The sequence below is a fragment of the Frigoribacterium sp. AC394 genome (genome assembly GCF_979258095.1).
The window spans coordinates 1316812-1541394 of sequence record NZ_OZ409834.1; the positions used below are offsets into that span (position 1 = coordinate 1316812).

The 224583-nt window shown below is 71.8% G+C and carries 212 protein-coding genes, 3 tRNA genes and 1 pseudogene (2 of these 216 cut by a window edge); 90 read left to right on the forward strand and 126 right to left on the reverse strand.

Annotated elements, in window-relative coordinates; all coding sequences use genetic code 11:
* Positions 1-75, reverse strand: the 5' end (the start) of a protein-coding gene (locus tag ACZZY9_RS06045; protein WP_192060640.1) for an Asp23/Gls24 family envelope stress response protein. It extends 366 nt beyond the left edge of the window; 75 of the gene's 441 nt are visible here — the first part of the coding sequence; it begins with the start codon at positions 73-75; its stop codon lies beyond the left edge, outside the window.
* A gap of 257 nt (positions 76-332) precedes the next feature.
* Here ACZZY9_RS06045 and ACZZY9_RS06050 point away from each other — a divergent pair, with 257 nt between their 5' ends.
* From ACZZY9_RS06050 to ACZZY9_RS06065, 4 genes are all read left to right on the forward strand, one after another.
* Positions 333-929, forward strand: a complete 597-nt coding sequence (locus tag ACZZY9_RS06050; protein ID WP_243216454.1) for an RNA polymerase sigma factor — start codon at positions 333-335, stop codon at positions 927-929.
* Positions 926-1591, forward strand: coding sequence for an Asp23/Gls24 family envelope stress response protein (locus tag ACZZY9_RS06055; protein ID WP_463463382.1), 666 nt, complete (start codon positions 926-928; stop codon positions 1589-1591). The genes ACZZY9_RS06050 and ACZZY9_RS06055 overlap by 4 nt, the downstream gene beginning before the upstream one ends.
* Positions 1588-1965, forward strand: a complete 378-nt coding sequence (locus ACZZY9_RS06060; RefSeq protein ID WP_463463383.1) for a hypothetical protein — start codon at positions 1588-1590, stop codon at positions 1963-1965. Before ACZZY9_RS06055 ends, ACZZY9_RS06060 begins: the two co-directional genes overlap by 4 nt.
* Before the next feature lie 194 nt (positions 1966-2159).
* Positions 2160-3113: a diacylglycerol/lipid kinase family protein gene (locus tag ACZZY9_RS06065; RefSeq protein ID WP_463463384.1), complete on the forward strand. Its 954-nt coding sequence runs from the start codon at positions 2160-2162 to the stop codon at positions 3111-3113.
* Positions 3114-3262: 149 nt separating this feature from the next.
* Here the strand turns inward: ACZZY9_RS06065 and ACZZY9_RS06070 are convergent, their stop codons facing one another.
* Positions 3263-4048, reverse strand: a complete 786-nt coding sequence (locus ACZZY9_RS06070; protein WP_463463385.1) for an SDR family oxidoreductase — start codon at positions 4046-4048, stop codon at positions 3263-3265.
* Between the two features lie 205 nt (positions 4049-4253).
* Between ACZZY9_RS06070 and ACZZY9_RS06075 the strand changes: the two genes are divergently transcribed.
* The 3 genes from ACZZY9_RS06075 (at position 4254) to ACZZY9_RS06085 (ending at position 6669) form a co-directional block, all read left to right on the forward strand.
* Positions 4254-5279: an SDR family NAD(P)-dependent oxidoreductase gene (locus tag ACZZY9_RS06075; RefSeq protein WP_463463386.1), complete on the forward strand. Its 1026-nt coding sequence runs from the start codon at positions 4254-4256 to the stop codon at positions 5277-5279.
* A gap of 105 nt (positions 5280-5384) precedes the next feature.
* Positions 5385-5987 carry a TetR/AcrR family transcriptional regulator gene (locus ACZZY9_RS06080; protein WP_463463387.1) on the forward strand — a complete coding sequence of 201 codons (603 nt, stop codon included), beginning with the start codon at positions 5385-5387 and terminating at the stop codon, positions 5985-5987.
* A gap of 94 nt (positions 5988-6081) precedes the next feature.
* Positions 6082-6669: a sugar O-acetyltransferase gene (locus ACZZY9_RS06085; RefSeq protein ID WP_463463388.1), complete on the forward strand. Its 588-nt coding sequence runs from the start codon at positions 6082-6084 to the stop codon at positions 6667-6669.
* Between the two features lie 40 nt (positions 6670-6709).
* Here ACZZY9_RS06085 and ACZZY9_RS06090 read toward each other — a convergent pair whose 3' ends face one another.
* From ACZZY9_RS06090 to ACZZY9_RS06100, 3 genes are all read right to left on the reverse strand, one after another.
* Positions 6710-7003, reverse strand: a complete 294-nt coding sequence (locus ACZZY9_RS06090; RefSeq protein WP_192060651.1) for an ArsR/SmtB family transcription factor — start codon at positions 7001-7003, stop codon at positions 6710-6712.
* A gap of 88 nt (positions 7004-7091) precedes the next feature.
* A complete protein-coding gene (locus ACZZY9_RS06095; RefSeq protein ID WP_192060652.1) occupies positions 7092-7247 on the reverse strand; it encodes a zinc transporter permease in 156 nt (51 codons plus the stop codon).
* Between the two features lie 138 nt (positions 7248-7385).
* On the reverse strand, positions 7386-8570 hold the full coding sequence (locus ACZZY9_RS06100; RefSeq protein ID WP_463463389.1) for an ROK family protein: 1185 nt from the start codon (positions 8568-8570) through the stop codon (positions 7386-7388).
* 83 nt (positions 8571-8653) lie between these two features.
* Between ACZZY9_RS06100 and ACZZY9_RS06105 the strand changes: the two genes are divergently transcribed.
* Together ACZZY9_RS06105 and ACZZY9_RS06110 are read left to right on the forward strand one after the other, a co-directional pair.
* Positions 8654-9649 (forward strand): bile acid:sodium symporter, encoded by a 996-nt coding sequence (locus ACZZY9_RS06105; RefSeq protein WP_463463390.1) that lies wholly within the window; start codon positions 8654-8656, stop codon positions 9647-9649.
* Positions 9650-9748: 99 nt separating this feature from the next.
* Positions 9749-10423 (forward strand): hypothetical protein, encoded by a 675-nt coding sequence (locus ACZZY9_RS06110; RefSeq protein ID WP_463463391.1) that lies wholly within the window; start codon positions 9749-9751, stop codon positions 10421-10423.
* Positions 10424-10436: 13 nt separating this feature from the next.
* Here ACZZY9_RS06110 and ACZZY9_RS06115 read toward each other — a convergent pair whose 3' ends face one another.
* Positions 10437-10865, reverse strand: coding sequence for an MmcQ/YjbR family DNA-binding protein (locus ACZZY9_RS06115; protein ID WP_463463392.1), 429 nt, complete (start codon positions 10863-10865; stop codon positions 10437-10439).
* A 215-nt stretch (positions 10866-11080) separates the two neighbouring features.
* Between ACZZY9_RS06115 and ACZZY9_RS06120 the strand changes: the two genes are divergently transcribed.
* Positions 11081-11509, forward strand: a complete 429-nt coding sequence (locus ACZZY9_RS06120; protein ID WP_463463393.1) for a GNAT family N-acetyltransferase — start codon at positions 11081-11083, stop codon at positions 11507-11509.
* 8 nt (positions 11510-11517) lie between these two features.
* Here ACZZY9_RS06120 and ACZZY9_RS06125 read toward each other — a convergent pair whose 3' ends face one another.
* Positions 11518-11901, reverse strand: coding sequence for a MerR family transcriptional regulator (locus ACZZY9_RS06125; RefSeq protein WP_463463394.1), 384 nt, complete (start codon positions 11899-11901; stop codon positions 11518-11520).
* A gap of 203 nt (positions 11902-12104) precedes the next feature.
* Here ACZZY9_RS06125 and ACZZY9_RS06130 point away from each other — a divergent pair, with 203 nt between their 5' ends.
* Positions 12105-13619 carry a SulP family inorganic anion transporter gene (locus tag ACZZY9_RS06130; RefSeq protein WP_243215041.1) on the forward strand — a complete coding sequence of 505 codons (1515 nt, stop codon included), beginning with the start codon at positions 12105-12107 and terminating at the stop codon, positions 13617-13619.
* A gap of 61 nt (positions 13620-13680) precedes the next feature.
* Here ACZZY9_RS06130 and ACZZY9_RS06135 read toward each other — a convergent pair whose 3' ends face one another.
* The 6 genes from ACZZY9_RS06135 to ACZZY9_RS06160 form a co-directional block, all read right to left on the reverse strand.
* Positions 13681-15582, reverse strand: a complete 1902-nt coding sequence (locus ACZZY9_RS06135) for an ABC transporter ATP-binding protein (protein WP_192060658.1) — start codon at positions 15580-15582, stop codon at positions 13681-13683.
* A 48-nt stretch (positions 15583-15630) separates the two neighbouring features.
* On the reverse strand, positions 15631-16272 hold the full coding sequence (locus tag ACZZY9_RS06140) for a signal peptidase I (RefSeq protein WP_463463395.1): 642 nt from the start codon (positions 16270-16272) through the stop codon (positions 15631-15633).
* Positions 16269-17567, reverse strand: coding sequence for an RICIN domain-containing protein (locus ACZZY9_RS06145; RefSeq protein WP_463463396.1), 1299 nt, complete (start codon positions 17565-17567; stop codon positions 16269-16271). The genes ACZZY9_RS06140 and ACZZY9_RS06145 overlap by 4 nt, the downstream gene beginning before the upstream one ends.
* Before the next feature lie 2 nt (positions 17568-17569).
* Entirely contained in the window at positions 17570-18133 is a 564-nt protein-coding gene (locus ACZZY9_RS06150; protein WP_192060661.1) for a hypothetical protein, read from the reverse strand.
* Positions 18133-18699: an alternate-type signal peptide domain-containing protein gene (locus ACZZY9_RS06155; RefSeq protein WP_463463397.1), complete on the reverse strand. Its 567-nt coding sequence runs from the start codon at positions 18697-18699 to the stop codon at positions 18133-18135. Before ACZZY9_RS06155 ends, ACZZY9_RS06150 begins: the two co-directional genes overlap by 1 nt.
* Before the next feature lie 301 nt (positions 18700-19000).
* Positions 19001-19378 (reverse strand): winged helix-turn-helix transcriptional regulator, encoded by a 378-nt coding sequence (locus ACZZY9_RS06160; RefSeq protein WP_463463398.1) that lies wholly within the window; start codon positions 19376-19378, stop codon positions 19001-19003.
* Between the two features lie 90 nt (positions 19379-19468).
* Here ACZZY9_RS06160 and ACZZY9_RS06165 point away from each other — a divergent pair, with 90 nt between their 5' ends.
* Positions 19469-19873: an NAD(P)-dependent oxidoreductase gene (locus ACZZY9_RS06165; protein ID WP_463463399.1), complete on the forward strand. Its 405-nt coding sequence runs from the start codon at positions 19469-19471 to the stop codon at positions 19871-19873.
* Positions 19870-20118 carry an NAD(P)-dependent oxidoreductase gene (locus ACZZY9_RS06170; protein WP_463463400.1) on the forward strand — a complete coding sequence of 83 codons (249 nt, stop codon included), beginning with the start codon at positions 19870-19872 and terminating at the stop codon, positions 20116-20118. The genes ACZZY9_RS06165 and ACZZY9_RS06170 overlap by 4 nt, the downstream gene beginning before the upstream one ends.
* Here ACZZY9_RS06170 and ACZZY9_RS06175 read toward each other — a convergent pair.
* Positions 20112-20615: a hypothetical protein gene (locus ACZZY9_RS06175; RefSeq protein WP_463463401.1), complete on the reverse strand. Its 504-nt coding sequence runs from the start codon at positions 20613-20615 to the stop codon at positions 20112-20114. The two genes, ACZZY9_RS06170 and ACZZY9_RS06175, sit on opposite strands and share 7 nt — an antisense overlap.
* A 218-nt stretch (positions 20616-20833) precedes the next feature.
* Between ACZZY9_RS06175 and ACZZY9_RS06180 the strand changes: the two genes are divergently transcribed.
* Both ACZZY9_RS06180 and ACZZY9_RS06185 read left to right on the forward strand, forming a co-directional pair.
* Entirely contained in the window at positions 20834-21583 is a 750-nt protein-coding gene (locus ACZZY9_RS06180; RefSeq protein ID WP_463463402.1) for a helix-turn-helix domain-containing protein, read from the forward strand.
* The gene (locus ACZZY9_RS06185) at positions 21580-22440 is read left to right on the forward strand and encodes a Fic family protein (RefSeq protein WP_463463403.1); all 861 of its coding nucleotides are present in this window, start codon (positions 21580-21582) and stop codon (positions 22438-22440) included. Before ACZZY9_RS06180 ends, ACZZY9_RS06185 begins: the two co-directional genes overlap by 4 nt.
* Before the next feature lie 9 nt (positions 22441-22449).
* Here ACZZY9_RS06185 and ACZZY9_RS06190 read toward each other — a convergent pair whose 3' ends face one another.
* Positions 22450-23397, reverse strand: a complete 948-nt coding sequence (locus tag ACZZY9_RS06190) for a GlxA family transcriptional regulator (protein ID WP_463463404.1) — start codon at positions 23395-23397, stop codon at positions 22450-22452.
* A 130-nt stretch (positions 23398-23527) separates the two neighbouring features.
* Between ACZZY9_RS06190 and ACZZY9_RS06195 the strand changes: the two genes are divergently transcribed.
* The 3 genes from ACZZY9_RS06195 to ACZZY9_RS06205 all read left to right on the forward strand — a co-directional run bounded on the left by ACZZY9_RS06195 (position 23528) and on the right by ACZZY9_RS06205 (position 26471).
* A complete protein-coding gene (locus tag ACZZY9_RS06195) occupies positions 23528-24166 on the forward strand; it encodes an isochorismatase family protein (protein WP_463463405.1) in 639 nt (212 codons plus the stop codon).
* Between the two features lie 117 nt (positions 24167-24283).
* Entirely contained in the window at positions 24284-25171 is an 888-nt protein-coding gene (locus ACZZY9_RS06200; RefSeq protein ID WP_463463406.1) for a helix-turn-helix transcriptional regulator, read from the forward strand.
* An 88-nt stretch (positions 25172-25259) separates the two neighbouring features.
* Positions 25260-26471 (forward strand): MFS transporter, encoded by a 1212-nt coding sequence (locus tag ACZZY9_RS06205; RefSeq protein ID WP_463463407.1) that lies wholly within the window; start codon positions 25260-25262, stop codon positions 26469-26471.
* Between the two features lie 115 nt (positions 26472-26586).
* Here ACZZY9_RS06205 and ACZZY9_RS06210 read toward each other — a convergent pair whose 3' ends face one another.
* Positions 26587-27786 (reverse strand): Fic family protein, encoded by a 1200-nt coding sequence (locus ACZZY9_RS06210; protein ID WP_463463408.1) that lies wholly within the window; start codon positions 27784-27786, stop codon positions 26587-26589.
* Between the two features lie 272 nt (positions 27787-28058).
* On the opposite strand from ACZZY9_RS06210, the gene ACZZY9_RS06215 reads away from it, so the two are divergent.
* The 3 genes from ACZZY9_RS06215 to ACZZY9_RS06225 all read left to right on the forward strand — a co-directional run bounded on the left by ACZZY9_RS06215 (position 28059) and on the right by ACZZY9_RS06225 (position 31543).
* Entirely contained in the window at positions 28059-29105 is a 1047-nt protein-coding gene (locus tag ACZZY9_RS06215; RefSeq protein WP_192060675.1) for an NAD(P)-dependent alcohol dehydrogenase, read from the forward strand.
* Between the two features lie 134 nt (positions 29106-29239).
* Positions 29240-30076, forward strand: a complete 837-nt coding sequence (locus ACZZY9_RS06220; protein WP_243215054.1) for an alpha/beta fold hydrolase — start codon at positions 29240-29242, stop codon at positions 30074-30076.
* A 159-nt stretch (positions 30077-30235) separates the two neighbouring features.
* Positions 30236-31543 carry an alpha-amylase family glycosyl hydrolase gene (locus ACZZY9_RS06225; RefSeq protein ID WP_463463409.1) on the forward strand — a complete coding sequence of 436 codons (1308 nt, stop codon included), beginning with the start codon at positions 30236-30238 and terminating at the stop codon, positions 31541-31543.
* Positions 31544-31684: 141 nt separating this feature from the next.
* Here the strand turns inward: ACZZY9_RS06225 and ACZZY9_RS06230 are convergent, their stop codons facing one another.
* From ACZZY9_RS06230 to ACZZY9_RS06285, 12 genes are all read right to left on the reverse strand, one after another.
* The gene (locus ACZZY9_RS06230) at positions 31685-31777 is read right to left on the reverse strand and encodes a class III lanthipeptide (RefSeq protein WP_463463410.1); all 93 of its coding nucleotides are present in this window, start codon (positions 31775-31777) and stop codon (positions 31685-31687) included.
* 74 nt (positions 31778-31851) lie between these two features.
* Positions 31852-32766, reverse strand: a complete 915-nt coding sequence (locus ACZZY9_RS06235) for an ACP S-malonyltransferase (protein WP_463463411.1) — start codon at positions 32764-32766, stop codon at positions 31852-31854.
* A 1-nt stretch (position 32767) separates the two neighbouring features.
* Positions 32768-34474, reverse strand: a complete 1707-nt coding sequence (locus tag ACZZY9_RS06240) for a thiamine pyrophosphate-binding protein (protein ID WP_463463412.1) — start codon at positions 34472-34474, stop codon at positions 32768-32770.
* Positions 34471-35757: an aldehyde dehydrogenase family protein gene (locus ACZZY9_RS06245; RefSeq protein ID WP_463463413.1), complete on the reverse strand. Its 1287-nt coding sequence runs from the start codon at positions 35755-35757 to the stop codon at positions 34471-34473. The genes ACZZY9_RS06240 and ACZZY9_RS06245 overlap by 4 nt, the downstream gene beginning before the upstream one ends.
* Positions 35754-38315 (reverse strand): class III lanthionine synthetase LanKC, encoded by a 2562-nt coding sequence (lanKC, locus tag ACZZY9_RS06250; protein WP_463463414.1) that lies wholly within the window; start codon positions 38313-38315, stop codon positions 35754-35756. Before lanKC ends, ACZZY9_RS06245 begins: the two co-directional genes overlap by 4 nt.
* 2 nt (positions 38316-38317) lie before the next feature.
* A complete protein-coding gene (locus tag ACZZY9_RS06255) occupies positions 38318-38983 on the reverse strand; it encodes a GNAT family N-acetyltransferase (protein ID WP_463463415.1) in 666 nt (221 codons plus the stop codon).
* On the reverse strand, positions 38980-40269 hold the full coding sequence (locus ACZZY9_RS06260; protein ID WP_463463416.1) for a beta-ketoacyl-[acyl-carrier-protein] synthase family protein: 1290 nt from the start codon (positions 40267-40269) through the stop codon (positions 38980-38982). The genes ACZZY9_RS06255 and ACZZY9_RS06260 overlap by 4 nt, the downstream gene beginning before the upstream one ends.
* A 22-nt stretch (positions 40270-40291) precedes the next feature.
* A complete protein-coding gene (locus tag ACZZY9_RS06265; protein WP_463463417.1) occupies positions 40292-40525 on the reverse strand; it encodes a hypothetical protein in 234 nt (77 codons plus the stop codon).
* Between the two features lie 86 nt (positions 40526-40611).
* On the reverse strand, positions 40612-40707 hold the full coding sequence (locus tag ACZZY9_RS06270; protein WP_463463418.1) for a class III lanthipeptide: 96 nt from the start codon (positions 40705-40707) through the stop codon (positions 40612-40614).
* A 3-nt stretch (positions 40708-40710) separates the two neighbouring features.
* Entirely contained in the window at positions 40711-41955 is a 1245-nt protein-coding gene (locus ACZZY9_RS06275) for a cytochrome P450 (protein WP_463463419.1), read from the reverse strand.
* Complete coding sequence (locus ACZZY9_RS06280; protein WP_463463420.1) at positions 41952-42248, reverse strand: acyl carrier protein; 297 nt, start codon at positions 42246-42248, stop codon at positions 41952-41954. Before ACZZY9_RS06280 ends, ACZZY9_RS06275 begins: the two co-directional genes overlap by 4 nt.
* Complete coding sequence (locus ACZZY9_RS06285) at positions 42245-43276, reverse strand: ribonucleotide-diphosphate reductase subunit beta (protein ID WP_463463421.1); 1032 nt, start codon at positions 43274-43276, stop codon at positions 42245-42247. The genes ACZZY9_RS06280 and ACZZY9_RS06285 overlap by 4 nt, the downstream gene beginning before the upstream one ends.
* Positions 43277-43496: 220 nt before the next feature.
* On the opposite strand from ACZZY9_RS06285, the gene ACZZY9_RS06290 reads away from it, so the two are divergent.
* Together ACZZY9_RS06290 and ACZZY9_RS06295 are read left to right on the forward strand one after the other, a co-directional pair.
* A complete protein-coding gene (locus ACZZY9_RS06290; protein ID WP_463463422.1) occupies positions 43497-44018 on the forward strand; it encodes a hypothetical protein in 522 nt (173 codons plus the stop codon).
* 32 nt (positions 44019-44050) lie between these two features.
* Entirely contained in the window at positions 44051-45091 is a 1041-nt protein-coding gene (locus ACZZY9_RS06295) for a beta-ketoacyl synthase N-terminal-like domain-containing protein (protein ID WP_463463423.1), read from the forward strand.
* Positions 45092-45145: 54 nt separating this feature from the next.
* Here ACZZY9_RS06295 and ACZZY9_RS06300 read toward each other — a convergent pair whose 3' ends face one another.
* The 3 genes from ACZZY9_RS06300 to ACZZY9_RS06310 form a co-directional block, all read right to left on the reverse strand.
* Positions 45146-46615 (reverse strand): class I adenylate-forming enzyme family protein, encoded by a 1470-nt coding sequence (locus ACZZY9_RS06300; RefSeq protein ID WP_463463424.1) that lies wholly within the window; start codon positions 46613-46615, stop codon positions 45146-45148.
* The gene (locus ACZZY9_RS06305) at positions 46612-48189 is read right to left on the reverse strand and encodes an MFS transporter (protein WP_463463425.1); all 1578 of its coding nucleotides are present in this window, start codon (positions 48187-48189) and stop codon (positions 46612-46614) included. The genes ACZZY9_RS06300 and ACZZY9_RS06305 overlap by 4 nt, the downstream gene beginning before the upstream one ends.
* A 406-nt stretch (positions 48190-48595) precedes the next feature.
* On the reverse strand, positions 48596-49126 hold the full coding sequence (locus tag ACZZY9_RS06310) for an SDR family NAD(P)-dependent oxidoreductase (RefSeq protein ID WP_463463426.1): 531 nt from the start codon (positions 49124-49126) through the stop codon (positions 48596-48598).
* Positions 49127-49197: 71 nt separating this feature from the next.
* On the opposite strand from ACZZY9_RS06310, the gene ACZZY9_RS06315 reads away from it, so the two are divergent.
* The 3 genes from ACZZY9_RS06315 to ACZZY9_RS06325 all read left to right on the forward strand — a co-directional run bounded on the left by ACZZY9_RS06315 (position 49198) and on the right by ACZZY9_RS06325 (position 50968).
* A complete protein-coding gene (locus ACZZY9_RS06315; RefSeq protein WP_463463427.1) occupies positions 49198-50049 on the forward strand; it encodes a helix-turn-helix domain-containing protein in 852 nt (283 codons plus the stop codon).
* 161 nt (positions 50050-50210) lie between these two features.
* Complete coding sequence (locus tag ACZZY9_RS06320) at positions 50211-50570, forward strand: carboxymuconolactone decarboxylase family protein (RefSeq protein ID WP_463464646.1); 360 nt, start codon at positions 50211-50213, stop codon at positions 50568-50570.
* Complete coding sequence (locus tag ACZZY9_RS06325; protein WP_463463428.1) at positions 50567-50968, forward strand: cupin domain-containing protein; 402 nt, start codon at positions 50567-50569, stop codon at positions 50966-50968. The genes ACZZY9_RS06320 and ACZZY9_RS06325 overlap by 4 nt, the downstream gene beginning before the upstream one ends.
* A gap of 265 nt (positions 50969-51233) precedes the next feature.
* On the opposite strand, the gene ACZZY9_RS06330 is transcribed toward ACZZY9_RS06325, so the two are convergent.
* The 5 genes from ACZZY9_RS06330 to ACZZY9_RS06350 form a co-directional block, all read right to left on the reverse strand.
* A complete protein-coding gene (locus ACZZY9_RS06330) occupies positions 51234-51701 on the reverse strand; it encodes an RbsD/FucU family protein (protein ID WP_463463429.1) in 468 nt (155 codons plus the stop codon).
* An 81-nt stretch (positions 51702-51782) separates the two neighbouring features.
* A complete protein-coding gene (locus ACZZY9_RS06335; RefSeq protein ID WP_463463430.1) occupies positions 51783-52838 on the reverse strand; it encodes an ABC transporter permease in 1056 nt (351 codons plus the stop codon).
* On the reverse strand, positions 52831-54438 hold the full coding sequence (locus ACZZY9_RS06340; protein WP_463463431.1) for a sugar ABC transporter ATP-binding protein: 1608 nt from the start codon (positions 54436-54438) through the stop codon (positions 52831-52833). Before ACZZY9_RS06340 ends, ACZZY9_RS06335 begins: the two co-directional genes overlap by 8 nt.
* Positions 54435-55475 carry a substrate-binding domain-containing protein gene (locus ACZZY9_RS06345; protein ID WP_463463432.1) on the reverse strand — a complete coding sequence of 347 codons (1041 nt, stop codon included), beginning with the start codon at positions 55473-55475 and terminating at the stop codon, positions 54435-54437. The genes ACZZY9_RS06340 and ACZZY9_RS06345 overlap by 4 nt, the downstream gene beginning before the upstream one ends.
* Before the next feature lie 124 nt (positions 55476-55599).
* Positions 55600-56547 (reverse strand): sugar phosphate isomerase/epimerase family protein, encoded by a 948-nt coding sequence (locus ACZZY9_RS06350; protein WP_463463433.1) that lies wholly within the window; start codon positions 56545-56547, stop codon positions 55600-55602.
* A gap of 185 nt (positions 56548-56732) precedes the next feature.
* Here ACZZY9_RS06350 and ACZZY9_RS06355 point away from each other — a divergent pair, with 185 nt between their 5' ends.
* The gene (locus tag ACZZY9_RS06355; RefSeq protein WP_463463434.1) at positions 56733-57689 is read left to right on the forward strand and encodes a ribokinase; all 957 of its coding nucleotides are present in this window, start codon (positions 56733-56735) and stop codon (positions 57687-57689) included.
* The gene (locus ACZZY9_RS06360) at positions 57637-58392 is read left to right on the forward strand and encodes a DeoR/GlpR family DNA-binding transcription regulator (RefSeq protein WP_463463435.1); all 756 of its coding nucleotides are present in this window, start codon (positions 57637-57639) and stop codon (positions 58390-58392) included. The genes ACZZY9_RS06355 and ACZZY9_RS06360 overlap by 53 nt, the downstream gene beginning before the upstream one ends.
* A 34-nt stretch (positions 58393-58426) precedes the next feature.
* Here ACZZY9_RS06360 and ACZZY9_RS06365 read toward each other — a convergent pair whose 3' ends face one another.
* The 6 genes from ACZZY9_RS06365 to ACZZY9_RS06390 form a co-directional block, all read right to left on the reverse strand.
* Positions 58427-59491 (reverse strand): ABC transporter permease, encoded by a 1065-nt coding sequence (locus tag ACZZY9_RS06365; protein ID WP_082452489.1) that lies wholly within the window; start codon positions 59489-59491, stop codon positions 58427-58429.
* Entirely contained in the window at positions 59488-60579 is a 1092-nt protein-coding gene (locus tag ACZZY9_RS06370) for an ABC transporter permease (RefSeq protein ID WP_137848050.1), read from the reverse strand. Before ACZZY9_RS06370 ends, ACZZY9_RS06365 begins: the two co-directional genes overlap by 4 nt.
* Entirely contained in the window at positions 60576-62150 is a 1575-nt protein-coding gene (locus ACZZY9_RS06375) for a sugar ABC transporter ATP-binding protein (RefSeq protein ID WP_463463436.1), read from the reverse strand. Before ACZZY9_RS06375 ends, ACZZY9_RS06370 begins: the two co-directional genes overlap by 4 nt.
* A 117-nt stretch (positions 62151-62267) precedes the next feature.
* On the reverse strand, positions 62268-63251 hold the full coding sequence (locus ACZZY9_RS06380; RefSeq protein WP_463463437.1) for an ABC transporter substrate-binding protein: 984 nt from the start codon (positions 63249-63251) through the stop codon (positions 62268-62270).
* A 170-nt stretch (positions 63252-63421) separates the two neighbouring features.
* Positions 63422-65110, reverse strand: coding sequence for a sugar ABC transporter ATP-binding protein (locus tag ACZZY9_RS06385; RefSeq protein WP_463463438.1), 1689 nt, complete (start codon positions 65108-65110; stop codon positions 63422-63424).
* Between the two features lie 106 nt (positions 65111-65216).
* Positions 65217-66272 (reverse strand): LacI family DNA-binding transcriptional regulator, encoded by a 1056-nt coding sequence (locus ACZZY9_RS06390; RefSeq protein WP_463463439.1) that lies wholly within the window; start codon positions 66270-66272, stop codon positions 65217-65219.
* Between the two features lie 261 nt (positions 66273-66533).
* Here ACZZY9_RS06390 and ACZZY9_RS06395 point away from each other — a divergent pair, with 261 nt between their 5' ends.
* Together ACZZY9_RS06395 and ACZZY9_RS06400 are read left to right on the forward strand one after the other, a co-directional pair.
* Positions 66534-67160: an AmiS/UreI family transporter gene (locus ACZZY9_RS06395; protein ID WP_463463440.1), complete on the forward strand. Its 627-nt coding sequence runs from the start codon at positions 66534-66536 to the stop codon at positions 67158-67160.
* Between the two features lie 24 nt (positions 67161-67184).
* A complete protein-coding gene (locus tag ACZZY9_RS06400; protein WP_463463441.1) occupies positions 67185-68414 on the forward strand; it encodes an acyl-CoA dehydrogenase family protein in 1230 nt (409 codons plus the stop codon).
* Between the two features lie 159 nt (positions 68415-68573).
* Here ACZZY9_RS06400 and ACZZY9_RS06405 read toward each other — a convergent pair.
* Positions 68574-68646, reverse strand: a tRNA-Arg gene (locus tag ACZZY9_RS06405).
* A 75-nt stretch (positions 68647-68721) separates the two neighbouring features.
* On the reverse strand, positions 68722-69012 hold the full coding sequence (locus ACZZY9_RS06410) for a hypothetical protein (RefSeq protein ID WP_463463442.1): 291 nt from the start codon (positions 69010-69012) through the stop codon (positions 68722-68724).
* Between the two features lie 161 nt (positions 69013-69173).
* Between ACZZY9_RS06410 and ACZZY9_RS06415 the strand changes: the two genes are divergently transcribed.
* Entirely contained in the window at positions 69174-70034 is an 861-nt protein-coding gene (locus ACZZY9_RS06415; RefSeq protein ID WP_463463443.1) for a phosphatase PAP2 family protein, read from the forward strand.
* A 262-nt stretch (positions 70035-70296) separates the two neighbouring features.
* Here ACZZY9_RS06415 and ACZZY9_RS06420 read toward each other — a convergent pair whose 3' ends face one another.
* A complete protein-coding gene (locus ACZZY9_RS06420) occupies positions 70297-71514 on the reverse strand; it encodes a VIT1/CCC1 transporter family protein (RefSeq protein ID WP_463463444.1) in 1218 nt (405 codons plus the stop codon).
* Positions 71515-71687: 173 nt separating this feature from the next.
* Here ACZZY9_RS06420 and ACZZY9_RS06425 point away from each other — a divergent pair, with 173 nt between their 5' ends.
* Positions 71688-72548 (forward strand): DUF429 domain-containing protein, encoded by an 861-nt coding sequence (locus tag ACZZY9_RS06425; RefSeq protein ID WP_463463445.1) that lies wholly within the window; start codon positions 71688-71690, stop codon positions 72546-72548.
* Here the strand turns inward: ACZZY9_RS06425 and ACZZY9_RS06430 are convergent.
* Positions 72545-72931 (reverse strand): YchJ family protein, encoded by a 387-nt coding sequence (locus ACZZY9_RS06430; protein WP_463463446.1) that lies wholly within the window; start codon positions 72929-72931, stop codon positions 72545-72547. The two genes, ACZZY9_RS06425 and ACZZY9_RS06430, sit on opposite strands and share 4 nt — an antisense overlap.
* A 43-nt stretch (positions 72932-72974) precedes the next feature.
* Entirely contained in the window at positions 72975-73388 is a 414-nt protein-coding gene (locus ACZZY9_RS06435) for a VOC family protein (protein WP_463463447.1), read from the reverse strand.
* A gap of 146 nt (positions 73389-73534) precedes the next feature.
* Here ACZZY9_RS06435 and ACZZY9_RS06440 point away from each other — a divergent pair, with 146 nt between their 5' ends.
* The 5 genes from ACZZY9_RS06440 (at position 73535) to ACZZY9_RS06460 (ending at position 77670) form a co-directional block, all read left to right on the forward strand.
* A complete protein-coding gene (locus ACZZY9_RS06440; RefSeq protein WP_463463448.1) occupies positions 73535-73930 on the forward strand; it encodes a hypothetical protein in 396 nt (131 codons plus the stop codon).
* Positions 73931-74003: 73 nt separating this feature from the next.
* Positions 74004-74897: a metallophosphoesterase gene (locus ACZZY9_RS06445; RefSeq protein WP_463463449.1), complete on the forward strand. Its 894-nt coding sequence runs from the start codon at positions 74004-74006 to the stop codon at positions 74895-74897.
* A 172-nt stretch (positions 74898-75069) separates the two neighbouring features.
* Positions 75070-76086 (forward strand): NAD-dependent epimerase/dehydratase family protein, encoded by a 1017-nt coding sequence (locus ACZZY9_RS06450; RefSeq protein ID WP_463463450.1) that lies wholly within the window; start codon positions 75070-75072, stop codon positions 76084-76086.
* 144 nt (positions 76087-76230) lie between these two features.
* Positions 76231-77133, forward strand: a complete 903-nt coding sequence (locus ACZZY9_RS06455; protein WP_463463451.1) for an aminotransferase class IV — start codon at positions 76231-76233, stop codon at positions 77131-77133.
* A 285-nt stretch (positions 77134-77418) separates the two neighbouring features.
* Entirely contained in the window at positions 77419-77670 is a 252-nt protein-coding gene (locus ACZZY9_RS06460; RefSeq protein WP_463463452.1) for a hypothetical protein, read from the forward strand.
* Positions 77671-77861: 191 nt separating this feature from the next.
* Here ACZZY9_RS06460 and glgX read toward each other — a convergent pair whose 3' ends face one another.
* The gene (gene glgX, locus ACZZY9_RS06465; RefSeq protein ID WP_463463453.1) at positions 77862-79910 is read right to left on the reverse strand and encodes a glycogen debranching protein GlgX; all 2049 of its coding nucleotides are present in this window, start codon (positions 79908-79910) and stop codon (positions 77862-77864) included.
* A gap of 308 nt (positions 79911-80218) precedes the next feature.
* Here glgX and ACZZY9_RS06470 point away from each other — a divergent pair, with 308 nt between their 5' ends.
* Positions 80219-81268: a hypothetical protein gene (locus ACZZY9_RS06470; RefSeq protein ID WP_463463454.1), complete on the forward strand. Its 1050-nt coding sequence runs from the start codon at positions 80219-80221 to the stop codon at positions 81266-81268.
* Positions 81269-81425: 157 nt separating this feature from the next.
* Here the strand turns inward: ACZZY9_RS06470 and ACZZY9_RS06475 are convergent, their stop codons facing one another.
* The 6 genes from ACZZY9_RS06475 to ACZZY9_RS06500 all read right to left on the reverse strand — a co-directional run bounded on the left by ACZZY9_RS06475 (position 81426) and on the right by ACZZY9_RS06500 (position 90006).
* Complete coding sequence (locus ACZZY9_RS06475; RefSeq protein ID WP_463463455.1) at positions 81426-83417, reverse strand: APC family permease; 1992 nt, start codon at positions 83415-83417, stop codon at positions 81426-81428.
* Between the two features lie 99 nt (positions 83418-83516).
* The gene (locus ACZZY9_RS06480) at positions 83517-84215 is read right to left on the reverse strand and encodes a response regulator (RefSeq protein WP_463463456.1); all 699 of its coding nucleotides are present in this window, start codon (positions 84213-84215) and stop codon (positions 83517-83519) included.
* Entirely contained in the window at positions 84212-86776 is a 2565-nt protein-coding gene (locus ACZZY9_RS06485) for a sensor histidine kinase (RefSeq protein ID WP_463463457.1), read from the reverse strand. Before ACZZY9_RS06485 ends, ACZZY9_RS06480 begins: the two co-directional genes overlap by 4 nt.
* Positions 86777-86985: 209 nt before the next feature.
* A tRNA-Ser gene (locus ACZZY9_RS06490) sits at positions 86986-87075 on the reverse strand.
* Between the two features lie 335 nt (positions 87076-87410).
* Positions 87411-89135, reverse strand: a complete 1725-nt coding sequence (locus ACZZY9_RS06495; protein ID WP_463463458.1) for a glycoside hydrolase family 13 protein — start codon at positions 89133-89135, stop codon at positions 87411-87413.
* A gap of 226 nt (positions 89136-89361) precedes the next feature.
* On the reverse strand, positions 89362-90006 hold the full coding sequence (locus ACZZY9_RS06500) for a TetR family transcriptional regulator C-terminal domain-containing protein (protein WP_463463459.1): 645 nt from the start codon (positions 90004-90006) through the stop codon (positions 89362-89364).
* 51 nt (positions 90007-90057) lie between these two features.
* Here ACZZY9_RS06500 and ACZZY9_RS06505 point away from each other — a divergent pair, with 51 nt between their 5' ends.
* Positions 90058-90531 (forward strand): GNAT family N-acetyltransferase, encoded by a 474-nt coding sequence (locus tag ACZZY9_RS06505; protein WP_463463460.1) that lies wholly within the window; start codon positions 90058-90060, stop codon positions 90529-90531.
* A 552-nt stretch (positions 90532-91083) separates the two neighbouring features.
* On the opposite strand, the gene ACZZY9_RS06510 is transcribed toward ACZZY9_RS06505, so the two are convergent.
* Complete coding sequence (locus ACZZY9_RS06510) at positions 91084-92361, reverse strand: mannosyltransferase family protein (protein WP_463463461.1); 1278 nt, start codon at positions 92359-92361, stop codon at positions 91084-91086.
* A gap of 124 nt (positions 92362-92485) precedes the next feature.
* Complete coding sequence (locus ACZZY9_RS06515) at positions 92486-93049, reverse strand: TetR/AcrR family transcriptional regulator (protein ID WP_463463462.1); 564 nt, start codon at positions 93047-93049, stop codon at positions 92486-92488.
* Positions 93050-93148: 99 nt separating this feature from the next.
* Between ACZZY9_RS06515 and ACZZY9_RS06520 the strand changes: the two genes are divergently transcribed.
* Positions 93149-94612: an MFS transporter gene (locus ACZZY9_RS06520; protein WP_463463463.1), complete on the forward strand. Its 1464-nt coding sequence runs from the start codon at positions 93149-93151 to the stop codon at positions 94610-94612.
* 138 nt (positions 94613-94750) lie between these two features.
* On the opposite strand, the gene ACZZY9_RS06525 is transcribed toward ACZZY9_RS06520, so the two are convergent.
* Positions 94751-95140 carry a phage holin family protein gene (locus ACZZY9_RS06525; protein ID WP_463463464.1) on the reverse strand — a complete coding sequence of 130 codons (390 nt, stop codon included), beginning with the start codon at positions 95138-95140 and terminating at the stop codon, positions 94751-94753.
* Positions 95141-95249: 109 nt separating this feature from the next.
* Complete coding sequence (locus ACZZY9_RS06530; protein ID WP_463463465.1) at positions 95250-95687, reverse strand: Asp23/Gls24 family envelope stress response protein; 438 nt, start codon at positions 95685-95687, stop codon at positions 95250-95252.
* 237 nt (positions 95688-95924) lie between these two features.
* On the opposite strand from ACZZY9_RS06530, the gene ACZZY9_RS06535 reads away from it, so the two are divergent.
* From ACZZY9_RS06535 to ACZZY9_RS06550, 4 genes are all read left to right on the forward strand, one after another.
* Entirely contained in the window at positions 95925-96461 is a 537-nt protein-coding gene (locus ACZZY9_RS06535) for an RNA polymerase sigma factor (protein WP_235476328.1), read from the forward strand.
* Entirely contained in the window at positions 96451-97749 is a 1299-nt protein-coding gene (locus ACZZY9_RS06540; RefSeq protein ID WP_463463466.1) for a hypothetical protein, read from the forward strand. The genes ACZZY9_RS06535 and ACZZY9_RS06540 overlap by 11 nt, the downstream gene beginning before the upstream one ends.
* Positions 97746-98882 carry an NAD(P)-binding domain-containing protein gene (locus ACZZY9_RS06545; RefSeq protein ID WP_463463467.1) on the forward strand — a complete coding sequence of 379 codons (1137 nt, stop codon included), beginning with the start codon at positions 97746-97748 and terminating at the stop codon, positions 98880-98882. The genes ACZZY9_RS06540 and ACZZY9_RS06545 overlap by 4 nt, the downstream gene beginning before the upstream one ends.
* A 185-nt stretch (positions 98883-99067) precedes the next feature.
* Positions 99068-100762, forward strand: coding sequence for a ribonuclease J (locus ACZZY9_RS06550; protein ID WP_192060741.1), 1695 nt, complete (start codon positions 99068-99070; stop codon positions 100760-100762).
* 263 nt (positions 100763-101025) lie between these two features.
* On the opposite strand, the gene ACZZY9_RS06555 is transcribed toward ACZZY9_RS06550, so the two are convergent.
* Positions 101026-101394 carry a DUF4406 domain-containing protein gene (locus ACZZY9_RS06555; RefSeq protein WP_463463468.1) on the reverse strand — a complete coding sequence of 123 codons (369 nt, stop codon included), beginning with the start codon at positions 101392-101394 and terminating at the stop codon, positions 101026-101028.
* 56 nt (positions 101395-101450) lie between these two features.
* On the opposite strand from ACZZY9_RS06555, the gene ACZZY9_RS06560 reads away from it, so the two are divergent.
* On the forward strand, positions 101451-102215 hold the full coding sequence (locus tag ACZZY9_RS06560) for a DeoR/GlpR family DNA-binding transcription regulator (RefSeq protein ID WP_463463469.1): 765 nt from the start codon (positions 101451-101453) through the stop codon (positions 102213-102215).
* A 14-nt stretch (positions 102216-102229) separates the two neighbouring features.
* On the opposite strand, the gene ACZZY9_RS06565 is transcribed toward ACZZY9_RS06560, so the two are convergent.
* Positions 102230-102532: a hypothetical protein gene (locus ACZZY9_RS06565; RefSeq protein ID WP_463463470.1), complete on the reverse strand. Its 303-nt coding sequence runs from the start codon at positions 102530-102532 to the stop codon at positions 102230-102232.
* Between the two features lie 83 nt (positions 102533-102615).
* Here ACZZY9_RS06565 and ACZZY9_RS06570 point away from each other — a divergent pair, with 83 nt between their 5' ends.
* Entirely contained in the window at positions 102616-102822 is a 207-nt protein-coding gene (locus ACZZY9_RS06570; protein WP_463463471.1) for a hypothetical protein, read from the forward strand.
* A gap of 259 nt (positions 102823-103081) precedes the next feature.
* Here the strand turns inward: ACZZY9_RS06570 and ACZZY9_RS06575 are convergent, their stop codons facing one another.
* Genes ACZZY9_RS06575 through ACZZY9_RS06585 form a run of 3 tightly spaced genes read right to left on the reverse strand, consistent with a single transcriptional unit; the run spans position 103082 to position 104291 of the window.
* Entirely contained in the window at positions 103082-103612 is a 531-nt protein-coding gene (locus ACZZY9_RS06575; RefSeq protein WP_463463472.1) for a hypothetical protein, read from the reverse strand.
* Positions 103605-103766 (reverse strand): hypothetical protein, encoded by a 162-nt coding sequence (locus ACZZY9_RS06580; RefSeq protein WP_463463473.1) that lies wholly within the window; start codon positions 103764-103766, stop codon positions 103605-103607. The genes ACZZY9_RS06575 and ACZZY9_RS06580 overlap by 8 nt, the downstream gene beginning before the upstream one ends.
* Positions 103767-103778: 12 nt before the next feature.
* Positions 103779-104291 (reverse strand): hypothetical protein, encoded by a 513-nt coding sequence (locus tag ACZZY9_RS06585; protein WP_463463474.1) that lies wholly within the window; start codon positions 104289-104291, stop codon positions 103779-103781.
* Positions 104292-104713: 422 nt separating this feature from the next.
* On the opposite strand from ACZZY9_RS06585, the gene ACZZY9_RS06590 reads away from it, so the two are divergent.
* Both ACZZY9_RS06590 and ACZZY9_RS06595 read left to right on the forward strand, forming a co-directional pair.
* A complete protein-coding gene (locus tag ACZZY9_RS06590) occupies positions 104714-105361 on the forward strand; it encodes a hypothetical protein (RefSeq protein ID WP_463463475.1) in 648 nt (215 codons plus the stop codon).
* Positions 105362-105506: 145 nt separating this feature from the next.
* Complete coding sequence (locus ACZZY9_RS06595; protein WP_463463476.1) at positions 105507-106286, forward strand: lysostaphin resistance A-like protein; 780 nt, start codon at positions 105507-105509, stop codon at positions 106284-106286.
* 33 nt (positions 106287-106319) lie between these two features.
* Here the strand turns inward: ACZZY9_RS06595 and ACZZY9_RS06600 are convergent, their stop codons facing one another.
* Positions 106320-107021 carry an esterase/lipase family protein gene (locus ACZZY9_RS06600; RefSeq protein WP_463463477.1) on the reverse strand — a complete coding sequence of 234 codons (702 nt, stop codon included), beginning with the start codon at positions 107019-107021 and terminating at the stop codon, positions 106320-106322.
* Positions 107022-107448: 427 nt separating this feature from the next.
* On the opposite strand from ACZZY9_RS06600, the gene ACZZY9_RS06605 reads away from it, so the two are divergent.
* The 4 genes from ACZZY9_RS06605 (at position 107449) to ACZZY9_RS06620 (ending at position 112805) form a co-directional block, all read left to right on the forward strand.
* Positions 107449-109584, forward strand: coding sequence for a serine hydrolase domain-containing protein (locus ACZZY9_RS06605; protein WP_463463478.1), 2136 nt, complete (start codon positions 107449-107451; stop codon positions 109582-109584).
* A 104-nt stretch (positions 109585-109688) separates the two neighbouring features.
* Positions 109689-111110 carry a sensor histidine kinase gene (locus ACZZY9_RS06610; RefSeq protein WP_463463479.1) on the forward strand — a complete coding sequence of 474 codons (1422 nt, stop codon included), beginning with the start codon at positions 109689-109691 and terminating at the stop codon, positions 111108-111110.
* Positions 111107-111799, forward strand: coding sequence for a response regulator (locus tag ACZZY9_RS06615; RefSeq protein ID WP_463463480.1), 693 nt, complete (start codon positions 111107-111109; stop codon positions 111797-111799). The genes ACZZY9_RS06610 and ACZZY9_RS06615 overlap by 4 nt, the downstream gene beginning before the upstream one ends.
* A gap of 100 nt (positions 111800-111899) precedes the next feature.
* Positions 111900-112805, forward strand: a complete 906-nt coding sequence (locus tag ACZZY9_RS06620) for an NmrA family NAD(P)-binding protein (protein ID WP_463463481.1) — start codon at positions 111900-111902, stop codon at positions 112803-112805.
* Between the two features lie 509 nt (positions 112806-113314).
* On the opposite strand, the gene ACZZY9_RS06625 is transcribed toward ACZZY9_RS06620, so the two are convergent.
* The 8 genes from ACZZY9_RS06625 to serS all read right to left on the reverse strand — a co-directional run bounded on the left by ACZZY9_RS06625 (position 113315) and on the right by serS (position 120552).
* On the reverse strand, positions 113315-114412 hold the full coding sequence (locus ACZZY9_RS06625) for a phosphate ABC transporter substrate-binding protein PstS (protein WP_463463482.1): 1098 nt from the start codon (positions 114410-114412) through the stop codon (positions 113315-113317).
* Between the two features lie 189 nt (positions 114413-114601).
* Entirely contained in the window at positions 114602-115372 is a 771-nt protein-coding gene (locus tag ACZZY9_RS06630; protein WP_463463483.1) for an SCO1664 family protein, read from the reverse strand.
* Positions 115369-116004: a DUF3090 domain-containing protein gene (locus ACZZY9_RS06635; RefSeq protein WP_463463484.1), complete on the reverse strand. Its 636-nt coding sequence runs from the start codon at positions 116002-116004 to the stop codon at positions 115369-115371. The genes ACZZY9_RS06630 and ACZZY9_RS06635 overlap by 4 nt, the downstream gene beginning before the upstream one ends.
* A 199-nt stretch (positions 116005-116203) precedes the next feature.
* On the reverse strand, positions 116204-116890 hold the full coding sequence (locus ACZZY9_RS06640) for an MSMEG_4193 family putative phosphomutase (RefSeq protein WP_463463485.1): 687 nt from the start codon (positions 116888-116890) through the stop codon (positions 116204-116206).
* Between the two features lie 83 nt (positions 116891-116973).
* Positions 116974-117993 (reverse strand): glycoside hydrolase family 6 protein, encoded by a 1020-nt coding sequence (locus tag ACZZY9_RS06645; protein ID WP_463463486.1) that lies wholly within the window; start codon positions 117991-117993, stop codon positions 116974-116976.
* 147 nt (positions 117994-118140) lie between these two features.
* Positions 118141-118225: transfer RNA gene (locus ACZZY9_RS06650), tRNA-Ser, on the reverse strand.
* Positions 118226-118450: 225 nt separating this feature from the next.
* Entirely contained in the window at positions 118451-119290 is an 840-nt protein-coding gene (locus ACZZY9_RS06655; protein ID WP_463463487.1) for an HAD family hydrolase, read from the reverse strand.
* Entirely contained in the window at positions 119287-120552 is a 1266-nt protein-coding gene (serS, locus tag ACZZY9_RS06660; protein WP_320477951.1) for a serine--tRNA ligase, read from the reverse strand. Before serS ends, ACZZY9_RS06655 begins: the two co-directional genes overlap by 4 nt.
* Before the next feature lie 61 nt (positions 120553-120613).
* Here serS and ACZZY9_RS06665 point away from each other — a divergent pair, with 61 nt between their 5' ends.
* Positions 120614-121666 carry a diacylglycerol/lipid kinase family protein gene (locus ACZZY9_RS06665; RefSeq protein ID WP_463463488.1) on the forward strand — a complete coding sequence of 351 codons (1053 nt, stop codon included), beginning with the start codon at positions 120614-120616 and terminating at the stop codon, positions 121664-121666.
* A gap of 80 nt (positions 121667-121746) precedes the next feature.
* Here ACZZY9_RS06665 and pheA read toward each other — a convergent pair whose 3' ends face one another.
* On the reverse strand, positions 121747-122706 hold the full coding sequence (gene pheA / locus ACZZY9_RS06670) for a prephenate dehydratase (protein ID WP_243214965.1): 960 nt from the start codon (positions 122704-122706) through the stop codon (positions 121747-121749).
* 69 nt (positions 122707-122775) lie between these two features.
* On the opposite strand from pheA, the gene pgm reads away from it, so the two are divergent.
* Positions 122776-124395 carry a phosphoglucomutase (alpha-D-glucose-1,6-bisphosphate-dependent) gene (gene pgm / locus ACZZY9_RS06675; protein WP_463463489.1) on the forward strand — a complete coding sequence of 540 codons (1620 nt, stop codon included), beginning with the start codon at positions 122776-122778 and terminating at the stop codon, positions 124393-124395.
* Positions 124396-124499: 104 nt separating this feature from the next.
* On the opposite strand, the gene ACZZY9_RS06680 is transcribed toward pgm, so the two are convergent.
* Positions 124500-124739 carry a hypothetical protein gene (locus tag ACZZY9_RS06680; protein WP_463463490.1) on the reverse strand — a complete coding sequence of 80 codons (240 nt, stop codon included), beginning with the start codon at positions 124737-124739 and terminating at the stop codon, positions 124500-124502.
* Between the two features lie 4 nt (positions 124740-124743).
* Entirely contained in the window at positions 124744-125562 is an 819-nt protein-coding gene (locus ACZZY9_RS06685) for a M15 family metallopeptidase (protein ID WP_463463491.1), read from the reverse strand.
* A 311-nt stretch (positions 125563-125873) separates the two neighbouring features.
* Here ACZZY9_RS06685 and ACZZY9_RS06690 point away from each other — a divergent pair, with 311 nt between their 5' ends.
* From ACZZY9_RS06690 to ACZZY9_RS06700, 3 genes are all read left to right on the forward strand, one after another.
* Positions 125874-126467 carry a MarR family winged helix-turn-helix transcriptional regulator gene (locus ACZZY9_RS06690; protein WP_463463492.1) on the forward strand — a complete coding sequence of 198 codons (594 nt, stop codon included), beginning with the start codon at positions 125874-125876 and terminating at the stop codon, positions 126465-126467.
* Between the two features lie 196 nt (positions 126468-126663).
* A complete protein-coding gene (locus tag ACZZY9_RS06695) occupies positions 126664-126813 on the forward strand; it encodes a hypothetical protein (protein WP_463463493.1) in 150 nt (49 codons plus the stop codon).
* A complete protein-coding gene (locus tag ACZZY9_RS06700) occupies positions 126813-126938 on the forward strand; it encodes a hypothetical protein (protein WP_256415641.1) in 126 nt (41 codons plus the stop codon). The genes ACZZY9_RS06695 and ACZZY9_RS06700 overlap by 1 nt, the downstream gene beginning before the upstream one ends.
* A gap of 65 nt (positions 126939-127003) precedes the next feature.
* Here ACZZY9_RS06700 and ACZZY9_RS06705 read toward each other — a convergent pair whose 3' ends face one another.
* Entirely contained in the window at positions 127004-127993 is a 990-nt protein-coding gene (locus ACZZY9_RS06705) for a DNA-methyltransferase (RefSeq protein WP_463463494.1), read from the reverse strand.
* Positions 127994-128146: 153 nt separating this feature from the next.
* Between ACZZY9_RS06705 and ACZZY9_RS06710 the strand changes: the two genes are divergently transcribed.
* A complete protein-coding gene (locus ACZZY9_RS06710; protein WP_463463495.1) occupies positions 128147-128431 on the forward strand; it encodes a GNAT family N-acetyltransferase in 285 nt (94 codons plus the stop codon).
* Between the two features lie 299 nt (positions 128432-128730).
* Here ACZZY9_RS06710 and ACZZY9_RS06715 read toward each other — a convergent pair whose 3' ends face one another.
* The 6 genes from ACZZY9_RS06715 to ACZZY9_RS06740 all read right to left on the reverse strand — a co-directional run bounded on the left by ACZZY9_RS06715 (position 128731) and on the right by ACZZY9_RS06740 (position 134815).
* Positions 128731-129780 carry a lipoate--protein ligase family protein gene (locus ACZZY9_RS06715; RefSeq protein WP_463463496.1) on the reverse strand — a complete coding sequence of 350 codons (1050 nt, stop codon included), beginning with the start codon at positions 129778-129780 and terminating at the stop codon, positions 128731-128733.
* A 10-nt stretch (positions 129781-129790) separates the two neighbouring features.
* Positions 129791-130657: an alpha/beta hydrolase gene (locus ACZZY9_RS06720; RefSeq protein WP_463463497.1), complete on the reverse strand. Its 867-nt coding sequence runs from the start codon at positions 130655-130657 to the stop codon at positions 129791-129793.
* A gap of 153 nt (positions 130658-130810) precedes the next feature.
* Positions 130811-131437 (reverse strand): PepSY domain-containing protein, encoded by a 627-nt coding sequence (locus tag ACZZY9_RS06725; RefSeq protein ID WP_463463498.1) that lies wholly within the window; start codon positions 131435-131437, stop codon positions 130811-130813.
* Between the two features lie 199 nt (positions 131438-131636).
* The gene (locus ACZZY9_RS06730; protein ID WP_463463499.1) at positions 131637-133175 is read right to left on the reverse strand and encodes a sensor histidine kinase; all 1539 of its coding nucleotides are present in this window, start codon (positions 133173-133175) and stop codon (positions 131637-131639) included.
* Positions 133168-133845, reverse strand: a complete 678-nt coding sequence (locus ACZZY9_RS06735) for a response regulator transcription factor (protein WP_192060774.1) — start codon at positions 133843-133845, stop codon at positions 133168-133170. The genes ACZZY9_RS06730 and ACZZY9_RS06735 overlap by 8 nt, the downstream gene beginning before the upstream one ends.
* A 217-nt stretch (positions 133846-134062) precedes the next feature.
* Entirely contained in the window at positions 134063-134815 is a 753-nt protein-coding gene (locus tag ACZZY9_RS06740; protein ID WP_463463500.1) for an SDR family NAD(P)-dependent oxidoreductase, read from the reverse strand.
* Positions 134816-135043: 228 nt separating this feature from the next.
* Between ACZZY9_RS06740 and ACZZY9_RS06745 the strand changes: the two genes are divergently transcribed.
* Entirely contained in the window at positions 135044-135493 is a 450-nt protein-coding gene (locus ACZZY9_RS06745) for a hypothetical protein (protein WP_463463501.1), read from the forward strand.
* A 197-nt stretch (positions 135494-135690) separates the two neighbouring features.
* Here the strand turns inward: ACZZY9_RS06745 and ACZZY9_RS06750 are convergent, their stop codons facing one another.
* The 7 genes from ACZZY9_RS06750 to ACZZY9_RS06780 all read right to left on the reverse strand — a co-directional run bounded on the left by ACZZY9_RS06750 (position 135691) and on the right by ACZZY9_RS06780 (position 143298).
* Positions 135691-136263 (reverse strand): helix-turn-helix domain-containing protein, encoded by a 573-nt coding sequence (locus ACZZY9_RS06750; RefSeq protein ID WP_463463502.1) that lies wholly within the window; start codon positions 136261-136263, stop codon positions 135691-135693.
* A 142-nt stretch (positions 136264-136405) separates the two neighbouring features.
* Positions 136406-136852 carry a hypothetical protein gene (locus ACZZY9_RS06755; protein WP_463463503.1) on the reverse strand — a complete coding sequence of 149 codons (447 nt, stop codon included), beginning with the start codon at positions 136850-136852 and terminating at the stop codon, positions 136406-136408.
* Positions 136853-136973: 121 nt separating this feature from the next.
* Positions 136974-137687 (reverse strand): hypothetical protein, encoded by a 714-nt coding sequence (locus tag ACZZY9_RS06760; RefSeq protein WP_463463504.1) that lies wholly within the window; start codon positions 137685-137687, stop codon positions 136974-136976.
* Between the two features lie 238 nt (positions 137688-137925).
* The gene (locus tag ACZZY9_RS06765; RefSeq protein ID WP_463463505.1) at positions 137926-139257 is read right to left on the reverse strand and encodes an ABC transporter substrate-binding protein; all 1332 of its coding nucleotides are present in this window, start codon (positions 139255-139257) and stop codon (positions 137926-137928) included.
* 116 nt (positions 139258-139373) lie between these two features.
* A complete protein-coding gene (locus ACZZY9_RS06770) occupies positions 139374-140207 on the reverse strand; it encodes a carbohydrate ABC transporter permease (protein ID WP_055795624.1) in 834 nt (277 codons plus the stop codon).
* 89 nt (positions 140208-140296) lie between these two features.
* Positions 140297-141259, reverse strand: coding sequence for a carbohydrate ABC transporter permease (locus tag ACZZY9_RS06775; protein WP_463463506.1), 963 nt, complete (start codon positions 141257-141259; stop codon positions 140297-140299).
* The gene (locus tag ACZZY9_RS06780) at positions 141256-143298 is read right to left on the reverse strand and encodes a beta-galactosidase (RefSeq protein WP_463463507.1); all 2043 of its coding nucleotides are present in this window, start codon (positions 143296-143298) and stop codon (positions 141256-141258) included. The genes ACZZY9_RS06775 and ACZZY9_RS06780 overlap by 4 nt, the downstream gene beginning before the upstream one ends.
* Positions 143299-143551: 253 nt before the next feature.
* Between ACZZY9_RS06780 and ACZZY9_RS06785 the strand changes: the two genes are divergently transcribed.
* Together ACZZY9_RS06785 and ACZZY9_RS06790 are read left to right on the forward strand one after the other, a co-directional pair.
* On the forward strand, positions 143552-144574 hold the full coding sequence (locus tag ACZZY9_RS06785; RefSeq protein WP_192060780.1) for a LacI family DNA-binding transcriptional regulator: 1023 nt from the start codon (positions 143552-143554) through the stop codon (positions 144572-144574).
* Between the two features lie 538 nt (positions 144575-145112).
* Positions 145113-145844 carry an HAD family hydrolase gene (locus tag ACZZY9_RS06790; RefSeq protein WP_463463508.1) on the forward strand — a complete coding sequence of 244 codons (732 nt, stop codon included), beginning with the start codon at positions 145113-145115 and terminating at the stop codon, positions 145842-145844.
* A gap of 179 nt (positions 145845-146023) precedes the next feature.
* Here ACZZY9_RS06790 and phoA read toward each other — a convergent pair whose 3' ends face one another.
* The gene (phoA, locus tag ACZZY9_RS06795) at positions 146024-148018 is read right to left on the reverse strand and encodes an alkaline phosphatase (protein ID WP_463463509.1); all 1995 of its coding nucleotides are present in this window, start codon (positions 148016-148018) and stop codon (positions 146024-146026) included.
* Between the two features lie 266 nt (positions 148019-148284).
* On the opposite strand from phoA, the gene ACZZY9_RS06800 reads away from it, so the two are divergent.
* Positions 148285-149688 carry an MFS transporter gene (locus ACZZY9_RS06800; RefSeq protein WP_463463510.1) on the forward strand — a complete coding sequence of 468 codons (1404 nt, stop codon included), beginning with the start codon at positions 148285-148287 and terminating at the stop codon, positions 149686-149688.
* Positions 149689-149876: 188 nt separating this feature from the next.
* Positions 149877-151181, forward strand: coding sequence for a PP2C family protein-serine/threonine phosphatase (locus tag ACZZY9_RS06805; RefSeq protein WP_463463511.1), 1305 nt, complete (start codon positions 149877-149879; stop codon positions 151179-151181).
* Between the two features lie 80 nt (positions 151182-151261).
* Here ACZZY9_RS06805 and ACZZY9_RS06810 read toward each other — a convergent pair whose 3' ends face one another.
* The gene (locus ACZZY9_RS06810; RefSeq protein WP_463463512.1) at positions 151262-152173 is read right to left on the reverse strand and encodes a hypothetical protein; all 912 of its coding nucleotides are present in this window, start codon (positions 152171-152173) and stop codon (positions 151262-151264) included.
* 218 nt (positions 152174-152391) lie between these two features.
* Here ACZZY9_RS06810 and ACZZY9_RS06815 point away from each other — a divergent pair, with 218 nt between their 5' ends.
* The 3 genes from ACZZY9_RS06815 (at position 152392) to ACZZY9_RS06825 (ending at position 155515) form a co-directional block, all read left to right on the forward strand.
* Positions 152392-153342, forward strand: coding sequence for a hypothetical protein (locus ACZZY9_RS06815; protein WP_463463513.1), 951 nt, complete (start codon positions 152392-152394; stop codon positions 153340-153342).
* A gap of 59 nt (positions 153343-153401) precedes the next feature.
* Positions 153402-154298, forward strand: coding sequence for an endo alpha-1,4 polygalactosaminidase (locus tag ACZZY9_RS06820; protein ID WP_463463514.1), 897 nt, complete (start codon positions 153402-153404; stop codon positions 154296-154298).
* A 191-nt stretch (positions 154299-154489) separates the two neighbouring features.
* Positions 154490-155515, forward strand: a complete 1026-nt coding sequence (locus tag ACZZY9_RS06825) for a hypothetical protein (protein WP_463463515.1) — start codon at positions 154490-154492, stop codon at positions 155513-155515.
* On the opposite strand, the gene ACZZY9_RS06830 is transcribed toward ACZZY9_RS06825, so the two are convergent.
* The 3 genes from ACZZY9_RS06830 to ACZZY9_RS06840 are packed head-to-tail and all read right to left on the reverse strand — an operon-like array spanning position 155499 to position 159066.
* Positions 155499-156344: a transglutaminase family protein gene (locus ACZZY9_RS06830; RefSeq protein ID WP_192060788.1), complete on the reverse strand. Its 846-nt coding sequence runs from the start codon at positions 156342-156344 to the stop codon at positions 155499-155501. The genes ACZZY9_RS06825 and ACZZY9_RS06830 overlap by 17 nt on opposite strands.
* Complete coding sequence (locus ACZZY9_RS06835) at positions 156341-157270, reverse strand: alpha-E domain-containing protein (protein WP_192060789.1); 930 nt, start codon at positions 157268-157270, stop codon at positions 156341-156343. The genes ACZZY9_RS06830 and ACZZY9_RS06835 overlap by 4 nt, the downstream gene beginning before the upstream one ends.
* On the reverse strand, positions 157264-159066 hold the full coding sequence (locus ACZZY9_RS06840) for a circularly permuted type 2 ATP-grasp protein (RefSeq protein ID WP_463463516.1): 1803 nt from the start codon (positions 159064-159066) through the stop codon (positions 157264-157266). Before ACZZY9_RS06840 ends, ACZZY9_RS06835 begins: the two co-directional genes overlap by 7 nt.
* A gap of 284 nt (positions 159067-159350) precedes the next feature.
* Between ACZZY9_RS06840 and ACZZY9_RS06845 the strand changes: the two genes are divergently transcribed.
* The 3 genes from ACZZY9_RS06845 to ACZZY9_RS06855 all read left to right on the forward strand — a co-directional run bounded on the left by ACZZY9_RS06845 (position 159351) and on the right by ACZZY9_RS06855 (position 162570).
* On the forward strand, positions 159351-161078 hold the full coding sequence (locus ACZZY9_RS06845; protein ID WP_463463517.1) for a hypothetical protein: 1728 nt from the start codon (positions 159351-159353) through the stop codon (positions 161076-161078).
* Between the two features lie 94 nt (positions 161079-161172).
* Positions 161173-161385, forward strand: a complete 213-nt coding sequence (locus ACZZY9_RS06850; RefSeq protein ID WP_192060790.1) for a hypothetical protein — start codon at positions 161173-161175, stop codon at positions 161383-161385.
* A gap of 189 nt (positions 161386-161574) precedes the next feature.
* Positions 161575-162570, forward strand: coding sequence for an NADP-dependent oxidoreductase (locus ACZZY9_RS06855; protein WP_463463518.1), 996 nt, complete (start codon positions 161575-161577; stop codon positions 162568-162570).
* A 138-nt stretch (positions 162571-162708) separates the two neighbouring features.
* Here the strand turns inward: ACZZY9_RS06855 and ACZZY9_RS06860 are convergent, their stop codons facing one another.
* Entirely contained in the window at positions 162709-163311 is a 603-nt protein-coding gene (locus tag ACZZY9_RS06860) for a TetR/AcrR family transcriptional regulator (RefSeq protein WP_463463519.1), read from the reverse strand.
* A 107-nt stretch (positions 163312-163418) separates the two neighbouring features.
* Between ACZZY9_RS06860 and ACZZY9_RS06865 the strand changes: the two genes are divergently transcribed.
* The gene (locus ACZZY9_RS06865) at positions 163419-164129 is read left to right on the forward strand and encodes an SDR family oxidoreductase (RefSeq protein WP_463463520.1); all 711 of its coding nucleotides are present in this window, start codon (positions 163419-163421) and stop codon (positions 164127-164129) included.
* Between the two features lie 193 nt (positions 164130-164322).
* Here ACZZY9_RS06865 and ACZZY9_RS06870 read toward each other — a convergent pair whose 3' ends face one another.
* From ACZZY9_RS06870 to ACZZY9_RS06885, 4 genes are all read right to left on the reverse strand, one after another.
* The gene (locus tag ACZZY9_RS06870) at positions 164323-165279 is read right to left on the reverse strand and encodes an SDR family NAD(P)-dependent oxidoreductase (RefSeq protein WP_463463521.1); all 957 of its coding nucleotides are present in this window, start codon (positions 165277-165279) and stop codon (positions 164323-164325) included.
* Between the two features lie 91 nt (positions 165280-165370).
* A complete protein-coding gene (locus ACZZY9_RS06875; RefSeq protein WP_192060795.1) occupies positions 165371-165979 on the reverse strand; it encodes a CDP-alcohol phosphatidyltransferase family protein in 609 nt (202 codons plus the stop codon).
* A gap of 116 nt (positions 165980-166095) precedes the next feature.
* Positions 166096-167133: a septum formation family protein gene (locus ACZZY9_RS06880; protein ID WP_463463522.1), complete on the reverse strand. Its 1038-nt coding sequence runs from the start codon at positions 167131-167133 to the stop codon at positions 166096-166098.
* Between the two features lie 295 nt (positions 167134-167428).
* Positions 167429-168514, reverse strand: a complete 1086-nt coding sequence (locus ACZZY9_RS06885; protein ID WP_192060797.1) for an alkene reductase — start codon at positions 168512-168514, stop codon at positions 167429-167431.
* Between the two features lie 426 nt (positions 168515-168940).
* On the opposite strand from ACZZY9_RS06885, the gene ACZZY9_RS06890 reads away from it, so the two are divergent.
* Positions 168941-169426 carry a hypothetical protein gene (locus ACZZY9_RS06890; protein ID WP_463463523.1) on the forward strand — a complete coding sequence of 162 codons (486 nt, stop codon included), beginning with the start codon at positions 168941-168943 and terminating at the stop codon, positions 169424-169426.
* Between the two features lie 126 nt (positions 169427-169552).
* Here the strand turns inward: ACZZY9_RS06890 and recQ are convergent, their stop codons facing one another.
* The 3 genes from recQ to ACZZY9_RS06905 all read right to left on the reverse strand — a co-directional run bounded on the left by recQ (position 169553) and on the right by ACZZY9_RS06905 (position 175361).
* Positions 169553-171685: a DNA helicase RecQ gene (recQ, locus tag ACZZY9_RS06895; protein ID WP_463463524.1), complete on the reverse strand. Its 2133-nt coding sequence runs from the start codon at positions 171683-171685 to the stop codon at positions 169553-169555.
* 9 nt (positions 171686-171694) lie between these two features.
* A complete protein-coding gene (locus ACZZY9_RS06900; RefSeq protein ID WP_463463525.1) occupies positions 171695-172672 on the reverse strand; it encodes a lysostaphin resistance A-like protein in 978 nt (325 codons plus the stop codon).
* Positions 172673-172811: 139 nt separating this feature from the next.
* The gene (locus ACZZY9_RS06905; RefSeq protein WP_463463526.1) at positions 172812-175361 is read right to left on the reverse strand and encodes a 5'-nucleotidase C-terminal domain-containing protein; all 2550 of its coding nucleotides are present in this window, start codon (positions 175359-175361) and stop codon (positions 172812-172814) included.
* Between the two features lie 194 nt (positions 175362-175555).
* Here ACZZY9_RS06905 and ACZZY9_RS06910 point away from each other — a divergent pair, with 194 nt between their 5' ends.
* The 3 genes from ACZZY9_RS06910 (at position 175556) to ACZZY9_RS06920 (ending at position 177959) form a co-directional block, all read left to right on the forward strand.
* The gene (locus tag ACZZY9_RS06910; RefSeq protein ID WP_463463527.1) at positions 175556-176509 is read left to right on the forward strand and encodes a shikimate dehydrogenase; all 954 of its coding nucleotides are present in this window, start codon (positions 175556-175558) and stop codon (positions 176507-176509) included.
* 1 nt (position 176510) lies between these two features.
* A complete protein-coding gene (gene aroD / locus ACZZY9_RS06915; RefSeq protein WP_463463528.1) occupies positions 176511-177284 on the forward strand; it encodes a type I 3-dehydroquinate dehydratase in 774 nt (257 codons plus the stop codon).
* A gap of 414 nt (positions 177285-177698) precedes the next feature.
* Positions 177699-177959 (forward strand): DUF6458 family protein, encoded by a 261-nt coding sequence (locus tag ACZZY9_RS06920; RefSeq protein ID WP_192060804.1) that lies wholly within the window; start codon positions 177699-177701, stop codon positions 177957-177959.
* A 114-nt stretch (positions 177960-178073) separates the two neighbouring features.
* On the opposite strand, the gene ACZZY9_RS06925 is transcribed toward ACZZY9_RS06920, so the two are convergent.
* From ACZZY9_RS06925 to ACZZY9_RS06935, 3 genes are all read right to left on the reverse strand, one after another.
* Positions 178074-178721, reverse strand: a complete 648-nt coding sequence (locus ACZZY9_RS06925; RefSeq protein ID WP_463463529.1) for a GNAT family N-acetyltransferase — start codon at positions 178719-178721, stop codon at positions 178074-178076.
* 168 nt (positions 178722-178889) lie between these two features.
* Positions 178890-179858, reverse strand: coding sequence for an aldo/keto reductase (locus ACZZY9_RS06930; RefSeq protein ID WP_463463530.1), 969 nt, complete (start codon positions 179856-179858; stop codon positions 178890-178892).
* On the reverse strand, positions 179855-180793 hold the full coding sequence (locus tag ACZZY9_RS06935; RefSeq protein WP_463463531.1) for a helix-turn-helix transcriptional regulator: 939 nt from the start codon (positions 180791-180793) through the stop codon (positions 179855-179857). The genes ACZZY9_RS06930 and ACZZY9_RS06935 overlap by 4 nt, the downstream gene beginning before the upstream one ends.
* A gap of 222 nt (positions 180794-181015) precedes the next feature.
* On the opposite strand from ACZZY9_RS06935, the gene ACZZY9_RS06940 reads away from it, so the two are divergent.
* The 4 genes from ACZZY9_RS06940 to ACZZY9_RS06955 are packed head-to-tail and all read left to right on the forward strand — an operon-like array spanning position 181016 to position 182808.
* The gene (locus ACZZY9_RS06940; RefSeq protein WP_463463532.1) at positions 181016-181591 is read left to right on the forward strand and encodes an RNA polymerase sigma factor; all 576 of its coding nucleotides are present in this window, start codon (positions 181016-181018) and stop codon (positions 181589-181591) included.
* Between the two features lie 13 nt (positions 181592-181604).
* Positions 181605-182021: a hypothetical protein gene (locus ACZZY9_RS06945; RefSeq protein ID WP_463463533.1), complete on the forward strand. Its 417-nt coding sequence runs from the start codon at positions 181605-181607 to the stop codon at positions 182019-182021.
* A gap of 36 nt (positions 182022-182057) precedes the next feature.
* On the forward strand, positions 182058-182267 hold the full coding sequence (locus tag ACZZY9_RS06950) for a PadR family transcriptional regulator (RefSeq protein WP_463463534.1): 210 nt from the start codon (positions 182058-182060) through the stop codon (positions 182265-182267).
* Positions 182260-182808 (forward strand): HAAS signaling domain-containing protein, encoded by a 549-nt coding sequence (locus ACZZY9_RS06955; RefSeq protein ID WP_463463535.1) that lies wholly within the window; start codon positions 182260-182262, stop codon positions 182806-182808. Before ACZZY9_RS06950 ends, ACZZY9_RS06955 begins: the two co-directional genes overlap by 8 nt.
* A 139-nt stretch (positions 182809-182947) precedes the next feature.
* Here the strand turns inward: ACZZY9_RS06955 and ACZZY9_RS06960 are convergent, their stop codons facing one another.
* From ACZZY9_RS06960 to ACZZY9_RS07010, 11 genes are all read right to left on the reverse strand, one after another.
* Positions 182948-183766: a CPBP family intramembrane glutamic endopeptidase gene (locus ACZZY9_RS06960; RefSeq protein ID WP_463463536.1), complete on the reverse strand. Its 819-nt coding sequence runs from the start codon at positions 183764-183766 to the stop codon at positions 182948-182950.
* Positions 183767-183828: 62 nt separating this feature from the next.
* On the reverse strand, positions 183829-184518 hold the full coding sequence (locus ACZZY9_RS06965) for a DUF4232 domain-containing protein (protein WP_463463537.1): 690 nt from the start codon (positions 184516-184518) through the stop codon (positions 183829-183831).
* Positions 184519-184617: 99 nt separating this feature from the next.
* On the reverse strand, positions 184618-184899 hold the full coding sequence (locus tag ACZZY9_RS06970; protein ID WP_463463538.1) for a hypothetical protein: 282 nt from the start codon (positions 184897-184899) through the stop codon (positions 184618-184620).
* A 171-nt stretch (positions 184900-185070) separates the two neighbouring features.
* Positions 185071-186936 carry a BCCT family transporter gene (locus tag ACZZY9_RS06975; RefSeq protein ID WP_463463539.1) on the reverse strand — a complete coding sequence of 622 codons (1866 nt, stop codon included), beginning with the start codon at positions 186934-186936 and terminating at the stop codon, positions 185071-185073.
* A 64-nt stretch (positions 186937-187000) separates the two neighbouring features.
* Complete coding sequence (gene nhaA / locus ACZZY9_RS06980) at positions 187001-188302, reverse strand: Na+/H+ antiporter NhaA (protein ID WP_463463540.1); 1302 nt, start codon at positions 188300-188302, stop codon at positions 187001-187003.
* 172 nt (positions 188303-188474) lie between these two features.
* Positions 188475-188687, reverse strand: coding sequence for a hypothetical protein (locus ACZZY9_RS06985; RefSeq protein ID WP_463463541.1), 213 nt, complete (start codon positions 188685-188687; stop codon positions 188475-188477).
* Positions 188684-189007 carry a DUF7882 family protein gene (locus ACZZY9_RS06990; RefSeq protein ID WP_192060817.1) on the reverse strand — a complete coding sequence of 108 codons (324 nt, stop codon included), beginning with the start codon at positions 189005-189007 and terminating at the stop codon, positions 188684-188686. Before ACZZY9_RS06990 ends, ACZZY9_RS06985 begins: the two co-directional genes overlap by 4 nt.
* Before the next feature lie 215 nt (positions 189008-189222).
* On the reverse strand, positions 189223-190248 hold the full coding sequence (locus ACZZY9_RS06995) for an SbcC/MukB-like Walker B domain-containing protein (RefSeq protein WP_463463542.1): 1026 nt from the start codon (positions 190246-190248) through the stop codon (positions 189223-189225).
* On the reverse strand, positions 190212-190973 hold the full coding sequence (locus tag ACZZY9_RS07000) for a hypothetical protein (RefSeq protein ID WP_463463543.1): 762 nt from the start codon (positions 190971-190973) through the stop codon (positions 190212-190214). The genes ACZZY9_RS06995 and ACZZY9_RS07000 overlap by 37 nt, the downstream gene beginning before the upstream one ends.
* Positions 190906-192345: an AAA family ATPase gene (locus tag ACZZY9_RS07005; RefSeq protein ID WP_463463544.1), complete on the reverse strand. Its 1440-nt coding sequence runs from the start codon at positions 192343-192345 to the stop codon at positions 190906-190908. Before ACZZY9_RS07005 ends, ACZZY9_RS07000 begins: the two co-directional genes overlap by 68 nt.
* Entirely contained in the window at positions 192342-193541 is a 1200-nt protein-coding gene (locus ACZZY9_RS07010; protein ID WP_463463545.1) for a metallophosphoesterase family protein, read from the reverse strand. The genes ACZZY9_RS07005 and ACZZY9_RS07010 overlap by 4 nt, the downstream gene beginning before the upstream one ends.
* Before the next feature lie 84 nt (positions 193542-193625).
* On the opposite strand from ACZZY9_RS07010, the gene ACZZY9_RS07015 reads away from it, so the two are divergent.
* Together ACZZY9_RS07015 and ACZZY9_RS07020 are read left to right on the forward strand one after the other, a co-directional pair.
* The gene (locus ACZZY9_RS07015; protein WP_463463546.1) at positions 193626-194789 is read left to right on the forward strand and encodes a M20/M25/M40 family metallo-hydrolase; all 1164 of its coding nucleotides are present in this window, start codon (positions 193626-193628) and stop codon (positions 194787-194789) included.
* A 209-nt stretch (positions 194790-194998) separates the two neighbouring features.
* Entirely contained in the window at positions 194999-195718 is a 720-nt protein-coding gene (locus tag ACZZY9_RS07020; protein ID WP_463463547.1) for a hypothetical protein, read from the forward strand.
* A 93-nt stretch (positions 195719-195811) separates the two neighbouring features.
* Here ACZZY9_RS07020 and ACZZY9_RS07025 read toward each other — a convergent pair whose 3' ends face one another.
* From ACZZY9_RS07025 to ACZZY9_RS07035, 3 genes are all read right to left on the reverse strand, one after another.
* Positions 195812-196819, reverse strand: coding sequence for an acetamidase/formamidase family protein (locus ACZZY9_RS07025; RefSeq protein ID WP_192060821.1), 1008 nt, complete (start codon positions 196817-196819; stop codon positions 195812-195814).
* On the reverse strand, positions 196816-198279 hold the full coding sequence (locus tag ACZZY9_RS07030; protein WP_463463548.1) for an APC family permease: 1464 nt from the start codon (positions 198277-198279) through the stop codon (positions 196816-196818). The genes ACZZY9_RS07025 and ACZZY9_RS07030 overlap by 4 nt, the downstream gene beginning before the upstream one ends.
* Before the next feature lie 99 nt (positions 198280-198378).
* Positions 198379-199284 carry a proline iminopeptidase-family hydrolase gene (locus ACZZY9_RS07035; RefSeq protein ID WP_463463549.1) on the reverse strand — a complete coding sequence of 302 codons (906 nt, stop codon included), beginning with the start codon at positions 199282-199284 and terminating at the stop codon, positions 198379-198381.
* A gap of 94 nt (positions 199285-199378) precedes the next feature.
* On the opposite strand from ACZZY9_RS07035, the gene ACZZY9_RS07040 reads away from it, so the two are divergent.
* A complete protein-coding gene (locus tag ACZZY9_RS07040; RefSeq protein ID WP_463463550.1) occupies positions 199379-200188 on the forward strand; it encodes a FadR/GntR family transcriptional regulator in 810 nt (269 codons plus the stop codon).
* A gap of 324 nt (positions 200189-200512) precedes the next feature.
* Here the strand turns inward: ACZZY9_RS07040 and ACZZY9_RS07045 are convergent, their stop codons facing one another.
* Positions 200513-200884: a hypothetical protein gene (locus ACZZY9_RS07045; RefSeq protein WP_463463551.1), complete on the reverse strand. Its 372-nt coding sequence runs from the start codon at positions 200882-200884 to the stop codon at positions 200513-200515.
* A gap of 189 nt (positions 200885-201073) precedes the next feature.
* Between ACZZY9_RS07045 and ACZZY9_RS07050 the strand changes: the two genes are divergently transcribed.
* From ACZZY9_RS07050 to ACZZY9_RS07075, 6 genes and pseudogenes are all read left to right on the forward strand, one after another.
* Complete coding sequence (locus ACZZY9_RS07050) at positions 201074-203248, forward strand: alpha-galactosidase (RefSeq protein ID WP_463463552.1); 2175 nt, start codon at positions 201074-201076, stop codon at positions 203246-203248.
* Between the two features lie 494 nt (positions 203249-203742).
* Positions 203743-205290, forward strand: coding sequence for a pyridoxal phosphate-dependent decarboxylase family protein (locus tag ACZZY9_RS07055; RefSeq protein ID WP_463463553.1), 1548 nt, complete (start codon positions 203743-203745; stop codon positions 205288-205290).
* Entirely contained in the window at positions 205287-206663 is a 1377-nt protein-coding gene (locus ACZZY9_RS07060; RefSeq protein ID WP_463463554.1) for a lysine N(6)-hydroxylase/L-ornithine N(5)-oxygenase family protein, read from the forward strand. Before ACZZY9_RS07055 ends, ACZZY9_RS07060 begins: the two co-directional genes overlap by 4 nt.
* Positions 206660-209077 (forward strand): GNAT family N-acetyltransferase, encoded by a 2418-nt coding sequence (locus ACZZY9_RS07065; protein ID WP_463463555.1) that lies wholly within the window; start codon positions 206660-206662, stop codon positions 209075-209077. The genes ACZZY9_RS07060 and ACZZY9_RS07065 overlap by 4 nt, the downstream gene beginning before the upstream one ends.
* A 23-nt stretch (positions 209078-209100) precedes the next feature.
* Positions 209101-209730: pseudogene (locus ACZZY9_RS07070) on the forward strand (acyltransferase family protein); the annotation flags it as partial.
* A gap of 145 nt (positions 209731-209875) precedes the next feature.
* Positions 209876-211165 carry an acyltransferase family protein gene (locus ACZZY9_RS07075; RefSeq protein ID WP_463463556.1) on the forward strand — a complete coding sequence of 430 codons (1290 nt, stop codon included), beginning with the start codon at positions 209876-209878 and terminating at the stop codon, positions 211163-211165.
* 21 nt (positions 211166-211186) lie between these two features.
* Here the strand turns inward: ACZZY9_RS07075 and ACZZY9_RS07080 are convergent, their stop codons facing one another.
* The 3 genes from ACZZY9_RS07080 to ACZZY9_RS07090 all read right to left on the reverse strand — a co-directional run bounded on the left by ACZZY9_RS07080 (position 211187) and on the right by ACZZY9_RS07090 (position 215139).
* Positions 211187-212170 carry a magnesium and cobalt transport protein CorA gene (locus ACZZY9_RS07080; protein WP_192060830.1) on the reverse strand — a complete coding sequence of 328 codons (984 nt, stop codon included), beginning with the start codon at positions 212168-212170 and terminating at the stop codon, positions 211187-211189.
* Positions 212171-212524: 354 nt separating this feature from the next.
* Entirely contained in the window at positions 212525-214129 is a 1605-nt protein-coding gene (locus ACZZY9_RS07085; protein ID WP_463463557.1) for a signal peptidase I, read from the reverse strand.
* A gap of 410 nt (positions 214130-214539) precedes the next feature.
* Positions 214540-215139, reverse strand: a complete 600-nt coding sequence (locus ACZZY9_RS07090) for a hypothetical protein (RefSeq protein WP_463463558.1) — start codon at positions 215137-215139, stop codon at positions 214540-214542.
* Positions 215140-215383: 244 nt separating this feature from the next.
* Here ACZZY9_RS07090 and ACZZY9_RS07095 point away from each other — a divergent pair, with 244 nt between their 5' ends.
* Together ACZZY9_RS07095 and ACZZY9_RS07100 are read left to right on the forward strand one after the other, a co-directional pair.
* Positions 215384-215887: a MarR family winged helix-turn-helix transcriptional regulator gene (locus tag ACZZY9_RS07095; RefSeq protein ID WP_463463559.1), complete on the forward strand. Its 504-nt coding sequence runs from the start codon at positions 215384-215386 to the stop codon at positions 215885-215887.
* Positions 215888-215920: 33 nt separating this feature from the next.
* Positions 215921-216427 carry a mycothiol transferase gene (locus ACZZY9_RS07100; protein WP_320478335.1) on the forward strand — a complete coding sequence of 169 codons (507 nt, stop codon included), beginning with the start codon at positions 215921-215923 and terminating at the stop codon, positions 216425-216427.
* A 170-nt stretch (positions 216428-216597) separates the two neighbouring features.
* On the opposite strand, the gene ACZZY9_RS07105 is transcribed toward ACZZY9_RS07100, so the two are convergent.
* Positions 216598-218655, reverse strand: a complete 2058-nt coding sequence (locus ACZZY9_RS07105) for a DEAD/DEAH box helicase (protein WP_463463560.1) — start codon at positions 218653-218655, stop codon at positions 216598-216600.
* Between the two features lie 647 nt (positions 218656-219302).
* A complete protein-coding gene (locus ACZZY9_RS07110) occupies positions 219303-222452 on the reverse strand; it encodes an efflux RND transporter permease subunit (protein ID WP_463463561.1) in 3150 nt (1049 codons plus the stop codon).
* Positions 222453-222658: 206 nt separating this feature from the next.
* Between ACZZY9_RS07110 and ACZZY9_RS07115 the strand changes: the two genes are divergently transcribed.
* Positions 222659-224347: an ABC-F family ATP-binding cassette domain-containing protein gene (locus ACZZY9_RS07115; protein WP_463463562.1), complete on the forward strand. Its 1689-nt coding sequence runs from the start codon at positions 222659-222661 to the stop codon at positions 224345-224347.
* Between the two features lie 100 nt (positions 224348-224447).
* On the opposite strand, the gene yczR is transcribed toward ACZZY9_RS07115, so the two are convergent.
* Positions 224448-224583: the 3' portion of a MocR-like transcription factor YczR gene (gene yczR, locus ACZZY9_RS07120; RefSeq protein WP_463463563.1), read on the reverse strand. 1352 nt of this gene lie beyond the right edge of the window; only the last 136 of its 1488 coding nucleotides appear in the window; its start codon lies beyond the right edge, outside the window; it ends in the stop codon at positions 224448-224450.

Below are 224583 nucleotides of genomic sequence, written 5' to 3' on the forward strand. Positions count from 1 at the left end.
GTTCTTGCCGGTGGCCGACGAGCCCGAGGTCTTCGCGGCGGCGGAGCCGGTCGTGGTGGGGGTGACGTTGCTCATGGGATTGCTCCTTGATGTCGTTGTCGCTGGATGTCGTGGTCGCCGACCCGGGGAGGTCCGCGATGCCCGTGAAGCGGGACACATCATTCAGACGCATCGAGCATCTCGGAGGTCACGGTCGTTCAGGTTCCTATCAGGAACGATCGACGGGCCACTCGTTTTCCGGCCGGACGACGGCCCCGGTCGGGGGGCCTCCACCGTTACCGGCCAGCGCGGACGCACCGCCTGCGACGAGGTGGTATCCACGAAGAGCGCGGGTGATCGACCCGCGCACCGCACGCCATGAGGAGGTCGTCATCACCACCGACGATCCCCTCCTCGACGCCGGCGACGCACTCCTCGCCGCTCGAGCCCGCGACGGCGACGTCCACGCCTACGAGGTCCTGGCCCGTCGGCACGGTCCCCTGATGCGCGTGTACGCCTCGCGCCTCCTCGGCTCCGATCTCGAATCCGACGACGTCGTGCAGGACGCGTTCCTCACCGCATGGCGACGACTCGGCGATCTGGAGAACCCCGCGCAGGTCCGCAACTGGATGATGCGCATCGTCAGCAACAAGAGCATCGACCGCCTTCGCGCCCGGCGCGACCACGACGACATCGATCAGCGCGACCCCGCGGCACCCCGGTCGCAGTCGCCCGACCGGGTCGTCGAGGCCCGCCTCCAGATGGACGCCATGTGGACGGCGCTCGACAAGCTCCCCCTCGACCAGCGACGCTGTTGGCTGCTGCGCGAGACCGCCGAGTACTCGTACGCCGAGATCGCCGAGGCCCTGGGCATGTCGGTCTCGACCGTCCGCGGGCGGATAGCCCGAGCACGCACCTTCCTGATGACGGAGATGGAGGCATGGCGATGACGACACCCGACGACGCCCTGCCCGGTGCCGTGCCCGGCGCGACGCCTCCCGACGGCGTGCTGCCCGACGGCGCGCTGCCCGACGAGGCGCTCCCCGACGAGACCGTCGACGGGTACTCGGTCGAGCGCCTGAGCGACTACCTCGACAGCGGCAGGTCCCCCCGCGACGCCGGCATCGAGGGGTCCGCCGCGTGCCGTCTCTATCTGATCTCGCTGGCACAGGTGCATGAGCTCTCGCGCGCCTCCCTCGAGAGCGAGGCCACCCGCGAGCCCGACCGCGACGGACTGTGGATCAGCAGCCTGCTCGAGTCGATCAGGCGCGAGGTCGTCGGCGGTCGCGAGATCCCGGTCAGGCACCCCGACCCCGGAATCGACCTGCGCATCACCGAGGCGGCCGCCCGCGGTCTCGTGCGACGGACGGGCGACGCCGACAGCGGCGTCGTGCTCGGCGCCACGACCTTCTCGGGCGACGTCACGCAGCCGGGCGAGCCCATCACGGTCGAGGTCACGGCCGCCGTCCGCTACGGCCGCGACATGCGACTCGTCGCCGACGACCTGCGCGCCCGCATCGTCGAGACGCTGACCCGACACACCCACCTGACGATCGCCGCCGTCGACATCGTGATCGACGACGTCCTCCTCCCCCGAGCGGACGACCGATGAGCACCGACGACCGACTCTCTCAGAACCTGACCGACCTGCTCCGGCGGATCGACGGCGTGATCGACGTCTTCGACGCGCACCCCGCGGTCGAGTCGACCGTGCGCGCCGTCGCCGCCGAGCTCGACTGGGCCGAGTCGACGGGGCTCGTGCACGTGCACCGCTCCGCCGGGATCGTCGCCGTCACGGCCGAGGTCGCGACCGATCTCGACGGCTCGACGCCGGAGATCCTCGCGCGCGCGGCCGAGGCTCTGAAGGCACGGGTCGAGCAGGGCGCCGACGACGCGGGCGATGGCGTCGACGGCGAGCGCGCCGAGACGCTCGTGACCGTGACGGCGCATCTCGTCGACCGACCGAGCGACCCCGCCTCCGTCTGACCGGGCCGCGGAGCCATGCGGCGGTGTCGCGGGCCGGGGCCTGGCGCCGATGGGCCGGGGGCCGGGGGCCGATGGCGACCCCGTGACTCGCCGGGGCTCCGGATGCGACGGGCACCGCGCCTCCTCGGCTCGGCGACCTTCGGCGTGCGTTCTGCGGTTTCATGGAGGACCACCCCGCACTCAGAAGGTCGTCCATGCGCGCAGCCGTCGTCTACAACCCCATCAAGATCGACCTCGACGCCGTCAAGGCGGTCGTCGATCGCGAGCAGAAGGCCGCGGGATGGGACGACACGCTCTGGTTCGACACGTCGAAGGAGGACCCGGGGCGCGGTGCGACGCTGGAGGCGCTGGAGGCGGGGGTCGACCTGGTCATCGCGGCCGGCGGTGACGGGACGGTGCGCATCGTCGCCGAGACGCTCGCCGATCACGACGTCGCGTTCGCCCTGCTGCCGTCGGGCACCGGCAACCTGCTCGCGCGGAACATGAACCTCACGCTCGACGACGTCGAGCACTCGGTCCACACCGCGTTCACCGGTCAGGACCGCGCCATCGACCTCGGACGCATCGAGATCCGCGCCGCCGACGGCTCCCTCTCGAAGCACGCGTTCCTGGTCATGGCGGGGGTCGGCATCGACGCGAAGATGCTCGCCGCCACCGACGAGGACCTCAAGGCGAAGATCGGCTGGCTCGCCTACGTCAAGGCGATCGTCGTCGCCCTGCGCGACGAGAACACCCTCAAGCTGCGATACCGGTTCGACGACGGGCCGACGAAGCGGTCGCACGTGAACACGGTCATCGTCGGCAACTGCGGCACCCTCACCGGCAACATCCTGCTGCTGCCGGACGCGGCGCTCGACGACGGCCAGTTCGACATCATGCTGCTGCGCCCCGAGGGGATCGGCCACTGGCTGCAGATCATCGGGAAGGTGCTGATCGAGAACGGCCTCGTGCAGCGCACTCCGCTCAAGCGCATCGTCGGCTCGCGCGAGATCGCGGCGATGAACTACGTCAAGGCGAAGCAGCTGACGGCCCGCCTGTCGGAGCCCCAGGAGATCGAGCTCGACGGCGACGGCTTCGGCAAGGCGGTCGGGTTCCGCACCACGATGGACGCGGGGGCGCTGCGCGTGCGGGTGCCGCGCGACGCGTAGGCCGCTGCGCGACGCGTAGGCCGCTGCGCGACGCGTAGGCCGCTGCGCGACGCGTAGGCCGCGCCGCGCGCGACGAGACCCCAGGAATTCGCCGAGACCCCGGTGCGCGCACTGGGGTCTCAGCGATCTCCTGGGGCCTGGGCCGAACGTTAGTACTTGGCGGACTGCCCGCCGTCGATCGGCACGACCGCGGCGTTGACGTACGTCGCGTCGTCCGACAGCAGGAACGCGACGACCGAGGCGATCTCGGCGGCCTCGCCGTAGCGCTTGGTCGGGTTGATCTGGATGAACTGCTCGGCGGCGCCCTTGGGGTCGTCGGCGTCGAGCTGGCGCATGGAAGCCTCGACCATGGGGGTCCAGATCGCTCCCGGCGCGATGGCGTTGACGCGGATGCCGAACTGGCCGTACTCGACGGCCGAGTTGCGGGTCAGCCCGACGACGCCGTGCTTGGCGGCGGCGTAACCCGACTGGTTGCCGACGCCGCGGATGCCGCCGACGCTCGCCGTGTTGACGACGGTGCCGCCGTCGCCCTGGGCGCGCATGACGCCGAGCACCTTCTCGAGCCCGAGGAAGACGCCGCGGAGGTTGATCGACACGACCTTGTCGAACTCGTCGGCCCCGAAGTCCTCGGTGAGGTTCTGCTTGCCTTCGATGCCGGCGTTGTTGAAGAAGGCGTCGATGCGTCCGAAGCGCTCGAGCGTGGCGGTCACGTAGGCGTCGACGTCGGCTGCGCTCGACACGTCGGCGACCGCGGTCAGCACCTCGGCACCGGGGACGGCGTCGAGCACGGCCTCCTGCGAGGCGGCGAGGCCCTTCTCGGAGATGTCGACGAGGGCGACCCGCGCCCCCTCCTGTGCGACGCGGACGGCGGCGGCACGGCCGAGGCCGGACCCCCCGCCGGTGATGAGGACGACCTTGTCGGTGAAACGCTCCATGGGGATGACTCCGGTTCTCTCGATGACTCGGCGGACCCGACGCTTCGCCGAGCCCTGGGCACGCTGCGTCGCGTACCTCGTTTCACGCTACACCTGTCGCTTTACCCTCCCCCAGGTCGCTCGTCGACGACACCCGGCCCGCTCCCAGCAAAACGAGACAAACTGTCTCGCAATAAGCCGCTCGACCCACGGAGAAGAGACCCGCATGCCCGAGAACACCGCCCCCCTGACCGGTTCGAGCACGATCGGCCGCTGGCTCGAGCACTCCGAGGGCGGGCCGGCCCTGCGGGGCGCGCTCGCCCAGGGCGGGGAGTTCGACGAGAGCACCCTCACCCCGGTGCTCGGCCTACCCCTGCAGCAGCTCGTGTCGCTCAGCCAGGGCCGACTGCCCCAGGAGCTCGTCGACGGCCTCGTGCTGCAGGTCAACGGCGGGGTCCGGCCCGATGAGACCGACGACGCCGACGGCCCGTGGCGCGAGACCATCACCGCCGGTCGCTTCGCAGGGCGGACGGTCGTCGTGACCGGGGCCGCGGGCGGCATCGGCAAGGCCACCGCATCGCGAGTCGCCCGAGAGGGCGGGCGCGTGATCGCCGTCGACATCACCTCCCCGGGACTGGAGGCGCTGGTCGCCTCCCTGCCCGACAGCACCGTCGAGACCGTGGTCGGCGACATCACCAGCCAGGCCGACATCGACCGCATCGTCGAGGTCGCGGGCGGCCGCATCGACGCGCTGGCGAACATCGCGGGCATCAACGACGACTTCTCGCCGCTGCACGAGACGAGCGACGCGATGTGGGAGCGCGTCATCGGCATCAACCTGACCGGCGGATTCAAGCTCTCGCGCGCCGTCGTCCCGGTCATGCTCGCGGCCGGCCGGGGCTCGATCGTGAACGTCGCCTCCGAGGCGGGTCTGCGCGGCAACGCGTCGGGCAACGCCTACACGGTGTCGAAGCACGGCGTCGTCGGGCTGACGAAGTCGGCCGCGTTCATGTACGCGAAGCAGGGGCTGCGGGTCAACGCGGTCGCCCCCGGCGGCGTCGCCACCGGCATCCCGTTCCCCGCGAACGTGTCGGAGGCGGGGTCGGCGCGACTGCGGCCCTTCCAGGCGGCCATCCCGACCGTCGCCACGGCCGAGGAGCTCGCCGCGTCGATCACGTTCCTGCTGAGCGACGACGCGGTCAACATCAACGGCGCGGTGCTCGCCTCGGACGGCGGCTGGTCGGTCCAGTAGGCGGGGCTCCTCCGCAGGCGGCGCATCCCCGGAGGCGCGGGTCGGCGAAGCCCAGGAGGCGCGGGTCGGCGATCACCGGCCCGCGCCGTGCACGAGGATGACCGTATGACGACAGCACGCCCCGGCCGGGTCCGCAGCGAGGCGGCGCGCCTGGCCATCCTCGAGGCGACGACGAGCGAGCTCGCCGAGCGCGGCTACGACAAGCTGTCGCTCGACCGGATCGCGGCGGCCGCCGGGGTCGGCAAGGCGACCATCTACCGCTGGTACCCGAACAAGGGGGCGCTGGTCGCCGAGGGGATGCTCTCGGGGCACCTCCTCCCCCGGGTCGCCGTGCCCAGCAGCGGTGATGTGCGCCGCGACGTCACGCACTGGCTGATCGAGACCTCCGCGTCGCTGACCGAGCCGACGACGGGGGGTCTCATCCGTGCGACGATCGCGGCGACGGCCGAGGACGCCGACGTGGCCCGGCACTACGACGACCACGTCACCTCCGTCGCCCGAGCCGAGCTCGTCGCCCGGCTCGAGTCCGGTCTGCGCGACGGTCAGGTCGACGCCGAGGCCCCCCTCGACGCGCTGGTCGAGGCGCTGGTCGGCGTCGTGCTGCTCAACGTGCTGACCCGCCGCGAGCCCGACGCGACCGCGCTCGGCGCCACGGTCACGCTCCTCTTCGACGGCGCCGGCTCGGCGGGAGGTCGCGGCGGTCGCTGATGGCGATCGGAGCCGCACGTCGCGCAGCCGGCGAGGGACCTCCGGCCGCCCTGCCGAGCGAAAGGCCTCAGGCCGGATGTGTACGGTCGTCCACATGACTGTCGACCACTTCGCCGGAGACGACCGCAGCAACCGCGAACGGATGCTCGCCGGAGACCTCTACATCGCCGACGACCTCGAGAACGCGCGCCTCGCGCAACGGGCCGTGCGCCTCGCCGACGCCTACCATCGGGCGGCCGTGGAGGACGAGGCCGCCGCCAGGCCCCTCCTCGAAGAGCTGGTCGGATCACTCGGCGTCGACGCGTTCGTCAAGCCGCCCCTGTTCGTCGACTACGGCGAGAACATCCACATCGGGGCCCGCACGTTCGTCAACTACAACCTCACGGCGCTCGACGTCGCCACGATCACCATCGGCGACGACTGCCAGATCGGGCCGAACGTCCAGCTGCTCACCCCCACGCACCCCGTCGACCCGCAGCCGCGACGCGACAAGCTCGAGGCCGCCCGGCCCATCACGATCGGCGACAACGTCTGGCTCGGCGGCGGAGTCATCGTCTGCCCCGGCGTGACCATCGGCGACGACAGCGTCATCGGCGCCGGGGCCGTCGTCACCCGCGACATCCCGTCGGGAGCCGTCGCCGTCGGCAACCCGGCGAGGGTCGTCCGACGCATCGCGACCTGACACGGATGCGCGACCGGCTCGGCGCGCAGGGCGACGAGGCTCAGGCTCGAGACGCCTCGCCGGCATGCTCGACGGCGTCGTCGACGATGTGCGAGACGTGTCGGTCGGCGACCGAGTAGATCGCCTCGCGGCCGACGCGCGTGACCTCGACGAGACCTGCCGATCGGAGGACGCGCAGATGCTGCGACACCAGGGGCTGAGCCAGACCCGAGGCCTCCACGAGCGCGGTCACGCCCGCCTGCCCCTCGCCGAGGAGGCGGAGGAGTCTGAGTCTCGAGGCCGACGACAGGGCCTTGAAGAGCTCCGCCGCGGAGTCGAGGGCATCGGTGCTCATGACCGACACATTAGCCGCCGCGAATGCGACGAGGGCCCCACCGACCGGTGGGACCCTCGATCATGCGGCGCGGTCGGCCGTCGGACGATCAGTGCTCGTCGTAGTGGTCGCCGTGCTGGGCGTGCTTGTGCTCGCCGTGGACGTAGTCGACGTGGTCGTCGTGAGTGACGGTCTCGTGGCCGCACTCGGTGCCGTGCTCGTGCTCGGTGACGGTGTGCTCAGCGTGGACTTCTGCATCGGTCATGGTTGTGCCTCTCTCATCGGGGGGATGCACCCATCACATCAGACGCATGCATCTATGGCAATACGTTTATCCAATCGATGATGAGAACCGGAACCATCGTCACGTGATGTCCCCGCCGCGACCCCACACCGACGCGGCTCAGCCGATCCGCCCGATGCGGGACTGGATGGCCATGGTGGCGGCCCCGCGAGCCCAGATGCCGAAGTCCGAAGCGCCGATCAGGAGCTCGACGACCGACGCGTCGGGGTCTCGATCCTCGGCCAGCGCCTCCTCGATCCGCGTCCGCACGAGCGGCACCAGCCCGATGCCCTCGCCGGCCAGCACGACGGTGTCGACCATCGTGAGATTGGCGACCGCGGCGATGAACCGCCCCAGGGCACGACCGGCCTGCTCCGTCACCGTCCGGGCCGCCGGGTCGCCCGCACCGGCCAGAGCGAGGACGTCGTCGTACGAGACGTCCCTCCCCGACCCCTCCGAGACGGAGGCGCGGATGCTCGGGATCGACAGCATGGCGCTCGAGCACCCGCGATGCCCGTCCGGGCACAGCGGCCCGGTCGGGTCGAGGGGGTGGTGCGCCCCGAGCCCCAGCCCGGTGTCTCTGGTGATCCGCTGACGCCCGTGCACGACCAGGCCGTACCCGACACCGGCACCGATCGTGATGACCGCGAAGTCGTCGACCCCCCGGCCCAGTCCGAACCAGTGCTCGGCCTCGGTGAGCGCGACGACGTCGTTCGCCACGACGACCGGCAGAGCCAGCCGGGTCGCCAGGAGCCCCCCGAGGTCGATGTCGGACCAGCCGAGGAAGGGCGCTCGGACGACGACGCGCGAGCCCGACACCCGACCGCCGATCGAGACGCCGAGGGCGGTGGGCGCGACGGTGCCGACCGCGCTCGTGAGCTCCGCGACGATCTCGGCCACCGCCTCCACGATGCGCTCCGGCGAGTGGTCGCCGAGCTCGACCGCGGCCTCGGCGAGGACAGCCGCGCGGAGGTCCGTCGCGACCCCGAAGGCGTGCTCTCCGGTGAGCTTGACGCCCACGTGCCAGTGGGCGTCGACCCGGACGTCCAGCGGTCGCACCGGGCGTCCGATGCCGCCCCGGGCGCGCTCGTCGCTCTCGATGAGGAACCCGTCGTCGAGGAGCGGCCTGCTCAGACGCGTGAGGCTGGCCGCCGAGAGCCCCAGCCGGCGGATCAGGTCGCTGCGGGCGATCGGCCCGTGGATGAGCACCTCGCGGGCCAGCTCGCGAGTGGGCGACCGCACGTCGGGACCGGTGCCGAGCGGAACCCCGACCTCGTCGCCTGAGAAGTGATCCGATGCGCCCACACGCTCATCATGACCCACCACGACCGCTCGCGGAGACGGCGGGGCGTGCCCGGCCGCCCCCGCGAGGCCCTACCGTCGTTCGGGTGCCCTCCTCTCCGCCCGTCGACGCCCACCTGACCGGCGCCGTGTCCTGGCTCGAGCGGCACCAGATCGGCCTCTACCTGGCGGCGATCGTCGCAGCGGGCCTCGTCGGGCTCACCGTGCCGGCCGCGCACACCCTCGAGGTGGCGATCGAGCCCGTGCTCGCCCTGCTGCTCTTCGCGACGTTCCTCGGTGTGCCGTTCGCGACCATCCGGCGGGCGCTCCGCGACGGGCGCTTCCTCGTCGCGATCGGGGTGCTGAACTTCGTCGTCGTCCCGGTGGTGGCGTTCGGCCTGTCGCGGTTCGTCGACGACGAACCCGCCCTGCTGTTCGGGGTGCTCCTGGTGCTGCTCACCCCGTGCATCGACTACGTCATCGTCTTCGCGGGCCTCGCAGGCGGAGCCTCCGCCCGTCTGCTCGCGGCGGCACCGGTGCTGATGCTGGCCCAGATCCTCCTGCTCCCCCTGTACCTGCTGCTGATGATCGGCCCCGACGGCGTGGCCGTCGTCGAGATCGGGCCCTTCGCCCGCGCGTTCGTCGTGCTCATCGCCGTCCCGCTGGCGGCGGCCGCGGCGGTCCAGGCCGTCGCGCGCCGTCATCGAGCCGGTGTCGCGATCGAGCGGACGATGCTGGCGCTGATGGTCCCGCTGATGACGGCGACGCTGTTCCTGGTCGTCGCATCGCAGGCCGGAGCCGTGGGCGCGTCGTTCGGCCGGCTGCTCGTGCTGGTGCCGATCTACGCGGGGTTCGTCATCATCATGGTCGCCCTCGGCGTGGGGGCGGGACGGGTGTTCCGATTCGACCCGCCCGCGACCCGGGCGCTCGTGTTCAGCGGCACGACCCGCAACTCGCTCGTCGTGCTGCCGCTCGCACTCGCGCTCCCGGCGTCGATGTCGCTGGCGCCGGTGGTCGTCGTGACCCAGACCCTCGTCGAACTCGTCGGCATGGTGGTGCTCGTCCGAGTCGTCCCCCGACTCGTGCCGAGCCTGAGGGGTTAAAAGTGATTGCCCCAGCGCGCCGATGCTCTCGCATCCCGTCTGGGGCTTACACCTGCGAGGCTACCAGGGCCGCGCCCTCCGATCTAGCCCAGGACTCTCGTGAACCCAGTCGACCCATCGACCTTGCCGAATCTGCCCATCCTCATCGGAAGCAGCCGACTGGCCCCCTACCTGGCTTCCTGCGGTGATGATCCCGCAGCCGCCATTCGTCTGTATAGCTGGAACATCGAAGCGAGCACCGCCATCCTCGGCGCGAGTGCTGCTCTTGAAGTCGGCATACGAAACGCAATGCATCGAGAGCTCACGACGTACTCGACACGGGAATCGTGGTGGGACTCTCTTCCGCTGAGGTCGAATGAAGACGACCAGATCCGCGAGGCCATCAAATTTCTCGAGCGTCGGCGCGGGGCGGGGCGATGGTCCTCGGGGCACGTAGTCGCCGAGCTGAGGGCATCGTTCTGGGAGAGCCTGCTGGTGAATCGATACCATCGCTCACTCTGGGAGCCAGCGTTGAAGAACGCGTTCCCGAATTTCACCGGACGCCGTGGCGATCTGCACGAGCGGATGGAGCGGTTGCGGCTGCTCCGAAACCGAGCCGCCCACCATGAACCCGTTCATGCGCGAGACCTCATGGTCGACCACCGCTACATGTGCGAACTGGGGCTGTATGTAGACGCCGATCTAGCCACCTGGATCAGCAGCACTTCACGCCTTCCAGATGTCGTCGCCGCCCGCGACGACACAATCGACGGCAGACGCCCTACCCGATTCTGATGGGGGCGGGACCTCAGCTGCCTGGAACAGCCCCACCTTGCCTGAGCGCATCGACCCGCACCTGCTGCTTCGCGAAGACGTCGGGGTCGACCGGTCGCCTGACCCTCGGGAGCCCCTGCACGACCAGCAGATACGACTCGGTGACGAGCTCGTCGACGAGGCCGGCATCGAGGCCGCCGTCGGGGTGCAGCGTGATCCAGTGCCGTTTGTTCATGTGGTAGCCGGGAGTGATGTCGTCGTGGTCGCTGCGGAGCGCCTCCGAGTCGGCGGGTGACGATTTGAGGACGACGATCGGGTCGCCGCTCAGCGCCGTCTGCAGCATGAAGACCTTGTCGCGGACCTTGTAGACGTCCCACTCCTCGCCGAAGGGATGGGTCAGCTCGGCCCCGGGCAGCTCGTCCGCCCGAGCCGCGGCCCGCTGCTGGAGCTCGTCACGTCGCATGATGCGTCCTCTCATCCGGAGCCGTCCGTCCGTCCCTCCAGGCTAGGACGCGAGCGCGTCACGTCGCGGCGACGGCTCCGGGTTCGCCCCAGCGGGTCGTCGCGCGGGGCGGGACCATGTCGCGCGCGATCGCCCGACGGGCCCATCATGGACTCATGCCCGATGCGGAGCCCTCAGCCGGCTGCGCGCACGGCGCATGCAGGAGGATCGAGGTCATGGACAGTGGCACGGTGGCGTCGACTCCTCGCCTGACCCTCCGCCTGCATCGCGAGAGCGACCTCGATCGACTGGTCGCGATCTACTCCCGGCCGGACGTCGCCAGGTACCTCCTGGAGGAGCCGTGGACGGCCGAGTCCGGCCGGGTCCAGCTCGATCGACGGCTGCGTCGGACGGGTCTGGCCGAGCACGGAGGCAGCGGCTACGCGACCGAGGCGGTCTCGGCTGGTCTGCGGATCGCGTTCGGACAAGACGACGTCCATCGCGTCGTCGCTCAGATGGACGCCCGCAACACGTCGTCCGCTCGCCTCGCGACCCGGGTCGGCATGCGACAGGAGGCGCATCACCGTCAGGACTTCTGGAGCAAGGGCGAATGGACCGACAGCCTGGTCTTCGCCATGCTCGCCGGAGAGCACCCTCCCCGGTAGGCGGCCGGTCAGCGGGTGCGGAGGAGCTCGAGGAACTCGTCGGCCATCTCGAGCTGCCGGCGCAGCTTCTCCCGCCGCGTGATCGTCTGCTCGACGAAGCCGCTCAGCTCCGCACGCAGCTCCGCCCGACGGTTCTCGTCCGAGCCGTTCTCGGGAGCATCGATGATGCGGAGCAGGTCCGCCATCTCGTCGAGACTGAATCCGAGGGGCTTCATGCGACGGATGAGGATGAGCCGCTCGTAGTCCGTCTCGGTGTAGAGCCGGAAACCGCCCTCGGTCCGACCGGAGGCCGACAGCAGGCCGATCTCGTCGTAGTGCCGCAGGCTGCGCAGCGACATCTCGGAACGCTCGGCGAGCTCACCGATGTGCATCATGCCGTTCGATGTCGCCATGTGTGACCGACCTCCTAACTCGACCCTTACGTTAGGGTAGAGTTCAATTCGTCGGCTGATGAGCCGAGCACCAGAACTTCCTCCCGCCATTCTCCCGCCTTCAGATGCGGTCGAGCAGATGGCGTGGCGCCGACGCGCGCCGACCCCTCCGTCGACACCCACCCGGCTCACACGATGCGAGCCCCTCTCCCCCAGGAGTCCTCATGACCACAGCGACCACCCCGTCCACCACGAGCCGGGACCGCGCCGAGCACTCGGTGCTGACCGCGCTCCGCACCCCGAAGATCCTCAGCCGGGAGGTCCTCGCCGGTCTCGTCGTCGCGCTGGCCCTCATCCCCGAGGCGATCTCGTTCTCGATCATCGCCGGCGTCGACCCCCGGGTCGGTCTCTTCTCCTCCTTCGTCATGGCCGTCTCGATCGCGTTCCTCGGCGGGCGCCCCGCGATGATCACCGCGGCCACGGGCGCCATCGCGCTCGTCATCGCACCCGTCGCCCGCGACCACGGACTGGACTACTTCATCGCGACGGTCATCCTCGCCGGGATCATCCAGATCGTGCTCGGCGTCCTCGGTGTCGCCAGACTCATGCGCTTCATCCCCCGCAGCGTCATGGTCGGCTTCGTCAACGCCCTGGCGATCCTCATCTTCACCGCTCAGCTGCCGAACCTGATCGGCGTGCCGTGGCTGGTCTACCCGCTCGTGGCGGTCGGCATCGTCGTCATGATCCTCATGCCGCGCCTGACGCGGGTCGTCCCCGCTCCGCTCGTCGCGATCGTGCTGATCACCGTCGCCGTCGTCGTGACCGCGATCGACGTGCCCACCGTCGGCGACGAAGGCGAGCTGCCCCGCAGCCTGCCCGAGCTCCTCATCCCCGGCGTCCCCCTCACCTGGGACACCCTGAGCATCATCGCCCCCTACGCGTTCGCGATGGCGCTCGTCGGACTCCTCGAGTCGCTGATGACCGCGAAGCTCGTCGACGACATCACCGACACCCCCTCGCAGAAGACACGCGAGTCGCTCGGTCAGGGCGCGGCGAACATCCTCTCCGGCCTCTTCGGCGGGATGGGCGGCTGCGCCATGATCGGCCAGACGATGATCAACGTGAAGGCCTCCGGCGCCCGCACCCGCATCTCGACGTTCCTCGCCGGCGTGTTCCTGCTGATCCTCGTCGTCGCGCTCGGCGACGTCGTCGCGATCATCCCGATGGCGGCCCTCGTCGCCGTCATGATCATGGTCGCCGTCGCGACCTTCGACTGGCACAGCATCCGCCCCTCGACCCTGAGGCGGATGCCGATCGGCGAGACCATCGTCATGGTCGCCACCGTCGCGGTCGTCGTCGTCACCCACAACCTCGCGATCGGCGTCGTCGTCGGCGTCATCACCGCCATGGTCGTCTTCGCGCGCGGCGTCGCCCGCCTCGCCACCGTGGAGCGCACACTCGCCGATGACGGCACCGCAGCGCACTACACCGTCACCGGGGCGCTGTTCTTCGCCTCCAGCAACGATCTCACCACCCTGTTCCGGTACCGCGACGACCCCGAGCGCATCGTCATCGACCTCACGCAGGCGCACGTCTGGGACGCCTCCACCGTCGCCGCCCTCGACGCGGTCACGACGAGATACGAGCGGCGCGGCAAGCACGTCGTCCTCGAGGGGATGAACGAGGCCTCCAGCCGGATGCACGACCGGCTCGCCGGCAGGCTGGGCGCCGGCCACTGACCCGTCCGCCTGCGCGCCCGCGAGCGGCGAGACGTCGGCGCAGGGCTCGACGCTTCGGGGGCTACGACCCGCCCCGCGCCTCCTCGTCGGCCGCGACGTCCTTCTGCACGGCGAACTGGGTCCGGTGCAGCTCTTCGTAGCGGCCCGCCGCGGCGATCAGCTCGTCGTGCGTGCCGCGCTCCACGATGGAGCCGTCCTCCACCACCAGGATCATGTCCGCGCTGCGGATGGTGGAGAGGCGGTGCGCGATCACCATCGCCGTCCGACCCTCGAGCGCCTCGCTCAGCGCCGCCTGCACGGCCGCCTCGGACGTGGAGTCCAGGGCCGCCGTCGCCTCGTCGAGGATGACGACGCGCGGCTGGGCGATCAGGAGGCGCGCGATGGTCATCCGCTGACGCTCGCCTCCCGAGAGCCGGTAGCCGCGCTCCCCCACCATCGTGTCGAGCTGGTCGGGCAGCGAGCGGATGAGCGGCTCGAGCCGCGCACGGCGGATGGCGTCCCACACCTCGTCGTCGGACGCCTCGGGCCTCGCGAACCGCAGGTTGGAGAGGATCGTCTCGTGGAACAGATGGCCGTCCTGGGTCACCATGCCCAGGGTGCGCCGCAGGGAGGCGGAGGTCACGTCGCGGACATCCGTCCCCGCGAGGCGGACGGCGCCGCCGTCGACGTCGTACAGGCGCGAGAGCAGCTGCGCGATGGTCGACTTGCCGGCACCGGACGTGCCGACGAGTGCGACGGTCTGCCCCGGCTCGATGCGGAACGACACACCGTGCAGCACCTCGTCGCCACCGCGGGTGTCCAGTGTGGACACCTCCTCGAGGGAGGCGAGGGACACCTTGTCGGCGGACGGGTAGGCGAAGCGGACGTCATCGAACTCGACGGCCACCGGGCCCTCGGGCACGACGACGGCGTCGGGCTTCTCGGTGATGAGCGGTTCGAGGTCGAGCACCTCGAAGACGCGCTCGAAGCTGACCACGGCGCTCATGATCTCCACCCGGGCGTTCGCGAGACCGGTCAGCGGCACGTAGAGGCGGGTGAGGAGGAGCGCCAGGGTGACCACCTCGCCGGTGTCCAGCTGACCGGCCAGGGCGAGGAACCCGCCGAGCCCGTAGACGAGCGCCAAGGCGAGCGCGGAGACGAGCGTCAGCGCGGTGACGAAGACGAACTGCAGCAGCGCACTGCGGACGCCGATGTCGCGGACCCGGGCGGCCCGGACGCGGAACTCCTCGGCCTCCTCGTCGGGGCGGCCGAACAGCTTGACGAGGGTGGCGCCGGGTGCCGAGAAGCGCTCGGTCATCTGGGTGCTCATCGCGGAGTTGTGGTCGGCGGCCTCGCGACGGAGCGCGGCGAGACGGCTGCCCATGCGCCGCGCGGGCACCAGGAAGATGGGAAGCATGATCACGGCGAGGACCGTGACGAGCCAGGACGTGCTGAGCATGACGATCAGGGTGAGGACGAGGGCCACGATGTTCGTGACCACGCCCGACAGCGTGCCGCTAAAGGCCTGCTGGGCGCCGATGACGTCGTTGTTCAGACGGCTCACGAGGGCGCCCGTCCGGGTGCGCGTGAAGAACGCGATCGGCATCTTCTGCACGTGGTCGAACACGGCGGTGCGGAGGTCGAGGATCACGCCCTCGCCGATCCGCGCCGAGAACCAGCGCGTCACGAGCGACACGGCGGCGTCGGCCACGGCGACCGCGGCGATGAGGACGGCGAGCCGCACGATCGTGGCCACCTCGCCCCGCGCGACGATGACGTCGACCACCCGGCCGGCCAGCACCGGCGTCGCGACCGCGAGGAAGGCCCCGACGATCGACAGGGCGATGAACACCACCAGCCTGGACCGGTAGGGCACCGCGAACTTCATGATGCGCCGCACGGCCTCGCGGGAGATGCCGTGCTGGCCGTCTCTCGCGCTCGAGATCTTGTAGAGCGAGCTCCAGGCCGCGCCTTCCATGCTCATCGCGGTTCCTCTCGTCGCAGCCGATCCCCTCTCGTCAGGATAGAGCGGTCAGCCCTGCCGATCCGCGCGGCGACGGCGGACGACGCCGCGCCCGGTGAGGAACGCCGTGTACCCGAGCAGCCCGACTCCGACGGCCGGCACGAGCCACGCACGCGCCCCCGCCGAGACACCCGTGTTCAGCCGCCCCAGCCACGGCACCGAGTACCAGACCTCGCCCATGACCTGCCCCTCGACGACGGCGTCGCGGTCGGGCTCGGCGTTGGCGTCGCCCTTCAGCGTGAACGTGCGGCCCGCCTCCCCGACGGTCACCCCCACCACACGATGCGAGATGACGCCGGGCACCCCGGGGCGGATCTGATAGGTCACGACGTCGCCGACCCGGATATCGGCCGGATCGACCGGGCGCACCACCACGAGCGTCCCGGGCGGCAGACCGGGCTCCATCGAGCCGGTCAGGATGGTCAGCGGCACGCCGCCCACCACCCGCGGCACGACCACGGCGAGCAGCCCGACGGCCACGACGCCGATCAGCACGACCACCGCGACGGCCTGCGCGAGCATCGAGCCGAGGCCCCGGCCCTGCCGATCCGACCCGCCCCGCGCGTGCGAGCCCGAGCCCGAGCCCTTCCGCGAGCGGGGGCCCGACCGCGACCCCGCCCGCGACCCCGACGGCGGCGCCGCGTGCGTCACGACGACGCCCCGAGGGTGAACAGCTGGGTCTCCGACGACGTGCACGCCGACACCTGCATCTGCGTCGTCACGCCCGACCCGGTGCTGGTCAGGCACAGCGAGTTCCTGTCTCGGAACTGGAACATGCCCGTCCCGGTGCCGACCGGCACGGCGGTCCAGCGCTGAGCGCTGATCGCGTTGTCCGAGCGCAGCACGGACTGGCGATCGCTGGCGCTGTCCCAGTACAGACCCGAGACCGCGGGCGAGGTGATCTTCAGGTACTGCCCCTCGGCGACGAACTGCCACAGCTGCGTCGTGGTGCCCCGGCAGCCGCTCGACCAGAGCGGTGATCCGCTCGTCGAGCCGCCGACCGTCGCGCACCGGTTCGTGGCGACGTCGCGGACGACGTACCGATCGCTGTTGGTGAAGTACGCGGTCGCGTGCCGGATGGCCGGTGACGCCGGGGAGGTGCGGGCCGGGTTCGACGCGTCGAGCGCGCGGATGGCGTACGCGTAGTACCGGAAGGCCCCCAGCCCGGTGTCGGTGTAGCTGCGCGTCGACGCCGGCACGGTGCCGACGAGCACCCCGTCGCGGTAGACGCCGTAGCGGGACACCGCGGCCGAGTCCGACGAGGCGGCCCAGGTCAGCGAGATGCTGCTGTCCGTCTCGGAGGTCTTGGTCGGCGCCCCGGGCGTGAGGGTGTCGGCGACGGTCTGCGTCGACGTCGCCGAGCCGGCGCTGGTCCATGAACCGAGGCGCGCGGTGAGCGCGGCGGTGAGCCTCGCCGTCTGGCCCACCGAGTCGAACCGGTCGGCCTGGGTGATCGACGTCTGGACGCACCAGGACGAGGAGGCGCCGACCGGCAGGGTCCCGGAGGGTGCGCCGACCGTCGCCCACGTTCCCGACGAGGCATCGGCGGGTCGGCTGCCGCAGCGACCCGAGGTCAGCGGCCAGAGTGAGACGCGGGTCGCGGTGGCGAGGGTCGAGCCGCCCGCGGGGGTGATGGCCAGACTCCACGGGGCGGGCACGGTGCCGGTGTTGGCGACCGTGACGGTCGCCAGATGCGAGAGGGCGGACGACGAGTACGTCGTGGCCAGGCTCTCGACACCGGTCAGCGCGACGGCCAGCCGACCGGTCGAGGTGGTCGCCGAGGCGGTCTGCACGGGTGCCGTCCAGGTCGCCTCCGCGGGCACGGCGATCAGCGCCGTGAGCACGGCGACGACGAGGGCGGCGCCCCACACCGGGGCGCGACGCACCGAGCGGCGCGGGCTCGGTGGCCGGCGCGACCCGCGATGCGATCGGGTGTTCGTGGGCACGGTCAGACCTGCGTTCCGGTGAGACGCAGGGCGAGGGCGAGGTCGCCGAGTCCCTGCGAGGTGCTCCGACCGTCGTCGCCCATCGCGACGGAGACGCAGAGCGTGCGGGACTCCCCCGCGGCGAGGACGACGCTGGTCGGCGCCGACGCGGCGGCAGGTCGATCGGTCGCGGTGCCCGACCAGACGGAGGCCGCGCGGCCCGCGCGGCAGTCGGTCGCCGAGGTGGCCGTGCCCAAACCGAGCAGGAGGGCGGGCACGGGCGCCGTGTCGGCGTGGACGCTCGTCACGGTCGCCGCGGCCACCCCGAGCGAGAGCCCGACGGTGCCGGTGTTCGTCGCCGTGACGGGGCCGCGCAGGGTGAGCCCGGGGTAGAGCGGGTCCGCGGGCAGGGCGAGCGCGTCGAGGGTCAGCGACGCCGACCCCGACGTCACGACGACAGGACCGTCGGAGGTGCTGGCCGAGTCGCTGAGACGGGCCGACGAGCCGCCCACCTCGCCGAGCGACACGACGGCCGCCACGACGGTCGCGACGACCCCCACGACGAGCCACGTGCCGCGGGCGCCCACTAGATCTGGGTCAGGGTCACGGCGACGGCCCCGAGGTCCACCGAGCCGAGCTGCGTGTCGTTCTCGAAGCCGACGGTGGTGCTCTTCGGGAACTCGATGGTGACCGCCACGGTGACGTCCTCCTCGAGGCCGTCGCGCCCGGTCACGGTCACGGCGTCGGGGGTCGTCGTGATGCCGTCGCCGGTGGCGGTCAGCTGGGCCGTCGACGAGAGGTAGTCGGCGAGCGCCACATCGGACGACGACGTCGAGCTGGGCTCGATCGAGGCGGGGTCGAGGCTGAACGCCGCGTTCAGACCGTCTCCGTGCGCGGTGACGGTCATGTCGCGCGAGTAGACGACGACGTCGCCGGGCACGATCGGGTAGCCGGCGATGGTCGACTGCGGTGCGCCTCCGTTGACCGTCCAGGTGGCGGCCTCGGCGCTGGGTTCGACCTCGAGGCCACCGGAGACGATCGTGCCGCCGGCCGTCTCGGCGCTGGTGTTCCAGAGCGCGAACGTGCCCGCGCCTCCCAGGAGGAGGGTGACGCCGGTGGCGGTGGCGATGGTGCCCTTGACGATGGTCTTCATGGTGCGGTCCTTCCGGGCGGCACGGGTGCCGTCGGCTGGTGTCCCGGCTCCTGGCGACCGTGGTCGGCTCCACTCGGTTCAGGGAGAGGGCGACCGTCGGGAGGAGGCACTTGAGATGCCGCGGGAGGCGGCACAGGCAGGGGACGGTATCTGCATGCAGGACCGGTGGATCCACCGGGATGTCTGCTTATCTCAACCATCTCACGGATCGGTGCGATCGATGCGGATGCATCGGAAGCGCAGGCCGATTGCCAGGGTCACGCCGGCGGGCGGGTGCCGATCGGGACCCGACCCGCGCCTCCTAGGCGATCCGCTCGTCGTATTCGCCCCAGGCCTGTCTCACGTCGCCGAAGTGCTCGATCGACCATTCTTCGAGGGCCTTGAGCGGCGCGCAGAGGGTGCGACCGGCCGTCGTGAGCTCGTACTCGACGCGGGGCGGCACCTCGGCGAACACCGTGCGGGTCACCAGCCCGTCGCGCTCGAGACCGCGCAGCGTCTGCGTCAGCATCTTCTGCGAGATGCCCGACACGCTCCTGCGGATCTCGGTGAAGCGATGCGGGCCCGACTCGAGGGTGCCGACGATCAGCACCGTCCACCGGTCGCCGATGCGATCGAGCACCCGCCTCGTGGGGCAGCCGTCGGCATAGGGGTCGAGCGCGAGAGCGGGGTCGGTTACCAAGAAGTGCCTACTTCCCAAGAGTGACTAATGGATCTACCGTAGCCGTGCGACCCCGCAGCGGGGAAGCCCCAGCACACGAAGGAGCACGCCATGAGCACCATCACCGTCGTCGGAGGAACCGGCTACGCCGGCAGCGCGATCGTCCGCGAGGCCGCATCGCGCGGTCACGAGGTCGTCTCGTTCAGCCGTTCCGTCCCCGCCGAGGAGGCGCGGGTCGACGGCGTCCGCTACGAGACCGGTTCGATGCTCGACGCCGAGGCCCGCCTCCGTGCCGTCACCGGCAGCGACGTCGTGGTCTCGTCGCTCTCACCCCGCGGCGAGCTCGACGGGAGGATCGTCGAGGCCGATCTGGCCCTCGCCGCCCTCGCGGCCGAGCACGGCGTCCGCTTCGGCGTCGTCGGCGGCTACAGCTCGCTCCGTCTCGAGGAGGGCGGCCCGCGTCAGGCCGACACCGACCAGCTGCCCCCGAGTTCGCGAGCGAGGCCAAGCAGATGAACGAGGTGCTCGAGCTGCTCGGCGGCACGGACGACAGCCTCGACTGGTTCTTCGTCTCGCCCGCCCAGCTGTTCGGCGCGTACGCCCCCGGCGAGGCGCGCGGCGAGTACCGCACGGGCGGCGACCTGGCCTTCACCGACGCGGAGGGCGTCTCGGCCGTGAGCGGACAGGACTTCGCCCTCGCGATCGTCGACGAGATCGACACCCCGAAGCACCGCCGCGCGCACTTCAGCGTCGCCTACTGAGCGTCGCCCCGCAGGTCGGCCACGCGGTCGTCGAGCGCGCGGGTCGCCGCTTCCGTCACGTCGCGTGCGAGCGCGATGGCATCGACCCGCAGGAGACGGGCGGCCCGCGACCTCGACACGTCGAAGGCCACGGCGAGGGCGGAGGCGGTGTACCCGGCCGCGCCCAGCTCGCGTGCGATGCGTCGCTGCTCGACCCGTGCCTCCTCGTCCGGGAGGTCGGGTCGGGTCGCGGCCACCCAGCGACGTCGTGCGTCGTCGGGGAGGTCGATCACGAGTCGCACGTCGATGTCCTCCGGGCGGACGGCCATCCAGAGGGCGGCCAGCTCGCGGGCCTCGTCGACCAGGGTGTCGACGTCGACCGCCGAGCCGTGGGCGGTGAACGTGCCGGTGGTGCGATCGCCGCCCTCGGGGCCGGATCCGGTCACGACGACCGTCCACGACGTGGGCGTCGGCCGCGCCGCGCGGGCGTGGACGGACCTTCTGGTCGGGGTGGTCATGTCGGGAGGCTCCTGTCATGGACGCCGATCGACGGTGAGACGGCCTGATTCTGACGACGAGCCCGAATCGTGACGCTGTCGGTGCGCTTCGGGCCGCACCCCCATTAGACCCCCTATCGAGGGCGAGAGCGTCGCAAGCGCTCGAATCGGTCCAGATCATCACCGTCTCAGTTCTGAGACTCGATGACGATTCGTCTCAGAATCGATACGATCGTGTGATGGATCTCCAGCAACTGCCGACGCGCGCCCGTCAGGCCACCCTGCTCGGTGCCACAGAGCTCGCGGCCAGAACAGGGCTCAGCCGCCCGACGCTCTACAGGGTGCTCGGCGGGCGCCCCCCTCGCATCGACGACCTGCGCGAACTGGCCCTCGCCTGCGGATTCGACATCGACGCCGCGCTGATCCCCATCAGCGATCCCCTCGCCGCAGTCGCAGCGAGAGCCGCCCTGGGTGATCCCGACGTCGCCGAGTGGTCGGATTCCGCGACCGCGTGGCGCGAACGACTGCAGCGCTATGTCGCCGCGGGCTCGGAGGCCGACGTGCAGGTCGCGCTCATCGACGAGGCCGGCCGTGCGTCGGCGCCCGCCCAGCGGGAGGGCTCGATCCATCTGCGAGGCGACGCTCGCTACGTGGATCGCCTCGTCTCGGCCGGGTCCGCCTCCGGCGACGACTGGGCGCTCTCGGGCTGGGCGGCGCTCGATGCGATGGAGATCGACGTCGAGGCGCCGACCATCCTCTGGACACCCGAGCCGCGACGCGTCGCGCAACTGCTCGCCGACTCCTTCCGACCCGGTCTCGCGGGGCTGTCGGACCTCATCCTGACTCCGGCCCACCCGTCGGTGTTCGCCGGTGCGCTCGAGATCGACTCCGTGCGACTGGTCGCGCCGATCCAGGCGTACATCGACGCCGTCGGGCTCGGCGAGGCATCTCGCTCGGCCGCTCTGTCGTACCTCCGGCGAGAACGATGACCGACGAGCAGCCACGGGGACTCGGGGCCGACGGGTACCGCACACGGCCCGGGCGCCCCCCGGCCGATACGACCGACGCGCGAGCCGGCGCACCACGCAGGGGCCTCCGGTCGACGACCCCCGACGAGACCTTCGCCGCCACGGCCGTCCGCTGGGACATCACCCGCGTGCCCCTCGACCGCATCGAGAGCTCGTCGATCGAGCGGGCGCGCCACCGATTCAGGGCGTCGCTGCCCGATCTCGTCTGGAACGCCGCGGCGCTCGAGGGCAACACCTTCACCCTCCCCGAGGTGCGGACGCTGCTCGACGGCGTGACGGTCGGCGGCCGGCCTCTCGACGACGAGAAGCAGGTGCTGGCCCTGGTCGACGGCTACACCCACCTCGACGAGATCGTCGCGTCCGGCTCGTTCAGCCTGTCGAAGAGCGTCTCCGACGATCTCCATCGCCGGGTCGCCGTCCACGAGGCGATCGAATCGGGCGGCTTCCGTGGCGAGGGGGACGTCGGAGGCGGGGGCACGGCCCGACTCGCCTCCGGCGGACTGGTCGTCGGTGTGCCCCAGAGCGAACTCGCCGGGCGTTTCGCCGCGTCGGCGGACTTCCTCGAGGCTCTCGACGACCCCCGAGAACGAGCCCTCGGCTACTTCGTCTCGGCGACCAGATCGCAGTTCTACTTCGACGGGAACAAGCGGACGGCCCGCCTGATGATGACCGGGCTGCTCATGTCCGAGGGCTACGAGGCGGTCAGCCTCCCGGTGGCCCGCAAGTTCGAGTTCAACAAGGCGCTCGACATCCTGTTCACCGACGACGACGCCACCCCGCTGATGGCGTTCATCGCGAGCTGCGCCTCGCGAACCTGACCCGCCCCGTCACGCCCGGGCGTCGAACCGGCGTCGGTAGCTCGACGGCGTGCTGCCGAAGGCGCTCGCGAAGTTCTGCCGCAGCGTGACGGGGTTGCCGAACCCGCACGACGAGGCGACCTGGTCGATCGGGAGGTCGGTCGTCTCGAGCAGGCGTCGCGCCTCGTCGAGGCGTCGCGATCGCACCCAGGCGGCCGGTGTCGTGCCGGTCGACGCCCGGAACGCCCTCACGAACGTCCGGCGGCTCAGCCGCGCCTCCGACGCCAGACGGTCGACGCCGAGCTCGTCGCCGAGATGCTCGAGGGCCCAGGCGGTCGCGACCGCGATCGGGTCCGTCGCCGCATGCTGCGCGACGGGTCGCTCGATGTACTGCGCCTGACCGCCTTCGCGATGCGGTGCGACGACCAGGCTGCGGGCCACCCTGTTCGCGGCCTCCGCCCCGAGGCGGGTCCGCACGACGTGCAGGCACGCGTCGATGCCGGAGGCGGTGCCCGCCGAGGTCAGCACGTCGCCGTGGTCGAGATAGAGGACGCCCGGCTCGACGGTGATCCCCGGGTGCCTCCGCGCCAGCCCCTCGACGGCGTGCCAGTGGGTGACCGCGCTGCGACCCTCGAGCAGGCCGAGGTCCGCCACGGCGAGGGCGCCGAGGCAGAGACCGACGATCGTCGAACCCCGGTCGTGCGCCGCGAGCACGACCCGGCGCAACGCGGGACCGGGCTCGCGGCCGTCGTCGACCCACGACGGGACGACGACCAGATCGGCGTCGGCCACGGTGTCGAGACCGGCGACGCCGCCCAGCGAGTAGCCCTCGGCGGTCGTGATCGAGCCGGCCCGCTCGGAGAACAGCGTCGTCCGCCATGGCCCGAGCCCCTGGCGGGCGACCTCGTCGAAGACGATCTGAGGCACCGACAGATGGAACATGGAGACGCCCTCGAAGGCGTGGACGGCGATCTTCACGGGCGGACCTCCTCGATGGCCTGAATCCATCGTATCGACGCACACGGGCCACTCGTGCACGGCACCCGTCGCGAGGAGGATCGTCGGTGGATCGCACCCCGCGCCGACGCCCTCGAAACAAGGAGCCCCCATGCCCACACCGAACCGCGCCCTCATCGTCGTCGACGTCCAGCAGGAGTACTTCGCCGGCCCGCTCGAGATCCAGTACCCCTCCGTCGACGACTCGCTGGCCCGTGTCGCCGAGGCCATCGACGGCGCCTCGGCCGCGGGCATCCCCGTCGTGGTGTTCCAGCACACGTCGGGCGAGGGCTCCCCCGTGTTCGATCCGAGCACCGAGGCGTTCGCCCTGCACCCCGAGATCGAGAGGCGTCGCCGCTCCGACTGGAAGTCGATCACCAAGCGGTACAGCTCGGTCTTCGCCGACACCGACCTGCTCGACTGGCTGCACGAGAACTCGCTCGACACCGTCACCCTGGTCGGGTACATGACGAACAACTGCATCCTCGCCTCGGCCGCCGGGGCCGAGGCGGTCGGCATCACCGCCGAGGTGCTGTCCGACGCGACGGGCGCCATCAGCCTCGGGAACGACGCGGGCCACGTCGACGCCGAGACCGTGCACCGCACCCTCATGGCCCTCCTCGATTCGAACTTCGCGGCAGTCGCCACGACGGCGGGGTGGACGACCGCGGTGTCGGCGGGCCAGCCGCTCGCCGCGAGCAACCTGCCCGAATCGGCGACGGCGGGCGCCGCGCGCTTCCCGCGCGGCTGACCGAAGAGGAGGAGGCACGGCCCGCCCGCGCCGGCCCGTCTCCGCTCGCCCGGCCCGACGGACGGGGGTTCCGGCAGGGCCTGGCTGGGCCCGGCGGGCGGCCCTAGGGTCGGTGACATGGATGAACGAGCCGAGGTCCGCGAGTTCCTCGCGTCACGCCGTGCGCGGCTGTCACCCGAGCAGGCGGGCGTCGTCAGCGCCGGCGGGCGTCGACGCGTCCCCGGGCTGCGCCGTGACGAGGTCGCCCGCCTGGCCGGTGTCAGCGTCGACTACTACACGCGTCTCGAGCGGGGCAACCTCGGCGGGGTGTCCGACAGCGTCCTCGACGCGATCTCCCGTGCTCTGGGGCTCGACCGGGCCGAGACCGACCACCTCCACGACCTCGCCAAGGCGTTCGCCCCGTCGCGTCGCAGGCCGCCCGTCGGCGCCGGGCGGAAGATCGCCCAGTCGCCCGTGCAGCACATGCTCGACGCGATGACCGGCGCGCCCGCCATGGTGACGAACACCCGCATGGACCTCGTCGCCGCCAACACGCTCGGCTTCGCCCTGTACTCCGACATGTACCGCGGCACGCTGCGCCCCGGCAACCACTCGCGCTACATCTTCCTCGACCCGGGCGCGCGCGACTTCTACCCCGACTGGGAGCGCGCGGCCGATGTCAACGTGGCCATCCTCCGCCGCGACGCCGGGCGCGACCCCCACGACGCCGGGATCGCCGCGCTCGTCGGCGAGCTCTCGATCCGCAGCGACGAGTTCCGCACCCGCTGGGCGGCGCACGACGTGCGCCGCCACTACACGGGCGCGAAGCAGTTCCGGCACCCGGTCGTCGGCCTGCTCGAACTCGACTTCCAGGCGATGGAGCTGCAGGACACCCCGGGCCACTCGCTCACCGTCTACACGGCCGTGCCCGGCTCGCCCTCCGACGAAGGGCTCAGGCTCCTCGCCTCGTGGGCCGCGACCGAGCACATCGTCGAGCGCGCCCGCGCGATCGACACCGCCTCCTGATCCTCCGCCCTCCGCCGCCCCGCGGCATCCTCCCCGCCACCGGGCACGCCCCGAGGAGGCGCGGCTCCGCGCCCGAAAGGACCTCACGATGGCCACCTCGCCCGTCCCCACCCGCTCGACCCGCGCCTCCGGCCCCACCGCGCCCGTCGACCGTCTGCCGCTGTTCTCGCTCGTCGTCCTCGCGACGATGGGGTTCATCCTCGTCGCGATGGAGACGATGCCCGCGGGTCTGCTGCCCGTCATCGCGGACGGCCTCGACACGAGCGAGGGGGCCGTGGGTCTGCTCATCAGCGCCTACGCGCTCGGCACGGTGCTGGCGACCGTTCCGGCCATCGCGCTCACCCGGGGGATGCGACGCAAGCCGCTCCTCCTGATCGCGATCACGGGGCTGGTCGTGGCGAACACCGTGACGGCGCTCTCGCCCGTGATCGCACTCGCCCTGGTGTCGCGGTTCGTCGCCGGAGCCTTCTCGGGTGTGATCTGGGGCATGCTCGCCGCCTACGGCCGCCGCATCAGCCCGCCGAGCCGCGCCGGTCTCTCGCTCGCCATCGTCTCGGCCGGCGCACCCGTCGGCTTCGCGTTCGGTACGCCGCTCGGCTCGTGGCTCGGCATGACCCTCGACTGGCGCTGGTCGTTCGGCGGGCTGACCCTGATCGGCGTCGTGGTGTTCGCGCTCGTGGCCGCGGTCGTCCCCGACGCCGCACCGGCACCCGAGGGGGCGCGCCTGTCGCTCGGGCGCGTGTTCCGCATACCCGGCATCGCGGTGATCCTGGCGGTGATCGCCGCCTGGATGCTCGCGCACAACACGATCTACACGTACGTCTCGCCGTACCTGCGGGCCGGCGGGTCAGGGCTCGGGGTCGACGTCATGCTGCTGATCTACGGCGTCGCCTCGATCGGCGGGATCGTCGTCACCGGGGCGCTGCTCGACCGGTGCCCGCGGGCGCTGCTGCACGGCAGCGTCGCGCTCTTCGTGGTCGCCGGAGTGATCCTGCTCGCGGGTCACGCGTCGGTGCCAGCCGTCGTCGTCGCGGCGGTGCTCTGGGGCGTGACCTTCGGCGGGGCGTCGGCTCAGCTGCAGGCGGCGCTCACGACCGTCGGCGGAGACAACGCCGACGTCGCGAACGCGTTCCTGCCGGTGGCGTTCAACGTGGCGATCTTCTTCGCCGGCATCGTCGGGGCGGCTCTGCTGACCGCGGCCGACGGCCTCGTGCTGCCGGTGCTGATGATCGGGTTCGGGGTCGTCGCGTTCGCGCTGACCGTGTACGGGCGGCGCACCGCGTTCCCCGCGGCACTCTGACGGTCGCGCGCGGCGGAGCGCTCGGCGCTGAGACCCCAGGAAGTCTCCGAGACCCCAGCGCGCGGGCGGGGGTCTCAGCGACTCGCTGGGGTCTCGGCGTCTCAGGAGATGTGCGTCATGTCCCGCGCAATCGGGTGATGCGCTCGCGGATGCGGGAGTCGAGATCGTCGAACTCGTCGAGGACGTCCATCGCCGCGTAGGCACGGCCGCGGACGCGCTCCGTGACGGCTTCGACGATGTGGTTCTCCGCCAGCACCTCGACGCCGCGGTACACGCTCCGCTCAGGGAGGTCGCGCAGCTCGTCGACGAGCTGCTCGACCGTGAAGACGGGCAGCGTCAGCAGAACGGGCAGGATCCGGTCGGCAGCACTGCCGGCCCGAGGTCGCGCCTGTTCTCGCCAGTCCTCCACGTACCGGGCGAAGCGGCGCGCAGTGCCTCGCGCCTCGCGAGCCGCCGTCTCGACAGAGAGTGCGAGGTCGGTGACGATCGGCGCGACGTCGCCGGTGCGGTAGGCGGTGAGCAGCGAGAAGTAGTGGGTCGTGTCCGCAGCGAGGGCGCTCGCCACAGGCAGCACCGTGTGCGGCGTCACGCCGCGGCGGCGGAGTATCGCCCCGATGAGTGCACGGCCGATGCGGCCGTTGCCGTCGGTGAACGGGTGGATGCTCTCGAACTGAGCGTGTGCGATCGCCGCCTGCGTGATGGGTTCGACGTCGTCCCGGTTCGAGAAGGCGACGAGATCCTGGAGGAGGGCGGGGACGTCATCCGGGGGCGGCGGGACGTAGAGCGCGTTCCGCGGAGAGTACTGCGAGCCGCCGATCCAGTTCTGCACGTCGCGCACGCGGCCTGCGTACGGCCGCTCGGTCACGTCCGGGTCGTCTCGCATGAGCGCCCCGTGCGCGGTGAGGATCTCGTCGAGCGCGATGGTCGCTTCGGAAGCTGCGATGAGCTTCGTGATGGCGGCACCGGCGGCCACAATGGACATCGCCGAGTCGTTCTCCTTCAGACCGCCGATGGCACGTGCGAACGCGAGGGGCGATGCCTCGACGTGTTCGATACGGCTCGAGGCCACCGACTCCATGCGGATCAGGAAGCCGGCGAGCGGGCTCAGCACACCGTCGGCGACCCGCTCGAGGTCGGTCGCCTCGTGGCGGGCTCGAGAGAGATCGCGAGCTGAGACGACGGGCACCTCGAGATCGGCGATCATCGGGGGGATCGAGGCCCGGACCTCGGAGAGCATGCGGTCTTCACGCGTGCCGCGACGGCTCGCGCTCGCCCAGAGCATGGTGCGCGTCGTGTGGGCCGGCCACTCCGCCATCGGGCATCCTCCCGTCAATGACAGGATTCATAATGACACTTATCGAGCCTAGATGACAATAACGAGGAGGTCGTCGCCACTCGGTGTCGGCGCGGTGCCGGTCCAACCGACACCGCGCCTCCTGCGGGCCGTCGCCTCGGGGGCCCTGTCAGGGCCACCCACGGTCAGGGCGGGAGCGTAACGTCGGAGACGAAGAGCCCGTCGTCGAGCACCGTGTTCCGACCCGCCCCTCGAACCCCCCGCGAACCGAACCCACCACCCCCAGGAGAACCATGCGCACCGTCAACGCCTACGCGGCACCGTCCGCCACCGAGCCCCTCGTCAAGACGACCATCGAGCGACGCGACGTCGGCCCGAAGGACGTCATGATCGACATCGCCTACGCCGGCATCTGCCACAGCGACATCCACACCGTCCGCGGCGAGTGGGGCGAGATCCAGTACCCGCAGGTCGTCGGTCACGAGATCGTCGGCACCGTCTCGGAGGTCGGCTCCGAGGTCACCAAGCACAAGGTCGGCGACCGCGTCGGCGTCGGCTGCATGGTCAACTCGTGCGGCGAGTGCGAGTACTGCAAGCGCGGCGACGAGCAGTACTGCGCCAAGGGCAACGTCGGCACCTACACGGGCGTCGACCCCGCCGACGGCACCATCACGCAGGGCGGCTACTCGCAGGCCGTCGTCGTCACGGAGGACTTCGTGCTCCGTGTGCCCGAGTCGCTCGACTACGACAAGGTCGCCCCGCTGCTCTGCGCCGGAATCACCCTGTACTCGCCCCTGCACCACTGGGGCGTGACCGAGGGCACCAAGGTCGCCATCGTCGGCATGGGCGGACTCGGCCACATGGGCGTCAAGATCGCCGCCGCCCTCGGCGCCGAGGTCACCGTGCTGTCGCAGACCACCTCGAAGAAGGACGACTCGCTGCGCTTCGGCGCCAAGGCGCACTACGCGACCAGCGACGAGCAGACCTTCACCGACCTGGCGAACTCGTTCGACCTGATCATCAACACCGTCTCGGCGAAGGTCGACATGGGCGCATACCTCGGTCTGCTGGCCGTCGACGGCACGCTCGTCAACGTCGGCGCCCCGTCCGAGCCGCTCGAGGTGCCCGCGTTCGCGCTCATCCCCGCACGCCGCAGCTGGGCCGGTTCGGCCATCGGCGGCATCCGCGAGACGCAGGAGATGCTCGACTTCTGCGCCGAGCACGGCATCGTGCCCGAGACCGAGCTCATCGACGCCGACCAGATCAACGAGGCGTACGAGCGCGTGCTGAAGTCCGACGTGCGCTACCGCTTCGTCATCGATGCCGCCACGTTCGCCTGAGCCCAGAGGCCCCGAGCGACAGGCACCGCCTATCCGCATTACGCAACCCCCCGGGCCGGCTGACCGAACCGTCAGCCGGCCCGGGTACGAACGTGGGGGGAAGGCCGCAGCAGCGGCCGGGAAGGCACAACCTCATGACTGAGATCACCGCCCACCACGGGCTCTTCAAAGACACGAACCTCCACGTCGACGACTTCGGCGGCTCGGGACGCACCGTCGTGCTCATCCACGGCTGGCCCCTCTCCGGCGAGTCGTGGAGCAAGCAGGTCCCCGCGTTCCGCGACGCCGGCTACCGCGTCGTCACCTACGACCGCCGCGGCTTCGGACGCAGCGACAAGCCGAAGACCGGCTACGACTACGACCACCTGACCGAAGACCTTCACACGGTCCTCACCGAGCTCGACCTGAACGACGTCACGCTCGTCGGGTTCTCGATGGGCGGCGGCGAGGTCGCCCGCTACTTCACGAAGTACGGCACCGAGCGTCTGCACAGCGTCGTCTTCGCCTCGGCCGTCCCGCCGTACCTGATGAAGACCGACGACAACCCCGAGGGCCCTCTCACCAAGGAGGCGGCGGCCGACATGACCGCCGGCCTCACCAAGGACGAGGACTCCTTCTACGACGAGTTCACCACCGGATTCTTCTCGGTCGACGGCGTGCTCAAGGTCTCCGAGGCCGACCGCCAGGACGCCCTGCGTCTCGCGAAGCAGGCCGACAAGGCCGCCGCGCTCGAGGCCATGGCCTCGTTCGCGAACACGGACTTCCGTGACGACCTCGCCAAGGTGACCGTGCCCACGCTGGTCATCCACGGCGACGGCGACGAGACGGTCCCCTTCGAGGGTTCGGGTGCTCGCACGCACGAGGCGATCGCCGGTTCCGAGCTGCACGTCATCGCCGGCGCACCCCACGGTGCCAACGTGAGCGACGCCGACGAGTTCAACCGCGTCGTGCTCGCCTTCCTCGCGAAGTAGCACCGCTCGCGAACAGCACCGCTCGCTAAGCAGCACTGCTCGCGAAGCAGCACCGCTGCCCAGGAGGCGCGGTGCCGGTCCTCGAGACCGGCACCGCGCCTCCTCGGTTCGCGGCCTGCACCGGGCCGCCGTCGAGCCGCGACCCGTACGGTGGCGGAGGTGAACAGCTCGCAGCACACCATCTGGTGGCACGTCTACCCGCTCGGCTTCGCAGGTGCGGACACGACCGGGGCGGATCGCTCGCCGGCACCGCGCCTCCTCGACCTCGTGCCCTGGCTCGACCATCTGCTGGCGCTCGGTGCGAACGGACTCGCCCTCGGGCCGGTCTTCGAGTCGTCGACGCACGGCTACGACACGATCGACTGGCTCGCCGTCGATCCGCGACTCGGCACCGAGGCCGATCTGGTCACCCTGATCGAGGCGGCGCACGCGAAGGGCGTGCAGGTGATGCTCGACGGCGTCTTCAACCACGTCGGGCCCGAGTTCCCCGCGCTGATCGAAGCGCGGAGCGACCCCTCGTCGCCGGCGGCCTCGCTGTTCCGCCGTGACGACGACGGCAGTCTGGGCACCTTCGAGGGCCACGGCGGGCTGATCGCGCTCGGCCACGACTCGCCCGAGGTCGCCCGCCAGGTGACCGAGGTGCTGACCTACTGGGCCGACCGCGGAGTCGACGCCTGGCGACTCGACGCGGCGTACGCGGTGCCGTCGACGTTCTGGGCGACCGTGCTGCCGGTGCTGCGCGAGCGCCACCCCGACGTGTACGTGGTCGGCGAGGTGCTGCACGGCGACTACGTCGCGGCGGTGGCCGACGGCGGTCTCGACAGCGTGACGCAGTACGAGCTGTGGCAGGGCGTCTGGCACGGGCTGAACGACGTCAACCTGCACGAGCTCGAGTGGGCCCTGCAGCGTCACGACGGGTTCCTCGACCACTTCGTGCCGCTCACCTTCGTCGGCAACCACGACGTCACGCGCATCGCGAGTCAGATCGACGACGACCGGCACCACGACCACGCCCTGGCGCTGCTCTTCACGCTCGGCGGCACGCCGTCCGTCTACTACGGCGACGAGCTCGGACTGCGGGCCCTGAAGGAGGAGCGGGTCGGCGGCGACGACGCCGTGCGCCCGGCGTTCCCCCCGGCGCCCGTCGACGCCCCGGGTGCCGGCGTGCCCGGCGCCCTCCCCGAGGTCCTCGCCCTCCACCAGCGGCTGATCGGCGTGCGACGCCGGCACCCGTGGCTGCACACCGCCCGCAGCCGCACCGTCGCGGTGTCTAACGAGACGCTCGTGCTCGAGATCGTCGGCGACGGGCCGGGCGAGGCGCTCGTCGTGGCGCTGAACCTGGGCGACGACGAGCTGCGCGTGGCCGAGCCGGCGCCGGGCGAGTGGCTGGACGGGCGCGACGCGGGGCTCGACGGCGACGTGCTGTCGGTCGGGCCGCACGGCTGGGCGGTCGTCGCGCGACGCTGAGGCGCGGGCGCGGTGCGGTCGTGCGGGATGGGGTGCGGTGCGGTGGCGACGGATGGCCCCGTCCGAGGAGACCGGCCGCGGTGTGCACGGCGACGGGCCGCCCCGTCCGCGAGGACGGGACGGCCCGGGGGGCGCCTCGGATCAGAGGCAGCTCTCGCTGACGGTGCTGAAGAACTCCTCGCTGCCACGGGCGCGGACGTTCTCGAGACGCTGGAGGTCCAGGACGATGTTCATGATTCCCTCGTTTCTTCTTCGGTGTGTCCTCCGGTACCGTCCCGCCCGGCGGGCGGCGGTCCGGAGCTGTGCGCTCACGGCTGGGCCGTGAGCAGGTCTGTGGAGACGTCTCCTGGCGAGACGGGCAGCAGCTCGAACGCGCCCGCGCCGTGCCCCCGGAACGCGGAGCGCGGACCGGGTACGACGAGTCGGTCGACGTCGAGCGCGAGCAGCCCGCGGTACAGGTCCCCCGCGACGACGGGGTGCGTCCACCCGTCGAGCAGGTGCCTCGCGACGTCCTCGCCCGTGAAGAGCTCGCTTCCGTCGATGTCCGACACCAGACGTCGGACGGGGGCCCGGAATGGGACGGTCCCGTACACCTCCTCGGCCAGGAGTTCGCGAAGGGGTCCCATGCGCGGGCAGTGCTCGGCCCGGTCGATCACGTAGAAGACCCGGCCCCCGGCGGCGCGGACACGCTCCTCGAGGCGCCGCACGCTCCTCCTGTCGCCCGAGACAGCGAGGACGCCGCCGTCGTGACGCACCGAGAGCTCCGTCCAGCCCCCGGGCGCCGGGTCCGCCAGCAGCGCCTCGACCACGGCGTCGTCGACGCGGGTGAAGAAGACGCACGCCAGGTCCCTGCCCTGGTCGGCGAACCAGCGACGTTCGACCTCGCCGCTCGACACGAGCAGGCGCACCATGTCGGCGAGGCCGACAGCGCCGGAGCCCACCGCCGCGACGAAACCCCCGAAACTCTGACCGCAGACGACGTCGGGGTCGATCCCGCGCTCCTCCCGCATCCACTCCACGAGCGAGAGGTTGATGGCCAGGAAGGCGAGCTGGTACGGCTCCCAGTCGTCGATGAACGCCGTCGAATAGGCCTCCTCGAGGTCGTACCCCGCGGCGTCGCTGCACTCCTCGAACCGACGAGCCACGCCGGGGTACGAGGCGAGGAACCTCCGCACGTGCGCGTGGCGCGACGGCGAGAGCCCGGGGTAGAGGACGGCGTCCACGTCAGGCGCCCTGTCCGGCCACGAGAGGGAAGTCCCCCGCGAGCACCTCGAACCCGGGCGGCACGTCGTCCGACGACGTCTCCACCTCGAGCACGGCCACGCCGGAGACGACCGCCTGCTGCCACGCCTCGCGCACCGCCGCCTCGAGGTCCACGGCACCGGACGCGCGCACGTGCGGGACACCGTCGGCACGGCACAGGTCGCCCACGGGGCGACTCGCGGAGAGGAACGACGGGGCCGTCGGCGCCGACTGCCTCCGGTTGGCCTCCAGCCACCCGAGACCGCCGTCGGCCAGCACCACGACGAGCACGGACGACCCTTCACCGCGCAGGCGGGCCAGGTCGACCGCCGCTGAGCGGAAGGCTCCGTCCCCGACGACGGCGACCACGGAGGAGCCTGGCAGGCAGCGGGCGACGGCACCGGCCGCGACGACCCCGAACCCCATGGGGGTCTGCTCGCTGGGGACCAGGCAGTCGGCGTCCGCGCCCACCGTCCAGTCCGGCCAGAAGTAGCTCCGCATGTCGTGCAGGCCGTTCTCGTGGACCGACCACCGCCGCGCGGGGACGACAGCGTCGACGAGACGCAGCACGTCCACGGTCCGTGCCGGCCCGGGGACCGCTGCGGGGTCTGCCGCAGCGCGGTCCACCGCAGCGGATCGATCGGCGCGGGCGGCGGCGGCCAGGGAACGCACCTCCGTGCGCCACGTCGGATCGGCGGAGCCCCAGGCACGCCGCAGCAGGCCGGCGACGACCGGGCGGACGTCGGCCACGACGATCTCTCCGGGGAGGTGCGCGACGACGTCGGAGGGGGCGTGATTGACCTGCACGACGGCAGGCGACGGAGAGGGCCACTCGTGGAGGGCCGTCTCCTCGAGCCGGGACCCGAGCACGAGCACGACGTCCGAGGCCGCCAGGGCGGCCCTCGCGGCGTCATGGGCGTAGAGACCGACGAGGCCGAGGAACGCCGGGTGGTGCTCGTCGACGACGCCGCGCCCCGAAGCCGTGCAGAGGATCCCGGCCCCCGTGAGCTCCGCGAGCTCGACCACGGACCGGCCGACGTCGGCGTGCCGGCAACCGCCGCCCACGATCAGCAGGGGTCGCCGGGCCCCGTCGAGCACGGTGTCGCCGAGCACCACCCGATCCGGCACGCGGACCTCGGGCGGTCGACCCGCGGGCTCGACCGGCACGGAGGGTGACGCCTCGGGCAGGCCCTCGGGGATCTCGAGGAGCACCGGGCCCGCCGGTGCGGCACCCGCCACGGCGAGGGCGCGTCGGACGTGGTCGGCGATGTCCGCGGAGAGCGCGACTCGACGCGCCCGCTTGACGAGGGGCGCGACGACGGCGACCGGGTCGAGCTCCTGGAAGGCACCGGACCCGAGCGCGACCTCCGGGACACCCGAGGTCAGCAGCACGACCGGCGCCCGCTGGGCGTCCGCCTCCAGCACTCCGCTCAGGGCGTGCGTGACGGCGGGCCCCTTGCCGACGAAGCAGGCGGCGGGCACGCCCGTCGCGACCGCGCAGGCCGTGGCGGCGTAGACGGCGTGACGCTGATCCGCGTAGAGCACCACCTCCAGGCCGTGCTCCGCGAACGCCTCGACCACGACGAGGTCGTCACCCGGCAGCCCGAACGCGAACTCCACGCCGCCCTCGCGGAGCGCGGCGGCGACCGCGCCCCAGACGGCCCGCCCGTCGGCTCCCTCGGCGCTCACGCTCGGGGTCCCCCGTCACGGCCCAGGTGGTCCGCGACGCCCTTCGAGAGCAGGACCGGCTCGGCCACCAGTCGACCATCCACGGCGAAGTGGCCCGCCATCGGGCCCCGTCCGCCGAGCGGCTCGTTGCCGTCGTCGACGGCGAGCAGCGATCGGTCGACGGTGGTCGTGCACCAGCGTCGCAGCACGCGTTCGATCCGGGGCGCCGTGCCGAACAGCGAGGCCCCCATGGCGCGTTCGGCGTAGGCGCCCGTGTCGAGCATGTCCGCCAGCGCGGCCTCGTCGTCCCAGACGGCCACGTTGAAGATCGGGCTGAAGAACTCCGTGAGCTCCGGCCGCTGGCCCGCCGGCCATGCGACGATCGTCGGTTCGAGCTGCGACCTGCCGAAGTCGATGCGCCCGCCCGAGCGGATCCTGCCGCCGTGCCGGTGCAGGAAGTCCGCCGACCGGGCCAGTACGCCGGGATAGTGCACCCGTCCGTAGTCGCCGTCGCCGTCGCCGTCGCCGTCGAAGCGCAGGGTGCCGAGGTGGGCGCCGAGGTCGTCGAGGAAGCGCTCCGCGATCGCCGCGTGAACCCAGACGACGTCGGGACCGAGGCAGTCCTGGCCCGTGTTCAGGAGGCGCACCTCGGCCGTCTCGGCCACCGCCGACGCCAGGTCGGCGTCCGGGGCCACCACGACCGGATTCACTCCCGATCCGAGGAACACGAACAGCTGCTCGCGCCGCAGGCCGTGCCGCACGAGCTCGGCGTTGGCGTAGGCGCCCGCGAAGACCACGACGTCGGCACCGACCACGACACGCTCCACGAAGCGCCGCTGAGGCTCCGGAGCCAGCTCGACCGGGGCGGCGACGAGTCCCTGCAGCAGCTGGTGCAGCCGCACCGCCGTGTCCGAGACGTGCGCCGAGGGACGCAGGCGGACCCGGTCGGCGTAGAGCGTGGGCACCAGACCGTAGAGGACGTACGAGTAGAGGAGCACGTTCGAGGGCAGGAAGACGGCGATCTCGTCGACGTGCCGAGGTGCGTGACGCGCCACCTCGGCCCGGGCGCCCCGCAGCGTCGCCACCGCGGCCGTCACCTCGTATCGGGCGGCTGCGCGCGTGGCCACCTCGGACAGCACGTCGACGACGGCCGCCGCGTGGCGCTCGATCTCGTCGGCCAGCACCTCCAGCCGGGTCGCCTGCGCGTCGCTCGGGGCGAGGCCGGGACCCGTGCCCCGGCCCGGGTCGACCGAGATGTCGCGGAGGGATGGACGCGTGCCGTTGCCGACGGGGGCGATGCTCATGATGAGGCTGCTTTCTCGAGGAGGGGCCGGTGACGGGGCGGGCGGGACGGCCCCCCGACGGAGAGGAGCGGGAGGAACGGACGTGCGGGATCGTCGACGGCGGCGAGGGCGGAGAGCACCCCGGCCGAGCCCGTGGCCAGGTCGGCCGAGGCCCGGCGCTGGCCTCGGCCCAGGCAGCTGAGCCCGTGGGGGACCTCGACCATCTGCAGGTCGAGCAGGGCCACGTGCTGGGCGATGGCCGCGGTGGTGTCGACCAGACCCGCCGCGCGGAGCGCCGCCAGCCCCACCAGCAACCCCGCGCGGCCGCGATAGAGACCGGGCTCGGCCACGATCGTCGCCGAGAGGGCGGTGGCGAGCGCCCGGGCCTCGTCCGCGTCGACGCCGTCCGCCCCGCAGGAGGCCAGCACCGAGGCCACGACGGCGACGCCCGCGGTCCCGTTCGACAGGTAGGGGTACAGGATCCCGCCTTCGTCCACGAGGAGGGCACCGGACGCCGAGGTCGTGCAGGCGCGGAGATCCCGGCGCAGGAGCCCCACGGCCCGCTCCGTGAAGGAGTCGTCGCCGAGCTCACGGCCCAGCGTGGCGAGGAACAGCGCCGGGCCCGACCAGCCGTCGATGAGACCCGCGGCCTCACCGGTGGCGGTGTCGGCGGAGGGGACCCAGAGGTCCTCGAGGCCCTCGGCGAGGGTCACCGCGGTCGCGACGTCGTCGGGGCCGCCGAGGGCGAGCAGGGCCAGCCCCGCCCCCGCACGGCCGCTCGTGAGCGTCGCGTCGCGCGCCCCGAGGACGTCCGCACCGGCCTGCCGGACGAGGTCGGCACCCGCCCCGTGGCCCAGCTCGAGCAGGACGGTGCCGACACCGGCGCGACCGTCGAGCAGGCCGGGGCCCGTGGGGACGGTAGCCCGCTCCACGAGCCACTCGACGTGCCCGGGCGTCGGGTCGACTCCCTGCTGGGCCAACGACCAGAGCACGCCGGCGGCCCCCACGGCGACCCCCACGCCGTCCTGGGCGAACTGCAGCAGGTCGCCGGGGAACAGCCGGTCGTCGCGGTCGGCCGAGGCCGAGCCGAGGATCCCCGCCACGAGCCCCTGCCTCGTGAACGGGGCGCGGCGCCGTGGCATGGTGTCGATGTCGTCGCCGAAGGCCGCTCGGACGAGGGCGAGCCACTCCTCCCCCACGGGGAACCGGTCGGCGATCCAGCGCACCAGCGCACCCGCCTCCTGCGGATCGCGGTCGAGGACCTGCGTCGACGGGTGGAAGAACCAGAGGGCGAGCGCCGCCAGGGCGTACTCGTCGTCATCCCGAGTGAGCGGACGACCGGCACGGCCCGGCCGAACGAAGCCCGGACAGCCGAGGCCCGCCCGGTGGGTCGACGTCAGCGGCCGCGCCAGCTCGAGGTCCACCAGGGTGACGACGTCGCCGTCCGACACCAGCAGGTTCGCGGGGTGGACGTCGCCATGCACCCACCCGGCCGCATGGACGTCGCGCACGATGCGCACGACCTGCTCGAGCACGACGGCGACGCGGTCCGCGTACCGGTCGCGCGCCTCCTGGTCGTCGCCGCCGGTCGAGAGCGGGTGCGCGGCGGCCGCCCACCTCTGGGCCGTCTCCCCCTCGACGAAGTCGGTCACGAGGTACTCGTGCTCCCAGAGTCGGAACCGGTCGAGAGCACGGGGCAGGCCCGCGACGTGCCCGAGCGCCACGAGAGCTTCGTGCTCGGCGCCGAGCCGGGCGACGGCGTCCTGGTCGTGGCCGTCGAGGCCCGCCCACGGACGCGCCTCCTTGACGAGGACGGTCAGATCGTCGGCCGTCCGTCGCGCGCGGTAGACGCCCCCGCCGTTCGAGAAGTGCAGCGCCTCGACGAATTCGAGGGCGTGCGACGCCACGGCCTCGCGCTCGCGCTGGTCGAGCATCTCCTGCACGACGGCCGGGACCGGGGCCCAGGCCGGCACCGAGAACCACGGCAGCCGTTCGTCGGGCACCAGCCCGGTCGGAGAGAGGACGGCGGGGACGCTCGACCCGTCGACCTCCACGATGTCACGGGACCGGAACGCGCCGAAGCGGACGTGCAACGGCCCCTCCCGGTACCGGAGGTCGCTGAGCACGTAGGGCGCGCGGCCCGCGGTCAGGAGGGGGTCGAGCTCCTCGAGGACCCGACGCAGCTGGTCCTCGTCGGCCGGGTAGGCGGTCACGAACTTGCCGCTGGAGGCGCGGGGCGCGTACTTCGAGCCGCTCACCGACAGGATGCGCCGCGAGCGCAGGTACTTGAACGGCAGCTCCTCGGCGTAGGCCCACCGCGCGATCGTCGCGAGCACCTCGTCGGCATCGTCCGGGACGGCTGCGACGTGCACCTTCCAGCCCTGCCACGGCCCGGGGACGCCGACGGGGCGGACGTGCACCCACTCCCGTCGCGCCGTCGCCCGCCAGCCGGACGGGGGCTCCGGGAGCACGTGGTCGCGGTCGCCCGGGAGCGGCCGCAACGGGTCGTCGAGGACGAGCGGGTCGGCGAGGCACCACAGGTCGAGGGGCGTCGCGTGCGTGGAGCGGAACGTGGGCATCGTCAGCCCTCCCCGTCGATCGTGCGGGCCAGGAGGTGCGCGAGGGACGTGTCGTCGTGCCGGCGCACGTGCCGGGCGACCTCGGCGCTCGAGCGCTCGACATCGGACCGGTGGCGCGTCCGCCGCTCGGCGCGGTCCGGGAGGGTCTCGCTGGCCTCGTCGAACTCGTGCCGCAGCACGCTCCAGACGAGGGCGTCCTCGTGCTCGCCGTCCGAGAAGAAGTAGTCGCGGAGGACGCCCTCCAGCACGGGCGCACCGGCCTTGGAGAGCATCGACACCATGCCCCGGTTCGACACCGCCGCCTGGAACTCCACCCGGTGGGCGCCGTGGGTCCAGAAGAGCTCCTCCAGCACGTTGTCGACCGCCTCGGCGCCGTATCCGAGCGACCACAGCCCGGGGTCGCCGACGGCCACTCCGATCGTGGCGCACCGCGCGACGCGCTGACCCGACCATCGCCATTCGACGAAGCCGACGGCCTCACCGTCGCGCGTGGTCACCATCACGTAGTTCACGCGCCCGGCGCCGATGGCCTCGGCGAGCGCCTGCTCGTCCGCGGGCGCTCCGTCTCGCAGACGCGCCCGGCCCATCGCGTCGGCCTCGATCCACCGGACGATGGTGCCGGCGTCGGAGCGCCCCGCCGGGCGCAGAAGGGTCCTGGAGTGCTTCATCGGTCTCCTCCTGCGGGGCCGGATCGGTCGGGTGCCCCGACGACGAGTGCGATGCTCTGGCCGCCGAAGCCGAAGGACAGGCTCACCCCGAGGTCGGCAGCGGTCGGGCGAGGCGCGTCGCGGACCACGTCGAGGTGGTCGAAGGCGGGCGACGGGCAGTTGGCGGTCGCGGGCACGAGGCCGTTTGCGAGGGTGAGCGCGAGCACGATCACCTCGGCGGCGCCGGAGGCGGCGATCATGTGCCCGGTGGCGGGCTTGATGCTGTGCACGGGGACGTCCCGCACGGTCGGGCCCAGGACCCGGAGGAGCGCGGCGGCCTCGGCGCTGTCGTTGAGCTCGGTGCCCGTCCCGTGGGCGCTGACGACGCCCACGTCGGCGGCCGGACGCCCGGCGTCGTCGAGCGCTGCCCGCAGGGCCCGTGCGGCACCGTCGCCGTCGGGGGCCGGCGCGGTGGCGTGCGCCGTGTCGGTCGCGGCGCCGAAGCCGTGCAGCACGCCGAGCGCCGGCACGCCCCTGGTCCGGGCGTGCGACGCGCGCTCGAGGACGAGGACGGCGGCGCCCTCGCCGAGGACGAAGCCGTCGCGGTCGCGGTCGAAGGGCCTGCAGGCCGCCCCGGGGTCGTCGTTGCGGCGCGACAGTGCGCCCACGACGGACATCTCGACGAGCGAGCGTGCGGTCACCGTGGCGTCGACGCCGCCGCAGACGACCACGTCGGCGGCACCGGCCCGCAGCAGCATGAGCGCGGTTCCCACGGCGAGGGCGCCGCTGGCGCACTCGGCGACGACGGTGCTCGAGGGACCCCTCAGGTCGAAGTGCCGCGCGACCTCGCTGGTCGCGATCGACGGGGAGGTCGTCGAGGAGGCCAACGGATAGCGCCGACGCAGCGCCTCCGGCCCCCCGTCGGCGAAGGCACCCGCGACGTCGTCGTGGTGCTGCAACGGCCCGCTCGACGTGCCGAGGCATGTCGCGACCCGCTCGGGCGCGACGGAGCCGGCGCCGCTCTCCCGGGTGTCGAGCCGGGCCTGCGCGAGCGCCTCCGTGGCCGCGACCAGGGCCATGACGGCCGAACGGTCCAGACGCCGGGTCACACGGCGCGGCAGGACGTCCGCGCAGGTGGCGTCGTCGACCTCGCCGGCGAAGCGCGTGGCGAGGTCCGAGGCGTCGAAGCGCGTGATCGGACGGATGCCGGTCGCCCCGGCGAGCAGGCCCGACCAGAGCACCTCCGTGCCCCGCCCGAGCGGCGACACCACACCAGTACCGGTGATGACCACCTCGTCGTCCCCCATGATCGCTTCCCCCCGGAGCATGTCAGTCCCGTCCGCCGCCTCGGCGCGGCAGCAAGGGAGCCAGCAGCAGGATCAGGGCCCACACCCCGAGCGCGAACGACGGCCAGTAGAAGACGGCGTGTCCTTGGCGGAAGCTCATGAACCCCCAGATGGCGGTCATGACGATCGCCCCCACGAGCCAGTAGCGCCACTCGTCGAGGAGCTTGCGCCCGTCGGTGCTGCCTCGCTCGTCGGTCGTGCCTCGTCCGTCGTCCATGGGGTCCTCCTCTGTCGTGGCCTTCGTCGGCCCGGGGGCCGTCGTGGGGTCGGGCCGCCGCTCGTGCGGCGGCCCGACGCTGCGCGTCAGGCGCAGTTCTCGCTGATGGTGCTGAACAGTCGGCCGTCGGCGTCGCTCGTGGCGACGACGGACAGCTCCTGCAGGGCGAGGATCGTCTTCATGCTTCACACCCCCTCTCTCGGCGTCGTGGTGGCGGCGTGCAGGACGCCCGGACGCGCCGACCGGAAGGCTGTGCCCTCGGCGACGAGTGCGTGGACGACGGCGGAGGTGACCACGCGGGCCAGCGCGATGCCGAGGCAGGTGCGCGCTCCGCTGCCGAACGACAACGAGCGGCGCGGCCGACCGTCGAGGTCGATGCCGTCGAGGTCGATGCCGTCGCCGGCGCCGACGAAGGGGTCGGTGTTCGCCGCGTCGAGGAGCAGCAGGACCTCCGTGCCGCGGACGACCACGACGCCCTCCAGCTCGACGTCGTCGGAGGCCATGCGGCTCGTCACGGGGATCGGCGGGTGCAACCGCTCGACCTCGCGGAGGAACCGCTCGACGTCGCTCGACGACCCGGTCAGCCGACGGAACAGGTCGGGGTCCGCCGCGAGCTCGGCGACGGCCGACCCGAGCAGCCGCTCGGTGGTCTCGTGACCGGCGGAGAACATCAGGAGCAGGTCCGCGAGGACATCGTCGCGCCCCACCTCGCCCCGCCGTTCGGCGGCGAGCAGCACGCCCGCGACACCGACCGGTGCCGGGCCCGGGCGATCGAGGTGGGCGCCGAGGTCCCGGCGCAGGCTCTCGACGGCCTCGTCCGCGCGCCTCCGGAGATCGGGGTCGTGCAGTCCGGACCCGATGAACGCGCTGAGCAGCCGGGCCCGTGGCTCAGCCTCATCGGCCAGGTCGAAGGGCATTCCCGCGAACTCCGCGACGACGGCGAGAGGCACCTCCCGCAGGAGGCTCGCGGAGACGTCGACCTCCTGGCCCCGGCGCAGGGCCGCGGTCGTCTCCGCGACCGCCTGACCCGAGCGCTCCGCCGCGGTCCGGCCGGCGCGGTCGAGCGCCTCCTGCGAGAAGGCCGACCCCAGCAGCCGGCGCCGTCGAGCGTGCTCGTCCCCGTTCTGACAGAGGAGCTCCCGCGCGAACGAGCGGCAGGCCGGCGAGCTGCGCCAGCCCGGCAGGCGCGCATCGAGGATGGACTCGTCCTCGACGACGAAGCGGGGGTCCGTGAGGACCTTGCGGCAGGCGTCGTGACCGGTGACCATGACGAGCCCCGGGCGGACGGCCGCGCACGGACCGGCGGAGCGCTGCGCGCGACGATCGTCGGGGCTCGACTCGGAGACCTGGTCCCAGACTCGGGCCAGGAGCGGGCGCGGCCACCGTCGGTGCGTCGGCGGTGGGGTCGCCACGGAGTCCCGGGTGCTCACGCCGACACGCCGTCGCCCGCGGCGGCCACGTGCTCCGCGAGCCAGTCGAGGGTCACGGTGGCGGATCCGGCGCCCTCCGCGCCTCCTGCCTCGAGGCGGTCGCGGATCGCGGCCTCGAGGTCGACGCCGAAGCGCTCCTCCGAGAAGACGGCCAGTTCGAGCACGGTCAGCGAATCCAGTTCGAGCTCGCCCAGGAGGTCCGTGCCGCCCTCGATGCGTTCGGGAGCGACGTCGAGGACATCGGCGAGGAACGCCCGGAAGGCGTCCTCGATCTCGTGCGCGGTCGTGGTCATGAGGTGCTCCTGTCCGTCGGTGCGTCGATGGGAGAGACCGGTGCCGGCGCACCGGACCGGGCGGCCACCAGGAGATCCGCCCCCGGGGCGGCGAGGGACCGGTCGACGATGTGCCGGGTGAAAGCCGGATCAGCGCCGATCCAGCGCATGGCACGGCGGAACGAGTCGACGCCGGTGCTCACCACGTCGTCGGCGCCGGCGGCCGCTCCGACGGCGCCGTTGCGCGGCTCCATGGAGCGGGTCATCGCCAGCGCCAGCGGCACGGTGCGTTCGAGGACGTCCTCGACGGCACCGGCATGCCCCTCCTGCAGCGCGATGCGGAGAGAGTGGAGCCCGAAGCTGATGTGACGCGACTCGTCCCGGCACATGGCCGCGAATCCGGAACGGATGCCGGGCAGGAGGGGAAGGCGGGAGAGCTGCCGTACGAGCGCCCGCTGACCGCTGACCGCGAGGATCCCTTCGGTGACCAGATGGAAGAGCGTGACGGACCGGACCCAGTTCTCGTAGTCGGACGGGTCCGAGACGGTGGCGCGCATGAGCTCCCCCTCGATGGCCGCGAGGGCGCGATGCTCGGGCTCGGCGAGGTCCCACGCCTGGCGGAGCATGACGGACGGATCCTCGTCGAAGCCCAGCACTTCGTGACCCAGGCGGAACATGAGCCGTGCGTGGCGTGCCTCGTCGGCGACCTGGGTGCCGAGGAAGACCAGGTCGTCCTCGGCCCGCGCACCCAGCATGACGGGCGCGAGCATGTCGAGGCCGGTGTACTCGCCGACGATGAAGGTCGCGATGGCCCCCCGGAGCTGCTCACGGAACCGGCGTGGCAGGCGGTGGTCGAAGTCGTGCCGGTCCTGGCCGAACGAGATGTCGTCGGCCGACCACTGCTGCCTCTCCCACCGCCCGTAGAGCTCCACCGGCTTCAGGCGGCGCGCAGCGATCAGCTCGGCGTGCTCGACCACCTGGCGCGGTGCCAGGGCACCGAGTTGGGCCACCGACGCCTCGTCGACGTCGAGCGTGCTCCAGCGTGACATCCGGACCCCCCGTCCTGACCGTCTCGGAGCTGCGTACCGCACCTGTGCGGGCCGTAGGAAGACCGGTCGTTCTCCACGACGCTAAGACAGTCGCGCACCCGCCGCGTCCCCCGTGCGAGGGATACTCATCTCCACTGCGCGGGGGAGGCGGCGCCCGGCGGGCCCTGGTTGGGTCGGCCAGGTGTCTGTCCCCCGCGGGCCGACCGTGACGGGGGACGACGTGGCAGGACGAGATCGACCACTGCTGGGCTGGGCAGCCCCCGGCGACGACCCGACGGAGAGGATCGCGGCGCACGGCCGGCGCGACGGTCGCACGCCGGTCGTGATCGATCACGTCCCCGCGCGTCGGAGCCCGGAGGGCGGACTCACCTCCGCCCTCCGGGCGGCCGCGCCGCAGGTGGGTGGCGATCTGGCCGCCCTCGGTCTCGCCCTGGTCTTCTGCGGCGATCACGCCTCGTTCAGGATCGACGCACTGGACCGTGCCCTCGACGGCTCGGGGAAGCGCTTCACGGCCCGCGACTCCACCGACATGGAACCCTCGGAGTCATTCCGGGCCGCCCTGGCCGAGGCCGGAGCAGGCACCCCCGGCACCGTGCTGGTCCTCGACGGACCCCGGGACGACACCCTCGTCGATCACCTGGCCGGGCGTGACGAGGTGCTCGTCGTCGAGTACCTCCAGGCGCCGGGAGCACGGCACCCCGGCCCCACGGACGTCGTGATCGAACTCCGGGAGCCCCGGTGAACCGCGAGGTCGTGGTCACAGGCGCCGGCCTCGTGACCGCCCACGGCGCGGGCTGCGACGCCTTCTGGGACGGCCTCGTCGCGGGCACGACCCCCGAGGCCGCCCCCGGCGCAGAGGGTGCCGGACCCCTCGTCCCCCCGGACGTCGCCCCGGGACGGCGCGACGCGATGAGCTGGCTCCGGCTCGCGGTCGCCGAGGCTCTCGGCCCCTCGGGAGCCGACGGCACGGGTGCCGTCGTGCTCGGCGCCCAGGCCCGCGCACGTCCCGGGACGACCCACCCCCTGCGGGCGCCCGAGATCGTCGCCGTGGGCCGGACCGGTCTCGAGCCCGTCGTGGTCTCGCACGCCTGCGCGTCCGGTCTCTTCGCGATCGAGCTCGGGAGGCGGCTCGTCGCGTCCGGAGTGCACGACCGGGTCCTCGTGGGTGCCGCCACATCCCTGAACGCGCCGGCCACGGAGAGCCTCCGCGTCGTCCGCGCCCTCGGCGGTCACCCGTCGCGTCCCTTCGACGTGCGCCGCGACGGCATCCGTCTCGGCGAGGGCGCCGGTGCCGTGCTGCTCGAGTCGTCCGCCTCCGCCGCCGCGCGGGGCGCCGCCGTCCTGGCCCGTGTGGCCGGTTCCGCCGCCCGGATCGGCGGGACCTCGTCGGCAGCCTCCGACGCCCCGACGATCCTCGGAGTGATGACCGACGCTCTCCGCGCTGCCGGGGCGACAGAGGTCGGCCACGTCCACGCGCACGCCACGGGCACGGTCCAAGGCGATGGCGCGGAGCTGGAGGCGCTGTCCCTCCTGGCCCGGGCCACCGACAGCGCCGTCACCGCGACTTCTCACAAGGGCGCTCTGGGGCATCTCCTGCATGCCAGCGCGTTCCCCGGGCTCGTCGCTGCCCTCCGGTCGCTCGCCACGGGCATCGTGCCGGGCTCACCCGGCCTCGCACGGCCCGAGCCGGCCGTCGGCGTGCTCCTCCCCACCGCCGGCACCACGATCACGCCTGCCGGTGGCGTGCCCTCCGTGCTCGTCAACGCGTTCGGCTTCGGCGGCAACAACGCGAGCGTGCTCCTCGAACACGCGTGAGGCGCGCCCCGGGTGGCTGCGTCCGCGCACGCCGGGTCCATCGCCCTTCCGACGTCAGCGGCCGGGTGGTCTGACCAGCAGAGCAAGGGCAGCGAGGTCGACCTTGCCACTGCTGGCCCGGGGCAGCTCGTCGAGGACCACGACCCGGTTCGGCCACTCGTCGCGCGGCAGCACACCCCGCAGCCGGTCCGACCACGACTCGGCCGGAACGTCGCCGTCGTGCTCGACCACGGCGGTCAGATGACTGCCCCGTCGTTCGTCCGGGGCGACGACGACCAGCACAGGCAGGCCCGCATCCCGGGCGGCCGCCTCGAGCGCAGCCGGGTAGATCGTGATGCCGTTGCGATGCACGGCATGGGCTCGGCCGCGGACCTCGAGGCGCCCCTGCTCGTCCACGCGGGCGAGGTCGCCGGTGTCGGTCCATCCGCCGTCGTCGGGCATCGGCACGCCCGCCTCGAGCCTGCGATGGTAGGACCAGGGGCTGCGCACCAGGAGTCGCCCCTCGACTCCCGTCGCGACCTCGCGGTCGGCCGCGTCGACGACCCGTGCCGCGATCCCGGGCAACGGACGCCCGCACGCGACCGTGTCGTCGAGGGTGGCGAGCGCCACATTCCCGAGCTCAGTCGAACCGTACCCGTCGAGCGGCGGCGCGCCGACGATGTCGGCGCAGGCCCGCCTGAGCGCCGGGGACAGGGGCGCACCGCCGGTGCACCACATCCTCACCCGCGTGACGTCCAGGTCGTCGCGGACCACGCGGCGGAGGAGGTCGTGGAGGACCGCCGGTGCGCAATCGACGACGGTCGCCCCGGACCGCAGGGCGCGCTCGAAGGCCTGGACGGGGCGACGGGGGTCCCCGAGCACGAGACCGCAGCCGACGAGCCACCAGGCCACCACGATCGACATGCCGTACTGATGGGTCACGGGCAGGAGGGGCACGAGGACGTCGTCGGATCGGTACCCCATCACGCGCACGGTCATGTCGACGTTGTCGAGCACGGCCCCGCCCCGCCGCACGATGCCCTTCCGCCGGCCCGTCGACCCCGAGGTCCACATGACGATGCCGTCCTCGCGATCCGCCCAGGCACCGGGACCCGGCTCATCGACGCCCGTGGCGCACCGGTCACGGCAGGCCCGTCCGTCGGGCGCCGAGCCCGCCAGCGCTCCAGCCAGCAGGTCCGCGGCGGGGCCGAGCACGAGCGGCGAGCCCGCGAGGCCTTCCGCGCCCAGGGCCTGGGTCCGGACGCCGACCAGGGCGGTCGGGGCGGCGTCGTGCACGGCTCGGGCCACCGAGACGTCGTCCGCTCCGTCGTCGAGGAGCGCGAGCGACACGTCGAGCTGCAGGGCGGCGACGACGAGGACGGCCAGGGAGGGACCTGTGGGTCCGGAGGCGAGGAGGCGGTCCCCCGGACGCACACCGGAGAGCCGCAGCGCATCGACGGCGAGAGCGACCGCGGCCCTGGCGCAGATGCGGGGCCCTCCCGGCTCGGATATCCAGCCGCCCCCGCACGCCGTGGCTCCGCTCACCGCCCGGTCCGAACGGAGGAGGGGGTGACGCGTCGGCGGAGGTGGTCGCGGACCCCGCCCGCCAGATCGAGGAGGAAGAGGAGGTTCCAGAGCATGCCGGTCACGTAGAGCGCCCGCTCCCAGCCCCCGTCGAACGTCTCGCGCCCGAGGACGGGCCTACCCGCCGCCACGACGTCCGCCCACCAGGACGCTCCGGCGACGACGGCGACGACCTGCAGCACGACGAAGGCGATGGCGTGGGCGAGCACCCACCGGTACGGGTCGCGAGACGTCGTCGGCAGCCCGCGCTCGTCACGCTCGTCACGCTCGCCGTCGGCGACGATGGTCGGGCTGTCGGGCGCGGCGGGGAGCACGCGGTGCGGCCCGGCAGCGGTGGGGGCCGGCGCCGCGGTGGGCGCGCCCTCCGTCCCGGTCGCCGACGAGTCGGCCCCGTCCCTAGGTCCATCCGGACCGGACGAGGCCGCGGTGTTCAGGGCGCGCACCGCGCGGGGCGCCATGGCCGCCGCGCAGGCACCGACCACCAGGACCACCGCGACCGTGACGACACGGGGCTCCAGGGCGAGCGCGGCCCCGCCCGCGACGGCGCCGATCGCCCCGCCCAGCAGCACGGCCGCCTCGTAGGTTCCGAGGGCCTCGCCGACGCGGCCACCGGCCGACCCCGTCACGAGCTCGAGCTCCACGGGCTCGACCAGCGCCCAGGCGGAGCAGGCGAGCACCCAGGCGATGCCGATCGCGAGCGGCTGATCGACGAGGAACAGCGCCGCCGAGGCCACCGTGCTGGCGACCGTGGCGAGCGCCAGCGTGCGGGAGGCGCCGAGGCGGGCTGCCAGGCGTCGGCCCGGGACGGGCAGCAGGGACCACACGACGAGGCCGGGGAGGAAGGTCAGGGCGATCGCATCGACGCCGAGCCCCTGCCCCTGCAGCTTGAGGAGGACGGCGAGGCCCACTGCGCTCTCGACGAGGGCGACGACGGCGACGAGGACGAGCAGCGGAAGGAGCCGTCGTCGCAGCGCCCGCGACGCGACGCGGTCGCGCTCGGTCACGGTGCGACGGTGGTCGAGCCGCAGCAGGGCCGCGCAGCAGGCGAGGGCGGCCGCGGCCCCGAGGGCGAAGACGCCCCTGCTGCCCACCAGCCCCAGGGCGGACAACCCGACCACGTAGCCGACCCAGGTGCCGGTGGCCTCGCTGGAGGTGAGGCGGGCGAAGACGGCGGGCTCGTCGGCGGAGCCCTCGGCCACCATCGCCCGCACGGGCACGCGGAAGAGACTCGCACCGAGGCCGGCGACGGCAGCGGACACGATGGCGGTCGGCACGTCGGGGCTGAGCGCGTACCCGGCGGCCCCGAGCGCGAGCGTTGCGGCACCGAGGGCGGCTACGCGGTTCCTGGCTCTGGTGTCGGCGAGGCGTCCCGCCGCGGCTCGGGCCAGGAAGGACACCACGAGCTCCACGCCGACCACCACGCCGACGAGCGTCGACGGAGCCCCGAGCGAGGCCGCAGCCCAGAGCGGCACGAGGAACCCCAGCACCTCCACCACGCCACCCACGGCTCCGGCCGTGGAGAGCGCGGTGGACACCCGTCTCGACGTCCTGAGATCGTCGCCCACGCGCATCACCCCCGATCGGGCGACAGTCTGGCACGCAGGTGGGGGCCGGACCATCCGCCGAGCGACGGAGGCGCAGACCGGCCTGTCGACATACTCTCGGCCCACGTCCTCGCAGTCCGTGGGGACCGATACGAGGGGAACGAACATGACCACCGTCCTGGAACTCCAGAAGATGCCGACGACCCAGCAGGCACCCGCGGCGCTGCTCAGCGCACTGAGCATCGACTGCGTCAAGCCCGCCTACTGACGCACGCGCCGCGGCGCCGGGACCCTGTGCCTGGATCGGCACGGGGTTCTCGGCGCTCGTCGGAGTCTCGAGAGCGTCGGTGGGCGGTCAGGTCGCGGCGATCAGGAGGACGAGGAGGCGCGGGTCGGCTCAGGCGTCGTGACCGAGCGACTCGGACAGGCTCCGGTTGGCCTCGATCTGCTGCTGGACGAGGGCCAGCTTCTGCTCGACACCGCCGACGGCGTCGGCTCCGGCGACGAAACGCGCGGGCAATGCGTCACCGTCCGAGAGCTGGACGAGAGCGCCGGCGAGCTGCGCGGGGTCGCCGCCCTGCTGACCGTTCATGCCGCGGAACGCGGCCTGGGTCTGGGCGGTGCCTGCGGCGTAGTCGGCGATCTCGATCTCGGGCCAGAGGGTGGACGACCCCTCGACGAGCAGCTCGGTGCGGAAGAAGCCGGGAACGACCGTCATCGACGAGATGCCGAAGGGCTCGAGCTCGGGGGCGAGCGACTCCGACCAGCCCTCGAGCGCGAACTTCGAGGCGGCGTAGGCGGACGTGAACGCGCCGCCGACGAAGGCCGCCGTCGAGGTGATCGTGATGATCTGACCGGACCGCTGTTCGCGGAGGAGGGGAAGCACGGCACGGGTGACGTTGAGGGGGCCGAAGAAGTTGGTCTCCATCTGGGCGCGGATCTGCTCGGGGGTCAGCGTCTCGAAGAAGCCGGCGTAGAAGTTCCCCGGCCGAGGCGGGCTTGCCCGACTTCGGCGGTCCCAGACGCGTGCCGGGCCTGCGGCGTGAGGAGGTCGCCCTCCTCGCCGGCGTCAGCCCCGAGTACTACCGCAAGCTGGAGCGGGGTAACGCCCTCGGCGTCTCCGAATCCGTCCTCGACGGCATCGCCCGCGCCCTGCGCCTCGACGAGATCGAGTCCGGCCACCTCGTCGATCTGGTGCGCGCGGCGAACGCCGGCACGCACCCTCTGCGGAGGAGGCCCGCGCCTCGGCGGGATCACGTCCGACCCGGTGTGCAGCAGATGATCGCGGCGATGTCGACGGTGCCCGTGTTCGTGCAGAACGGACGTCTCGACGCGGTCGCCACGAACCCGCTCGGGCGCGCGCTCTTCTCCGAGATGTTCCGCTGTCCGGGCGACCCCGTCAACGCCGCTCGGTTCGTGTTCCTCGACGATCGCTCGCGCGATTTCTACCTCGACTGGCCCGGCAACGCCCGCCAGATCGTCGCCGTGCTGCGACGCGAGGCGGGCCGGTCCCCCTACGACCGCGACCTGAGCGATCTCGTCGGAGAGCTCTCGACCCGCAGCGATCTCTTCCGCACGCTCTGGGCCTCGCACGACGTCCGTGAGCACCGCACGGGCACGAAGAACGTGCACCACCCCGTGGTCGGCGACCTGTCGCTCTCGTTCGAGACGATGGATCTCTCGTCCGAACGCGGCCTGCAGATGCTCGTGTTCTCCGCCGAACCCGGCTCCCCCTCCGCCGACGGTCTCCAGCTGCTCGCCAATCTCACCCAGTCGTCCGCGGGATCCCCCGACGACGCGACCCGCGCCTCCTCGTCCACACCGACCGCACGTCACGCAGAGAGCACATGACCATGAAAGACGCGGACCTCGGCGGTCTGTCCGTCTCCCGCATCCGCCCCGGCTCACGACGACGTCCCTCGTGGGGTGCCACAGCAGGGCCCCTCACACGTTCTCCGCACGGCGTTCGCTGGAGATCGCGGCCACGAGACGTGGTCGTCGACGACGAGAAGATGAGGAGAACGACCGTGGCAGAACAGCCCAAGCAGGTCGGGGGTGGACGGAACATGTTCGGGGACTTCGCTCCGAAGCTCGCCGCCCTCACCGACGACGTCCTGTTCGAGGACGTCTGGAACAGAACCGAACTGTCCGCACGCGACCGGAGCCTGATCACGGTCGCCGTCCTCACCGCAGGCGGGAACACCGGACAGCTCGAGTTCCACCTGGGTCGCGCCATCGAGAACGGCGTCACCCAGGAGGAGCTGATCGAGGCCATCACCCACGTCACCCTCTACGCCGGCTGGCCCAATGGCATGGCCGCGATGGGTGTCGCCACGCAGCTCTTCACCACGGAAGACCAGGAGGAGTCATGAACATCGAACCCGCCACCCCTACGAGCAAGAACCCGCCCGAGCAGTTCGCCGGCGACGTCTGGCTCGACCCGATCGCGCTGCCCCACGAGGACGGTCAGCACATGGTCGTCGCCACCGTCCGCTTCGCCCCGGGTGCCCGGACCGCGTGGCACTCCCATGAGAAGGGCCAGTACCTGCGCGTCACCGCCGGCGTCGGCCGCTTCGGCACCCGCGACGGCCAGATCATCGACGTCCACCCCGGGCAGACGATCTACACCCCGCCCGGGCAGGAGCACTTCCACGCCGCCGCCCCCGGCGTCTTCATGGAGCACATCGCCATGCTCGAGAACGGCGACGACCCCGCCACGACCACCACCTGGCTCGAGCACATCACCGACAGCGAGTTCGCCGGCGACTAGGCCGGCGAAGGCGCACGAAGAAAGCGGCCGACGAAGTGGACCGCCTTTCTCTGTGGTGCGCCTGGAGGGACTCGAACCCTCAACCTTCTGATACGTGGTCAGATGCCTGGGAGGGTTGCCGTCACGCCAAGAACTGGCACTCGCTCACTGCGGGCCCGAATGCGGTCGGGCAGGTCACACCGACCCCGGCCCGACGACCTCTCGGCGGCCTCGTGCTCTGCCGTTCGACGCGGTCACCGAAGTGGAGACCGGCGGCGACGGCGGATCAGGACGACACGGAGCCGCGGTCGACGTCGATGACGCCTTTACGGAGGATGAAGCAGCCGTACGGGCCAGGGTCCGACGTCCGGACGACGGCGAAGGACCGGCGAGCCGCGGCGTAGAAGTCGAACCGTTCCAGTGCCTCCACGGTGACCGGGTGGCCGGTGAGCCCGTCGAGCGTGGCTTGGAACTCCAGTTGCACCGACACGAGGCGCTCAGGGTCGTCGACGACTGCCATCCTCTTGACGGGGGCTTCGACGAACGTGTCGAGAGGCATCAGCGAGAGGATCGCAGTGCAGGCTCGAGTGAGGTCGCAGCCAGCGAGGTCGACGACCTTGCCGTGGGTCGTGTGGGCCGCGATGGAGGCTGCAGGGTGGTTCACGTCGCAGAGGAGCAGATCGTCTCCGTGCCCCATCGACATGAGGACGAACAGCAGCTCGGCGGTCAGTGAACTGTCTATTCCCTTGAGCATGACGACTCCTTCGGTGAGTGGTGGCTGGACGGGACGGCGGAGGGGTCAGCGCGCCTGTGGCACCTGACCCCGCCGCCGTGGTCACTCCCGGGCAGCGGCGCGGGTGTTGAGCTGGTCGAACGCGACCGCGACGAGGATCAGCAGGCCGATCGCGATCTGCAGGTAGAACGAGTTCACGGCGAGAAGGTTGCCGCCGTTGTTGAGGACGCCGATGAGCAGCGCACCGCAGGCGGCGCCGATCGCGCTTCCCCGGGCGCCGGAGAGGCTGGCCCCGCCGATGACGCAGGCCGCGATGGCCTGCAGCTCGAAACCGGTGCCGGCTGTCGGGACTCCGGCCCCGAGGCGGGAGGTCAGGAGGACGCCGCCGACCGCGGAGAGCAGGCCCGCGATGCCGTAGACCGTGATGGTCACCAACCGCACCGGGACGCCGGCCAGGCGGGCCGCCTCCGGGTTCGAGCCGACGGCGTAGACGTACCTGCCGAAGACGGTGCGCTTGAGGACGAACGCCGCGATCGCCGCGATGACCACGAAGAGGATCAGCAGGTTCGGGATGCCGGCGATCGAGCCGTTCGCGATCTCCTGGAAGCCGTCAGGCAGTCCCTGGATCGTGTTGGCGTCGGTGATGACGAGCACGACTCCTCGAGCGATGCCGAGCATGCCCAGGGTCGCGATGAAGGGCGGGAGCTTGAACCTCGTCACGAGCAGGCCGGTGATGACGCCCAGCACGGCGCCGACCAGGGCCCCGAGGAGGAGCGCGAGGGGGATCGGGACGCCCGCGACGAGCAGCTGAGCAGTGACCGCGCCGGCCAGGCCGAGGATCGACCCGACCGAGAGGTCGATGCCGCCGGTGAGGATCACCATCAACTGGCCGATCGCCAGGATGCCGAAGATGGACACCTGCCGGGCGAGGTTCGCGAGGTTGTTGCCGGTCAGGAAGTCGTCGCTCGCGAGCGTCAGGGCGCCGAACACGACGAGGAGGACGATGAGCACGCCGCTCTCGCGGCCGGCGATGCTGCCGAGGGTCGTGACCCGCGGCTTGGACGATGCGCGGGCGGCTGCGGCCGCGGCGTCGTCGCCGTTCCGCACCACCCGGATGGTCGTGGTCTCGATGGGTTCGCGCCACATCAACTTAGGCATGGGGGACTTCCTCGATGTTCTGTCGGGTGACCGGGTCGGAGTGGGGGTCGTGGCTGAGCGGCGCGATGCCGTGCAGGTGGTCGGAGGGGTCGTCGACCCCGCCGCTGGCGAGGCGGAGCACGTCCTCCTCGGAGGCGCCGCCCGGCAGCTCACCGGCGACGGCGCCCTCGCGGAGGACGACGACGCGGTCGGCGAGGCCGAGCAGCTCAGGGAGGTAGGACGAGACGACGATGACGGCGAGTCCGCGGCGGGCCAGGTCGTTGATGACGTCGTAGAGCTCGCCCTTGGCACCGACGTCGATGCCCTTCGTCGGCTCGTCGAACATGATGACCTTGGGCTTGGTCAGCAGCCAACGCGCGAGGAGCACCTTCTGCTGGTTGCCGCCGGAGAGCGTCGAGACCGGCTGGTCGTAGGAGCCGGCGCGGATGCGCAGGCTGTCGAGCAGCGCGTCGGCCTCGTCCGACTGGGCCTTGCCGGGCAGCAGCCCTCGGCGGGACCCGACCCGGAGGCTCGCGATCGTGACGTTCTCCCGGATGGAGAGCTCCGGCAGCAGGCCGAGCACCTTCCGGTCCTCGGTCAGCAGGGCGACGCCGGCGTCCATCATCGTCCGCGGGCCGTCAGCCCGGACCACGGCGCCGTCGATCAGGATCTCCCCGGAGGCGACGGGCTCGGAGCCGAAGACGCTGAGCAGCAGCTCGCTCCGTCCCGAGCCGAGCAGGCCGCCGATGCCGAGGATCTCGCCGCCTCGAGCCTCGAGGTCGACGGCGGGGCTCTCCGGCGTGCGCCGGAGGGCGCGGAGGCTCAGGCGGGCGGGATGGACCTCTCGTGCCTCATCCGGGTAGAGCGACGACACTTCTCGACCGACCATGGCGTTGATCAGGGTGTCCTCGGTGTAGTCGCTCATGGGGCCGCTCTGGGACAGCTCGCCGTCGCGCAGCACCGTCACCCAGTCGCCGATCGCGAACATCTCCTCGAGCCGGTGCGTGACGTAGAGGATCGCGACGCCCTCGCGTTTGAACTTGCGGATCTGGTCGAGCAGACGGTCCGACTCGGCCTCGGTCAGCGCCGTGGTCGGCTCGTCGAAGACGATGACCTTGACCGCGTCGGCCGTGACGACCTTGGCGACCTCGACGAGCTGCTTCGTCGCTGCCGGCAGCCGCTCGACGACGACGTCGGGGTCGACGTCGGCGAGGCCGAGCGAGTCGAGGACGAACCGGCACCGGTCGTGCAGGTCACGGGCCCGGATCACGCCGGAGCGTGACGGCAAGCGGCCCATGAACATGTTCTCACCGACGGACAGGTGCGGCAGGAGGCTGAGCTCCTGGTAGACGGCCTGCACGCCCGCAGTACGGAGAGCCGCCGGGGAGGCGGTGGTCACCGTGCCCCCGTCGATCTCGTAGTCGCCCGAGTCGCGGGGCACGGCCCCGGTGAGGACCTTGATCAGCGTCGATTTGCCGGCACCGTTCTCGCCTGCCAGGCAGTGCACCTGACCGGGGACGAGCTTCAGCGAGACACCGCTGAGGGCCTGGACGGCACCGTAGGCCTTGGAGACGTCGGTGAGCTGCAGGACCGCAGTGCCCTCGGGCTCGCGGACGGTCATCCGTTGGTCTCGGCAGTCTGCGGCTCGAGGAGCGACTTGATCTCGGGAGTCTCCATGTTGTCGCGGTCGGCGATCGCGACTCCGGGGTCCAGGCTCGCCGGCGGGATGCGGCCCTGGGTGGCCATCGCGGCCTCGACGACGCCCTGGTATCCGAGGAACCAGGGGTTCTGCACGACGAGGGCGTCGATGCTGCCGTCGGCGAGAGCGGCGTTCTCGGCGGGGTCGGAGTCGAACGCGACGACGGCGATGTCGTCGGCCGCGTCGTTGTCCTTGATGGCCGTGGCGGCGCCGACGCCGGAGCTGTTGTTGTCGGCGAAGACGCCCACGAGGTCGGAGTTGGCCGAGATCGCGTCGTTCACCTGGGAGGCGGCGGTGCCGATGTCGTTGTTGTTGTAGCTCTGCAGGCTGGAGTCGATGTCGGGGCAGTCGGTCGCGAGGCCTGCGCGGAAGCCGGCGTCGCGGTCCTGGTTGGCCTCGATGCCAGCGATGGGCGCCTCGACGAGGACCTTGCCGGTGGTGGTGCCCTGCTCGGTGAGCAGCTGGCACATGCGCTCACCGGCGGCCGTGCCGGCGAGGATGTTGTTCGTGCCGATGTGGCCCTCGATCTCGGCCGTGACCTTCGTGTCCGCGGTGATGACCTTGATGCCCGCCTGCCGCGCCTGGTCGATCGAGGCGTTGAGGGCCTCGCTGGAGCTCGGGGCGATGAGGATCGCGTCGGCTCCGCGTGAGACGGAGTTCTCGACGAGCTGCACCTGGCCGGCGATGTCCGTCTCGGAGGTGGGGCCGAAGGTGTTCACCTCGATGCCGTAGTCGGCTGCCGCCGCCTCGGACCCGGCGAGGAGGGTCTGCCAGTAGGCGGAGTCGCTGGCGCGGATGATGACGTCGACCTGCACGCCTGCCGCCGCGCCTCCGTCCCCACCTCCGCTCGAGGCGGCTTCGGAGACCGTTGCCCGGCCGCCGACGACGCCGAGAACGAGGGCGACGAGGGCGATCGCCGCTACGAGGGACAGGGAGAAGACAGTTCTAGATCGCGCCATTGCGTGTCCACCTAGGTGTGAGAAGGGTTCGGGTGTTCGTGTTCGAGGTGTTCTGGGAGGGGCCGGCGCCTCGCTCGACGGGGAATGTCGCGGGCACCGGCCCGGGAGCCTGGTGGCTCGTGGGTCAGGCGGTGTGGCCTGCGGGGGTGATGCTCAGCAACTGGTTGCGGAGGCGCTGTGAGGCGATGCCGTCGGCTTGGTCGATGACCGAGGTGATGTGGTCGACGCCGACCGCCTCGATCTTCGCGATGAGGAGCTCGACGGTGGCGCGGTTGGTCTCCGCCTCCTCCTGTGCGTCTTCGCGGATCGGGAAGGTGTCGAAGTAGATGACGCCGTCGTAGTCGTGGCGGAGCAGGTAGTACAGGAACTCGATCGTCTCGAAGGGGTGGATCGAGCCGATCATGAGCCCGTCGTCGTGGTCGTTGTTGCCGTCGTTGAGGTGGACGCCCCAGAGCTTGCCCTCGGCGAGGAGGAGCGCGGCACCGAAGCCGGGGGCGTCGCCGGCCATGAGCATGTGGGCGAAGTCGAGGGTCGCCCCGACGTTCGGCCGGTCGATGAGCTGGAGGACGTGCAGGGTCTGGCCGACGCTGCGGATGACGGAGTGGACGCGCTCCTCGTAAGGCTTGTACTCGATGCTGATGCGGACGTCGGGGCGGTAGTCGGCGAGTTCCTGGAAGGCCTCGACGATGCGGCCGAGGTCACGCGCGTAGTCCTTCTGGAACGTGTAGTCGAAGCCGTCGAAGCCGAGCCAGACCGTGACGAGGTCGCTGCCGCCGAGGGCGGCGGCGTCGATGCCCGCCTTCGTGAGCTCGATGGCCTCGCGGCGCACCGCCTCGTCGCGGTTGCTGTACTCACCGTGGACGAACTCCTTGCGGAACCGCATGGCGACGCTGTTGAGGGTCAGTCCGAGCTCGTCGAGGAGGGGCTTCATGTCGGCGGGCTCGATGCCGACGAAGTGCTCGGGGTAGTTGAGGTCGACGTAGTCGATGCCCTTCGTCGCGCTGATGCGACGGAGGGCTGCGGCGGTGTCTCCACCGGCGATGAACGAGTTGAGGCGCGTGGCGAACTTCATGAGGGAGACCGTAGGGAGCATGATCACCATTGTCAAGCGTTGTCATTCTTGGTCAACCGCGATCGCCCAGCAGGCGTTGTTTAGTCGGTAGATTCAACTCACGGTGCTTTGACAACGATTGTCACGCTCGCCTAATGTCAAGCCAGGCGACGCTGTGTCGTCGGCACGATGGAGTGGAGAACGGCATGACGGCGAACGCCATCGTGGTGATCGGGAGCATCAACTACGACCTGATCGTCAGTCAGGATCGACTCCCCCGCCGCGGTGAGACGCTCGTGTCGACCGGCTTCCGCAGCGACTTCGGCGGCAAGGGCGCGAACCAGGCGGTCCAGGCGGCGCGACTCGGCGCCCGAGTCCAGTTCGTGGGTGCGGTGGGCGCGGACCACTACGGGGCGATGTGTCGCGCGAACTTGGAGCGCGAGGGCGTCGAGTGCCGTCTGCGCCCGACGGACGCGGTGAGCGGCCTGGGACTCGTGAACGTCGTGGGCGACGGGGAGGTGCACGCGACGATCGTCGAGGGCGCCAACGCCGTCGTGACCGGTGACTGGGTCGACGCCGCCGCCGACCTCGTCACCTCCGCCGCGGTCGTCGTGCTGCAGAACGAGGTACCGGCCTCGGCGAACGACCGCGCGGTTGTCCTGGCGGCAGCAGCTGGCGTGCCAGTCATCTACAACGCGGCACCAGCCAGGCCCGTGCCGCTCGCGACGACCCGCGCCTGCACGTGGTTCGTGGTGAACGAGGACGAGGCCGCCGAGTACCTGGGGCACGCCCTCGGCGACGTCGCCGACGACGACGCCATGCGTGCAGTCGTCGAGGAGCTGACGTCCTTCTGCGCGAACGTCGTCCTGACCCTGGGCAGTCACGGCTGCTATGTTTCTGCAGATCGGCGAGTGGAGTTCGTCGGGGCCGTGGAGGCCCGGGCGGTCGACACGACAGGCGCCGGCGACTCTTTCATCGGTGCGTTCGCCACGGCGATCGCTGACGGGGTCGACCCGTTCCAGGCGTCCCGGACCGCGGCCCTGGTCGCCTCGATCACGGTGGCAGGGATGGGCGCTCAGTCCAGCATGCCGACACAGGAGGCCCTCGACCATGAAGTCGTTCGCGAGACACCAGCTGATCCTCGACCGGGTCGCGCTCGGTGACTCGATCCTCATCGACGACCTCGTCACCGCCACGGGCGCGTCCCCCTCGACCGTGCGGCGCGACATCCGCGAGCTCGAGCGCTCCGGCCAGGTCGTCAGCCTGCGAGGGGGCGCCATCCGTGCCGAGGAACGCGCCGCGGAGCTGCCGGCAGCCCTGAAGTCGCAGATCAACCGCGACGAGAAGGTCGCCATCGCCCGCGCCGCCGCCGCGATGGTCGTCGAGGGCGAGACGATCTACGTCGACTCCGGCACGTCGCTGACCGAGTTCATGATCGCGCTCCCCAACATCGGTGTCCACGTCATCACGTCGAACACCCAGGTGCTCGGGATGGTGCCGCGCCCCAGGGTCACCGTCACGGCGCTCGGGGGCGACTATCTCCCCGACATCGGCTCCGTGGCCGGCACGATGACCGACCGCCAGCTCGAGGATCTCTACTTCGACCGTGCGTTCATCGGCGTCACCGGCATCGACGTCGCTGCGGGCGTCACCACCTTCGACATCCGAGAGGCCAACAAGAAGCGCATCGTGCAAGCGCACAGCCGCGAGACCGTCGTGCTCGCCGACAGCAGCAAATTCGACGTCGTCTCGCTTTGCCGCTCGTTCAGCTTGTCGGCGTGCACGGTGGTCAGCGATCTCCACGCGCCGGTACTCGAGGCAGCGAGGTCGTTCGTGGTCGCACCGGTCAGGGACGTCGGGGCCTGACCCCGAGCGTGTGGGATCGGCTCCGTCGTGGTCATCAGGTCTGCCGACGTCTCGCCATCACAGCGCGCTGCAGGAGCACGAAGACCAGGAGGATCCCACCGGTGATGATGGTGGTCGCTTCGGGCGGGATGCCTCCGTCTCGCGTGATGAGCACGTTCATGAGGCCGAGCACGAGCGCTCCCACGACGGACCCGAGCACGAAGCCGACGCCGCCGGTGAGGAGGGTGCCACCGATCACCGTGGCGGCGATCGAATCGAGCTCCCACCCGATGCCGGTGATGTTCTGCGCGCTCCCGAGCCGGGCCGTGTAGATGACCGAGGCGAGCCCCGCCAGCGATCCGCTGATCACGTAGACGGCGAGCTTCGTGCGGCGCACCGGGAGGCCCATGAGGGCGGCCGACTGCTCCGACCCTCCGATCGCGTACACGGTGCGACCCAGACGCGTGCGGTGCAGCACGAAGAACGCGACGGCGACCACCACGAGCGCGATGAGCACGCCAGGAGTCGTCACGACGTCGTTCACCTTCGGACCGTCGACGACCTTCATGTTCGTCGCGAGCGAGCGGATGGGCGACTCGTCGGCGAGTCGCTCGGGCACCGTGCTGAGGATGGAGGCGAGGCCCCGTCCGAGGAACATCATCGCGAGCGTCGCGATGAACGGCTGCACGTCGAAGAACTGGATCAGCACGCCCGAGACGACGCCGGATGCCGTGCCGATGAGGATCATCAGCACCATCACGACCCAGGGGTTCCAGCCGGCGTTCGCGAGCAGCACGCCCGCGACGCTGCTGACCGCGACGATCGCACCGACGGAGAGGTCGATGCCCCCCGTGAGGATCACGAACGTGAGCCCCACGGCCAGGACGATCACATGGGCGTTGTTGATGAGCAGGTTCGACAGGGTCGCGGCCTGCACGATGCGGCCGTAGGCGATCTCTCCGTAGGCAAGCATGGCGATCAGGATCACCAGGGCGGCGACCGTCGGCAGGGAATCGAGTCGGAGCCGCATGCGGCGACGCGGTTCGAGGGGCCCGTTGCCGGGGCCAGGACCGGGGGTCGGCGTGGGGGTGAGGGGCGGGCGGATCGTCGTGGCGCTCATGCGGACACGGCCTCCTTCTCGGTCGGCACGGAGGTCGGCGCCGGGCGGCGGCGCCTCGTGAACAGGGCGCGGACGCGCCGGGACTGCAGCAGCACGATCGCCACGATCACGATCGCCTTGAAGGCGGGCGTCGCCGAGGAGGAGACGCCGAGGAACACGACGGTCTTGTCGAGCGTCGCGATGAGGAGCGCCCCGACAGCGGCGCCGAGCAGGTGGAACTTGCCGCCGGCCAGCGACGTCCCGCCGATGACGACCGCGAGGATGGCGTCGAGCTCGAGTTGGTAACCGGTGCGCGAGACGTCGACCGTCATGACGCTGGACGTGGCGAAGATCCCGGCCACGCCGGCGAGCAGGCCGCTCCCGATGTAGGCGGTGAACAGGAGGGCTCGGCGGTCCAGCCCCGCGAGGCGCGCGGCCTTCGGGTCCATTCCGATCGCTTCGATCATGAGCCCCAGGGCGCTGCGCCGCACGAGGGCGGCGACGCCGAGCGTGATCAGCACGGCCAGCAGGAACACGACGGGTAGTCCGACGAGGTAACCGTTGGCGACCCAGCGGAAGGGCTCGTTGGCCGCGGCCGTGTTCTGGCCTCCCGTGATGACCTTGGCCAGGCCACGGCCGGCGAGCATGATCACGAGTGTGCTGATGAACGGCTGCAGCCCGACGACCGAGACGAGCATGCCGTTGACCGCGCCGAGGACCCCGGCGATGAGGAGCGCCAGGCCCATCGCGGCGAGCGCGACGCCGAGGGAGTCGGAGCCGGCCGCCTTCAGGAACTCCATCGAGACGGCGCCGGCGACGACCATGATCGAGCCGACGCTCAGGTCGATGCCGCCGGTGGCGACCACGAGGCACATGCCCACCGCGATCATGAGCACGGGGGCAGCGGCCCGGAGGATGTCGATGAGGTTGCCCACGAGGTTGCCCGTGTCCGGGTTGACGGACAGTGCGAGGTAACCGGGGTCCTTCGCCACGTTGATCGCCAGCAGCAGCACGATCGCGACCGTGCCCCAGACCCAGGGCCGGTGCAACAGGTCACCGAGCCCGTGGGCGCCCAGGCGCCTGGTCATGGTGGTCGTCGGGTCACTCATCGGGTTGCCTCCTCGGGCGTGGTGCGGGGGATGGTCTCGAGGGGGATCTCGGAGACGCCCTCCTCGGCGATGGCGGCGACGATGGACTCGGCGGTGACGTCCGGTCCCGCCGCGAGCTCGGCGATCTTGCGGTGGTCCTTCAGGACGACGATCCTGTCGCTGAGCCGCACCACCTCCTCGAGCTCCGAGGAGATGAACACGACGGCGACTCCCGTGTCGGCGAGGGCGGCGACCTGTTCCTGGATCTCGGCCTTGGCACCGACGTCGATGCCGCGTGTGGGCTCGTCAAGGATCAGCAGCTCCGGCTCGGTCGCCAGCCACCGGCCGAGCAGGACCTTCTGCTGGTTGCCGCCAGAGAGGTTACGGATGGGTCGATCGGGATCTGCGGGTCGCACGTTGAGCTCGGTGAGATATTTCGTCACCATGCGGTCCTTCTCCTTGGCCGAGAGCGGGCGGGCCCAGCCCCGTTTCGCCTGCACGGCGAGCACGAGGTTCTCGCGGACGCTCAGGTCGCGGATGATCCCCTCGTCTCGACGGTTCTCGCTCGAGAACGCGATGCGGTGCTTCAGGGCCTTCGCAGGGGACGAGATCGCCACGGGGACGCCGTCCATGGTCACGGATCCCGAGTCGGGGCGATCGACTCCGTAGAGGAGACGGGCGAGTTCCGTGCGGCCGGAGCCGAGGAGGCCGGCGAGGCCCACGACCTCGCCGCGACGCAGGTCGACGTCCGTCGCGTCGAGCGAGCCCTTGCGGCCGATCCCGGTGGCCCGGTAGACGGGCTCGCCCTCGGCGACCTGTCGGCTCGCCCGGTCCCGGTCGAGGGAGCGGAGGCTCTGCAGGTCCTTGCCGATCATCTCCGAGATGAGGCCGGCACGATCGATGTCTCGTGTGAGGTGCTCAGCCACGAACTTGCCGTTGCGTAGCACGGTGAGTCGGTCGCTGATCGCGAAGACCTGGTCGAGGAAGTGAGAGACGAAGAGGATGGCGACGCCTTCGTCACGAAGGCGTCGCATGACCCGGAAGAGACCTTCGACCTCGTCCGCGTCGAGGCTCGAGGTCGGCTCGTCGAGGATCAGCACCTTCGCCTCGACGACCGTGGCGCGGCTGATCGCGACGAGCTGCTGGAGGGCGAGGCTGAGCGACGAGAGGGGGGTGCGCGCGTCCAGGTGACCGAGTCCCACACGCGCCAGGACCTCGGAGGCGGCGGCGTGCGTTCCCTTCCAGTCGATGCCGAACCGGCCGCGCTTCTCGTGGCCGAGCATGACGTTCTCACCGATGGTGAGGTTGCTGCACAGGTTGACCTCTTGGTAGACCGTCGAGATCCCCGCAGCCTGCGCGTCCGCGGTGCCCGAGAGGCGACGTTCGAAGCCGTCGACGACGACACGTCCGGAGTCGATGCCGTAGACGCCCGTGAGCGCCTTGATGAGCGTCGATTTACCGGCGCCGTTCTCGCCCATCAGCGTGTGGACCTCGCCGGGGTAGAGACGGAGGTCGACCCCGTCGAGGGCTTTGACCCCGGGAAAAGCGATGGTGATGGCTTGCATCTCGACGATGGGGCCGGGTGCCTGCATGCGTTTAACTCCTTGTCTGCCGATACTCACCCGCCCGCTGCCGTGGCAGCGGGCGGGTGGCGGGGGTGGCGAGGCGGACTCGTCCGCCTCGCCGCCGGGTGTGGCCGTGCGAACGGATCAGAACTTGCGGTCGGGAAGTGCCGCGGTGGCCGCCTCGGGCGAGTCGAACGTGGCCGACTGGACGACGATCGACGAGTCGACGGTCTCTCCGTCGAGCAGCTTCTGCACGGCGTCGAGCGCTGTCTCGCCGAAGAGGGGGTTGTACTCGGCGACGAAGCTGAGCTTCGACTCGGACAACGCCTCGAGGGCGCTCTTCGTGCCGTCGATGGTGGCGATCTTCACGTCCTTGCCGGGCGTGAGACCCGCCTCCTCGACCGCCTGCACGGCGCCGAGTCCCATCTCGTCGTTCTGGGCGAAGACCATCTGGACGTCGTTGCCGTTCGACTTCAGCACCGTCTCGAAGACGCTCTTGGCCTCTTCGGTCGACCAGTTGGCGGTCTGTGCGCCGATCTTCGTGAACGCGCTGTCGGCGCCGATCACCTCGTCCCAACCTTCGTTGCGCTCGTTCACGACCGAGACGCCCGCCGGGCCCTCGAGGGTGAAGTACTTGCCACCCTCGGGAAGAGCGGACTTGGCCCACTCGGCGACGGACTCGCTGACGGCGATGTTGTCGGGCGCGATCCGGGTCGCGTAGAGCGAGGTGTCGTCCGGCTCGATGCCACGGTCGATGAGGACGACGGGGATCTCGGCTTCCTTCGCCCGCTCGAGCGAGTCCTCCCAGCCGGAGCCCTCGGTGGCCGAGAGCAGGATCACGTCGACACCCTCGTCCACGAACGACGTGAACGCGTCGATCTGCGATTTCTGGTCGTTGTTGGTCGCCGGGGCGTACTTGAGATCGAACCCGGCTTCCTTCGTGAAGGTGTCCTGGATGTTCGTCTCGTTGGCCTGACGCCAGGCGCCCTCGGGGCCGACCGCGACGAAGCCGACCGTTGCCAGGTCGTCACCGCCGTCCGTCGAACCGGTGCCGGAACTGCAGGCCGCGAGACCGAGGGCAATGGCCCCTGCGGCGGCGATGGTGGCGATGCGCCTCTTCGTGGACATGGATCTCCTCCTTGAGATGTCGGGACGTCTGCGTCTCGACTTGGCCTGGGGCCGGTCGTGCTGCGTGGGCTCGGGTGCTTCCGCGTGCTGGGAATGTTACCGGTAACAGTTACGAGAACACAAGAGTGATCGAGAACATCCGCTCGTCGGGAAGGGATCGACTGCGAGCCTCAGCGGCGTGACGGCGCCGCAGGCGGCGAGAGGGGCCCGTCCTGCCACACCGGCGGGAAGTCGTCGCCCTCGTCGCTCTCGTCGTCCGGCGCGGCGATGAGCTCGACGAGCGTGTCGACCGTGACGCCCGGCCCGTTGCTGAGCTCGCCGATCTTCTCGCGGTCCTTGAGCACCACGATCCGGTCGCTCACCCGCACGAGTTCGTCGAACGCGCTGGAGATGAACACGACGGCCACGCCCTCGAGGGCGAGTTGGGCGATGTGCGCCTGGATGTCGACCTTGGCCCCGATGTCGACGCCGCGGGTCGGCTCGTCGAGGATCAGCACGCGGGGCCGGATCGCCAGCCAGCGCGCGAGCAACACCTTCTGTTGGTTGCCGCCGGAGAGTTCGCCCGCGAGCGTCCCCGGGTCGACCGGTGTGATGTCGAAGTGCTCGATGTGCCGCTCGACGAGGTCCTCGCGCTCGGCCCTGGAGAGCGGGTGCGACCAGCCACGCAGAGCCTGCAGTGCGAGGACAATGTTCTCGCGGACGCTCAACTCGTTGATCAGCCCCTCGGCCCCACGGTCCTCCGCCGAGAGCGCCACTCGGTTCCGTAATGCGTCCGCCGGCCGGTCGATGACGACCGCACGTCCGCCGAGCGTCACGACTCCGCCGTCCGCTCGATCGGCACCCGCGAGCAGGCGCGCGAGCTCGGTTCGCCCGGAGCCGCGAAGCCCCGCGATGCCCACGACCTCGCCCGCATGCAGCTCGAAGTCGACCGGCCTCAGCATCCCGCGGCGTCCCACCCCGGCGGCGCGGTACAGCGGCGGGCCGACCGGGTCCACACGATGCTCCCGACGCTCGGAACCGATGCGCTGAAGCTGGGCGATGTCCTTGCCGATCATCCGTGCGACCACATCGGCCCGGCCGATCTGGTGCGACAGGTAGTCGCCCTCCTTCACGCCCCCGCGGAGGATGGTCATGCGGTCGCTCAGCGCCAGCACCTGTTCGAGGAAGTGCGAGACGAAGAGGATCGCGACGCCCTGGTCGCGGAGGCGACGGATCACGTCGAAGAGCCGTGCCACGTCGACCGCATCGAGGCTCGACGTGGGCTCGTCGAGCACCAACACCCGGGGCCGGTCCACCATGGCGCGGGCGATGGAGACGAGCTGACGACTGGCGGGGGTGAGATCGGCGAGGATGCCGCGGGGGTCCAGTTCGGCCAGCCCGAGCTCGGCGAGCATCGCTGCGGCACGTGCGTGGGTGGCCGGCCACGAGATGCCGAAGCGACCACGCACCTCGTGGCCGAGCATCACGTTCTCGCCGACGCTCAAGCTCTCGACCAGGTGTGATTCCTGGAACGCGGCCTGGATGCCGAGGGCCCGTGCGTCGGCCGGTCCGCCGAGCCGGACGGACTCCCCATCGACGAGGACCTCTCCCGCCTCGATCGGATGGACGCCGAGCAGCGCCTTGATGAGCGTGGACTTCCCCGCACCGTTCTCGCCGAGGAGAGCGTGCACCTCACCCGAGTGGAGGTCGAGGTCGACCCTGTCGAGCGCGACGCCGTTCGAGAAAGCGACGGTGATCCCCCGCATCTGCACCGTGGGGTGGGCAGGTCCGTCCCGCCGCTCGCCCTGACCGGACCAGGTCGGGCCGGTGCCCTGCGGGCCGCTGGGGTGCATCGTCATCGATGCCCGTACGTGACGCACGTGGTGCTCCTCGGGTCGGAGGCCTACGTGGCCTCACGCCGGGCGGTGCCCGACGTGCACGACTGTAGCTGTCGGCATGCCCGCGGGCGAACGACGACGAGCTGGATTACCTCAGATGGCCATCTCGGTCGAGAGGGCGCGCAGCCGCGGTGGAGTCACGCACCACGAGCTCAGCCGGGATGCGGCTGTTCTGTGGGATCTCGCGGCCCTCGATCGCGGCGATCAGGACGTCCACCACGAGAGATCCCAGCGCGGGGAAGTCCTGCCGCACGGTCGTGAGCGGCGGGAGGAAGTGGCGCGAGACGGGCAGGTCGTCGAAACCGACGACGCTGAGGTCCTCCGGGACGCGGATGCCGCGGTCGTGCAGTCCGTGGATCACGCCCAGCGCCATCTCGTCGTTCGCGACGAAGATGGCGGTGTACTCGGGTACGCCGGCGAAACCGCGCGTGAAGTCGTAGCCGAAATCGCTCGACCAGTCGCCGATCACGATCGGCCGCTCGCGCATGCCCCAGGCTCGGGTGCGCGTGTGGAAGGCCCGCTCGCGGGCGCGGGCGTCGAACCAGTCGAGGGGCCCCGAGAGGTGGAGGACGTCGCGGTGACCGAGCGACGCGAGGTGATCGACGGCCAGCTTCGTGCCTGCGGCCTGGTCGACCGAGACCGTGAGGAACGCCGGGTCCTTCTCGGCCTTCACGACCAGGGTCGGCAGCCCGGTCGTGATGGTCCGGAGCACGGCCACGGACGACGAGCGCGGGGCGACCACGCAGAGCGCGTCGATGCCCTGGCCGGTCAGGTGGCGCACGGCTTCCTCGGGTGTCGCCGAGTCGTCGCGGAGCGCGAACGACGCCACGGAGTACCCGCCGTCACGCGCCGATCGCTCGATGGCCCGCAGGATGCTCGACGGACCGAACTCGACGGCGCTCTCGATCAGCACGCCGATCCGGAGGGCCCGCTGGGTGACGAGCTCGCGCGCAGCGCTGTTGGGCCGGAAGTCGAGCTCGGCGACGACCTCGAGCACGCGTTGGCGCGTGGACTCCTTGACCTGCGGGTGACCGTTCAGCACGCGGGACACGGTCATGTGAGACACACCGGCTCGCTCGGCCACCTCGCGAAGACCGAGACGTTCACCGCCGCCTCTGACGCTCACCCAGACTCCATCCTGCACGCTCTGCAACGCAGCTTGGCGTCATCTGCGCCGGCGTGGACGTCGTTCAATGGCGCTGGCCCAGTGTACTGGGGGCCTCGCTGACTCCGCCGAACGTCGTGCCTCGATGCCTCGCTGCCTCGCCAGTTCGATCTGCTGGCTGTCCGTGGCCAGCAGATCGGCGGACGTGCCGCGAGGGGCACCGCCGTCACGGGGCGTAGCGAAGAGACTTGATCGGACACACGACAGCGGCCACGGGGCGGACGGTGCCAAGGTCGCCGCATGGCGCTCATCTGTCTGGTCCTCTCCGGGGCCGCCCTCCTGGTCAACGGCCTCACCCTGCTCGGGCGCGTCCCCGGCAGGGACAGCGGCGTGTTCAACGTCCTGATCGGTGGCCTGCAGCTCGTCCTCTGCGTGGCCGTGGCCGTGTCGGCCGACGGCTCCTTGCCTGCGCTCTTCGCGATCTCGGGCACCTTCTTGTTCGGCGTCACCTACCTCTACGTCGGCGCGGACTCCCTCCTCGGACTCGGCGCCGTGGGCCTGGGCTGGTTCTGCGGCCTGGTCGCCGCTCTCGCCGTCGCCTTCGCGGTCGTCCACGTCGCGGACGACCCGTTCCTCGCCGTGCTCTGGGCGGGGTGGGCGGCGCTCTGGGCGCTGTTCTTCGTCCTGCTGGCCCTCGGCCGATCAGCGATCGGCACCTACACCGGGTGGGCCCTCGTCCTCGCGAGCCAGGTGACCACCACGGTCCCCGCGCTCCTCGGCCTCACCGGGCACTGGCCGGCCGGTTCGATCGCCACGACGACCGCGCTCCTGTCGCTCGTCGGGGTGTTTGGCGGCGCCGCCCTGCTCACCCGCCGAGCCGCCACACGTCCCCAGCCGGAACGCACGCAAGCCCCCGCCGCTGCCTGACCCACCAGAACGGAACCGAGACCCATGACCACGACGACCACCACGTCCGTCACCACCGCGGCACCCACGGACGAGACGCTGTCCGCGCGTTTCCGCCCGCTCTTCGACCGCATCGCCGCTGGCGCCGCGGAACGCGACCGTGAGCACCGCCTCCCCGTGGCCGAGATCCGCGAGCTCGCCGACGCGGGCTTCGGAGCCGTCCGTGTCCCCGTCGAGTTCGGGGGCTCCGGCGCCACCCTCCCCCAGCTGTTCCAGCTGCTCACCGAGCTCGCGGCGGCGGACAGCAACATCCCCCAGGCCCTGCGCGGCCACTTCGCCCTCGTCGAGGACCGCCTCGTCGCCCGGTCCGGGCCGCGCGACGTCTGGCTCGAACGGTTCGGCCGCGGCGAGATCGCCGGGAACTCCTGGACCGAAGTGGGCACGGTGCAGGTCGGCGACGTCACGACGAAGGTCAGCCCGGACCCGGACGGCGGATTTCGCATCACCGGGCAGAAGTACTACTCCACCGGCAGCATCTTCGCCGACTGGATCGACACGTACGCCGAACGCACCGACACCGGCGACCGGGTCATCGCGATCGTCGACGGCCACCAGGAAGGCGTCGCCCACACCGACGACTGGGACGGGTTCGGTCAGCGGACGACTGGCTCGGGCACCAGCACCTTCCGGGACGCTCGTGTCGGCGCCGACGACGTCGTGCTCTTCGACGAGCGCTTCAAGTATCAGACGGCCTTCTACCAGGCCGTGCTGCTGAGCGTCCTCGCCGGCTCCGTCGTGGCGGCCGAGCGCGAGATCGCGTTCGAGGTCAGGAACCGAACCCGGGTGTTCTCGCACGGCAACGCCGACACGTTCGCTGCTGACCCGCAGATCCTGCAGGTCGTCGGGGAGGTCTCAGCCGCCGGGTTCGCCGCCCGAGCGATCGTCGACCGCGCCGCGGAGTCCCTCCAGGGCGCCTACGAAGGCGCCTTCCTGGACGAGGCCGAAGACGAGCGGCGGAACGACCGCGCCGAACTAGCCACGGCGCAGGCACAGGTCGCACTGACGTCGCTCGCGACTCAGGCGACCTCGCACCTCTTCGACGCGCTGGCGGCATCCGGCGTGAGCACCACGAAGAACCTGGACCGGCACTGGCGCAACGCCCGCACGGCCGGCAGCCACAACCCGTGGGTGTTCAAGGCACGCATCGTCGGCGACCACGCCGTCAACGACGTCCAGCCGCCACGGGTCTGGGCCATCGGCGCGACCCGCCGCTGATCTCAGAAGACGAGCACCGAGGACCAGAAAAGCCCTGCCGTGTAAAGCAGGGCAGGGCTCTTCGGGTCCGCGCCGAAGGCGCACGCCGCCGGAGGCGGCCAAACAAGCACCAAGGACGAGGAAAGCCCCTGCCATGTTGGGCAGGGGCTTTCGATTATGTGCGCCTGGAGGGACTCGAACCCCCAACCTTCTGATCCGTAGTCAGATGCTCTATCCGTTGAGCTACAGGCGCATTTCTCCGGCCGATTGGCCAGAGGAAACACTACACGAGGCAGGCCCTCCCCGCCAATCGGCCTGGAGGCGCGGGTCACGGAGCGCGCGGACCCTCGGCGTCGTCGTTCCGCTCGCCGAGCAGCTCGTCGATTTCGTCGGCGTCGGCGGTGCCGGTCCGCTCGCGCATGTCGCCGGTCGCGTCGCGGCCGTTCACGTCGTCGGATCCGTCACCGGAGCCGGCGTCCGACCCGGGCGCGGGCGGGGCGTCGGCCGTGCCGCTGTTCTCCGACACCTCGACGGTGGGGGTGTCGTCGCGCTCGCCGAAGGTGCTGTCCTCGTCGGTGACGCCACCCTGGTGCGGCTCGTTGCTGTTCGTCGTGCTCATGGATCCTCCTCGATCGGGTAGGTGACAGTCTCCACCTGCCCGACCCGCGCCTCCCAGGCTCACCGCAGACAGGGCCGACGAACCTGGGAGTCCCTCGGCTTTCGGGTCATTCGGTGCCCCGTGGGAGGTTCCCCCCAGCGACCGTGTTGTTTCATAGGTCGGTGTCCGCTTACCCGACCGTCTCCGCACCCCCGGCTGTCCGCCGCCCGGGTGCCACTCGGTGGGCCGTCACCTCGGGCGTCGCAGCCGTCGCTCTCGTCGGCGTCTACATCGCGGCGGTGCTGACGCCCGCCGGCCAGCGGGTCGAAGACAGCATCCTCGCGTCGGTCGACGGCAACACGCTGCTGCAGTCCGGGGTCGCGCTCGACGCCATCTCGCCCACGGCCGTGCTCGCGATCCTCGTGCTCACCGTCGGCGTCTCGCTGCTGCGCCGCCGCCCGGGTGCCGCGATCCAGTCGGCCGCCCTGATCATCGGGGCGACCGTCACCTCTCAGCTGCTCAAGCAGTTCGTGCCCCGCCCCGACCTGACCGGCGAGCTCTACAGCAACAGCTTCCCGAGCGGGCACGCGACCATCGCCGTCGCCGGTCTGCTCGCCGTGATGACGGCGTTCGGCCGTCACCTGCGGCCCCTGCTCTTCGTGGTCGGCACGGCGTTCGCGGCGATCGTCGCCGAGCAGACGGTCGCCTACGGCTGGCACCGCTGCAGCGACGTGGTCGGCTCGTGCGCGGTCGCGCTGCTCTGGCTCGGCATCGTCCGGTTCGCCGCGACCCGCTGGTCTCACGCCGCGACGACGGTCGACCAGGTCGGCGCCAAGTCGCACGCGGTGACCTCGAGCATCATCGGTCTCGCGGTCGTGGTGTGCCTCGCGACCTCGGGCGCGGTCTGGGGCATCGGCATCGGCAGCGACATGAGCCTCTCGGGATCGACCGGATACGGGGTGCTCGACGGCGCCCGCCTGGCCGCCGCGGGCGTGGTGCTCGTCACGGCGTGGATCGCCTGGAAGCTCGACCGCCGCGCCTGACCGCCGAGGAGGCGCGGGTCGCCTCCCCGAGGACCGCGCCGCAGGCGGTGCGGTGGGGTGCGGTTCGGTGCGGTGCGGCGGGTCGGTGTCCTCCGCGGCGGGTCAGCGCTGACCCGCCGAGAGTGACACGAACCCGCCGAAGCCATTACGCATCGGAACGTAATAGCCCGCGAGGGGTGACGGGTGCACACTGAAGCTGCTGCGCATCGGAACGTGACAGCCCGTGCGGGTGACGCGCACCCGCCGCGGCTCGCCGTCGGGCTCAGCTCCCTCCGGTCCCGAACAGCAGCCCGAGCGCATACGTCACCGCGGCCGCGCCGAAGCCGATCGCGAGCTGCCGCAGGGCACGGCGCAGCGGACTCGCGCCCGAGAGCAGCCCGACCACGGCACCCGTGCCGAGCAGCGCGATGCCGACGAGCACCGCGGCGACGACGACGGCGGTGAGTCCCTCGAGGCCGAACAGGTAGGGCAGCACGGCGATCACCGCGCCCGATGCGAAGAAGCAGAAGCTCGAGCCGGCGGCTCCGAAGGCGGTACCCAGCGCATCCCGGTCGTCGTCGTCGGGAGCGGAGGCCGCAGCGTCGGCCGGAGCACCGAGGGCAGCAGCCGCGGAACCGGGCACCGCACCCACCGGAGCAGCCGCGTCGCGCACCGCACCTCCTCGTGAGCCGGAGTCGTCCGGACCACCGAAGGGCGCCTCCCCCTGGTCCGTCCCGCCGAGCACCGCGCGGGCCCGCGCATCGGCGTCGGCCGCCGACATCCCGCGCGCACGGAACACCAGCGCCAGCTCGTTCGCGTCGACGTCGAGGTCGGCGAGCACTCCGCGGGTCGCGGGGTCGGGGGTCGACGCGTCGAGCAGTTCGCGTTGGGAGCGCACCGAGACGTACTCCCCCGCGCCCATCGAGAGCGCCCCGGCGAGCAGCCCCGACAGGCCGGTCAGCAGCACGACGCGGTTCGACACCCCGGTCGCGCTGATGCCGAGCACGAGGGCCAGGTTGCTGACGAGTCCGTCGTTGGCGCCGAAGACCGCCGCCCGGAACGACCCCGAGAGCCGCGTGCGCCCGCGCTCGGCCAGGGCGCGCACCACCTCGCCGTGGATCCGCTCGTCGGCCGCCATCGCGTCGGTCGCGTCGACGTCGGTCGCGTACGGCGAGCGGGCCTCGGCGCTCTGCACGAGAGCGAGCACGAAGATCGACCCGAACCGCCGGGCCAGCAGACCGAGCACGCGCGTGCGGACGTCGGTGCGCGCGGGGCGCCCGACCCGGTCGCCGAGCAGCGTGAGCCAGTGCTGGGCGTGACGGGCCTCGGCGTCGGCGAGTGCGAGCAGGATGTCGCGCTCCTCGCCCGTGCGGCGTCGGGCGAGGTCGCGGTAGGTGCTCTCCTCGGCGCGCTCGTCGGCGAGGAACCGGCGCCACCGCCGCAGATCGGCGGGCGTTGGCGCGGGCGCGGCGGCGACTGGGCCGCCCGGTGTGCTCGACATGCCCCCAGTATCGGTGCTCGCGAGCGGGTCCGACGGGCGCGGCGGGCGGGTGCGGCGGGTCGATGTCATCGGGGGCGGGTCAGCGCTGACCCGCCGCCGATGACGGGAACCCGCCGAAGCCCCCGGCGAGCACCCGAGCCCGGAGCCGAGGAGGCGCGGGTAGCGTCCCCGACGTGACCTCACCCCGCTTCGTCGGCATCGACCTCGCCTGGCGCGACTCGACCCCGACGCGACCCGCGAACGAGACCGGTCTCGCCGTGATCGACGCGGACGGCACGGTGCTCGACGCCGGCTGGGCGCGCGGCGTCGACGAGGTCGTCGAGTGGATCGGCGCCTGGGCGACCCCGGGCTCGTCGATCGCGATCGACGCCCCGGTGCTCGTGCCGAACGCGACGGGCATGCGGCCGAGCGAGCGGGAGGTGGCGCGCGCCTACGGTCGCTGGCACGTCGCGGCCAACGCGAGCAGCGCCTCCTTGGCGTGGCTGGGCGGTCGCACCCTCGGCGAGCGCCTCGAGTCGGCGGGGATGGTCTACGACGACGGCGTGGCCGAGGTGCCGGCCGGGCGGTCGTCGTACTTCGAGTGCTACCCGTACACGACGTTGGTGGGCATGTCCGAGCTGGGCTACGAGACCCGGCGGCCGCGCTACAAGCGACCCGACACGACCCTGCCGCTCGCCGAGCGCCGGGCTGCGCGGGCCGTGGTCTGCGACGACCTGATCGCCCGCATGGCCGCCCTGGACTCGGCCACCCCGCCGCTGTCGCTCGCGTCGCACACGGTGTCGCGCCTCCTCGTCGACGAGCCGTCGCCGCTCGTCGACCGGGCCTACAAGCACCGGGAGGACCTCCTCGATGCGCTGCTCTGCGCCTGGACGGCGTCGATCAGGGTGCGGACGCCCGAGCGGCTGCAGGTGCTCGGCAGCGCGACGGAGCCCGACGAGCGAGGGAGGCGCGCGACGCTCCTCGCGCCGGCCCGCGACTCGCAGCGGCTGGCTCCCGCGCCGCGGGCTCTGCGCCGCCCGGCGGCGTCGGCCTAGGAGACGTCGCCGTCGAGGTACAGCCAGCGCCGATCGCGGTCGCGCACGAACCGGCTCGCCTCGTGCTGCACGTGCACCTCGCCGGCGGTCTTCGAGTGCGCCTCGAACTCGACGACGCCCGTGTCGTCGAACGGACCGCCTCGCTCGGTGCGCACGATGTCGAGCCGGAACCAGCGGGTGCCGGCCTCGACCTCGAGCGCGGTCGGCCGGGTCGACGGGTGCCAGGTGGCGGCGAGGTAGGGGGCGTCGCGCAGCGAGTAGGCGGTGTAGCGCGAGCGCATCAGGCGCTCGGCGGTCGGCGCGGCGGCACCGCGGTGCAGGGGGCCGCAGCAGTCGCCGTAGACGTCTCCGCTCAGGCAGGGGCAGCGGGCGGTGTCATCCATCCCGCCATTCTCCCCGGTCGGCGCCGCCGGCCGCGGGCGGCGTTCAGGCGGCCTCGCCGGCGATGTTGACCATCCAGTGGATGCCGTACCGGTCGGTGACCATGCCGAAGCTGTCGCCCCAGGGGGCCTTCTCGAGCGGGACGTCGACGGCGCCGCCCTCCGAGAGCCCGGCGAAGTACGCCGTGAGCTCGTCGGCGTCGTCGCCGAACAGCGACAGCGAGATGGAGTTCTCGCTCTCGAGGGGGATGTCGTCGGGGCGGTCTGAGGCCATCAGCAGCATGCCGTTCGCCGCGGTGAGCTGGCCGTGCATGAGGCGGTCCTTCTCGGCCGGGCCGCCCATGCCGAACTCGCCGAAGGTGCTGACCGTGTACTCACCGCCGAACACGGAGCGGTAGAAGTCGAGCGCCTCGCGCGCCGTGTCGCGGAAGGCCAGGTACGGGGTGAGCTGGGTGGGCATGATCGCTCCTCTTCGTCGGTGACGGCAGCATGGCACCGGTCGACCGCCGACGGAACCCCCTCGCGGCGTCCGCATCCGCGACTCCCGTCCGGGGGCGACCCGAACTGGGCCTCGTCGCGCTCGGCGCAGGCTGGCACAGTGACACGATGAGCACCTCGCCCGGCGACGACCGGCACGCCGTGCACGACGCCGAGCTCGTGTTCGCGCACGTGCGCGCGGTGGTCGGCGACCGGGCCACCCGGCAGGCGTCGCCCCGGCTGTCGGCGCGACTGACGGCGCGGGCGCTGGGACGCGCCGGGTTCCACCACGTGACCGGCGAACGGCTCACCGCCGGCGATCTGCGCCGCGACCGCACCCAGTTCTTCGACCGCAGCGAGACGGTGCTCGTCGAGGTGCTCGCGCTGCCCCGCTGGTTCTACGGCCTGTACGTCGAGCCGAACACCCCGACCTGCACGCAGTGGGCCGAGGTGACGGCCGTGCTCGACGAGCTCGGTCGCCGCGTCGACGCCCGCCTCGCCCCGGCCGACGACTTCGCCCACTGACCCCGCTCGCCCGCCTGCGGCGCGGCGCGGCCCGGCGCGATCGGATGTCGGCGGCCGTCTCTACGCTGACCTCATGCAGCCACTCGCGCCGGGGGCCCTCCGCCTCGTCCATGTCAGCGACTCCCACCTGACCGGCGACGGCACCCTGCACCAGGGCGTCGTCGACACCACCGCGGCGCTCGACCGGGTGCTGGCCGAGGCGGGGCGGGTCGAGGGGGTGCGACTGCTCGTCGGGTCGGGCGACCTGTCCGACGACGGCAGCAGCGCCTCCTACCGTCTGCTGCGCGGTCGGCTCGACGCCTGGGCGGCGCCGCGCGGCGCGGCCGTGGCGCTGGTGCCCGGCAACCACGATCTGCGGGCGGGCTTCGCCGAGGTGTTCGGCGGAGACCCCGATGCGCCGCTCGACCGCGTCGTCGAGGTCGACGGCTGGCGCGTCATCGGGCTCGACACCTCGGTGCCGGGGGCCGGCTACGGCGACCTCCGCCCGCGCCAGCTCGACCTGCTGCGCGATCTGCTCGCGACCCCCGCCGCGCGGGGCACCGTGCTGGTGCTGCACCACCCGCCGCTGCCCGCACCGACCACGCTGCACGAGGCCCTGGCCCTCCGCGCTCCGGAGGCGCTGGCTGCGGTCATCGACGGAACCGACGTCAGGGTCGTGCTCGCCGGCCACTACCACCACCACATCGTCGGCGACCTCGCCGGGGTGCCCGTGATCGTGGCCCCCGGGGTCGCCAACGACACCGACGTCGCGGCGGCGGAGGGCACGGAGCGCGCCGTGCGCGGGTCGGGCTTCGTCGTCGTGGACGTCGAGCCCGTCGACGGCGGGCCCTACGGCGGCGGGCACGTCGGCGGCGTCCGGTCGACGGCCGTGCGGGTGTACGACGCCCACGACGGCGACGAGGTCTTCTCGCTCGACCGCGACACCGTCGAACGGATCGCCGTGGCGGCCGGGCCGCCGCGCGACTGACACGACCGGCACGGCCGAGTCGTCCCGCACGAGCGGCGCAGCCGGCACGTCCCTCGCGACCGGAGGGCCTGCGGGCGGGTCCGGCACCCCGGCCGTCCAGCCCCTTGGCGTACGCTCGCAGCACACGCGGGCAGCACCCGCACCCCTTGTCGCACAACCAGGAGGAGCCCACATGCGCGTGGTCGTCGTCGGAGCCACGGGCAATCTGGGCACGGCCCTCCTCAGACGCCTGCAGGCCGAGCCCCGCGTGACCGAGCTCGCCGGTGTCGCACGCCGCGGGCCGCGCTCTGCCTCACCGCCCTACGGCGACGTCACCTGGTTCGGCATCGACATCGGCGACGACGCCGCCCCCGAGCAGCTCGCCGCCGCGTTCGCCGGGGCCGACGCCGTCGTCCACCTCGGCTGGGCGCTGCAACCCAGCCATGATCGCGACGCCATGTACCGGACCAACGTGACCGGCACCTCCCACGTCCTCGACGCCGTCGTGCGCGCCCGGGTTCCGCACGTGCTGATCGCCAGCTCGGTCGGCGCCTACAGCCGCGGCCCCAAGGGGCGCCGGGTCGACGAGTCGTACAAGACGCGCGGAGTGCGGCACTCGAGCTACTCGTCGTACAAGGCGACGAACGAGAGCGTGCTCGACGGGTTCTCGCGGCAGCACCCCGACGTCGTCGTGACACGGATGCGCCCCGGTCTGGTGTTCCAGGCCGCGGCGGCCCGCGAGATCGTCGGCCTCTTCGCCGGGCGATGGGTGCCGACCACCTGGCTGAGCCGGTTCCGACCGCCGTTCCTGCCGCTGTCGCCCCGCTTCGTCTCGCAGGTGGTGCACGCCGACGACGTCGCCGACGCCTTCTGGCGCGCCATCGACCGGCGGGCCGGGGGCGCGTTCAACCTCGCCGCCGAGCCCCTCGTCGACTCGTACTCGATCGCCGAGGCGTTCGGCAGCCGCGTCGTGCCCGTGCCCTACCGGGTGCTCCGCACCGCCGCGCTCGCGACCTGGCTGCTGCGCCTCCAGCCGACCGAGCCCGGCTGGCTCGACATCGCCGCCAAGATCCCGGCGATGTCGACCGAGAAGGCCCGTCGCGAGCTGGGCTGGGCTCCGACCCGCACGGCCGACGAGACCCTGCGCGAGTTCGTCGGCGGACTCGCCGCCGGCACGTCGAACGAGGCGTCGCACCCCCTCAGCGGCTGACCCGCGCCTCCGCCGCTCCTTCCCTCCCCCGCTCCGTCGTCGGAAGCGTCGTCCCCGTCCCGTCGCCGTCCGTGAGCACAGGGCGTCACGGCATCGGGCATCCTGGTCCGAGAGCGCAACCGCCGCCGACCGAGGAGAACCGCCGTGTCCGACCTGCCCCCCGCCTCCCTCGTCGTCGTCGACCGGCCGATGCGGGGCACGCCGCCCCGGGGCCGCGACGACGTCGGCTTCCGGCTCGTCGACCCCGAGAGCATGACGATCCACGTCACCGACCTCGGGGTGACCCGAGGCGACGGCGTCTTCGAGGGCCTGGGCGTCGTCGACGGGGCGGTGCAGGCGCTCGAGCCGCACCTCCTGCGCCTGGCGCGGTCGGCCGCCATGCTCGATCTGCCCGAGCTCGACCTCGACGTGTTCCGCGCCGCGTGCCTCGCCTCGGCCGCCGCCCACGAGCCGGCTCCGTTCCTGCTGCAGAAGCTCGTCGTCACCCGGGGCATCGAAGGCGGCGACGGCACCCCCACCGCCTGGGTGCGGACCGCCGTGATGGACGACCCCGCACCCGAGCGCCGACAGGGCATCTCGGTGGTCTCGCTCGACCGGGGCTACCGGCACGACGTGGCCGAGACGTCGCCGTGGCTGCTGCAGGGGGCCAAGACGCTGTCGTACGCCGTCAACAAGAGCGTGCTGCGCGAGGCCGCCCGGCGCGGTGCCGACGACGTCCTCTTCGTCAGCAGCGACGGCTACGCGCTCGAGGGTCCGTCCGCCTCGCTGATGGCGCGCTTCGGCGACCGGTACGTGACGCCGCGCACCGACCAGGGGATCCTCGCCGGCACGACCCAGGCGGCCGCGTTCGACGCACTCGCACGACGCGGAGTGACCGTCGAGTACGCGCTGCTGACGCTCGAGCAGGTGCGTCAGGCCGATGCGCTCTGGCTGGTCTCCAGTGGGCGGCAGATCGCGCCCCTCACGTCGCTCGACGGCGTCGCGGTAGCCGTCGACCACGACGAGACCGAGCGCCTCGGCGAGGCCCTGGTCGGCCGCCGGAGCTGACGCGGCCCCGACCCCTCGGGGCCTGCGGAGACAGCCGACGAACCCCGTTGTCCATGATGCGAACGGACTCCGTCGGCGACTGGACGACCCTCAGGGCCGGTGCGAGAGTGACCGTGCACCGGTTCACGGCGGTGCGACACCAGTTCCCCTCACGGTGACCACAGGGACACCAGAAATGAGTTGAACCATGATCTCCACCCCCGATTCGATCTCCTCGCCCGTCGTCCTCGACCTGGCCGAGACCCAGCCGCTCGACCTGGCGGCCCTCTTCGCGGCGGACGCCCGATGAGCGCCGCATCCCTCGAGCGCCTCTCGCACGAGGCGCTGGTCGCGCACATCCGCAGCCGCGTCGACACGTCGAGCGAGAGCTTCTACCGCCGCGAGGTCGGCGTCTCGGCCGTGCGCATCACCGCGTACCCGAAGCGCCGCCGCGCCTCCACCGGGCTCGCTTCGCAGCCCGAGACACCCGCCGCCTCGAGCGAGCCCACCTACGCCGACTTCCTGCGCGGCACCCGGTCGGAGCTCGCCTCCGCCTGACCCCGCACGACACGAAGGGCCCGTTCCGCCGACCGGCGGTGCGGGCCCTTCTGCGTGTCGACCGCCGTCGTCGCCGGGGTCGCCCTCGGAGGCCGGATCGCGCCTCCTGAACCGCCGGGTCGCGACGTGCGGGCGGCACCGGCACCGCGCCTCCTGACCGGGCGGCCGAGGAGGCGCGGTGCGGCACGTGCCTAGGAGGCGCGGCTCCGCAGCAGGGTGAAGCTCGCGTCGCGGACGAGCAGCGTCGTGACCGCGCCCTCGACCTGCTGGCCGGGATCGCTCGACAGCGCGAGCTCCCACTCGCCGTGGGGCGCGTCGGGCACGTTGAACTCGACGACGGCGGTCGAGCCGTTGACGAGGTAGGCGAAGGCGTCGGCGTCCTTGTGGGTCAGCACGAAGGTGATCGCCTTGTTCTCGCCCTGCTGCCAGTCGCCGCTCGTGAACGAGTGGTCGTCGGCGCGACGCACCTGCACGTGGTCGTCGCTCTCGACCTCGGGCGCGTAGCGGAACCAGTCGGGGCGGAGGGCCGGGTTCTCGCGACGGAGCGTGATGAGCTCGGTCGTGAACGCGAGCAGGTCGCGGTCGGCGGCGGCCCAGTCGAACCACGAGATCTCGCTGTCCTGGCAGTACGCGTTGTTGTTGCCGCCCTGCGTGCGACCCATCTCGTCGCCGCCGAGGATCATCGGCACCCCGGCGCTGACGAGCAGCGTGCCGAGGAAGTTGCGGCGCTGACGGTCGCGGTACTCGTTCACCGCGGGGTCGTCGGTCGGGCCCTCGGCGCCGCCGTTGAACGACTTGTTGTCGCTCTCGCCGTCCTGGCTGTCCTCGCCGTTCTCCTCGTTGTGCTTCTCGGCGTAGCTCGTCAGGTCGGCGAGCGTGAACCCGTCGTGCGCGGTGACGAAGTTGACGCTCGACAGCGGCGACCGGCGGTCGGCCTCGTAGACGTCGGGGCTGCCGAGCACGCGGTCGGAGAACGTCGACAGCACGCCGGGCTCGCCGTTCCAGAACTCGCGGACGTCGTCACGGAACTTGCCGTTCCACTCCGACCAGTCGGCCGGGAACCCGCCCACCTGGTAGCCGGCGGTGTCCCACGGCTCGGCGATCATCTTGACGCTCTGCAGCACCGGGTCCTGGTGGATCAGCGTCAGGAACGCGCTGTGCTCGCTGGCCTCGCCGCCCTGACGGGTCAGCGTCGTCGCGAGATCGAAGCGGAAGCCGTCGACGTGCATCTCGGTCACCCAGTAGCGCAGGCTGTCCATGATCAGACCGAGTGCGGCGGGGTGGCTGACGTTCAGGCTGTTGCCGGTGCCGGTGGTGTCGAAGTAGTTGCCCTCGTCGCCCTCGACCAGGCGGTAGTAGGCGGCGTTGTCGATGCCCTTGAACGAGATGGTCGGGCCCATGTGGTTGCCCTCGGCGGTGTGGTTGTAGACGACGTCCATCCACACCTCGAGACCGGCCGCGTGCAGGTCCTTGACCATCTGCTTGAACTCCGCCACCTGACCGCCGCGGGTGCCGGCGGCCTTCGAGGCGTACTCGTCGTGCGGGGCGAAGAACCCGATGGAGTTGTAGCCCCAGTAGTTGCGGAGGCCCTTCTCCTCGAGGTGGCTGTCCTGCACGAACTGGTGCGTCGGCAGCAGCTCGACCGCGGTGACGCCGAGATCGGTGAAGTGCTTGATCGCGGCCGGGTGACCCATGCCGGCGTAGGTGCCGCGGATCTCCTCGGGCACGTCGGGGTGCTGCTTCGTGAAGCCCTTGACGTGGACCTCGTAGACGACGGTGTCCTCCATCGGCGTCAGCGGGCGCTCGTCGTCGCCCCAGTCGAAGTCGCGGTCGGCGATGACGTTGCGCGGCATGGCGGGTGCCGAGTCGGTGTCGTCGCGCGTCTCGGGCTCGTTCATATCGTGGCCGAAGACGGCCTGACCCCAGTCGAACGTTCCGTCGAGGGCGGTCGCGTAGGGGTCGAGCAGCAGCTTGTTCTCGTTGTGGCGGACGCCGTTCGCAGGGTCCCAGGGGCCTGCGACACGGAGGCCGTAGCGCGAGCCGACCCGCGCCTCCTCGACCACGGTGTGGAAGACGTGACCGGTTCGGTTCTCGAGCTCCGTGCGGTGCTCGGTGCCGTCGTCGTCGAAGAGGCAGAACCAGATGCGGTCGGCGGTCTCGGAGTACACGGCGACGTGCGCGCCGCCGTCGGGCAGCGGGGTGACGCCGAGGGGGTAGGGCAGGGAGCGGGGATCGGTCATTGGTCCAGATCTACAGCAGCGGCGCGCGCGAGGGCCAAGCTGAGCGGTCGCGCCGCCTGCCGTACCCCGGCCCGCGCCTGCGCCGCCCCGCCCCGCCCTGCCACCCAGCCCCGCCTCGCCCTGCCCCAGCGATGAACCGCGTTCGCGAAGATGAACTGCGATCTATCGCGGTTCATCTTCGCGAACGCGGTTCATCGCGGCTCACAGGCCGACGAGACGACTCCTCCACACCGGCGTTCCGCCCGTCCCGGTACACAGCCCAGGAGGCGCGAGCCGGCCTGGCGACTCCGGGTCGCCACGATCGGTGCATGACGCCGACAGACCCCCGCCGCTGCCCGATCGTCTACGCCGCCGGCCATGGCGCCGGGACGCGAGAGCAGCGGCGCCTCCAGCTGAGTGCGCTGCGAGGCGATCTCATCCGCATCCACAGGGGCGTCTACGTCGCAGCAGACGTCTGGAGCGGACTCGACGGACGCGGACGGCATGTGGTCCTCGCCCGGGCCGTGACCGCCGGCCTCGACGAACGGTGCGTCATCGGACACCACACCGCCGCGGCCGTATGGGGCCTGCCTCGCGTGCACGACGACTACGGCGACGTGGTGACCGTGTTCGACCCGAGACGCTCGACGACCAGCAGGTCCACGCACCTCCTGCGGCGTCCCGGCATGGTGACACCCGACGACCAGGTGGTTGATGACGGGCTGCGGCTCACGACCATCGAACGGACCGCGGTCGACGTCGCACGGACGGCGTCGTTCGCCGACGCGGTGCTCTGCGTCGACGCCGTCCTGCGGCGGCTCGTCCTGCCCCACGGCGATCGACCACTCGACCCTGTGGTCGTCCGAGCCCTCGATTCGCGGCGAGCCGATCTGCTCGGCCGGTTGGGCCCTCCGTCGCATCCCGGCAACCGCTCTGCGCGACGCGTCCTCGAATTCGCGTCGCCCCTGGCCGAGAGCGCCGGGGAGTCGTTGTTGCGCGTCGTCCTGTTCGAACTGGGCCTGTCGCATGTCGAGCTGCAACGGGTCTGCAGAGATCGGGGGCGCTTCGCCGGGCGATGCGACGCCTTCCTGGCCGAGTCCGGCGTGGCCATCGAGTTCGACGGCCACGCCAAGCTGACCGACCCCGAGATGTTGCAGGGACGGCGACCGGCAGACGTCCTGCGAGAGCGGAGTCGGCGGGACCGGCGCCTCCTCGGTGACCCCGCGATCCGCGTCGTCGTGCACTGCGAGTACATCGACCTCGTCCAGCCCGAGAGACTCGCCGAACTCCTTCGTTCAGCCGGGGTGCCGCTCGACCCCCGTCGCGTGACCGCGGCCGCTCGCATCGCCCGTCGGCGCTTCACGGGCATGACGTCATGAACCGCGTTCGCGAAGATGAACTGCGATCTATCGCGGTTCATCTTCGCGAACGCGGTTCTTCGCGGGGCGGGGCAGGGCAGGGCAGGGCAGGGCGGGGCCGGGCGGGGCAGGGCGGGGCAGGGCAGGGCAGGGCAGGGCAGGGCGGGGCAGGGCGGGGCTAGCTGACGTGCACGTCGGGGCGGCGCGAGCGGTGCGGCTCGGCCTGGCGCAGCACCTCACGGGTGACGGGTGCGACCTCGCCGGCACCCGTCACCAGGAACCTCCCCATGTTCGACAGCGGGCTGCCCTCGGTCCACTCGAAGTAGATGTCGGGCACGACGCCCGTCTCGTCGCGGATCGCCAGCAGCACCGACGCGATCGTGTTCGGCACCGCGCCGCTCGTCACGCGCAGCACCCGGTACCCGTGCACGACGCAGCCCGTGACGACGAGGTCCTCCTCGAAGTCGGACGAGTCGCCGGGGTGCACCTCCAGGAAGATGACCGGCGAGCGCTGCGGGATCCCGCTGTACCGCCGTTCTGCGCTGAGCTTCTTCTTGTAGATCTCGGCGACCTCACGCCCCGGCTCGTGCGCGATCACGCGGATCGACCCGTACTCGTCGGCGTCCTCGCGCACGTACCCGAGCGCGCTGTCGTCGAACGAGATCGACGTCGCCCGCAGCTGGAACGACCGGCGCACCCGCGAGAACAGCGACACGGCCATGATGCCCACGATGAAGATCGCCGCGATCTTGACGCCGTCGGGCCGCTCGACGACGTTGACGATGGTCGTGTAGACGAAGACCAGGGCGATGGCGCCGAAGCCGATCGTGCGCTTCGACTGGCGTGCGCGCCGGGCCGACAGGGTGACCGCGACGGAGGCGCTGGTGATCAGCACGAGCACTCCCGTCGCGTAGGCGCCGCCCTGGGCGTCGACGTCGGCGTCGAACACGATGGTGATGATGAACGCCACGACGGTGAAGACGAGCACGAGCGGGCGCACGGCGCGCGCCCACTGCGGCGCCATGCCGTAGCGGGGCAGGTACCTCGGCACGAGGTTCAGCAGGCCGGCCATGGCCGAGGCGCCGGCGAACCACAGGATGCAGATGGTGCTGATGTCGTAGATCGTGCCGAAGCCGTTGCCCAGGTACTCGTGCGCGAGGTAGGCCAGCGCGCGGCCGTTCGCCGCGCCTCCTGCCTGGAACTGCTCCTGAGGGATCAGCAGGGTCGTGACGAAGCTCGACAGGATGAGGAACGAGCTCATGATGATCGCCGCGGTGGTCAGCAGGCGTCGCGCGCCGCGGATGCGACCCGTGGGTCGCTCGGCGGTGTCGGTCGGGTCTCCGGTGATCTGCGGCATCACGGCGACGCCGGTCTCGAACCCGGAGAGGCCGAGCGCGAGCTTCGGGAACACGATCAACGCGATGCCGACCATCACCAGAGGGTTGCCGTGCTGCACCGTGAGCGCCTGCCACCAGTTCCCGATCACGACGGTGTTCTCGGCGACATGGAAGATCGACACCGCGATGACGACGAGGTTCAGCGTCAGGAACACCCCGACGAGCACCACGGCGATGCCGATCGCCTCCTTGAACCCGCGGAGGAACACGGCGGCCAGCAGCGCGATCAGGAACAGCGTGATCGGCACCTCCGCCCCGTGGAACCACTCCGGCGTGAACGGGTTCTCGACGGCGTGGGCGGTGGCGTCGGCCGCCGACAGCGTGATGGTGATCATGAAGTCCGTCGCCGCGAAGCCCAGCAGCACCAGCACGAACAGCTTGCCGCCCCACCAGGGCAGCAGTCGCTCGAGCATCGCGATCGAGCCCTCGCCGCGGGGGCTCTCGCGGGCGACCCGGCGATAGACGGGCAGCGCGCCGAGCAGCGTGAGCGCGATGAGCACGATGGTCGCCAGTGGCGACAGCAGACCGGCGGCGACGGCGGCGATCGCGGGCTGGTATCCGAGGGTCGAGAAGTAGTCGACGCCGGTGAGGCACATGACGCGCCACCACGAATGCGTCTTCTCGACCTTCTCGGCGTGGGGCCCCTGGTGGGCGCCCGAGTTCTCCGTCAGCCCGTCGAGCAGCCAGTTCCGGAGGCGCGAGTCATCCGGTCGCGTCGGCTGCGGTTCGAGCGCATCGCCGTCGCGACCGCTTCTCTCAGACACTGTGGACACGGCGGACCCTCCGATCGCACGCTCCGAGGCCGAAGCACGCGTGATCACACGTTAGGCGTGCGATCGGCTGCTCAGAGGAGGTCGAGCGTAGGGATTCCGTTAGGACTGCGGATCGTCGGGTTCGAAGCGGTACCCCATGCCGAGCACGGTCACGAGGTAGCGGGGCGACGCGGGCACGGGCTCGAGCTTCTTGCGCAGCTGGGCGAAGTAGAGGCGGAGGTAGCCGGTGTCCTTCGCGTGGAACGGTCCCCAGACCTGCGTGAGGATCGTCTCGCGCGTGATCAGCTTGCCCGGGCTGTGCAGCAGCAGCTCGACGATCTTCCACTCGGTCGGGGTCAGTCGCACCTGTTCGCGGTCCGCGCCCCGCTCGACGGTCTTCGCCGACAGGTCGACGCGCACGTCGCCGAACGTCGTCACCGGATGCTCGTCGTCGGCTCCGCTCGGCAGCCGCCGGGTCTGCGCCCGGATGCGCGCCAGCAGCTCCTCCATGGCGAACGGCTTCGTCACGTAGTCGTCGGCGCCGGCGTCGAGCGCCTCGACCTTGTCGGCCGCGTCGGTGCGACCCGACACGACGAGGATCGGCACGGTCGACCAGCCGCGCAGCCCCGCGATGACCTCGACGCCGTCGAGACGGGGCATCCCGAGGTCGAGCATCACGAGATCGGGGTGCTCGGTGGCCGCCAGGTCGAGGGCCGTCCGGCCGTCGCCCGCGGTGACGATCTCGTACCCGCGCGCGCCGAGGGTGACCTTCAGCGCCCGCAGGATCTGCGGGTCGTCGTCGGCGATCAGGATCTTCACGGTGCCTCCTCGCCGACCGTAGCCGATGCGGTCGACCCGACCCGCGCCTCCGGCGTAGGGATTCCGTGAGGATGCGCGACGGCCACCGCGGCGAGCGACACGACCATGGTCAGACCGCCGCCCGGGGTGTCGTCCAGCGACAGCGTGCCGCCCATCGCCTCGACGAAGCCCTTGCTGAGCGCGAGCCCGAGACCGAGGCCCGCGGCGTTGTCGGTGTCGCCGAGTCGCTGGAACGCCACCATGATCTCGTCGCGCCGATCGGCCGGCACACCCGGCCCCCGGTCGACGACCCGGATCTCGACGCGGCCGCCGAAGACGCTCGACGAGATCCGCACCCGCTCGCCCGCAGGCGAGTAGCGCAGCGCGTTGTCGAGCAGGTTCACCAGCACCCGCTGCAGCAGCACGGTGTCGGCGCGCACTGGCGGCACCGCGACGCGGAGCGACAGCTCGACGTCGACGGGGCCCAGCCCCAGCTCGTCGAGGGCGCCCATCACGACCTCGTCGACGTCGACGTCGGCCGGGGTGACGGCCAGCGCGCCCGCCTGCACCCGGCTGACGTCGAGCAGGTTCGTCACGAGGGTCGAGAGCGAGTCGAGGCTCTCGTGCGCGGTCGACAGCAGCTCGTCGCGGTCGGCGTCGCTCCAGCGCACGTCGCTCTGGCGGAGGCCGCTCACGGCCGCGGTCGCCGCCGCGAGCGGTCTGCGCAGATCGTGTCCGACGGCCGCGAGCAGCGCGCTGCGCATCCGGTCGACCTCGGCGAGCGGTCCGACCTCGCCGGCCGTGCGGCTGAGGGCGGAGTGCTCGAGCGCCGCCTCGACCTGCGCCGCGACGACGCCGAGCAGACGCCGGTCGGCCGCGGTGACGTCGCCGGTCACCTCCAGAACGGTCCCGTCGCCCACCGGGAGGCGCGTGACCGGGCCGACCACCGCCTCCTGCCCGGTGCTCTGCAGCTCCCGCTCCCCCGAGCCCGAGTCGGTCACGATCCGCACACGGCTGAGCCCGAAGGCCTCGCGGGTTCGCGTGATGACCGCCTGCAGCGCCCCTTCGCCGCGGATCACGCTGCCCGCGATCGTCGCCAGCAGCTCGGTCTCGGCGAGGGCACGGGCCGCCGCCCGCGATCGCCGCGCGGCCTGGTCGACGACCCAGCTGACCAGCGTCGCGTTGACGAGATAGAGCACGACCGCCAGCAGATGCAGCGGTTGAGCGATGGTCAGGCTGTAGATCGGGGCGATGAAGTAGACGTCGAGGATGATGCCCGACAGCAGCCCCGCGAACAGCGCCGGCCAGAGACCGCCGGTCACCGCGACGACGAGCACGAGCAGCTGGAGGAGGAGGACGTCGCCGGCGATTCCGTCCTCCGTCCGGTTGTTCGTCAGCAGCCAGGTGAGCAGCGGCCCGCCCGCGAGGGCGAGCACGAAGCCGGCGATCACCCGACGGGGAGACAGGGCGCCGCCGAGCCGGGGCAGGCGCGATCGACCGCCCGCAGCCGAGTGGGTGACGATGTGCACGTCGATCCGACCCGACTCGCGGATCACCGTCGCCCCGATGCCGGGGCCGCTGAGCGCCGTGGCGAGACGCCCGCGACGGCTGACCCCGATCACGAGCTGCGACGCGTTCGACGCCCGGGCGAAGTCGACGAGGGCGCGCGGCACATCCGAGCCGACGACCTGGTGGTACGTGCCCCCGGCCTTCTCGACCAGGGCGCGTTGGGCCGCGAGGGCGCCGGGCTCACCCTGCGCCAGTCCGTCCGGGCTGCTGACGTGCACGGCGATCAGCTCGCCGCCCGACGACCTCGCGGCGACGCGCGCGGCCCGCCGGATGAGCGTCTCGCCCTCGGGCCCACCGGTGAGCGCGACGACGATGCGCTCGCGCGCCTCCCAGTGGCTGTCGATGCCGTGCTCGTCGCGGTAGGCCTTGAGCGCGCTGTCGACCTCGTCGGCGAGCCAGAGCAGGGCCAGCTCGCGGAGCGCCGTGAGGTTGCCGAGCCGGAAGTAGTTCGACAGCGCCGCGTCGACCCGGTTCGCGGGGTAGACGTCGCCGGCATTCAACCGGTCGCGGAGCGCCTGCGGGGCGAGGTCGACGACCTCCACCTGATCGGCGGAGCGGAGCACCGCGTCGGGCACGGTCTCGCGCTGCCGCGCACCCGTGATCTCCTCGACGACGTCGCCGAGCGACTCGATGTGCTGCACGTTGACCGTCGACACGACGTCGATGCCCGCGTCGAGCAGAGCCCGCACGTCGTGCCAGCGCTTCTCGTTCGTCGAGCCGGGGGCGTTCGTATGCGCGAGCTCGTCGACCAGCGCCAGCTCGGGTCGCCGCGCGAGGACCGCCTCGAGGTCCATCTCGTCGAGCACGACGCCCCGGTACGTCCGCACGCTGCGCGGGACCACCTCGAGGTCGCCGATCATGGCCTGCGTCGCCGCACGCCCGTGGGTCTCGACGACGGCCACGACCACGTCCCGGCCCTCGGCGGCGAGCCGCGCGCCCTCCTCGAGCATCGTGTACGTCTTGCCCACCCCGGGCGCGGCCCCGAGCAGCACCCTCAACCGACCCTGCGTCATGCGGCCAGCATCGCACCTCCGGCGGTGCAGGCGGTGCGGGCCGGTGCACGCGGTGCGGGCGGTGCGGCCGGTGGGGGCGGTGCGCCCGGTGCGGGCCGGTGCACGTGCGGCCGGTACGGCCTGCGCTCAGCGCGGGTACCGGCATCGCGGGGGGAAAGCGAAGGACCCCGTGAACTGATCTGGCGAGATCACAACTCAACGGGGTCCAGCGGAGCCGGTGGGATTTGAACCCACGGTTCCCACAAAGGGAACTCCACCTTAGCAGGGTGGTGCACTAGGCCGAACTATGCGACGGCTCCATCACGCGCCGCAGAGCGAACGCGCTTCAGAAAGCATACCCGGAGTCGGAGTGGATGCGGAACCGCGCCTCCTCGGCGATGTCACGGCAGCCGCGGCGGCGGATTCACCCGTCTATCCCCCGTTCCGAAGGGTGCCTCGATTTTGTCCCCCCATCGGCGGACCAATAAAGTACCCCTTGCTGCCTTGTGGTGCCGCCCCTGATCGTGGCGCCGCAGGGCTTCATGTGTGCCGGTTCGGGCCGCCGCATGAATCCCCGATCGCCCCGTCGAGCTGGTTACTCGTCGGGGCGATCTCTTCTCGGCGCCGGAGACCCGGCCGAGGAGGCGCGGGTCGCCTACGCCCGCAGCCAGACCGCCGTCTCACCCGGCAGCACCGCGTCGGCACCGCTGCCGGGGCCCTCGCCGACGTCGCCCAGCGGGCCGCTCGCGACGAGCACCTCGCCGGCCGGCATCGCCACCGGCGTCGGGCCGAAGTTGCAGACGACGTGCCAGCCGCCGGGGCGGGAGAAGTGCAGCACCTGAGGCTCCGCGCCGGCCACGGCACCGGTGTCGGCCACCGCCTCCCAGGTCAGGGTCTCGTCGGTCTGCAGCTCGCGCCGTGCCGCGAGCGCCGCACGGTAGAGAGCCAGAGTCGAGGTCGGGTCGCCGTCTTCGGCCTCGACCGAGAAGTCGCGGAACCACGTCGGCTGCGGCAGGTGCGCCGGGCCGGGGCCGAAGCCGAACGACTCGCCCGAGCGCTCCCACGGCAGGGGCACGCGGCAGCCGTCGCGACCGACGTCGACGCCCGGGTTGCGGAAGAACGCAGGGTCCTGGCGCTGCGCCTCCGGGATGTCGCCGACCTCGGGCAGCCCGAGCTCCTCGCCCTGGTAGATGTAGGCCGAGCCCGGCAGACCGAGCATGAAGAGCGACGCGGCGCGCGCCCGACGGAGTCCGCGCTCGGCGTCGACCTCGGAGGCGTCGCCTCCGGCGAGCAGCCACTCGGCACCCTGCTTGACCTCGCGACCGGCCAGCGGGGGCAGCCCGTAGCGGGTCGGGTGACGCACCACGTCGTGGTTCGAGAACACCCAGGTCGTCGACGACCCCGACTCGTCGGCCGCCTTGAGGTTGTACGTGATGATGTCGTGGAACGCCGTGGCGTCGAAGTCGGCCTCTAGCAGGTCGAAGTTGAACGCCTGGCCGAGGCCGGACGCGCTGGCGTAGCGGGCACGACGCGAGGGCTCGACCCAGGCCTCGGCCACGGCCGTGCGGGGCGGGTCGTACGAGTCGAAGACCTCGCGCCAGGTGGCGTAGATCTCGTGCACCTCGTCGCGATCCCACACCGGGTGGTCGCCGTCGGCCTTCGGCAGGGCGTCGATCTCGGCCTTCGAGGGCAGCACCTCGGGCAGGCTCTTGGCGAGGCCGTGGGCGACGTCGACACGGAACCCGTCGACACCGCGATCCGACCAGAACCGCAGCGTCGTCAGGAAGTCCTCTCGCACCTCCTCGTCGTCCCAGTTCCAGTCGGGCTGCTCGCTCGCGAACGAGTGCAGGTACCACTGGCCGTCGGCGACGCGCGTCCAGGCCGGGCCGCCGAAGATCGAGGTCCAGTCCGACGGCGGCAGCTCGCCGTCCTCGCCGAGACCGTCGCGGAAGATGTAGCGGGCACGGGCCCGCGAGCCGGCGGGCGACGCGAGCGCCTCTCGGAACCAGACGTGCCGATCGGACGAGTGGTTCGGCACGAGGTCGACGATCACCTTGATGCCGGCGCCGTGCAGCGCCGTGATCATCTCGTCGAACTGCGCGAGGGTGCCGATCTTCGGATCGACGTCGCGGTAGTCGTCGACGTCGTAGCCGCCGTCGGCGAGGGCCGACGGATAGAACGGGCTGAGCCAGACCGCGTCGACGCCGAGCGTCGTCAGATACGGCACGCGCGCGGTGATGCCGGGCAGGTCGCCGATGCCGTCGCCGTTCGAGTCGGCGAAGCTGCGCGGGTAGATCTGGTACACGGCGGCCTGGCGCCACCAGGTCGGGTCGTCGGTCAGCAGCTCGGTCGTGGGGCTGGTCTGGAGCGTGTCGGTCATCGTGGGGCGGCGTCCTTTCGTGGGTGGAGCGGTGGGCGCGGGCACGCCGTCGTATCCCGGTTCGCGAACGCGGCGTCGGTGCCGCGGTCCGAGTTCTTCGGGTGTCCGGATGTCCAGGTTGAGACTCTAGATCGCCGTCGTGGCGGCCGCCGACACGGGCGCGGGCGCGGTGCGGCGCGGCGCGGCGCGGCACCAGGCGGTACCGCCCGGGGCGGGCTCGCCGAGCTCAGCCGGGGAGCCGCCGGCCGAGAGCGTCGGACACGGCCCGGTCGAGCACCGCGCGTTGCCGCACCGGAGGCCATCGCTCGGGATCGCCCGCCGCCAAGGACGAGACGCCCTCGACGGCTGCGGCGAGCGCGGCAGCCCGCACGGTGACGTCTCCTGCGGCGCCGGCTTCGGTGGCGCCGGCTTCGGTGGCGCCGGCCTCGGTGGCGCCGGCTACGTCGGCCGACGTCAGCAGTCGCGCCAGCCGGTCGGCGAAGGCCCCGCTGTTGTCCGCGTGGCGCTCGACCAGCAGAGGGTCGCTGAGCGCGGCGGCCAGGAACCCGATCCAGACGCGGGCCTCGGCGAGGGTCGCCTCGTCGGTCGGCAGGGCCGCTGCGACCACCGCCCGCAGCGCCGCCGCCGGATCGCTCGCGTCGGACTCGGCCCTGTCGGCGCGGAGCCTGGTGCGTTCGTGCAGCACATCGCGCGCGTGCAGCAGGAGGGCCTGCTTGTTCGGGAACGTGTGGAGGACGAGCCCCGTCGTGCACCCGGCCCTCTCGGCGACCGCCCGCAGCGTGAGGCCCACGGGCCCCCGGTCGGCGAGCGTCGTGAAGACGGCCTCGGACAGGCGGAGGCGGGTCGCGTCAGCGTCTCGGGTGCGAGGCATGACACACAGCGTAACGCCTGTTACCGTAACGATCGTCACGAAAGGACGAGCATGACCTGGCAGATCGAGACCATCCCCTTCGACCACCCCGAGGCCGACCGGCTGCGCCGCGCCCAACGGCGCGAGCTCGACGCCCGATACGGCAGCGACGACCACGAACCGGGTGCGGTGCCGACCGCCTCCGACGTCCCGGTGTTCATCGTCGCCCGCGACCCCGACGGTCGAGCGGTCGCCTGCGGCGGCCTCCGCCCCCTCGACGACGCCGTGGTCGGCCCGGACACCGTCGAGATCAAGCGCATGTTCGTCGAGCGGACGGCTCGCGGCTCGGGTGTCGCGACCGCCGTGCTGCGGGCGCTCGAAGACGCAGCCCTGGGGCTCGGAGCCCGACGCGTCGTGCTCGAGACCGGCACCCTGCAACCGGACGCGATCCGCTTCTACGAGCGCGAGGGCTACGAGACCATCCCCGGCTTCGGCCCCTACGCCGGCGCCGACCTCTCGGTCTGCTACTCCCGCGACCTGCGCTGATCCCGCGTCGGCAACTCCTGCCTCCTGCCGCGCGACGCGGCGACACGCGGCACCGGCGCCACCCAGCGCCGCAGGGAACAGGAGTTGCCGACCACCCCCGCCGGCCCAGCCAGCCCGCGCACACCGAGCAACGCCGCCCCACCACCCCGGCGCGCGTCGGCAACTCCTGCCTCCTGACGCGCTGGCCACCCCGGCCCGCGTCGGCAACTCCTGCCTCCTGACGCGCGACGCGGCCACACGCGGCACCGGCGCCACCCAGCGCCGCAGGGAACAGGAGTTGCCGACCACCCCGCCAGCCCGCGCACGCCGAGCAACGCCGCCCCCACCACCCCGGCGCGCGTCGGCAACTCCTGCTTCCCGCCACGCACCGCGGCCACACGCGGCACGGGCACCACCCAGCGCCGCACGGAGCAGGAGTTGCCGACGGGACTTCGCGACCCCGGGCCCAGCCCCCGCTCCCAGCTCCCAGACCCGGGCCGGGCCGGGGCGGGACTTCGACTCGCGGCTCGATCCGCACGACCACGCGCCTCTGGGCCGACGCACCCGACCCCGCTACGGGTACCCGACGAACCAGAGCAGCACCACGGCGACGGGCTGCAGGGCGAGGCCGCCGACGAGCAGGGACCTCCGGAGGCGCGGCGACGGTGCGATCGCGGGGTGCCCGAGCAGCGGCGCGATCGGCATGAGCAGCCGCGGCAGACTCTGCTGCGGCAGGAACACCGCCACGAGATACAGCACATAGGCCGCCGAGTACGACCAGATCTCGACGCCGAGCGCCCGGGTCGAGCGGCGGGAGAAGAACCACGCGATGGCCGCCAGCACGCCGACCACGACGACCGCCCCGGCCACGCCCAGGAAGGTCGTCGCCATCACGAACCACGGCGTCAACGGCGCGAAGTGCTGACGCCCGACGAACCCCACCCACCACGAGAGCTCGGTGTCGAGATAGGCGCCCGACCGCCCGGTGACGACGTCCGCGACGACCGGCCACGCGAGACCCGCCGCCGCCACGACGAGCCCGGTGACGACGAGCGAGACCTGCTCACGCCTCCCGAAACCGTCGCGCGCCGAGTCCGCCCCGGGCGCACCCGGCGCAGCCCCCGCAACCCCCGCAACCCCCGCACCACGCACAACCCCCGCACCCCGCGCACCCCGCGCGAAGTGCACCACCCCCGTCACGGCCAGCCCGAGCGCCAGCGCCAGCACGCCGGGCCGGGTGAACGCCGCGACGACGGCGAACGGCATCATCAGCAGGTACCGCCGACGGATCATCATCAGCAGCGCCGCGAAGACGAGCAGCAGCATGAGGCTCTCGGCGTAGGCGACCTGCAGCACGAACGCGGTCGGTCCGAAGCAGAACAGGGCGACGGCCCAGAGGGCGTTCGGGGCGCCGACGGTCTCGGCGACGATGCGGTGCAGGAGGACGGCGGCCCCGCCTCCGGCGATTGTGGCGACGACCAGTCCGATGGCGAAGAAGGAGTTGCCCGCGAGGTCGACGCCCAGCACGGCGGCGATGCCCCGCACCAGCATCGGGAACACCGGCAGGAACGCCCACGGGTTCGGCTCGACGCGACCCCGCCCGTCGACCGGCAGCTCGGTCGGATACCCGTGCTGCGCGATGGTGCGGTAGAAGCTGGCGTCCCACGAGCCGGAGAACGAGGCGAAGCCCGGGTCGCTGCGATGGCTGGCGAACTCCCACCCGCGGGTCGTCGCGAGCGCGAAGAGCCCGCCCAGCCAGGCGCTCGACACCAGCCGCGACAGGGCGTAGAGACCGAGCACGACGAGCAGGGGCGGAGCCGACCTCACCCGGGTCGCGACGGTCTGCAGCACGCAGCGAGCCTAGGGCGTCGCCGAACGGGGTGAGCCTCTACGGACCCACCGCGAAGCAGCTGGCTGCGAGGCCCGCTGCGGGCGTCGGTCGCTCGGCGGCCGGCGCCCGAGCTGCGGGGCGGGTCTAGGCCGGGCCGAGGAGGCGCGCGACGGCCTCGCGCACGATCTCGCGCTGCACGGCGCGGTCGGGTCCGCTGGCGGAGGCGTGCGGCAGGCCCGGCAGCTGCAGCCACGCCGTCGCGATCGAGAGCACCAGGGCGAAGACGTCGTCGCCCGACCAGGTCACCCCGTCGCCGATGAGGCGATCGAGATGCCCGACGGAGGTGCGCCTCACCTCGTCGAGGACGGCGAACGACGCCGCCCAGTCGTGCCGCTGCTCGAGACGGGCCCAGCCGAGCAGACGGTGGTTCTCGGGGTGCTCGACGAGATGGTCGAAGATGGCGACCGCGAAGTCGGGCGCAGTGGCGAAGTGCGGGGCGGCGGCGACGCCGAGCTCGGCGAAGGAGTGGTTCAGCACCGCTGTGAACAGCGCCTCCTTGTCGCCGAAGTGGGCGTAGAGCCGCTCTTTGCTGCACCCGGCCGCGGTGGCGATGCGGTCGACGCGGGCGCCGGCGAGGCCGTGCTCGGCGAACTCCGCCGTCGACGCCGCGAGGATGCGGCGTCGGGTGTCGTCAGCGTCGTAGGCCATGTCGTCACAGTATCCGCTTACGCAGCCAACCAACCAGTAGGTAGTATCGATCCGTCCACGACGGCCGCTCGTCGTCCGGCACCCCGATCCAGGAGAACAGTGACCACCTCAGCAGCAACGCCCGCCACCGGTGCGACCCGCACCGCGCCTCCTTCGCCCCGCCGCTGGTGGGTGCTCGTCATCGTCGGGCTCGCGCAGCTCGTCGTCGTGCTCGACGGCACGATCGTCAACATCGCCCTGCCCCAGGCCCAGGCCGAGCTCGGCCTGAGCGACGAGAACCGCCAGTGGGTCGTCACGGCCTACGCCCTCGCCTTCGGCGCCCTGCTGCTGCTCGGTGGGCGCATCGCCGACTTCTGGGGTCGCAAGCGCACCTTCATCGTCGGCATGATCGGCTTCGGTGCGGCCTCCGCCTTCGGCGGCCTCGTCTCGACCGGCGAGCTGCTCGTCACGGCGCGCGCCCTGCAGGGCGTCTTCGCCGCACTGCTCGCCCCCGCGGCCCTCGCGGTGCTCACCACCACCTTCGACCGCGGTCGCGAGCGCAACACCGCGTTCGCCGTGTTCGGCGCGATCTCGGGTGCCGGCGCCGCCGTCGGCCTCGTGCTCGGCGGGGTGCTCACCGAGTTCGTCAGCTGGCGCTGGTGCCTGCTCGTCAACGTGCCCATCGTGATCGTGGCCATCGTGGCCGCGGCGCTCGTCGTGCGCGAGAGCAAGGCCGAGGGCGACAACCGCCTCGACGTCGCCGGCACGATCGTCGTCGCGCTGGGGCTCGCCTCGCTCGTCTACGGCTTCACGCAGGCCGAAGACGGCTGGGACTCGGCCGTGGTGATCGGCTTCATCGCGCTCGGCGCCGGGCTGCTCGCCCTCTTCGTGCTGATCCAGAAGCGCAGCGACCACCCCCTCCTGCCGCTCGGCGTGCTCACGAACCGGGTGCGCGGCGGAGCGTTCCTGGTGCAGCTGATCGTCGGCAGCGTCATGATCGGCGCGCTGCTCTACCTGACCTTCCACCTGCAGATCGTGCTCGGCTTCGGCCCGCTCGAGGCCGGTCTCGCGACCCTGCCGATGACCCTCGTCATCATGGTCATGGCCCCGATTTTGACGAAGCTGCTGCCGGTCGTCGGCCCGCGCATCCTGATGATCGTCGGCCCGATCGTGGCCGCGGCCGGCCTGTTCTGGCTGTCGTTCGTCACCGTCGACGGCGCCTACGCGACGCATGTGCTGCCCGCGCTGATCGTGATGGGCGTCGGCCTCGCCGGCATCTTCGTGCCGATGCAGAACCTGGCCCTCGCCGGCGTCGCCCCGCACGAGGCCGGCGCCGCGAGCGCCACGTCGAACGCCATGATCCAGATCGGCGGGTCGATCGGACTCGCGGTCTACACGAACCTGTACGCGTCGGCCGTGGCCGGCAGCGACCTGCAGGGGCTCGGCGGGCTCGTCGACGGCTACCAGGCCGCCTTCGTCGGGGCCGCGGTCGCCGCCCTCGTGGCCGCACCGATCAGCTTCTTCATGATCCGCGGCTCGAAGGAGGACCTGCTGCCCTCGGGCCCCGTCGTCCACATGGGCTGACTCCGACCTCGCCTAGCCCCGAGAGCCCGGGTCGAGGAGTCATGACACGCCGCGCCTCCTCAGGGGACGCGGCGTGTCGTGACTCATGGATGGGCGCGGGCCGGGCCGGCCGCCGGCGCCGAGGAGGCGCGGGTCGGCTCAGTGCCGCCGGGTCAGGTTCCTGACGGTGTCGGCCGGCACCGGGGGCACGCCGCGCTTCAGGGCGCGCAGGCCGCCGGCGAGCACGAGGGCGGCCGCGACGCCGAAGACGGCGAGCACGATGAGGGTCGCTGCCCAGAGCGGCAGGACGAGCGCCAGACCCGCGACGCCGGCGGTCGCGGCGAGCGCGACGGTGACCAGCGCGAGGACGACCCCCACGACGACGAGCACGATGCCGGCGCGAGCGTCACGCGCCCGCCCGGCGATCTCGTCGCGGGCCGCGCCGATCTCGGTGCGGACCGCCCGGATGACGGGGTCGATGGCCTTGCTGCCGATCTGGCCGCGGAGGCGGTCGGCGAAGGAGGTCTCGGGGGTGCTGTCGTCGGTCATGGTGGCTCCTGGTTCGAGGGTCTGAGGGCAGACGGACGGCCCCCGCCGAGGGTGGGCGGGGGCCGTCCGGAGGGTCACCGGCCGTGCGGCCGGAGGGTGTCGCGAGCGACTACTGGACGCGGCTCTCGTCGGCGTCGTCGGCGTCGTCCGAGGGGATGTGCACGTCGGAGACGGTGACGTTGACCTCGGCGACCTCCATGCCGACGACCTGCGTGATGGCGTCGGTGACGGCCTTGCGGACATCGTCGGCGACCTTCTGCAGCTCGACGGGGTACTCGGCGACGATGACGATGTCGGCGGCGACCTGCTTCTCGCCGACCTCGACGGAGACGCCCTGGCCGCGGTCCTGCTGGTTGACGACGTTGCGGATGGCGCCGATGGCACGGGCCGCGCCGTTGCCCAAGTCGTGGACCCCGGGCACCTCGCGAGCAGCGATCCCCGCGACCTTCGACACGACGCCGTCGACGATGGTGTTCTTGCCGGCCGCGTCGGAGGCGGTGTGCTTGGCGGCGGCGGTCCCGGTCGTGGCGGGGGTGACGTTGCTCATGTTCTCTCCTTGTTTCGTTCCTGACGACGCGGGGGCGAGCGGCCCGGGCGTCGAGTCCGTGAAGCGGACACATCATTCAGACGCATCCACCCGGGCAGGGGTCACGCCCCCTCAGCGAGCTTCCAGACAGACGCCTCCGAGCACTCGTTTCGCGGCCAAGCGCGCTCGGAGGAGCGATTCCGGCCGATTCGGTCAGGATCGGCGTTTACGCGACACTCCTCTAGTGAGGGGGTGGACGTGGATCCGAACACGATGAGCGACGCTGAGTTGATCAAGCGCGCCGCGACCGGCAGCAGGCAGGCGCTGTCGGCGCTCTTCGACCGGTACGCCACGACGGTCACGCGGTACGCGTGGGCTCTGGCGCCGAGTCGCATGGACGTGGAGGAGATCGTGCAGGACACCTTCGTCACGCTCTGGAAGAAGAGCAACGGGATGACCCTGCCGACCGACTCGCTGCTGCCGTGGCTGCTGGTGGTCTGCCGCAACCACGCGGCGAATCAGCGCCGCAAGCTCGCCCTCGCGGCGGCGGATGCGCTGCCCGACGACCTCGTCGCGCCCGACGGCGCCGAGGCGCGCGAGATGCTGCGCTTCGTCCGCGAGGCCATCGACGCCCTCTCGCCCGACGACCGAGCGATCTGCGAGCTCTGCCTGATCGAGGGCCTCTCGTACCGCGAGGCCGCCGACCGTCTCGGCATGACCGTCGGGGCGGTCACCAAACGGGTCTCCCGAACACGATCGCGACTGCGAAAGGCGGTGACGCACGATGAACACTGAGCCCCCCACCGGTGACGACCTCACCCGCATGCTCGTCTCGATGAAGAAGGACGTCCTCGAGCGGGCCACCGACACGACCCGTCGTCGACCCGGTCGGCGCTTCGGCATCGCCTTCGGACTCGTCAGCCTCATCGGACTCGGCAGCGCCGGCGGCGCCGTCGCCATGGGCTTCGTGCCCTCGCCCTTCGAGGGCCTCGCTCAGCCCGAGCCGACGGCGATCGTCTCGACTCCCCCGGCCCCGGCCCCGACGCCCACCGCGACCCCCACACCCGAGCCGAGCGCGCCTCCTTCGACCCAGCCGGTCGGCGGCACGCCGCAGCCGTATCTGCCGATGGACTGCGCGACCCTCGCGACCGAGTCGTCGCTGACGTCGCTGCTGCGCGCGCCGGAGCTGACCATCGGTCAGAACACGGTCACCTCTCCGGAGGTCGCGATCGACCGGCAGTCCGGCATCGAGGCCTGCGACTGGACCTCCCTCAGCGACACCGCCTACGCGTCGCTGAACATCACATCCACGCTGGGCGGGCCGTCGGCGGCCGACGCCGTCGCTGCCGCCCGCGCCGCCGGGGCCGGCGACCTCGGCGTCGGCGATGAGTCGACTCAGACATGCGTGGAGGGTTTCGGCTGCCGAGGGACCATCGTCGTCGGAGACTTCTGGATCGAGTACCTCTACCAGCAGTCCACTCCGATCGGCGACGACACGAAGGCTGTCCTCACAGCGCACCTGAACCGGGTCGCCGACGTGGTCGAGCCGCTCGAACCCCGACTGCCGTGGGTCGCGACGGACGAAGCGGCACGCTGGGCGAGGAGCGGCGACTGCTCGACGATCGCCCTGGCGACGCCGCTGAGCACCCTGTTCTCGGACCCGACGATCGGCGATAGTCCGAGCGCCACCGACTACGGGGTGGACACGCCCCTGCAGGCAGCCGCTCGCGACTCGTACTATTCCTGCGAATGGTCCATCCCGGAGGAGCCTCCGGCTGGCGAGACTCCGAGCTCCTCGCGGCCTCTGACCGTGTCGATCGCCGGCGGGGCCGGCTGGGGCTTCGAGGCGAACAAGGAGTACAGCGCCAGCAGCCTCGCCCCCGGCGAGGGAGCGGACGTCACCCCGGTGACGGTCGCCGGCGCCGAAGATGCGGTCGTGACCTGCTTCGAAGAGAGCATCACGTGCAACCTCGACGTGCTCGTCGACGACTCCTGGATGCGCGTCTACTACAACGGCCAGCGGACGATCGGCGAGAAGCCCGTGCTGATCGCCGTCGCCGAGAGCATCATCGCCGCGCGATGACCGCACGGCACGCGACCGTCGTCGTCGTGGGCGGCGGGCAGGCGGGGCTGTCGGCCGCCCACCACCTGCGGCGACGGGGCTTCACGTCGGCGCTCGACGCCCGCCCGACCGACGCCCCGGGCGACCGCACCTTCGTCGTCCTCGACGCCGACCGGGCCCCCGGAGGCGCGTGGCAGCACCGATGGGAGTCGCTGCGGATGGCCACGGTGAACGGCATCTTCGACCTGCCGGGCATGCCGCTGCCGCCGGTGGACCCCGGCGAGCCCAGCCGCCTCGCGGTCCCCCGGTACTTCGCCGCCTACGAGGCCGCCGAGGGGCTGCCGATCGTGCGCCCCGTGCACGTCGACCGGGTGCGCGCGGTCGACGACGACCCCGACGGCGACCTGCGGATCGACACCGCCGCGGGAGCCTGGGAGGCGCGGGTCGTCATCAACGCCACCGGCACCTGGAACGCACCCCACGTCCCCGATCTGCCGGGGCGCGACGTCTTCACGGGCAGGCAGCTGCACACCCGCGACTACGTCTCCGCCGACGAGTTCGCCGGCCTCCGGGTCGCCGTGGTCGGCGGCGGCATCTCGGCGGTGCAGCTGCTCGACGAGATCAGCCGCGTCGCCACGACGCTCTGGTACACGCGTCGCGAACCGGTGTTCCTCGACCACGATTTCACGCAGAGCCTCGACGGCGTCGACGTCGAGCGCCGGGTGGCGGCCGACGCCGCGGCCGGGCGCGAGCCGGCCAGCATCGTGTCGTACACCGGCCTCGGCTGGACGTCGTACGCCGTCGAGGCCCGCCGGCTGGGCGTGCTCGTCCGTCGCCCGATGTTCGCGGCGCTCGGTGCACGGCACGTCGTCGAGTCCGACGGCTCGAGCACGAGCGTCGACGCGGTCGTCTGGGCCACGGGGTTCCGCGCCGATCTGGGGCACCTCGACGGTCTCGGGTTGCGCGGCCCGCTCGGCGGCGTGCCGCTCGACGGCACGGCCGCCCGACTCGACCCCCGCGTGCACCTGATCGGCTACGGCCCGTCGCAGTCGACGATCGGCGCGAATCGCGCGGGTCGGGCGGCCGTCACCGCGGTCGCCCACCGCCTCGCCGACGACCGCGGTGCGGCGGACGGCGGGGGCGTGCGAAACTAGGAGCCTCGGCCGACGACGGCCCGCGACGCGTTCGCGCTCTGACTTCTCGCACCACCCGAGATCGCTGGCATTTGATTCCCGATCTCCGCTCCACCATCCGCATCATCAGCACCACCCGTACGACCACGCGCACCTGGCCCAGAGGTGCGGCCCGCAGAACCCACCTCAGAGACAGAAGATCCTCTATGCAGACCACCAAGCACTCCCTCGACCTCAAGAAGCCCCAGCCGCTCAAGCGCGGCGCCCTGCGCGTCACGCCGCTCGGCGGCCTCGGCGACGTGGGTCGCAACATGACCCTCTTCGAGAACAAGGGCAAGCTGGTCGTCGTCGACTGCGGCGTGCTCTTCCCCGAAGAGACGCAGCCCGGCATCGACGTGATCCTGCCCGACTTCACCCCGCTGCGAGACCGCCTGAAAGACGTCGAGGCCATCGTGCTGACGCACGGTCACGAAGACCACATCGGCGGCGTGCCCTACCTCCTCAAAGAGCGCCCCGACATCCCGCTGATCGGCTCCAAGCTCACCCTCGCGTTCATCACCGCGAAGCTGCAGGAGCACAAGATCACCCCGATCACGCACGAGGTCGCCGCGGGCGACCGCCACCAGGCCGGCCCGTTCGACCTCGAGTTCGTGGCCGTGAACCACTCCATCCCCGACGGTCTGGCCGTCGCCCTCCGCACGAGCGCCGGCATCGTGCTGCACACGGGCGACTTCAAGATGGACCAGTTCCCGATGGACAAGCGGATCACCGACCTCAACCACTTCGCCCGTCTGGGCGACGAGGGCGTCGACCTCTTCATGACGGACTCCACCAACGCCGAGGTGCCCGGCTTCACCACCGCCGAGAAGGACCTCGGCGCGGCGATCGACCGCGTCTTCCGCGAGGCGCCCAAGCGCATCGTCGTCTCGAGCTTCGCCAGCCACGTCCACCGCATCCAGCAGGTGCTCGACACCGCCCACAAGCACGGTCGCAAGGTCGCCTTCGTCGGTCGCTCGATGGTGCGCAACATGGGCATCGCGTCCGACCTCGGCTACCTCAACATCCCCAAGGGCCTCGTCGTCGACCTCAAGCAGCTGAGCAAGATGGCCGACAACAAGATCGTGCTCATCTGCACCGGCTCGCAGGGCGAGCCGATGGCCGCGCTGTCGCGCATGGCGAACCGCGAGCACATCATCAAGGTCGGCGAGGGCGACACCATCCTGCTCGCCAGCTCGCTGATCCCCGGCAACGAGAACGCCATCTACGGCGTCATCAACGGCCTGATCCGCTGGGGCGCCACGGTCGTGCACAAGGGCAACGCGAAGGTGCACGTCTCGGGTCACGCCAGCGCCGGCGAGCTCACCTACTGCTACAACATCGTCAAGCCGAAGAACGTCCTGCCCGTGCACGGCGAGTGGCGCCACCTCACGGCGAACGCCGACCTCGCCGTCGCCACCGGCGTGCCGGAGGACCGCGTGCTCGTCGTCGAGGACGGCGTCGTTGTCGACCTCGACCGGGGCCGCGCCAGCATCGCCGGCCGCATCCCCGCCCCGTACGTCTTCGTCGACGGCGCCACCATCGGCGTCGCGACGGAGGACGCGCTGAAAGACCGTCTCTCGCTCGCCGAAGAGGGTCACATCACCGTGCTGGGCATCTTCGACGAGGGCACCCAGAAGCTCGTCGACCCGGTCGAGTTCCTGCCCCGCGGCTTCGTCGAGGAGGCCGGCTGGATGTCGCAGGCCGAAGACGTCGCGACCAAGGCGCTGGCCGAGGCCACCGCACGCGGTCACGTCGACGGAGCCGGCGCCGAGAACGCCATCGCCGACGGGCTGAGCCGCTGGTTCCTGCGCCGTCACCGTCGCACCCCGGTCATCACGACCGTCGTCGTCGACGCCGACTGATCTCCCCCGTCGCATGAAGAGGGCCCCGGCATCAGCCGGGGCCCTCTTCCGTCGTCGGGGCCGGCCCGGGCGGGTCGGGCGGGTCGGGCGAAGCGCCCCATGATTCCCGGTTCCTGGCAAAGAGCCTGGCGGAGTAGAGGAACGGCTGTCGTGCAACTAGACAGGGGTCAGCCGAACCGGTCCTCTTCGGGTGAGAACCGGTGCAGACTCTTCGGGGAGTCGATCGGCGAGGCGGGCGGCTCGTAGGGGTACGCGCCCCCGCCTCACCTCACCCCGGGCACGTCGGCCAGGTCGTGGTAGACGGGCAGGCCGCGGGCCTCGGCGATGGCGACGTCCTGATCCGCCCCACGGGACGAGCCGGGGAGGCGCAGCACGGCATCGCAGCGCTGCAGCAGTCTCTCGGCGGTCGGGTACATGACCTGCGCGGCCAGCGGATCGGTCGACCCGGAGGCCCCCGCGCTGCGGAGCACCGGCAGAGCGACCCATTCGCCGATCACCGGCAGGTGGCCCGCCTCGAAGAGCGGCCACGCCGCCGTCTCGAGACGCTCGAGGTTCTGCTGCATCAGAGCGGGGTCGCCGTCGGTCCCCGATGCGTACGGGCCGGCGATGAGGATCATGAGTGAAGTGGTCATGCCCGTACACTAGGGCAAACACGAACAAACATGCACAATCGTGAAAGAGTGAGAACATGTGGGCAGCAGAACGACGAGACGTGCTCCTCGAGCGGTTGCGCCGCGACGGGCGCATCGTCGCGAAGGACATCGCGGTCGAGCTCGGTCTCTCGGAGGACAGCATCCGGCGCGACCTCCGCGAGCTCGCCTCCGAGGGGCTGCTGACCCGCGTCTACGGTGGCGCCGTCTCGGCCTCGCCCGCCGTCGCCGACTACGCGACCCGGGCCGACATCGCGACCGACAGCAAGCGCCGGGTCGCGGCCGCGGCTCTCGATCTGCTGCAGCCCGGGGCGACCGTGATCCTCGACGGGGGCACCACGACCCTCGATCTGGTCCGCCTCCTGCCGACGACCCTCGAGCTGACGATCGTCACGCACAGCCCGACGATCGCGGCCGCGCTCCTCGAGCACGACGCCGACGTGATCCTGATCGGCGGTCGGCTCTTCAAGCACTCGGCGGTCGCGATGGGCGCGGCCGCGGTCGAGTCCGCCTCGCGGGTGAACGCCGACCTGTTCCTGCTCGGTGTGACGGGCATCCGCGCATCCACCGGTCTCACCACCGGCGACCCGGAGGAGGCGGCCATGAAGCGGGTCCTCGCCTCGCGGGCCGCCGAGACCTGGGTGCTCGGCAGCGGCGAGAAGATCGGCGCCGCGTCACCGCACCAGGTGCTGCCGCTCGACGGCGTCTCCGGTCTGGTGCTCGACGTGACGGCCGGCGGCGAGGCTCTCGCCGACCTCCGTGAGACCGGCACCCGCATCGTCGAGGCCGGCCGGCGGGCCTGACGACCGGGCCCGGGTCAGGGCGTCGTCGACGGCGCCACGCGTTCGAGCAGACGCAGCAGCTGATCGGCGACGAGCACGGGGGCGGTCACCGAGAACGGGGATCCGGACTCCGCCCGCACGGTGAAGCGGGTGCCCTTCGACTGCACCTTGTGCGACCACTCGCGACCCTCGGCGATGTCGACCGACCGACGCACCTCCGAGTCGGACATCCAGTGGCGGATCTGGACGAAGGTGCCGAAGTCGCAGGCCATGTACGAGTGACCCTCGTGCGACCACTTGAAGCAGTTCAGCATCTCCATGGTCAGAAGGTAGGGCACCCGATCGCTCCGCCGAAAGCCAGCACGACCTAACCCGCCCCGCCGAGAGGCGGGCGGCGGGGCCCGGCCGCTACCCTCGACGCATGATCGATGCCGACGGAGTGGCTGTCGCCACAGACGATGAGCTCGTCGCCTCCAACGGCTCCAACCTCTCTCGGACCCCCGCCTCCTCGTCCGTCTCGTCTGGGCCGGCCTCCTCTCCCAGACCCGTGAGGGCTGGCGACGCTTCGACGCCCCAGCTCGTCGACGCCGCCGCCGAACGCGCCGGAGTCGACGAACGCCTGGACTGATGTGCAGAGCACTACCGAATCGGGTGCTAGCTGTGGATTTGGAGGGCCGAGGAAGCCCGCACGTCATCTTCATCGTGTGGCGGGGAGGCAGCGCGCTGCGGGGCCACGGCTCTCGCTGCGCCGGCCTAGCTCAGATTTCGTGTTCGGTCGTCGAGGAGGCGACATCGGCCGAGCTAATACTGACGCAGCTCCTCGGAGCCATCCGCAGCGCGTGAGGTCAGCAGTCGGGCAGGCAGGTCAATTGTGCTGACCATGCTTATTAAGCTTCGCTAATAGGGTTGCCAAAAGGATCAGTTTTAATATTCATCTGCGCTTCGTGAGCCAGCAAATTTAATTCCTCCGACGCCTTCTGTGGTGCCGTCGTGTCTCGCGACCATTCGTTCAGAGTTTCCATTCCCAAGCCAAGCTTGTGAATTGAGTTAGCAGTGGGATTGCGCCGAACCTCATGAAGGAGCCCCATCATTGCAAGCGCCGGCAGGTTGTCATCGCCTTTGGTGATGAGAAGCAATTCGTCGACGGCTTTTAACATTACGACAAGCTTGTCACCCTTCGCTGCGAACCACTTGGAGCCGGATTTGATGCGACTCTGGCCTGTGGTATGTATCTCCCAATGTTCCCGATACGCAGACCCCAGCGTCGTGAGAGGGCGCCGCAGGTCGTCTCGGTACTTCTCGGCCTGCCGTAGCTCCTCGATCCTTAGGAGTTCGACGGACACCTTGGCGGATGCCGACGCGGCGGATGCAGCTTCCTTTGCTACGGCCACCGACTGCTCCGCTGATCGGTCAGCCATTTTGAGGCCTGAGAGCAATGATGACCGCCGCTAAAGTCGCGAGCGCAGACAGGAACGTGACCGCTAGACCGATCCAGTCGTAGATGTCACGGCTGGCGACTGAAATCGCTATATCTTCTAGGGCATCGCGAACATCAGAAAAAGTATCGGTCATGCCCCGCCCACCCTACTCGGCAGACTTGTCACCGTCGTCCGTAGCGACGAATGATTCTGCGTGCGCAATGACGCCCCCTAGATCGGCCATACTCTCCACCTTTTGAATGGGCCCACTCTCGACACGCGCGTACAGGTCCCCCTGGTGCATGTGGAAGTTCTTGGGATCAACCTTGATCACAAGGGTCACGTCGCCCAGCTCGGCTCCGAACAGGAACGACCGACTACGCGCTCGCGTTGTGGAAGATTTCTGCTTGGCTTCGATAGCTCGACCGTCGTGTACCAATACCCACTCATCGTTTTCATCATCGAGGGCGTGCCAGGCAAGATTATCTGTCGCGGCGTCGGGCGAGTGACCGAACAGCACGGACGCGACTTCCGAATTCCAAGAGTCCCTGTGCTGCATCATCACCTGATTGGCGAGCTTGTCCTGGTCGGCTGCCTCCTGCGCGACTCGGAGTTTGCGACGCTGCTCCCGATCGGTATAAGCGCGCCGAGCGAGTTCGGAAATGTCGTGGGCGTTCATCAGGCTCCTTCAAGAGATAGTCGGCCCATTCTGTCGGAATTACGGCGACCTGCGGCCGCTGGACGAACCGGCGGTGCCTGCACCCTCCGTCCCCTACAGGGCCGTTTCTTTGCTGTGAGGCCTTCGGCAGCTCAGTCGCAAGGCCCTTCGTAGCAATCCCGCGCGCGGTTCTTACCAGTGTCCGTGTTCGACCTGTTGCAGACCGACCTAATCGACACCGGCGGAGACCCCAGCGCCCTCGCCCAGCGCCTCAAGGGCGAGGAAACTGCCGGGATCCTTGCCTCTGTTTCCGGCTACCTCACCGGGCAGGTCTGGACGGTCGACCGCGAGCCCATCCAACGACTACACCAGGACCGACGGAAGTCGCTGTGTCGTCGTCGACGCGAACTGGTCCCCCACACGTGGGCCGTCGCGTGCGGGCCGTGCGACCGGGGCACGGTCTCGGCGTCGCGTTCTTCGTGCGCGACGCGATCGGAGCCGCCCGCACGCCCGGTCGACTCGTGGTCGGGCTGATCGCCCTGGGGGTCGGCGGACTGCTGCTCGGCTACGCGGCGGTGTCACCCGGCCCCGGCTGGCTGCTCGGTGCTGCGGCCGGGCTGATCGTCTTCGCCGCGACGGGGCCGCTCACCGACGGCATCCGGCACGCCGCAGCGGTCGCGGCCGACGTGCCGCTCTACGGCATCGGCGACGGGAGGGTGCTCGTCTCGCATTCGATGCTCCCCCTCGCGGTCGTGGTCCTGGTGCTCGTCTCGGCCGCGGTGGTGGTGTCGCTCTCGGCGGCGAGCGGAGCCCCGATCCTCTCGGCCATGGCGCTCGGGGTGACGACCCTGCTGCTCCGGGTCGGTCAGGCGCTGAAGGGCCCGTTGCCGCCGGTGCTCCTCACCCCCATCTCGTCGCCGATGGGCGACCCGATGGCGGCCGTCCGCCTGCTCTGGGCCCTCGACGGGCTGCTGTTCGCCGCCGTGATCGGTGCCGCGGCGACGGTCGGGCTCGACGCGCCGCTCGTCCTCCTGGCCGCTGCGGGCCTCGTCGCCGGTGTCGTCGCCCACCGTTGGCGACACCGGGCCTGACCCCTCCCGCCGAGCGGCGGGCCGCGGGCCGCGGGCCGCGGGCCGGGGGATCTCATCCGTCCGGTCGAGTCGCGGCGGCGGCCCGTCGCCCACACTGGAGTCACGGCCCCGACGCGCCGACCGGACGCCGACGAGAAGAGGACCCGTGAGTCACGAGCACGCCCCGTCGGCGCCGCCCGCGCCTCCTGCCGCCGTCGACCGGCGCGACGCCCGCCCACCGGGCATCGACGGAGGCATGCTCCCGTCGATCCGACCCCGGGCCACCGTCGCCCTCCTCGCGATCCTCCTCGCCGTCACGGTCGTCCTCTTCGGGGCCGTCGTGCTCGGGCTGCTGTTCATCCCCGGCGCGCGCGCGAGCGCCGTCCCCGTGCTGGCGGCGGCGCTCGTCGCGCACCCCGTGGTGATGCTGCTGACGCTGCATCTCGGTCTCCGTCGTGGGGGGAGCGGATGGCGCGACGTCGGCCTGCGACGGCCCGCCGCCCGGATGCTCCATCTGCTCTGGCAGATCCCGTCGATCCTCGTGCTGCTGCTCGTCGTCCAGGGTGCCGCCGTGGCGCTCACGGGGGCTCCCGCCAGCCAGGGCGACGCCATCGACACGATGTTCGGTGGCACGAGCACGGTCCAGATCGTCGCGGCGTTCGTCGGGGTCGCCCTCCTCACCCCACTGTGGGAGGAGGTCGTCTTCCGCGGGCTCGTCCACGGCGGGATGCGGCGGCGCTTCGGCCCGATACCGGCGTCGCTGATCAGCGCCGCGATCTTCGCCGCCTGCCACGGCGTGCCGATCCTGCTGCCGTACATGCTCCTCCTCGGCCTGTCGCTCGCCTACCTGCGCGAGTTCCACCGGACGCTCTGGGCACCGGTCTGCATGCACGTCGTGCTGAATACCGCCGCGACCGCGGTGACCCTGGCGGCCGTCTCGGGCTGAGCAGCGCGACGGAGTCCCGCAGAAGCGGCCGCCTCACCCTCGGCCGGGCGACCCCGCTGCGACGGCGAGCACCGTGGCGATCGTCCGCGGCAGCGCCAGCACCCGGAAGTGCCCGCCCGCCGACAGCCGCACGTTCTCGGCCCCCGGCAGCTCGCTGCCCTCGGGGATGTGCGGATCGAACTCCCCGTAGATCGAGACGATGCGGCTGTTCACGCTCTCGTCGCGTCCGAGCAGCATCGTCGTGGCGTCGCGGGGCGAGAACGCGCGGAGGGTCGACAGCGGCAGCCACCGGGCGTACCTCGAGCCCGAGAAGGGCGCGCAGATCGCCACCATCGTGTCGACCCGGCGGTCGGGGTCGAGCCGCGCCATGACGTACTTGCCGATCAGACCGCCCTTGCTGTGGGCGACGATGACCACGTCGCGGAGGTCGTGCCGTTCGAGGTGGGCCGCGACATCCCGTGCCGCCGCCTCGACCGGTCGGCCGTTCCAGCGGAGCGCCGACAGCACGTGCACGGGATGCCCCTCGGAGTGCACCCGCGCGATCAGCGGACGGAGGAACGCCCAGGTCTCCCAGACGCCGGGCACGACCAGCACGGGTCTCCCGTCACCCGCGAGGTACTCGGCTTCGCCCCGCGGCGAGAGCACCGCGCGCAGCTGCCAGTGCGCGGCGTAGGCGTAGTCCTGCACCCACCAGACGAGGAGGCGCGCGAGACGGGACGGGGACGGCGCGGTCACGGGGATGGGGCCTCCAGAGACGACTCGACGAGCGCAGGGGTCGCCCCGGAGTGTAGGCGCGGGTCGGGGGCGACGCGCGGGCCCGGGGCGACGCGGGTCGGCACCCTGGGCAGAAGACGCCCTTCATCACGCCGCGAAGGGCACCTTCCGCCCACCCTCCACGAGCCCGCGAGGCGCGGAACAGCACCCTGGGCAGAAGACGCCCTTCATCACGCCGCGAAGGGCACCTTCTGCCCAGGGTGCGGGCCCGGGAGGCGCGGGCCCGGGGCGACGCGCGGCCCGGGAGGCGCGGGCCGGGGGCGACGCACGGGCCCGGGAGGCGCGAGCTGGGGGCGACGCGCGGGCCGGCCGTCTACGACTCAGGTCGTAGGCGAGGTCCCGACCTGCGCCTCCTGTGCGGCGGGACCGCGGCGGCGAGCGTAGAGGCATGACAACGACACCGACCATCCGACCGCCGCGGAGTCGCCCCCGCGCGCCGCGCCTCCTGCCCCGACTCGCCGCCGCGACGGCCGCCGTCGCCCTCGCCCTGCCGCTCGCCGCATGCTCCGCGGGGGCCGCGAGCGGCGCGACCGCCGACACCGCGCCTCCCGCCCCTCCCCGCCATCAGCCCGGCGGGCACACCCTGACCGCCGACGACGTCGACGACTGGCTCGACGGCGCCGTCGGCTCGGCGCTGCAGACGACGGGGATCCCCGGGGCGTCCGTGTCGGTCGTCTCGGGCGGCGAGCTGCTCACCGCACGGGGCTACGGCGTCGCCGACACGGGCACCGAGAGCGGGACGGTCGTGCCCGTCGACCCCGACGAGACCCTGTTCCGCGTCGGCTCCGTCTCGAAGGTCGTCTCGGCGACGGCGATCATGCAGCTCGTCGAACGCGGCGACCTCGACCTCGACGCCGACGTGCAGCAGTACCTCGACTTCGACCTCGACACCCCGAAGGGCGCGATCACCCTGCGGCACCTGCTGACGCACACCGCGGGCTTCGAGGAGGTCATCTCGGGCCTGATCGGCACCCCCGGCAGCGAGGTCCCGCTGCACGACGCCGTCTCGGCCGCGCCGCCCGCGCAGGTCTACGAGCCCGGGACGACGCCCGCGTACTCGAACTACGGCGCCACCCTCGCCGGCTACATCGCCGAGCGAGTCGGCGGCGAGCCGTTCGCCGAGCTGCTGCAGCACGACGTGTTCGAGCCGGCGGGGATGACCTCGTCGTCGTTCGAGCAGCCGCTGCCCGACGCCCTCGACGCCCGCCTCGCGAAGGGCTACCCCGACGACTCGAAGCCGGCGTCGCCCACGGAGGTCGTCAACGCCGCCCCCGCCGGCGCGATGACCTCGAGCGCCACCGACATGGCCCGCTTCATGCTCGCCCACCTCGGCGAGCTGCCCGACGGGGCTTCGCTGCTCGACGACGACGCGCTCGCCGAGATGCACAGCCCCGCCCTCGACTCCGACGACCTCGGCACCCTCGCCGCCGGGCAGCGCATGGACCTCGCGTTCTTCGACGACAGCACCCCCGGCGTCCCGGCCTTCGGGCACGACGGCGACACCCAGGTGTTCCACACGGCCATGCGGATCTTCCCCGAGCACGACGCGGGCATCTTCATCACGATGAACGGCAGCGGGCGCTCGGCGACCGACTCCCTGGACCTGCGGACCACCGTGCTGCAGGGCTTCGCCGACCGCTACCTGCGCGACGCGGGCGCCGACGAGAGCGCCGACGAGAGCGACAGCCGAGGAGGCGCGGGTGCGGTCGCGGAGAGCGGCTCCGACGCCGAGTCGGCCGGCTCCGACGCCGCCGCATTGGCGGGCACGTACGTCTCGTCGCGCTCGCCCGTGACGAACTTCGGGTCGCTGCTGGCGCTGAGCGGTCAGACCGTCGTCGCCCCGCGCGCCGACGGCACCGTCTCGGTCACCCCGAAGCCGCTCGGGGTCACCACGGGCGTCTACGAGCAGATCGAGCCCGACCTGTGGCGCGAGGTGGGCGGAGACGCCGTGCTCGCGACGCGGACGGACGATGCGACCGACCCGGACGCGACCGTGACCGCGATCTCGTGGGGCGCCTCCTTCACCATGCTGCGGGCGGAGCCCTGGCAGGCGGCGTCGGTCGCCCTGCCCCTGGTCATCGCCTCCGTCGTGGTGCTGCTGGTGTCGCTGATCGTCTGGCCCGCGACCGCGCTCGCCGGTCTCGGGTCGAGCTCCCGCCGCGGCACCGCCCCGGTTCCGGGCGCCGTCGCGCCCCGCACCGCACCGCGCCGTCGCGACCGGACGCTGCTGCTCTCCCGACTCGGGCAGGCGTCGACGATGCTCGCCCTCGTCGGTTGGGCGGTCGTCGCGGTGCAGGCCATGTCGTTCGCCGAGGTGTCGGCCACGACCCTGCGGGTGCTGCAGGCGCTTCAGCTGCTCGGCGTGCTGGCCGTCGTGCCCGCCGCGATCGTCGCGTGGCAGGCCGTCCGGGCACGACGCGGCTGGGCGGTCGTCACCGGCCGGGTGCTCGTCGTCGTCGCCCTCGTCGCCCTCGCAGGGTTCGCGTTCGCGTTCCGCCTCATCGCTCCGAGCGTGAGCTTCTGATGCACGGGCCGACGACTCCTCCACAGGGCACTCCGGGGCGCGACCGCTCACCGTCGCGGTCGGACGACGCCACCGCGCCGACCGGCACCTGGCATGCTCGGACGATGACATCGCACCAGGCCGCCGACGCCGGGGCTCCCGACGCCGGGGCCCTCGACGCCGGGGCGGTCGACGCCGGCGCCGGCACCGGCCCCGGCGTCGCGACGACGCGGAAGGTGCTCGGTCGCCTCGGGGTGCGCTCCCCTCTCGGTCGCGACATCGTGCTCGCCGCCGTGTGGGGCGTGGTCACCCTCGCCCTGCTCGGCGGGCTCCTCGCCACCGGCGAGCTCGGCGTCGCGCCGCGCGGGCCGTCGAGCCCGCAGATCACCGTGATGGTCGTGCTCGCCGTCGTCCAGTGCGCGCCGCTCGCGCTGCGACGGGTCAGACCGGTCGCCGTGCTGCTCGTCGTCGCGGCCCTGCAGGCCGGTCTGCTGGCCGTCGTACCGTCGGGCATCGCCCTCTGGACGGCCGCGCCCGTCGTCGCCGCCTACACGGTGGGCTCGCTCCGGTCGACGCGCGTGGCGGTCGGGGCGTCGCTCGGGGCGATCGGCATCGCGACCGTCGGGGCCGTCGTCGGGGCGACCGACGTCGTCGCCCGGCGACTGGGCGGCGGCGACGCGGTCTCGACGCCCGGCGCCCTGCTGTACGGCGAGGGGGCCTCCGGCGTCGTCGTCGAGGTCCTCGCCCTCCTCGCGACGGGAGTCCTCGTCATCGGGGTCAGCGCGGCCGTCGGCTCGTGGGTCGCCCTCCGGCGCAGCCACGACCGCGACGTCCGGGCGCGGGCCGCCGAGACGGTCGAGCACCAGGCGACTCGCACCCGCGAGGCGGTCGCCGCCGAACGCACCCGCATGGCGCGCGAGCTGCACGACGTCGCGGCCCATCATCTGACCGGTCTCGTGGTGCAGGCGGGGGCGGCCGAACGACTGGTCGACGCCGACCCCGACCGCGCGAAGGAATCGCTGCGGAGCGTGCGGGCGCAGGGCCGCGAGACCCTCGACGCCCTCCGGTCGATCGTCGGGATCCTCCGCGAGACCGGCGACGACGCGAACGGCACCGCGCCGGTGCCCGGTCTCGGCGACGTGCCCGGCCTCGTCGACTCGGCCCGCGCCTCCGGAGCGGTCGTCGAGGTCCGGTCGCAGGGCACCCTGCCCGTGCTGGCGCCGCTGGCCGACGTGACGGCGTTCCGCACCGTCCAGGAGGCGCTGGTCAACGCCCGCCGCCACAGCCCCGGCGCGGTGGTCGAGCTGTCGATCGACGCGACCGCCGAGCGGCTGACCGTCGTGGTCGAGAACGACCTGCCCGCCGACGGCGGCACGGAGCACACCCCGGGGTACGGACTGGTCGGCATGCGCGAACGGGCGGCGCTGGTCGGCGGGGCGCTCGAAGCGGGCGTGGCCGGTCCGGCCGGGGCCGCGCAGCGCTGGCGAGTGCGGCTCGAGCTGCCCGTCGAGGCCGACACCGAGAACGCCCCCGGGGAGCCGGCGTGATCCGCGTCGTGCTGGTCGACGACCAGGCGATCGTGCGGACGGGGTTCCGGGTGGTGCTCGAGACGTCCGGCGGGATCGAGGTCGTCGGCGAGGCGGCAGGCGGGCGCGAGGCCGTCGAGCTGGTCCGCCGGGTGCGACCCGACGTCGTCGTGATGGACGTCCGCATGCCCGCGGGCGACGGCATCGCGGCGACGCGGGCCATCGTCGGCGGCGGCGATCCCGCGCCGGGCTCCGCGGGGCAGGAGGCGCGGGTCGAGTCCCCCGCGCCTCCGGCCGTCCTCGTCGCCACCACCTTCGACCTCGACGAGTACGTGTTCGGCGCGCTCGAGGCCGGGGCCAGCGGGTTCGTGCTGAAGGACGTCGAGCCCGACGAGTTCGTCGCCGCCGTGCGGAGCCTCGCGGCGGGGCAGGCCGCCATCGACGGGGCGACGACCCGCCGGGTGATCGCCGAGTTCACCCGGCGCCGCCGCACGACGGCCGTCGAGCCCTCGCCCGACGTGCTCACCGAGCGCGAGCAGCAGATCGTGCGGCTGCTCGGCGACGGGCTCTCGAACGACGAGATCGGCGACCGGCTCGTCGTCGAGACGAGTACGGTCAAGTCGCACCTCACCCGCGTCATGACCAAGCTCGGCACCCGCGATCGGCTGCAGACCGTCGTCTGGGCGTTCCGATCGGGTCTGCTGCCCTGAGCGCTCCTTGCGACCCCGGCCGCGCTTCCCGAACATCGCCTCCCCGACCCGCGCCCTGGCGACCACCCGTCGACCGGCCGACAGATTGCGACCCGCAGCCATGACCACCACCCTCCTCGTCGCCGGCGCCACCGGAGACCTCGGTCGCCGCATCGTCCGCGAGCTGCTCCAGCACGACGTCCGCCTGCGAGTCCTGACCCGGCCCGGCAGCGACACGGCGGCCACCCTGTTCGGCGCCGACGACCGCATCGACGTCGTCACCGCCGACTACACCGACCACGCGGGGCTGGCCGCCGCGGTGTCGGGCGTCGAGGTGGTCGTCTCGGCGGTCAGCGGCGTGCGGCCTGTGATCGTCGACGCGCAGCGGGCGCTGCTCGCAGCCGCCGTCGTGGCGGGTGTGCCGCGCTTCATCCCGTCGGACTACTCGGCCGACTACCGACGCATCGCCCCCGGCACCAACCGCAACTTCGAGCTGCGCCGCGAGTTCGCCGCAGACGTCGACGCCGCGCCGATCCAGGCGACGTCCATCCTGAACGGCATGTTCACCGACCTGCTGACCGGCGACGCGCCGATGATCCTCTTCGACCGCCGCCGGGTGCTGTTCTGGTCGTCGGCCGACCAGGTGCTCGACTTCACGACGAAGGACGACGTCGCCCGGATCACCGCGCTCGCGGCGCTCGACCCGCAGGCGCCGCGCGTCGTCGAGGTCGCCGGGTCGCAGGTGTCGGCACGCGAGGTCGCGGCGACCATGACCGAGCTGACCGGCACCCCGTTCAAGCTCCTCTGGGCGGGGACGACGGGCACGCTCTCGGCGATGAGCTCGATCGGGCGACGACTGGCGAAGAGCGGCGACGAGACGTTCCCCGCCTGGCAGGGGATGCAGTACTTCGTCAGCATGTTCAGCGGCCAGGCGCAGCTGCACCACGTCGACGACGACCGCTACGGCCCCCATCGCTGGACCACGGTGCGAGACGTGCTCGAGCAGCACCTCGCCGCGCGCCCCTAGCCCGCGCGCCGCCCGGGCGGGAGTGTGCTGACCCTCTGCCCGGCCGACCTGCGCCTCCTGACCCGATGGGGGTGCGGCGGGTTCCCGTCATCCGCGGCGGGTCAGCGCTGACCCGCCCGCGATGACACGGACCCGCCGAACCCGCACGGCGCCGCCCGGCCGACCTGCGCCTCCTGACCCGCGCCTCCTGACCCGATGGGGGTGCGGCGGGTTCCCGTCATCCGCGGCGGGTCAGCGCTGACCCGCCCGCGATGACACGGACCCGCCGAACCCGCACGGCGCCGCCCGGCCGACCCGCGCCTCCTGACCCGCGCCTCCTGACCCGATGGGGGTGCGGCGGGTTCCCGTCATCCGCGGCGGGTCAGCGCTGACCCGCCCGCGATGACACGGACCCGCCGAACCCGCACGGCGCCCCGCCCAACCCGCAGCGCGCCGCACCCGCACGGCACCCCGCGACGCGGCGAGGCCGCCACCCCGCAGGGGTGACGGCCTCGTGCTGGAGCGCGGTGCTACTTGATGAGCTCGATGGCGCTCGCGACCTCGGTCGACAGCTCGCTCGAGATGGGGGCCGAACCGGCGGCGTCGGCGGCGACCTGCTGGCCGTCCTCGCTCGTGACGTAGCTGAGGTACGACTTGACGAGCTCGCCCTGCGCCTCGTCCTCGTAGGACTCGCACGCGATCAGGTAGCTGATCAGCACGATCGGGTAGACGCCGGCCTCGGTCGAGGTGCGGTCGAGCTCGATGGCGATGTCGCCCTCGCCCCGGCCCTCTTCGCGCGGCGAGGCGTCGACGATGGCGGCGGCCGCGTCGGCCGAGTACTCGACGAACTCGTCGCCGACCTTGATCTTGGCGACACCGAGGTCACCGGCGCGCGAGGCGTCGGCGTAGCCGATGGTGCCGTCGCTGTTGGTGACGGCGTCGATCATGCCGGTGGTCTGGTTGGCGCCCTCACCGCTGTCGAGGGGCCAGACTCCGTCGGCCTCGTCGGTCCACACGTCGGGGGCCGTGGCGTGCAGGTAGTCGGTGAAGTTCTCGGTGGTGCCCGAGTCGTCCGAGCGGTGCACGGCGGTGATGGCCGTGCTGGGCAGCTCGGCGTCGGGGTTGTCGGCGGCGATCTCGTCGGCGTCCCACGTGGTGATCGAGCCGTTGAAGATGCCGGCGATCGTGGCGGGCGAGAGGTTGAGCTCGTCGACGCCCTCGACGTTGAAGACGACCGCGATGGGCGAGACGTAGGCGGGCAGCTCGACGATGTCGGTGTCGGGCGTGCAGCCGGCGAAGGTGCTCGACTCGAGCTCCTCGGCCTTGAAGGCGCGGTCCGAGCCGGCGAAGTCGGCGGCACCCGAGATGAAGCTCTCGCGCCCGCCGCCGGAGCCCTGCGCGTCGTAGTTGACGGTGACGCCCTCGTTGGCGGTCTGGAAGGCTGCGACCCAGGCCTCCTGGGCCGACTGCTGCGACGAGGCGCCGATGCCGGAGATCGTGCCTGACAGGTCGGAGGATGCGCTCTCGGAGGGGCTGGTCGAGCCGCCTTCGTTCGAGGCGCAGGAGGCGAGGAGGACGGTGCCGACGGCGGCGATCGCCAGGACGGTACCAGTGCGCTTGAGTTTCATCGGGTTCCTTCGTGAGGTGCTGAAAGCAAGGGATTCGAGGTGCTCAGAGGAATCTGACTGCAGCTCGTGTCTCACTCACGTCCTGTCCGTGTCCTGTCGGTGAACGGACGGTCTCAGCACGGTCACGATCCGACGCGCGGGCTCAGAACAGCGCCGGCTCAGAACGCGACGGCGCAAGACGGCGCGGGCTCAGAACAGCGGCCAGGGCACCGCCGACGACTCCCCCGACGGTGCGGGGAACCGGCCCGCGGCGAGCAGGGTCTCGAGGCGCGCGATCGTCGCGACCCGCGCCTCCTCGGTCAGCAGACCGGCCAGCTCGACGCCGAGGTCGCCCTCGAGGTCGGTGCGGAGCCGTCGGAGGGCCGCGGTCTCGTCGTCGTCGAGCTCGTCGCCGATCCAGCCCCAGAGGACGGTGCGGAGCTTGTGCTCGACATGGAAGGTCAGGCCGTGGTCGACCCCGTGGCGGCGGCCGTCGGCGAGGGCGAGCACGTGGTCTCCCTTGCGGTCGGCGTTGTTGACGACGACGTCGAACACGGCCATGCGGCGGAGGGCGATGCTGTCTTCGTGCACGAGCGACACGGGCCGGTCGTCTTCGTCGGAGCCCTCGAGCACCGTCCGCCAGCCGGTTCCCGGCACCTCGTCGGTCGGCAGCAGGTCGACGGCGGGGTGCTCGGGGTCGATCTCGCACCAGAGTTGGACCATGCCGGGTCCGTGCGGTCCGTCGCGCAGCCAGGTGCGCGGCACGATGTCCCAGCCGAGCGCCTCGGAGACGAGGTGGGCGGCCACCTCGCGCCGGGCGAGGTCGCCGTCGGGGAAGTCCCACAGGGGGCGTTCGCCGCGGCTCGGCTTGTAGACGACCTCGCGGTCGCCGATCAGCCCGACGAAGGTGGCGTTCGAGGCCGTGGTCAGTCGCGCCGTGAGCTCGAGCTCGGCGCCGTCGAGGTCGACCTCGTCGCTCACCAGAGGTCGCCGGCGGGGCAGTCGTGGCCCTCGGGGTCGAGCGGGTTGCCGCAGCGCGGGCAGAGCGGGCGACCGGCGCGGACGATGCCGAGCGTGCGGGTGGCGAAGGCCCTCGCGGTGCCCACGGGGATGCGGACGCGCAGCAGCTCGGCGGGCTCGACCGCCTCGGCCAGCATGGCGAGCTCGGGGTCGTCGGCGGACGGCTCGAACGAGAACCCGTCGAGACCGCCGCCGGCACCGGGCTCGGCGTCGTCGGGCTCGGTGCCGTCGTCTTCGATCAGGGGGAACGCCTCGATGACCACCTGCGCGGTCGACGGGTCCCAGCCGAGGCTGATGGCGCCGGTGCGGAACTCGGGGGCGACGGGCTGGTCGAGGGGCTCGTCGTCGAGCAGCTCGGCCGGTGTGTCGGTGGGGATGGTGACGGGGTTGCCGCGACCCTCGGCGGCCTTGAGCTCGTCGAGCAGCTCGTCGACCTTCTCGGCGAGCACCGCGGCCTGCTGCTTCTCGAGCCCCACGCTGACGACGCGGGCCCCGGCACGGACCTGCAGGTAGAAGGCGCGTGCCCCCGGCTGACCGATGGTGCCGACGACGAAACGGTCGGGCCAGTCGAATCCGTGCACGATTGTTGGCATGCACTCATCCTACGAGCGTGACCCGCCGAGTGACCCGGGAGGCGCGGTGCCGGTCAGGCGCGCCCCGCACCTCCTGAAGGCGCGAGGCGCGGCGACGGTCAGGAGGCGCGGTGCCCGTCAGGAGGCGCGGTGCCGGTCAGGCGCGACCCGCACCTCCTGAAGGCGCGCGGCGCGGCCCCGTCAGGAGGCGCGGCGCCGGTCAGGCGTGCCCCGCACCCCCGCCCACGGGTGCGTCGCCCGCCGGGGCCGCCGCCCGGAGCCACGACAGGTCGCCCGAGTCGGTGTTCGTCGCGATCACGTCGGGCCGGTGCGCGCCGTACCGGACGATCGAGACGGAGGCGGGGCCGACCGAGACGCGCTGGAAGAGGTCGAGGTGCATGCCGAGCGCGTCGGCGAGCACCGACTTGATGATGTCGCCGTGGCTGACGGCGACCCAGACCGCGCCGGGCCCGTGCTCCGCCTCGATCTCAGCGTCGCGGCGACGGATCGCGGCGACCGCCCGCGACTGCATCGTCGCCATCGCCTCGCCGCCCGGGAACACGACGGCGGAGGGCTGCGACTGCACCACCGACCAGAGCGGCTCCTTCGCGAGGTCGCCGAGCGCGCGACCCTGCCAGTCGCCGTAGTCGCATTCGGTGATGCCCTCGTCGAGCGGGCTGTCGAGCGGCCCCTGCTGGCGGTCGATGATGAACGAGGCGGTCTGACGACAGCGTTCGAGCGGGCTCGACACGACCGCCACGACCGGGACGTCGGCTATGCGCTCGGCGGTGCGGGCCGCCTGCTCGCGGCCGACGCGGTCGAGATCGACGCCGGGCGTGCGACCGGCGAGCAGACCGCTGGCGTTCGCGGTGGTGCGGCCGTGCCGCACGAGGAGGACTGTTGCCATACCCCGGAGCCTACGGGCGACCACCGACGGGCGGGCCCGCTGTCGACGCACCCGTCGCCGGCGCACCCGTCGCCGGCGACCCGCTACGGGCGGTTGGCCACCAGGGCCGTCGCGTACGACGGGAACCACACGCCGGCGGCCGGGCCGCCTCCGCACGGGCCGTCGCTGGCGCCCGGGGTCTTGATCCAGAGCTGGGCGTCGAGCTTGCCCGTGCCGTTCGTGCGGTGCGGGTTCACGCCGAGCCCGGCGCCGGGCGCGTTGCACCAGGTGCCCTTCCAGCCGCGTCCGTTGCGGGAGACGTCGATGACGTAGTTCGCGCCTCCTACCGCCTTCGAGACCTTCTGCGCGTAGGCGTTCTCGGCGGCGACCGGGTAGTAGTTCGAGACGTTGGTCGCGAAGCCCCGGGCGACGCCGACCCCCGCCGCGACGAGCCGCTTCGCCATGACGTCGGCGGGCACCCAGTTCGAGTTGCCGGCGTCGATGTACGAGGGGACCCCGGCGTTGCTCAGAGCCGTGACGGCCTTCTTGATCATGGCCTCGCGACCCGTCGCGAGCTCGGGGCAGCTGCTGAGGTGGGAGAGCGCGTCGGGCTCGACGATCACGACGGCCCTGTGGCCCTTGAGGGTGTCGGCGATGCGCTGGTTCCAGGCGAGGTACGCGGTGGACGACGCCGCGCCTCCTCCCGAGTAGCCGCCGCAGTCGCGGTTCGGGATGTCGTACGTGACGAAGACGGGGGTCGTGCCGGCCTTCTTCGCCTCGGCGAGGTTGTAGCGGACGACCTCGACGAGCTGCGCGTCGGTGTACCACGAGCCCAGCCAGATGGCGACGGACTGCCCGGCGATGGTGCGCGCGGCGGCGGCGTCCTTCGTGCGGCCCTGCTTCGCGAGGGCGTCGGCGGCGCGCGAGGCCTCGCTCGACTTCTGCACGTAGAGCCCCCCGGCGTAGATCGTGCTGGTGGGCGCGGTCTTGATCGTGGCGCGCGTGACGGTGGCCGTGCCGGTCGTCGCGGCGTCAGCCGACGAGGCCGGGGCGATGAAGGCGAGGCCTGTGGCGAGAACGAGTGCACCGACGGCGACGACGCTCGCGAATGCGAGACGGGTCATGGGATGGATCCTTGCGGGGTGTCGGGCCTCGGGTGTGAGCGGATGTGCTCACGGCCTCACCAAGTGCACCATGTCTCGTCGCGCCGCGTAGCCCCGTCTTCGGGGCACAGGCGATGGGAGCCGAGGAGGCGCGGTGCGATTCGAGTGCGGAGGGCGTGGGATTCGAACCCACGAGACATCTCTGCCCACTTGTTTTCAAGACAAGCTCCATCGGCCGCTCGGACAGCCCTCCCGGCGCCGGGCTGACTACACCGCCACCGAGTACACACGCCGCCATCAGAATCGATGGCGGGGTGTTGAGTCCGTGGCGCAGAGCGAACCCCGGCGACCGCCGCCGAGTCTACCGGACGACGCCCGGGGCGCCACGGGGCGACCACGAGCCCGAAGGCGGGCGTATGCGGCCAGGCCGGGCGGGTGCCGACGCCCGTTCTGGCCGGACTCGCCCGGGTTCTGCCACCTAGAGCGTCGCGAGCGCCGTCGCCAGGCCGTCTTCCAGGTCGCTGCCGGTCTTCTCGTTGGCGACCTCGACCACGTCGTCGGGAGCCTGGCCCATGGCCACGCCGCGACCCTCAGCCGAGGCCCAGCGGAGCATGTCGATGTCGTTGCGTCCGTCGCCGGCCGCGAGCACCCGGTCGCGCGGCACGTCGAGCCACTCGCGCACCCGCTCGAGCGCCGTGGCCTTCGTCACGCCGTCGGGGGCGATGTCGAGCCACGCCGTCCACCCGACGTTGTAGTTCACCTTCGACAGCCCCATGCGCTCGACGACCTCGAGGAACTCGTCGGTGCCGTGGTCGGGCGACACCACGACGACGCGGGTCGCGGGGCGCTCGCCCAGCCGCTCGAACTCGACCTTCTCGGCGTTGCCCGCGGCCTCGATCACCGGGAACGTGCCGCAGTAGCGCATCACGCCGTCGCGGTCCTCGACGGCGTAGCCGCCCTCGGACAGGTTCGAGCGGATCGTCGTCAGCACCTCGGTGGGGTCGAACTCCTCGACGAAGACCTGCCGGTAGCCGGTCGGCGCCGTCTCGTCACGGCCCAGGGTGATGGCTCCGTTGGCGCAGACGACGTAGTCGGAGACCAGACCGAGCCGCTCGAGCACCGGCAGCGTCATCGACACCGAGCGCCCCGTGGCGATCATCACCTGGTGGCCGTCGGATGCCAGGCGCCGGATCTCGTCGGAGACGGCGTCGCTGATCGTGCCCGTCTCCTGCATGATGGTGCCGTCGATGTCGAGGCAGACGAGCCACTGCTCGTCGTCGGGCAGAGCCGCAGCAGCGGCGGCCGAGGCGATCGTCACGCGACCGGCTCGATGATCTCGAGGCCGCCGAGGTAGGGGCGCAGCGCCTCGGGCACCACGACCGAACCGTCGGGCTGCTGGTGCGTCTCGAGGATCGCCACGAGCCACCGCGTCGTCGCGAGCGTGCCGTTCAACGTCGCGACCGGCGCCGTCTTGCCGCTCTCGGTGCGGTAGCGGATGTCGAGGCGACGGGCCTGGAACGTCGTGCAGTTCGAGGTGCTGCTGAGCTCGCGGTAGGTGCCCTGCGTCGGCACCCAGGCCTCGATGTCGTACTTGCGGGCCGCGCTCGAGCCGAGGTCGCCCGCCGCGACGTCGATCACGCGGTAGTGCAGACCGAGCGCCTGCATCATCTGCTCTTGGAACCCGACGAGCGCGAGGTGCTCGGCCTCGGCCTGGTCGGGGTGCACGTAGGTGAACATCTCGAGCTTGTTGAACTGGTGCACGCGCAGGATGCCGCGGTTGTCACGACCGGCGGCGCCGGCCTCGCGGCGGTAGCAGGTCGACCAGCCGGCGTAGCGGATCGGCCCCGATTCGACGTCGAGGATCTCGTCGGCGTGGTACCCGGCGAGCGCGACCTCGCTCGTGCCGGTCAGGTAGAGGTCGTCGGCGGGCAGGTGGTACACCTCGTCGGCGTGGGCGCCGAGGAACCCGGTGCCGGCCATGATCTCGGGCCGCACGAGCGTCGGGGTGATGAGCGGTGTGAAGTCGTTCTGCAGGGCCAGGTCGAGCGCCATGTTCATCATGCCGAGCTCGAGTCGGGCGCCGATGCCCCGCAGGAAGTAGAACCGCGAGCCCGACACCTTCGTGCCGCGCTTGATGTCGATCGCCCCGAGCTTCTCGCCCAGGTCGGCGTGGTCGAGCGGTTCGAAGTCGAACTCGCGTCGGGTGCCGACCTCGCGCAGGGTGACGAAGTTCTCTTCGCCGCCCGCGGGGACCCCGTCGATGATCGGGTTGCCGATCGCCCGGATGGCACGGTCGAAGACGGCGTCGGCCTCGGTGGACTCGGCCTGCGCGGCCTTCACCCGGCCGGCGAGCTCTTGAGCTTGGGCGACGAGCGCCTTCTTCTCGTCTTTCGGAGCCTTCGCGACGGTCTTGCCGAACGCGTTCTGCTCCGCTCGCAGCTCCTCGAACGCCGCGATGGCCGCCCGGCGGGCCGTGTCGGCCGCGACGGCGTCGTCGACCGCCGACTCGGACTCACCCCGGGCACGCTGACTCGTCTTGATGAGGTCGGGGGCGTCGCGCAGCAGCTGGGGATCGATCACGCGACCATCCTAAAAGAGAATCGCCGCGCCTCCTCGGTCCGGCGTCGCCTAGGTTTGCTGCATGACGACCTCCTCCTCCCCCGCCGAGAGGCCCTCGTCGACCGAGGCCCCGTCGGCAGCCTCCGAGGGTGGGGCGGGTCGCGATGCGACCGCCGTGCGGACGGCGGCCGTGGTCTACAACCCGATCAAGATCGACCTGAAGACCATCCGCGCCTCCGTGCTCCGGCACCAGGACGACGCGGGGTGGGGCCCGACGCGGTACTACGAGACGTCGAAGGAGGATCCAGGAGGCGCGGTGACGGCGACCGCGCTCGCCGAGGGCGCGTCGATGGTGATCGCGGCGGGCGGCGACGGCACGGTCCGTGCGGTGGCCGAGGCGCTGCGCGGGTCGGACGCCTCCCTCGCGCTGCTGCCCTCGGGAACCGGCAATCTGCTGGCCCGCAACCTGTCGCTCACGCTCGACCGCCTCGACGACTCGATCGCGACGGCCTTCAGCGGGCGCGACCGCGACATCGATCTCGGCGTCGTCGACATCGAGCGCGAGAACGGCGACCGCGAGACCAAGGTGTTCGTCGTGATGGCGGGTGTCGGGCTCGACGCCAAGATGCTCGCGAACACCAACGACGAGCTGAAGAGACGGGTCGGCTGGCTCGCCTACGTCGACGCCATCGCCCGGGCGCTGCGCGACGACAACAAGATCGACGTCCGCTACCAGCTCGACGACGGCGAGACCAAGACGATGAGCGCGCACACGATCATCGTCGGCAACTGCGGCCTGCTGCCCGCGAACATCATGCTGCTGCCCGACGCCGCGGTCGACGACGGCATCTTCGACATCGTGGCGCTGCGGCCCGAGGGCGTCATCGGCTGGGCGCAGATCTGGATCAAGATCGTGTGGGAGAACGGGGTGCTGCGGCGCAGCCACGTCGGGCGCCGCATCATGGCCGCGAACTCGCGCGAGGTGCGCACGCTCCGCTACAACAAGGGGAAGAAGCTCGTCGTGCGACTCGAGAGCCCCCAGGACTTCGAGATCGACGGCGACTCGGTGGGCAAGGCGGTCGCGCTGCGCGCGGTGGTCGACCCCGGGGCGCTCACGGTGCGGGTGCCCGCTTAGCCGCGTTGGGGCCGCTGTGCCGGCCGCGACGACTGCTGCGCCGGCCGCGACCGGTGTGGTGGCTGCGCCCGTGCCGCCCGCTACGCCGGGTCGACGCCCGACACGAGGCCGCGCAGCCAGTCGCGGGCGTCGACGAAGGCCTCGTCGTCGTACCGGGGCGACACCTCGACGGGTGAGCCGTCGGCGCGGGGGTACGAGCCGAGGAACGTCACGTTCGGGCTGAACCGCTTGAGGCCGAGCAGGGCGTCGGCCACGCGCTCGTCGAGCACGTGACCCTCGAGGTCGATCACGAACCGGTACCGGCCGAGGGCGTCGCCGATCGGTCGGGACTGGATGAGGCTCAGGTTGATGCCCCGGGTCGCGAACTGCTCGAGCATGTCGACCAGGGCGCCGGCGCCGTCGACGGGCAGCTCGACGATCAGGCTCGTCTTGTCGGCGCCGGTCGCCGGCGGCACGGGGACGGTGCGGCTGACCAGCACGAAGCGCGTGACGGCGTTCGCGTTGTCGCCGATGCCCGTCGCGAGCACCTCGACGTCGTGGTGGGCGGTGATGCCGGGCGGTGCGACGGCGGCGTCCGCCTCGCCCTGGCCGCGGTCGGCGCGCAGCAGGTCGGCGGCGGCAGCGACGTTCGAGCTGGCCGGGATGTGACCGTGGCCGGGCAGGTTGGCCTCGAGCCAGAGGTGGGTCTGGGCGTAGGCGACCGGGTGCGCGTTGACGACCCGCACCTCCTCGAGTCGGGTGCCCGGCCTGGCCACGAGCACGAAGTCGACCCGCACCAGGTACTCGCCCACGATGCGGAGGCCCGGCACGGTCGCCAATGCGTCTTGAGTGGCGCTGACGCCGCCCTCGACGCTGTTCTCGATCGCGATCATGGCGGCGGTGCTGCGACCCGCGACGACGTCGGCGAGCGCCTCGCCCACGTTGTTGACGCTGCGCCACTCGGCGCCCACGGCCTCGGGCACCTGCTTCAGCGCGGCCTCGGTGAACGTGCCCGCCGGGCCCAGATAGCTGTAGGTCGACGAGGAGGCGGTGGTCGGCATGTCCGAGAGCCTACTGAGGCCTGTGGAGACCCTGCGACGAACGTCGGCGGCTGGTGCCAGGATGACCTCATGACAGACCGAGCCGGAACCCCCGCCGAAGCCAGCGACCTCATCGACCCCGAAGAGGTCTCGGCCGCGTACTACGAACTCGTGCCCGACGTCTCGGACCCCGAGCAGAAGGTCGTCTTCGGCACCTCGGGTCACCGCGGCTCGTCGCTCGACTCGGCCTTCAACGAGACGCACATCGCCGCCATCACGCAGGCGATCGTCGAGTACCGCGCGGGCCAGGGCATCACCGGGCCGCTGTTCATCGGGCGCGACACGCACATCCTCAGCGGGCCGGCCGAGCGCACGGCGGTCGAGGTGCTCGTCGGCAACGGCGTGCACGTGCTGGCCGACTCCGAGGGCGGCTACGTGCCGACCCCGGCGCTCAGCCACGCGATCCTCGTGTACAACGCCGATCCGGCGCACACCGACAAGGCCGACGGCATCGTCGTCACCCCCAGCCACAACCCGCCCCGCGACGGCGGCTTCAAGTACAACCCGCCGCACGGCGGCCCCGCCGACAGCGAGGCCACGAACTGGATCGCCACCCGCGCCAACGAGATCATCGCCGGGGGCAACGTCGACGTCGTGCGCGGCGACGGCAGCCCGGGTCGGCACGACTTCCTCCGCGGCTACGTCGGCGACCTCGCCAACATCATCGACATCGAGGCCATCAAGAAGGCCGGCGTCCGCATCGGCGCCGACCCCCTGGGCGGGGCGAGCGTCGCGTACTGGGGCGCCATCCGCGACGTCTACGGCCTCGACCTGACCGTCACCAACCCCGGCGTCGACCCGACCTGGCGCTTCATGACCCTCGACTGGGACGGCAAGATCCGCATGGATCCCTCGAGCCCCTCGGCCATGGCCAGCGTCGTGCACCGCAAAGACGAGTTCGACCTGCTGACCGGCAACGACGCCGACGCCGACCGCCACGGCATCGTCACCCCCGACGGCGGTCTGATGAACCCCAACCACTACCTGGCCGTCGCGATCGACTACCTCTACACGCACCGCCCGCAGTGGCGTGACGACGCCGCCATCGGCAAGACGCTGGTCTCGTCGGGCATCATCGACGCGGTGGCCGAGTCGCACGGGCGACGCCTCTGGGAGGTCCCCGTCGGGTTCAAGTGGTTCGTGCCCGGCCTCGTCGACGGCTCGGTCGGCTTCGGCGGCGAAGAGAGCGCGGGCGCGTCGTTCCTCCGCCACGACGGCACCGTGTGGACGACCGACAAAGACGGCATCCTGCTCGCACTGCTCGCGAGCGAGATCCTCGCCGTCACGGGCAAGACGCCTTCGCAGCTGTACGCCGAGCTCGTCGAGAAGTTCGGCGACCCCGTCTACCAGCGGGTCGACGCCGCCGCCTCGAAAGAGCAGAAGGCCCGCCTCGGCAAGCTGAGCGGCGACGACATCACGGCGACCGAGCTGGCGGGCGACCCGATCACCGCCAAGCTCACCGAGGCGCCCGGCAACGGCGCGTCCATCGGCGGTCTCAAGGTCGTCACCGACAAGGCGTGGTTCGCCGCCCGCCCGTCGGGCACCGAAGACGTCTACAAGATCTACGCCGAGTCGTTCGAAGGGCCCGAGCACCTCGCCCGCGTGCAGGCCGAGGCCAAGCAGATCGTCGACGCGGCGCTGGGCGCCTGACCCGCCCCTCCCGCACCGCCCGACGGGCGTGTTCGCGACGGACGGGCGACTTCGGTCGCCCTAGTCCGACGAACACGTCCGTCTTGCTGCCACGAGACCGCGCGTCAGTCGTCGCGACGGGCGCGCAGGCGACGCACCGTGTCGCGCGCCGACCGGACGATGCCCCAGAAGATCACGATGATGCCGACCGGCACGCCGAACAGGGCGATCCCTTCGATCCGTCCGCGCCAGTCCCAGTAGCTGAATGCGAGGAACGCCCCTACGCCGAGTGCGACGAAGACTAGGCCGATCATGACGAGCTGTCGACCTGTGGCGGGCTTCTCGTCGGCGGGCGGACGTCGCATGGGGTCAGCCGGCGTAGCCGGGCGCCGCAGGCAGGCCGAAGAACTCCTCGAGTGTCGTCACGCCCGTCTCGTGCATCTCGGTCGACAGGTCCGTGCCGATGTACCGGAAGTGCCACGGCTCGAAGGTGAACCCGGTCACCGCGACCTTGTCGGCGGGGTATCGCAGCAGAAAGCCGAACCGCCAGGCGTTGGCTGCGAGCCACTGCCCCTGCGGGGTGTCGCCGAAGCACGCCTGCAGCGCGCAGCTGAGGGGCACGGGGCTGATGTCGAGGGCGAGCCCGGTCTGATGCTCGCTGAACCCGGGGCGGGCGCTCTGCGCGTCGGCCTGGGTCTGCCCGAGTCGCTGCACCCAGCCGTCGTAGACGCTGACCTGCGTGTCATACGACCGGTACGCGCTCTGCACCTGGAACGCCCCCGCGCCCTCCGCCTCCCCCGCGGCGAACATCTCGACGACCGCGTCGGCGACCTCGGCGCGCAGCGTGGGCGGGTTCTGACTCTGCACGTCGGGCGTGACGAGATCGGTCGGGACGTAGTCGACGGGGTCGAGCGGACGCAGCTTGTCACTGACGACCCAGAGGCTCGACGGGTCGTCGATGGACCGCGCCGACCTGTCGAAGGCGGGCGTCGTCGGGGACGCAGGAGGCGCCTCCTCGGTCTCAGACGGAACCGGCGTCGCCGCCGTGGGCGTCTCGGACGGGCTGGGCGAGGCCGGAGTCGTGGGCGCGGGAGTCGCCGCCGAGCACGACGCGAGCAGCGCCGCGGCGACGATCGCAGCGAGGGGCAGCAGGATCGCCGTGCGGGACGAGAAGGGGCGGGAGGTCATCGCGTCGAGCCTAGTTCGTCGGCTCGGCGGCGATCAGGAGCGCGCCCCGCGTCGGGCTCGCAGCAGGCCCGCGCAGGGCGCGGGTCGGAAGCTGGAGGTCGCCTCGGTATCCCTCGCCGCGGACCGAACCGGCGCCGCGAGGGGGTAGCGTGTTCCTTGCTGGAGGTGCTAGTCACCTCCCCGGTCGTCTCATCCCCGGCGTACCCTGCCCGTGAAGCTCACGCGGGAGGTGCGACGACCACAAGGGCCGCCCCTCGTCTCGAGGTGCGGCCCTTGGCATGTCCGCCGCCGGTGAAGCTAGTCTCTCTAGCATGGCGACCAACAGACCCTCGGCCCTCTACGACGCCACCGGCTACTGGTACACGAGCAGCGCCGAAGAGCGCGGGGTCGAGGTGCTCAACGCCCTGCGGCGCTACCGCTCCGCCGAGTCGGACATGCGCAAGCGGACCCGCGACTCGATGGGCATGGGCGACACCGACCTGGCCGCTCTGAGATTCCTGGTGCGGGCGTCCCGCCGCGGTGAGGACGTCAACGCGAAGGACCTCGCAGCCCATCTCGGCATCACCTCGGCCTCGACCTCGGTCTTGATCGCCCGACTGGTCGCCAGCGGCCACCTGCGACGCAACCCGCACCCGACCGACCGGCGCGGCGTGCTGCTGACCGTCACGAACGACTCGCACGTCGAGGTGCGCTCGACGCTGTCGGCCATGCACCGGCGCATGATCGTGACGGCCGAGTCGATGTCCGCCGACGAGCAGGCGGTCGTCGCGTCGTTCCTCGACTCGATGTCGGAGGCGCTGTCGATCGACGACCACGCCGCCGAAGCGGAGGACACGGCCGAGAGCACGGCGGAGAGCACGGCCGAGAGCCGCGATCCGGCCGACTCCGAGACCCGTATCCGCTGAACGAATCGAGCCGGCGAATATCTAGACAACCTAGGCACCCTCTGCCAGTCTCATCGGACGGCCCCGATTCACGGCGGGGCCACCGACCCCGGTTCACGGCCGGAGTCGCACGGATCGACCCCCGGTCGGCTCGTGACCGCAGCACCGATCACGATGGATCAGCCGGCATCGCAGGGATGCCAGAAACGAGCAGGACATGACTGCACTCACCCCGACGCCTCGAGGACGTCGCTCGAACCCGATCGACACCGGCCACGATACGACGGTCGTCGTCATCGTCGTCGCCGGTCTCGGCACGGTGGTCAGCCTCGGCGCGGCCGTCGGCACCGCCATCGGACTCCTCTGATGAACGCCCAGATGCTCCAGTCGCTCACGCACGAGCAGCTGGTCGCGGTCGTCCGCGGCACCGTCTCAGCCGGTGGTGCCCACGCCGTCGACCACGGTCAGCAGATCACGCAGACCGCCGCCTGAACCCCTCCTGCTCAGCGCCGGGCCTGCGGCCTCGACCTCCCCGCGACAGGGGCGGTCTCACGCAGTCAGTCCGCCTCGGCGACCGTCGTCCGTGCCGGCTTCGCGGTGGCCGGCTTCGCGGTCGCCGGCTTCGCGGTTGACGGCTTCCGAGCGGCAGCGGGCTTGCGAGCGGCAGGCTTGCGCGTCGCGCGGGGCTTGACCACCGCGACGTCCGCCTGCGGGAGCCGCCTGCGCATCACGGCCACCGCCTCCTCGTTGCTGTCGACCAGCACGAAACGCCGACCGAGCGACTCGGCCACGGCTCCGGTCGTGCCGCTCCCGGCGAAGAAGTCGAGCACCCAGTCGCCCTCGCGGCTCGACGCCTGGATCATGCGCCTCAGCACGCCTTCGGGCTTCTGCGTCGGGTAGCCGGTCTTCTCGCGGCCCGTCGGCGACACGATCGTGTGCCACCAGACGTCGGTCGGCAGCTTGCCCCGAGCGACCTTCTCGGGTGTGACCAGGCCGGGAGCCATGTAGGGCTCGCGGTCGACCGTCTCGGAGTCGAAGTGGTACCGGGCAGGGTCCTTCACGTAGACGAGGATCGTGTCGTGCTTGGTGGGCCACCGGTTGCGGCTCTTCGCGCCGTAGTCGTATGCCCAGATGATCTCGTTCAGGAAGTTGTCGCGACCGAACAGCACGTCGAGCAGCACCTTCGCGTAGTGCGCTTCGCGGTAGTCGAGGTGCAGATAGAGGGTGCCGTCGGGGGCGAGCAGGCGCCAGGCCTCGGCGAGTCTCGGCTCGAGGAACGACCAGTAGTCGTCGAAGCGGTCGTCGTAGCGCATCAGGTCGCCGCGGATCCGCTCGTACGCGACGCCCTTGAAACCGGTGACGGCGGTCACCGAATCGTCGGCGCTGCGGACCGAGGTGGTCGTCCGCCGCTTCTGCGTCCGCCCCGTGTTGAACGGCGGGTCGAGGTAGACGACCGTGAACGCCTCGTCCGGCAGTCGCGGCGTCACCTCGAGGTTGTCACCCTGGACCACGAGGCTCGAGGAGGCGCTGGTCCAGTTCAGGGGCATGCCTCCATTCTGTCGCGTGCCGGGCCCGGCTCCGCCCACCCTCGCCGCGCCTCCTGCGGGCCGGATCCGACCGGAGCGGGGCGGGGCGGAGGGGCGAGGGCGGGCCGGAGGGGGCGAGGGGCGGGGCGGAGGGGGCGGGCGTAGCGTGACGGGATGAACGCCGTAGTAGAGAACCGTCCGGACCAGAACCAGTACGCCCTCGTGGAGGGCGACACGACCGTGGGCTTCGCCGCCTACGAGATCGTCGGCGACGAGATCCGCTTCACGCACACCGAGATCGAGCCGAGCCGACGCTCGACCGGCCTCGGCGCGCAGCTCGTGCAGGGTGCGCTCGACGACGTGCGCGAGAACAGCACCCGCCGGGTCGTCCCGCTCTGCCCGTTCGTGGTCGACTACATCGACGAGCACGTCGACTACCGCGAGCTCCTGAAGCGCTGACCCGGGCCGCCAGCCCGCTTGGACCGGCGGCGGCCACGGTGGTCGGATGACGCCCTTCCCGGCCGCACGAAGGGCTGGTTCCGCCCACCGTCGCACCCGGCGCACGCCGCCGAACCCCACGGTGGTCAGATGACGCCCTTCGCGGCCGCACGAAGGGCCGGTTCCGCCCACCGTCGCCGTCGGCACTCGCCGCCGAACCCGACGGTGGTCAGATGACGCCCCTCGCAGCCGCACGAAGGGCCGCTTCCGTCCACCGTCGCCCCACGGCGAGCCTCGCGGCCGGACGGCGCGCGGGGCGCTCAGGGGACGCGGCGCAGCCACTCCGGCGTCGCGAACTTCGTCATCACGAGCTGCTCGGCCTGAGCGAGTTCGTCGTCGGTGACGCGACCCGTCGTCGCGCCGTACAGCCCGGCGAAGGTCTGCTTGAGCCGCTCGATGATCTCGGTGCGGGGCAGCCCGGTCTGACTGCGCAGCGGATCGACGCGCTTCGCCGCGCTGGTCGTGCCCTTGTCGCTCATCTTCTCGCGGCCGATGCGCAGCACCTGCACCATCTTCTCGCCGTCCATGTCGTACGACATCGTGGCGTGATGCAGCAGGGCGCCGTTGCCGAGGCGCTTCTGCGCTGCCCCGCCGATCTTGCCCTTGGCCGACGTGATGTCGTTGAGCGGCTGGTAGAACGCGTCGATGCCGAGCGACTTGAGCGCCGTGATCACCCACTCGTCGAGATACGCGTACGAATCGGCGAAGCTCATGCCCTGCACGAGCTCGCCCGGTGCGTACAGCGAGTAGGTGACGATCGACTCGGCGTCCATGAACATGGCGCCGCCGCCGCTGATCCGACGGACGACCTCGAAGCCGTGCGTCGCCGCGTTGTCGAGGTCGACCTCGTTCTTCAGCGACTGGAAGCTGCCGATCACGACGGCCGGCTGGTTCCACTCCCAGAAGCGCAGGGTCGGGCCGCGGCGACCGGCGCCGACCTCCTCGGTCAGCACCTGGTCGAGCGCGAGGTGCATGTTGGGCGAGACCGGCTCGTCGTGGATGATCTGCCAGTCGTAGTCGCGCCAGTCGGTGGCCTTCGAGAGGCTGCGGCGGACGGCGACCGCGATGGCCTCGGGGCTGAAGCCGAGCAGCACCGCATCGTCGGGCAGACCGCGACGGATGGCCGCGGCGATCGTCGCCGCGTCGGACTCGACCGGCAGGCCGTTGACGGCGCGGTCGATGGCGTCGAGCGCCGTGTCGGGCTCGAGGAAGAAGTCGCCGGCGAGCCGGAATCCGGCGATGCGCCCGTCGCCCACCTCGAGATCGACGACCACGAGCTTGCCGCCAGGGACCTTGTACTCACCGTGCATGAGTCGCAGCCTAGGCCACGCGGTCGTCGAGCCACCGGACGAGATCGGCCACGACCTCGTCGCGGTTCGTCTCGTTGAAGACCTCGTGCCGGGCGCCGGTGTAGACGATCAGCTCGACGTCGCTGAGGCCGCTGCGACCGAGATACGCCGACGCGAGCCTGCGGGCGCTCGCCTCGCCGCCGAGGGTGTCGTCGCTGCCGACCAGGATCAGCAGCGGCGGGTCGGAGTCGAGCGACCGCGACGGCCGCCCGAAGAGCCGCAGCGCGTCGCGGTAGCCGAACAGCTTCGCCACGGTCGCGACGGTCATCAGGGGGTCGGCGACGGCGCGCTCGATCACGGCGGGGTCGCGGCTGAGCCATTCGAACCCGGTGCCGCCCTCATGCGCGTGCCGGGCGTTGAGGTCGCCGCCGTTCATGCTGCCCGGCATGCGGTAGGCCGTGCCGCTCAGCACGACGGCGTCGAAGAGCGACGCCTGCCGGTCGACGATCTTCTGCATCATGAGCGACCCCCACGAGTGCCCGAGGCCGACCAGCGGCAGGCCGGGCTCATCGGCTCGGATGATGCCCGTCAGCTGGGTGATCGCCTCGATCGTGCCCGCGAGACCCGACGGGCCGAGACGACCGAGCTTCGTGTGATCGCCGCCCCACTGGCCGAGCCCGGTCTCGCCGTGCCCGAGGTGGTCGTCGGCGTAGACCGTGTAGCCGGCCCGCACGAGATCGTGGGCGAGCGCCTCGTAGCGCAACGCGTGCTCGGCGACGCCGTGCGCGATCTGCACGACGCCCTTGGGCGTGGCCGCACGCCACACGTAGTAGTGGACGGTGACACCGTGCTGATCGACGAAGGTGTGATCGCCGCGGGCGGGGATGAACTGGGGCACGGGGTCATCCTGCCAGTCGGGTACGACATCGGGGCGGGCGCAGCGGGTACGACATCGGGCGGGCACCGCCGGGAGGGACGGCGGCGGAGACCGCGGGAGGCGCGGGTCGGCATGGGAGCCGACCCGCGCCTCCTCGGCTGCGGAGCCCGTCGGTCAGCGGCGGGGCGAGTCCACGTCGGTGCGCACCACGCCGAAGTCGGCGTCGAGGTCGACGTCGACCTCGGTGCCGTCGTCGAGGCGCACGTCGACCTCGTAGGCCACGTCGCGGTCGTCGCTCCGGTCGGCGTCGGTGACGACGCCGCCGCCCGCGGCCTCGATGGCGGCGGCCGAGGCACGGTCGTAGTCGGCCCCGGTCAGGTCGGCGTCGTCACGGTCGCCCGTGGTGGGCGCGACGGAGGCGGAGCCGGTCGCGACGTCGTCGCCGTCGTCCGCGTCGTCGCTGCCGGTCGAGCCGGTCGAGCCGCCGTCGTCCGAGTCGCGCGAGTCGCCGCGGTCGTCGACCCGGCTCGACACGACGACGCCCTCGCCGTCGAGCAGCACCGAGACCTCGCGGCCGTCGTCGCGAGTGACGTCGACCTCGTAGCCCTCGAGGCCGTCGTCGAGGCGGTCGACGTCGGTCACGACTCCGCTGCCGACCTCGGCGAGCGCCGCCTGCGACACGGACTCGCGGTCGGACGCCGACACGCGGTCGTCCAGGGTCGACGCGACGGCGATGCCGCCACCGGCGAGGACGATGACGGCCGCGGCCGCTCCGGCGATGATCATGGTCTTCTTCTTCACGGTGTCTCCGATCGTGGGGCCCTGGGGCCGGCTTCCGACGCGGCGGGGGCGCCGGTCGAGCTGATGACATCACTCTGGATCGGGGGCGCTGAAGCGACACTGAAGCCCGCTGAAGAACCGTTCAGGAGGCGCGGGTCGGCCCGCCGAGGAGCGGCAGGTCGGCACCTTCAGGAGGCGCGGGTCGGCCCGTCCCGCCCGCTCAGGCCGCGCCGGCGGGCAGGTCGACGACGAAGCGGGCGCCGCCCAGCGGGGACTCGCCGACCGTGACCGTGCCGCCGTGCACGCGGGCGATCTCGCGGACGATCGCGAGCCCCAGACCGCTGCCGCCCGAGTCGCGGGTGCGGGCCTCGTCGAGTCGCACGAACCGGTCGAAGACGCGCTCGCGGTCGGCGTGCGGCACTCCGGCTCCGTCGTCGTCGACCGTCAGCACGGCCCGCCCGTGCCGCTCGACCAGCCACACCGCGACCCGCGTCTCGGCGTGCCGTGCGGCGTTGGCGAGCAGGTTGCGCACCACCTGGCCGAGCAGTCCCTCGTCGCCGTCGACCCGGGCCGGGCCGACGCCCGTCGCCTCCACGGTGAGACCCGGTGTCGCCCCGCGCAGCCGCGCCGTCTCGGTCACCACGAGGTCGTCGAGGTCGACGGGGCGACGACTGACGCCGAGCGCTCCCTCGTCGGCGCGCGCGAGGACCAGCAGGCCCTGCACGAGCCCGGTGAGCCGCGCCTCCTCGGTCATCACCGTGCCCGCGAGGGCGGCGCCGTCGATGCTCTCGGGGTGCAGCAGGGCGACCTCGGCGTGCTGGCGGATGGTCGCGAGGGGCGTCTTCAGCTCGTGCGAGGCGTCGCCGACGAAGCGGCGCTGGGCCGCGGCCGACGACTCGAGCCGGGCCAGCATGTCGTTCAGCGTGCGGGCGAGTCGGGCGACCTCGTCGGTGCCGCCGGGGTCGGCCACGCGCCGATCGAGCTGGGCCGCCGTGACCGCGTCGACCTCGCGGCGCATCGCCTCGACGGGGCGGAGGGCCCTGCCGACGACGAGCCAGGTCGTGACGGCCAGCACCAGCAGAGCGACCGGGATCGCGACCCCGAGCGTGACGAGACTGGCCGAGGAGGCGGCCCGCGCCTCCTCCAGGGATCTCACGGCGACGACGCTCACGGTCGCCGCGGGGTCGGCGCTCGTGTCGGCGTCGGCGTCCTCCGCATCGGAATCGGCGTCGGAATCGGTGTCGGAGTCGTCGTCGTCCGAGTCGACGGAGCCCGAGCCCGAGCCCGAGCCCGAACCCGAGCCCGAACCCGAGCCCGAGCCCGACCCCGAGCCGCTCGCGTCGTCGTCGCCCGGACGGGTCGCCGACTCGGTCGCCACGACGTACGAGTCTCCGTCGATCCGCGCCGTCGGTCCGAGCGCCGACGGGTCGCCGACGCTGCCGTCGGTGAGGTGCTCGAGCAGGTCGTCGTCTCCCCCGGCGGCGAGCAGGGCACCGGTGCGGTCGACGACGAGCACCGCTCCGTCGTCGGTGTCGCCCGCCGCGGCCGTCGCGGGCGCGGTGCCGGCCTCGATCGACGACGCGACCCGGTCGGCGTCGGTCTGGGCGGCCGACCGCGGGGCGTCGTCGAGCACGGCGCGCTGCACGAGCGCGAAGACCAGGGTGAAGACGCCCAGCGTGAGGGCGACCGCGAGCACCGCGGCCACCGTGATCCGCAGACGGAGGGAGGCGAGGCGCCCGACCGCGGGCCGGTCAGCCACCCTGCGCCTCCAGTCGGTACCCGGCGCCGCGCATCGTGACGATCGCCTCGCGCCCGAACGGCCGGTCGACCTTGTTGCGGAGGTGCCGCACGTAGACCTCGACGATGTTGGGGTCGCCCTCGAAGTCGTCGTTCCAGACGCCGTCGAGCACCTGGCGCTTCGTGACGACCTGCCCGACGTGCCGCATCAGGAACTCGAGCACCGCGAACTCGCGACTGGTCAGCTCGACGGCGGTGTCGCCGCGGTGCACGGTGCGCGAGGCGGGGTCGACGCGCAGATCGCCGGCCTCGAGCACGACCGGGCGTTCGCGGGCGCCGCGTCGGACGAGCGCTCGCAGTCGCGCGAGCAGCACGACGAACGAGAACGGCTTGGTGAGGTAGTCGTCGGCGCCGGTGTCGAGGGCCTCGACCTGATCCCACTCGCCGTCCTTGGCGGTGAGCATGATGACCGGGGTCCAGTCGCCGCCCTCGCGCATGGATCGGCAGACGGCGTAGCCGCTCATGCCCGGCAGCATGATGTCGAGCACGACGGCGTCGTAGCTGCCCTCGCGGGTGCGCCAGAGGCCGTCGGTGCCGGTGGCCGCGACGTCGACCGCGATGCCCTCGGCCTCGAGCCCCAGCCGGAGCCCTTCGGCGAGCGCGGCCTGGTCTTCGACGACGAGCACGCGCACGGGGGCCTCCTGACGGCGCGCCGGGTGCGCGACCCGCCCATTCTGGCGGGCCGGCGCTGAAGCAGGCCTGAAGCGCGCCTCCTCGGCCTCCGGGTCGGTGGAATCGAGGAGTCATGACACGCCGCGGGCACTCGGGGCTGCGCGGCGTGTCGTGACTCCTCGACGCGGGGAGGCGGAGGGGGAGGCGGAGGAGGGGCGGGGGCGCGGGAGGCGCGGGTCAGCGCGCCGAGTAGCCGCCGTCGACGAGGTGGTAGCTGCCCGTGATGAACGACGCGTCGTCGCTGAGGAGGAACAGCACGAGCGCCGAGACCTCCTTGTCGGTGCCGAGTCGGCCGGTCGCGTGCTGCGACTCGAGGTAGGCGAGCGCGTCGCCGTCGAGCGAGGAGCGGACGAGCGGGGTGTCGATGAACCCGGGACCGACGGCGTTGGTGCGGACACCGCGGGCCGAGTACTCGAGGGCGGCGACCTTGGTCAGGCCGACGAGGGCGTGCTTGCTCGCGACGTAGGCGGCGTTCTGCGCGATGCCGACCGAGCCGAGCACGGAGCTCATGTTGACGACGGCTCCCCCGCCGGCCTCGACCATGGCGGGCAGCTGGTAGCGGAGGCCGTAGAAGACGCCGTCGAGGTCGACTCCGCGGACGCGATCCCACGCGGCGATGTCGTAGTCGCCGATGTCGGCGGCCGGGGCGCCGATGCCGGCGTTGTTCACGGCGAGGTGGAGGGCACCGTAGGTCGTCTTCGCGAACTCGACGGCCGCCTCCGACTGCTCGGCCTTCGCCGTGTTCTGCTCGAAGGCCGCGGCGGTTCCGCCGGCCGCGACGATCTCGTCGACGACGGACTGCGCCGCGTCGAGCTTGATGTCGGTGACGACCACGGAGGCGCCCTCTGCGGCCAGCGAGCGCGAGATCGCGGCGCCGATGCCGCTTCCGCCGCCGGTGACGAGTGCGGTCTTGTTGTCGAATCGAGCCATGATGCGTGCCTTCCGTCGTTCGGGGCCGGCCGTCGGGGCCGGTCGGGCTCGTCGATGAGCCCACGCTCCGAACCATACGCCCGCATAGGTTTCCGAGCAACACGTGTCGCCCAGCCCGAGTCCGTCACGGTCGCGGGACACCAAGGAGGCGCGGGTCGGCCCCGAAACGCGCGTCCCGTCACCCTGGCCCGAGGCTTCAGCCATGACGGTCGTCATAAGCTCGAGGTCGTGCCCCGCTCTCGCATCAGCGCCCTCGCCCTCGCCTCGTCCGTCGTGATCATCGGCTCGGTCGTCGCGATGTTCTCCGTACGAGGCATCCATCCGCCTGGAGCCGCATACGGCTCCCTGACCTGCGACGTGGACGGCGTCTGCCTGCCGCCGGACGAAGCCATGCCCGGCATCATCACGGGCGCCCTCGCGCCGGGCGCCTTCGCCGTCGGTCTTCTCGGTCTGCTCGCCGCGTTCGTCCTGAGCATCGTGGTGACGACCTGGCCTCCGCGCCTCGCGCGGGGCTCATGCGACCCCGCCGACCCGGACGCCACCGCCCCGGCCGACCGCGCCCGCACCGCCCCGGACCCGGTCGGCGTGGCGCACCCAGCGCGTCGCGCCTCCTCGACGGATCCACACGCCGGATACCGACCGCCGAACCCTCGGGGACAGGCCCCTGGGGGTCGGTGATTCACCGATCGGCTATTACGCATCGATGCGTAGCAACCGAATCGCTGGGGGGCGGGGGCGATCCCGCCGATCGACTGTTACGCATCGATGCGTAGTGACCCAAGCGCCGGGGGCGATCCCACCGACCGGCTATTACGCATCGATGCGTAATAGCCGATTCGCGAGAGCACTCCTGCTCGACGAGCAGACGCCGGCGCTCAGGCGCCGCGGTGCCCGGGGATGTGCGCCCGCTCGCCGTCGTGGTCGAAGATCGTCAGCACCTCGACCGGCCCCTCGTGCGCCTCGATCGCGTGCGGCGTCATCGTCGAGAACTCCGCCGCCTGCCCCTGCCGCACGAGGATCTCCCGCTCGCCGAGCCGCAGCCGCACCGTGCCGCTCAGCACCGTGAACCACTCGTACCCAGGGTGCACACGGGGTTCGCCGACCTCCCGCTCCGACGTGATGCGCATCTTCGCGATCGTCACGCCCCGACGGTCGCGCTCTCGCGACAGCAGCCAGACGGTCAGGCCGGCGCTCGCCTCGGCTTCTGGTCGGATCACGACGTCGTCGTCGCCCTCGGGCTCGACCAGCTGATCGAGCGTCGTGCCGAGCGCCTGCGCGATGGGCACGAGCTGGTCGAGCGCGATGCGCCGGTGCCCGGTCTCGATGCGACTCAGCGTCGACGTCGACAGGTAGCAGCGCGACGACAGCGCTTCGAGGGTCCACCCCCGAGCCACGCGCAGCCCGCGGATCCGCTGGCGGACGACCTCGTCGATCATGTCTTGCGTCATGAGCAAGACCCTATGCCAGTACCGCAGCAGCACGAACGACTCGATGAGTCACGACACGCCGCCGCCCCCCGCGGTCGCGCGGCGCGTCGTGACTCATCGATGCCTGGACGCCTTGAAGGAGGCGCGGTGCCAGCCGACCGCGCTACTCGGCGCCCTGAGTCGCCTGGCGGATCAGCGAGACGAGTCGCGCCGTCGAGTCGTCGTCGATCGCGGTGTAGGCGAACGACGTGGCCCAGAGCGACCCCTCGTCGAGCGTCGCGGCGTCTTGGAACCCGACCGTGCTGTATCGCGTGCCGAACTTCGCACCCGGCTGGAAGAACACGACGATCTTGCCGTCGGTCCCCGCGTAGGACGGGAACCCGTACCAGGTCTTCGGCAGCAGCTGCGGAGCCTGCTCGAGCACGATCGCGTGGAGGTTCTCGGCGAGCACCCGCTCCGATTCCGTCATGGCGGCATGGGCGTCGAGCACGCTCTGCAGGTCGGCCGCGGCTTTGTCGGCCGCCTTCTGCTGCTTCGCCTCGGCGCGGAGCTCGGCGGCCCGCTGCTTCATCGCCGCCTTCTCGGTCGCGCTGAAACCGTCGTTCGCCATGGTGACTCCTCGCTCGTCGTGTGGCATACAGTATGCCCCTGCGAGCCCGACGGGAAGAGGCCCGGCGAGAGAGCACCCGGCGGAAAGGGGCCCGGCGCGAAGACGGACAGCGTCGCGAGAATCAGCCGCAGAACTCGCTCGGGGGCACCGGGCCGTCACCCACGCTGATGGTGCTGATCATCCCGGCCCCCTCGCCGAGGTCGGGCTTGCCGACGGTGAGGACGAGCCAGTCGTCGCCTCCGGGCGCCACACCCCAGTACTCGACCGCGTTGTACTCGCCCGTTCTCTCGAGACCGGGGTAGGCGGCCTGCGCCTCGGCCAGCGTCGAGTCGAGACCGATCCCCTCCGCCGTCGTCGGTGAGGGGCGGCCCTCCTCCAGCGCCGACCCGATTCCGAGACGGACACTCGTGATGACGTCGGAGTCGAACGACTCGGTGCCGAAGTAGATGAACGGGATCGCGGGGTCCTCGATGCCGATGACCGGGCACGCCTCCTGCCGGGTCGCGGCGGGTCCTCCGGCCGCGGCCAGGTCGTCGATCGTCGCCGTGGCGCTGCCACCGAGCTGGACGGGGCCGAGCCCGCTCGACGACATGACCCACGACACGGGGTCGGCGAGATCGACGGCCGGCGCGGCCGGCGCGGTCGGAGTCGCCTCGGGGGCCGGCGCCGCGGTCGCGGTGACGGTGGCGCTCGGAGTCGTGGCGGGAGTCGCCTCGACCGCCGTCGCGGACGGCGTCGGCGTCGGCGTCGCGGTGGACTCGCTGGTGCAGCCGGCGAGGACGAACCCGCCCACCACCACGGTGGTCAGAACGGCGAGCAGTCGGGACGTGGTCATGTGCGGTGATCTCCTGGGCTGACAGGAGACGCCCGTCGCCCCCTGGGCATCACGGTATTGACTCGCCGTCAGCCCCGAGTCATCCGAGAGAATGACGGTCGGTCACGTTTCGGTCACGTGAGGGCATCCTCTCTGGCCGACCCCCGCCTCCTCGGCGAGGACGGCGACAGCGCACACGACGGCGCCCGCGTCGGAGGAGGACTCCCCCGGCGCGGGCGCCGTCTGTGCTGGTGTCGTGCTACTTCGTGACCGCGATCGACTGCGCTTCGAGGGCGGCGATCGTCTTCTCCTGGCCGGACTCGAGCGCGTCGAGCAGGGTGCCGTCACCCGATGCGGCGGTGCCGAAGCCGTCCGAGATGTCGCTGTAGGTCTGCGTCATCGTGGGGCCCCAGGTGAAGGGCTGGATGTTCTCGGCGGCCGTGGCGAAGTCCTCGTAGATGGCCTGGTCGCCGTAGAACTCGACGCCCGAGGTCAGGGCGGGCAGGTCGGCGCCGGTGCTGGAGGCCGGGTACAGGTTGGCCTCCTTGTTGAGGGCCTCGAGCGACTCGGTCGAGGTGTTCAGCCAGACCAGGAACTTCGAGGCCTCGGCAGGGTGCTCGCTGTTCTTGAAGACGACGTTCGACGATCCGCCCCAGGCGGCCGATGCGGTCTCGCCCTCGGTCCACTGCGGCATGGGCGCGACGGCCCACTTGCCCGACGTGTCGGGGGCGCCGCTCGAGATGGTGTTGGCACCCCAGACGGCCGAGACCCAGGTCCAGTCCTGATCGGTGTTGTAGGCGTTGTTCCACTCGTCGGTGAAGCTCGGCAGGGTGGTGACGAGGTCCTTCGAGATGAGGTCCTGCCAGTAGTCGGCGACCTTGGTCGAGGCCTCGTCGGTCATGTCGACCGTCCAGGTGCCGTCGCTCGTGTCGAACCACTGGCCGCCGGCCTGCGAGACGAGACCGGCGAACTGGTTCACGTCGCCCTTGGCGAAGTTCGTGATGCTGCCGCCCATCTCCTTGATCTTCACGGCGTCCTCGGCGTACTGCTCCCACGTGGTTGGGACGTCGAGGCCGGCCTTCTCGAAGAGGTCCTTGCGGTAGTAGAGGGCCATGGGGCCCGAATCCTGCGGGATCGCGTAGACGCTGTCGTCCTCGCCGAAGGTGACCTGGTTCCAGAGACCGTCGGAGTAGTCGGCCTCGGCGTCGGAGACGCCCTCGCACGACGCGATGTTCGCGAGGCCGTCCTGCACGCGGAACGCGGGGAGGGTGTCGTACTCGACCTGACCGATGTCGGGCGCGTTGCCCGCCTTCAGCTGGTTGAAGAAGTTCTGGTAGGTGCCGCTGTTGCCGTTCGGCACGATCGAGACCTTGACCTGGATGTCGGGGTTCTCCTCGTTCCAGAGCGCCACGACCTTGTCCATGTTGGGGACCCAGGTGGTGAAGTTCAGGGTGACCTTGCCGTCGGAGGCGGCGCACGAGGCGGCGTCGCCGGAGCCGGACGCGCCGTCGCCTCCGGAGCTGCAGCCCGCGAGGGCGATGGTCGAGACGACGGCGGCCGCCGCGATCGTGAGGACACGGGATTTCTTCATGCGATTTCCAATCGAGGTGCGAGACCGGGCTGCCCGGTCTCGGGAGGGAACGACGTCGTTGCCTTGCGGAGTGGAGGTCGAGGAGGTGCGGGTCGGGTGACCCGGGGAGGGATGGCTCACTTGAGACCGCCGGACCCGAGACCGCTGCGCCAGAAGCGCTGCAGGCTGAGGAACGCGATCAGGAGGGGGATGATCGAGACGAACGCGCCGACGAGCACCAGGGTGCGGAGCTCGGGGTACTGGCTCACGTTGGAGTTCCACGTGTAGAGACCGAGGGTCACCGGGAACAGCTCCTGCGAACGCAGCATGACGAGCGGCAGGAAGAAGTTGTTCCAGATCGCGACGAACTGGAACAGGAACACGGTCACGAGCGCCGGCGACATGAGGCGGATCGCCACGGTGAAGAACGTGCGGAGCTCGCTCGACCCGTCGATGCGCGCGGCCTCGACGATCTCGTCGGGGACGCTCGAGGCGGCGTAGATGCGGCTGAGGTAGACGCCGAACGGGCTGACGATGCTCGGCAGGAACACCGCCCAGAACGTGTCGGTCAGCTGCACCTGGCTGAAGATCAGGAACAGCGGCAGCGCGAGGGCCGTCGCCGGCACGAGCACCCCGCCCAGGAAGATGTTGAACAGCGCCTCGCGGCCCCAGAAGCGGTACTTCGCCAGGGCGTAGCCGCACATCGCCGACAGGATGGTGCCGAGACCGCCGGCGACCGTGGCGTAGACGATGCTGTTGAGCATCCACCGCGGGAAGATCCCGTCGTTGTAGGTGAAGAGCTGCCCGATGTTGCCGACGAAGTCCTGCAGCGACGTGGCCGAGAACCAGAGCGCCGGCCCGCTGTTGAAGTTGTCGAGCGTCTTGGTCGACGAGACCAGCAGCCAGAAGATCGGGATCAGGAAGTAGAGCGTGAACGCGCCCATGATGATCATCGCGGCGGAGCGCGACATGACGCTCTCGCGGGGGCCGCGACCGCGCTGGCGGGCGGGGGTCGTCTTGTCGTCGAACGACTCGGCGGGACGGATGGGGGCGTCGACGGTCACTGGTCGGCCTTCCGCTGGGTCAACCGGAGGAATCCGATCGAGAGGATGAACGTGGCGACCGCGAGGACGACGCTGAACGCGGCCGCGAGGTTGAAGTTGGGAACCGACGACGTCGAGTAGACGAGCATGTTCGGCGTGAACGTCGACGAGATGGTCGACGTGAACTGGCGGAACACGAGCGGCTCGGTGAGCAGCTGCAGGGTGCCGATCACCGAGAAGACGGCGGTGAGCACGATGGCCGGGATGACCAGCGGGATCTTGATGGCGACGGCGATGCGGAACTGCGACGCCCCGTCGAGCCGTGCGGCCTCGTAGATCTCGGTGGGGATCGCGAGCAGCGACGAGTAGATGATCAGCATGTTGTAGCCGACGAACACCCAGGTGACGACGTTCGCGATGGCCCAGAGGACGGTGCCGCCGTCGAGCAGCCCGACGTTCGAGGTGACCGCCGAGAACGGCGACAGGCTCGGCGAGTACAGGTAGCCCCACATGATCGCGGCGATGACGCCGGGCACGGCGTACGGCGCGAAGAACGCGAGTCGGAAGAAGCGCTTGCCACGGAGGAGGGGCGAGTCGAGCAGCAGGGCGAACAGCAGCGCCAGGAACAGCATCACGGGCACCTGCACGATGCCGAACATCAGCACCCGGAGGATGGACGCCCAGAACTCGGTGCTCTGGAACACCAGCGCGTACTGGGTCAGACCGCCGAAGACCTGCGTCGGGGCCCCGAAGGTGCCCTCGCGCTCGATCTTCTGCAGCGACTGGTAGACGGCGTAGAGGATGGGCGTCAGGTAGAACGCGGCGAACAGCAGGCCGAAGGGCACGATGAAGATCGCGATGGCCTTGCGGTAGCGGAAGCCCCGGCGTCGGGTCGGCGCCTCGCGGCGGGGCGAGGGGTCGGACGGGAGCGACGCATCGGTCGTTCGGCGGCCTCGCGGGCGGGCGGGTGTGACGGTCATGATGCCTTCCTGTCCTGGCGGATGATGTGCGAGCCGCCCGCGGCGAGCTCGATGCGCCCCGAGACGTGCTGCTCGGAGACCAGGTCGTAGCCGGCGAAGTCGTGGGCGACGGTCTCGTCGGAGTGGTTCAGCACGAAGACCCACTCGTGCTGCTCGCCGACCCGGCGGACGATCTCGACACCGGGGTGGCCGGCGGCGTCGCTGCGGGCGGGAACACCGGCCTCGTCGACGACCCGGGCGACGAGATCGCCGAGGGCCTCGGCGTCGAGCACGGTCGAGACGTACCAGCCGAGACCGCGGCCGTGGGTGTTGCGGGTGACGGCCGGGCGTCCGGCGAGGGTGCCCGAGGCGTACTCGACGACGGCCTCGGCGCCGACGAGCTCGACCGGCTCGGACCAGAGGCTGCCCGTGGCGCCCGGCAGACCGCCGGCGAGCTCGACGGTGCCACCGACCGGCAGCGGGGCGAACTCGTCGACCCTGACCCCGAGCAGCTCGCGGAACGCACCCGGGTAGCTCCCCGGACGCACTCCGTCGGTCTCGTCGACGATGCCGCTGAAGAACGTCACGAGGGCCGACCCGCCGTCGGCGACGAACGCGTCGACGACGGCCGCGTGCTCGTCGCGCACCAGGTACAGGCTCGGCACGACGACGAGCGAGTAGCCGTCGAGCGAGGCGCCCGGCGCGACGACGTCGACCGTGACGCCGAGATCCCAGAGGGCGCCGTAGAGGCGGTGGACCTGCTCGATGTACGAGAAGTCGGCCGTGGGGTGCGCCTCGAGGTCGGCGGCCCACCAGTTCTCCCAGCTGAAGACGAGGGCGACGTCGGCGACCACGCGCGAGCCGCGCAGCTCGCCGAGGCGACCGGCCAGGGCGCCGAGACGCACCGACTCGTCCCAGATGCGCGACGTCGTGCCGGCGTGCGGCAGCAGCGCGGAGTGGAACTTCTCGGTGCCCTTGACGGAGGCGCGCCACTGGAAGAAGCAGATGCCGTCGGCACCGCGGGCGACATGGGAGGCGGTGTTCCGGAGCATCTCGCCCGGTGCCTTCGCGAGGTTGCGGGGCTGCCAGTTGACGGCGCCCGTCGAGTGCTCCATGAGGATCCACGGGGCGCCTCCGGCGAGACCGCGGGTCGTGTCGGCGGCGAAGGCCAGCTCGACGACGGGGCGCTCGAGGCGGTAATCGAGGTAGTGGTCGTTGGCGATGACGGCCATGTCGTCGGCCCAGCTCCAGTAGTCCTGGTTCTTGATGTGGGCGGCGACCATGAAGTTCGTCGTGATCGGCACGGCGCTGACGGCCTCGATGACGGCGGCCTCGGCGCGGTAGTGCTCGAGCAGCGTGTCGGAGCTGAAGCGCTGGAAGTCGATGGTCTGCGCCGGATTGATGAACGACAGGGTCGCCCGCGGGGGCAGCACCTCGGCGAACGCCGAGTAGCGCTGGCTCCAGAAGGCCGTGCCCCAGGCGGTGTTGAGGGCGTCGACGCTGCTGTAGCGCGCCTCCAGCCAGGCTCGGAAGGCTCGGGCCGACTCGTCGCAGTAGCAGAGGGCGTTGTGGCAGCCGAGCTCGTTCGACACGTGCCAGAGCTTCACGGCGGGGTGCCGGCCGTAGCGCTCCGCGGTCGCTCGGACGAGCTGGAGGGCGCGCTCACGGAAGACGGGCGAGCTCGGGCAGTAGGCCTGGCGGCCGCCGGGCCACCGCGTGGTGCCGTCGGCGGCCTGGGGCAGCACCTCGGGGTGGCGGGTGGTCAGCCACGGCGGCGGCGACGAGGTGCCGGTGCCGAGGTTGACCCCGATGCCCGCGGCGTGGAGCAGCTCGATGACGGTGTCGAGGTCGTCGAAGCGGAAGCGGCCGGGCTCGGGCTCGACGTGCGACCAGCCGAAGATGTTGATGGCGACCAGGTTGACCCCGGCCTCGCGCATCAGGGCGACGTCGTCGACCCAGGTCTCGGGCGACCACTGCTCGGGGTTGTAGTCGCAGCCGAAGACGAGACCGTCGAGCCCGAGATCGAGCGCGGTCTGCTGCGGGAGGGTCTGGGTGAGCACGGGGCCTCGGCTTCGTCGGCGGGCGATCCCCCACCGACTCGAGGCCGGAGCCCTTCGTCTGTGAAGGTTCACACATGATGTCTGTGATCGTTCCCACATTCGTGCCGGCAAGGCCGTCGCGATAATTTCTGGGAAGGTTCACAGAGTAAAGCCCACCCATCGCGGCTTTGTCAACATCACTCGCGTTGTCTTCCATCCACAGCCGGTCGCATCGGCCTCCCGACCCCTTTCAGGCTCAGCTAAGGTGACTCCCATGTCCGGTCCGAGATCCCCGAGACGCCGGGCCACGATCCACGATGTGGCGGCCGAGGCGGGCATCTCGCGCGGCACCGTCTCGCGGGTGCTGAACAACGAGCCGTACGTGTCGGCACAGGCGCGCGAGGCCGTCGAGGCGGCCGTGGCGAAGGTCGGCTACGTGCGCAACGCGGCGGCCCGCAACCTCGTCACACAGCGCTCGAGGGCGATCGCGCTGATCGTGCACGAGCCGCACTCGGTCGTGCTCGACGATCCCAACATCGGCAACATCCTGATCGGCACGAACGCCGTCCTGTCGCAGGCCGACCACCAGCTCGTCACCCTGATGATCGACTCGCAGCGCGACAGCGACCGGGTCATCGAGTACCTCCGCGGCGGCTTCGTCGACGGGGCGATCATCCTGTCGGCCCGCACGGGCGACCCGATCTCCGAGGCGGTCGCCGAGCTGCGCCTGCCCGCCTCGTTCGTCGGCCACCCGCCCGACGCCCCCGACATCCCGTTCATCGGCATCGACAACCGCGCCGCGGCCGAGGCGATCGTCCGGCGCCTGGTCGACACCGGACGGCGTCGCATCGGCATGCTCGCCTCCGGGCTCGACCGCGACTCGGGCGAAGACCGCCTCGCCGGGTTCCGCACGGCGCTCGGCGACCTCTTCGACCCCGACCTCGTCGTCCGCAACCCGTTCTACAGCTACACGGCCGGGGTCGACGGCATGTCCGAGCTGCTGCGGCGCGACCCCACGGTCGACGGCGTCTTCGCGGCGTCCGACGCCGTCGCCGCCGGGGCCCTCGACGTTCTGCACCGCCGCGGCATCGAGGTGCCGGCGCAGGTCGGCATCGTCGGCTTCGACGACAGCTCGTGGGCCCTCCGCTGCACCCCGGCCCTCTCGACCGTGCGCCAGCCCGCCGAAGACCTCGGCCGCCGCGCAGCCCAGCAAGTGCTCGATCAGCTGGGCGGCGCCGACCTGCCCACCACGGGCGTGCTGCTCCCCACCGACATCATGTGGCGCGACAGCGCCTGATCAGGCACAGCGCGCGACAGCGCCTGATCGAGCACTTCGCGCGACAGCGCCTGGTCAGGCACAGCGCGCGACAGCGCCTGATCGAGCGCAGCGCGCGACAGCGGCCGTGGTGGTGTGCAAATCCCGACAGATCGGGCCGAAATGATGGCGTTGAGCCGCCAGAAGGGCACCTGAGCCGCATTTTTGTCGGGTTCGGCACACCCGGCCGAACATGCGCGGTCGGGTTCGGTACACCCGGGGCACGCCCACCCAGGCACTCAGTCGGGTTCGGCGCGCCGAGGAGGCGCGGCGAAGTCCCCGACAGAGCCGACAGTCGGGTTTGGCACGCCGAGGAGGCGCGGGCGACGCCCCCAGACAGCCAGCAGTCGGGATCGGCAAGCGCATCCGATTTCAGCAGCCGCGCCTCCGAGTCCGGAGGGCGCACGGCCCGGCCGACCTGCTCCTCCTGAGCGGCGGAAACGGACTCGCCGTCCGGTCGCCGCCCGCGAGCCCGCACCCGATCGGAGCGCGATCAGTGCAGCGGGTGCAAGGTTGTTCGATGACGTCCACACCGCACGACTCCCGCGACACCGCCGACTCCCCCGACACCCCCGACACCGCAGTGCTCTTCGACATCGACGGCACCCTCGTCGACTCGAACTACGCGCACGTCGACGCCTGGTCGCGGGCCTTCGCCGAGGTCGGCCACCCGGTGGACAGCTGGCGGATCCACCGCTCGATCGGCGAGGACTCATCGCTGCTGATCTCCGGCCTGATCGGCGACGATGCTGACGACGACCTCATCGAGAAGGTGAAGGACGCCCACACCCGCTTCTACGACGAGCACCTCGGCGACGGCGGCGACCTGCACGTCCTGGACCGCGCGACCGACCTCCTCGAGGCGCTCGCCGGCCGCGGTCACTCGGTGGTGCTCGCGACGAGCGCACCCGAGAACGAATTGACGGCGCTGCGCTCCCTGCTGCAGATCGAGGACGCCCTCTGGGCCGTCACCTCGAGCGAAGACGTCGAGACCGCCAAACCCGACCCGGGCATCGTCGAGGTCGCCCTCGAGAAGGCGGCCGTGCCCGCCGCGCAGGCGATCATGGTCGGCGACGCGGTGTGGGACGTCGCCGCGGCCCACCGAGCCGGCGTCCGCTGCATCGGCGTGCTGAGCGGCGGATTCTCGCGCGACGAGCTCGTCGAGGCGGGTGCCGACGAGGTCTACGACGACGTCGCCGGCCTGCTCGACTCGCTCGACGCCAGCCTGATCGGTCGACTCGGCCACGAGTAGTCCGCGGACGCCGCACACGACTCACCGCGCACCCCACCCCGCACGCACCGCCCCGCACCACCCCGCACACGACACCCCGCACGCACCACGAAGTGGACGAGACCCCGCCGTATCGCACGGTGTCTCGTCCACTCGATGGACGCGCTGCGCCCTACGCGCGACGCGTTGCGCGCGACGCGCTACAGCTGCGGCCCGAGGTCCCCGTTCGCCGAGGCGAGCTGCTGCTGCTGCTGGCGACGACGGCGGGCCACGAGCACGGCGCCCGAGGCGACGAGCATCAGGGCGAGCAGCAGAGCCGGCAGCGCCTCCGAACCGGTGAAGGCGAGCGGTCCGGAGCCGGCCGTGCCCGCAGCACCCGCACCGCCGGCGCTGCCGTCATCCCCGCCCGGCACGACGCCGGCCGGATCGGTCGGCGTCGCCGACGGGTCGCCCGGTGCCGGGGTCGCCGTCGGGGCCGGCACGACCGCGCCGTCGACGACCGCGACGACCGCGCTCAGGGAGATGCCCGACTGCACCCCGGTCAGGGTGACCGTCGCGGTCCCCGCCTCGGCGGGTGCCGTCGCGGTGACCGTCACGGTGCCGTCGACCACGTCGACCAGCCCGAGGTCGACCGGGTCGCTGCCGTCACCCGCGTCGAGCACGGCCCGCACCTGACGGTCGCCGCCCAGCCCTGCGGCCGAGACCGTGAACTCGCTGTCGGGTGCCACCTCGGTCGGACCCGAGATCGTGGCGTCGGCGCTCAGTCCGTCGAGGTCGCGGTCGAGCTCGAGCGCGTTCGCGATGGTGAAGAAGTTGTCGGTCTGGTCGATCAGGCCGACCACGTTGGCGGCGCCGGGGCCGTAGCCCGCGACCCGCAGCTGCGAGCCGGTGTGCTGCTGCGATCCACCGGCCGCGGCCGTGCCGTAGGCGATCTTCATCGTCGTGCCGTCGACCGTGGTCAGCGCGGTGCTGAGCGTCGCGGGCGGCGTGCTGTCGACGATCTGGCTGGTGTGCGCGTGGTCGGCGGTGACGACGACCATCGTGTCGCCGTCGGCGATCGCGAAGTCGAGCGCGGCCTGCACGGCCTCGTCGAGGTCGAGCACCTCGCCGATCTGACCGCACGCGTCGGCGCTGTGGTCGCGCTTGTCGATCGAGGCGCCCTCGACCTGCAGGAAGAAGCCCTCGTCGCCGGTGTCGAGCAGGTCGATCGACTTCTCGGTGAGCGAGCGCAGCGAGAGGTCGGTCGAGAGACGCGCGGGGTTGGGCGTGCAGGTCTGCGGTGCGAGGTCGGCGCCGCCGACGGTCGCGGTCGTGGCGGCGAAGCGCGTCGGGAAGTTCCCGTCGGTGAACGTGCCGAGCACCGGAGCCGTCTGGTCGGCGGCGGCCAGGGCGCCCAGGCCAGCGGCGTCGCGGACGATCTGGTAGCCGCGGTCGGCCGCCTGGTCGGACAGGGTCTCGCCCTGCCACTGACCGGCGCGGGCGTTCTGCGTGAACGACGCCGCGCCTCCTCCGAGGGTGACGTCGGCCCGGGTGCCGATGATCTGCTCGCTGATCGAGCCGAGACCGCCCTGGTCGAGGGCGTCGGCGCCGCACTGGGTCACCGAGTCGGGGCCGTAGCAGCTCCGCGCGGCGACGTGGGCGGCCTGCACGGCCGGGGTCGCGTCCTGCAGCTCGGCCGTCGACACGTTGCCGGTCTTCTTGCCGTTCGCCTTGGCGATCTCGAGCAGGGTGTCCTGCGGGACACCGTCGATGTCGACCGAGATCGCGTTGTCGTACGTCTTCGTGCCGGTGGCCCAGGCCGAACCGGTCGCGGCGGAGTCGGGCACGTAGTCCGGCTTCCCCTTGTTCGCGCCGTCGCGGTACAGCGAGTAGGTCGTGTACTGGCCGGTCAGCGGCAGGGCGTCGATGCCGGGCAGCTGCCCGCCGGCGCCGTAGGCGTAGTTGCGAGCCGAGGTGATCTCGGAGTCGCCCATGCCGTCGCCGATCAGCAGGATGACGTTCTTCGCCGGTCCGCCCTTCACGGAGTCGAGCAGCACCTGCGTGCTGTCGTCGATGCTGCGGGCGGCGCCGCCGTTCTCGGCGACCTCGGCGGGCGTCGCGGCGGACGCCACGGCGGGGGCGAGGGCCAAGGAGGCGCTGATCGCCACCGCCCCCGTGATGAGGGCCGCGCGGCGGCGGCGGGTCGTGGGGGTCACTTCGTGCTCCTGCTCCAGGTGATCGATGGTGCGGGTCCACCCCTGATCGGGGGACCGCATCAGTCGACCGGTCCGTCGAGAACACCGCGTGTCCCCCGGGTGTCCGACAGGTGTCGGGCCACGGAACGCACTGCGCGCACCGCAGGGTTGCGCGATCTGCACCGATCGCGGCGGCGACCCGGGCGGAGCGATTATCGTGGCTCCTCGATGACCGACACCGCGCCTCCTCGACTCGAGACCGCAGTCGTCCGTCCGCAGGGCGTGTCGTGAGCACGATGTTCCGCAGCCTCTCGCTGGTCAACTACCGGCTGTGGTTCGCCGGCGCCCTCGTGTCGAACATCGGCACGTGGATGCAGCGCACGGCGCAGGACTGGCTCGTCCTCACCGATCTGACCGACGACGATGCGACGGCGCTCGGCATCACCATGGCGCTCCAGTTCGCGCCGCCCATCCTGATGGTCCCCATCACGGGGCTGATCGCCGACCGGTTCGACCGGAGACGGCTGCTGATGGTGACGCAGCTGAGCATGGGCCTGCTCGGACTCGCTCTCGGCCTGCTCGTGCTGACCGACACCGTCGAGCTCTGGATGGTCTACGTCTTCGCGCTGCTGCTCGGCGTCGCAGCCGCCATCGATGCGCCCGTGCGGCAGAGCTTCGTCTCCGAGCTCGTCCCGCCCGGTCATCTCACCAACGCCGTCAGCCTCAACTCGGCCTCGTTCAACGGCGCCCGCCTGATCGGCCCGGCCGTCGCGGGGGTGCTCATCGCGACGATCGGCACGGGATGGGTGTTCATGATCAACGCCGGCTCGTTCGCGGCGGTGCTGCTGTCGCTGCGGTTCATCCGGGTGGCGCAGCTCGAGCTGAAACCGGTCGTCTCGCGAGCGAAGGGCCAGATCAGAGAGGGGTTCCGGTACGTCCGCGACCGGCCCGACCTCGTGGTCGTCTTCGTCATGGTGTTCGTGATCGGCACCTTCGGCCTCAACTTCGCCATCTTCACCTCGACGATGGCGAGCGTCGAGTTCGGCACCGACGCGAGCGGCTTCGGCCTGCTCTCGTCGTGCATCGCCGTCGGCTCGCTGGTCGGCGCCCTGCTCTCGGCACGACGCGAGCGGCCCCGATGGCGCGTGCTGATCGCGGCCGCGCTCGCCTTCGGCGTGACCTGCCTCGTCTCGGCCCTGATGCCGTCGTACTGGAGCTTCGCCGCCGTGCTCGTCGCGGTCGGGCTGTCGTCGATCACCCTCATGACGACGGCGAACGCGACCGTGCAGCTGACGACGGCACCGAGGATGCGCGGCCGCGTCATGGCCCTCTACATGGCGGTCTTCACGGGTGGCACGCCGCTCGGCGCACCGGTGGTCGGTTGGGTCGCCGACGTGGCCGGCCCCCGCTGGGCCATCGGCGTGGCCGCCGCCTCGGGCTTCGTCGCCGCCGCCGTGGCGATCGTGTGGCTGATCCGGGGTCGGCATCTGCGCGTGCATCGGGTGCTGCCCGACGACCCGGCGGTCGCGACGGGCGCGCTTCCCGTGGTCGGTGCGGGGCGGTTCCACTACACGCTGCAGCACGACGGCGACGCCGCGGGGCAGACCGCCGCGCGCGAGCGCGCCGCGCGCGAGCAGGCGGCCCGCGATCTCGGTCTGGACGAGGGGACCGCGACGGATCGGCCGACCTGACCCGCGCCTCCTCGGGCCGACGGTTCTGTCGACCCGCGCCCTGGGGGCCCACCGGCCCAGCGCTCCGCCTCTAGGGTGAGTGGTGAGGATGTCCCAGCATCTAAACTGGACGGACCTTTCCACCTCTTCGTGCGACGGGTACCACAGGCACGAAACGGACGGTCACCGCCGCCCGCGAGGGAGGACGCATGTCGGATCAGAGCACCAGCGGGCCTCGATCGCGGTTCCTCACCCGGGCAGCCGAGCGGATCACGACCCGCCGCCTCCCGTTCGTCAAGCAGGCGTTCATCGCCGCGCTCATGCTCGCCGCAGGCGTGCTCAGCACGAGCGCGCCGTGGCTGACGGTCACCGACGCGGTCGCCCTCTGGTCCGGGGTCGCCCTCGCGGGCCTCGCTCTCGGCTTCGCGCTCGCCATCGACCGGGGCGTCGTGCCGCTGCGCTGGGAGCTGCTGATCCCCGCCGCCGACTTCGTCGCCGTGGGTCTCCTCCGGCACGGCACCGGCGACAGCCGCTCGGTCTACCTGAACTTCGTGCTGCTGCCCATCGTCTGGATCGCGGCCAACCCGGGACGACGCCACGTCGTCTACCCGGCCATCGGTTCGTCGGTCACCCTGCTGATGCCGTTCCTCTTCGACCCGTCGGGGCCGCCGTCGAGCGAGGTCGTGCGACTCGTGCTGTCCGTCGTCGTCTACGGGACCCTCGCGGTCGCCGTGAACGAGCTGGCCCGGCAGGCCGAACTGCGCCTCACCCTGTCGCAGGCCCGGCGTCGCGCGGTTCAGGGCGAGCTCGACCGCGCCGCCGTGGTGCAGCAGTCGCTGCTGCCGCCGGACGCGTCGACCCTGCCGAACTCGTTCTCGGTCTTCGGCGCGTGCGTGCCGGCCCGTACGGTCGGCGGCGACTTCTTCGACTGGTACCCCACCGACGACGGCATCGCGCTGACCCTCGGCGACGTCATGGGCAAGGGCGTCGGCGCGGGCATGATCGCCGCGGCCGTCCGGGCCGTCATGCGCAGCTCGGCCGACGAGTCGGACCCTGCGACGGCCCTCAAGCGCGCCTCCACGGGGGTCGAGACGGGCGGTCTCGGGGTCGACACCCAGTTCACCACCTGCTTCCATGCCCGGATCGGCATGGACGGCGTCATCCACTGGTCGGACGCCGGTCACGGCCTCGCCGTGCTGCGACGCGCCGACGGAACGGTCGAGCGGCTGCGCTCGCTCAACCTGCCGATCGGCATCGGCACGGAGTGGACGACCTTCACCACGCAGGCCCGCGCCGGCGACACCCTGATCTGCGTCAGCGACGGCGTGCTCGACCTCTACGACGACGAGCTGGAGGCGGTCAACCGCTTCGAGGACCTCGTGCGTCAGACGCCCGGCGCCGCCGCCATCGTCCACTCGATCGCCGCCACGGCCGGGTTGGAGGAGCGCCCCGACGACGTGACGGTCATGGCGGCCACGTTCGAGCCGGCCCGCACGACCCCGGCCCGCGACTAGACGCTCGCCGCGAGCGGGCGAGCCGCAGGCCGCCCGTCGCCGCGGCTACCGGCTACCGGCTACCGGCTACCGGCTACCGGCTACCGGTCGAAGAAGTCGCTCAACCCGGGGATCTGGAAGTTCGAGCCGAACTCGCTCGCCTGCTCGCCGAGACCGCCGACGAAGTCCCCGCCGCTCGCCGCGAGGTCCTCTCCGCTCGCGGCGAGACCGTCGACGCCTTCGAAGCCGCCCAGCCCCTCGAGCCCTTCGAACCCGCCGGTGAACTGCTCGAAGTCGACGCCCGAGGCGAGGGCGTCGGTCAGCAGCGGTGCCGCGACGGCGCTGAGGGCCGCCCCGCCGGCCACCGCGAGCGCGAGGCCTCCGAGTGCGGCGACGCCGGCACCGGCGGCGGCACCGGCCGCGACCTTGCCCCCGCTGCTGCCCAGCACGCGCTTCATGAGCCCGGGTCGGGCGACCTCGCCGCGGGTCGCCGAGCGGGCCAGGTCGGCCGGGCTGCTCGACGCCGGGCGATCGCCGGCCGGGGACTCGGCGGTGAGACGGGCCAGCACCTGCTCGCGCTGCGCGGGCGTCAGTCGCTCGAACGCGTCGCGGTGCACCTGCTCGAGCTGCTGCGGCGGCGCGGTCTGCAGGAGGTAGTCGTACTTGGCGAGCGCCTGCCGGTCGGCGGGCGACAGCCCGGCACCGGAGCGACCGTCTCGACCCTGCCCGGGGTTCTGCTGCCGGGGCGCGGCCTGGCCGTGGCCCTGGCCGCCCTGGCCGTAGCCCTGACGCTGGCGGTCGTAGCCCTGGTCGTGCCGCTGGCCCTGGCCGTAGCCCTGCCCGCCCTGGCCCTGTCGGTCGTCGCCGGTCACCTTGTCGGTGACCTTGCGCACCATGTCGCGCCAGTCCGTCGACCCGGAGCCCGAGCCTCCGCCCGAACCCGAGCCGCTCCCGGTGTTCGAGTTGTCGAGCGCCCGCTTGGCGGCACCGATGAGTCGTGAGAAGTCAGCCATGCGTCGATGCTGTCGACTCCGGATCGGAGAAGACCCCGCGAACCCCGTGCAACCGCCCGGAACGTGCGCACTGTGCACGACACAGCGCATCCCCCGCGCGCCCGTGCTCACCCGGGGAGCCCGCCCGAGGACTAGATTCTCAGCAGGGCGGCATCACCCGGCCCGTCCCGTCCGGCCCCACGTGGCCCGTCCGTCCCGTCCGCAAGAGGAGGTGCCCCATGAACAGAGTCTCCGCAGCAGTCACCGTCGGCCTCGTCATGAGCGCCGCCGGTCTGCTGATCGCCCTCGCCTCGACCTTCCGGCTCGTGCAGACGGGCCTCTTCTCCGGCGACTACGTCGCCCCCGGTCAGCTCGACTTCGAGGCCGTGGCGTTCGCCGTGCTCGGCATCGGCCTCTTCGTCTCGGGACTCGCCTTCGCCCTGGTCGGTCTCGCCGACATAGTCCTCGGCGCCCTGCCCGCCGACTCGGTCGAACCGATCTCCGACCCCGCCGAGGAGGCGCGCCCGGCTCCTGCGGACCAGCTCGCGGTCGTTCCCAGCCCGGCTCCCCCGGCCCGCGCCTCCTCCGCTCCCGACCGCACGGGCGACGAGCCGGCCGTGCACGAGCCCGCCCGCCACGCCTCCGTCCAGGACGAGCCCCGGGGGTACGTGCCCGAGGGGCGCGCACCCGAGAGACCGGCGCCCGTCGACGACGCTCCGGTCGGGCCCAGCGCGGCCGACCGGCTCCGTACCCGGAGTGCGACGATCGCGGCCGCGGCCGGACCGATCGCCAAGTCGGGGTGGGACCGCGTCCGCAACGGCAGCCGGGCCGCCGGGGCCGCGACCGCCGCCGGGGCGCGCGCCACGGGGGATGGCATGCGCCGCGCCTCCTCGGCCGCTGCAGCCCGTGCCCGCGAGAACGCCCGCGCCCTCGCCGCCGCGCGCGAGGTCGACCGCCGACGCGACCTCGAGCGCGAGGAGAACCTGACGAGCGCCCGCGCGAGGTTCCTCGCCGACCGCCACTCGCCGACGACGCCGGCCCCCGCGACGCTGCGCCCGGCGAACCTGCCCCCCGTGTCGCAGCACCCTGCGGAGCAGCGTCCGGCGGAGCAGCACCCTGCGGAGCAGCCGCCGACGGCCGAGACGCCGACCGCTGAGACGACGACCGGCTCCGGCACCCGACTTCGCTGACTCCGCAGGTCAGGCGTCGACCCCGACGGCGGCTCGTCGTCGTGACCTAGGCTCGGCTCGTGCCGAACGACATCGAACCGACCTCTCCTCGCAGCCTCGCCCGGGTCGGCTCGACCCGCCGATCCGCACGATCCGTGGCCGCTCTCGCGACCTGCGCCGTGCTCGTGCTCGGGGTGACCGCCTGCTCGACGGGCCCGGGTGACGGTGCGGCCAGCGCCTCCTCGTCCGAGGTCGCCCTGCCCCCGACCGGCGCGGGGTTCGATTACCAGTTAGGAGGCGCGTCGGCCGTCCCCGACGGAGCCTCGGTCGTCGCGCGAGACAGTACCGACGAACCCGCCGACGGCGCCTACGGCATCTGCTACGTGAACGGATTCCAGACCCAGCCGGGCGTCGACTGGCCGAGCGATCTGCTCGTGCGACTGCCCGGCGGCGAACCGCTGGTCGACCCGAACTGGCCCGACGAGCACATCCTCGACATCGCGACCGACCCGAACCGTCAGGCGATCGCCGCCCGCCTGGCGAGCAGCATCGACGGCTGCGCCGACTCCGGCTACCAGGCGGTGGAGTTCGACAACCTCGACTCGTGGACCCGCTCCGACGGCGCGTTCGACGAAGACGACGCGGTCGCCTACGCGACGCTGCTCGTCGCCGAGGCGCACGAGGTCGGTCTGGCGGCCGCGCAGAAGAACACGGCCGATCTCGGCGCCCGCGGTCGAGACGAGATCGGCTACGACTTCGCGATCACGGAGGAGTGCGATCTCTTCGACGAGTGCGACACGTTCACGGACGTGTACGGCGCCCTGGTGTTCGACGTCGAGTACACCGACGACCTGCGGGGCACGGCCGCCGAGGTGTGCGACCGCGTCGCAGCGCTCGATCCGGCGCCCACGACGATCGTGCGCGACCGCGACCTCGTGCCGGCCGACGATCCGGCCTACGCGTACACCGCCTGCTGAGCTGCGCTGCACTGCACTGCACTGCACTGCACTGCACTGCACTGCACTGCACTGCACTGCACTGCACTGAGCCACTCAGGGTTCGGCGGGTTCCCGTCATCGGCGGCGGGTCAGCGCTGACCCGCCGCGGATGACGGGAACCCGCCGAACCGCCGAGAGACTGCCCGGGGGCCCGCCCTAGACTCGCGGGCATGAGGCGCCACCTTCGCTGGATCATCCCGCTCGCCGCCGGCGTGCTGGCCGTCGTGGTGCTGCCCCTGATCGCCGGCGCCATCACCTCGAGCACGAGCACGGGCACGGGCACCTCCTCCTCGTCGACCATCGGCGCGACCCTCGGGTCGAGCATCGCCTCGCTGGCCGTCGTGCTCGCCATCCCGGTGTGCGCGGTCGTCGCGGTCGTGCTGACCGTCCGAGGCGCGATGCGCACCTTCCGCGACTGGCGTCACCGCACCGGGCGCTACACGCGATCCGAGCGCAGCGCCGAGCTCGTCAGGGTCGACCGCGCGACAGCGAGCGAGGCCGCCTGGGCCGAGGCGAGACGGCTCCGCCGGACGCTGCTCGATCAGCAGGTGCCGCAGACCATCCCCGTCTGGGAGATCGTGCCGCAGCCCGGCGAGGTCTTCTTCTACAGCGTGGGGGTCGAGTACGAGCGTTACTACGGTCAGACCGTCGTTCAGGGCGGGGGCAGCAGGTTCTTCGTCGGCAGCCCCGCGTTCGTGCTCGCCGGGCTCGCCGTCTCGACGCTGAGCAACGCCTCGGCTCGACGATCGGCCGAGGCGCAGGCCCGCGACCAGTGGCGCGAGCACCAGGACGTCCGTCTCGTCGTGTCGAACCAGCGTCTGATCTGCCTCGCGGGCGGGCAGTGGGTCAGCTTCCACTACTCGGCGATGACGGCCGTCTACCCCGAGGTCGGCGACTGGGCCCTGGTCTGCGAGTTCGACGGCATCACCTCGCCGCTGCGTCTGCGCGGCGTCGACGCCCCGATCGCCGCCGTCATGACCCTCTTCGGCACACACGGCCTCGACGGGGTCGCGAACCACCCGAGCCTGCGTCCGCTCGACGCCGAACTCGCCACCGCGGCCCGAGCAGGCAGCTCGAGCACCGCAACCAGCACCGGCACCGCCACCAGCACCGGCACCGGCACCAGCACCGGCACCGGCACCGGCACCGCCCTCCCCGAAGCCCCCGACCCGCCGGCCCTCACGCCTCGCGGGTGATCTCCACCGTGACGAACAGCTTCGAGTTCGACGACCCGGCGTACACCCCGCGGAGCGGCGGCACGTCGCGGTAGTCGCGCCCCTGGCCGACGATCACGTGCCGCTCCCCGATGTCGATCAGGTTGGTCGGGTCGTAGCCGTGCCACGAGCCGCAGAAGTACTCGACCCAGGCGTGCGACTCCCCTGTCACGGTCTCGCGCAGCTCGGCGTTCGGCTTCGGGTGCAAGTACCCGCTGACGTACCGGGCGGGGATGCCGGCGGCTCGCAACGCGCCCACCGTGATGTGGGCGATGTCCTGGCAGACCCCGGCCCGCGCCTCCCACGCCTCCGAGGCCGTCGTCTTCACGTTGGTGACCCCGGGCAGGTAGGCCACGGCGTCGCCGAGGCGTTCGCAGATCGCGAGCCCGGCCGCGCAGGGCGACGAGGCGGTCGCCGCGATCTCGCGCGCGAGGGCGACGAGGTCGTCGGGCGGCGTCGTCAGCGGCGTCTGCTCGAGGTGCTCGACGAACTCGGTGGTGGCGCCGGCGACCTCGGCCAGCTCGTGCCAGTCCATCGCGGAGTCGGGGTGCACGACGGGTCGCACCTCGACCAGCGACGTGGCCGTCAGCGAGAGCTGGCGGTGCGGCAGCAGCACCTCGAACGACGACACCCGGGTGCCCCAGTAGTCGACGTACTCGTGGGTCGCCGCGACCGGCTCGATGCGCAGGTGCGACGAGATGACGAACTGCCCCTCGGTGTGCGCGGGCAGCATGCGCGCCTCGTTGTAGCTCGCGACGGCCTCGCCGAGGTACGAGAACCCGGTCTGGTGCCTGATGCGCAGTCGGCTCACGACCGACCACCCACCCAGGTGGGTGCGGCGCTGGTCGGGAAGTACCGCTGACGGATCGCCTCGGACGCCGCGCTGGTCGCCTCCTGCACGACGTCCATCTGACCGGGCAGGTCGTCGAGGATCCGCCCGATCGGCTTGTACTCGAGCTCGCTGCGCATCTGACCGAGGATGCGCACCCCGCTGTCCGACGCCGCCACACGATGGTTCGCGGGCTCGACCTCGCGGAGGCAGGCCTCGGCACGGCTGATCGCGAACAGGACGCTGCGCGGGAAGAGCCGGTCGAGCAGCAGGAACTCCGCCGCGTTGCGCGCGCTCGGCACCCCCTTGTAGGTGCGGAGGTACGCCTCGTAGGCGCCGCACGAGCGGAGGATCGTCGTCCACGACGGCCCCGACGCCTCCGTCAGCGTGCGGGTGGCGAGCAGCCGGGCCGTCATGTCGGCGCGCTCGATGGAGCGCCCGAGGGTGAAGAACTGCCACACCTCGTCGCGACTCGTGGCCGACTCGATGATGCCCACGGCGAGGGCGCTGCGTTCACGCACCCAGGCGAAGAACTCGTGCACCTTGTCGTCCGCGACCTTGCGGGGCATCCGGGCGCGGGTGGTGTTCAGGCACTCCCACAGCTCGGTCGAGACGATCTCGCGGGCCCGGCGGGCGTTCTCGCGGGCGGCGCCGAGCGAGTACGCGATCGACGCCGGGTTGTGCCGGTCGACGGCGAGCATCGAGAGCACGTCGCCCCGGGTCAGCGACACGTCGGCGGGGGCCTCGCTGCCCATGACGGCGAGGAGGCTGCGGCAGGCGGTGTCCTCCTCGATCCACGGATCCTCGAGCAGCAGCTGGAGGTGCACGTCGAGGATGCGCGCGGTGCCGTCGGACCGCTCGATGTACCGGCCGATCCAGAACAGGCTCTCGGCGATGCGGCTCAGCATGGGGTTCCTTCCGAAGTGGGTGCCCCGAGGTCGGAGCGGGGGCCGGCAGGAGGCGCGGGTCGGCCTCGTGAACCGACCCGCGCCTCCTCGGCTCGTCGCTGTTGCTGCTGCTGCTGCTCGTGCTCCTGCTGCTGCTGGGCCTGCTGGTCGTTCCGCGGGTCGTCCTGAGGGGCGTGATCGGGGCTGTGGTCGCCGTGCGGCGAGGCGTCGGCGATGATCGGGATGGACTGCGTCGGCGTCGTCTGCTCGGCGATCAGGGCGCTGACGTCGTGGCCGGCCCAGGCGTTGACGTCGCCGCCGACGATCCAGGTGTCCTTCGAGCCGCCGCCCTGGCTGCTGTTGACGACCAGCTCGCCTTCGGGCAGGGCGACCCGGGTCAGACCGCCGGGCAGCACCCAGACGTCGTCGCCGTCGTGCACGGCGAAGGGCCGCAGGTCGGCGTGCCGGGCGCGGAGCCCCTCGTCGACGAGGGTGGGGATGGTGCTCAGCTGCACGACCGGCTGCGCGATCCAGCCGCGCGGGTCGGCCAGCAGCTGCGCGCGCAGCACGTCGAGCTCGCGTCGGCTCGCGGCCGGGCCGACGACCAGCCCCTTGCCGCCCGAGCCGTCCACCGGCTTGACGACCAGCTCGTCGAGCCGGTCGAGCACCTCGTCGAGAGCGCCCGGGTCTTCGAGACGCCAGGTGCGGACGTTCGGCAGCAGCGCCTCCTCGCCGAGGTAGTAGCGGATCAGCTCGGGCAGATACGTGTAGACGAGCTTGTCGTCGGCGACGCCGTTGCCCACCGCGTTGGCGATCGTCACGGTGCCGAGGCGGGCGGCCATCAGGAGGCCCGGCGAACCCAGCACGGAGTCGGCCCGGAACTGCAGCGGGTCGAGGAACTCGTCGTCGACCCTGCGGTAGATGACGTCGACGCGCTCGGGGCCGCCGGTGGTGCGCATGAAGACCCGGCCGCCCGAGCAGTAGAGGTCGCGGCCCTCGACCAGCTCGACGCCCATCAGGCGGGCCAGCAGGGTGTGCTCGTAGTAGGCCGAGTTGAAGACGCCGGGGGTCAGCACGACGACGGTGGGCTCGTCGACGCCCGACGGCGCGCTCTTCTTCAGGGCCGAGAGGAGGCGGTTGGGGTAGTCGCCGACGGGCCGCACGCGCATCGAGACGAAGAGCTCGGGCAGGGTCTGCGCCATGACGCGGCGGTTCGAGATGACGTAGCTGACGCCGCTCGGCACCCGCACGTTGTCTTCGAGCACGCACCAGGCGCCCGCCTCGTCGCGGATCAGGTCGATGCCCGACACCTGGATCCGCACGCCGTTGGCGGGCTCGATGCCCGCGGCCTGACGGTGGAAGTGACTCGACGAGGTCAGGAGGCTCGCGGGGATGACCCCGTCGGCCACCGCACGCTGCGGCCCGTAGACGTCGGCCAGGAACGCCTCGAGCGCCTTGACCCGCTGCGCGATGCCGGCCTCGACCCCCGACCACTCGTCGTGCTCGACCACCCGCGGCACGGCGTCGAGGGGGAACGGGCGCTCCTCCCCCGCGAAGTCGAAGGTGACGCCCTGGGCGAGGTACGAGTCGGCGAGCGCCGCCGTCCGACCGCGCAGGTCGTCCTGCGTCATGGCCTCGAGGGTCGCGTGGATGTCGGCGTAGGCGCGGCGGGCCTGGCCGTCGGTGTCGAACATCTCGTCCCACGCGCGGGGCGGGGTGCGGGTGCTGGCGGCGATGCCGGTCGTGCGGGTGCCGCCGCGTGCGCCGCCGTTCGTGCCGCCCCGATTGACGCCGTATCCGGTGAAGAGGTCGCCCATGCACCGACGGTACCGACGGGGTGTTGCGGGGGTGTTTCCGGTCGGGGGCGGGGGTGTTGCGCGAGTCGCCGTCAGCCCTGCGGCATGCGCCGTCGACCGGACTGATGAGAACACCTCATCCCAGCGGACGACATGCCATAACGGAACCGTAACGAGTCGTTCGGCGACCGTTCCGCACCCGTAGCGTCGCAGATGTCGCCTCGGAGATCACCGGAGGGGGCGGTTCTCGCCCGAGTGGATCCGGGCGGATCGGACGGGGCTCGATCCACACGAAGGGCATCACGATGAACACCACCTGGCAGAAGGCGCTCGCCATCCCGGCCACCTTCTCGATCGCGCTCGGGGGCGCACTGATCTCGGTCGGGCCGGCCATGGCCGCCGAGCCGGCCGTCGCGCCGACCAGCGAGACGAGCGCCGCACCCGCGGCCGAGGCTCCTGTCGCCGAGGAGGCGCCGGTCACCGCCGAGACGCCGGTCGCCGAAGAGCCGGTCGCCGACGAGCCGGTCGCCGAGGAGGCGCCGGTCGCCGCAGAGACGCCGGTCGCCGAAGAGGCGCCGGTCGCGGACGAGCCGGTCGCCGAGGACGCGCCGGTCGCCGAAGGCGCGCCCGTCGCCGACGAGCCGATCGCCGAGGAGGCGCCGGTCACCGCACCCACGGACGCTCCCGCCGACGAGGCGCCCGCCGACGATGCCGCGATCGACGACGACGTCGTCGCAGCCGCCGCGATCGCCGCGGCTCCCGTCGTCACCGGCCCGGCAGCGGGCAGCAGGGTCGCCGTCTCCCCGCAGGACGGCGGCACCAGCCGCACGGCTCCCGTCACCTTCACGGGCACCGCTCAGCCGGGCGCCGTGGTCAAGGTCCGTCTCGACCCGACCTCCGCCCTGTCGGGCGTCCGCTACGCGGAGACCCCCGTGGCCGCCGACGGGACCTGGAGCACGACCCTCACCCTCGCGACGATGGTCTGGAACACGACCGTCCGCCAGTACGAGGCCGGCGTCGACGGATCCCCGACGGGAGACGCGTCACCCGAGACCACGTTCCGCTTCGTGCTCGAGACCGCCTTCGAGGCGGCCCCCGCCGCGCCGGTGATGATCTCGCCGATCGACGGCGCGCAGATCGAGCCGACGACGGCGCAGGGCGCGAACGGCGACAACGGCCCGGTGCGGATCGTCATCACGGGCGTGCCCGGTGCCAAGGCCGAGTTCTCGTACCGCGAGATCGGCGGCAACCGCTATCGGACCGCCGTGCCCGAGCCCACCATCCCTGCGTCGGGAAGGCTCAGCTACGACGCGGTCATCCCGTCGGGCAAGTGGCGGATCAGCACGCGTCAGTACCTCGTGACCTCGACCGGTGCGCAGCTGAGCGAGAAGTCGCCCATCGCCGGCGGCCGGGCCATCGACCTGCGTCCCGTGACCCTGGCCACCCCGACCATCACCTCGCCCCGTGCCGGTGCGACGTACACGACCGACAGCGAGTTCCCGACCGACTACATCGGCGCACCCGCCGGTTACGTGCCCCCGACCCGTCCGGCCGCGCAGTTCGTCTTCGAGGGCACCGGCGTCGCCGGCGGATGGGTCGAGGCTACGCTGACCGGACGCGACCCCGGGGCCCGCGGGGTCTACCGGGTGGGCGCGGACGGCACGTTCAGCATCCCCTTCCTGGAGGAGCCGGGCCGCTACACCTACACGGTCCGTTCGGCGACCTTCGCCGGTGACCTCGCCTCCGACCCCGCGGCGGTGCGACGCATCTCGCCGTCGACCTCGGTCAGCTTCACCGTCGTGGAGCCCGTGGTCGTCCCCGCTGCGACCGGTGCCGAGGGTTCCGTCTCCGGCGCCACCGGCGGCGTGGGCACGTCGCCGGCGACGAGCGGGCAGGGGACGACGGCCGGCGGTTCGGCCCTCGCCTTCACCGGCACCGACGAGCGTCTCGCGTCGGCCGGTGTGATCGGCGGGATCCTCGTCGCCCTCGGGCTCGGCGCCCTCGTCGTCGCCCGTCGTCGCCGCTCCGTCTGACCGGAGCCCTGGTCGCCTCCGGGCCGGGCGGACATCCGCCCAGCCCGGAGGACTACCGTCGTACGGACCACAGATCGCCCACCGGGAGGACCCCATGCGTTTCCGTTACCTCGTCATCGCCGTCATCGCGTTCATCGCGTACACCTACGGAGCCAAGGCCGGCAAGGGTCGCTACAAGCAGATCTCGAACTACCTCGACTCCTTCTGGAACGACCCCAAGGTGAAGAAGGCACGCGCCGTCGCGAAGAAGGACGTCGCGAAGGCGCGCAAGGCGGCCGTGAAGAAGGCCTCCAAGCTCAACCGCTGAGTTCGGCAGAACCGAGTTCCTGAGACTCGGTCGTCGACCTCACGAGAAGAAGACCCCGGTGCCCGCACCGGGGTCTTCTTCTGTGCGGACGCGTCCTCGAGGCGTGATCTCGCGTGGGTCTTGACAATATGACTGAGTTGACTCACTATTGAGCATGGTCATCTAGAGCCCCATGTCAGAGGAGACACCATGCGAGCGATCATCGTCGACGAGTACAAGAAGCCTCTGCGCGAGGCCGATGTCGCCGAGCCCGTCGTCGGCGACCACGACGTGCTGGTCAAGGTCCTGGCAGCAGGGCTGAACCAGCTCGACGAGAAGATCCGCAAGGGCGAGTTCAAGCTGATCCTGCCGTACAAGACCCCCTTCACCCTCGGCCACGACGTCGCCGGCACGGTGATCGCAGTCGGCGCGAGGGTGCGGTCGATCAAGCCTGGCGACGAGGTCTTCGCCCGCCCGCGCGACCCCCGCATCGGCACGTTCGCCGAGCGCATCGCCGTCGATGAAGCCGACGTCGCCATCGCGCCGTCGAGCATCAGCCCGGTCGAGGCGGCCTCGCTGCCGCTGGTCGCTCTGACCGCCTGGCAGGCCCTCGTCGAGAAGGGCCGGGTCGGCCCCGGGCAGAAGGTGTTGATCCACGCCGGGTCGGGTGGCGTCGGGTCCATCGCGATCCAGCTCGCGAAGCACCTCGGCGCGACCGTGGCGACCACCGCCTCCTCGGCGAACGCGGACTTCGTCCGAGAGCTGGGTGCCGACGTCGTCGTCGACTACCGCAGCCAGGACTTCGCGACCCAGCTGTCGGGCTACGACTTCGTGCTCGACAGCCTCGGCGGCGAGAACCTCGAGAAGTCGCTGCGCGTTCTGCGACCCGGCGGCAAGGTGGTCGGCATCAACGGCCCGCCCGACCCCGCGTTCGCGAAGCAGGCACGACTCAACCCCGTGCTCCGACTCGTCATCGCCGGCCTCAGCCGCAGCGTCCGCAGCAAGGCCCGGAAGCTCGGCGTGACCTACGAGTTCCTCTTCATGCGCGCCGACGGACGACAGCTGCGGGAGATCGCCGCGCTGGTCGAGTCGGGCGCCATCCGACCCGTCGTCGGGGCGACCTTCGCCTTCGCCGAGACACCGGTGGCACTCTCGGCGCTCGGCACGAGCAGCATCCGCGGCAAGGCCGTCGTCACCGGGGCGTGACCGGGCCGATCCCGCTGCGCTCAGCGCCCTGCCGGAGGCACCTTCGAACTCGGCGCAGGTGCGGGGGCGGCTGCGCGGGCGGGGGTGCGGATGCCGCTGCGACGGCGGGTGCAGGTGCGGCTGCCGAGCCCGGCGGGGTCAGCGCGGCAGCACGGCCTCGAGCTGCGCCCTGATCGTCGCCACGACATCGACGACGGTCGTCGCCTCGTCGACCGCTGAGGCCATCACGACCAGCTGGACGGCCGACACGACATGGGCGAGCGTCGCCGCCTGCGCGGCCTCGACGCCCGATCGATCGGCGATCAGCTCGGCGATCAGCGCCTCCGTCTGCGCGACGATCGAGAGAGCCTCGGCATGATGCGGCTCGGCCGGGTCGCCGAACACCATCTCGCGCAGATACGTGCGGCCGTTCTCGACCTGAGCCCGGTTGCACTCGACGATCGGCGTGACGACGGCCAGCACCGCATCGAGCGTGGTCGCAGCCTCGGCGGCGTCGACGCGACCGCGTTCGAGCGAACGGGCGTAGTTGTCGTTCTGCGCGAGCAGCAGCAGCTCGCCCTTCGTCTTCGCGTAGAGGAACAGCGTGCCGGCGCCGATGTCGGCCGCCTCGGCGATCTGCTGCGTCGTGACGTCGTCGACGCCGTGCTGGGCGAACAGGTCGGAGGCGGCGCGGGTGATGCGCTCGAGCTTCTCCTGCTTGTTGCGCTCACGCCGACCGGACGGCGCGGATGTCGACGACATGGATCCTCCTGGAATAGAAACTGACTGCACTCGATTATGACAGTAGTCAGTCCGAGGCGGTCCGATCGGGGCCGCATCATCTTCGCATCATCGACAGGAAGACCCTCATGACCTCTCTCACCAACGCCGTCGTACTCGTCACCGGAGCGAACGGGGGCATCGGCACCCGGTTCGTCGAGGCCGCACTCGCCCGCGGGGCCGCCAAGGTCTACGCCACCGCGCGCACCCCGCGCACCTGGGACGACGAGCGCGTCGTGCCGCTCACGCTCGACGTCACCGACGCCGCCTCCATCGCCGCGGTCGTGGAAGCCGCCCCCGACGTCACCGTCCTGATCAACAACGCCGGCGCGAACGCCCCCACGCCGGGCATCCTGAGCCACACCGACGACGAGATCCGCGCCAACGTCGAGACGAACTTCTTCGGCCCGCTGTTCCTCGCCCGGGCCTACGCGCCGCTCCTCGCGGCCCGCGGAGGCGGCACGGCGATCATCGACATCCACTCCGCGCTCTCGTGGTTCGCCGTGGCCGGCATCTACTCGGCGACGAAGGCCGCGCTCTGGTCGGCGACCAACTCGCTGCGACTCGAGCTGCAGCCCGCCGGGGTGCAGGTCGTCGGGGTGCACGTCGGTTACGTCGACACGGCGATGGCCGCCGGCGTCACCGACGCGAAGACCGACCCGGCCGACCTCGTCGCGCTGGTCTTCGATGCGACCGAGGCGGGCCAGCACGAGGTCCTCGCCGACGACACGTCCCGTCAGCTCAAGGCCGGCCTCTCGGCCCCGCTCGAAGCGGTCTACCCCCAGCTCGCGCAGAGCTGACCGGCACGCCGAAGTGACCCGAAAGGCTAGTCCGGTGCCTTCAAGGGCACCTTTCGGGTCACCTCGATCGCCGGGGCGAAACCGACCGGCATCGAGGTGACCCGAAAGGGTAGTCCAGTGCCTCTGGAGACCCTGTTCGGGTCACCTCGATCGCCAGGGCGGCGCGGCGCAGCACTGCGCACCGCAGCGCGGACTAGCCGAGCAGCTGCTCGCTGAGACCCCAGAGGCGGTCGGCCTGCTCGGCGTCGAGGGCGTAGCCCTTCACCCCACGGCCGGGGGCGTCGTCGCTGAACGGCTCGGCCTCGTTCACGTCTTCGAAGTAGCGGGCGCCGACGCCCTCGACCAGCGGGTGCACGGCCACGAACACCGACGTCGCGGCGCCCTGCTCGGTCGACTTGAACGCCGGGTTCGGCGTGCCGTCGGCGTCGATCCAGCCGCGGTCGATCATCTCCTGCTTCGGCAGGTGACGCTGCAGCGGCGTCATGATGCCGCCCGGGTGCACCGCGTTCGCGAGCACGCCGTCGTCGGCCCAGCGGCTCGTGACGCCGACGGCGAAGAGCGAGTTGGCCGTCTTCGACTGGCCGTACGCCGCCCACGGGTCGTACTCGCGGCGCTCGAACATCACGTCATCGAACACGACGGGCGACCTGTGGTGACCGGTCGAGCTGAGCGACACCAACCGCGACGGGGATCCCGACGCCTGGGCGCCCTCGACCAGCGCGCCCCGCAGGGCGTTCGCGAGCGCGAAGTGGCCGAGGTGGTTGTTGCTGAACTGCAGCTCCCACCCCTCGGGGGTGCGGGTCTCAGGCGTCGCCATGACACCGGCGTTGTCGATCAGCACGTCGAGCGGGCCCTGCCAGTCGTCGGCGAACGCCTGCAGGGTGTCGCGCTTCTCCAGGTCGAGGTAGGCGGCCCGCACCGTGCCCGAGTCGGTGGACCGGCGGATGTCGGCCAGCACCTCCTCGGCCTGGTCCATCTTGCGGGCGGCGATGGTGACGTCGGCTCCGGCGGAGACCAGCGCACGGGCGGTCTCGACGCCGATGCCCGACGCTCCACCGGTGACGACGATGCGGGTGCCGGCGAGGTCGAGCCCCTCGACGACCTCGTGCGCGGTGCTGCGGGCGGTGAACGGTGTGGTGATGCGAGTCATGCCCTGAACGCTACGCCGCAGGCGCCGCGCAGCAACCAGCTGCCGCACCGCCCGCCTCGAAGGCCGGCCGCCGCATCGCCCGCCCCGCGGACTAGCGGTCGCGCATGCGCCGACCGAGGGCGACCCCGTAGATCACCGCGGCGACGTAGTGCCCGATCAGTCCGATCACGAGGAGGACGGAGGCGACCGTCTCGACCGTCTGCCCGACCGACTCGAGCCCCGCGGCCCCGTCGACCCGCCCCTGATCGACCAGAGCGACCCCGACGAGCAGCAGCAGCAACCCCGTGAAGATGAACGCGGTGCGCACCTTGCCGACCCACGTGACCGGGAACGACGCCCCGCCGAACGCGACGAGCGACACGATGCTCAGCAGCACGTCGGGCAGCAGGATCAGCACGAAGACCGGCCAGGGCAGCAGCCCGCCGAGTGCGAACGCGGCCACGACGGCGATGACGGTCAGCCGGTCGGCGACCGGGTCGAGCCACTTGCCGAGCTCGGAGATCGAGTTCGTCTTGCGGGCGACGAAGCCGTCGACGAAGTCCGTCAGGAAGACGACGGCGATGACCACCATCGACGACCAGTAGTGCCGGTCGACGATCAGCACGATGAACACCGGCAGCAGCAGGAGGCGCACCAGGGTGATCGCGTTCGGCACGGTCCGCCAGTCGTCTTGGCGGAACAGTCGATCGACCAGCGTCACGCGTCGTCCTCTCGCTGCGGCGTCGACTCGGGTGACGACGTGCTCGGTGGGTCGATTCTACGGGGCCGAGCCGCGCCTCCTCGGGGCCGACCCGCGCCTCCTCCGGGCCCTGGCGGTCAACCGCCGTAGCCGCGCAGGCTGCTCGTCAGCGTCTGGCCCTCGACGTAGAGGTAGCAGCTGATGATGCGGTCGCCCGCACGCCAGCCCTCCTCGGTGGGCTGGAGGAAGTCGTAGCCGACCACGGACTCCTCGAACTCGACGCCGACGAACCCGGGGAACGCGTCGTAGCAGAGCTGGTCGGCGGCCTCGCTGAGGGCCTGATCGCCCGGGAACTCGACGTCGGGGGCCTCGTCCTCGAAGAAGACCTCGTTGTCGTGCGGTGTCGTGCAGTCCTGTCGTTCGACCTCGACGACGACCCCGCCGGTGGTGCCCTGTCCGAACGAGAAGCAGTCGCCCAGGCGCAGCTCCTCGACGGGGGTGCCCGAGCCGCTGCCGTCCGCACTGCCGCCCGAGCCGCCGTCGGCGCCTGTGCCGACGCCGCTGCCCGAGGCCGAGTCGACGATGCCGCGCACGGCCCCGATGAGGCCGACGGACGACAGCCCGAGCATCACGATCACGACCACCGCGACGATGGCGATGAGCGGCCGCCGACGACGCAGCGGGCTGGGCGACCCCTCGGGCGTCGGCTGCCAGTACTCGTCGGGGCCGTGGGCCCGGTCGCGGGGCACGTAGGGCGCGGGGGTCGGCGCCCCGAAGGCGGCGGGCGCGGGGATCGCAGGAGGCGCGGGTCGGCGGGCGAGGACGGCCGGCGCATCCGCCTCGTCGGCCCCCACCGCCTCGGCCCAGCGCCCGACCGAGGCGACGACGGCATCGACGACGACCGCCTGATCGCTGTGCAGCGGCAGCCCGAGGCGCTCGACCGAGCGGTCGGCGACCGGGGTCACGCCGGTGGAGTCGGCCGACAGACCGGCGACGAACCAGTCGCGGCCGTCGTCGGCGAGGTCGAGGTAGAGACGGTGGCCGAGACGCAGGCGGAGGGCGGCGCCGCCGACGAGGTAGTCGGACGGACGCCCGTCGATCTCGACGCCGGGCAGGGCCCGCCGCAGACGGGCCGCCAGCTGCTCGAACAGCGGCGGCAGGTACGAGTTCGTCACGGTCTTCTCCTCGCGGCCGGTGCGGTGCCGCTCGTCGATCGTATCCGCCGCCGCTCGGGCGTCTGCGGGGAGTCGCCTGGATCCCGCACGGTGGGCAGGAAGCTCCCCCGCAAGCGACGCGAAGGGCACGTTCTGACCACCGAACACAGCGGACCGCGCCCGCACCGCACGCGCAACCGCACCCGCACGGTGGGCAGAAGACGCCCCCCTCCGCGACGCGAAGGGCGGGTTCTGACCACCGGACGGGTGCGGCGGCGGGTGGAGCGTGTGTCGCGGGCGGGCGGGCCCGAGCCGACTAGCTCGAGACGCTCGCGAGCGTCGGGTAGTCGGTGTACCCCTCGGCGCCCGGGCCGTAGAACGTGCTCGGGTCGGGCTCGTTCAGCTCGGTGCCGCGCTCCCAGCGGGCGACGAGGTCGGGGTTCGCGATCGCGAGGCGACCCACCGCGATGGCGTCGGCGAAGCCGCTCTCGACCAGGTCGCGGGCCTCGGCCAGGTCGGTGACGGTGCCGAATCCGCTGTTCAGGATGACGTTGCCGTCGAAGCGGCGACGGAGTCGCTGCACGAGCTCGCCGCGCGGGTCGGCGTGCAGGATGCTCAGGTACGACAGGCCGAGCGGTGCGAGACCGTCGACGAGGGCGTCGTACGTGGCGGTGACGTCGTCGACGTCGGTCTCGACGACGTCCTGGATGTTGTGCATCGGCGAGATGCGGATGCCCACACGACCGGCGCCGATGGCGTCGGCGACGGCGACCGCGGTGTCGATGCTGAGTCGCGCGCGGTTCTCGGGGGTGCCGCCGAACTCGTCGGTGCGCACGTTCGAGACGGGCGACAGGAACTCGTGCAGCAGGTAGCCGTTGGCGCTGTGCAGCTCGACGCCGTCGAGTCCCGCCTCGAGGACGGCGCGCTTCGAGGCGGTGACGATGTCTGCGATCACCTGGTGCACCTCCTCGGTGGTGAGGGCGTGGGGCACGGGGTAGTCGCGCTTGCCGTCGGGGGTGCGGACGACGCCGTCGATGGCGACCGCGCTCGGGCCCACGATGCGCTCGGTGCCGGTGACCTCGGTGTGCGTGACGCGACCGCCGTGCATCACCTGCATGACGATCGTGCCGCCCTTCGCGTGCACGGCGTCGGCGACGCGCTTCCAGCCGGCGACCTGCTCGTCGGTGACGATGCCGGGCTGCCCCGGGTACGCCTTGCCCTCCTGCGTCGGCCAGGTGCCCTCGGTCACGATGAGACCCATCGTGGCTCGCTGCGAGTAGTGCTCGACCGGCAGGTCGCCGGGGACGTCGCCCTCGCTGGCGCGGACGCGGGTCAGCGGCGCCATGGTGACACGGTTCGAGAGCACGAGGTCGCCGAACGTGGCGGAGGAGAACAGGCTCACAGTGAGTCCTTTCATAGACGGATGTCGACGTGCGCCGGAGCGCACCCCGAGCCGAACCACCGAGGAGGCGCGGGCATTCCACCGAGGACGGCCCGGTCTCCGAGTCCGCAGCAGCTTCACAGGCTGGGGCTCGCGGGCAGGGGCTCGCAGGTGAGGGCTCGCGGGCGGGGCGCCGGAGGCAGGGGCTCGCGGGCGGGGGCTCGCGGGCGGGGCGCCGGAGGCGACCACCCGGTCGACCGTCGGGGTGGCCGTGACGGGTGATGCGCACGTGCACCGGGCGGTATCGGGGCGAGACGGGCCGTGTCCCCGTTATGGAGGATTGCCGAGGTGCGGGGCGCCTCCTATGCTCGGCCCGTGGGGATGACGACGAAGCGAAGCGCAGCGCGGGGGACGCGACTGCGGAGAGGTGCATCCGGATCCGTCGAGGTGGACGCTCTCGTGCTCGACGCGACGGACGCCGACGCGGGCGCGGGCGCGCTCGCGGAGCCGGCGGACGCGGTCGTCCCCCTGCCCGCGGGTCTCGCCCGGCGGACGATCTACCTGCTCTCGCCGGTCGTCCACGGCTTGTTCGGGGTGCTCGCGTTCGCGGGTGCCCTGTCGGTGACGCCGGACGCTCTCGGCCCTGTGGCGGGCATGGTCGCCCGGATGCTCTACGTGTCGTCGGCGCTGCTGTCGTTCTTCCTGACCACGATGATCGTGGCGGTGCGCGTCACTGTGAGGCGGGGCGGGGTCCGACCGCCGCTGAGCGTTCCGCTCGTGTACGCGTTGAGCCCGGTGACCGGCGGGCTGATGCTCGCCGCCGCGTACGTCTCGCAGCTGAACGGCGGTCCGTTCGCCGGCGGTTGGGGAGCGATGCTGCTGACGACGCTGTCGCTCGTGCTGCTGACCCAGCGGTCGCGCACGCGGCCCTAGTCGCCCCGGCGCCGCGCACGAGCCGTCAACAGACCCGGCTCCGCGCACGAGCAGCCAGCCGCGCGGACGCCGGCCGGCTCGGCGCCCCGGAGGCCCAGCACGCCGACGGTTCAGCGCACCGACGGTTCAGCGCCAGTCGTCGGGCGGGACGCTCTCGTCGTACGGGTCGAAGGGCGGCTCGTCGTACGGCGGCGCGTCGTCGTGGGGCGGCTCGTCGCGAGGCGGGCGCGTCGGGGCGGGCCGAGCGCGAGCGGGCTCGCCTCGGCTGGAGCGCGCGGGAGTCGGTGCGGTGCGGGCGGGCTCGGCCCGGGGCGCCTCGGCGCCACTCGACCCGGCCGAGGGCGCCGAAGCCGCCGCCTCAGCCGCGTCTTCTGGCGACGTGCCGCCGACGACGTCGAGCACCTGCTGACCGTAGGTGTCGAGCTTCTTCTGGCCGACGCCGCTGATGGTGGCGAGCTGGTCGAACGAGGTCGGACGGGTGGATGCGATACCGCGCAGGGTCGCGTCGCCGAAGACCACGTACGCGGGCACACCCTGAGCCTTCGCGATGCCCGCCCGCCACTGGCGCAGGGTCTCGAAGAGAGGCTGATCGGCGGCGTCGAGATCGGCCGCACCGGCGCCCGCTCGCGAACCCCGCGCACCCGAGGCCGACCCCGAACGCGACCGAGCCGCGCGGGGTGCGCGCTCGGGCTCCTTGCGGAGCCGCACCGGCCTGCCCCCCGAGAGCACCTCGCCCGCCGCATCGGTGATCAGCAGCGTGCCGTAGCCGTCGGGCGACACGGCGAGGATGCCCTGGGCGAGCAGCTGCCGGACGACGCCCCGCCATTCGATCTCGGTGAGCTCGGAGCCGATGCCGAATGTCGCGAGCTGCTCGTGCCGGTTCTGCGTGATGCGCGGGGTGGTCTTGCCGAGCAGGATGTCGATGATCTGACCGGCGCCGAACTGCTGGTCGCGCTCGCGCTTGAGGCGCACGACCGTCGAGAGCAGCTTCTGCGCGGCGACGGTGCCGTCGATCGCCTGGGGCGGCGTCAGACAGGTGTCGCAGTTGTGGCACGGGGTGCTCGTCTGGCCGAAGTAGCCGAGCAGCTGCACGCGTCGGCACTCGACGGTCTCGCAGAGCGCGAGCATGGCGTCGAGGTGGGCGCTGAGCTTGCGCCGGTGGTCGGCGTCGCCCTCCGACTGGTCGATCATGCGGCGCTGCTGCATGACGTCCTGCAGCCCGTAGGCGAGCCAGGCGGTCGACGGCAGGCCGTCGCGACCCGCTCGCCCCGTCTCTTGGTAGTAGCCCTCGACCGACTTCGGCAGATCGAGGTGGGCCACGAAGCGCACGTCGGGCTTGTCGATGCCCATGCCGAACGCGATCGTCGCGACCATCACGATGCCGTCTTCGCGGAGGAACCTCGACTGGTTGCGGGCCCGCACGCCCGCGTCGAGACCCGCGTGGTACGGCAGCGCGGCGATGCCCTGCTTGACCAGGAACTCGGCCGTGCCCTCGACCGACTTGCGCGACAGGCAGTAGACGATGCCGGCGTCGCCGTCGTGCTCGGCGCGGATGAACCGCAGCAGCTGCTGCTGAGGGCCGTCTTTCGACTCGATGCGGTACTGGATGTTGGGCCGGTCGAAGTCGGCGACGAAGTGCGCGGCGTCGTCGAGCTCGAGCCGGGCCGAGATCTCGCGATGCGTCGTCTCGGTGGCCGTCGCCGTCAGGGCGATGCGGGGCACGTCGGGCCAGCGCTGGTGCAGCACCGAGAGCTCGAGGTAGTCGGGGCGGAAGTCGTGGCCCCACTGCGCCACGCAGTGCGCCTCGTCGATGGCGAAGAGCGACAGTCGCGCGCGGTCGAGGAGGTCTTTGGTCGAGTCGAGCCGCAGCCGCTCGGGTGCCAGGTAGAGCATGTCGAGCTCGCCGGCGACGAAGGCCCGCTCGACCTCGCGCCGCGTGTCGGGGTCTTGGGTCGAGTTCAGGAACTCGGCACGCACGCCGACCGCCTCGAGGGCGTCGACCTGATCTTGCATCAGTGCGATCAGCGGCGAGACGACGATGCCCGTGCCCTCTCGCACGAGAGCGGGCACCTGGTAGCAGAGCGACTTGCCGCCACCGGTCGGCATCAGCACGAGAGCGTCGCCGCCGCCGACCACCTGCTCGATGATCGCCGCCTGCTGCCCCCGGAAGTCGTCGTAGCCGAAGACCCGCTGCAGCACGTCGAGGGGTGCGGCGGAGGCCGGTCGGGCGACGGCGGAGGTGGTGGGAGCGTTGGTCACCAGGCGAGTCTAGGAGGCGCGACCGACAGGCTCGTCGGCCCCGTGCCTCCTGGTGGGAACCACCCCGACGAGGCCGTCTGGGGAGGAGCGTCCGAGCCCCGCCGCATCGAACGCCCGCACGACGAGCCACACGTACAGCGGCGTCGTGACGACGGTGACCGCGAGGCCCAGCGGGCTGCCGTCGCTCGACGGGGTGCCCGCGAACGGCGCCAGCAGCACGAACAGCACGACGTTGTTGAGCACATGGGCGACGATGGCGGCCTCGAGCCCGCCCGTCCGCCAGGTGAGCCAGGCCGCGGCCACCCCGAAGACGGCGACATCGGCGAGCCCCCACGGGTTGTACGCGTGCGCGGCGGCGAACGCGATGGTCGGCAGCACGATCGCGACCACGGGCCAGGCGATCCACGAGCCGAGGGCCTGCATCGCGAACCCGCGGAACGCGTACTCTTCGGCCGTCGCCTGCAGCGGCACCAGCAGCACGATGACCACCAGCGACCAGACGAGCGCGTCGGGCGGGGTCGTCACCGGCCCGAGACCGATCGACGCGCCGGTCAGCAGGGGCACGGCGAACGAGCTCAGCAGCACCGTCAGCCCCATGAACACCCCGGCCGGCACGAGGCAGCGGGCCAACCAGCCCCAGCGCAGGCGCCCCGCGACGCTCGAGAGTCGCCCCGGCCCGCCGAGCCCCGCCGCGCGGGTCGCGAGCAGCACCGACGGCAGCATCATGACGATCGACCCGAGCGTCAGCAGCATGACGAGGGGCTCGGAGGCGTCGAGCGGATCGGCCTGCAGCGCCCGGTACACGCGACCCACCGCGTCGGCGCCCGCCACGACCCGCAGCACGGCCGTCACGGCGAGCACGAAGGCGTTCGAGAGGACGAGATAGAAGACGACCGCCAGCACGGCGGCCAGCACGGCGGCCAGCACGGGCCGGTACCAGCGGTACGTGGGCAGTGCGCGGAACATGCGGTGGTAGGCGACGGTCACGACTAGAGGGTACGGGTCGCCCCCGACAGCCCCGCGTGCGACCCGGCGGCTCGGCGACCCGCCGGACGGACGCCGAGACGGCCCGCGTCGACGCCCCGCGAGGAACGCACGACACGGGCCGCCGAGCAGGCGCGGGCCTCTAGAACAGGACGATCACGACCGCCAGCCCGCCGGCCGAGCCGTCGAGCGCCGCGTCGCCGCTGTACTCGCTGGTCAGCAGGTGGATGCCGCGGCCGAGCTTGCCGACCTGGACGGTCGCCTTGCCGTCGGGGCCGACGGTGGCGGTGCCGACGGTGCGGCCGTTGTCGCGCACGGCGACGGTGCCGGTCGGGGTGACCGCGCCGGTGACCGTGGCCGTGTAGCTGACCGGGGAACGCGAGGTGGTCAGCAGGGCCGAGGCGCCGCCGCGGACCCGCGACGACAGCTTGTCGACCGTGACCGCGGACGAGCTCGCCGAGGTCTCGGTGTAACCCTCGGCGGTCGCGGTGACCGTGACCGCGACCGAACGGCCGGCGTCGGCTGCGACGAGGCGGTACCGGTCGCCGGTCGCACCGGCGATGGGCGCACCGTCGCGGGTCCACTGGAAGGCGCGGGTGACGCCGTCGACGCTCCACGCGCCTCCGTCGGTGCGGAGCGTGCGACCGACCACCGCGTCGCCCGTGATGCGGGGCGCCGTGACCGACTCGATCGGGACGGCAGGAGGCGCGGCGATCTCGAGCGGGACGGTCGCGGTCGTGCTCGTGCCCTCGACCGAGATCGTCAGCTGGCGGGTGCCCGCCTCGAGCCCCTCGGGCACGGTCACCGCGAGCGTGGCGCGACCCTGCTCGTCGGTGCCGGTGACCACGGTGCCGTCGATGGGGGCCGACCCGACCTGCGTGCCGTCGAACGCCGCCGTCACGGTGCCCGTGATGGGGCCGCCGTTGCTGAACAGCAGCGACGAGAGACCGAGCGACACGGTGTCGCCGGGGGCGAAGCCGCCCTCGGGCGCGGCCGGGACGGTGACGCCGACGGAGCGCTGCGCGAGGTCGGGCGAGACGACGGGGTTCGCCGCGAAGTAGTCGACCTGGCTCTGCAGATCGACCTTGCCGCTGTCGGCCTTCGCCGAGGCGCCGTTCAGGGCGGTGAAGTTGTCGCCGCCCGAGGCGAGGAACGAGTTGACGGTCACCTTGTAGCTCGCGGTCTCGTCGAGCGGCTGACCCTGGAACAGGATCTGACCGATGCGCGAGCCGGCGGCGGCCGTCGGGTCGTAGGTGTAGCTGAGACCCTTCGAGACGCCGAGCTTCAGGAACGGCCGCGACGAGCCCGCGGGCTGCCACTGCTGCTCGAGCGTCTGACGGATCTGCGCACCGGTCAGCGTCGAGACGACGAGGGTGTTGGCGAAGGGCTGGACGGCGGCGGCCTCCTGGAAGGTCACGCGGCCGTCGGGGTCGATCGTCGCGTCGCCGCTCGAGGCGTACTTGAGGTCGGCGCGGAGACCGCCCGGGTTCATGAACGCGATCTGCGCGCCGTTCTCGACGGTCGCGGCGAGCTGGGCGTCGGCGACGAGGTTGCCGAGAGTGGACTCGCCGCCGCGGTTCTCGCTGCCGTCGAGCTGCTTGGCCCGGAGGACGTCGGCCGTGATCGTGCCGACGGGCTTGCGACCCTCGACGGCGGCCACGGCGACCGCGTCGGAGACGATCTTGGCCACGGCGGGGTCGGGTGCCGCCGACTGGTAGAGGGGCACCAGCGCGCCGGTGACCGACGCCTCGTCGGTGGCGGCGTCGTAGGTGACGGTGAGGTGGCTGAGGTTCGCGCCGTAGCTGCCGGTCTGGACGATCGGACGGGGCTTCGTGCCGCCCGTCGGCACGATGTCCTCGAAGTCGTAGGTCGCGTGCGTGTGCGCCGAGAGGATGGCGTCCACCTCGGGCGAGACGTTCTTCGCGATGTCCGCGAAGTCGGAGTCGCCGGTCGCGTCGGCCTCGACGGCGGTCGCGTTGCCCTCGTGCACGAGCAGCACGAGCACGTCGGCCTCGCCGTTGTCGGCGTCGTCGACCCCGTCGGTGAGCTCGGCGGCGGCCAGGTTGACCGAGTCGACGATGTCGCCGAACTCGAGCCCCTCGATGCCGGCCGGGCTGACCAGCTCGGGCATCAGCTCGGTGATGGCGCCGATGAACCCGACCTTCACGCCGCCGACCTCCTCGACGTAGTAGGGGTCGTACACGGGCTCGCCGGTCGCGCTGTCGAGGATGTTCGAGCTGACGTACGGGAAGTCGCTGCTCGGCACGACGCGGTCGTCGAAGTCGGCGCGGCCCTTGTCGAACTCGTGGTTGCCCGGGGTGCTGACGTCGAGCCCCATCGAGTTGAGGGCGTCGAGGGTCGGCTCGTCGTCTTGGATGAACGACGTGAACGTCGAGGCCCCGATGTTGTCGCCCGACGAGACGAAGAGCGTGTTCGGGTTCGCGGCACGGAACTCGTTGACCTTGCCCGCCATGACCGCGGCGCCGGCGGTCGGGCTCGCCTCCTGGGCGAGTCGCCCGTGGAAGTCGTTGATGCCGAGGATGTCGATCGTGGTCGTGGCCGCCTGCGCCGGGACGGCGACGAGCGTGCCGAGACCGAGCGCCGCGACGGTGACGCCGACGAGAGCGACTCCGCGGACGCGACGACCGCCTCCCTGGCTTCGGTTCTCTGAGGACGGGGGGCTTGTGCGCATGGGCGTCTGTGCTCCTGGTACGTGGCGGTCGGGGCCGACGACTCCCCTGAACGAGGGTCGACATCGAGAGCCTAGGTTTCGGCTGGGAATCGGGCAAGGATCCGCCGAGGAACGTCACGTGTTGTTCACGCAGGGGCGTCTGGGGAGGGATCGCTAGGCTGAGGCGTCCGCCGATCGAGCCCGGAGGTGCCCGCGTGACCACCCCCCGCACCCGCCTCGCCGTGCTCGGTTCGCCCATCGCCCACTCGCTCTCGCCCGTGCTGCACCGGGCGGCCTACGACGCGCTCGGTCTGCCCTACGGGTACGACCGCGTCGAGGTCGCCTCGGGGGCTCTCGGCGGCTTCGTCGCCTCCCTCGATCGGAGCTGGCGCGGCCTCAGTCTCACCATGCCGCTGAAGCGCGAGGTGCTGCCGCTGCTCGACACCGTCTCGCCGCTCGCCCGGCGGCTGGGCGTCGCGAACACGGTCGTCCTCGACGCCGACGGGCGACGGCACGGTCACAACACCGACGTCGACGGCATCGTCCGCTCGGTCGCCCTGCGGCACGACGCCCGGCCGACGTCCGCCGTCGTGCTCGGCGGGGGCGCCACGGCCGCCTCGGCGCTGTCCGCCGCCTGGCGCCTCGGTGCGCGCTCGATCGCCGTGCTCGTCCGCGACCCCCGTCGCGCCGGCGAGCTCGCGCCGCTGGCCTCCGATCTCGGGGTCGACCTCGAGATCCACCCTCTGACGGCGCTCGCCGGTCTCGGCCCTCTCGACTTCGTCATCAGCACCCTCCCGGGAGGCGCGGCGGACGACCTCCCGCTCGCTCCGGTCGACGGGGCCTCCCTGCTGTTCGACGTCGCCTACGAGCCCTGGCCGACCCGCGCCGCCTCCCGCTGGTCCGACGCCGGCGGGCTCGTGCTGAACGGGCTCGACATGCTCGTCGAGCAGGCGATCTCGCAGGTCGCACTCTTCGCCGACGGCGGCGAGGGCGAGGCGCGGGCCGGGCACGACGGCGGGGGTGCCACGACCGCGGTCGACGAACCGCTCGAAGCGGCGCGGGTGCGCGAGGCGATGCGTCGGGCGGTGGGCTCCCTCGCGGGGGCGACCCGCGCCTCCTCGGCATCCTCGTCGGGCGCCGCCTCGACCTCCGACGGCGGAAGGCGCTGACATGATCCCGACCCCTCGCCCCGTGACCCTGCGGTCGGTCGTGCTCGGCGACGGCCGACCCGCCGTCTGCGTGCCGCTCACCGGTCGCACCGAGGAGGCGCTGGTCGCCACGGCCGCCGCACTCCCCCGCGAGGCGTACGACGTCGTCGAGCTGCGCGTCGACTGGCTCACGGCGGTCGACGACATCGCCCAGGCCATGTCGGCGCTCGTCGCCGTCCGGGCGACCCTGGCCGACGACGTGCCGGTGATCGCGACCTTCCGCACGAAGCAGGAGGGCGGCGAGCGCGACATCACCCCCGACGACTACGGCCTGCTGCTCGGCGCCCTGATCGGCACGGGTGCGGCGGACGCCGTCGACGTCGAGATGTTCACGCAGCCCGACGTGCTCGAGTCCGTCGTCGACGCGGCGCACTCGGCCGGGGTGCCGGTGGTCATGTCGTCGCACGACTTCGCCGCGACGCCCACGCGCGACGAGATCGTCTCGCGACTGCTGCTGCAGCAGGAGCTCGGCGCCGACGTCGTGAAGCTCGCCGCCATGCCGCGGTCGGCGGACGACGTGCTGACGCTGCTCGCCGCGACCCTCGAGTTCAGGGCGGGGCCGGGGCTGGTGCCGGCCGTGACCATGTCGATGGGGCCGCTCGGCGCGGTGTCGCGCGTGGCCGGCGAGACCTTCGGCTCGTGCCTGACCTTCGGCACGGTGGGCGACTCGAGCGCGCCGGGGCAGCTGGACGCCGCCGGGCTGCGCGCGACGCTCGAGCTGCTGCACCGCGGGTAGCGGCGGGGCGCGGGCACTGCGCCAGGATGTGGACACGACGCCGGGTTTTCATCTGGCGTCGTGTCGATCTTCTGGCGTCGTGGGTGAGCGGCCGTCGGGTGCAGGCCTCCGAGGGAGCCGACCGCGGCCCCACCACCGGGAAACGAGCGACGGTCGTCGCTCAACGAGGGCCGTCGGGTCGGGCTCGCCTCGGAGTGAGACGACAGTAGCGCGCGGGAGCGCACCCGGTCGAGCCGCCGGGCGGGGCGACATCGGGCGGCGAACGGGGCGACACCGGCCGGCGGGCGGGCACCCCCAGTCGGGGGCGAGCGGAACACGGCGACCGTCTCGTGCGTAGCGTGGGCGCCAGACAGCATCCGGTCGATCGGGACGAGCCCGTTCGGCACTCGCAGGATGCGTGACGAAGGAGAACCCATGAGCATCGGCGGCGGAATCGCCTTGATCGTGATCGGCGCGATCCTCGCGTTCGCACTCGACCTGCAGGTTGCCGGTATCGACATCCAGCTGGTCGGCTACATCCTGATCGCCGCGGGGGTCGTCATCACCCTCCTCGGCATCGTGTTCCTGACTCGTCGGCGCCAGGTCACCTCGACCTCGCGCTCGGCGGTCGACCCCGTGACCGGTGAGCGCGTCACGCGTCGCTCCACCGAGGACGGCGGCGGCCCGGTCGTCTGACCGGCACCCGCCCACACCCCCGACGGCCCCGTGCCCTGCCTGACCGGCAGGGTGCGGGGCCGTCCGGTCGTCGGCCCGGCGAGTCCGCTCGATCGGAGCCCCCTCGTGATCGAGTCAGTCGTCGTCAGAGCCTCGGGGGCGCCACATCGCCATCGGGCGACCCGAGGGCAGACCGGTGATCGACCCCATGTCGACGAACGCGAATCGACGGTAGAGCGCCCGGTTGCGCTCGGTCGACGACTCGAGATAGGCGGCGCCCCCGGCCGCATCGATCAGCTCCAGCCGGTGCGCGAGCAGCGACGAGCCGACGCCCAGACCCCGTGCGTCCGACGCGACGCCGATCTCGGCCAGGTACCAGTGCGGCAGCACCGGTCTCGGGCGCTGAAGCACCGTGCGATGCCGGACGGCGGCGACGGCGCCCGGGAGCCCGAGCGCCCGCAGATAGCGAGGGATCTGCTCGACGAACGGCCGCAGTCGCGCGCGTCCGGTGCGGGGGGCCTCCCAGACGGCCGTCCCAACGATCGTCCCCCGCTCGTCGACTGCGACGTCGACGGTTCCGCCCTGCAGGGGCCCGGAATTGATCATCGCCCAGAACAGCTCGTCGAGTCGGCGGCGTCGATCCTCGGGGGTTGGCACGAAGGAGGCCATGACCGGATCGTGCTCGAACGCCTCGGCGAGCGGCCGAGCCGTGTCACGCTCACCGCGACGAGCCGGTCGGACGGTGATCGCACGGACGGGAGAGACCTCGGATGCATGAGTCATGAGGACACCGTACGGGTGACTATTGGCCAGGTGGCCAATTCGACGGGTCTCCCGGCGACCACCCAGCCCCTTCAGGGTCGACACGCAGTCGGCCAGGTGGCCGGAACCTCCTGGGCTCAGCCCCTGACGCCCCCACGGGAGCACCGCCCCAGGCGGGAACGGGGGTGGTCACCACCAGAAGGGCGCCTGCGGCACGTATCGCTCTTCGAGGCGGCGGACGTCGTCGTCGCTGAGCTCGACCTCGAGGGCGGCGGCCGCGTCGTCGAGGTGGTGCGGCTTCGTCGCGCCGACGATCGGGGCCGAGACCACGGGGTTGCGGAGCACCCAGGCGACCGCGATCTGCGCCATCGGCACCTCGTGCTCGGCGGCGACCTGCTCGACGGCATCGATGATCGGGCCGTCGGCGTCGGTGTCGAACGCCTTGGCGACCTCGTCGACGGCCGAGCGGCCGGTGGTCACGTCGCGGGGGCGCGTGAGCCGCCCCTTGCCCTGCGGCGAGTAGGGAACGAGCCCGACGCCGAGGTCGGCGCAGAGCGGGATCATCTCGCGCTCCTCCTCCCGTTTAAGGAGGTTGTACTGGTCCTGCATCGACGCGAAGGGCGTCCACCCGTTCACGACGGCCGCGGTCTGCATCTTGGCGAACTGCCACGCGTACATGCTCGACGCGCCCGTGTAGCGGACCTTCCCGGCCCGGACGAGGTCGTGGAGCGCCTCCATCGTCTCCTCGACCGGGGTCTCGTCGTCGTAGCGGTGCACCTGGTAGAGGTCGATGTGGTCGGTGCCGAGGCGTGAGAGCGACGCGTCGACCTGCTCGAGGATGGCCTTGCGCGAGAGGCCCGACCCGCCGGGCCCGTCGTGCATCCGGCCGCTGACCTTCGTCGCGAGCACGATGTCCTCGCGGCGCGAGTACTCGCGGATGGCGCGGCCGACGTACTCCTCGCCGGTGCCCTCCTGGTACACGTTGGCGGTGTCCCAGAAGGTGACGCCGAGCTCGACGGCCTGGCGGAAGAGGGGCGCGGAGGCCTCCTCGTCGAGGGTCCAGGTGTGCAGACCCCGCGTCGGATCGCCGTAGCTCATGCAGCCGAGGCCGATGCGGCTGATGCGCAGGCCCGTCGTCCCGAGTCGTCCGTACCTCATCGTGAGCTGTCCTCTCGTCGTGCGTCGTCTCGCGTGCGATGCCCGTCGGTGGGGCCTGCTGGTTCTCGAGCCTGCGGATCGACCGGGCCGGCGCCCCAGCTGGCGAGGAGAAGGAGGCGCTCCTCGGTCGGCGTGCCCGGCTCGGCGCTGTAGATGAGGAAGTTCAGCCCCGGCTCGCCCATCGGCTCCATGGCCGCGTAGACGAGGTCGAGATCGCCGACGACGGGATGCCGGAACGATTTGCTCCCCGAGGCGTGATGCCGCACCTCGTGAGCGCCCCACCGGGTGCGGAACTCGTCGCTGCGGGTCGACAGCTCGCCGACGAGGTCGTGCAGGGCCTTGTCATGAGGGTCGCGGCCGGCCTCGGTGCGGAGGATCGCGACGTTGATGTCGGCGGCGATCGACCACGACGGGTAGAAGGCCTCGGCCAGCTCGCGGTGCAGGAACACGAAGCGGGCGAGGTTGACGGGCCGGTCGGAGAGGGCGTAGAGGTCGGAGTAGAGCGCCCGGAAGAGAGCGTTCTCGCCCAGCACGTCCATCCGTCCGTTCCGGACGAACGCGGGCCCCGAGGCCACGGAGTCGAGGGCCAGCTGCAGGGCGCGCGAGACGCCGGCGGGACGCGCACGCGACCTCGACCGAGCCCGGACGGGCGACTCGTTCGCGGCGCGCGCGAGGTCGGCCAGGTGCGATCGCTCGGCCTCGTCGAGCAGCAGCGCGCCGCCGATCGCCTCGAGCACCGCCTCGGACGCTCCCCCGAGGTCGCCGCGTTCGAGGCGCGAGTAGTACTCGACGCTGACGCCGGCGAGCATGGCCACCTCGGCCCGCCGCAGGCCGGGCACGCGCCGCCCCGGACCACCGGGCAGCTCGACCTGCGCGGGGGTCACGCGGGCCCGCCTCGTGGTCAGGAAGTCGCGCACCTCGCTCCTGTTGTCCATGGGATCGACCGTATGACACCGAGAGCGCGCTCAGGGGTGTTCCGATGGAGCACCCCTGATCCGGGATCTCCTGCCGGCGTCGACGGCGAGCACTTCTCAGTATCGTGCGCATCGAGCGTGACGGACAAGCGGGCCGCCCGCAGCGGCGGAAGACCGTTCTGCCTGGTCACAGAACGGCCCCGCCCGGCACTTCACTACTGAGAGCGGAAGTGAGGACGACCGATGAGACGACGATCGACACCGGGCGAGACCGAGAACGATCTGGTGGCTCGTGCGCGCGGCGGGGACATCGATGCGTTCGAGGCGCTGACCCGCCTGCACGTCAGGAGCGTGCTCCGATACGCAGCCTCGGTGGTGACCGATCGTGGCAGCGTCGAGGACGTCGCCCAGGAGGTCCTGCTCGTGGCCTGGCGCCGTCGAGCGGACCTCGACCCGGAACGTTCTCTGCTGCCGTGGCTGCTCGTGACGACGCGCCACATCGCAGTCGCGACCAACCGTCGGGCCATCCGACAGGAGGCCGGCGATCTCGACACGGTGGACCACCTCCACCAATGGGAACGCGGTCGAGACCGACGCGCGGCAGCGGAGGAGCTCGCTCATCTGCAGGAGGCCCTCGATGGTCTGCCACCGGACGACCGCGAGCTCGTCCGTCTCTGCTTCATCGAAGGACTCTCCTACGACGAAGCCTCGGCGGCGCTCGGTCTGACGCCTCCGGCGACACGCAAACGCGTCCAGCGCATCCGCGGCCGGTTGCGCTCCTTCCGCACAGCCACCACCGGCACGCAGTACGAGAACTGAAAGCAGGGCGAACATGACGAACACGAACTGGTCCGACACCGACCTCGATGCCGCCGCAGGTCGGATCGAGCACGCCCTCTCACGGAAGCTACGAGGTCGGAGGCGACTCCACCGCGGGGCGGTGGCCGCGGGCGTCGCGGTGCTCGGAGTCACGGGAGTCGCGGCCGCATCGGCGCTGCTCCCTCCGCAGACCAAGGGCGAAGTCGACGGGGCCGCGCCGTACATCTCGGCCGTGTCGTCGTGCCTCGACACCGCAGGCTGGAACGTGTGGCTGGCCCCGTCCGACGGCCTCGACCCCACCGCGGACAGCATCCACTTCTCCGTGAACGGCTACCAGCAGCTCCGCTTCGCAGACGACATCGACCGGTGCCGCGCCGACGTCGCCCGGGCGAACGGCGTCGACGTGATGGACGTCATCGGACTCCGATAGCCCCGCGGAGCCCTGGTCCGACTGCATCGGCAGCCGATGGCTCATCGGCACGCTGTACCCCTCCTCGGCCGCCTCCGGACGCAGGGCCTCGTCACGGCGTTCGATCAGCCGTCGGCGACGGGACCAGTCCGGAAGTACTACCGCCTCACTCCGCTGGGGCGCAGTCAGCTGACTGCGTTCCGCCTCCAGTGGGGCTCCTTCACCGCCTCGGTGCACCGACTCATCGGAGAGGACACTCATGACTGACACCACACCCGAGATCACCACGGCCTACCTGGCGCAGCTCGACACCGAACTCGCTCAGCTCCCCACGGAACTGCACCACGACATCCTCGCGGGGATCAGGGAGGAGCTCGAGGGTCTCGATGCCGGGGCCGCCGCCGCTCGCATCCATCAGCTCGGCGACCCCGCGTTCATCGCCGCCGAGGCCCGCGGCGAGGTCCAGGGCGATGCCCCGGGCGTCGCCGCGGATCCGCCGGTTCCCGGCCGGACCTTCTCGATCGTCGCAGTCGTCGTCCTCATCGCCGGCTCGCTGCTGGTGCCGGTCGTGGGCGCTCTGGCCGGCCTCGTCTTTGTCAGCCGGTCCAGGGCCTGGACCCGCCGAGAGAAGACCGCAGCCTGGCTCGCACCCGTGGGCGTCGCCCTCCTCGCGCTGGCGGCCGTGGCGCTGATGGCCTCGGCCGACCTCGGCGGCGCCCACATCGTCGTCCTGGTCGGCTACCTCGTCTTCCCCCTCGAGGGCATCGCGCTGGCCGTTCGAGCCCGGTCGCGAGGCTGGCGCCCCTGACCCTGCGGGCGATACCTGACCACGCGGCGGTCAGCTCCCGAAGGACTCCGACCTGCGGATCGATCACGAGGAGGACGGAAACCGATTCCATGTCGCGATCACGTCATGCCCCGGAGGTCCACTCGGTCGAGGTGGAGAGCTAGGCGACCTGCTGCTCGTGACGTGACGGACGGCGCTCCGTCACGAGGAAGACGACGAGCAGCACGACGCCGACGAGAACGACGACGATGTTGCCGAGCTGAGCCAGGGACCCGAGGCCGCCCTGCAGGGGGTTCGTGGCCTGCATGAAGATGCTCGGGTCCGTGCTCGCGTGAAGCAGGATCGGAGCGATGATCGTTCCGGTCACCCGCAAGGCGAGGTACATGCAGAGGCCGAAGAAGAACGTGTAGAGCATCTGCAGCATCGTGGGGATCAGCGCTTGACCGGTGAACAGGTTGGTCGCATGCAACAGCGAGAACAACGCCGCCGAGACGAGCCCGACGGCGATCTCCGAACGGCCGGCCGAACGCATGATGCGGACCACGTATCCACGAGTCAGCACTTCTTCGGAGAAGCCGATGACGAGCCCTGCGAGCAACCAGGCGGCGACCCAGTCGAAGCCTGCGGCTTCGTAGTCGATGCTGGCGAAGCGCAGCACGTTGAAGAGCAGCACCACGGCGACGGCGATCCACATCCAGCCTCGACCTGGAGCTCCCTGGCGCGCGAAGAGGCCTCTCAGCCAGCCCAAGCTGGCGCCGAAGCCGATCAGGATGAGGCTGCCGATCAGGACCGGGACGACGATGAGCACGAGGACGTAGCTGGCGGAGCCGGCGTCGCCGATGAACGGCACGAACGGTGCCATCAGGAGCGATGCGGGTTCGTAGATGGCGAGGTAGCCGACGGCGAGGATCAGCGCCTTCCACCACCGGCCCTGTTCCCAGAACCGCTTCCACCCTGATCGTGCAGCCGTGTCTCTCATGATGATCCCCTCGGTCGGGGTTCAGTCAACCATCAGCTTCGAGGCAGACTCAAGTCCGGCGCTCACGGGCCGGGCTGGATCGCCCCCACCGAGAGCTGCTGGACGCTGGGGGACGTGCAGGCGGTGAACAGATCTCCGCCGGCTCCGATGTACAGAGACGCCGTCGACCCGGGCGGGTAGACCCGGAAGCCCTCGCTCTGCTGCGGCTGGCACTCGGCGGCATCGTAGTTACCGGCCTGCACCATGGTCAGGATCGCCTGGGCGTACCCGCCGGGAGAGATCTGCACGGTCGGGTGCTCCGACGCCCGATCCAGAGTCGCCGAGGCCCCGAGCTGGGTGCCGTCACCGCCTCCTACGAACGACACACCGGGCCAACCCTGCAACTCGCAGGTGCGGTCGCCGGTGTTCGTGAGGATCAGAGCGACACCGTAGCTGCCCGGCAGTCCGCCACCCCCGTCGTCGATCGCGCCCTGCAGCTCGTCGACGGTGCACCGGTCCGCGGCGGCCCCGATCGTCCCGTCGCCGAGATCGCCCCCACCCCCGGACTCACCGTCAGGGCCGGGTGCCGACGTGGCCGGCGGCGCGGGAGCGGCGGAAGGCGACGGCGTGGACGTCGGCGTCGGCGTCACCGTCGCGGTGACGGTCTCCGTGCCGGGGGACGGTTCCGAGGCGTCGGGCGTGCAGCCGGCCAGCATGACGACCAGCGCTGCAGCGGACACGGTGACGGTGAGAGGCGTGGAACGAAAACGCATGCACTCCACACTGGCACGCCGCGGGGGGAACATGCTCACGGGCGGCTGTCACGATGCGCCCGAAGGCCTTCAGCCGGCCGCCCACCCCGGAGTCGCCGCTCAGACCCGGTCGAGCCTGCTTCTGATGCCGCCGAGATGCAGGGCCCGGGGTCCTGACGCGACGTCGCCGAGGCGGGCCAGGAGGCGACGAGCCGCGTCGAAGACTATGGGGTGTTCGACCCCGTAGGTGAGGACACCGTCGAAGACCGTGTCGACGAGCTGTTCCGGCTCCGGCCAATGCGGCAGGACACGGGCGACGTCATCCTCGTCGAGGTAGGCGGTGATGGCCTGCCGCCCGGCCCACAGGGGTACGAGGGCCGTCGCCGACAGATCGAGTGTCACGGAGCCGGAGCGTGACGGTGCACATGAGCGACTGCTTCCTGTCAGGTCTCCTAGGCTGGAGAAGACACCCCGAAGCGTAGTCAGCAGAGCGCATCGACGCCGCCCGGGCCGGGAACGACCGACGGGCGCCGTCTCCCGAGAGACGACGCCCGTCGGGACGACACGGACGGGTCAGCGCCCTGTCGAGTCGTCCTGGTCCGTCGTGCCGGGTGCGCCCTCGTCGAGGCGGCCGTCGATGGCCGGGTCGGGCGACACGACGTCGACCCGCAACGGCGGTTCGGCGACGACCGCGGAGGCCGACGCGTCACCGCCCGCGACGGAGCCTCCACGGGTGCCTCGGACACGGCGCTTGACCGCCTCCCAGGGTCGGGCCAGGCCCTTGCTGCTCGCTTGCGCGGGAGCATCGACCTCGAGGCCGTAGTAGGCGCCAACGTGCTCGAGGAGGACGTCGCGTTCGGCCTTGTCGTACGCGCGGCGTTCGCGGTTGAAGGCGATGATCGTCGACCAGCATGTCAGCAGCAGCACGATGCTGAACGGCAACGCCGTCGTGATCGCCGCGGTCTTCAGGGCGTCGAGCCCACCCGTCAGGAGGAGCGCGACAGCCAGCAGGGCGGCGACCAGAGCGAAGAACACGCGCAGCCAGTTCTTCGGCTCGATGTCGCCGCCGGACGCGATCATCGCCATGACGAGCGACCCGGAGTCCGACGACGTGACGAAGAACACCCCGATGAGCAGGATCGCGCCGAAGGTCAGGACAGCCCCGGCGGGCAGGCCGCCGAGCAGGGCGAACAGCGACCCCTCGACATCGACCGAGCCGTCGGCGCCGACGAGGCCGCCGGCGCCGTCGGTCTGCTGGTGGATCGCGGCGCCGCCGAGGACGGCGAACCAGAGGAACGTCAGCGCCGTCGGGACGAGCAGCACGCCGAACACGAACTGGCGGACCGTGCGTCCCTTGGAGATGCGGGCGATGAAGATGCCGACGAACGGCGCCCACGACATCCACCAACCCCAGTAGAAGGTGGTCCAGGCGCCCTGCCACTCCTCACCGGCGGCACCCTGCTGGGCGGTCACGTTGAACGACAGACCGACGACGTTCTGCAGGTAGGCGCCGATCGACTGCACGAAGTCGCGCAGCAGGAACTGGGTCGGACCGACGATGAGGACGAACAGCAGAAGGGCTGCGGCGAGGATCAGGTTGAAGTTCGAGAGGATCTTCATGCCCTTGGTGACGCCGGTGACGAGCGACACGATGGTGACCGCGGTGATGACGGCGATGATCGAGATCTGGCTCACGATGCTGCTCTCGGCGATGCCGGCGGCCTCCAGGCCGGCGCCGATCTGGATGACGCCGAGGCCGAGGGAGGTCGCGACGCCGAAGAGGGTGCCGACGAGGGCGATGACGTCGATCAGGTTGCCCCAGCCGCCGCGGACGCGGTCGCCGAGGAGGGGCTCGAGGGCCCACCGGATGGAGACCGGTCGGCCCCTGCGGTGGATCGCGTAGGCGAGGGCGAGGCCGAGGACGACGTAGATGGCCCACGCGTGCAGCCCCCAGTGCAGGAACGTCTGGGTCAGGGCCTGCTGTGCGAGCTGGTCCTCGGTGCCCGTGACACCGGGGCGGGGAGAGGCGAAGTGGCTGAGGGGCTCGGAGACGCCGTAGAAGACGAGGCCGATGCCCATCCCCGCGGCGAAGAGGAGAGCGAACCACGACCCGGTGGAGAACTCGGGTTCGTCTTTGTCCTTGCCGAGCTTGATGCCGCCGAACCGGCTGAAGCCGATGAACAGGCTGAAGCCGACGAAGAACGCCGCGATCAGGACGTAGTACCAGCTGAAGTTCTTGACGATGCCGCTCTGCAGACCGAGGAACAGCGCCTCGGCCGATGCGGGCGCGATCAGGGTGAAGGCCACGAAGCCGAGCACGACGACGGCCGCCGGCCAGAAGACCCAGCGGCGCAGCTGCGGAGTCGTCGAGACGGTCTCCGTGAGGGACGCGGGATGGTCGGCGGTGGGCCCCGAGGGGGGAGGTGTTGTCGTAGCCATGTGTCCATGGTGCCGGTTCAGCGAGGCCGAGGCCGAATACGGAGGTGATCCCGGCCTCGAGCGGTCAGGCGTCCTGGTGCTTGTAGCGCCGGTTGCGCGGCCTCAGGACGGCCGTCGCAAGGCCCGCGGCGACGACCGACGCGATGAGGATGGCGACTTTGGCGTCGTCGTCGTGAGCGCTGCCGAGCCCGTAGCTCAGCTCAGCGACGAGCAGGGAGACGGTGAAGCCGATACCCCCGAGGAGGGCGACACCGGTGAGGTCGATCCAGGTGATCGTCCGGTCGAGTTCCGCCCGGGTGATGCGGGTCGTGATCCACGTCGTGGCGAGGATGCCGATGGGTTTGCCGAGGACGAGAGCGGCGATGATGCCGATCGTGACCGGACTCGACAGCGCCGTCCTCAGTCCGTCGAGGCCGCCGAAGGCGACGCCGGCGGAGAAGAACGCGAAGACGGGGACGGCGAAGCCGGTGGAGATGGGCCGGAAGCGGTGCTCGAAGACCTCGGAGAGCCCGGGGCCGGTGCCCGGTCCGCCGCTGGCCTGGCTGCGGATGACGGGGACGGCGAAGCCGAGGAGGACCCCTGCGACGGTGGCGTGGACGCCCGAGGCGTGGATGAGACCCCACACCGAGACGGCCACCGGCAGCAGGATGAACCAGTTCGCCGCAGGATGCAGGCCGAAGAACCGGCGGAACCTCTGCGTCAGGAACACGTACGCGGCGAGCGGGACGATCGCGAGCACCAGGGGGAGGACCTCGATGGCGCTGGTGTAGACGAAGGCGATGATCCCGATGGCGATGAGGTCGTCCACGACCGCAAGGGTCAGGAGGAAGATCCGCAGCGCAGCAGGGAGCCTCGAGCCGACGATCGCGAGGACCGCGACGGCGAAGGCGATGTCGGTCGCCGTGGGGATCGCCCACCCTCGCACCGCCTCCGGGTCGGCGGCGTTGATGGCGGTGAAGATCAGGGCAGGGACGATGACTCCGCCGAACGCGGCGGCCACCGGCACGATGGCCTTGCTGATCCTCCGCAGCTCTCCGGCGACGAACTCCCGCTTGAGCTCCAAGCCGACGAGGAAGAAGAAGATCGCCAGCAGCCCGTCGGCGGCCCACTCCCCAACACTCAGGTGCAGCCCCAGAGCCGCCGGGCCGAACTCGAAGTCGCGAAGCGCGAAGTACGCGCCGGACAGCGGCGAATTAGCCCACACGACGGCGACGACCGCGGCGATGACCAGGACGATGCCGCCCACGGTCTCCTTGCGCAGGATCTCCCCGAGGCGGGTGGACTCCAAGGAGGTGTCCTCGGCGAACAGTCCAGGGGCAGCAGCAGCAGCGGGTGGGCGGGGAGGGGTCAGGTCGTCGTGTGGCATCGCCCCTTGTCTTATCAGACATCGGCAGACCGACACCTCACCAGGCCCACCAGTCGTGGACTACGACCCGCTGGTCCGCGACTGACGCGCGAGCGCAGCCTCCTGCACCGAGGGGTGCCGTGGCTGCAGCGAAGCAGACGCCTCGGAGTCGGGGTCGGGGTCGGGGCTGGCGCTACTCGGCGTCGTCGATCTCAGCCAAGGCCACAGGGGTCCCCGAGGCGATGAGCAGGTCCGTCGCGAGGACGGACCCCGAACCGTGGTTGACCGTCAGCCACAGCGTCCCCCCGTCGCGGAGCGCGGACATGATCTGCGCTTGGACCGCGTCGAGGGTGGTGTTCGGGATCGTGTAGGCGAAGCCGCCGTAGTGGACGTCGACGCGCTTCATGGTGCACCCGTCTCGGTGCCGTTGGCGGTGTCCTCGTCGATGATGTGCAAGCCCGTGTGGGTGTTCGCGGTCAGTTCCAGGGCACGGATCCAGCGCGGGTTGATCTGGGGCACACGACTTCCGTAGAACTTGAACACCAGAGGGATCGTGGGGTGCAGCCAGATCGAGGTGCGTCCGTCGCCGATCTGCTGGTCGTCCTTCCAGGAGAAGTAGAACGGTTCCCCACGGCGGAGCTTGACGCCGATGACCACCTGCAGGTGAGCCAAGGTCCGGTCATCGAAGTCGACCGTCAGAGACTGGTCGTAGATGAGCTTTCCCACGGCACCTTCTTCGTTCGGCTAACACGCAGCCCGTCATCCGGGTGCTGGCTTTCGAATCCCCTACGTCCCAGACGGGAGAGTCATCAATACGTTAGCGCCTCATCCGCGTCCTCCGAGGCGGGCGCTCTGGCGCTCCGTCTCTCGCCCCCTAGGGCACGGAAGCGTCCGCCGACACCGGATCTCACGGCACACGACGGAGCGACCGCGGAGCGCCGTCAGCCCCCGACAGTCGAGCGGAGGGTCGACGACCCGTCGGGCAGGCGGCGCACCTCGATGCGGTCGGCGATCCGCTGCTTGAGCTCGTCGACGTGGCTGACGATGCCGACCACCCGACCCGCGGCCGAGAGCCGGCCCAGCTCGGTCATCACCGCGTCGAGCGTGGTGGGGTCCAGTGATCCGAAGCCCTCGTCGACGAAGAGGGTGCCCAGCTGCAGCCCACCGGCCTCGGCCTGCACGACGTCCGCGAGTCCGAGAGCGAGGCTGAGCGACGCGTAGAACGTCTCGCCGCCCGAGAAGCTGCCGGGGTCGCGGGTCGTGTCGGTGGCGTGATCGCGGATCGCCAGCGACAGCCCGGTCTTGCGCGACCTCGACGTCGCCTCGCGCTCGTCGGACGACTCGAGCTGATACCGACCGCTCGACATGACCGACAGCCGCACGTTGGCCGCCGCGACGACATCGTCGAACCGCCGCAGCAGCACGTACGTGCCGAGCGTCACGCCCTTCACGTTGACCGCCGAGGAGGCGCTGGCCAGGTCGGCCATCCGCACGATCGCCCGGGCACGCTCCGCCGCGTCGTCCCCGACGGCCGCGGCCTGCCGCAGTGCGACGAGGGCTGCCGACGACCGCTCGGCCCGGTCGCGCGCACGGGCGGTCTCGGCGGCGATCGACGTCGCCGCGGCCTCGGTCTCCGCCGCACGCTCGGTCGCCAGCGCGACCCGCTGCTCGACCGCGGCTTCGATCCCATCACGTGCGTCGTCGCCCAGACCCTCGCCCGACGCGTCGTCGAGCCCTGCGATCTCCGGCTCGGCGAGCCCGGCGGCGACGACGGCGAGCTCGCGGTCGTGCGCCGCGATCACGGCGTCGAGCCGGCCGACCTCCGCACGATCCAGCACGGCTGCGGCCACGGCCTCGACGTCGGCGAAGCCCGCGTCGGCGAGCGACGCGTCGAGGTCGGCCCGCCGCCTCGCGACCTCGTCGACCGCGATCACCTCGGCGTCGAGAGCCTCGACGAGGCGCGCCACGGCGACGTGCCGGCGCCCGAGGACCGCGACGACTCCGCCACGCTCTCGGCCCGCCCGCCGAGGTGCCGTTCGACGGCGGCGGTGTCGTCGTCGAGGCGTAGCCGGTCGGCCGCAGCCCTCGCGACGGCCGTGGCGGTGTCGACCCGTGCCTCCTCGAGCTGGGTGCGTCGGCGCTCGGTCTCGGCGTCGTGGGCGTCGAGCGCGAGGGCGGCCGCGTCGCGATCGCCGGCCACGCGGCGCGCTGCCTCGACTCGGGCGAGCGCCGAGTCGAGCTCCGCCTCGACCTCGGTGCGGGTGACGCCGCCCAGCTCGGTCGTCCGCTCGTCTCGCCGCGCGACGGCGACCGAACGACGTGCGGCGGCCGCGGCGAGGGCCGACTCGCAGCGCACGCGCTCTCCGGTCGCCCGGTCGACGGCGTCGTCGTCGGGGTGGTCGGCGGTGGTCACGGCCGGAGCCGGGTGGTGCTCGGATCCGCAGACCGGGCAGGGCTCGCCGTCGAGGAGGCCCGCCGCGAGCTCGCCCGCCATCCCGGCGATCTTGCGACGGCGCAGGTCGTTCTCGACCCCGGCGGCGTCGAGCGCCACCCGGGCCGCCTCGTGCAGATCGGCGGTCGCGCGGGCGAGCTCGGCCTCGAAGCGGTCGAGACCGTCGATGAGGTCACGTCGCCTGCGCCCCTCCGTCACCGCGGCCTCGGCGGGCCCCACGGCGACGACGGCATCGGTCAACGCACCGAGCGTCGCCTCGAGCTTCTCGGCGGACCGCGGGCCGCTCGGCCTGGGCCCGCTCGAGCTCGTCGACGCGCGCCACCTCGGCCGCGACCCGCGCCGCGAGCGCGTCGAGCGCGGCCCGGCGGTCGACGAGCGTCGCTTCGAGCCGGGCGCTCTCGGCGGACGACCCGGCCTCCGCCGTCAGGGCGTCGCGTCGAGCGGCCGCCGCGTCGCGGTCGGTCGTCTCGGTCAGATCGGCGTCGAGGTCGCCGGACTCGCGCGCCGCACCGACCTGCTCGACGGCGGACGAGAGTCGCTCGTCGGCCCGGCGGAGCCCCTCGACGGCGACCGTCACCGAGGAGGCGCGGCGTGCGTCGTCGACCCGGCCCCGTGCCTCCTGCACACCGGCTTCGACCTCGCGGGTCGCCGCCTCGCGACGGAGCAGCGCCGCGCGTCGCTCGAGCGCCCGCTGCAGACGCCGTTGCTCGTCGAGGTGAGACCGGGCCGCGTCGCGATCGACGACCGCCGCGGCCCGCCGACCCTCGGACTCGACGGCGGTCGCGGCCAGCCCGGCGACCAGACCGCCCAACCCGTCGCGCCCCTCCGGCCCACCTGAGCCCTCCGGCCCACCTGAGCCCTCCGGCCCATCTGAGCCCTGCGGCCCGCCCGGCACCCCGAAGTCCGCCGCGGCCGTGGCGAAGGCCTCGTCGTCGACCCCCGTCGCCTCGCGCAGCCGCCCGAGCGCGAGCTCGACCTCGCGCTCGGCGGCGGCTATCGAGGCGCGCGCGGCGACCCGTCGTTCGACGAGCTGGGCCGTCGTCTTCTCGTAGATCTCGGTGCCGAACAGCGACTGCAGCACCTCTTTGCGCTTCTCGCCGGTCGAGCGCAGAAAGGCCGCGAACTCGCCCTGCGGCAGCACGACGGTCTGCACGAACTGCTGCCGGGTGAGCCCCAGGATGCGCGCGATCTCGGCCCCGGTCTCTTGGGCGCTGGTCGAGACGACGGTGCCCTCGACCGCGTCGGGCGAGGTCAGCAGCACGAGGGTCACGGTCTGGTTCTGCGGGGTCGTGCCCGTGCCGCGGGCCTTCGGTCGGCGGTAGGCCGGGGTCCGTCTGACCCGGTGGATGCCCGCCGCGGTCTCGAAGACGACCTCGACGAACGGCTCGACCGTGGGGGCGGCGTGATGGCTGCGCAACCGGTCGGGGCTGGAGGTCGAGCCGGCCAGACCGCCGTAGAGGGCGAAGACGAGCGCGTCGATGATCGTCGACTTGCCCGACCCGGTCGGCCCCTCGAGCAGGAACACGCCCGAGGCCCCGAGAGCCGCGAAGTCGATGCTGTGCTCGCCCGCGTACGGCCCGATGGCGCGCAGCGTGAGTCGATGGAGGATCACTCGCCGCCCTCCGTCGCCCTGGCCGCCTCGTAGGCGGATCGGACGATCTCGAGCTCGAGCTCGTCGGCCCGGGCTCCCGAGGCGAAGGCGACGAAGTCGGCGGCGACCTCGACCGGGTCGGTCTCGACCGTCACCGCCCGCAGGGCGGGCGCGTCGACGGCGCCCACCGGCACGTGGTGGATCGCGAGGGCGTTCGGGAACCTCTCGCGGACCCGCGCGTAGAGACGGTCGGGGTGCACCGGATCGGTGGCCGTGATGCGCGACCAGGCCTCGCGGTGCTGGTCGTACCGGCCGTCGAGCAGACGATCGATCGTGTCGGCGAACTCGACGAGGGGCCGCGGCACGGGCGCGGGCACGGTCTCGATCGTGGCGCCGCCGTCGGCCGCCAGGGTGACGAGCGTCGACGACTTGACGTGCCCCCGCTCACCGAACGAGAACGCCAGCGGCGACCCCGAGTAGCGGACCATCGGACGGGCGTCGACCGCCCCGACGCGCTGAGCCCCGTGCAGGTGCCCGAGCGCGACGTAGTCGACGCCGTCGAAGACCCCCGCGGGCACGGAGTCGACCCCACCGACACGGATGTCTCTCTCGCTCTCGCTCGCCGCGCCTCCTGAGACGAAGGCGTGGGCGATCACGACCGACCGCGTGCCGGGCCGCCCGGCGAGATCGGCGCGCACCCGTCGCATGGCCGCGGCGACGACCGCCTCGTGCGACCGGGCGAGCGGGCCGTCGTCGCCGGCACCAGCGCCAGCACCGGCACCGGCACCGGCACCGTCGGCGAGCGCGTGGCGCACGGTGTCGGGGTCGAGGTACGGCACCCCGTAGAACGCGACCGGCCCGTCGTCGTCGTCGACGACCACGGGTGTCGCCAGCTCGTCGACTCTGGCGCGCAGGTGCAGGCCGGGTCGCATCAGCTCTGCCGCGAAGCCCAGCCTGACCGCCGAGTCGTGATTGCCGGGCGTCACCACGACGGTCGCCAGCTCGCTGAGTCGCTGCAGGGCCGAGCCGAGGAGGCGCACGCTGGGTACCGCGGGCACCGCCCGGTCGTACACGTCGCCCGCCACGACGACGACCCGGACGCCGCGATCGCGGACGAGCTCGACGAGGTGGTCGACGAACGCGGACTGGTGCTCGTGCAGATCGACGCCGTGCAGCGTGCGACCGAGATGCCAGTCGCTCGTGTGCAGGATCAGCACGGGTCTCCTTCTCAGCGGTGCCGGTGGGTCGTCGTCACTGTAGCGTCGAGGTCCGACACTGCAGCGCCGGAGGAGAACCGCACCGTGAACGACGACACCATCGACCCGTCCGCCCTCCGATCCGAGGTCGAGGCGCGTCACGATCGGATGATCGCCGACCTCGTGGCGTACGCCTCCCTCGAGACGCCGTCCGACGACGTCGATCTGCTCGCGGTCGGCCTCGCCTGGATCGAATCCTGGCTGACGGCGACCGCCGGCCCGGCCGCCGCGCGACGGGTGCACGTCGTCGAGGGCTACGGCGACTCGGTCACGCTCGAGTACCCCTCGCCCACGGGCTCCGCCGAGTGGGTCAGCGCGCTCTGCCACTACGACACGGTGTGGTCGGAGGGCACTCTCGCCGACTGGCCGGTGACGATCGACGGCGACGTCATGACCGGGCCCGGCGTCTTCGACATGAAGTCCGGGCTGATCCAGCTCGGTCACGCCATCGCGGTCTCCGATCGGCTCGGTCTGCCACGGCCGGGCGTCCGGATCGTGCTGAACGGCGACGAGGAGGTCGGCAGCATCGCGTCGCGGCCGGTCATCGAGACCGAGGTCGGCCGAGGAGGCGCGGTGCTGGTCTTCGAGTCCGCCGCCGAAGGAGCGGTCAAGACGGCCCGCAAGGGCGTCGGCATCTTCGAGGTCGAGACGTTCGGCGTCGAGGTGCACGCGGGGCTGCACCCGCGCTCGGGTGCGAGCGCGATCGACGAGATGGCGCGGATCATCCTCCAGCTGCACGCCGCGGCCGACATCGACGCCGGCACCTCGCTCAACGTGGGCATCGTGCAGGGCGGCACCCGCACCAACGTGAAGGCCGGCCACGCCCGGGCGTCGGTCGACGTGCGCGTCACGTCGGCGTCCGAGGTGACCCGCATCGAGCAGGTGCTGGCCGACCTCGCCCCGCACGACCCGAACGCCCGGGTGCAGGTCACCGGCGGCTGGAACCGCCCTCCGATGGAGCGCACCCCGGTCACGGCGGCCCTCTACGAGCGGGCTGCCCGGGTCTCCGCGACGCTCGGGTTCGAGCTGCGCGAGGTCTCGGTGGGCGGGGCGAGCGACGGCAACTTCGCCGCGGCCCTCGGCTGCGCCGTGCTCGACGGGGTGGGCGGCGTCGGCGGCGGGGCGCACGCCCGCCACGAGTGGATCAGCCTGGCCGGCATGGTCGAGCGCACCGAGTTCGTCTCCGCCCTCTTCGCCGACCTCGCCTGAGCCGACCCTCCCGCACGCGTCCGCACGGCGGGCGCACGGAGGGCGCACGCAAGCGCACAGCCATCCGGCGAGCGTCGGTGCACAGCGGCGTGATGCGATCGTGATCCGGCGCAGGCGAACTCATCCCCGCGAATGACGAGCGGGGCCCGCCATCGTCAATACGGTGGAGCCGGCCCGATCTCGCGGGCCCTGGGGGGAACGGACCCGACATGAGAACCACACGCACCCTGCACGCCCTCGGAGCCTCGGCGCTCGTCGTGCTGGCGCTGGCCGGATGCACCGGCGGCCCGTCCGGGGGCGCGACGTCGAGCCCGACCCCGAGCACCGGCGCCGGCGCGACTCCCGGCGACGGCGAGACGGCGACGCCCACCGCTCCCCCCGAGTCGAGCCCGACGTCGACCACCGAGGCGACCCCGACCCCGTCGTCCTCCGAGACGCCGGCCGCGTCCCCCGTGAACATCCCCACCGACTGCACGCAGATCGTCGACGCGGCGACCTACACGGCGACGATGGGCGAGACCCCGCTGAACCCCGAGGGCTTCCTCCGGCGCGACGGCACCCCGTTCGGAGCCCGGACGCCGACGGTGCCGGCTGCCGACGCGACCCTCGTGCAGATCGTCGACTCGGCCGCCTCGCTCGACTGCCTGTGGCGCGACCCGCGCGCCGACATCACCGGCCTCGGCGTGACCATGGGTCGCCTCGATCAGGCGACCAGCGCCTCCCTGCTGTCCCTGGCGGCAGCCGACGGTGCGACCTGCAGCGACGCCCAGGGCGGCCGGCTCTGCCAGAAGTCCGGGAAGGACGTGCAGTACCAGACGGATCAGACGCAGACGTACTTCGTCCGGGGCGACCTGTACGTGTACGTCAACCAGACGAACTTCCCGACGAACGACCTGCTCGGCTCGATCCTGGCCCACACCGCGAGCTGAGCCCGCGGCCTGCGCCCGGACCTCGGGAACCCGCTCGGACCCCAGCACGCGCGCCGGGGTCCGAGCGACTTCCCGGGGTCTGAACAGGTGCCGCTACAGCACGCTCTTCGGCACCCGGTGCAGCGTCACCGCGCCGACCGCGTCGAACGGGTGCAGCGGATCCGGCGCGCCCGACCCCGTCGGCCCGCCGAGCCGTGAGTGCCCGACGGCGCTGAGCACCGCGTAGGCGTCGCCGCGGGTCCAGCCGTGATCGTCGACCAGGAACGAGAACGCGTCCTCGTACCCGCGCCGGATGCTCTCCTGCACCGGCTCGCCCAGCCCGACGAAGATCCAGTCGTCGGCCGTCTCGATCCGAGGGGCCCGCAGCGAGAGCCCCTTCACGACGTCGATCGACACGACCGCCGTGCCCTCCGCCTCGATGGCGACGAACGACGACTCGCCCTCGGCCATGATCGCGTGCACGTCGCCGATCGAGAGGTACGCGCCCTCGACCATGACGGGCAGGTACACGGTCGATCCGACGCGGTTCTCGGTGACGTCCATGTTGCCGCCCTGCGCGTACGCAGGCATGATCGTCGAGTTCTCGCCGGTCGCCGGGGCGGTGCCCATGCAGCCGATCATCGGCCGCGGTGCGAACACGTGCCGGTCCGTCACGTGCACCCCCTCGTCGTCGATGGGCACGCGGCGCGTGAACATCTCGTCGCCCATCACGTGCTGCAGTGCGCCCGACCCGGGCAGTGCGACCGACCAGCCGTGCGCCACGAGCCGGATCTCGTGCACGGTCACGGCGAGCGCGTCGCCCGGCATCGCGCCTTCGACGTAGACGGGGCCGGTGACGGGGTTGATCGGCACCGACAGCTTCGCGAGGTCGCGGTGCTCGTGCAGCTCGGCGTAGACGGCGTCGCTGGTCTCGAAGCCGATGCGCTCGCCCGTGCCGGGGGTGATCCGCAGCGCGGGCTCGACGTCGGCGGTGAACCCGGGGCGGCCGTGCTCCTTGCCTAAGAAGTGGTCGACGCCGTCGACACGTCCCGCCGAGGAGGCGCGGGTCGGGTCGCCCGCGCCCCCGCCGGCCCCCGAGGCGGTCGCCTCCACCCCGCTCATGCGTCGTGCCGTTCGGAGTCGGCGGCGGGTGCGGCCGTGGCCGGCGCCGCGCCGTGGTCGGCACCGGACGGGATGACCGGCGCCGCGCCTCCTCGGCTCCGGTAGTAGAGGAACACGCCCGCGCCGAGCACGAGCCAGACGAGTCCGCCGATCTTGGCCTCGGGGGCGGCGTTCACGAGCACGTAGCCGATGATGAGGAACCCGATGACGGGCACGACGAGGTGGAGCAGCCAGTTGCGCGACTTCCTCTTGACGATGTAGTGCACGACGACCGAGACGTGCAGCAGCATGAAGCCGAACAGGGCGCCGAAGTTGACGAGCGACGCGATGAGGTCGATCTGGCCGACGAAGAACAGCACGAGCACGGCCGCCAGCGCCGAGACGAGCAGGATGGCGGCCTGCGGAACCTGGCGGCTGTTGATGGTCGACAGGAACCTCGGCAGCTGACGGTCGCGGCTCATCGAGAAGAGCAGACGCGAGGTGGCGGCCTGCGCGGCCATCGCGTTGGCGATGCCGATCGCGAGCACGTTGACCACCAGGAACGCCGTCGACCAGCCGCTGCTCGACGCCGCCTCGACCAGCGAGAAGAACGCGTTGCCGACCTCGGCCTTCCCGAACGAGTCGCGACCGGCGGCGAGTGCGCTGGCGAGCCAGGTCTGCACGACGAAGAGCGTGGCCACGATCACGAGGGCGATGATCATGGCCTTGCCGGCGCCGCCGCGCTTGCCGGTGCTCTCCTCCGACAGCGTCGAGATGCCGTCGAAGCCCAGGAAGCTCAGCACCGCGATCGACAGCGCCGACGCGATGAGCGGGGCGGTGACCTTGCTGGAGTCCCAGATCGGGTCGGCGGTGAACTCGGCGCCGGGGATCGTGCCGTCGTTCAGCGCGATCACGGCGATGATGACGAAGATCACGACGAAGACGACCTCGATGGCCAGGAACACCCGGTTCATCAGCTTGATCGAGCTGATGCCGAGCAGGTTGATCGCGGTGTTGATCGCGACGAAGATCAGCGCCCACATCCACCGGGCGCTCCCGGGGAAGATCCCGATCATCGACTCGGCCGCGAACACGTACAGCAGCGTCGGCACGAGCAGGTAGTCGAGCAGGATCGCCCAGCCGGCGAAGAACCCGGCGATGGGGTGGATCCCGCGACCGACGTACGAGAACACCGAGCCCGCCAGCGGGATCGACTTCGCCATCTGCGCGTAGGCGAGCGCCGTGAAGATCATCGCGACGAGGCCGATCAGGTAGACCAGCGGCACCATGCCCGACGACGCGTTGTAGACGGTGCCGAAGATGGCCCAGGGCGCGATCGGCACCATGAAGATCAGGCCGTAGATGAGCAGGTCGACGGTCGTGACCGACCGCTTCAGCTCCTGCTTGTAGCCGCCCTGCTCGAGTTGCTGCTGGTTGCTCAGCTCGCCGCCGGGGGTGCCGGTCGTCGTTCCAGTGGACATGGTGTGCTCTCTCGCTCGGGTGGGATGCGGGGGTGGAGCCGGGGAGGTGCGGGTCGGGTCGGTCAGGAGGCGCGGGTCGGGAGGCGCGGGAGGCGCGGTTCAGGCCGCGTCGTGCGCCGCGAGGAACTCGCCGACGACGGCTCGGAACTCCTCGGGCTGCTCGAGGTGCGAGCAGTGGCTCGCGCCGGCGAAGACGTGCGAGCGCACGTCGGCGATGCCGTCGACGAACGGCTGCCAGGTGGCCGGGGTCGCCTCGTCGTGCTCGCCGGCGACCACGAGGGTGGGGGCGGTGACGCGGGGCAGCCGGTCGACGATGCTCCAGTCGCGCATCGTGCCGATGACGTGGAACTCGTTGGGCCCGTTCATCGTGTGATAGACGGTGGGCTCGGCCTCCATCTGCGCCTCGCTGTCGACGAAGTCCTGAGGCATGGGGACGACCCGGCAGACGTGCCGCTCGTAGAACACCTGCGTCGCGGCGAGGTACTCGGGGTCCGTGGTGGTGCCCGCGTCCTCGTGACGCTGGAGCGCCTCCTGCACGTCGACCGGCAGCAGCGCCCGCAGCTCGGCGGCGCCCTCGACCCAGAGCTGCATCGAGGCGGGCGAGTTGCAGATCGCGAGACCCGCGAGACCGGTGGGCTGGCGCACGGCGATCTCGGCGCCGAGCATGCCTCCCCACGACTGGCCCAGCACGTGGAACCTCTCGAACCCGAGGTGCGCGACGACCGCGTCGAACTCGGCGACGAAGAGGGCGGGGCTCCAGGTCTCGACGGGGGCGTCGGGGCGGTGGCTGCTGCGGCCGCAGCCGAACTGGTCGTAGTGCACGACGGTGCGACCCGTCTCGTCGGCGAGCGCCGCGAGGTTGCGGAGGTAGTCGTGGGCCATGCCCGGTCCGCCGTGCAGCACGATCAGGGGCAGCGCGCCCGGCGTCGGGCGGTCGGGGGTCGTGACCTGGTACCAGGTGACGCCGTCGCGGAACGGGAGGGTGGAGGAGGTGCTCGTCGACATGCGGGACAGTGTGCGTCACGCAAAGGTCTCGCGCCTAGACCTTTGCCCATGACTTAACGTGGGTGTAACAAACGCCGCTCGGGAGGGTCGACGCATGACGCCACGCGAGGCCGCCGACGCCGGGTCCCCCGGGGCGACCGGGGCGCCCGACAGCGCCCCCTCCGTCCCCGCCGGCGCCCTCGCCGCGCCCGTCGAGTCGTCGAGCCGCGTCGACGACGTGACCGACCGGCTGGTGACCGCCATCGCGACCGGCGAGTACCTGCCCGGCCAGCGCCTCCCTCCCGAGCGGGACCTCGCCGCATCGCTGCGGGCCGGGCGCATGACCGTCCGGGCCGCGCTCGCCCGACTCGTCGAGCAGGGCATGATCGAGACCCAGCGCGGGCGCGGCGGCGGGTCGTTCGTCCGCGAGCAGCACACGACGTCGTCCGACGCCATCGTGCAGCGGACCCTCGGGGCGCGTTGGGCGGACCTCAGCGACACGAGCGAGGCGATCGGGCGACTGCACGGGACGATCGCCGAGGCCGCCGCCGAGAACCACACGCCCGCCGACGCCGCCGAGCTGCGCGAGCGCCTCGAGGGCTATCGCCGGGCCGAGTCGGGCCGGGCGTCGCAGCGGGCGGACGCGCTGCTGCACGTGGCGATCGCCGAGGCGGCGCACAACACGACGCTGCGCGAGGTCCTCTTCGCCCTGGAGGCGCGGGTCAGCATCGCTGCGCCGGCCCACCTCTGGGGCGGCCCCGACGGCATGCGCGAGATGGAGCTGCGGGCGCTCGGCGATCACGAGGCGCTGGTCGACGCGATCTGCGGCGGTCGTGCGACGGAGGCGGCGGGCATCGCGCGCGAGCACGTCAAGATCGACCTCGAGCTGCTCGAGCGGGCGCTGCGCGCCGACACCGCGCCCTGAATCGGGCGCCGCCCCGCACGGAGAGACGAGTGTGCGGCGCCGCCGAGCGGGTGGGTAAGGCCCTTCTCGGCGGCGACCGCCACGGACGGCGAGTGCCCGTCGATCCGAGCTCACGACCTCGCGGGGGTTCGAGGGTCGTGCAGATCGTCGGGCGGGCGTCACACAGGGGGAGGACATCCGGTTCGGGCCGAATATCCGCGTGGCTTCAGCGCCGTCGGTTCTGAAGGTAGCAGTCGATACTCGCGAGTATCGAGTCCCCCATAAGGGGGACGCCCCGCGCGACGTCTCCGTCCGCGACCGAACCCTTCGCAGCCGACACCGGCGTCAGTCAGAGCGCCACGGATGCGCGATCTGCCAACCGTCGTCGACATGACGGAAATGCGACTCGTAGCAGTCGCCGTCGGCACCCTCGACGACCGCGGCATCGGGAACACCGAACTGATAGACGGTCGAGGGGCGACCGAGCTCCTCGACCTCGTATCCGCGATCAGCGAGGCACGACACGTACGCCTCGTAGCCAGCCGTGTACTCGCGCTCGGTGACGACGCCGTCGGTCACGGCATCCTGCTGCTGCCGCGACATCGCCGACCATTCGGCCGTCGTCAGATCGACGCCTGCTGGCGGACCTGAGCCGCATCCCACCAATGCGAGGGCGAGCACCGACGCCGCGAGCCCCAGCAACGGCAAGCGCCTCATGAGGCGACCGGGTCCTTCTTCTCGATCAGGTCTCTCATGCCCTGAACGCCGTGATCCTCCATGATCCATTCCCTTCGTTGTGAGATACGACGATATGACTAACGTTCGTTCTGCACAAGAGTGTTTCCGGCGGGTATGGCGCATGCCCGGGACTTGACACGCCCATTCGTTTCGCCATAGAAATAATCCATGCGAAGACGCGACGACTCGACCCCTGCCCTGCACTTACGGCTCGGCGGCACGAGCGTCGTGCTCGACGCCCCGCGTGCGTCCCTGCCCGCCATCGTCTACTGGGGCCCCGATCTCGGCGACGTCTCCGAGGAGGCGCTGGTCGGCCTGGTCGCATCGGCCCGCCCCCAGCGCGTCTCGGGTGGCCTCGACCACCCCGCGCGACTGACGGTGCTGCCGCTCGAGCACGACGGCTGGCAGGGCACCCCGGGTCTGATCGGCAGTCGTGCGGGTGCAGCGTTCGCACCAGCGTTCACCGTCACCGAGGCCGCCACCGACGCCGACGCCGCCACCTCCGACACCTCAGCGCCCACCGTCACCGCGCTCACCATCACCGCCGACGACGCCGACGCGCGCCTCCGCCTGGGCGTCGACCTGCGCCTCGACGAGCACGGCCTGCTGCACCAGACCCTCCGCCTGACGAACACCGGCGATGACGTCTACGACCTGCACGAGCTCGCCGCGAGCTTCCCGCTGCCGCACACCGCCGGCGAGGTGCTCGACACCACGGGTCGCCACCTGCGCGAGCGCACCCCCCAGCGGCACGCGCTGACCGTCGGGCGCTACGATCGCGAGAGCCGCCGCGGCCGCCCGGGGGCCGACGCCACCCTCGTGCTCGCCGCCGGCACCCCCGGCTTCGGCTTCGAGCGCGGGCTCGTCCACGCCGTCCACCTCGCCTGGAGTGGCAACCACCGCGTCGGCGTCGAGAAGACGATCGCCGGCGCCGTCCACACCCGGGTGTCCGAGCTGCTCGCCCCCGGCGAGGTGCGGCTCGGCCCGGGCGAGAGCTACGAGACCCCCGAGGCGCTCGGCTCGTGGGGCGACGGGCTGACCGAGCTCTCGGGTCGGTACCACCGCCTCCTGCGCTCCCGTCCGCAGCATCCGTCGTCGTTGAGGCCCGTCACCCTCAATACCTGGGAGGCCGTCTACTTCGACCATGACCTCGCCCGCCTGAGCGCTCTGGCCGACGCCGGGGCGCGGGTCGGCGCCGAGCGCTTCGTGCTCGACGACGGCTGGTTCCGCGGTCGCCGCGACGACACGTCGGCGCTCGGCGACTGGTACGTCGACGACGAGGTCTGGCCCGACGGCCTCACCCCGATCATCGAGCACGTCACCGGTCTCGGTCTGCAGTTCGGCCTGTGGGTCGAGCCCGAGATGGTCAGCCCCGACTCCGACCTGGCCCGTGCGCACCCCGAGTGGATCCTCGGACCGGGCCCGCGCCTCCCGATGTCCGGGCGCCAGCAGCAGGTGCTCGACCTGTCGAACCCCTACGTGTCGGCCTACCTGCTCGAGCGCCTCGACTCGCTGCTGCGCGAGAACGACATCGCCTACCTGAAGTGGGATCACAACCGGGACCTGATGGAGGCGGGGGCCGGCTCGCCCGCGCACCCCGCGGTCCACGAGAACGTCGTCGCGCTGTACGCACTGCTCGACGAGCTGCGCCGCCGGCACCCGTCGGTCGAGATCGAGAGCTGCGCGTCGGGCGGAGCGCGGGTCGACCTCGGGATCCTCGCCCGGACCGATCGGATCTGGGCGAGCGACTGCATCGACCCGATCGAGCGCCTGACGATCCAGAAGTACACGAACCTGCTGGTGCCCTACGAGCTGATGGGCGCCCACGTGAGCGGCCCCCGGTCGCACTCGACCGGACGCCGCCACGACCTGTCGCTGCGCGCGGGCGTCGCGCTGCCCGGGCACTTCGGCATCGAGTGGGACATCTCGAGCCTCGAGCCCGAGGTCGAGGCGGAGCTGACGAGCTGGGTGGCGACCCACAAGCGCCACCGCGAGCTGCTGCACCACGGCACCGCCGTGCACGCCGACCTGCCCGACGCGTCGATGGACCTGCGCGGCGTCGTGTCGCCCGACCGGCGGCACGCGCTCTACACGTTCACGCAGGTGACGGCGAGCGCCAGCTACCCGCCCGGGCCGATGACCCTGCCCGGCCTCGACGACGAGCGCATGTACCGCGTCGCGCTGGCCGAGCCGACCGGGGTGCTCGGCGGGCCCGGGCAGTCGCCGCTGGCGTGGGCCGTCGAGGGCGTGGTCGTGCCGGGGCGCGCCCTCCGCCTCGGCGGGCTGCAGGCGCCCGTGCTGTTCCCCGAGAGCCTCGTGCTGCTGGAGGTCACCGCCGTCTGACCCGCTGCGCCGCCGTGAGCGCCCCACCCCCGCGCCCCGCCCCGCGTGCGCCACCCCCTTGCACCCCACCCCCGTGCGCCCCACCCCCGCATGTGCAATTCGCGACCGAACGCCCTCCTCGACCCGCCGAAAACCGCGTTCGCCCGGCGTGCCGCCGCCCTTCTGTCGGGTTCGGCACGCCGAACGCGCCCCCGCCGGTCGGGTTCGGCACGCCCCGACCGAGGAGGCGCGGCGACGGTCGCGATTTGCACACACGCGCCCCCCGACGGTCGCGATTTGCACGCACGCGCCCTCGCCGGTCGGGTTCGGCACGCCCACACCCCCGCGTCGCCCTTTCGGAGGACATCACCTGAACCCCTGACCATGAGCCGGTTTCATCATCCCGCGACACGCCGCAGCAGCCCCATCCCGCGCTTGACACTTAGGTGAGCCTTACCTAACCTGGGCGGCGCCGTCAGAGAGCCTGGCGGCGTCCACGCACCACCGGGAGCCCCGTGTCCGATCTGCTGAACGCCTCCACCGCCGATGCCTACGCCGCCGAGACGACCGCCGTCGTCGACCGTCTCGCGCACCGCTTCCGCACCACCCGGCAGCCCTTCTCGGGCGAGAGCCGCGCCGAGCTGCAGCGCCGCGTCGAGGCGGTCGACCTCGACGCCCCCGGCACCGGCACGGCCGACGCCCTCCGCGAGGTCGACGAGCTCTTCGCCGCGAACGCCGTCTGGTTCCACGACCCGGCCTACCAGTCGCATCTCAACTGCCCGGTCGCGCTCCCCGCGGTCGCCGCCGAGGCGGTGCTCGCCGCGATCAACCCGTCGGTCGACACCTACGACCAGTCCGCGGTCGGCACGCTGATCGAGCGCCGACTCGTCGATTGGACCGCGGGCCGCATCGGCTTCGACCCGGCGACCCGGGACGGCGTCTTCACCTCGGGAGGCACGCAGTCGAACCTGCACGCGCTCCTCCTCGCCCGTGAGCGCGCCACCGCGAGGGCGCGAGCCGAGGCCAGGGCCGAGGAGGCGCGGGTGCAGCAGCAGGAGGCCCCCGGCCGCCGCTCCGCCCCGCGCTCCCCGTCGCTGCACGATCTGCTGGCCCGCATGGTCGTGATCGCCACGGCCGAGAGCCACTTCAGCGTGCAGAAGTCGACGCGTCTGCTCGGTCTCGGCGACGACGCCGTGGTCACCGTCCCCACCGACGGAGCTGGGCGGATGCGTCCCGACGCCCTCGATGTCACGCTCGACGCGCTCGTGCAGGCCGGGCATCTGCCGATCGCCGTCGTCGCGACGGCCGGCACCACCGACCGCGGCTGCATCGACCCGCTCGCGGCCATCGCCGACGTCTGCGACCGCACGGGCGTCTGGCTGCACGTCGACGCCGCCTACGGCGGGGGCCTGCTGGTGTCGCCCACCCGTCGGCGGCTGCTCGACGGCATCGAGCGCGCCCGGTCGGTGACGGTCGACTTCCACAAGACGTTCTTCCAGCCGGTGTCGTCGAGCGCGATCGTCGTGCGAGACGGCCACGACCTCGACCCGGTCGCCTGGCACGCCGACTACCTCAACCCGCTGGCCGACCCCGAGCCGAACCAGGTCGCGAAGTCGCTGCAGACCACCCGCCGCTTCGACGCGCTGAAGCTCTGGGCCACCCTCCGCGCGCTCGGCGCCGACGAGGTCGGCGCGCTGGTCGACCGCGTCGTCGACCTTGCCGCCGAGGTGCACGGGGTCCTCCGCGACGACGACGAGTTCGATCTGCTCGCCGAGACCCAGCTCAGCACGGTGCTGTTCCGCTGGCAGCCGTCGCACGTCGACGACGAGACCGCCGATCGGCTCGTGCCGCTCGTCCGTCGGGTGCTGTTCGAGTCGGGTCGGGCCGTCGTCGCCAAGACCGTCGTCGACGGGCGCCCCTGCCTCAAGCTCACGCTGCTGGATCCCGAGTCGCGTCTCGCCGACGTGACGGGCGTGCTCGACCTGATCCGCGCCTCCTCGGCCGCACTGCTCGAGAGCGACGACCTCGCCGCTGCGCCGACCGCCGAGGGGTCGGCCCGATGACCGCCGCACGCACCGCCGACCGAGCAGAGGCCGACGCCCCACGCACCCCCGACCACGTCCACGACCTCGTCGGGATCGGCATCGGCCCCTTCGGTCTCGGTCTCGCCGCGCTCACCGATCCGCTCGACGATCTCGACGCCGTCTTCGTCGACGCCGCCGATGGGTTCCGCTGGCATCCGGGGATGATGATCGAGGGCGCGACGATCCAGGTGCCGTTCCTGGCCGATCTCGTGACGATGGCCGATCCGACCTCGCGCTTCTCGTTCCTGGCGTTCCTCAAGGCGACCGGTCGTCTCTACGCGTTCTACATCCGCGAGAGCTTCTACCCGCTGCGTGCCGAGTACGACGCCTACTGCCGCTGGGTCGCCGATCAGCTCGACACCCTGCGCTGGGGGCGGCGCGTCACCGCGGTCACCGAGCTCGACGACGGCACCCTGCTGGTCGAGGCCGAGCGCACCGCCACCGGAGAGCGCGAGGCGTGGCGCACCCGGCACGTCGTGCTCGGCATCGGCACCGAGCCGCGCCTCCCCGGGGCCGTCCGCGGGCTGGAGGGCCCGGTCGTGCACAGCGCCGACTACCTCGGCGAGCGCGATCGGCTGCGCGACGCCGACTCGGTCACGATCGTCGGCAGCGGGCAGTCCGCCGCCGAGATCTACCGCGATCTGCTCGACACGACCCGAGGAGGCGCGGCGTCCGCGCCGCAGACCGGTCACCGCCTCGACTGGGTCACCCGATCGCCCCGGTTCTTCCCGATGGAGTACACGAAGCTCACCCTCGAGCTGACCAGCCCGGAGTACACCGACCACTTCCACGCGCTGCCGCCCGACGAGCGCGACCGGCTGGGTCGCGAGCAGCGCAGCCTCTACAAGGGCATCAGCGGCGACCTGGTCGACGACATCCACGAGGCGCTCTACCGGCTCACCCTCGACGGCCCGCTCGACACGACTCTGCTGACCGAGACCGAGCTCGTCGCCGCCGAGTGGCACGCCGACCGCGAGGTCTTCACCCTGACCCTGCGGCACGCCCAGCTCGGCACGACGACCCTGCGCGAGACCGCCGCGCTCGTGCTCGCGACGGGGTACGCGCCCCGCGTGCCGGGGTTCCTCGATCCGCTCGGCGACCGGGTCGCCCGCGACGAGCGGGGTCGCCTCGCCGTCGCCCGCGACTACTCGATCGACGCCACCGCCGCCGGCCGCCTCCTCGTCATGAACGCCGAGGAGCACACCCACGGCCTCACGGCCCCCGACCTCGGCTTCGCGGCCTGGCGCGCCTCGAGCATCATCGAGTCGATCACCGGTCGCGAGGTCTACCCCGTCGAACGCCGCACGGTCTTCCAGACCTTCGGCCTGCCCACCGGGGAGGTCGCCCGATGAGCATCCTCACCGCCCCCGCCGTCGCCGCCGAGGAGGCGCGGGTCGCGCCGTTCTCGCACCGCGCCTCCTGCGGTCTGGTCACCCTCGAACCGTTCGACCCCGAGCCGTTCGCCGTGCCGCTGCGTCGCTGGCTGTCGCACCCGGCGTCGGAGTCGTGGGGCATGGTCGGGGTCAGCACCGACGAGGTGCGCCGGTACGTCGCCGCGGTGACCGCCGACCCGCACCAGGACGCCTGGCTCGGCCGCGTCGACGGCGAGCCGATGTTCTTCGTCGAGACCTACGATCCCGCCCACGTGCTGCTGACCGAGGTGCACGACGCCGAGCCGGGCGATGTGGGGATGCACCTGCTCGTCGCGCCGGCGCCGCCGCCCGAGCAGCGGGTGCCGGGTCTCACGTCGGCGATCATGGCGACGGTGGTGCGCTTCGTGTTCGAGCGGCTCGACGCGCGGCGGATCGTGGTGGAGCCCGACGTCGAGAACATCCGGATCGCCGTGAAGAACGACGAGGTCGGGTTCCGGGCGGTCGGCGACGTCGACCTGCCCGACAAGCGCGCACGGCTGTCGGTGCTGACCCGCGACGACACCGCGGCCGCCCACCTCGCGCCCGGGCCGATGGGCTGGGCCCACCGGCATCTGGTCGCCAAGTCGCTGTCGGAGTTCGCGCACGAGCGACTCGTCGCCCCGCACGACGAGGGCGGCGGGTGGTGGTCGCTGACCGTCGAGGGGGCGGGCGGCCCCGGCGGGCCGACCCGCGCCTCCTCGTCCGAGACGGCGTCGGCGCGCCCGGTCGTCGTCTACCGGTTCCGCGCCCGGGTGCACGAGCTCGAGCACTGGGTGGTCGACGAGCCGAGCGTCGCGCGCGAGATCGACGGCGCACCCGCCGAGCTCGACGCGCTCGAGCTGATCGCCGAGCTGCAGAGCGTGCTGGGACTGCCCGACGAGCTGATGGCCGTCTACCTCGAGGAGCTCTCGTCGACGCTCGCGAGCGCGGCCGCGAAGCGCCTGCAGGGTGGCCCGACGGCCGAGCAGCTGACCACGGCCGACTTCCAGACCATCGAGGCGGCGATGACGGAGGGCCACCCGGCGTTCGTCGCGGCGAACGGCCGGATCGGCTTCGGGCTCGACGAGTTCCGCGCCTACGCGCCCGAGACGGCCGCCCCGATCCGCCTCGTCTGGCTGGCCGCCCGCCGGTCGGGCACGCATCTCGCGCTCGGTGACGGGCTCGACGAGCAGACGCTGCTCGGCGCCGAGCTCGGCGAGCGGACCCTCGCGCGGTTCGCCGCGACCCTGGCCGCCAAGGGCCTCGACCCGGCCGACTACCACTACCTGCCCGTGCACCCGTGGCAGTGGCAGCACCGCGTCGCGATCACGTTCGCGCCCGACGTCGCCCGGCGCGACCTCGTGCTGCTCGGCGAGGGCGACGACGACTACCAGGCGCAGCAGTCGATCCGCACGCTCGCGAACCGGTCGCACCCCGAGCGGGCCTACGTGAAGACGGCGCTGGCGATCCAGAACATGGGGTTCCTCCGGGGGCTGTCGCCCGCCTACATGCGGCCGACGCCCGCGATCAACGACTGGGTGCACGGGCTCGTCGCCGACGATGCGACCCTGCAGGAGGCGCGGTTCCGAATCCTGAGGGAGCGCGCCTCCATCGGCTACACCGGAGACGCGTACCACCGCACCACGACCCCGTCGCCGCAGCGGAAGATGATCGCCGCCCTCTGGCGGGAGAGCCCGGTGCCCCTGACCGCCCCGGGCGAGAGGCTCATGACGATGGCGGGGCTGCTGCACCGCGATGCGGCGGGCGGGCTGCTGGCGTCGGCGCTCGTCCGGGCCTCGGGGCTGAGCGCCGCGGACTGGGTGCGCTCGTATCTGCACGCCTACCTGCGACCGGTCGTGCACTGTCTCCGTGCCCACGAGCTGGCGTTCATGCCGCACGGCGAGAACCTCATCCTGGTGCTCGAGGGGCACGTGCCGACGGCGGTGTTCATGAAGGACATCGGCGAGGAGGTCGTGCTGCTGGCTCCCCGCGACGTGCCGCCCCTGGTCGAGCGCATCGTGCAGCCCGTCGACGACCGCGAGAAGGCGCTGGCCGTGTTCACCGACGTCTTCGACGGGGTGTTCCGCTACCTCGCGGCGGCCCTCGACGACGACGGGGTGCTGCCGGCCCGCGAGTTCTGGCGGCTCGTCGCCGAGTGCGTCGACCGGCACGCCGACGAGCACCCGGCGCTGGCCGACGCGCTCGACCTGCGCGTCGACCGGTTCGACCACTCGTGCCTCAATCGGCTGCAGCTGCGCGACGCCCGGCAGATGGTCGATCTGGCGGCGCAGTCGTCGTCGCTGATCTACGCGGGGACGCTCGCCAACCCGATCGCGCGGCGAGTCGGGGCGGGTCCCACTCAGTGGCGTGAGTGACCGTCATGTTGTATTCTGACATGATGGATATCGACCCGGCCCGCCCGCGACGCTCACCCGTCGACAGCACGGGCCGCTCGGCCCACACCCGACGTGCCGACATCCAGGGGCTCCGTGCGGTCGCCGTGGCCGCCGTGATCCTCTACCACGTCGGGGTGCCCGGCCTGGCGGGCGGCTACGTCGGGGTCGACGTCTTCTTCGTCGTGTCGGGGTTCCTCATCACGGGCAACCTCCTCCGCGAGCACGCGCGCGCCGGGCGCATCTCGCTGCCCCGGTTCTGGGCCCGACGGGTGTCGCGGCTCGCACCGCCGGCCCTGCTCGTCATCGCAGCGACGACACTCGCCGTCGCAGTCTGGGCGCCGCCGCTGCTCTGGGGCTCGACCTTCAGAGACGCCGTCGCCTCGACCGTCGGCGTCGCGAACATCGTCTTCGCGCAGCGGGGCACCGACTACCTCAGCACGAGCTCGCCCTCGGTCTTCCAGCATTTCTGGTCGCTCGGCGTCGAAGAGCAGTTCTACGTCGCCCTTCCGATCGTCGTCGCGGTGATGCTCGCGATCGGGGGGCGTCGACGACTGACGGCCGTCGTGGGGGTCGCGACCGCCGCCTCCTTCGGGCTGTGCCTCTGGCTCGTGACGGTGTCGCAGCCGTGGGCGTTCTTCTCCCTCCCGAGTCGCGCGTGGGAAGCTCGGGGTCGGCGCGCTCCTCGCCTGCCTCGGAACCCGGGCGGCGCTGCCCGCCGGGTGGCTCTCGCTGACCGGCGGCTGGCTCGGCCTCGGCGGCATCGTCGCGTCGATCACCGTGTTCGACGCGACCACCGGGTTCCCGGGTGCGGCCACCCTCGTCCCCGTCGTCGCGACCGCCCTCGTCCTCGCGGCGGGCTCGACCAGGGCGACGACCCCGACCCCCGCCGGGCGGACGGCGCCGACGGGGCCGACGGCCACCGGCCTCCTGGCACGACGTCCGCTCACCGCGGTGGGCGACGCCTCGTATCCCCTCTATCTCTGGCACTGGCCCCTGCTGATCGTGCCCGCGGCGGCGCTGGGCCGCGATCTGCGCCCCCTCGAGCTCGCCGCCGTCGGTCTCGCGACCGTGGCGCTGTCGGTCGCCACCCACCTGACGCTCGAGCGTCGAGCCCTCCCCCGTCTCGCCCGGTGGCGCCCGCGCACCTCGATGCTCAGCGGGATCCTCGCGGCCGCAGCGGTCGTCTCGCTGTCGGCGACCGTCCTGGCAGACCCCGTGCTGAGCACCGAGCGGCAGGTGGGCGACCCCACCGTGGCCGACGTGCTGTCGGGCCCCGTCGCGACGCCGTTCGTGCCGTCCGACATGACCCCCACCCTGGCCGGAGTCGACGCATCCCTGCCCGAGCTGTACGACGGCGACTGCCACGTCGACTACGACGTCGACGTCTCGCCGGGCTGCACCTTCGGCACGCCCGGCGGCGAGACGACGGCTCTCGTCGGCGATTCGCACGCGGCACAGTGGTTCTCGCCCCTGGCCTCGCGGGCGACGAGGCTCGGCGACGAGCTGATCGTCCACACGAAGCGGAGCTGCCCGGTCGTCGATCTCGCCGTGAAGCACCCCACCAGCACCGGCGAGTTCACCGCCTGCCGGCACTGGGCGGCCGACGTCCTGTCACGACTGCAGGCGGACCCCGTCGACACGGTCGTCATCTCGCACGCGGTGAGCGGCTACCGCGCCCTCGTCACCGAGCCCGACGACTTCGACGCAACCTGGCAGGCCGCCCTGACCCGCTTCATCGACGCCCTGCCCGAGTCGACCCGGGTCGTGGTCGTCGGCGACACCCCCCGTTGGCCTGCGCGGCCCGCCGTGTGCGTCTCGGCCCACCTCGACGACGTCGGGGCGTGCGCTCTCCCGACGTCCGCCCTGGTCGACGCCGGCTCGCAGAACGCCGATCGTGAGGGCGCGCTCGCGGCGGGGGCCTCGTGGCAGGCGACGACCGACTGGATGTGCACCGACGTGTGCTCACCCGTCGTCTGGAACCACCTGGTCTACCGCGACACCAATCACGTCACCGACGAGTTCGCGGTGCGTCTCGCCCCGCGGCTCGACGCGCTGCTCGGCCGCTAGCCGAGGCGGGGAGCGACGGCGCTACAGCCAGCGCTTCCAGCGGAACGCCCCGAACAGCCCGCCCGCGATCGCGACCATGAGACCCAACGCGAACGGGTACCCCCAGGCCCAGTGCAGCTCGGGCATCACGTCGAAGTTCATGCCGTAGATCGCGCCGACCAGGGTCGGGGCGAACAGGATGGCGGCCCAGGCCGAGATGCGCTTCGTGACCTCGTTCGAGTCCTGGGCGACGAGGGTGGCGTTCAGCGCCAGCGCGTTCTGCAGCACGGCGCGGAACGTGTCGGCGCGGTCGACGACGCGGATCACGTGGTCCTGCACGTCGCGCAGTCGGCGCTCGAGCTCGGTGCCGACCCGGTACTTCTCGCCGCCGCGCAGCAGCCCGTCGAGCATCGCGATCAGCGGGCGCGACGCCTTCTGGAAGTCGGCGACCTCGCCGAACAGCTCGTAGATGCGCCGCGAGACGCCGGGCTCGCCGGCGAACAGCTGCTGCTCGATCTCGTCGATGTCGTTCTCGAGGCCGTCGATGACGGGCTTGTAGGCGTCGACGACGGCGTCGAGCAGTGCCCACAGCATGGCCTGCGGCCCGGCGCCGAGCAGGTCGGGCTTCGATCGCAGGCGGGCGACCCCGCGGCTGACGTGGCGGGCGTCGATGTGCGACACGTGGTTGATGCCGACGAAGAAGTTCTCGCCGACGAAGCCGTGGATCTCGCCGAACGCCACGGTCTCCTCGTCGTCGAGGTAGACCGCCGGGCGCACGACGACGAAGAGCGTCGCCCCGTACCGCTCGAGCTTGGCGCGCTGATGCCCTGACCCGGCGTCTTCGATGGCGAGCTCGTGCAGGTCGAACTGGCGGGCCAGCGAGTCGAGCTCGGCGGCGTCGGGCTCGGAGAGCACGACCCATGCCGTGCCACCGGTGTCGGCGAGCGCGGCGTACGTGTCGTCGAGCGTCTCGGGGGAGACGTGCAGGCGGCCGTCGACGTAGACGTCGTTGATCTGAAGGGGCATGCGTCGAGTCTCGCAGGGTGGGGAGGGGTGCCCGAACGCTGCGGGAGAGGTCGCGGAGCGGTGCCGCGGGGCGGTGCCGTGCGAGGAGGTGCCGTGCGAGGAGGTCCCGTGCCAGGCGACCTCCGGCAACAGGTATCACTCTCGGGCTATTACGCATGCAGACGTAATAGCGATTCCGCAAGACCCTCCACCCTCCGGCCACCGCCATCACCTCCGCGCTATTGCGCATGCAGACGTAATAGCGATTCCGCAAGACCCTCCACCCTGCGGCGACTGCGGCGACTGCGGCGACGGCGGCAAGGCAGGGCAGGGCAGGGAAAGGCGAGGCGAGGCGAGGTGGGGAGAGGCGCCGCGTCAGTGCCCGGCGGCGAACCGCGACTGCACGGTCGCGGCAGTCTGCGCCGAGTTGTTGTAGATCGTGGTCCCGTCGACCTGCCCGGCGAAGAACGCACTGGTCGGGGCTCCGGTGTAGTTACCGAGCGGGCCGTAGCCGACACGCCAGAAACCCGTCGCGCTCTGCGCCGTGCGCGACGTCGAGTCGCTGGCGACGGCGGTGCCGTCGACGTAGACGACCGCGCCCGTGCTGCTCGAGAGGGTGGCGACGACGTGGTGCCAGGCGCCGTCGTTGTACGCGGCGGGGGTCGTCAGCGTCTTGACCGACGAGGTCGTGGGGCGGACGCCGAAGGCGATCCTGCCCGCGTTCGTCAGGAACAGCGCGCGGTCGGCGCTGGTGGCCGTGCCCGTCTGGTTGGGCGTGAACGAGACCAGCGCGCCGCCACGGGTCGAGGTCGTCTTGAACCAGGTCTCGACGGTGAACGACGCCTGACCGGTGAGGTTCACGGCCGTGGTGACCTGGCCGGTCGACCCGTCGAGCAGCAGCGAGGGGCTGTCGTTCTTCGCGCACGAACCGGTCACGAACGAGGCACCCGAGGTCAGCGTGCCGACCCGGGCGAAGGTGCTGCCGTCGGTGGTGGTCGTGCCCGAGAGCTCGTTGTACGGGAACCCGTACGAGGTCTCGCTGCTGTACGACTCCTTGAGGCAGTCGTAGCTGCTGCCCGCGGTGTAGCTCGAGGTCGGGTTCGCGACGGGCGCCGAGTACGCGGCACCGGCGCCGCCGCCGATCACGAGGGTGAGAGCGAGACCCGAGGCCGCACCCACGACGGCGAGCGCACCGGCGGCACCGCGCAGTCGGCGGAGACGACGCTCGCGGCGACGGACGGCCCGACGGGTCGCCGCAGAAGAGGACGGGGCAGAAGAGGACGCGCCAGGCACGGAGGTGCCGACCGGGTGCACGGCCACCGAGGAGGCGCTGGTGGCGGACGCAGAAGCCGGGAACCACCTGCGGGTGGTCCTGATCGACGGGCCCCGCGCCTCCTTGGCGTCACGGTGCAGGTCGCGGTCGAGACGCGAGGCTCCGACGAGCAGGAGCAGCAGGCTGCCGACGATGATCAGGTGACCGTACTGCCCGCCGGCGGCCCAGACGAACGGCATGCCGAGGTACGGCACGCGGAGGAACCCCACGCCGACGACGGCGCTCCGCGTGATCGGGGTCGAGTCGGCCGCCGGGTTGGCGTCGCCCTTCGTGACGATCTCGGCACCCGTGCCGTTCTCGAGGTAGCGGTGCAGACGCAGGTGGTCGGCCTTGTCGGGGTCGTCGAACAGCAGCACCTGGCCGCGGTGGATGTCGGTCTCGGCGACCGGCTTGGCCACGACGATGTCGCCGGGGCTGATGCGGGGCTCCATGCTGCCGGTCATCACGGTGGTGGGGGTCCAGCCGATGATGGCGGGGCCGGCGGCCCAGAGCAGCAGGCCGATCAGCGTGCCGAGCACGGTGCGCGCCAGCGTCGCGAGCAGGAGTCGGACCCAGTGCGGCCACGAGCCGGAGGCGCCCCGGGGAACCGTCATCGACGCGGCCGCCGCGGCCCGGGAGGGGCGCAGCTTCAGGTCGATCGAGGTCACGGGGCGCCTCTCTCGGCGGGACTGTCGGGTGGGGGTGGTGGTGCGGTGGTGCGGGTGGAGCGGTGGAGCTGATGGTGCAGGAGGTGCGGTGCGGGTGGAACGGTGCGGGTAGCGGTGGTGCCGGAGCGGGTCGTGCCTGGTGCGGGTGGTGCGTGTGGTGCTGCGGCGCGGCGGTTCGGGCCGCCGTGCTCGGGGTGGTGCTGCGGCGCGGCGGTTCGGGCCGCCGCGCTCAGGGTGGTCTCGGCGGTTCGGGCCGCCGTGACCGGAGAGGCCTCGGCGGTTCGGGCCGCCGTGGCCGGGGTCGATCCGACCGGTTCGGGGTGTCGGATCGTGTGCCCCGCCGTCGACCTACCCGGGGGGGGAGGTCGGTCGGCGGCGGGGAGCCTGACGAGCTCGGGAGAGCTCGGAGATCAGCTGTTCTGGGCTTCCCAGGTCAGGCCGAGGGCTGCGGTGCCGCCCTGGGTGCTGTTGGGGGCCGACGGGCTGACCGTGTAGGTCACCTGGTAGACGCGGGTCTCGGCGGCCGTGCCGGTGGGGGCCCAGTTGCCGACTCCGTTGGAGAAGTTGGTGGACGAGCTGCCGAACGCGGCGAGCGTGCCCGAGTAGAGCGACGAACCGGCGGCCGAGGGGGTGAAGCCGGCGCAGGTGCCGAAGCCGCCGCCCGTGCCCTGGACGACGCTCAGCGTGATGTTCGAGGCGAGGTTGTTGGTGGTGCTGGCGTTCGTGCCGTAGAGCTTGACGGTCGAGGCGAGCGAACCGGACGACGTGACGGCGATGCAGTTGCTGCCCGTCGAGCCCGGCTTCAGGTTCGAGGCGGTGAACAGCGCGGTGTTGCTGTCGTCGTCGGTGAGGGCGACGCTGCCCGCGGTCCAGTTGCTGGTGGGGTTGACGGTGGTCGACGAGAAGGCCGAGTACGAGGCCTGCGAGACGACGACGCCGCTGGCGACGAGGGCGGCGGGGATGGCGATCCAGGCGGCGAGGCGGGTCATGCGCGGGGTGGGACGGGACATCGTGTGCTCCAAGTGGTCAGCGGGAAGTGTCGGTGTGAGTCGGGGTGGGATGTGCTCGGAATCCGAGTGGTACGAGATTCGAGTAGTTCGTTACCCGAGTTGTTCGCTTCCCAAGTGGTACGACAATCAAGATACTTGCGTATCGAAGCGTGCGCAAGCCGCCTACCGTCCCCAGAGCGGGGGGTATCTTGATGAGTGAGATACTTGACTTCCGTACCAACGACCCGACGAGCGGCGCACGACCATGACCGATGTCTCTCCCCAGCCCGAGCGCGGCTCGACGCCGCCGCGCGACGACGACGGCCGGGTCGACGTGACCGCGGCCGTCCGCGCCTTCAGTCGACTCGAGCAGAGCAACACCGCGGTGATCAAGCTCGTGGCGGCCCAGCTCGGTCTCGGTGTCACCGACATCCGCGCCCTCGTGTTCCTCGCGAGCACCGACGAGGTCACGCCCAAGATGGTCACCGAGTACGTCGATCTCTCGACCGGCGCGACCACGAGCCTCATCGACCGGCTCGACACGGGCGGTTACGTGCGACGTGCCGCGCACCCCACCGACCGGCGCAGCACCGTCCTCGAGCTGGCGCCGCGGGGCGAGAAGGCCATCGCCGACGTCGCGCAGGTCTACCGTCTCGCCTTCCGCGAGGCGATCGACCCCCACTTCCTCGAGTTCTACGCGACCGTGACGAACGCCCTCGCCGACTCGCTGCGCAACCGCGCGAGCACCGGGCTCGACGAACTGCACTGACCGCGGTCCACCTTCGGCTCGTAGCCTGGGGCGATGACTCCGTCCGACGTCCTCATCGAAGCCTTCGACCGCCTCCCCGCAATCGCCCGTGAGGCGGTGACCGGGCTCACCGTCGACGACCTGGCGTGGCGCCCCGACGCGGAGGCGAACTCGATCGCCTGGCTCGTCTGGCACACGGCCCGGGGGCAGGACGTCCAGATCGCCGACCTCGCCGCCGGCGAGCAGGTCTGGGCGGTCGACGGCTGGGTCGACGCCTTCGCGCTGCCCTTCGCGCCCGGCGAGATGGGCTACGGGCAGAGCGCCGCCGAGGCCGGCGAGGTCCGTGTCGAGGCCGAGCTGCTGGTGGGCTACCTCGAGGCGGTGACGCTGCGGACGCGTGGCTACCTCGAAGGCCTCGACTCCGCGTCGTACACCGACGTGGTCGACGACCAGTGGGATCCCCCCGTCACCGCCGGAGCCCGCCTCGTCAGCATCCTCGGCGACTGCAGCCAGCACATCGGGCAGGCCTCGTACGTGCGGGGTCTCCTCGACCGCCGCTGACCCGGCGCCGTCGCTCCGGCCCCAGGGTGCGGCGGGTTCCCGTCATCCCGGGCGGGTCAGCGCTGACCCGCCGCCGATGACGCGGACCCGCCGCAGGGGGCGCCGGAACGCAGAAGAGCCGAGGAGGCGCGGGTACCTGACCCGCGCCTCCTCGGCTCCGTGTGCTCCTCTTACGCCTGCGCGGCGGCGAGCTGGTCGATCAGACGGTCGCCGGGGCGCGTCTCGATCATCTCGGCCTCGATCTCGGCACGATCGAGCAGCTCCTCCATGCGGCGACGGCGCGGACGCGTGATGAGCGTGACGACGGTGCCCTGCTTGCCGGCGCGACCCGTGCGACCCGAGCGGTGCATGTAGGTCTTGTACTCGTCGGGCATGTCGGCCTGGACGACGAGGCTGATGTCGTCGACGTGGATGCCGCGGGCGGCCACGTCGGTCGCGACGAGCACGTTGACCCGGCCGCTCGTGAGCATCTGCAGGTTGCGCGTGCGGCGGGCCTGGTTCAGGTCGCCGTGCAGGCTCGTCGAGCGGATGCCCGCGTCTTCGAGCTGGTCGGCGAGCTGCTCGGCGAAGGCGCGTGTGCGGGCGAAGACCAGGGTCTTGCCCTCGCCCGAGGCGAGCTGCTCGATGACGGCCGTCTTGTCGCGCTGCTCGATGACGAGCACGCGGTGGTCGATCGTGGCGCTGGCCTGGTCCTCGCCGGCGACCTCGTGCACGGCGGGGTTCACGAGGAACTCGTCGACGAGCTTCGCGACGCCCTTGTCGAGCGTGGCGCTGAAGAGCAGCTTCTGGGCGCGGGTGCCGTCGCGCTTGACCGTGGCGGTCTCGCGGATGATGCGCTGCACGGGCTCGAGGAACCCGAGGTCGCACATGTGGTCGGCCTCGTCCAGCACCGTGATGACGACCTCGCTGAGGTCGAGTCGGCCCTGGTCGATGAGGTCCTCGATGCGGCCGGGCGTGCCGATGATGATGTCGACGCCGCGGTTGATCGCACCGACCTGGCGGGCCTGGGGCACACCGCCGTAGACCTGAGTGGTGAAGAGGCCGACCGAGCGGGCGATGGGCTGCACGGTGCGGTCGATCTGCATCGCGAGCTCACGCGTCGGGGCGAGGATGAGCGCGCGGGGCTTGCGGCCCGGCTTGCGACCCTTGGCGCCGTTGTTCTCCATCAGCTTCTCGACGAGCGGGGCGCCGAAGGCGATGGTCTTGCCCGAGCCGGTGCGACCGCGGCCGAGGACGTCGCGGCCCTTCAGCACGTCGGGGATCGTCGCCGCCTGGATGGCGAACGGCGCCGCAGCGCCCATCGACGCGAGCTGACGCTCGATGTTGTCGCCGAGACCCAGGTCGCCGAAGCTCACACCCTCGACGTCGGCCGCCGTGACGACCTCGGCCTGCAGCTTCTCGAGCTTGACGTCGTCTTCGGGCGAGTAGTGCGGGCCCGCCGCGGAGTTCCGCTTGGGGTAGAAGTCGCTGGGACGCTCGGAGCGCGAGTCGCGGTCGGCGCGGTCGAACGAGCGCGGGGCGCGATCGGTGCGCGTGGGGCGGTCGTCACGGTCGTTGCGCGTGGGGCGGTCGTTGCGGTCGTACGAACGAGGGGCGCGATCGTCACGAGCCGGGCGGTCGCTGCGGTCGTACGAACGAGGGGCGCGATCGTCACGAGCCGGGCGGTCGCTGCGCGTCGGACGGTCGTACGAGCGGGGTGCGCGATCGTCACGAGCCGGGCGGTCGCCGCGGTCGTACGAACGAGGAGCGCGATCGTCACGGTCGTACGAGCGAGGAGCGCGATCGTCACGGTCGTACGAGCGAGGCGCTCGATCGTCGCGGGCCGGGCGATCGTCGCGGTCGTACGAACGCGGGGCGCGGTCGTAGCCGCGCGAGGGGCGGTTGTCGCGCCCGGCGCGGGCGGCTTCCTTGCCCCCGTCGCGGCCCCAGCCGCGGGCGGCGTCGCGTCCGCCGTCACGGCCGCGCTCGCCGTTGCGGGCGTCGTGGTCGCGGGGGGCGAAGCGGCTGTTGCCGGTCTTCTCGCGGGGCTCCCAGTTGGGGCGGCCGGCGCCGGCGCCGCGGGGGGCGTCGCCGCGTCGCTCGGCGCGGGAGTCGGCGTTCCAGCGCTGCTTGCGCTCGGGGGCGCCGGCCTCGTCGGCGCGGTGGCCGCGGTGCTTGGGGCTCTTCGATCCGTTGCCGCGCGAGTCGTTGCTCTTGGCGCGAGAGGGGGTCTTGTCGTAAGGGGGCATGGGTTTCTTTCCGGGCTTGCGGATGACGCGAAGAAATACCCGGGCAGCCGTTGACCAGGACCGTTCACCATCGTGAATTCATCCCGTCGAGATCCGACGGGAATCCGGCCCACAAGACTTACAAACCCTCATGCGCACCCCCGTCGTGACGAGCGGGTGATGCAGTCGCGCCACAGGCGCGGTGTCTTGAGCCGACCGGACCACGATACCCGACCCGCGCCTCCGGCAAAAGCCCCCTCTACGCGCCGCCGCGCGCCCCGTTTCGAGAAGACGGGCCCCATGGGTCAAGACACCGTGCGCCCGCAGCGCGTCTCCCCCGCACCAGGGCGGTGGCGGTGCTTCGCGGCCCACTCCGGGCGACTCCGTCGCCACCGGGCGCCCCCGCACGCCCACCCCCGCCGAACACGCCCGCAAACGCCAAACCGCCCACCCTGACCCCACACACAACGCGCCCCCACCCGCCGAGCGCATCTCCTCCACACCACAGCAGCTGTGCTTCGCGGCCCACTCCGGGCGACTCCGTCGCCACCGGGCGCCCCCGCACGCCCACCCCCGCCGAACACGCCCGCAAACACCGCACAGCCCACCCAGGCGCAAGCGCAAGCGCCTGCGCCTGCGCCTGCGCCGCAGGGCCTGCGCACCTACACCTACCCGGCGCGCCGCTCCGCCCGGCGCTCGCGTGCACCCTCGACCAGGAAGTACAGCACCGGCAGCACGACCAGCGTCAGCACGGTCGACGACACGAGCCCGCCGATGACGACGATGGCGAGCGGCTGCGAGATGAAGCCGCCGTGCCCCGTGATGCCGAGCGCCATGGGCAGCAGCGCGAAGATCGTCGCGGTCGCCGTCATGAGGATGGGTCGCAGTCGGCGCGACGCGCCTTCGAGCAGCGCCTCGCGCACCCGCAGCCCTCGGGTGCGGTACTGGTTCACGAGGTCGATCAGCACGATCGCGTTGGTGACCACGATGCCCACCAGCATCAGCACGCCGATCAGCGAGGCGACGCCGAGCGGGATCCCCGAGGCGATCTGCAGCAGGATCGCACCGGTCGCCGCGAACGGGATCGACACCAGCAGGAGGAACGGCTGCAGCAGGCTGCGGAAGGTCGCCACCATCACGATGTAGACGATGAGGATGGCGATCAGCACGGCCAGACCCAGCTGAGAGAACGCGTTCGCCTGGTCGGCCGTGACGCCGCCGATCTCGGTGTCGGCGCCGGTCGGCAGGTCGATGCCGTCGAGGGCGTCGGTCACCTCGGTGCTGGCCGTCGAGAGGTCGTCGCCCGACGGGGTGACGGTGACGGTCGCCGTGCGGACGGCGTCGGAGGTGGTGACCGAGGTCGGCCCGGTCGTCTCGTCGATCGTGGCGATCGAGTCGAGTCGCACGGGGCCGGTCGGGCCGGGCAGCTCGACGGCGCGGAGCTCGTCGAGGCTCGCCGGCGGCGTCGGGGCGACGGTGTAGACGTCGATCGAGCTGTTGTCGATCTCGATCGAGCCGACCTGCAGCGGCTGCACGGCCTGCGACACGATCGCGCCGACGGCGACCTCGCTCAGTCCGAGCGCCGCCGCCTCGTCGCGGTCGATCTGCACGCCGATGATGGGCTGCGCCGAGGCGAGGTTCGAGCTGGCCTCGGCGGTGCCGGGCAGATCGCGGACGGTCGACAGCACGCTGTCGGTCGCCGTCTGGAGCGTCTCGGGGTCGGGTGCGGAGACGTCGATGGTGATGTCGTTGCTCGTGCCGAACCCGCTCGAGGCGGTCACCTCGATGTCGCCGACGTCGCCGAGCCCGTCGAGGCGGTCGCGCACGTCCGACTGGACGACGTCCTGGTCGGCGCTCTCGTCGGTCGTGATCGAGTAGGTGACGGTGCTGTCGCCCGAGCCGCCGAAGAAGCTGGCGATCGAGGTGCCGCTCGAGCCGATCGTCAGCTGCACGGTCTCGATGCCCTCGACCCCCTCGAGGGCCTCCTCGACCTGCGTCGCCGCGTCGGACTGCGCGTCGAGGCTGGTCGCCGGAGCGAGGGTCTGCGTGACGCTGAAGGTGTTCTGCCCGCTCGCCCCCAGGAAGTTGGTCTTCATGAACGGCACCGCGGCGGCCGTGCCGCCGAGCACGAGCACGGCGACGAGGATCGTGACGACGGGGCGACGCAGCGTGCCGCGCAGCACCGGCACGTAGACGCGGCGCAGTCGGTCGAGCGGGGCACCGGCGGTGGGGTCGGAGGCGCGGGTCGTCAGCTCTTCGCCGGCGGCACCTCCGGAGACGCCGCCGTCGGAGCCGTCGGCCCCGGCGCCCGTGGCACCCCGGGCGGTCCCCGCGTGCTTGTGCGCCTTCGGCGCCCGGAGGAACCAGTACGCCAGCACCGGCACGATCGTCAGCGCGACGAACAGCGACGCGATGAGGGCGATCGTGACCGTCAGGGCGAACGGCCTGAACAGCTCGCCGGTGATGTTGCCCACGAAGGCGAGCGGCAGGAACACGACGACGGTGGTCACGGTCGACGCGGTGATGGCGCCGGCGACCTCGCGCACGCCGGTCGTGATGGCCTGGAGGCGGTCGGCACCCGAGGTGAGGTGCCGCTTGATGTTCTCGATGACGACGATGGAGTCGTCGACCACGCGCCCGATGGCGATGGTCAGGGCGCCGAGCGTGAGGATGTTCAGCGTGTAGCCCGACGCCTGCAGCCCGATGAACGTGATGAGCACGCTGGTCGGGATGCTGATCGCCGTGACGATCGTCGAGCGGATCGACAGCAGGAACACCAGGATGACGATGACCGCGAAGGCGAGACCGAGCAGCCCCTCTTCGGCGAGCGCGTCGATCGACTGCTGGATGAAGGGCGCCTGGTCGAAGACGACGGTGAGGTCGACGTCGTCGCCGAGGTCGGTGGCGAGTGCGGGGATCGCGTCGCGGACCGTCTCGGAGACGTCGACCGTGTTGGCGTCGAGCGTCTTCGTCACCGCGACCGTCAGGGCGGGCTCGCCGTTCACCCGGCTGATCGAGGTGACCGGAGCCGAGGTGAGCGCCACGTCGGCCACGTCGTCGATCGTGACGGCGGAGCTGCCGCCGAGCAGAGGCAGGGCGGCGATCTGGTCGGCGCCCGTCAGCCGCGACCCGGCCTGGATGGACAGCGTCTGGCCGTCCTGGGTGATGGTGCCGCCGGGGATCAGCTGCCCGTTGGCGTCGAGCGCGTCCTGGAACGCCTGCGTCGTGAGGCCTGCTGCGGCGAGCGCGTCGCGGTCGGGCGTGATGGTGACGCGCTGACCCGCGTCGCCGAAGACGGAGGCCTCACGGACGCCGTCGAGCTTCTGCAGGTCGGGGACGGTCGTGTCCGACAGGCGATCGACGAGCTGCTGCGCCTCGGAGTCGTCGTACCCGGTGACGGCGATCTGGATGATCGGCAGGTCGTCGAGGCTGCCGGTGACGACCTGGGTGTCGACGGAGTCGGGCAGGGACAGCCGGTTGACGGCCGACTGGATCTTCTGCTCGGCGTTGTCGAGGTCGGTGCCGTAGGTGAACTCGGCCGACACGGTGCTGGTCGAGGTGCTCGAGGTCGCGGTCGTGCCCTCGAGGCCCGGGATGATCTGCACCGCCTGCTCGATGGGGGTCGAGACGTCGTCGTTCACGACCTCGGGGGTGGCCCCCGGGTACGAGCTGACGATGGCGATCTGCGGGAACTGGACGTTGGGCGCCAGCTCCTGCTTGAGCGACGTGAGCGCGACCCCGCCGAACACGGCGACGACGATGGTGACGAGGGCGATCAGCGCGCGGTTGCGGAGGCTGAAGACGGACAGCAGATGCACGGGACTCCGGTGGTGACGAGGAGAGCGGAGGAGGCGCGGTGCACGACGTCCACCGCGCCTCCTATTGTCACCACTCTCTCTGGGAACTGGCGGCCGCCTCTCATGCCCTGGGGACGACATCTCGACTTCCCCTCTCGGGGAGGGACCGATATCCTGGTCGGCTGCCCGATCGGGGAGCATCCCCGAGCAGAAGAGGGAACGACCCCATGGGCTACATCGACGTCAACCGCGTGTCCTACGCGCTCGCCGACGGCAGGCCGCTGCTCGACGAGGTCTCGTTCCGGGTGGGCGAGGGCCAGAACGCCGTGCTCATCGGAGCGAACGGCGTGGGCAAGTCGACGCTCCTGCGACTGATCCGGGGTGAGCTGAGGCCGGACGACGGCGTCATCGGCATCGACGGGGGTCTCGGCGTGATGGACCAGTTCGTGGGCCACGTCCGCGACGAGAGCACCGTCCACGATCTCCTCGTCGGGGTCGCTCCGACCGCCGTCCGCGCCGCCGCCCTGGCTCTCGACGCCGCCGAGCTCGCCCTGCTCGAGGACGACGTCACCGAGACGCAGATGGCCTACGCCACAGCGCTCGCGGACTACGCCGACGCGGGCGGTTATGAGGCCGAGACCCTGTGGGACACCTGCACCACCGCCTCCCTGGCCCTTCCCTACGAGCGGGCGCGCTGGCGCGAGGTCTCGACACTCAGCGGCGGTGAGCAGAAGCGGCTGGTGCTCGAGGCCCTCCTCCGCGGGCCCGAGCAGGTGCTGCTGCTCGACGAGCCCGACAACTACCTCGACGTACCCGGCAAGCGCTGGCTCGAGGAGGCCCTGGTCGCAACCCCCAAGACCGTCCTGCTGGTCAGCCACGACCGCGAACTGCTCGGCCGCGTCGCCGACCGCGTCATCACGATCGAGTCCGGCGCCGCCGGCAACACCGCATGGACGCACGGCGGCTCGTTCCGCACGTATCATCAGGCCCGCGCCGACCGCATGGATCGTCTCGATGAACTCCGCCGAAGGTGGGACGAACAGCACGAGAAGCTGAAGACCCTGGTGCGCAACCTGAAGGTCAAGGCGACGGCGATGGACAGCATGGCATCCCGCTACCAGGCGGCCCTCACGCGCCTCCACAAGTTCGAGCTGGCCGGTCCTCCCCAGGAGCGCCCGCCCGAGCAGGACTTGAAGATGCGCCTCACGGGCTCGCGCACCGGCAAGCGCGTCGTCGTCTGCGAGGGGCTCGAGCTGACCGGCTTGATGGCCCCCTTCGACTCCGAGCTGTGGTTCGGCGAGCGCATCGCCGTGCTCGGGTCGAACGGCTCGGGCAAGTCGCACTTCCTGCGACTGCTGGCGCGGGGCGGCACCGATCCCGACCCTCGCGACGGCCACGTGACGTCGGTCGGCGGGGCCCTCGAGCCTGTGCCGCACACGGGGCGCGCGACACTCGGTGCGCGGGTCGTGCCGGGCTGGTTCGCCCAAGCACATGAGCACCCGGCGATGCTCGGACGCACGCTGCTGGAGATCGTGCACGAGGGCGACGACGAGCGGCGCGGGCTCGGACGCGAAGCCGCCAGCCGGGCGCTCGACCGTTACGGACTGGTCGGGTCCGCCGAGCAGGCCTTCGAGTCGCTGAGCGGCGGGCAGCAGGCGCGGCTGCAGATCCTCCTCCTCGAGCTGAGCGGAGCCACGCTCCTGCTGCTCGACGAGCCCACCGACAACCTCGACATCGTGTCGGCCGAGGCGCTCGAAGGCGCTCTCGACCGTTTCGAGGGCACCGTCATGGCGGTCACCCACGACCGCTGGTTCGCGCGCTCGTTCGACCGGTTCCTCGTGTTCGGCGGCGACGGCGAGGTCTACGAGGCACCCGAGCCGGTATGGGACGAGAAGCGGGTGCAGCGCGCCCGCTGACCGGCCCTGTGGAGACGGTGAGTCACGACACGCCGCGAGCTGCGAGGCCTCGCGGCACGTCACGACTCATGGTCGGCCGAGGAGGCGCGGGTCGGCCTGCTCAGACCACCTCGGCCAGCAGCGGCGAGGCGGGCCCCTGCACGCCGTCGATGCCGTCCCAGGCGGCGCGCAGGGCGGCGAGCGCCCGGTCGGTCTCGTCGTCGCCGTACGAGAACGGCACGCGGAGGAACCGCTCG

Bases quoted from the DNA above. Each gene is read 5' to 3' on its own strand.
- ACZZY9_RS06320 (WP_463464646.1), top strand. From the start codon at position 50,211: ATGAGGAGAACGACCGTGGCAGAACAGCCCAAGCAGGTCGGGGGTGGA.
- ACZZY9_RS06365 (WP_082452489.1), bottom strand. From the start codon at position 59,491: ATGAGCGCCACGACGATCCGCCCGCCCCTCACCCCCACGCCGACCCCC.
- ACZZY9_RS06375 (WP_463463436.1), bottom strand. From the start codon at position 62,150: ATGCAGGCACCCGGCCCCATCGTCGAGATGCAAGCCATCACCATCGCT.
- ACZZY9_RS06640 (WP_463463485.1), bottom strand. From the start codon at position 116,890: ATGGCAACAGTCCTCCTCGTGCGGCACGGCCGCACCACCGCGAACGCC.
- ACZZY9_RS06760 (WP_463463504.1), bottom strand. From the start codon at position 137,687: ATGACCACGTCCCGACTGCTCGCCGTTCTGACCACCGTGGTGGTGGGC.
- ACZZY9_RS06470 (WP_463463454.1), top strand. From the start codon at position 80,219: ATGACGCCGACAGACCCCCGCCGCTGCCCGATCGTCTACGCCGCCGGC.
- ACZZY9_RS06130 (WP_243215041.1), top strand. From the start codon at position 12,105: ATGACCACAGCGACCACCCCGTCCACCACGAGCCGGGACCGCGCCGAG.
- ACZZY9_RS07045 (WP_463463551.1), bottom strand. From the start codon at position 200,884: ATGAGGCGCTTGCCGTTGCTGGGGCTCGCGGCGTCGGTGCTCGCCCTC.
- ACZZY9_RS06525 (WP_463463464.1), bottom strand. From the start codon at position 95,140: ATGACCGACGACAGCACCCCCGAGACCTCCTTCGCCGACCGCCTCCGC.
- ACZZY9_RS06065 (WP_463463384.1), top strand. From the start codon at position 2,160: ATGCGCGCAGCCGTCGTCTACAACCCCATCAAGATCGACCTCGACGCC.
- ACZZY9_RS06530 (WP_463463465.1), bottom strand. From the start codon at position 95,687: ATGAGCAACGTCACCCCCGCCACGACCGGGACCGCCGCCGCCAAGCAC.
- ACZZY9_RS06825 (WP_463463515.1), top strand. From the start codon at position 154,490: ATGAGGCGCCACCTTCGCTGGATCATCCCGCTCGCCGCCGGCGTGCTG.
- ACZZY9_RS06360 (WP_463463435.1), top strand. From the start codon at position 57,637: ATGAAGTCGTTCGCGAGACACCAGCTGATCCTCGACCGGGTCGCGCTC.
- ACZZY9_RS06135 (WP_192060658.1), bottom strand. From the start codon at position 15,582: ATGAGCATGGAAGGCGCGGCCTGGAGCTCGCTCTACAAGATCTCGAGC.
- ACZZY9_RS06170 (WP_463463400.1), top strand. From the start codon at position 19,870: ATGAACGAGGTGCTCGAGCTGCTCGGCGGCACGGACGACAGCCTCGAC.
- ACZZY9_RS06435 (WP_463463447.1), bottom strand. From the start codon at position 73,388: ATGCCCACCCAGCTCACCCCGTACCTGGCCTTCCGCGACACGGCGCGC.
- ACZZY9_RS06450 (WP_463463450.1), top strand. From the start codon at position 75,070: ATGCGCGTGGTCGTCGTCGGAGCCACGGGCAATCTGGGCACGGCCCTC.
- ACZZY9_RS06680 (WP_463463490.1), bottom strand. From the start codon at position 124,739: ATGCGACGTCCGCCCGCCGACGAGAAGCCCGCCACAGGTCGACAGCTC.
- ACZZY9_RS06560 (WP_463463469.1), top strand. From the start codon at position 101,451: ATGTGGGCAGCAGAACGACGAGACGTGCTCCTCGAGCGGTTGCGCCGC.
- lanKC (WP_463463414.1), bottom strand. From the start codon at position 38,315: ATGCCCACGTTCCGCTCCACGCACGCGACGCCCCTCGACCTGTGGTGC.
- ACZZY9_RS06575 (WP_463463472.1), bottom strand. From the start codon at position 103,612: ATGGCTGACCGATCAGCGGAGCAGTCGGTGGCCGTAGCAAAGGAAGCT.
- ACZZY9_RS06440 (WP_463463448.1), top strand. From the start codon at position 73,535: ATGAGCACCTCGCCCGGCGACGACCGGCACGCCGTGCACGACGCCGAG.
- ACZZY9_RS07060 (WP_463463554.1), top strand. From the start codon at position 205,287: ATGACCGCCGCACGCACCGCCGACCGAGCAGAGGCCGACGCCCCACGC.
- ACZZY9_RS06625 (WP_463463482.1), bottom strand. From the start codon at position 114,412: ATGAAACTCAAGCGCACTGGTACCGTCCTGGCGATCGCCGCCGTCGGC.
- ACZZY9_RS06740 (WP_463463500.1), bottom strand. From the start codon at position 134,815: ATGGCTCGATTCGACAACAAGACCGCACTCGTCACCGGCGGCGGAAGC.
- ACZZY9_RS06120 (WP_463463393.1), top strand. From the start codon at position 11,081: ATGGACAGTGGCACGGTGGCGTCGACTCCTCGCCTGACCCTCCGCCTG.
- ACZZY9_RS06515 (WP_463463462.1), bottom strand. From the start codon at position 93,049: ATGGCCTACGACGCTGACGACACCCGACGCCGCATCCTCGCGGCGTCG.
- ACZZY9_RS06185 (WP_463463403.1), top strand. From the start codon at position 21,580: ATGACCGACGAGCAGCCACGGGGACTCGGGGCCGACGGGTACCGCACA.
- ACZZY9_RS06220 (WP_243215054.1), top strand. From the start codon at position 29,240: ATGACTGAGATCACCGCCCACCACGGGCTCTTCAAAGACACGAACCTC.
- ACZZY9_RS07030 (WP_463463548.1), bottom strand. From the start codon at position 198,279: ATGTCCACTGGAACGACGACCGGCACCCCCGGCGGCGAGCTGAGCAAC.
- ACZZY9_RS06380 (WP_463463437.1), bottom strand. From the start codon at position 63,251: ATGTCCACGAAGAGGCGCATCGCCACCATCGCCGCCGCAGGGGCCATT.
- ACZZY9_RS06340 (WP_463463431.1), bottom strand. From the start codon at position 54,438: ATGACCGTCCGCGAGCCCGAGGGCACTGCGGTCCTGCAGCTCACCGAC.
- ACZZY9_RS06260 (WP_463463416.1), bottom strand. From the start codon at position 40,269: ATGGGGGACGACGAGGTGGTCATCACCGGTACTGGTGTGGTGTCGCCG.
- ACZZY9_RS06860 (WP_463463519.1), bottom strand. From the start codon at position 163,311: ATGTCGTCGACATCCGCGCCGTCCGGTCGGCGTGAGCGCAACAAGCAG.
- ACZZY9_RS06155 (WP_463463397.1), bottom strand. From the start codon at position 18,699: ATGAAGACCATCGTCAAGGGCACCATCGCCACCGCCACCGGCGTCACC.
- ACZZY9_RS06255 (WP_463463415.1), bottom strand. From the start codon at position 38,983: ATGAAGCACTCCAGGACCCTTCTGCGCCCGGCGGGGCGCTCCGACGCC.
- ACZZY9_RS06310 (WP_463463426.1), bottom strand. From the start codon at position 49,126: ATGGAGACCAACTTCTTCGGCCCCCTCAACGTCACCCGTGCCGTGCTT.
- ACZZY9_RS06085 (WP_463463388.1), top strand. From the start codon at position 6,082: ATGACTGTCGACCACTTCGCCGGAGACGACCGCAGCAACCGCGAACGG.
- ACZZY9_RS06210 (WP_463463408.1), bottom strand. From the start codon at position 27,786: ATGGCGGAGTGGCCGGCCCACACGACGCGCACCATGCTCTGGGCGAGC.
- ACZZY9_RS06965 (WP_463463537.1), bottom strand. From the start codon at position 184,518: ATGCGTTTTCGTTCCACGCCTCTCACCGTCACCGTGTCCGCTGCAGCG.
- ACZZY9_RS06080 (WP_463463387.1), top strand. From the start codon at position 5,385: ATGACGACAGCACGCCCCGGCCGGGTCCGCAGCGAGGCGGCGCGCCTG.
- ACZZY9_RS06925 (WP_463463529.1), bottom strand. From the start codon at position 178,721: ATGACTCATGCATCCGAGGTCTCTCCCGTCCGTGCGATCACCGTCCGA.
- ACZZY9_RS06165 (WP_463463399.1), top strand. From the start codon at position 19,469: ATGAGCACCATCACCGTCGTCGGAGGAACCGGCTACGCCGGCAGCGCG.
- ACZZY9_RS06125 (WP_463463394.1), bottom strand. From the start codon at position 11,901: ATGGCGACATCGAACGGCATGATGCACATCGGTGAGCTCGCCGAGCGT.
- ACZZY9_RS06195 (WP_463463405.1), top strand. From the start codon at position 23,528: ATGCCCACACCGAACCGCGCCCTCATCGTCGTCGACGTCCAGCAGGAG.
- ACZZY9_RS06935 (WP_463463531.1), bottom strand. From the start codon at position 180,793: ATGGACAACAGGAGCGAGGTGCGCGACTTCCTGACCACGAGGCGGGCC.
- ACZZY9_RS07040 (WP_463463550.1), top strand. From the start codon at position 199,379: ATGACGCCACGCGAGGCCGCCGACGCCGGGTCCCCCGGGGCGACCGGG.
- ACZZY9_RS06770 (WP_055795624.1), bottom strand. From the start codon at position 140,207: ATGTCGCGCTCCGCCGCGATGATCATCATGGGCGCGTTCACGCTCTAC.
- ACZZY9_RS06555 (WP_463463468.1), bottom strand. From the start codon at position 101,394: ATGACCACTTCACTCATGATCCTCATCGCCGGCCCGTACGCATCGGGG.
- ACZZY9_RS06985 (WP_463463541.1), bottom strand. From the start codon at position 188,687: ATGAAGCGCGTCGACGTCCACTACGGCGGCTTCGCCTACACGATCCCG.
- ACZZY9_RS07090 (WP_463463558.1), bottom strand. From the start codon at position 215,139: ATGTCCCGTCCCACCCCGCGCATGACCCGCCTCGCCGCCTGGATCGCC.
- ACZZY9_RS06370 (WP_137848050.1), bottom strand. From the start codon at position 60,579: ATGAGTGACCCGACGACCACCATGACCAGGCGCCTGGGCGCCCACGGG.
- ACZZY9_RS06975 (WP_463463539.1), bottom strand. From the start codon at position 186,936: ATGGCTACGACAACACCTCCCCCCTCGGGGCCCACCGCCGACCATCCC.
- nhaA (WP_463463540.1), bottom strand. From the start codon at position 188,302: ATGCCACACGACGACCTGACCCCTCCCCGCCCACCCGCTGCTGCTGCT.
- ACZZY9_RS06950 (WP_463463534.1), top strand. From the start codon at position 182,058: ATGGCTCATCGGCACGCTGTACCCCTCCTCGGCCGCCTCCGGACGCAG.
- ACZZY9_RS06790 (WP_463463508.1), top strand. From the start codon at position 145,113: ATGACGTCCACACCGCACGACTCCCGCGACACCGCCGACTCCCCCGAC.
- ACZZY9_RS07050 (WP_463463552.1), top strand. From the start codon at position 201,074: ATGCGAAGACGCGACGACTCGACCCCTGCCCTGCACTTACGGCTCGGC.
- ACZZY9_RS06580 (WP_463463473.1), bottom strand. From the start codon at position 103,766: ATGACCGATACTTTTTCTGATGTTCGCGATGCCCTAGAAGATATAGCG.
- ACZZY9_RS07035 (WP_463463549.1), bottom strand. From the start codon at position 199,284: ATGTCGACGAGCACCTCCTCCACCCTCCCGTTCCGCGACGGCGTCACC.
- ACZZY9_RS06245 (WP_463463413.1), bottom strand. From the start codon at position 35,757: ATGAGCATCGCCCCCGTCGGCAACGGCACGCGTCCATCCCTCCGCGAC.
- ACZZY9_RS06805 (WP_463463511.1), top strand. From the start codon at position 149,877: ATGTCGGATCAGAGCACCAGCGGGCCTCGATCGCGGTTCCTCACCCGG.
- ACZZY9_RS06495 (WP_463463458.1), bottom strand. From the start codon at position 89,135: ATGACCGACACGCTCCAGACCAGCCCCACGACCGAGCTGCTGACCGAC.
- ACZZY9_RS06355 (WP_463463434.1), top strand. From the start codon at position 56,733: ATGACGGCGAACGCCATCGTGGTGATCGGGAGCATCAACTACGACCTG.
- ACZZY9_RS06395 (WP_463463440.1), top strand. From the start codon at position 66,534: ATGGCGCTCATCTGTCTGGTCCTCTCCGGGGCCGCCCTCCTGGTCAAC.
- ACZZY9_RS06845 (WP_463463517.1), top strand. From the start codon at position 159,351: ATGAACACCACCTGGCAGAAGGCGCTCGCCATCCCGGCCACCTTCTCG.
- ACZZY9_RS06920 (WP_192060804.1), top strand. From the start codon at position 177,699: ATGAGCATCGGCGGCGGAATCGCCTTGATCGTGATCGGCGCGATCCTC.
- ACZZY9_RS06505 (WP_463463460.1), top strand. From the start codon at position 90,058: ATGACCTGGCAGATCGAGACCATCCCCTTCGACCACCCCGAGGCCGAC.
- ACZZY9_RS06690 (WP_463463492.1), top strand. From the start codon at position 125,874: ATGGCGACCAACAGACCCTCGGCCCTCTACGACGCCACCGGCTACTGG.
- ACZZY9_RS06620 (WP_463463481.1), top strand. From the start codon at position 111,900: ATGACCACCACCCTCCTCGTCGCCGGCGCCACCGGAGACCTCGGTCGC.
- ACZZY9_RS06330 (WP_463463429.1), bottom strand. From the start codon at position 51,701: ATGCTCAAGGGAATAGACAGTTCACTGACCGCCGAGCTGCTGTTCGTC.
- ACZZY9_RS06855 (WP_463463518.1), top strand. From the start codon at position 161,575: ATGCGAGCGATCATCGTCGACGAGTACAAGAAGCCTCTGCGCGAGGCC.
- ACZZY9_RS06685 (WP_463463491.1), bottom strand. From the start codon at position 125,562: ATGACCTCCCGCCCCTTCTCGTCCCGCACGGCGATCCTGCTGCCCCTC.
- ACZZY9_RS06715 (WP_463463496.1), bottom strand. From the start codon at position 129,780: ATGCACGGTGAGTACAAGGTCCCTGGCGGCAAGCTCGTGGTCGTCGAT.
- ACZZY9_RS06840 (WP_463463516.1), bottom strand. From the start codon at position 159,066: ATGGGCGACCTCTTCACCGGATACGGCGTCAATCGGGGCGGCACGAAC.
- ACZZY9_RS06430 (WP_463463446.1), bottom strand. From the start codon at position 72,931: ATGGATGACACCGCCCGCTGCCCCTGCCTGAGCGGAGACGTCTACGGC.
- ACZZY9_RS06115 (WP_463463392.1), bottom strand. From the start codon at position 10,865: ATGCGACGTGACGAGCTCCAGCAGCGGGCCGCGGCTCGGGCGGACGAG.
- ACZZY9_RS06460 (WP_463463452.1), top strand. From the start codon at position 77,419: ATGAGCGCCGCATCCCTCGAGCGCCTCTCGCACGAGGCGCTGGTCGCG.
- ACZZY9_RS06215 (WP_192060675.1), top strand. From the start codon at position 28,059: ATGCGCACCGTCAACGCCTACGCGGCACCGTCCGCCACCGAGCCCCTC.
- ACZZY9_RS07105 (WP_463463560.1), bottom strand. From the start codon at position 218,655: ATGCCCCCTTACGACAAGACCCCCTCTCGCGCCAAGAGCAACGACTCG.
- ACZZY9_RS07020 (WP_463463547.1), top strand. From the start codon at position 194,999: ATGAGAACCACACGCACCCTGCACGCCCTCGGAGCCTCGGCGCTCGTC.
- ACZZY9_RS06345 (WP_463463432.1), bottom strand. From the start codon at position 55,475: ATGGCGCGATCTAGAACTGTCTTCTCCCTGTCCCTCGTAGCGGCGATC.
- ACZZY9_RS06585 (WP_463463474.1), bottom strand. From the start codon at position 104,291: ATGAACGCCCACGACATTTCCGAACTCGCTCGGCGCGCTTATACCGAT.
- ACZZY9_RS06775 (WP_463463506.1), bottom strand. From the start codon at position 141,259: ATGACCGTCACACCCGCCCGCCCGCGAGGCCGCCGAACGACCGATGCG.
- ACZZY9_RS06750 (WP_463463502.1), bottom strand. From the start codon at position 136,263: ATGACGCAAGACATGATCGACGAGGTCGTCCGCCAGCGGATCCGCGGG.
- ACZZY9_RS06755 (WP_463463503.1), bottom strand. From the start codon at position 136,852: ATGGCGAACGACGGTTTCAGCGCGACCGAGAAGGCGGCGATGAAGCAG.
- ACZZY9_RS07100 (WP_320478335.1), top strand. From the start codon at position 215,921: ATGACTCCGTCCGACGTCCTCATCGAAGCCTTCGACCGCCTCCCCGCA.
- ACZZY9_RS06540 (WP_463463466.1), top strand. From the start codon at position 96,451: ATGAACACTGAGCCCCCCACCGGTGACGACCTCACCCGCATGCTCGTC.
- ACZZY9_RS06070 (WP_463463385.1), bottom strand. From the start codon at position 4,048: ATGGAGCGTTTCACCGACAAGGTCGTCCTCATCACCGGCGGGGGGTCC.
- ACZZY9_RS06645 (WP_463463486.1), bottom strand. From the start codon at position 117,993: ATGACCCGTCTCGCATTCGCGAGCGTCGTCGCCGTCGGTGCACTCGTT.
- ACZZY9_RS06955 (WP_463463535.1), top strand. From the start codon at position 182,260: ATGACTGACACCACACCCGAGATCACCACGGCCTACCTGGCGCAGCTC.
- ACZZY9_RS06865 (WP_463463520.1), top strand. From the start codon at position 163,419: ATGACCTCTCTCACCAACGCCGTCGTACTCGTCACCGGAGCGAACGGG.
- ACZZY9_RS07080 (WP_192060830.1), bottom strand. From the start codon at position 212,170: ATGCCCCTTCAGATCAACGACGTCTACGTCGACGGCCGCCTGCACGTC.
- ACZZY9_RS06945 (WP_463463533.1), top strand. From the start codon at position 181,605: ATGACGAACACGAACTGGTCCGACACCGACCTCGATGCCGCCGCAGGT.
- ACZZY9_RS06095 (WP_192060652.1), bottom strand. From the start codon at position 7,247: ATGACCGATGCAGAAGTCCACGCTGAGCACACCGTCACCGAGCACGAG.
- ACZZY9_RS06335 (WP_463463430.1), bottom strand. From the start codon at position 52,838: ATGCCTAAGTTGATGTGGCGCGAACCCATCGAGACCACGACCATCCGG.
- ACZZY9_RS06960 (WP_463463536.1), bottom strand. From the start codon at position 183,766: ATGAGAGACACGGCTGCACGATCAGGGTGGAAGCGGTTCTGGGAACAG.
- ACZZY9_RS06205 (WP_463463407.1), top strand. From the start codon at position 25,260: ATGGCCACCTCGCCCGTCCCCACCCGCTCGACCCGCGCCTCCGGCCCC.
- ACZZY9_RS06635 (WP_463463484.1), bottom strand. From the start codon at position 116,004: ATGCCAACAATCGTGCACGGATTCGACTGGCCCGACCGTTTCGTCGTC.
- ACZZY9_RS06200 (WP_463463406.1), top strand. From the start codon at position 24,284: ATGGATGAACGAGCCGAGGTCCGCGAGTTCCTCGCGTCACGCCGTGCG.
- ACZZY9_RS06940 (WP_463463532.1), top strand. From the start codon at position 181,016: ATGAGACGACGATCGACACCGGGCGAGACCGAGAACGATCTGGTGGCT.
- ACZZY9_RS06550 (WP_192060741.1), top strand. From the start codon at position 99,068: ATGCAGACCACCAAGCACTCCCTCGACCTCAAGAAGCCCCAGCCGCTC.
- pheA (WP_243214965.1), bottom strand. From the start codon at position 122,706: ATGCCGACCACCGCCTCCTCGTCGACCTACAGCTATCTGGGCCCGGCG.
- ACZZY9_RS06060 (WP_463463383.1), top strand. From the start codon at position 1,588: ATGAGCACCGACGACCGACTCTCTCAGAACCTGACCGACCTGCTCCGG.
- ACZZY9_RS06485 (WP_463463457.1), bottom strand. From the start codon at position 86,776: ATGACGCAGGGTCGGTTGAGGGTGCTGCTCGGGGCCGCGCCCGGGGTG.
- ACZZY9_RS06700 (WP_256415641.1), top strand. From the start codon at position 126,813: ATGAACGCCCAGATGCTCCAGTCGCTCACGCACGAGCAGCTGGTCGCG.
- ACZZY9_RS06445 (WP_463463449.1), top strand. From the start codon at position 74,004: ATGCAGCCACTCGCGCCGGGGGCCCTCCGCCTCGTCCATGTCAGCGAC.
- ACZZY9_RS06545 (WP_463463467.1), top strand. From the start codon at position 97,746: ATGACCGCACGGCACGCGACCGTCGTCGTCGTGGGCGGCGGGCAGGCG.
- ACZZY9_RS07095 (WP_463463559.1), top strand. From the start codon at position 215,384: ATGACCGATGTCTCTCCCCAGCCCGAGCGCGGCTCGACGCCGCCGCGC.
- ACZZY9_RS06350 (WP_463463433.1), bottom strand. From the start codon at position 56,547: ATGAAGTTCGCCACGCGCCTCAACTCGTTCATCGCCGGTGGAGACACC.
- ACZZY9_RS06705 (WP_463463494.1), bottom strand. From the start codon at position 127,993: ATGCCCCTGAACTGGACCAGCGCCTCCTCGAGCCTCGTGGTCCAGGGT.
- ACZZY9_RS06810 (WP_463463512.1), bottom strand. From the start codon at position 152,173: ATGGCTGACTTCTCACGACTCATCGGTGCCGCCAAGCGGGCGCTCGAC.
- ACZZY9_RS06870 (WP_463463521.1), bottom strand. From the start codon at position 165,279: ATGACTCGCATCACCACACCGTTCACCGCCCGCAGCACCGCGCACGAG.
- ACZZY9_RS06500 (WP_463463459.1), bottom strand. From the start codon at position 90,006: ATGCCTCGCACCCGAGACGCTGACGCGACCCGCCTCCGCCTGTCCGAG.
- pgm (WP_463463489.1), top strand. From the start codon at position 122,776: ATGACAGACCGAGCCGGAACCCCCGCCGAAGCCAGCGACCTCATCGAC.
- ACZZY9_RS06180 (WP_463463402.1), top strand. From the start codon at position 20,834: ATGGATCTCCAGCAACTGCCGACGCGCGCCCGTCAGGCCACCCTGCTC.
- ACZZY9_RS06400 (WP_463463441.1), top strand. From the start codon at position 67,185: ATGACCACGACGACCACCACGTCCGTCACCACCGCGGCACCCACGGAC.
- ACZZY9_RS06850 (WP_192060790.1), top strand. From the start codon at position 161,173: ATGCGTTTCCGTTACCTCGTCATCGCCGTCATCGCGTTCATCGCGTAC.
- ACZZY9_RS06605 (WP_463463478.1), top strand. From the start codon at position 107,449: ATGACAACGACACCGACCATCCGACCGCCGCGGAGTCGCCCCCGCGCG.
- ACZZY9_RS06695 (WP_463463493.1), top strand. From the start codon at position 126,664: ATGACTGCACTCACCCCGACGCCTCGAGGACGTCGCTCGAACCCGATC.
- ACZZY9_RS06905 (WP_463463526.1), bottom strand. From the start codon at position 175,361: ATGCGCACAAGCCCCCCGTCCTCAGAGAACCGAAGCCAGGGAGGCGGT.
- ACZZY9_RS06090 (WP_192060651.1), bottom strand. From the start codon at position 7,003: ATGAGCACCGATGCCCTCGACTCCGCGGCGGAGCTCTTCAAGGCCCTG.
- ACZZY9_RS07065 (WP_463463555.1), top strand. From the start codon at position 206,660: ATGAGCATCCTCACCGCCCCCGCCGTCGCCGCCGAGGAGGCGCGGGTC.
- ACZZY9_RS06285 (WP_463463421.1), bottom strand. From the start codon at position 43,276: ATGTCACGCTGGAGCACGCTCGACGTCGACGAGGCGTCGGTGGCCCAA.
- ACZZY9_RS07115 (WP_463463562.1), top strand. From the start codon at position 222,659: ATGGGCTACATCGACGTCAACCGCGTGTCCTACGCGCTCGCCGACGGC.
- aroD (WP_463463528.1), top strand. From the start codon at position 176,511: ATGATCCCGACCCCTCGCCCCGTGACCCTGCGGTCGGTCGTGCTCGGC.
- ACZZY9_RS06665 (WP_463463488.1), top strand. From the start codon at position 120,614: ATGACGACCTCCTCCTCCCCCGCCGAGAGGCCCTCGTCGACCGAGGCC.
- ACZZY9_RS06765 (WP_463463505.1), bottom strand. From the start codon at position 139,257: ATGAAGAAATCCCGTGTCCTCACGATCGCGGCGGCCGCCGTCGTCTCG.
- ACZZY9_RS06785 (WP_192060780.1), top strand. From the start codon at position 143,552: ATGTCCGGTCCGAGATCCCCGAGACGCCGGGCCACGATCCACGATGTG.
- ACZZY9_RS06710 (WP_463463495.1), top strand. From the start codon at position 128,147: ATGAACGCCGTAGTAGAGAACCGTCCGGACCAGAACCAGTACGCCCTC.
- ACZZY9_RS06325 (WP_463463428.1), top strand. From the start codon at position 50,567: ATGAACATCGAACCCGCCACCCCTACGAGCAAGAACCCGCCCGAGCAG.
- ACZZY9_RS06930 (WP_463463530.1), bottom strand. From the start codon at position 179,858: ATGAGGTACGGACGACTCGGGACGACGGGCCTGCGCATCAGCCGCATC.
- ACZZY9_RS06410 (WP_463463442.1), bottom strand. From the start codon at position 69,012: ATGAGCACGACGAACAGCAACGAGCCGCACCAGGGTGGCGTCACCGAC.
- ACZZY9_RS06075 (WP_463463386.1), top strand. From the start codon at position 4,254: ATGCCCGAGAACACCGCCCCCCTGACCGGTTCGAGCACGATCGGCCGC.
- ACZZY9_RS07025 (WP_192060821.1), bottom strand. From the start codon at position 196,819: ATGAGCGGGGTGGAGGCGACCGCCTCGGGGGCCGGCGGGGGCGCGGGC.
- ACZZY9_RS06815 (WP_463463513.1), top strand. From the start codon at position 152,392: ATGAACAGAGTCTCCGCAGCAGTCACCGTCGGCCTCGTCATGAGCGCC.
- ACZZY9_RS06420 (WP_463463444.1), bottom strand. From the start codon at position 71,514: ATGTCGAGCACACCGGGCGGCCCAGTCGCCGCCGCGCCCGCGCCAACG.
- ACZZY9_RS06175 (WP_463463401.1), bottom strand. From the start codon at position 20,615: ATGACCACCCCGACCAGAAGGTCCGTCCACGCCCGCGCGGCGCGGCCG.
- ACZZY9_RS06055 (WP_463463382.1), top strand. From the start codon at position 926: ATGACGACACCCGACGACGCCCTGCCCGGTGCCGTGCCCGGCGCGACG.
- ACZZY9_RS06265 (WP_463463417.1), bottom strand. From the start codon at position 40,525: ATGGACGACGGACGAGGCACGACCGACGAGCGAGGCAGCACCGACGGG.
- ACZZY9_RS06570 (WP_463463471.1), top strand. From the start codon at position 102,616: ATGATCGATGCCGACGGAGTGGCTGTCGCCACAGACGATGAGCTCGTC.
- ACZZY9_RS06280 (WP_463463420.1), bottom strand. From the start codon at position 42,248: ATGACCACGACCGCGCACGAGATCGAGGACGCCTTCCGGGCGTTCCTC.
- ACZZY9_RS06610 (WP_463463479.1), top strand. From the start codon at position 109,689: ATGACATCGCACCAGGCCGCCGACGCCGGGGCTCCCGACGCCGGGGCC.
- ACZZY9_RS06230 (WP_463463410.1), bottom strand. From the start codon at position 31,777: ATGAACATCGTCCTGGACCTCCAGCGTCTCGAGAACGTCCGCGCCCGT.
- ACZZY9_RS06270 (WP_463463418.1), bottom strand. From the start codon at position 40,707: ATGAAGACGATCCTCGCCCTGCAGGAGCTGTCCGTCGTCGCCACGAGC.
- glgX (WP_463463453.1), bottom strand. From the start codon at position 79,910: ATGACCGATCCCCGCTCCCTGCCCTACCCCCTCGGCGTCACCCCGCTG.
- ACZZY9_RS06835 (WP_192060789.1), bottom strand. From the start codon at position 157,270: ATGCTGAGCCGCATCGCCGAGAGCCTGTTCTGGATCGGCCGGTACATC.